Origin of the sequence: Amycolatopsis albispora, assembly GCF_003312875.1 — a bacterium.
Lineage (GTDB): Bacteria > Actinomycetota > Actinomycetes > Mycobacteriales > Pseudonocardiaceae > Amycolatopsis > Amycolatopsis albispora.
In genome coordinates this window covers 503,060-729,152 of sequence record NZ_CP015163.1, presented here as the reverse complement: position 1 = coordinate 729,152, position 226,093 = coordinate 503,060, and the positions used below count along the sequence as shown (strand labels likewise).

212 protein-coding genes and 1 pseudogene (2 of these 213 cut by a window edge) are annotated in these 226,093 nt (G+C 70.9%); 99 read left to right on the top strand and 114 right to left on the bottom strand.

Annotation, left to right across the window (positions count from 1 at the left end):
- On the top strand, positions 1-759 hold the 3' portion of the coding sequence (locus tag A4R43_RS03610; RefSeq protein WP_113697322.1) for an aminotransferase class IV family protein. It extends 39 nt beyond the left edge of the window; only the last 759 of its 798 coding nucleotides appear in the window; the start codon falls outside the window, past its left edge; the stop codon is at positions 757-759.
- Here A4R43_RS03610 and A4R43_RS03605 read toward each other — a convergent pair.
- A complete protein-coding gene (locus A4R43_RS03605; protein WP_113690976.1) occupies positions 729-1,610 on the bottom strand; it encodes an aldo/keto reductase in 882 nt (293 codons plus the stop codon). The two genes, A4R43_RS03610 and A4R43_RS03605, sit on opposite strands and share 31 nt — an antisense overlap.
- A gap of 103 nt (positions 1,611-1,713) precedes the next feature.
- Here A4R43_RS03605 and A4R43_RS03600 point away from each other — a divergent pair, with 103 nt between their 5' ends.
- From A4R43_RS03600 to A4R43_RS03590, 3 genes are all read left to right on the top strand, one after another.
- Positions 1,714-2,622, top strand: a complete 909-nt coding sequence (locus A4R43_RS03600) for a LysR family transcriptional regulator (RefSeq protein ID WP_113690975.1) — start codon at positions 1,714-1,716, stop codon at positions 2,620-2,622.
- Positions 2,615-3,595 (top strand): hypothetical protein, encoded by a 981-nt coding sequence (locus A4R43_RS03595; RefSeq protein WP_205215235.1) that lies wholly within the window; start codon positions 2,615-2,617, stop codon positions 3,593-3,595. The genes A4R43_RS03600 and A4R43_RS03595 overlap by 8 nt, the downstream gene beginning before the upstream one ends.
- A gap of 286 nt (positions 3,596-3,881) precedes the next feature.
- Positions 3,882-4,265, top strand: a complete 384-nt coding sequence (locus tag A4R43_RS03590) for a hypothetical protein (RefSeq protein ID WP_113690973.1) — start codon at positions 3,882-3,884, stop codon at positions 4,263-4,265.
- On the opposite strand, the gene A4R43_RS03585 is transcribed toward A4R43_RS03590, so the two are convergent.
- Entirely contained in the window at positions 4,232-4,663 is a 432-nt protein-coding gene (locus A4R43_RS03585; protein WP_113690972.1) for a GNAT family N-acetyltransferase, read from the bottom strand. The genes A4R43_RS03590 and A4R43_RS03585 overlap by 34 nt on opposite strands.
- Positions 4,664-4,805: 142 nt before the next feature.
- On the opposite strand from A4R43_RS03585, the gene A4R43_RS03580 reads away from it, so the two are divergent.
- The 5 genes from A4R43_RS03580 to A4R43_RS03560 all read left to right on the top strand — a co-directional run bounded on the left by A4R43_RS03580 (position 4,806) and on the right by A4R43_RS03560 (position 14,001).
- Positions 4,806-5,894, top strand: a complete 1,089-nt coding sequence (locus tag A4R43_RS03580; protein ID WP_113690971.1) for a hypothetical protein — start codon at positions 4,806-4,808, stop codon at positions 5,892-5,894.
- On the top strand, positions 5,895-7,073 hold the full coding sequence (locus A4R43_RS03575) for a toxic anion resistance protein (RefSeq protein ID WP_113690970.1): 1,179 nt from the start codon (positions 5,895-5,897) through the stop codon (positions 7,071-7,073).
- Positions 7,073-8,701 (top strand): VWA domain-containing protein, encoded by a 1,629-nt coding sequence (locus A4R43_RS03570; RefSeq protein WP_113690969.1) that lies wholly within the window; start codon positions 7,073-7,075, stop codon positions 8,699-8,701. Before A4R43_RS03575 ends, A4R43_RS03570 begins: the two co-directional genes overlap by 1 nt.
- On the top strand, positions 8,698-9,303 hold the full coding sequence (locus A4R43_RS03565) for a hypothetical protein (RefSeq protein WP_113690968.1): 606 nt from the start codon (positions 8,698-8,700) through the stop codon (positions 9,301-9,303). Before A4R43_RS03570 ends, A4R43_RS03565 begins: the two co-directional genes overlap by 4 nt.
- An 81-nt stretch (positions 9,304-9,384) precedes the next feature.
- Entirely contained in the window at positions 9,385-14,001 is a 4,617-nt protein-coding gene (locus tag A4R43_RS03560; protein ID WP_113690967.1) for an RHS repeat-associated core domain-containing protein, read from the top strand.
- 19 nt (positions 14,002-14,020) lie between these two features.
- Here A4R43_RS03560 and A4R43_RS03555 read toward each other — a convergent pair whose 3' ends face one another.
- The 8 genes from A4R43_RS03555 to A4R43_RS03520 form a co-directional block, all read right to left on the bottom strand.
- Positions 14,021-14,599 carry a dihydrofolate reductase family protein gene (locus A4R43_RS03555; RefSeq protein ID WP_113690966.1) on the bottom strand — a complete coding sequence of 193 codons (579 nt, stop codon included), beginning with the start codon at positions 14,597-14,599 and terminating at the stop codon, positions 14,021-14,023.
- Positions 14,600-14,665: 66 nt separating this feature from the next.
- Positions 14,666-15,481, bottom strand: coding sequence for a helix-turn-helix domain-containing protein (locus A4R43_RS03550; RefSeq protein ID WP_113690965.1), 816 nt, complete (start codon positions 15,479-15,481; stop codon positions 14,666-14,668).
- A gap of 55 nt (positions 15,482-15,536) precedes the next feature.
- Complete coding sequence (locus tag A4R43_RS03545; RefSeq protein ID WP_113690964.1) at positions 15,537-16,040, bottom strand: pyridoxamine 5'-phosphate oxidase family protein; 504 nt, start codon at positions 16,038-16,040, stop codon at positions 15,537-15,539.
- Positions 16,041-16,284: 244 nt separating this feature from the next.
- Entirely contained in the window at positions 16,285-18,048 is a 1,764-nt protein-coding gene (gene gcl / locus A4R43_RS03540) for a glyoxylate carboligase (protein ID WP_113690963.1), read from the bottom strand.
- A gap of 22 nt (positions 18,049-18,070) precedes the next feature.
- Positions 18,071-18,949 (bottom strand): NAD(P)-dependent oxidoreductase, encoded by an 879-nt coding sequence (locus A4R43_RS03535; RefSeq protein ID WP_113690962.1) that lies wholly within the window; start codon positions 18,947-18,949, stop codon positions 18,071-18,073.
- A 29-nt stretch (positions 18,950-18,978) separates the two neighbouring features.
- Positions 18,979-19,761: a hydroxypyruvate isomerase family protein gene (locus tag A4R43_RS03530; RefSeq protein WP_113690961.1), complete on the bottom strand. Its 783-nt coding sequence runs from the start codon at positions 19,759-19,761 to the stop codon at positions 18,979-18,981.
- 26 nt (positions 19,762-19,787) lie between these two features.
- Complete coding sequence (locus A4R43_RS03525) at positions 19,788-22,691, bottom strand: FAD-binding and (Fe-S)-binding domain-containing protein (protein ID WP_113690960.1); 2,904 nt, start codon at positions 22,689-22,691, stop codon at positions 19,788-19,790.
- Positions 22,692-22,716: 25 nt separating this feature from the next.
- Positions 22,717-23,883, bottom strand: coding sequence for a pyridoxal-phosphate-dependent aminotransferase family protein (locus A4R43_RS03520; protein WP_113690959.1), 1,167 nt, complete (start codon positions 23,881-23,883; stop codon positions 22,717-22,719).
- A gap of 240 nt (positions 23,884-24,123) precedes the next feature.
- On the opposite strand from A4R43_RS03520, the gene A4R43_RS03515 reads away from it, so the two are divergent.
- From A4R43_RS03515 to A4R43_RS03495, 4 genes are all read left to right on the top strand, one after another.
- Entirely contained in the window at positions 24,124-25,440 is a 1,317-nt protein-coding gene (locus A4R43_RS03515; protein ID WP_113690958.1) for an SLC13 family permease, read from the top strand.
- A 275-nt stretch (positions 25,441-25,715) separates the two neighbouring features.
- Positions 25,716-27,281: an FAD-dependent monooxygenase gene (locus tag A4R43_RS03510; RefSeq protein WP_113690957.1), complete on the top strand. Its 1,566-nt coding sequence runs from the start codon at positions 25,716-25,718 to the stop codon at positions 27,279-27,281.
- A gap of 470 nt (positions 27,282-27,751) precedes the next feature.
- Positions 27,752-28,672 (top strand): aminoglycoside phosphotransferase/kinase family protein, encoded by a 921-nt coding sequence (locus tag A4R43_RS03500; RefSeq protein WP_113690956.1) that lies wholly within the window; start codon positions 27,752-27,754, stop codon positions 28,670-28,672.
- Positions 28,673-28,759: 87 nt separating this feature from the next.
- Positions 28,760-30,256 (top strand): MFS transporter, encoded by a 1,497-nt coding sequence (locus A4R43_RS03495; protein ID WP_113690955.1) that lies wholly within the window; start codon positions 28,760-28,762, stop codon positions 30,254-30,256.
- Between the two features lie 16 nt (positions 30,257-30,272).
- Here A4R43_RS03495 and A4R43_RS03490 read toward each other — a convergent pair whose 3' ends face one another.
- Positions 30,273-30,905 carry a class I SAM-dependent DNA methyltransferase gene (locus A4R43_RS03490; protein WP_113697321.1) on the bottom strand — a complete coding sequence of 211 codons (633 nt, stop codon included), beginning with the start codon at positions 30,903-30,905 and terminating at the stop codon, positions 30,273-30,275.
- 43 nt (positions 30,906-30,948) lie between these two features.
- On the opposite strand from A4R43_RS03490, the gene A4R43_RS03485 reads away from it, so the two are divergent.
- The 3 genes from A4R43_RS03485 to A4R43_RS03475 all read left to right on the top strand — a co-directional run bounded on the left by A4R43_RS03485 (position 30,949) and on the right by A4R43_RS03475 (position 35,018).
- Positions 30,949-31,821, top strand: a complete 873-nt coding sequence (locus A4R43_RS03485) for a LysR family transcriptional regulator (RefSeq protein ID WP_113690954.1) — start codon at positions 30,949-30,951, stop codon at positions 31,819-31,821.
- Positions 31,822-32,068: 247 nt separating this feature from the next.
- The gene (locus A4R43_RS03480) at positions 32,069-32,890 is read left to right on the top strand and encodes an SDR family oxidoreductase (protein ID WP_113690953.1); all 822 of its coding nucleotides are present in this window, start codon (positions 32,069-32,071) and stop codon (positions 32,888-32,890) included.
- Between the two features lie 313 nt (positions 32,891-33,203).
- The gene (locus tag A4R43_RS03475; protein ID WP_418190867.1) at positions 33,204-35,018 is read left to right on the top strand and encodes an amino acid transporter; all 1,815 of its coding nucleotides are present in this window, start codon (positions 33,204-33,206) and stop codon (positions 35,016-35,018) included.
- Here A4R43_RS03475 and A4R43_RS03470 read toward each other — a convergent pair.
- The 4 genes from A4R43_RS03470 to A4R43_RS03455 all read right to left on the bottom strand — a co-directional run bounded on the left by A4R43_RS03470 (position 35,015) and on the right by A4R43_RS03455 (position 40,344).
- Positions 35,015-37,711, bottom strand: a complete 2,697-nt coding sequence (locus A4R43_RS03470; RefSeq protein ID WP_113690951.1) for an AfsR/SARP family transcriptional regulator — start codon at positions 37,709-37,711, stop codon at positions 35,015-35,017. The genes A4R43_RS03475 and A4R43_RS03470 overlap by 4 nt on opposite strands.
- A gap of 178 nt (positions 37,712-37,889) precedes the next feature.
- Complete coding sequence (locus A4R43_RS03465; RefSeq protein ID WP_113690950.1) at positions 37,890-39,320, bottom strand: hypothetical protein; 1,431 nt, start codon at positions 39,318-39,320, stop codon at positions 37,890-37,892.
- Positions 39,321-39,376: 56 nt separating this feature from the next.
- Entirely contained in the window at positions 39,377-39,838 is a 462-nt protein-coding gene (locus tag A4R43_RS03460; protein ID WP_113690949.1) for a DivIVA domain-containing protein, read from the bottom strand.
- A 74-nt stretch (positions 39,839-39,912) separates the two neighbouring features.
- Positions 39,913-40,344, bottom strand: coding sequence for an Hsp20/alpha crystallin family protein (locus tag A4R43_RS03455; protein ID WP_113697320.1), 432 nt, complete (start codon positions 40,342-40,344; stop codon positions 39,913-39,915).
- Between the two features lie 194 nt (positions 40,345-40,538).
- Between A4R43_RS03455 and A4R43_RS03450 the strand changes: the two genes are divergently transcribed.
- Complete coding sequence (locus A4R43_RS03450; protein WP_113690948.1) at positions 40,539-40,868, top strand: MerR family transcriptional regulator; 330 nt, start codon at positions 40,539-40,541, stop codon at positions 40,866-40,868.
- Positions 40,869-41,008: 140 nt separating this feature from the next.
- Positions 41,009-41,362 (top strand): hypothetical protein, encoded by a 354-nt coding sequence (locus tag A4R43_RS03445; protein ID WP_113690947.1) that lies wholly within the window; start codon positions 41,009-41,011, stop codon positions 41,360-41,362.
- A 68-nt stretch (positions 41,363-41,430) separates the two neighbouring features.
- Here the strand turns inward: A4R43_RS03445 and A4R43_RS03440 are convergent, their stop codons facing one another.
- The gene (locus A4R43_RS03440; protein ID WP_113690946.1) at positions 41,431-42,645 is read right to left on the bottom strand and encodes a cytochrome P450; all 1,215 of its coding nucleotides are present in this window, start codon (positions 42,643-42,645) and stop codon (positions 41,431-41,433) included.
- Between the two features lie 99 nt (positions 42,646-42,744).
- Between A4R43_RS03440 and A4R43_RS03435 the strand changes: the two genes are divergently transcribed.
- The gene (locus A4R43_RS03435; RefSeq protein ID WP_113690945.1) at positions 42,745-45,876 is read left to right on the top strand and encodes a BTAD domain-containing putative transcriptional regulator; all 3,132 of its coding nucleotides are present in this window, start codon (positions 42,745-42,747) and stop codon (positions 45,874-45,876) included.
- On the opposite strand, the gene A4R43_RS03430 is transcribed toward A4R43_RS03435, so the two are convergent.
- The 4 genes from A4R43_RS03430 to A4R43_RS03415 form a co-directional block, all read right to left on the bottom strand.
- On the bottom strand, positions 45,860-46,603 hold the full coding sequence (locus A4R43_RS03430; RefSeq protein ID WP_113690944.1) for an ABC transporter permease: 744 nt from the start codon (positions 46,601-46,603) through the stop codon (positions 45,860-45,862). The two genes, A4R43_RS03435 and A4R43_RS03430, sit on opposite strands and share 17 nt — an antisense overlap.
- Positions 46,600-47,535 carry an ATP-binding cassette domain-containing protein gene (locus A4R43_RS03425; protein WP_113690943.1) on the bottom strand — a complete coding sequence of 312 codons (936 nt, stop codon included), beginning with the start codon at positions 47,533-47,535 and terminating at the stop codon, positions 46,600-46,602. The genes A4R43_RS03430 and A4R43_RS03425 overlap by 4 nt, the downstream gene beginning before the upstream one ends.
- A gap of 54 nt (positions 47,536-47,589) precedes the next feature.
- Entirely contained in the window at positions 47,590-48,324 is a 735-nt protein-coding gene (locus A4R43_RS03420) for an ANTAR domain-containing protein (RefSeq protein ID WP_113690942.1), read from the bottom strand.
- A 70-nt stretch (positions 48,325-48,394) separates the two neighbouring features.
- Entirely contained in the window at positions 48,395-49,303 is a 909-nt protein-coding gene (locus A4R43_RS03415) for a serine/threonine dehydratase (RefSeq protein ID WP_113690941.1), read from the bottom strand.
- A gap of 74 nt (positions 49,304-49,377) precedes the next feature.
- On the opposite strand from A4R43_RS03415, the gene A4R43_RS03410 reads away from it, so the two are divergent.
- Entirely contained in the window at positions 49,378-50,304 is a 927-nt protein-coding gene (locus A4R43_RS03410) for a LysR family transcriptional regulator (protein WP_113690940.1), read from the top strand.
- Here A4R43_RS03410 and A4R43_RS03405 read toward each other — a convergent pair.
- Positions 50,273-51,052, bottom strand: coding sequence for a sulfite exporter TauE/SafE family protein (locus tag A4R43_RS03405; RefSeq protein ID WP_205215233.1), 780 nt, complete (start codon positions 51,050-51,052; stop codon positions 50,273-50,275). The genes A4R43_RS03410 and A4R43_RS03405 overlap by 32 nt on opposite strands.
- A gap of 75 nt (positions 51,053-51,127) precedes the next feature.
- Between A4R43_RS03405 and A4R43_RS03400 the strand changes: the two genes are divergently transcribed.
- Positions 51,128-51,895, top strand: a complete 768-nt coding sequence (locus A4R43_RS03400) for an AraC family transcriptional regulator (RefSeq protein ID WP_113690939.1) — start codon at positions 51,128-51,130, stop codon at positions 51,893-51,895.
- Positions 51,896-51,920: 25 nt separating this feature from the next.
- Here A4R43_RS03400 and sigJ read toward each other — a convergent pair whose 3' ends face one another.
- Positions 51,921-52,802, bottom strand: a complete 882-nt coding sequence (sigJ, locus tag A4R43_RS03395; protein WP_113690938.1) for an RNA polymerase sigma factor SigJ — start codon at positions 52,800-52,802, stop codon at positions 51,921-51,923.
- 134 nt (positions 52,803-52,936) lie between these two features.
- Here sigJ and A4R43_RS03390 point away from each other — a divergent pair, with 134 nt between their 5' ends.
- A complete protein-coding gene (locus A4R43_RS03390; RefSeq protein ID WP_113690937.1) occupies positions 52,937-53,437 on the top strand; it encodes a carboxymuconolactone decarboxylase family protein in 501 nt (166 codons plus the stop codon).
- An 11-nt stretch (positions 53,438-53,448) separates the two neighbouring features.
- Positions 53,449-53,892 carry an ester cyclase gene (locus tag A4R43_RS03385; RefSeq protein WP_113697318.1) on the top strand — a complete coding sequence of 148 codons (444 nt, stop codon included), beginning with the start codon at positions 53,449-53,451 and terminating at the stop codon, positions 53,890-53,892.
- Positions 53,893-53,953: 61 nt separating this feature from the next.
- Here A4R43_RS03385 and A4R43_RS03380 read toward each other — a convergent pair whose 3' ends face one another.
- Together A4R43_RS03380 and A4R43_RS03375 are read right to left on the bottom strand one after the other, a co-directional pair.
- Positions 53,954-54,571: a hypothetical protein gene (locus A4R43_RS03380; RefSeq protein WP_113690936.1), complete on the bottom strand. Its 618-nt coding sequence runs from the start codon at positions 54,569-54,571 to the stop codon at positions 53,954-53,956.
- Positions 54,572-55,115: 544 nt separating this feature from the next.
- The gene (locus A4R43_RS03375) at positions 55,116-56,429 is read right to left on the bottom strand and encodes an MFS transporter (protein ID WP_418190802.1); all 1,314 of its coding nucleotides are present in this window, start codon (positions 56,427-56,429) and stop codon (positions 55,116-55,118) included.
- Between the two features lie 86 nt (positions 56,430-56,515).
- Here A4R43_RS03375 and A4R43_RS03370 point away from each other — a divergent pair, with 86 nt between their 5' ends.
- A complete protein-coding gene (locus A4R43_RS03370; RefSeq protein ID WP_113690934.1) occupies positions 56,516-56,944 on the top strand; it encodes a winged helix-turn-helix transcriptional regulator in 429 nt (142 codons plus the stop codon).
- Between the two features lie 5 nt (positions 56,945-56,949).
- Here A4R43_RS03370 and A4R43_RS03365 read toward each other — a convergent pair whose 3' ends face one another.
- The 4 genes and pseudogenes from A4R43_RS03365 to A4R43_RS03350 form a co-directional block, all read right to left on the bottom strand.
- Positions 56,950-57,723, bottom strand: coding sequence for a pectate lyase (locus A4R43_RS03365; RefSeq protein ID WP_236808753.1), 774 nt, complete (start codon positions 57,721-57,723; stop codon positions 56,950-56,952).
- A gap of 191 nt (positions 57,724-57,914) precedes the next feature.
- The gene (locus tag A4R43_RS03360; RefSeq protein WP_113690933.1) at positions 57,915-58,808 is read right to left on the bottom strand and encodes a TIGR03619 family F420-dependent LLM class oxidoreductase; all 894 of its coding nucleotides are present in this window, start codon (positions 58,806-58,808) and stop codon (positions 57,915-57,917) included.
- A 202-nt stretch (positions 58,809-59,010) separates the two neighbouring features.
- Positions 59,011-59,262 (bottom strand): annotated as a pseudogene (locus A4R43_RS44710) (STAS domain-containing protein); the annotation flags it as partial.
- A gap of 191 nt (positions 59,263-59,453) precedes the next feature.
- Positions 59,454-59,735 (bottom strand): DUF6343 family protein, encoded by a 282-nt coding sequence (locus A4R43_RS03350; RefSeq protein ID WP_113690932.1) that lies wholly within the window; start codon positions 59,733-59,735, stop codon positions 59,454-59,456.
- 43 nt (positions 59,736-59,778) lie between these two features.
- Here A4R43_RS03350 and A4R43_RS03345 point away from each other — a divergent pair, with 43 nt between their 5' ends.
- Both A4R43_RS03345 and A4R43_RS03340 read left to right on the top strand, forming a co-directional pair.
- Positions 59,779-61,737 carry an aconitate hydratase gene (locus A4R43_RS03345; protein WP_113690931.1) on the top strand — a complete coding sequence of 653 codons (1,959 nt, stop codon included), beginning with the start codon at positions 59,779-59,781 and terminating at the stop codon, positions 61,735-61,737.
- 58 nt (positions 61,738-61,795) lie between these two features.
- A complete protein-coding gene (locus A4R43_RS03340; protein ID WP_113690930.1) occupies positions 61,796-62,644 on the top strand; it encodes an SAM-dependent methyltransferase in 849 nt (282 codons plus the stop codon).
- 4 nt (positions 62,645-62,648) lie between these two features.
- On the opposite strand, the gene A4R43_RS03335 is transcribed toward A4R43_RS03340, so the two are convergent.
- Entirely contained in the window at positions 62,649-63,557 is a 909-nt protein-coding gene (locus A4R43_RS03335; protein ID WP_205215232.1) for an amidohydrolase family protein, read from the bottom strand.
- Between the two features lie 111 nt (positions 63,558-63,668).
- Between A4R43_RS03335 and A4R43_RS03330 the strand changes: the two genes are divergently transcribed.
- Positions 63,669-64,202, top strand: a complete 534-nt coding sequence (locus A4R43_RS03330; RefSeq protein WP_113697315.1) for an RNA polymerase sigma factor — start codon at positions 63,669-63,671, stop codon at positions 64,200-64,202.
- Positions 64,203-64,216: 14 nt separating this feature from the next.
- Positions 64,217-64,678, top strand: coding sequence for a peroxiredoxin family protein (locus A4R43_RS03325; protein WP_113690929.1), 462 nt, complete (start codon positions 64,217-64,219; stop codon positions 64,676-64,678).
- A 4-nt stretch (positions 64,679-64,682) separates the two neighbouring features.
- Here the strand turns inward: A4R43_RS03325 and A4R43_RS03320 are convergent, their stop codons facing one another.
- From A4R43_RS03320 to lat, 9 genes are all read right to left on the bottom strand, one after another.
- The gene (locus A4R43_RS03320) at positions 64,683-65,483 is read right to left on the bottom strand and encodes an alpha/beta fold hydrolase (protein WP_113690928.1); all 801 of its coding nucleotides are present in this window, start codon (positions 65,481-65,483) and stop codon (positions 64,683-64,685) included.
- A 90-nt stretch (positions 65,484-65,573) separates the two neighbouring features.
- On the bottom strand, positions 65,574-66,089 hold the full coding sequence (locus tag A4R43_RS03315; RefSeq protein WP_113690927.1) for a hypothetical protein: 516 nt from the start codon (positions 66,087-66,089) through the stop codon (positions 65,574-65,576).
- 12 nt (positions 66,090-66,101) lie between these two features.
- Positions 66,102-67,664, bottom strand: coding sequence for a 3'-hydroxymethylcephem-O-carbamoyltransferase (gene cmcH / locus A4R43_RS03310; RefSeq protein WP_113690926.1), 1,563 nt, complete (start codon positions 67,662-67,664; stop codon positions 66,102-66,104).
- A 28-nt stretch (positions 67,665-67,692) separates the two neighbouring features.
- Positions 67,693-68,625, bottom strand: a complete 933-nt coding sequence (locus A4R43_RS03305; protein WP_113690925.1) for a 2OG-Fe(II) oxygenase family protein — start codon at positions 68,623-68,625, stop codon at positions 67,693-67,695.
- Between the two features lie 23 nt (positions 68,626-68,648).
- Positions 68,649-69,512 carry a CmcJ/NvfI family oxidoreductase gene (locus tag A4R43_RS03300; protein WP_113690924.1) on the bottom strand — a complete coding sequence of 288 codons (864 nt, stop codon included), beginning with the start codon at positions 69,510-69,512 and terminating at the stop codon, positions 68,649-68,651.
- A 14-nt stretch (positions 69,513-69,526) separates the two neighbouring features.
- On the bottom strand, positions 69,527-70,216 hold the full coding sequence (locus tag A4R43_RS03295) for a CmcI family methyltransferase (protein WP_113690923.1): 690 nt from the start codon (positions 70,214-70,216) through the stop codon (positions 69,527-69,529).
- Positions 70,217-70,226: 10 nt separating this feature from the next.
- Positions 70,227-71,210: an isopenicillin N synthase family oxygenase gene (locus A4R43_RS03290; RefSeq protein ID WP_205215231.1), complete on the bottom strand. Its 984-nt coding sequence runs from the start codon at positions 71,208-71,210 to the stop codon at positions 70,227-70,229.
- Positions 71,207-82,099 (bottom strand): non-ribosomal peptide synthetase, encoded by a 10,893-nt coding sequence (locus A4R43_RS03285; protein ID WP_113690921.1) that lies wholly within the window; start codon positions 82,097-82,099, stop codon positions 71,207-71,209. Before A4R43_RS03285 ends, A4R43_RS03290 begins: the two co-directional genes overlap by 4 nt.
- A gap of 53 nt (positions 82,100-82,152) precedes the next feature.
- Entirely contained in the window at positions 82,153-83,487 is a 1,335-nt protein-coding gene (gene lat / locus A4R43_RS03280) for an L-lysine 6-transaminase (RefSeq protein WP_205215230.1), read from the bottom strand.
- A 504-nt stretch (positions 83,488-83,991) separates the two neighbouring features.
- Between lat and A4R43_RS03275 the strand changes: the two genes are divergently transcribed.
- From A4R43_RS03275 to A4R43_RS03265, 3 genes are read left to right on the top strand one after another with little or no spacing between them, the layout of a single operon-like run.
- On the top strand, positions 83,992-85,182 hold the full coding sequence (locus tag A4R43_RS03275; RefSeq protein WP_205215229.1) for an aminotransferase class V-fold PLP-dependent enzyme: 1,191 nt from the start codon (positions 83,992-83,994) through the stop codon (positions 85,180-85,182).
- A complete protein-coding gene (locus A4R43_RS03270) occupies positions 85,179-86,120 on the top strand; it encodes a 2OG-Fe(II) oxygenase family protein (RefSeq protein WP_113690919.1) in 942 nt (313 codons plus the stop codon). The genes A4R43_RS03275 and A4R43_RS03270 overlap by 4 nt, the downstream gene beginning before the upstream one ends.
- Positions 86,117-87,535: an MFS transporter gene (locus tag A4R43_RS03265; RefSeq protein ID WP_113690918.1), complete on the top strand. Its 1,419-nt coding sequence runs from the start codon at positions 86,117-86,119 to the stop codon at positions 87,533-87,535. Before A4R43_RS03270 ends, A4R43_RS03265 begins: the two co-directional genes overlap by 4 nt.
- On the opposite strand, the gene A4R43_RS03260 is transcribed toward A4R43_RS03265, so the two are convergent.
- Positions 87,522-88,838: an FAD-binding oxidoreductase gene (locus A4R43_RS03260; protein WP_113690917.1), complete on the bottom strand. Its 1,317-nt coding sequence runs from the start codon at positions 88,836-88,838 to the stop codon at positions 87,522-87,524. The genes A4R43_RS03265 and A4R43_RS03260 overlap by 14 nt on opposite strands.
- A 46-nt stretch (positions 88,839-88,884) precedes the next feature.
- On the opposite strand from A4R43_RS03260, the gene pdxR reads away from it, so the two are divergent.
- Positions 88,885-90,327, top strand: coding sequence for a MocR-like pyridoxine biosynthesis transcription factor PdxR (pdxR, locus tag A4R43_RS03255; RefSeq protein WP_113690916.1), 1,443 nt, complete (start codon positions 88,885-88,887; stop codon positions 90,325-90,327).
- Here pdxR and A4R43_RS03250 read toward each other — a convergent pair.
- The 4 genes from A4R43_RS03250 to A4R43_RS03235 all read right to left on the bottom strand — a co-directional run bounded on the left by A4R43_RS03250 (position 90,296) and on the right by A4R43_RS03235 (position 93,268).
- The gene (locus A4R43_RS03250) at positions 90,296-91,345 is read right to left on the bottom strand and encodes an aldo/keto reductase (RefSeq protein WP_162788300.1); all 1,050 of its coding nucleotides are present in this window, start codon (positions 91,343-91,345) and stop codon (positions 90,296-90,298) included. The genes pdxR and A4R43_RS03250 overlap by 32 nt on opposite strands.
- Before the next feature lie 69 nt (positions 91,346-91,414).
- Positions 91,415-92,263 carry a helix-turn-helix domain-containing protein gene (locus A4R43_RS03245; protein WP_162788299.1) on the bottom strand — a complete coding sequence of 283 codons (849 nt, stop codon included), beginning with the start codon at positions 92,261-92,263 and terminating at the stop codon, positions 91,415-91,417.
- Between the two features lie 42 nt (positions 92,264-92,305).
- The gene (locus A4R43_RS44425) at positions 92,306-92,440 is read right to left on the bottom strand and encodes a hypothetical protein (protein ID WP_257791789.1); all 135 of its coding nucleotides are present in this window, start codon (positions 92,438-92,440) and stop codon (positions 92,306-92,308) included.
- A 201-nt stretch (positions 92,441-92,641) separates the two neighbouring features.
- On the bottom strand, positions 92,642-93,268 hold the full coding sequence (locus tag A4R43_RS03235) for a TetR/AcrR family transcriptional regulator (protein WP_113690913.1): 627 nt from the start codon (positions 93,266-93,268) through the stop codon (positions 92,642-92,644).
- 107 nt (positions 93,269-93,375) lie between these two features.
- Between A4R43_RS03235 and A4R43_RS03230 the strand changes: the two genes are divergently transcribed.
- Positions 93,376-93,792, top strand: coding sequence for a nuclear transport factor 2 family protein (locus A4R43_RS03230; protein ID WP_162788298.1), 417 nt, complete (start codon positions 93,376-93,378; stop codon positions 93,790-93,792).
- Positions 93,789-94,631, top strand: coding sequence for an alpha/beta fold hydrolase (locus A4R43_RS03225; RefSeq protein WP_113690911.1), 843 nt, complete (start codon positions 93,789-93,791; stop codon positions 94,629-94,631). Before A4R43_RS03230 ends, A4R43_RS03225 begins: the two co-directional genes overlap by 4 nt.
- A gap of 64 nt (positions 94,632-94,695) precedes the next feature.
- Here A4R43_RS03225 and A4R43_RS03220 read toward each other — a convergent pair whose 3' ends face one another.
- Both A4R43_RS03220 and A4R43_RS03215 read right to left on the bottom strand, forming a co-directional pair.
- Positions 94,696-95,352: a lytic polysaccharide monooxygenase auxiliary activity family 9 protein gene (locus A4R43_RS03220; protein WP_113690910.1), complete on the bottom strand. Its 657-nt coding sequence runs from the start codon at positions 95,350-95,352 to the stop codon at positions 94,696-94,698.
- A gap of 150 nt (positions 95,353-95,502) precedes the next feature.
- A complete protein-coding gene (locus A4R43_RS03215) occupies positions 95,503-96,465 on the bottom strand; it encodes an Lrp/AsnC family transcriptional regulator (RefSeq protein ID WP_113690909.1) in 963 nt (320 codons plus the stop codon).
- Between the two features lie 92 nt (positions 96,466-96,557).
- On the opposite strand from A4R43_RS03215, the gene A4R43_RS03210 reads away from it, so the two are divergent.
- Positions 96,558-97,946 carry an MFS transporter gene (locus A4R43_RS03210; RefSeq protein ID WP_113690908.1) on the top strand — a complete coding sequence of 463 codons (1,389 nt, stop codon included), beginning with the start codon at positions 96,558-96,560 and terminating at the stop codon, positions 97,944-97,946.
- Here the strand turns inward: A4R43_RS03210 and A4R43_RS03205 are convergent.
- From A4R43_RS03205 to A4R43_RS03190, 4 genes are all read right to left on the bottom strand, one after another.
- Complete coding sequence (locus A4R43_RS03205) at positions 97,858-98,313, bottom strand: hypothetical protein (RefSeq protein WP_113690907.1); 456 nt, start codon at positions 98,311-98,313, stop codon at positions 97,858-97,860. The two genes, A4R43_RS03210 and A4R43_RS03205, sit on opposite strands and share 89 nt — an antisense overlap.
- 114 nt (positions 98,314-98,427) lie before the next feature.
- Entirely contained in the window at positions 98,428-100,671 is a 2,244-nt protein-coding gene (locus A4R43_RS03200) for a hypothetical protein (protein ID WP_113690906.1), read from the bottom strand.
- 151 nt (positions 100,672-100,822) lie between these two features.
- Positions 100,823-101,779 (bottom strand): cyclase family protein, encoded by a 957-nt coding sequence (locus A4R43_RS03195; protein WP_236808751.1) that lies wholly within the window; start codon positions 101,777-101,779, stop codon positions 100,823-100,825.
- 22 nt (positions 101,780-101,801) lie between these two features.
- Complete coding sequence (locus A4R43_RS03190) at positions 101,802-102,959, bottom strand: PP2C family protein-serine/threonine phosphatase (RefSeq protein ID WP_113697313.1); 1,158 nt, start codon at positions 102,957-102,959, stop codon at positions 101,802-101,804.
- Between the two features lie 110 nt (positions 102,960-103,069).
- Here A4R43_RS03190 and A4R43_RS03185 point away from each other — a divergent pair, with 110 nt between their 5' ends.
- The 6 genes from A4R43_RS03185 (at position 103,070) to A4R43_RS03160 (ending at position 107,528) form a co-directional block, all read left to right on the top strand.
- Positions 103,070-103,582, top strand: coding sequence for a MarR family transcriptional regulator (locus tag A4R43_RS03185; protein ID WP_418190801.1), 513 nt, complete (start codon positions 103,070-103,072; stop codon positions 103,580-103,582).
- Positions 103,583-103,654: 72 nt separating this feature from the next.
- On the top strand, positions 103,655-104,515 hold the full coding sequence (locus tag A4R43_RS03180; RefSeq protein ID WP_113690905.1) for an STAS domain-containing protein: 861 nt from the start codon (positions 103,655-103,657) through the stop codon (positions 104,513-104,515).
- Positions 104,516-104,517: 2 nt separating this feature from the next.
- On the top strand, positions 104,518-104,916 hold the full coding sequence (locus tag A4R43_RS03175; RefSeq protein WP_113690904.1) for an STAS domain-containing protein: 399 nt from the start codon (positions 104,518-104,520) through the stop codon (positions 104,914-104,916).
- A complete protein-coding gene (locus A4R43_RS03170) occupies positions 104,906-105,340 on the top strand; it encodes an anti-sigma regulatory factor (protein ID WP_113690903.1) in 435 nt (144 codons plus the stop codon). Before A4R43_RS03175 ends, A4R43_RS03170 begins: the two co-directional genes overlap by 11 nt.
- Positions 105,337-106,344 carry an ATP-binding protein gene (locus A4R43_RS03165; RefSeq protein WP_113690902.1) on the top strand — a complete coding sequence of 336 codons (1,008 nt, stop codon included), beginning with the start codon at positions 105,337-105,339 and terminating at the stop codon, positions 106,342-106,344. The genes A4R43_RS03170 and A4R43_RS03165 overlap by 4 nt, the downstream gene beginning before the upstream one ends.
- Positions 106,341-107,528: a PP2C family protein-serine/threonine phosphatase gene (locus tag A4R43_RS03160; protein WP_113690901.1), complete on the top strand. Its 1,188-nt coding sequence runs from the start codon at positions 106,341-106,343 to the stop codon at positions 107,526-107,528. The genes A4R43_RS03165 and A4R43_RS03160 overlap by 4 nt, the downstream gene beginning before the upstream one ends.
- 20 nt (positions 107,529-107,548) lie before the next feature.
- On the opposite strand, the gene A4R43_RS03155 is transcribed toward A4R43_RS03160, so the two are convergent.
- Positions 107,549-107,947 (bottom strand): nuclear transport factor 2 family protein, encoded by a 399-nt coding sequence (locus A4R43_RS03155; RefSeq protein ID WP_113690900.1) that lies wholly within the window; start codon positions 107,945-107,947, stop codon positions 107,549-107,551.
- 68 nt (positions 107,948-108,015) lie between these two features.
- On the opposite strand from A4R43_RS03155, the gene A4R43_RS03150 reads away from it, so the two are divergent.
- Entirely contained in the window at positions 108,016-108,840 is an 825-nt protein-coding gene (locus A4R43_RS03150) for a helix-turn-helix domain-containing protein (RefSeq protein WP_113690899.1), read from the top strand.
- Positions 108,841-108,855: 15 nt separating this feature from the next.
- Here the strand turns inward: A4R43_RS03150 and A4R43_RS03145 are convergent, their stop codons facing one another.
- Positions 108,856-109,362, bottom strand: a complete 507-nt coding sequence (locus A4R43_RS03145; RefSeq protein WP_162788297.1) for a hypothetical protein — start codon at positions 109,360-109,362, stop codon at positions 108,856-108,858.
- Positions 109,363-109,571: 209 nt separating this feature from the next.
- The gene (locus A4R43_RS03140) at positions 109,572-110,129 is read right to left on the bottom strand and encodes a DUF4232 domain-containing protein (protein WP_236808747.1); all 558 of its coding nucleotides are present in this window, start codon (positions 110,127-110,129) and stop codon (positions 109,572-109,574) included.
- A 115-nt stretch (positions 110,130-110,244) separates the two neighbouring features.
- Here A4R43_RS03140 and A4R43_RS03135 point away from each other — a divergent pair, with 115 nt between their 5' ends.
- Positions 110,245-111,621 carry an amidohydrolase family protein gene (locus A4R43_RS03135; protein ID WP_113690897.1) on the top strand — a complete coding sequence of 459 codons (1,377 nt, stop codon included), beginning with the start codon at positions 110,245-110,247 and terminating at the stop codon, positions 111,619-111,621.
- Between the two features lie 6 nt (positions 111,622-111,627).
- Here the strand turns inward: A4R43_RS03135 and A4R43_RS03130 are convergent, their stop codons facing one another.
- Positions 111,628-112,299, bottom strand: a complete 672-nt coding sequence (locus tag A4R43_RS03130; RefSeq protein WP_205215226.1) for a TetR/AcrR family transcriptional regulator — start codon at positions 112,297-112,299, stop codon at positions 111,628-111,630.
- A gap of 115 nt (positions 112,300-112,414) precedes the next feature.
- On the opposite strand from A4R43_RS03130, the gene A4R43_RS03125 reads away from it, so the two are divergent.
- Positions 112,415-113,374: an SDR family oxidoreductase gene (locus tag A4R43_RS03125; protein ID WP_113690895.1), complete on the top strand. Its 960-nt coding sequence runs from the start codon at positions 112,415-112,417 to the stop codon at positions 113,372-113,374.
- On the opposite strand, the gene A4R43_RS03120 is transcribed toward A4R43_RS03125, so the two are convergent.
- Together A4R43_RS03120 and A4R43_RS03115 are read right to left on the bottom strand one after the other, a co-directional pair.
- A complete protein-coding gene (locus A4R43_RS03120; RefSeq protein WP_113690894.1) occupies positions 113,358-114,389 on the bottom strand; it encodes a nitronate monooxygenase in 1,032 nt (343 codons plus the stop codon). The genes A4R43_RS03125 and A4R43_RS03120 overlap by 17 nt on opposite strands.
- Positions 114,390-114,402: 13 nt before the next feature.
- On the bottom strand, positions 114,403-115,326 hold the full coding sequence (locus A4R43_RS03115) for a LysR family transcriptional regulator (RefSeq protein WP_113690893.1): 924 nt from the start codon (positions 115,324-115,326) through the stop codon (positions 114,403-114,405).
- Positions 115,327-115,400: 74 nt separating this feature from the next.
- Here A4R43_RS03115 and A4R43_RS03110 point away from each other — a divergent pair, with 74 nt between their 5' ends.
- The 3 genes from A4R43_RS03110 (at position 115,401) to A4R43_RS03100 (ending at position 118,154) form a co-directional block, all read left to right on the top strand.
- Positions 115,401-116,420, top strand: coding sequence for a sensor histidine kinase (locus A4R43_RS03110; protein ID WP_236808745.1), 1,020 nt, complete (start codon positions 115,401-115,403; stop codon positions 116,418-116,420).
- A gap of 108 nt (positions 116,421-116,528) precedes the next feature.
- Positions 116,529-116,975: a nitroreductase family deazaflavin-dependent oxidoreductase gene (locus tag A4R43_RS03105; RefSeq protein WP_113690891.1), complete on the top strand. Its 447-nt coding sequence runs from the start codon at positions 116,529-116,531 to the stop codon at positions 116,973-116,975.
- Positions 116,976-117,167: 192 nt separating this feature from the next.
- Positions 117,168-118,154 carry a TerC/Alx family metal homeostasis membrane protein gene (locus A4R43_RS03100; RefSeq protein ID WP_113690890.1) on the top strand — a complete coding sequence of 329 codons (987 nt, stop codon included), beginning with the start codon at positions 117,168-117,170 and terminating at the stop codon, positions 118,152-118,154.
- A gap of 105 nt (positions 118,155-118,259) precedes the next feature.
- Here the strand turns inward: A4R43_RS03100 and A4R43_RS03095 are convergent, their stop codons facing one another.
- Complete coding sequence (locus A4R43_RS03095; protein ID WP_113697309.1) at positions 118,260-119,165, bottom strand: alpha/beta hydrolase; 906 nt, start codon at positions 119,163-119,165, stop codon at positions 118,260-118,262.
- Positions 119,166-119,794: 629 nt separating this feature from the next.
- Here A4R43_RS03095 and A4R43_RS42550 point away from each other — a divergent pair.
- Positions 119,795-119,953, top strand: a complete 159-nt coding sequence (locus tag A4R43_RS42550) for a hypothetical protein (RefSeq protein ID WP_162788296.1) — start codon at positions 119,795-119,797, stop codon at positions 119,951-119,953.
- A gap of 3 nt (positions 119,954-119,956) precedes the next feature.
- On the opposite strand, the gene A4R43_RS03090 is transcribed toward A4R43_RS42550, so the two are convergent.
- The gene (locus tag A4R43_RS03090) at positions 119,957-120,865 is read right to left on the bottom strand and encodes a LysR family transcriptional regulator (protein WP_113690889.1); all 909 of its coding nucleotides are present in this window, start codon (positions 120,863-120,865) and stop codon (positions 119,957-119,959) included.
- 104 nt (positions 120,866-120,969) lie between these two features.
- On the opposite strand from A4R43_RS03090, the gene A4R43_RS03085 reads away from it, so the two are divergent.
- Together A4R43_RS03085 and A4R43_RS42545 are read left to right on the top strand one after the other, a co-directional pair.
- Complete coding sequence (locus A4R43_RS03085; protein ID WP_113690888.1) at positions 120,970-122,181, top strand: CynX/NimT family MFS transporter; 1,212 nt, start codon at positions 120,970-120,972, stop codon at positions 122,179-122,181.
- A 5-nt stretch (positions 122,182-122,186) separates the two neighbouring features.
- Positions 122,187-122,351 carry a hypothetical protein gene (locus A4R43_RS42545; RefSeq protein WP_162788295.1) on the top strand — a complete coding sequence of 55 codons (165 nt, stop codon included), beginning with the start codon at positions 122,187-122,189 and terminating at the stop codon, positions 122,349-122,351.
- On the opposite strand, the gene A4R43_RS03080 is transcribed toward A4R43_RS42545, so the two are convergent.
- Both A4R43_RS03080 and A4R43_RS03075 read right to left on the bottom strand, forming a co-directional pair.
- Positions 122,332-122,724, bottom strand: coding sequence for an STAS domain-containing protein (locus A4R43_RS03080; RefSeq protein ID WP_113690887.1), 393 nt, complete (start codon positions 122,722-122,724; stop codon positions 122,332-122,334). The genes A4R43_RS42545 and A4R43_RS03080 overlap by 20 nt on opposite strands.
- Before the next feature lie 47 nt (positions 122,725-122,771).
- Positions 122,772-123,215: an ATP-binding protein gene (locus A4R43_RS03075; protein ID WP_113690886.1), complete on the bottom strand. Its 444-nt coding sequence runs from the start codon at positions 123,213-123,215 to the stop codon at positions 122,772-122,774.
- A gap of 215 nt (positions 123,216-123,430) precedes the next feature.
- Here A4R43_RS03075 and A4R43_RS03070 point away from each other — a divergent pair, with 215 nt between their 5' ends.
- The gene (locus tag A4R43_RS03070; RefSeq protein ID WP_113690885.1) at positions 123,431-124,276 is read left to right on the top strand and encodes a DUF6585 family protein; all 846 of its coding nucleotides are present in this window, start codon (positions 123,431-123,433) and stop codon (positions 124,274-124,276) included.
- Here the strand turns inward: A4R43_RS03070 and A4R43_RS03065 are convergent.
- On the bottom strand, positions 124,254-125,621 hold the full coding sequence (locus tag A4R43_RS03065; protein WP_113690884.1) for an MFS transporter: 1,368 nt from the start codon (positions 125,619-125,621) through the stop codon (positions 124,254-124,256). The two genes, A4R43_RS03070 and A4R43_RS03065, sit on opposite strands and share 23 nt — an antisense overlap.
- A gap of 58 nt (positions 125,622-125,679) precedes the next feature.
- Between A4R43_RS03065 and A4R43_RS03060 the strand changes: the two genes are divergently transcribed.
- Complete coding sequence (locus A4R43_RS03060; protein WP_113690883.1) at positions 125,680-126,072, top strand: MerR family transcriptional regulator; 393 nt, start codon at positions 125,680-125,682, stop codon at positions 126,070-126,072.
- A gap of 1 nt (position 126,073) precedes the next feature.
- On the opposite strand, the gene A4R43_RS43760 is transcribed toward A4R43_RS03060, so the two are convergent.
- From A4R43_RS43760 to A4R43_RS03020, 7 genes are all read right to left on the bottom strand, one after another.
- Positions 126,074-126,157, bottom strand: coding sequence for a hypothetical protein (locus A4R43_RS43760; protein WP_236809417.1), 84 nt, complete (start codon positions 126,155-126,157; stop codon positions 126,074-126,076).
- 51 nt (positions 126,158-126,208) lie between these two features.
- On the bottom strand, positions 126,209-126,292 hold the full coding sequence (locus A4R43_RS43755) for a hypothetical protein (protein ID WP_236809416.1): 84 nt from the start codon (positions 126,290-126,292) through the stop codon (positions 126,209-126,211).
- 186 nt (positions 126,293-126,478) lie between these two features.
- Positions 126,479-126,760: a muconolactone Delta-isomerase gene (gene catC / locus A4R43_RS03040; RefSeq protein WP_113690879.1), complete on the bottom strand. Its 282-nt coding sequence runs from the start codon at positions 126,758-126,760 to the stop codon at positions 126,479-126,481.
- A 24-nt stretch (positions 126,761-126,784) separates the two neighbouring features.
- Positions 126,785-127,621, bottom strand: a complete 837-nt coding sequence (catA, locus tag A4R43_RS03035; RefSeq protein WP_113690878.1) for a catechol 1,2-dioxygenase — start codon at positions 127,619-127,621, stop codon at positions 126,785-126,787.
- A gap of 25 nt (positions 127,622-127,646) precedes the next feature.
- On the bottom strand, positions 127,647-128,750 hold the full coding sequence (locus A4R43_RS03030) for a mandelate racemase/muconate lactonizing enzyme family protein (RefSeq protein ID WP_113690877.1): 1,104 nt from the start codon (positions 128,748-128,750) through the stop codon (positions 127,647-127,649).
- Positions 128,751-129,650 (bottom strand): LysR family transcriptional regulator, encoded by a 900-nt coding sequence (locus A4R43_RS03025; protein ID WP_113690876.1) that lies wholly within the window; start codon positions 129,648-129,650, stop codon positions 128,751-128,753.
- Positions 129,651-129,879: 229 nt separating this feature from the next.
- Positions 129,880-130,725, bottom strand: a complete 846-nt coding sequence (locus A4R43_RS03020) for a helix-turn-helix domain-containing GNAT family N-acetyltransferase (RefSeq protein ID WP_418190800.1) — start codon at positions 130,723-130,725, stop codon at positions 129,880-129,882.
- Positions 130,726-130,828: 103 nt separating this feature from the next.
- Between A4R43_RS03020 and A4R43_RS03015 the strand changes: the two genes are divergently transcribed.
- Both A4R43_RS03015 and A4R43_RS03010 read left to right on the top strand, forming a co-directional pair.
- The gene (locus A4R43_RS03015; RefSeq protein ID WP_113690874.1) at positions 130,829-132,142 is read left to right on the top strand and encodes an FAD-dependent oxidoreductase; all 1,314 of its coding nucleotides are present in this window, start codon (positions 130,829-130,831) and stop codon (positions 132,140-132,142) included.
- A gap of 23 nt (positions 132,143-132,165) precedes the next feature.
- Complete coding sequence (locus A4R43_RS03010; protein WP_113690873.1) at positions 132,166-133,233, top strand: flavin-containing monooxygenase; 1,068 nt, start codon at positions 132,166-132,168, stop codon at positions 133,231-133,233.
- 158 nt (positions 133,234-133,391) lie between these two features.
- Here A4R43_RS03010 and A4R43_RS03005 read toward each other — a convergent pair whose 3' ends face one another.
- Together A4R43_RS03005 and A4R43_RS03000 are read right to left on the bottom strand one after the other, a co-directional pair.
- Entirely contained in the window at positions 133,392-134,369 is a 978-nt protein-coding gene (locus A4R43_RS03005; protein ID WP_236808743.1) for an IS481 family transposase, read from the bottom strand.
- A 119-nt stretch (positions 134,370-134,488) separates the two neighbouring features.
- Positions 134,489-134,893, bottom strand: coding sequence for an arsenate reductase ArsC (locus A4R43_RS03000; RefSeq protein WP_113690872.1), 405 nt, complete (start codon positions 134,891-134,893; stop codon positions 134,489-134,491).
- Positions 134,894-134,975: 82 nt separating this feature from the next.
- On the opposite strand from A4R43_RS03000, the gene A4R43_RS02995 reads away from it, so the two are divergent.
- The gene (locus tag A4R43_RS02995) at positions 134,976-135,296 is read left to right on the top strand and encodes an ArsR/SmtB family transcription factor (protein ID WP_205215225.1); all 321 of its coding nucleotides are present in this window, start codon (positions 134,976-134,978) and stop codon (positions 135,294-135,296) included.
- Positions 135,293-136,357, top strand: a complete 1,065-nt coding sequence (arsB, locus tag A4R43_RS02990; RefSeq protein ID WP_418190799.1) for an ACR3 family arsenite efflux transporter — start codon at positions 135,293-135,295, stop codon at positions 136,355-136,357. The genes A4R43_RS02995 and arsB overlap by 4 nt, the downstream gene beginning before the upstream one ends.
- Here arsB and A4R43_RS02985 read toward each other — a convergent pair.
- Entirely contained in the window at positions 136,349-136,768 is a 420-nt protein-coding gene (locus A4R43_RS02985) for a MarR family winged helix-turn-helix transcriptional regulator (RefSeq protein ID WP_113697307.1), read from the bottom strand. The two genes, arsB and A4R43_RS02985, sit on opposite strands and share 9 nt — an antisense overlap.
- Before the next feature lie 99 nt (positions 136,769-136,867).
- On the opposite strand from A4R43_RS02985, the gene A4R43_RS02980 reads away from it, so the two are divergent.
- The 7 genes from A4R43_RS02980 (at position 136,868) to A4R43_RS02950 (ending at position 142,036) form a co-directional block, all read left to right on the top strand.
- Positions 136,868-137,776, top strand: coding sequence for an alpha/beta hydrolase (locus A4R43_RS02980; RefSeq protein WP_236808741.1), 909 nt, complete (start codon positions 136,868-136,870; stop codon positions 137,774-137,776).
- 48 nt (positions 137,777-137,824) lie between these two features.
- The gene (locus A4R43_RS44490; protein ID WP_113690870.1) at positions 137,825-138,805 is read left to right on the top strand and encodes a sigma-70 family RNA polymerase sigma factor; all 981 of its coding nucleotides are present in this window, start codon (positions 137,825-137,827) and stop codon (positions 138,803-138,805) included.
- 93 nt (positions 138,806-138,898) lie between these two features.
- Complete coding sequence (locus A4R43_RS02970) at positions 138,899-139,600, top strand: zf-HC2 domain-containing protein (RefSeq protein ID WP_113690869.1); 702 nt, start codon at positions 138,899-138,901, stop codon at positions 139,598-139,600.
- Between the two features lie 56 nt (positions 139,601-139,656).
- Positions 139,657-140,010, top strand: coding sequence for a hypothetical protein (locus tag A4R43_RS02965; RefSeq protein WP_162788294.1), 354 nt, complete (start codon positions 139,657-139,659; stop codon positions 140,008-140,010).
- Between the two features lie 65 nt (positions 140,011-140,075).
- Positions 140,076-140,657 carry a DUF305 domain-containing protein gene (locus tag A4R43_RS02960; RefSeq protein ID WP_113690867.1) on the top strand — a complete coding sequence of 194 codons (582 nt, stop codon included), beginning with the start codon at positions 140,076-140,078 and terminating at the stop codon, positions 140,655-140,657.
- A gap of 69 nt (positions 140,658-140,726) precedes the next feature.
- Positions 140,727-141,092 (top strand): BlaI/MecI/CopY family transcriptional regulator, encoded by a 366-nt coding sequence (locus A4R43_RS02955; protein ID WP_113690866.1) that lies wholly within the window; start codon positions 140,727-140,729, stop codon positions 141,090-141,092.
- Complete coding sequence (locus tag A4R43_RS02950) at positions 141,089-142,036, top strand: M56 family metallopeptidase (RefSeq protein ID WP_113690865.1); 948 nt, start codon at positions 141,089-141,091, stop codon at positions 142,034-142,036. The genes A4R43_RS02955 and A4R43_RS02950 overlap by 4 nt, the downstream gene beginning before the upstream one ends.
- A 15-nt stretch (positions 142,037-142,051) precedes the next feature.
- Here the strand turns inward: A4R43_RS02950 and A4R43_RS02945 are convergent, their stop codons facing one another.
- From A4R43_RS02945 to A4R43_RS02930, 4 genes are read right to left on the bottom strand one after another with little or no spacing between them, the layout of a single operon-like run.
- Positions 142,052-144,307, bottom strand: a complete 2,256-nt coding sequence (locus A4R43_RS02945) for a heavy metal translocating P-type ATPase (RefSeq protein WP_113690864.1) — start codon at positions 144,305-144,307, stop codon at positions 142,052-142,054.
- 18 nt (positions 144,308-144,325) lie between these two features.
- Positions 144,326-145,291: a hypothetical protein gene (locus A4R43_RS02940; RefSeq protein WP_113690863.1), complete on the bottom strand. Its 966-nt coding sequence runs from the start codon at positions 145,289-145,291 to the stop codon at positions 144,326-144,328.
- A 27-nt stretch (positions 145,292-145,318) separates the two neighbouring features.
- Positions 145,319-145,525, bottom strand: coding sequence for a heavy-metal-associated domain-containing protein (locus A4R43_RS02935; RefSeq protein ID WP_113690862.1), 207 nt, complete (start codon positions 145,523-145,525; stop codon positions 145,319-145,321).
- A gap of 25 nt (positions 145,526-145,550) precedes the next feature.
- Complete coding sequence (locus A4R43_RS02930; protein ID WP_113697305.1) at positions 145,551-145,832, bottom strand: metal-sensitive transcriptional regulator; 282 nt, start codon at positions 145,830-145,832, stop codon at positions 145,551-145,553.
- 172 nt (positions 145,833-146,004) lie between these two features.
- Between A4R43_RS02930 and A4R43_RS02925 the strand changes: the two genes are divergently transcribed.
- The 5 genes from A4R43_RS02925 (at position 146,005) to A4R43_RS02905 (ending at position 150,096) form a co-directional block, all read left to right on the top strand.
- Positions 146,005-147,411 carry an MFS transporter gene (locus tag A4R43_RS02925; protein ID WP_113690861.1) on the top strand — a complete coding sequence of 469 codons (1,407 nt, stop codon included), beginning with the start codon at positions 146,005-146,007 and terminating at the stop codon, positions 147,409-147,411.
- A gap of 57 nt (positions 147,412-147,468) precedes the next feature.
- Positions 147,469-148,011 carry a carboxymuconolactone decarboxylase family protein gene (locus A4R43_RS02920; protein ID WP_113690860.1) on the top strand — a complete coding sequence of 181 codons (543 nt, stop codon included), beginning with the start codon at positions 147,469-147,471 and terminating at the stop codon, positions 148,009-148,011.
- A 386-nt stretch (positions 148,012-148,397) separates the two neighbouring features.
- Positions 148,398-148,832 carry a DUF4396 domain-containing protein gene (locus A4R43_RS43150; protein WP_418190866.1) on the top strand — a complete coding sequence of 145 codons (435 nt, stop codon included), beginning with the start codon at positions 148,398-148,400 and terminating at the stop codon, positions 148,830-148,832.
- Between the two features lie 17 nt (positions 148,833-148,849).
- Entirely contained in the window at positions 148,850-149,533 is a 684-nt protein-coding gene (locus A4R43_RS02910) for a hypothetical protein (RefSeq protein ID WP_113690858.1), read from the top strand.
- Positions 149,534-149,586: 53 nt separating this feature from the next.
- Positions 149,587-150,096 carry a hypothetical protein gene (locus A4R43_RS02905; protein ID WP_113690857.1) on the top strand — a complete coding sequence of 170 codons (510 nt, stop codon included), beginning with the start codon at positions 149,587-149,589 and terminating at the stop codon, positions 150,094-150,096.
- 8 nt (positions 150,097-150,104) lie between these two features.
- Here A4R43_RS02905 and metG read toward each other — a convergent pair whose 3' ends face one another.
- The 4 genes from metG to A4R43_RS02885 all read right to left on the bottom strand — a co-directional run bounded on the left by metG (position 150,105) and on the right by A4R43_RS02885 (position 153,249).
- On the bottom strand, positions 150,105-151,583 hold the full coding sequence (gene metG, locus A4R43_RS02900) for a methionine--tRNA ligase (RefSeq protein WP_113690856.1): 1,479 nt from the start codon (positions 151,581-151,583) through the stop codon (positions 150,105-150,107).
- Positions 151,584-151,765: 182 nt separating this feature from the next.
- Entirely contained in the window at positions 151,766-152,341 is a 576-nt protein-coding gene (locus tag A4R43_RS02895; RefSeq protein WP_205215224.1) for a TetR/AcrR family transcriptional regulator, read from the bottom strand.
- A 127-nt stretch (positions 152,342-152,468) separates the two neighbouring features.
- The gene (locus tag A4R43_RS02890; protein ID WP_162788293.1) at positions 152,469-152,867 is read right to left on the bottom strand and encodes a hypothetical protein; all 399 of its coding nucleotides are present in this window, start codon (positions 152,865-152,867) and stop codon (positions 152,469-152,471) included.
- A gap of 142 nt (positions 152,868-153,009) precedes the next feature.
- Positions 153,010-153,249 (bottom strand): LuxR C-terminal-related transcriptional regulator, encoded by a 240-nt coding sequence (locus tag A4R43_RS02885; protein ID WP_113690853.1) that lies wholly within the window; start codon positions 153,247-153,249, stop codon positions 153,010-153,012.
- Positions 153,250-153,453: 204 nt separating this feature from the next.
- Here A4R43_RS02885 and A4R43_RS02880 point away from each other — a divergent pair, with 204 nt between their 5' ends.
- The gene (locus A4R43_RS02880; RefSeq protein ID WP_113690852.1) at positions 153,454-154,356 is read left to right on the top strand and encodes a LysR family transcriptional regulator; all 903 of its coding nucleotides are present in this window, start codon (positions 153,454-153,456) and stop codon (positions 154,354-154,356) included.
- Positions 154,357-154,363: 7 nt separating this feature from the next.
- Here the strand turns inward: A4R43_RS02880 and A4R43_RS02875 are convergent, their stop codons facing one another.
- The 6 genes from A4R43_RS02875 to A4R43_RS02845 form a co-directional block, all read right to left on the bottom strand.
- The gene (locus A4R43_RS02875) at positions 154,364-156,643 is read right to left on the bottom strand and encodes an FdhF/YdeP family oxidoreductase (protein ID WP_113690851.1); all 2,280 of its coding nucleotides are present in this window, start codon (positions 156,641-156,643) and stop codon (positions 154,364-154,366) included.
- A gap of 617 nt (positions 156,644-157,260) precedes the next feature.
- Positions 157,261-158,040, bottom strand: coding sequence for a maleylpyruvate isomerase family mycothiol-dependent enzyme (locus tag A4R43_RS02870; RefSeq protein ID WP_113690850.1), 780 nt, complete (start codon positions 158,038-158,040; stop codon positions 157,261-157,263).
- 56 nt (positions 158,041-158,096) lie between these two features.
- Positions 158,097-158,240, bottom strand: a complete 144-nt coding sequence (locus A4R43_RS02865; RefSeq protein ID WP_205215223.1) for a hypothetical protein — start codon at positions 158,238-158,240, stop codon at positions 158,097-158,099.
- 348 nt (positions 158,241-158,588) lie between these two features.
- Complete coding sequence (locus A4R43_RS44705; RefSeq protein ID WP_113690849.1) at positions 158,589-158,789, bottom strand: helix-turn-helix domain-containing protein; 201 nt, start codon at positions 158,787-158,789, stop codon at positions 158,589-158,591.
- 33 nt (positions 158,790-158,822) lie between these two features.
- Entirely contained in the window at positions 158,823-159,647 is an 825-nt protein-coding gene (locus tag A4R43_RS02850; RefSeq protein ID WP_113690848.1) for a class I SAM-dependent methyltransferase, read from the bottom strand.
- A gap of 89 nt (positions 159,648-159,736) precedes the next feature.
- Positions 159,737-160,312: a helix-turn-helix transcriptional regulator gene (locus tag A4R43_RS02845; protein ID WP_113690847.1), complete on the bottom strand. Its 576-nt coding sequence runs from the start codon at positions 160,310-160,312 to the stop codon at positions 159,737-159,739.
- Positions 160,313-160,360: 48 nt separating this feature from the next.
- Between A4R43_RS02845 and A4R43_RS02840 the strand changes: the two genes are divergently transcribed.
- Complete coding sequence (locus A4R43_RS02840; protein WP_113690846.1) at positions 160,361-161,905, top strand: MFS transporter; 1,545 nt, start codon at positions 160,361-160,363, stop codon at positions 161,903-161,905.
- On the opposite strand, the gene A4R43_RS02835 is transcribed toward A4R43_RS02840, so the two are convergent.
- The gene (locus A4R43_RS02835; protein WP_113690845.1) at positions 161,886-162,956 is read right to left on the bottom strand and encodes a glucose 1-dehydrogenase; all 1,071 of its coding nucleotides are present in this window, start codon (positions 162,954-162,956) and stop codon (positions 161,886-161,888) included. The genes A4R43_RS02840 and A4R43_RS02835 overlap by 20 nt on opposite strands.
- 85 nt (positions 162,957-163,041) lie before the next feature.
- On the opposite strand from A4R43_RS02835, the gene A4R43_RS02830 reads away from it, so the two are divergent.
- The 3 genes from A4R43_RS02830 to A4R43_RS02825 are packed head-to-tail and all read left to right on the top strand — an operon-like array spanning position 163,042 to position 165,262.
- The gene (locus A4R43_RS02830; RefSeq protein ID WP_113690844.1) at positions 163,042-163,239 is read left to right on the top strand and encodes a hypothetical protein; all 198 of its coding nucleotides are present in this window, start codon (positions 163,042-163,044) and stop codon (positions 163,237-163,239) included.
- A gap of 13 nt (positions 163,240-163,252) precedes the next feature.
- Positions 163,253-163,420, top strand: a complete 168-nt coding sequence (locus A4R43_RS43145; RefSeq protein ID WP_205215222.1) for a hypothetical protein — start codon at positions 163,253-163,255, stop codon at positions 163,418-163,420.
- Between the two features lie 45 nt (positions 163,421-163,465).
- On the top strand, positions 163,466-165,262 hold the full coding sequence (locus tag A4R43_RS02825) for a fibronectin type III domain-containing protein (RefSeq protein ID WP_113690843.1): 1,797 nt from the start codon (positions 163,466-163,468) through the stop codon (positions 165,260-165,262).
- 6 nt (positions 165,263-165,268) lie between these two features.
- Here the strand turns inward: A4R43_RS02825 and A4R43_RS02820 are convergent, their stop codons facing one another.
- Genes A4R43_RS02820 through A4R43_RS02810 form a run of 3 tightly spaced genes read right to left on the bottom strand, consistent with a single transcriptional unit; the run spans position 165,269 to position 166,976 of the window.
- Positions 165,269-165,670 (bottom strand): VOC family protein, encoded by a 402-nt coding sequence (locus A4R43_RS02820; RefSeq protein ID WP_113690842.1) that lies wholly within the window; start codon positions 165,668-165,670, stop codon positions 165,269-165,271.
- 54 nt (positions 165,671-165,724) lie between these two features.
- A complete protein-coding gene (locus tag A4R43_RS02815) occupies positions 165,725-166,468 on the bottom strand; it encodes a helix-turn-helix domain-containing protein (protein WP_113697304.1) in 744 nt (247 codons plus the stop codon).
- A 10-nt stretch (positions 166,469-166,478) separates the two neighbouring features.
- Entirely contained in the window at positions 166,479-166,976 is a 498-nt protein-coding gene (locus tag A4R43_RS02810; RefSeq protein WP_113690841.1) for an allene oxide cyclase barrel-like domain-containing protein, read from the bottom strand.
- Between the two features lie 178 nt (positions 166,977-167,154).
- Between A4R43_RS02810 and A4R43_RS02805 the strand changes: the two genes are divergently transcribed.
- Both A4R43_RS02805 and A4R43_RS02800 read left to right on the top strand, forming a co-directional pair.
- Entirely contained in the window at positions 167,155-168,039 is an 885-nt protein-coding gene (locus A4R43_RS02805) for an alpha/beta fold hydrolase (RefSeq protein WP_113690840.1), read from the top strand.
- Positions 168,040-168,100: 61 nt separating this feature from the next.
- Complete coding sequence (locus A4R43_RS02800) at positions 168,101-168,925, top strand: DUF72 domain-containing protein (RefSeq protein ID WP_113690839.1); 825 nt, start codon at positions 168,101-168,103, stop codon at positions 168,923-168,925.
- 7 nt (positions 168,926-168,932) lie between these two features.
- On the opposite strand, the gene A4R43_RS02795 is transcribed toward A4R43_RS02800, so the two are convergent.
- Together A4R43_RS02795 and A4R43_RS02790 are read right to left on the bottom strand one after the other, a co-directional pair.
- Positions 168,933-170,153, bottom strand: coding sequence for a PQQ-dependent sugar dehydrogenase (locus A4R43_RS02795; RefSeq protein ID WP_113690838.1), 1,221 nt, complete (start codon positions 170,151-170,153; stop codon positions 168,933-168,935).
- A 101-nt stretch (positions 170,154-170,254) separates the two neighbouring features.
- Complete coding sequence (locus A4R43_RS02790) at positions 170,255-170,485, bottom strand: hypothetical protein (protein ID WP_113690837.1); 231 nt, start codon at positions 170,483-170,485, stop codon at positions 170,255-170,257.
- Positions 170,486-170,576: 91 nt separating this feature from the next.
- On the opposite strand from A4R43_RS02790, the gene A4R43_RS44580 reads away from it, so the two are divergent.
- Positions 170,577-171,995, top strand: a complete 1,419-nt coding sequence (locus A4R43_RS44580) for a protein kinase domain-containing protein (RefSeq protein WP_113690836.1) — start codon at positions 170,577-170,579, stop codon at positions 171,993-171,995.
- Positions 171,996-172,003: 8 nt separating this feature from the next.
- Here A4R43_RS44580 and A4R43_RS02780 read toward each other — a convergent pair whose 3' ends face one another.
- Both A4R43_RS02780 and A4R43_RS02775 read right to left on the bottom strand, forming a co-directional pair.
- Positions 172,004-173,386, bottom strand: coding sequence for a pyridoxal phosphate-dependent decarboxylase family protein (locus tag A4R43_RS02780; RefSeq protein WP_113690835.1), 1,383 nt, complete (start codon positions 173,384-173,386; stop codon positions 172,004-172,006).
- A gap of 16 nt (positions 173,387-173,402) precedes the next feature.
- Positions 173,403-174,509 carry a pyridoxal phosphate-dependent aminotransferase gene (locus tag A4R43_RS02775; protein ID WP_236808738.1) on the bottom strand — a complete coding sequence of 369 codons (1,107 nt, stop codon included), beginning with the start codon at positions 174,507-174,509 and terminating at the stop codon, positions 173,403-173,405.
- A 79-nt stretch (positions 174,510-174,588) separates the two neighbouring features.
- Here A4R43_RS02775 and A4R43_RS02770 point away from each other — a divergent pair, with 79 nt between their 5' ends.
- Entirely contained in the window at positions 174,589-175,998 is a 1,410-nt protein-coding gene (locus A4R43_RS02770; RefSeq protein ID WP_236808736.1) for an aminotransferase-like domain-containing protein, read from the top strand.
- A 13-nt stretch (positions 175,999-176,011) separates the two neighbouring features.
- Here the strand turns inward: A4R43_RS02770 and A4R43_RS02765 are convergent, their stop codons facing one another.
- Entirely contained in the window at positions 176,012-176,602 is a 591-nt protein-coding gene (locus tag A4R43_RS02765; protein ID WP_113690833.1) for a hypothetical protein, read from the bottom strand.
- Positions 176,603-176,705: 103 nt separating this feature from the next.
- Between A4R43_RS02765 and A4R43_RS02760 the strand changes: the two genes are divergently transcribed.
- The 3 genes from A4R43_RS02760 to A4R43_RS02750 are packed head-to-tail and all read left to right on the top strand — an operon-like array spanning position 176,706 to position 178,842.
- A complete protein-coding gene (locus A4R43_RS02760; RefSeq protein ID WP_113690832.1) occupies positions 176,706-177,158 on the top strand; it encodes a GbsR/MarR family transcriptional regulator in 453 nt (150 codons plus the stop codon).
- Complete coding sequence (locus A4R43_RS02755; protein WP_113690831.1) at positions 177,155-177,580, top strand: DUF6653 family protein; 426 nt, start codon at positions 177,155-177,157, stop codon at positions 177,578-177,580. The genes A4R43_RS02760 and A4R43_RS02755 overlap by 4 nt, the downstream gene beginning before the upstream one ends.
- Positions 177,577-178,842, top strand: a complete 1,266-nt coding sequence (locus tag A4R43_RS02750; protein WP_113690830.1) for a glycosyltransferase — start codon at positions 177,577-177,579, stop codon at positions 178,840-178,842. Before A4R43_RS02755 ends, A4R43_RS02750 begins: the two co-directional genes overlap by 4 nt.
- Here A4R43_RS02750 and nhaA read toward each other — a convergent pair whose 3' ends face one another.
- Positions 178,843-180,153: a Na+/H+ antiporter NhaA gene (gene nhaA / locus A4R43_RS02745; protein ID WP_113690829.1), complete on the bottom strand. Its 1,311-nt coding sequence runs from the start codon at positions 180,151-180,153 to the stop codon at positions 178,843-178,845.
- Positions 180,154-180,427: 274 nt separating this feature from the next.
- Between nhaA and A4R43_RS02740 the strand changes: the two genes are divergently transcribed.
- On the top strand, positions 180,428-181,966 hold the full coding sequence (locus A4R43_RS02740; RefSeq protein WP_113690828.1) for an alanine/glycine:cation symporter family protein: 1,539 nt from the start codon (positions 180,428-180,430) through the stop codon (positions 181,964-181,966).
- Between the two features lie 16 nt (positions 181,967-181,982).
- Here the strand turns inward: A4R43_RS02740 and A4R43_RS02735 are convergent, their stop codons facing one another.
- Positions 181,983-182,564, bottom strand: coding sequence for a dienelactone hydrolase family protein (locus A4R43_RS02735; protein ID WP_113690827.1), 582 nt, complete (start codon positions 182,562-182,564; stop codon positions 181,983-181,985).
- Between the two features lie 267 nt (positions 182,565-182,831).
- On the opposite strand from A4R43_RS02735, the gene A4R43_RS02730 reads away from it, so the two are divergent.
- The 6 genes from A4R43_RS02730 to A4R43_RS02705 all read left to right on the top strand — a co-directional run bounded on the left by A4R43_RS02730 (position 182,832) and on the right by A4R43_RS02705 (position 190,417).
- The gene (locus A4R43_RS02730; RefSeq protein WP_113690826.1) at positions 182,832-184,310 is read left to right on the top strand and encodes an alpha/beta hydrolase; all 1,479 of its coding nucleotides are present in this window, start codon (positions 182,832-182,834) and stop codon (positions 184,308-184,310) included.
- 215 nt (positions 184,311-184,525) lie between these two features.
- Positions 184,526-185,257, top strand: a complete 732-nt coding sequence (locus A4R43_RS02725; protein WP_418190798.1) for an alpha/beta hydrolase — start codon at positions 184,526-184,528, stop codon at positions 185,255-185,257.
- 75 nt (positions 185,258-185,332) lie between these two features.
- Positions 185,333-187,483, top strand: a complete 2,151-nt coding sequence (locus tag A4R43_RS02720; protein WP_236808734.1) for a N,N-dimethylformamidase beta subunit family domain-containing protein — start codon at positions 185,333-185,335, stop codon at positions 187,481-187,483.
- 301 nt (positions 187,484-187,784) lie between these two features.
- The gene (locus A4R43_RS02715; protein WP_162788292.1) at positions 187,785-188,180 is read left to right on the top strand and encodes an STAS domain-containing protein; all 396 of its coding nucleotides are present in this window, start codon (positions 187,785-187,787) and stop codon (positions 188,178-188,180) included.
- Between the two features lie 42 nt (positions 188,181-188,222).
- Entirely contained in the window at positions 188,223-189,245 is a 1,023-nt protein-coding gene (locus A4R43_RS02710) for a glucosyl-3-phosphoglycerate synthase (RefSeq protein ID WP_113690822.1), read from the top strand.
- A complete protein-coding gene (locus A4R43_RS02705) occupies positions 189,245-190,417 on the top strand; it encodes a glycosyltransferase (RefSeq protein WP_113690821.1) in 1,173 nt (390 codons plus the stop codon). The genes A4R43_RS02710 and A4R43_RS02705 overlap by 1 nt, the downstream gene beginning before the upstream one ends.
- Here the strand turns inward: A4R43_RS02705 and A4R43_RS02700 are convergent.
- The 5 genes from A4R43_RS02700 to A4R43_RS02680 form a co-directional block, all read right to left on the bottom strand.
- Positions 190,395-191,498, bottom strand: a complete 1,104-nt coding sequence (locus A4R43_RS02700; RefSeq protein ID WP_205215221.1) for a zinc-dependent alcohol dehydrogenase — start codon at positions 191,496-191,498, stop codon at positions 190,395-190,397. The genes A4R43_RS02705 and A4R43_RS02700 overlap by 23 nt on opposite strands.
- Entirely contained in the window at positions 191,485-192,471 is a 987-nt protein-coding gene (locus tag A4R43_RS02695; RefSeq protein ID WP_113690819.1) for a Gfo/Idh/MocA family protein, read from the bottom strand. The genes A4R43_RS02700 and A4R43_RS02695 overlap by 14 nt, the downstream gene beginning before the upstream one ends.
- A 152-nt stretch (positions 192,472-192,623) precedes the next feature.
- Complete coding sequence (locus tag A4R43_RS02690) at positions 192,624-194,777, bottom strand: xanthine dehydrogenase family protein molybdopterin-binding subunit (protein WP_113690818.1); 2,154 nt, start codon at positions 194,775-194,777, stop codon at positions 192,624-192,626.
- A complete protein-coding gene (locus tag A4R43_RS02685; protein WP_113690817.1) occupies positions 194,777-195,754 on the bottom strand; it encodes an FAD binding domain-containing protein in 978 nt (325 codons plus the stop codon). The genes A4R43_RS02690 and A4R43_RS02685 overlap by 1 nt, the downstream gene beginning before the upstream one ends.
- Entirely contained in the window at positions 195,751-196,377 is a 627-nt protein-coding gene (locus A4R43_RS02680) for a (2Fe-2S)-binding protein (protein WP_113690816.1), read from the bottom strand. Before A4R43_RS02680 ends, A4R43_RS02685 begins: the two co-directional genes overlap by 4 nt.
- A 95-nt stretch (positions 196,378-196,472) precedes the next feature.
- Between A4R43_RS02680 and A4R43_RS02675 the strand changes: the two genes are divergently transcribed.
- Positions 196,473-197,159, top strand: a complete 687-nt coding sequence (locus A4R43_RS02675; protein WP_113690815.1) for a TetR/AcrR family transcriptional regulator — start codon at positions 196,473-196,475, stop codon at positions 197,157-197,159.
- 47 nt (positions 197,160-197,206) lie between these two features.
- Entirely contained in the window at positions 197,207-197,596 is a 390-nt protein-coding gene (locus A4R43_RS02670; RefSeq protein ID WP_162788291.1) for a hypothetical protein, read from the top strand.
- 6 nt (positions 197,597-197,602) lie between these two features.
- Here A4R43_RS02670 and A4R43_RS02665 read toward each other — a convergent pair whose 3' ends face one another.
- Positions 197,603-198,211, bottom strand: coding sequence for an NUDIX hydrolase (locus A4R43_RS02665; protein ID WP_205215220.1), 609 nt, complete (start codon positions 198,209-198,211; stop codon positions 197,603-197,605).
- Positions 198,212-198,319: 108 nt separating this feature from the next.
- Between A4R43_RS02665 and A4R43_RS02660 the strand changes: the two genes are divergently transcribed.
- Positions 198,320-199,036, top strand: a complete 717-nt coding sequence (locus A4R43_RS02660; RefSeq protein WP_236808732.1) for a DUF4190 domain-containing protein — start codon at positions 198,320-198,322, stop codon at positions 199,034-199,036.
- A gap of 72 nt (positions 199,037-199,108) precedes the next feature.
- Here A4R43_RS02660 and A4R43_RS02655 read toward each other — a convergent pair whose 3' ends face one another.
- A complete protein-coding gene (locus tag A4R43_RS02655; RefSeq protein ID WP_113690812.1) occupies positions 199,109-199,576 on the bottom strand; it encodes a DoxX family protein in 468 nt (155 codons plus the stop codon).
- A 132-nt stretch (positions 199,577-199,708) separates the two neighbouring features.
- On the opposite strand from A4R43_RS02655, the gene A4R43_RS02650 reads away from it, so the two are divergent.
- Positions 199,709-200,401, top strand: a complete 693-nt coding sequence (locus A4R43_RS02650; protein ID WP_113690811.1) for a response regulator transcription factor — start codon at positions 199,709-199,711, stop codon at positions 200,399-200,401.
- A complete protein-coding gene (locus A4R43_RS02645; protein WP_113690810.1) occupies positions 200,398-201,690 on the top strand; it encodes a sensor histidine kinase in 1,293 nt (430 codons plus the stop codon). Before A4R43_RS02650 ends, A4R43_RS02645 begins: the two co-directional genes overlap by 4 nt.
- On the opposite strand, the gene A4R43_RS02640 is transcribed toward A4R43_RS02645, so the two are convergent.
- From A4R43_RS02640 to A4R43_RS02600, 9 genes are all read right to left on the bottom strand, one after another.
- Positions 201,645-203,831 carry a xanthine dehydrogenase family protein molybdopterin-binding subunit gene (locus tag A4R43_RS02640; RefSeq protein ID WP_113690809.1) on the bottom strand — a complete coding sequence of 729 codons (2,187 nt, stop codon included), beginning with the start codon at positions 203,829-203,831 and terminating at the stop codon, positions 201,645-201,647. The two genes, A4R43_RS02645 and A4R43_RS02640, sit on opposite strands and share 46 nt — an antisense overlap.
- A gap of 2 nt (positions 203,832-203,833) precedes the next feature.
- Positions 203,834-204,295: a (2Fe-2S)-binding protein gene (locus A4R43_RS02635; RefSeq protein ID WP_113690808.1), complete on the bottom strand. Its 462-nt coding sequence runs from the start codon at positions 204,293-204,295 to the stop codon at positions 203,834-203,836.
- 68 nt (positions 204,296-204,363) lie between these two features.
- On the bottom strand, positions 204,364-205,269 hold the full coding sequence (locus A4R43_RS02630) for an OmpA family protein (protein WP_113690807.1): 906 nt from the start codon (positions 205,267-205,269) through the stop codon (positions 204,364-204,366).
- A complete protein-coding gene (locus A4R43_RS02625) occupies positions 205,266-207,797 on the bottom strand; it encodes an Hsp70 family protein (RefSeq protein WP_113690806.1) in 2,532 nt (843 codons plus the stop codon). Before A4R43_RS02625 ends, A4R43_RS02630 begins: the two co-directional genes overlap by 4 nt.
- Entirely contained in the window at positions 207,778-208,257 is a 480-nt protein-coding gene (locus tag A4R43_RS02620; protein ID WP_113690805.1) for a hypothetical protein, read from the bottom strand. Before A4R43_RS02620 ends, A4R43_RS02625 begins: the two co-directional genes overlap by 20 nt.
- Before the next feature lie 15 nt (positions 208,258-208,272).
- Entirely contained in the window at positions 208,273-209,829 is a 1,557-nt protein-coding gene (locus A4R43_RS02615) for a hypothetical protein (protein ID WP_113690804.1), read from the bottom strand.
- Complete coding sequence (locus A4R43_RS02610) at positions 209,829-210,929, bottom strand: serine/threonine-protein kinase (protein WP_113690803.1); 1,101 nt, start codon at positions 210,927-210,929, stop codon at positions 209,829-209,831. Before A4R43_RS02610 ends, A4R43_RS02615 begins: the two co-directional genes overlap by 1 nt.
- Positions 210,926-211,696: an FHA domain-containing protein gene (locus A4R43_RS02605; protein ID WP_162788290.1), complete on the bottom strand. Its 771-nt coding sequence runs from the start codon at positions 211,694-211,696 to the stop codon at positions 210,926-210,928. Before A4R43_RS02605 ends, A4R43_RS02610 begins: the two co-directional genes overlap by 4 nt.
- Before the next feature lie 433 nt (positions 211,697-212,129).
- Positions 212,130-212,462 carry a helix-turn-helix domain-containing protein gene (locus tag A4R43_RS02600; RefSeq protein ID WP_113690801.1) on the bottom strand — a complete coding sequence of 111 codons (333 nt, stop codon included), beginning with the start codon at positions 212,460-212,462 and terminating at the stop codon, positions 212,130-212,132.
- 714 nt (positions 212,463-213,176) lie between these two features.
- Here A4R43_RS02600 and A4R43_RS02595 point away from each other — a divergent pair.
- Complete coding sequence (locus tag A4R43_RS02595; RefSeq protein ID WP_113690800.1) at positions 213,177-213,506, top strand: DUF6401 family natural product biosynthesis protein; 330 nt, start codon at positions 213,177-213,179, stop codon at positions 213,504-213,506.
- 286 nt (positions 213,507-213,792) lie between these two features.
- Entirely contained in the window at positions 213,793-215,196 is a 1,404-nt protein-coding gene (locus tag A4R43_RS02590) for a hypothetical protein (RefSeq protein ID WP_113690799.1), read from the top strand.
- Positions 215,197-215,275: 79 nt separating this feature from the next.
- Here A4R43_RS02590 and A4R43_RS02585 read toward each other — a convergent pair whose 3' ends face one another.
- Together A4R43_RS02585 and A4R43_RS02580 are read right to left on the bottom strand one after the other, a co-directional pair.
- A complete protein-coding gene (locus A4R43_RS02585; protein WP_113690798.1) occupies positions 215,276-216,832 on the bottom strand; it encodes an alpha/beta hydrolase in 1,557 nt (518 codons plus the stop codon).
- 97 nt (positions 216,833-216,929) lie between these two features.
- Positions 216,930-220,328: an indolepyruvate ferredoxin oxidoreductase family protein gene (locus A4R43_RS02580; RefSeq protein ID WP_236808730.1), complete on the bottom strand. Its 3,399-nt coding sequence runs from the start codon at positions 220,326-220,328 to the stop codon at positions 216,930-216,932.
- A 152-nt stretch (positions 220,329-220,480) separates the two neighbouring features.
- Here A4R43_RS02580 and A4R43_RS02575 point away from each other — a divergent pair, with 152 nt between their 5' ends.
- Positions 220,481-220,918, top strand: a complete 438-nt coding sequence (locus tag A4R43_RS02575; protein ID WP_113690796.1) for an Lrp/AsnC family transcriptional regulator — start codon at positions 220,481-220,483, stop codon at positions 220,916-220,918.
- 15 nt (positions 220,919-220,933) lie between these two features.
- Here the strand turns inward: A4R43_RS02575 and A4R43_RS02570 are convergent, their stop codons facing one another.
- Complete coding sequence (locus A4R43_RS02570; protein ID WP_113690795.1) at positions 220,934-221,965, bottom strand: LacI family DNA-binding transcriptional regulator; 1,032 nt, start codon at positions 221,963-221,965, stop codon at positions 220,934-220,936.
- A gap of 232 nt (positions 221,966-222,197) precedes the next feature.
- On the opposite strand from A4R43_RS02570, the gene A4R43_RS02565 reads away from it, so the two are divergent.
- The 4 genes in view from A4R43_RS02565 to A4R43_RS02550 are tightly spaced (at most 18 nt apart) and all read left to right on the top strand, a layout consistent with a single transcriptional unit that may run on beyond the window.
- The gene (locus A4R43_RS02565; protein ID WP_113690794.1) at positions 222,198-223,460 is read left to right on the top strand and encodes an ABC transporter substrate-binding protein; all 1,263 of its coding nucleotides are present in this window, start codon (positions 222,198-222,200) and stop codon (positions 223,458-223,460) included.
- 4 nt (positions 223,461-223,464) lie between these two features.
- On the top strand, positions 223,465-224,385 hold the full coding sequence (locus A4R43_RS02560) for a carbohydrate ABC transporter permease (RefSeq protein ID WP_113690793.1): 921 nt from the start codon (positions 223,465-223,467) through the stop codon (positions 224,383-224,385).
- A 7-nt stretch (positions 224,386-224,392) separates the two neighbouring features.
- Positions 224,393-225,280, top strand: a complete 888-nt coding sequence (locus A4R43_RS02555; RefSeq protein ID WP_113690792.1) for a carbohydrate ABC transporter permease — start codon at positions 224,393-224,395, stop codon at positions 225,278-225,280.
- Between the two features lie 18 nt (positions 225,281-225,298).
- Positions 225,299-226,093, top strand: the 5' portion of a protein-coding gene (locus A4R43_RS02550) for a GH1 family beta-glucosidase (protein WP_113690791.1). It continues 573 nt past the right edge of the window; 795 of the gene's 1,368 nt are visible here — the first part of the coding sequence; it begins with the start codon at positions 225,299-225,301; the stop codon falls past the right edge of the window.

The window sequence follows — 226,093 nt, the reverse complement described above, 5'->3', positions numbered from 1 at the left end:
ACCGCCGCGGACCTGGCACCGCTCGCCTTCGCCGGTTATGCCCACTTCACCGCCATGCAGGTGCGCGACCGCCGGATCCGCGGCCTCGACCTGCACCTGGAACGCCTGCGGGAGGCGTCCAAGGAGCTGTTCGGCACCACGGTGCCCGACGTCCAGGTGCGCGCCCACCTGCGCACGGCCATCGAAGCGGGCCCGGCCGACCTCTCGCTGACCGCCACCGTGTTCTCCGCCAACCGCGAGTTCACCGCCCGCGACGGAGCGCTGTCCGTACTGGTCCGCACCGGGCCCGCCGCCACGCCACCGCCCGGACCGCTCCGGCTGGCCGCGGTCGAGCACGAGCGGTTCCTGCCAGCGCGCAAGCACGTCGGTGAGCCTGCCAAGACCTATCTGCTCCGGCAAGCCGCTGCCCAGGGCTTCGATGACGCAGCGTTCTTGGACCGGCGCGGCAGGCTCAGCGAAGCCACCATCTGGAACCTCGCGTTCTGGGACGGCACCGCCGTGGTCTGGCCCGAAGCCGAGGTGCTGCACGGCATCACCATGGCCATCGTCCGGCGGCAGCTCGACCGGCTCGGTGTGCCGCAGCGCGTTCAGGAGATCACGCTCGCGGACCTGCCTACCCTGGCCGGCGCGGTGGTGCTGAACTCGTGGACACCGGGCATCGCGGTCCACGGCATCGACACCGTCTCCATCCCCGCCGCACCGTCCTTTGTGGACATCATGCACCGGGCCTACGAAGCGGAGCCGCTGACCACCCCCTGACCGTCGAGCGCCGCCAGTTCCGCCTCGGACAACCGCAAGTGCACCGCGGCCGCCGACGCCCGGATGGTCTCCGGCCGTGACGACCCCGGAATCGGGATGACCACCGGCGACTTCGCCAGCATCCACGCCAGGGTCACCTGCTGCGGGCTGGCCTCGTGTGCTCGCGCCACTTCGGCGAACGGCGTGAACCGCGAGCCCAGCGCGTCCGCCTTCGTGATGCCACCGAGCGGGCTCCACGGCAGGAACGCGATCCCGAGCTGGGTGCACAGCTCGAGTTCCGGTTCGCTGGAGCGGAACGCGGGTGAGAACTCGTTCTGCACGGCGGCGAGCCGTCCGCCGAGGATCTCGTTCGCCTGCCGGATCTGCTCCGGGTTCGCGTTGGAGATACCGGCGAAGCGGATCTTGCCCTCGTCGAGCAGGTCGGCCAGTGCACCGATGGAGTCGGCGTACGGGACCTCCGGATCGGGACGGTGGAACTGGTACAGCCCGAGCGCCTCGACCCCGAGCCGCTTGAGCGAGGCCTCCGCGGCGCGCTTGAGGTGGGCAGGCGAACCGTCGAGCGCCCAGCTGCCGCCGGGCCGGGTGTGGCCGCCCTTGGTCGCGACCAGCACGGCTGAGGTGTCGCCGGGATAACTCGCCAATGCGCGGGCGATCAGCGATTCGTTGTGCCCGGGGTCGCGCTCGTCCAGGTGGTACGCGTCCGCGGTGTCGATCAAGGTGACCCCGGCGTCCAGCGCGGCGTGGATGGTGGCCACCGACCGGCTCTCGTCCGGCCTGCCCTGGACGGACATCGGCATGCCGCCGAGCCCGATGGCGCTGACCTCGGCTCCGCCGATACGGCGCGTCTGCATGGGAACTCCTCCTGCTCGGAATGTGCACCCCCAGCCTGCGCGCCCGGCATTAAGCTGTCCAACAGAAGAAACCGATCCGACTAAGCAGGCTGGGTGATGAATCGTGGAGCTCCGCCAGCTCGAGTACTTCGTCGCCGTCGCCGAGGAGTCGCATTTCACCAGGGCCGCGCGGCGCATGCACGTCGCGCAGTCCGGACTGTCGGCCGCCATCCGGGCACTGGAGAAGGAACTCGGCGCTCCCCTGTTCCGCCGCAGCACCCGGCAGGTACGGCTGACCGGCGCCGGGGAAGCGCTGCTGGCCGAGGCCCGGCGCACGCTGTCCGCGGCGGACGCCGGCCGCGACGCCGTGGCCGCCGTCCAGGGTTTGGTCCGCGGCAGCCTGGCCATCGGCTCACTGCAGTGCCTGCACTCACTGCACCTGCCCGCGCTGCTCCGCGACTTCGTCACCGCCCACCCCGGCCTGGACGTCCGGCTGCGGCACGGCGGCTCGACCGAGCTGCTCGACCAGGTGCGGGCCGGTGGCCTCGACCTCGCTTTTGTGGCCAAACCGGCCCGCTGCCCCGACGACCTCCGGTTCGCCCCGCTCGGCACCGAACGGCTGGTGCTCGCCTGCGCGCCAGGGCACCCGCTCGCCGACCAGGCCGAGGTGCGCCTGCCCGAGCTGGCGGGCGACCGCTTTGTCGACTTCCACCCCGGTTGGGGCACCCGGGACCACGCCGACGCCGTCCTCGCCGAAGCCGGGGTGCACCGCAAGGTCGCGCTCGAGGTCACCGACGTGCACTCGCTGCTCGAACTGGTCGCCTTCGGCCTCGGCGTGGCACTGGTGCCGGAGACCTTCTCGCTGAAGACCGACCAGGCCCGGTTCATCCCGCTCCCCCGCCAGGTGCCCGCCTGGGAAACCGGCTCGGTGACCACGGACCTGCCGAGCGCGGCCACCACCGCGTTGCTCGGCCGGATCGGAAATCCCGATGCGGGCTATCGTCCGGTCCTCGATGATGCTGGGCGTGACTGAGCACAGCGGAACCACCGAGCAGCGGCTGCACGATGCCGCCGCGCGCTGGGCCGCCGAGCCAGACGGCGGCCCGGCCGACCTGATCGCCGCGGCTTGCACGGCACTCGTCGACGGCCTGGACTCGCCGTCGTTGCGTGAACTCGCCGGTACTTCGAAGCGTGACCCGACCGCTCACCTGGGCGAGCTGGCGGATCGGGCATTGCGTGAACTCGGCATCCCCCTCCCCGGCGAAATTCCGCCTGGTTACTTCGCCGCCGCGGGTGGCGGGATCACTCGCCGCCCCGGTACGGACTCGCTGTGGCTGGCCGTGGCACCGGCGTCCGCCCCGGCCGGTGACTTCCAGGTGCTCGTCCACATCAACGGCACCGAGGTGACCGCCGACGGCGCCGGCCTCGGCATGGACCCGTACGACCTGCTCGTGCCCGAGAACCGGCTGATCGCCACCGCCGAACCCCGCACCGTGCCGATCGCGCGCTGCACCTGTGGTGTCTACGGCTGTGGCTCCACCGACGTCACCATCGTCCGCGACGGCGACCTGGTGCACTGGGAGTGGCACGGTCAAGTGCCCATGCCGCACGGCGTTTCCTTCCCCGCCGCACGGTACGACGCGGAAGTCGCGCGGGCCGCGGCCGACCACTCGTGGGAAACCCCGGTGCGCACGGCCGGGCGGCTCGTGCTGTCCGGTATCGACCACGAGCACCTGCGCCGCCACGGCCTCCGCGCCGACTGGGTCGCCAACGACCGCCTCGAGCCCGAGACCTTTGTGGTCGCTCTCCGGTTCGACGACGAGTACCAGGTTTTTGTCGACACCCCGTGGCGCGACCGCACGCCCGAGGGACTGGCGCGGGAAGTATGCCGGACCCTCGCGCTGCCACCGGCCCGGTGGACGGCGAGCTGGCACGCGATCCGCCCGGCGCGGACCGAACCGCCCGCCATCGCGGGGGCTTCGTGGTACCGCAAGCGGTTTTGGTGAAGTTTCGGGCACCGGACCATCATCTTCGTCGGGGCGGGGCGGCACCTCCTACGAACGGACAAAATCTTCTCCCACCAAAGATGCGGATGGCTGTCTCTTTAGTAGGAGGTGGCATCGACGTAAGAACGATGTGGCCGCCGCACCCACCGGGCAAGACTTGGCCACGCAAGCAAAATCCCCGGACGGAGGAAAGCGATGGCCGAGTGCGGTTACGCGGCTGTGCGGATTTCCGGCACGGCTACGCAACAACGGGCGCTTCCCCGTGGGGCTGTGTTTAACATGCGGCATGGTCGAAAACGACACCTCGCTGCTGCGGCGCGGCCTGCTGGTGGCCGGGCTGGCCCTGACGGCCTGGTCGGTGCTCCGGGTCGTGCTGCTGCTGAGCGGCAACGAGGCAGTCATCTCCGACGACGATCGCCACGGTTACCTCGCGATCTTCTCACTGGTGCTGCTGCCGGTGCTGGCCGCCGCGGCGGTGACGCTGGTGACTGCGACCCGCGAGGTGTGGCGGCATGGGCGCTGGCGCATCGGCCCGGGTGTGGCGCTGGTGCTGTCCGCTCCACTGGCGAGCCCGCTGGCGCTCGCCTCCGTGCTGGTCGGCGTGACCATCCTGGTCGTAGTTGCGCTCGACCGGCGTCAAAGCGCCTTGGCCAAGAACAGCTTGCGATAACCCGCCGGAAAGCCCGGCAGCTCACCGAATACCCGATAACCGTGCGCTTCGTAGAACGGCCTGGCCTGAAAGCTGTAGGTGTCCAGCCACGCCGACCGGCAACCCCGCCGCCGGCCCTCGTTCTCGGCGGCACGCAGCAGGGACGAACCGAATCCCCGGCCGCGCATCGATTCGGCGACCCACAACTGCGCGATGAACAGCCACCCGTAGCCGGTGTGCCCGGCGATGCCGCCCAGCAGTTCGCCGTGCTCACCGCGGACGAAGGACGCCAGCTTCTCGCGGTTCTCCGGTGGCAACGTCGAAGGGCGGCTGGCGACCAGCGCCGCGACGAGCTCGCCGAGATCGTCGTCCCGTGGCTCGGCGGTGACCGCCGGTTCTCCCTCGTCCGTCCCTCGCACCCGGCCATGATCGCAAAGCCCACGACGACCGGCACCGTTCGTTCACCAAGCATTCACCTCCCGCTGGGCGGCTCGCGCGTCAAACGAGTCGCGGGCGATGAAGGATCGTCCGCACGGGGGAACGACCTGGGGAGACGCACGAGTGAAACGCCGGTTGTCCATCGCGGCCGCGGTGGTGCTGGTCCTGGCCGTGGCGGGCGTGATCGTGTTCGGCGGGCCGGACGAGCCGTCCACGCAAGCGGGCGGGCTGACCACGGTCAAGGGGGTGATCGGCTCGGAGAAGCTCGCCTTCTTCTCCGATCAGCGCGTGGCCGACGCCTTCGCCAAGCACGGGCTCAAAGTAGAAGTCGACACGGCTGGTTCGCGGCAGCTCGCGACGAGCGTGGACCTGGGCGGCTACGAGTTCGCCTTTCCCTCCTCCTCGCCCGCCGCGCAGCGCATCCAGCGGGACCGCGCGGTCACCGGGGTGTACACGCCGTTCCAGTCGCCGATGGCGGTCGCCACCTTCGAGCCGATCGTCGCGCTGCTCACCGCCAACGGCGTGGTGCGCCAGGGCCCGGGCGACTACCAGGTGCTCGACGTGGCGAAGTACCTCGAACTGACCCGCGCGAACACCCGCTGGGACCAGCTGCCCGGCAACACCGCCTTCCCCGCGCGCAAGAACGTCCTGCTCACCACCACCGATCCCCGCGAGTCCAATTCGGCCGCGATGTACCTGTCGCTGGTTTCCTTCGTGGCCAACGGGAACAACGTGGTCAACTCGCCGGAGGCCGAGGCGAAGGTGCTGCCGGAACTGTCCAAGCTGTTCCTCGACCAGGGTTACACGCAGAACAGCACGGAGGGCCCGTTCGAGGACTACCTGGCCGCGGGCATGGGCAAAACGCCGATGGCGCTGATCTACGAATCGCAGTTCGTGGACCGGCTGGTCCGGGGCGACGGCTCGATCAGGGCCGACATGCGCCTGCTATACCCCGCGCCGACCGTCTACTCCAAGCACACGCTGGTTCCGTTGTCCCCCAACGGGGATCGGATCGGCCAGCTGCTCACCAGCGATCCGGAACTGGGGAAGCTGGCGGCCACCTTCGGCTTCCGCACCAACGATCCGCGGTTGTTCGGCGAGGTGGTCGCCGCGGCGAACGCACCGGTGCCCGCCGAGCTGGTCGACACCGTGGAACCGCCCTCGTTCGAGACGCTCGAGCGGATGCTCGACGCGGTGCAGAAGCAGTACTGAATGGACGCCTTCGAACTCACGCCACCCGAAGCGGTGGCCGCCGTGCCCGCGGAGCGGGCCGCCGGACTGATCACGCTGACCGAAGACAGGAAGGCCGCCGCGGAAGAGCGGGCCGCGCACTTCGCCGAGCGGTTGCGGGAACTGGACGTCCGGTCACCACAGTTCACCACCGTGCTCGACGAACTGCTCGCGGTGGGCGAGGCCGACATGCGGGCCGCGGCGTCGGTGGCCGGCGCGTTGCTGGACCGGTCGGCGCGTGCGCTCTCCGGTACGCGTGGCGAAATCGCCTCCCCTCAGCAACAAGTCACCGTGAGCCTGGCCGGGCTGCGCCGGACCGTCGCCGAACTGGATCCGGCGAAGCTGCCACTGACCGGCCGCAAACTGCTCGGCATGTTCCCGATGGCGGGCGCGGCGAAGAAGGCGCTGGACCGGTACCGCGCGGCGAACGAACCGGTGAACGCGCTCGTGGTCGAGCTGCGGGCACGTCAGGACGTGCTGCGGCGGGACAACGCCGTACTCCAGGGCGAACGGGAACGCCTGTGGCAGACCATGGGCAAGCTGGCCGAGACGGCGGCCTTCGCCGCGGCCGTGGACAACGCGATCGACCGCCAGGCCGAGGTCTTCGACCTCACCGACCCGGCACACGCGAACGCGCTGCGGGCCGACGTGCTGCACCCGATCCGGCAGCGGCACCAGGACCTGCTCACCCAGCTCGCCGTGAGCGCGCAGGGTTATCTCGCGCTGGACCTGATCCGGCGCACCAACGACGAGCTGATCCGTGGTGTCGAACGGGCGGTGTCGACGACGGTGTCCGCGTTGCGGGTGGCGCTGCTGGTCAGCGGTGCGCTCGCCGGGCAGCGCGACGTGCTCGACGAGATCGGCGCGCTGCAGGCCACCACGGACGGGCTGCTCCGGGCGAACAGCGAACTGCTCGCGCTGCAGAGCGAGGAGGTTCGCCGGGCCGGCACCGATCCGGCGGTCGGCGTGGAGACGATCCGGCTGTCCTTCGACCGGATCTACGCCTCGATCGACGCGATCGAGACGTTCAAGGCGGGCGCGGTGCGCACGATGGCGACCACGGTCGAGTCGCTGTCGGGCGAGATCCGCCGGGCCGAGGACTACCTGCGCCGGTCGCACGACGCGGCGGTGGACGGGCGAGAACCGGCCGAGGGGGCCTGATGAGGAAGCTGATCGCACTCGTCACCGCGGTGGCGTGTGCCGGGGTGCTCGCGGCCTGCGAGACCACCGGTGCCGAGCCGGAGCAGCCGGCCGGGCCACCGCAGCCGGGCACGCTGCGCGTGCTCGCGGGCAGCGAGCTCGAGGACCTGAAGCCGGTGCTCGCGGAAGCCGCGAAGGCCACCGGGGTCACGGTGAACTTCAGCTTCACCGGCACCCTGGAGGGCACCGAACTGCTCGCGAACGGTGGTGCCGACGGCAAGTTCGACGCGGTCTGGTTCTCGTCGAACCGGTATCCGCAGGGGGTTCCCGGCGCGGCGAGCAGGCTCGGCAACCAGACGAAGATCATGAACTCGCCGGTGGTGCTCGGGCTGGCCACCTCCGCGGCCCAGCGCCTCGGCTGGGCGGGCAGGCCGGTCAGCTGGGCGGAGATCGCCGAGCAGGCAGGCAACCGGGCGTTCAGCTACGGCATGACCGATCCGTCGGCGTCCAACTCGGGCTTCTCCGCGCTGGTCGGGGTGGCGTCGGCGCTGGCGGGCACCGGCAGCGCGATCAACGCCGAGCAGATCGGCGCGGTGACCCCGGCACTGACCGAGTTCTTCACCGCGCAGGCGCTGTCCGCGGGCTCGTCCGGCTGGCTGTCGGAGGCCTACCAGCGGCGGGCCACCGGGCAGGAACCGGGGGCCAAGGTGGACGGTCTGATCAACTACGAATCGGTGCTGCTGTCGATGAACGCGAGCGGGCGGCTGCCCGAACCGCTTACGCTGATCTACCCCAGCGACGGCGTGGTGACCGCCGACTACCCGCTCACCCTGCTGAACAACACCGGTGACGACGCACGCTCGGCGTACCAGAAGCTGACCGAACACCTGCGCACGCCGGAAACACAGCGCCGGATCATGGAGACCACGCAGCGCCGGCCGGTGGTGCCCGGGGTGCCGCTCGGGCCGTCGTTCGGGCAGCAGAGCCTCGTGGAACTGCCGTTCCCGGCCACGCAGGAAGCCTTCGACGCGCTGCTGTCCGCCTACTTCGACAAGATCCGGCGGCCGTCGCGCACGCTGTACGTGCTCGACACCTCGGGCTCGATGGCGGGCGACCGGATCGCCGCGCTGCGCACGGCGCTGACCGGGCTCACCGGTGCCGACGGATCGCTGACCGGGCGGTACCGGAAGTTCCGCAGCCGCGAAGAGATCACCATGCTGCCCTTCGACACCGCGCCGGACGAGCCACGCACGTTCACCGTGCCGGAGCAGGACCCGCAGCCGGAGCTGGACCGGGTCAGGGCGTTCGCCGACGGGCTGACCGCCGACGGCGGCACCGCCATCTACGACAGCCTGACGCGGGCCTACCAGGTCCTGTCCCCGCTGGTGAGCCAGGACGCGAACCGGTTCACCTCGATCGTGCTGATGACCGACGGCGCGAACACGGACGGCTCCGACGCGGGCGCGTTCGAGGCGGCGCTGCCCGGCATGCCCGAGAACGTGCGTGGCGTACCGGTGTTCACCGTCCTGTTCGGAGAGAGCAACGCCGACCAGATGAACCGCGTCGCCACGCTCACCGGCGGCAAGGTGTTCGACGCGCGCGACGCCGATCTGGGCAAGGTGTTCCAGGAAATCCGCGGGTACCAATGATCCGTTACCTCGGCTCGACGAAGAACCTCGCCGGTTGCGTGGGCGGGCTGCTCGGGCTGGTGCTGTACCTGACCGGGGTGGTCGGTTCGGTCTGGCCGCTGGTCGTCGCGGGCCTGTACGCCGCGGGGGCGCTGCTCGCACCGCCGGAGAAGGTCCACTTGGTACCGGACGCCGCCGCCGAGGCCGGGCAGTTGCGCACCGAGCTGGAAACGTTGGTGCGCAAGGTTTCCGAGCAGTCCGGGCGGATGCCGCCGGGGGCGGTGGAGACGGTCCGGCAGGTGGCGGAGATCCTCGATGGACTGTTCGCCCGGCCGCAGGGCCTCCGCGCGGACCCCGACTTGCTGCACGCGGTGACCACGCTCGCGCGCACCGATCTGCCGCAGTCGGTGGAGACCTATCTGAACCTGCCATGGTGGGTGGCGGCGAAACGACTGGCTGGCCAGGCGAACAGCGCCGGTGACGAACTGCTCACCCAGCTCGGCCTGCTCCGCGGGCGCGCCGAAAAGCTGGCCGAGCGGTTCTACTCGGCCGAGCTGAACCAGCAGGCCGACCACACCCGGTACCTCCGCGACCGCGAGCGGGAGGACTCGGCGGATGGGTGAACGGGCAACGTCCGGCGGCCGGTCGGGCACCGGCCGGGGCACGAAGTTGTCCAGGTCAGCCGGGTTGCTTTGACTACCACCATGGCCAATCCCCTGATCGCCGAGGTGCAGGACTCGACCACCGCGATTTCCGGCGTTCCGATCCTGGAGTCGATCGACGAGACCAGCAAGGCGATCCAGAGCGGTGACTGGGCAGCCGGGGTGCTCGGTGCCGCCGGCGCCGCGCTGGATGCGCTGGGCATGGCGATGGATCCGTTCGGGTCGATCCTGGCGGCCGGGGTTGGCTGGTTGATGGAGCATGTCGGGCCGTTGTCGGATGCGCTGGACGCGCTGACCGGGAACCCGGATGAGATCAAGGCGCATTCGGAGACGTGGAAGAACGTCGGCACCGAGCTGTCCTCGATCAGCGCCGACCTGGCGAAGATGATCGAGGAGGACACCGCGTCCTGGATCGGCCCGGCCGGGGATGCGTACCGGACGCGGGGTGCTGATACGGCGACGTTGATCAGTGGGGCGCAGTCGGCGGCCGAGGGTGCCTCCAGCGGCATCGGCACCGCGGGCGAGGTTGTCGGTGCGGTGCGGTCGCTGGTGCGCGACATCATCGCGGAGTTGGTCGGGCATCTGATCAGCTGGGCGTTGCAGGTGTTGTTCACCCTCGGGATCGGGTTGGCGTGGGTGGTGCCGCAGGTGGTCGCGGCGGTCGCCAAGACCGCGGCGAAGATCGCCGACATCACCAAGAAGCTGGTGGACGCGATCCGCAAGCTGTCGCCGTTGTTGAAGAAGCTGACCGACTCCTTCGGTGAGGCGTCCCAGGCGCTGAAGAACATCAAGGGCGGCAAGGTCGACAAGCCCGAAACCGTGCGCTCCGGCGGTGGGGACAGCAACGGCGGAGGCGGCGGCAACAACGGTGGTGGCGGGGGCACCACCGCCAGCAGTGCCAAGCCCGACCCCACACCGCCGCCGTCGAACACGCCGCCGCCACCACCGACGTCCAAATCGCCGGATCCGGAGCCGAGCCCGGCGCCCACCCCGTCGCCCACGCCCAGCCCGCCGCCCCCGACCACGAGGTCGCCGGGAGGCGGCGGGCAGCCGGGTGGTTCACGCGACCGGTCCGTCGAGGCCGACAACCGGAACTGCAAGTCCGACCCGGTGGACATCGCCACCGGCAGCGTGGTGATGACGCAGGCCGACCTGACCATCGCGGGCAGTCCGGACCTGGTGCTGGAGCGGACGCACGTGTCGTCCTACCGGGACGGCCGCTGGTTCGGCCCGTCGTGGGCCTCCACTGTGGACCAGCGCGTCGAGGTCGGCGCGGACCGGATCAGCTACTACTCCGCCGACGGCATGATCCTGGTCTACCCGCTGCCCGCCGCCGGTGAGCCGGTGCTCCCGGCCGAGGGGCCGCGCTGGCCGCTGCACCGCACCGGCGACGGCTTCCATCTCGACGACCGGACCGCCCGGCGGACCCTGGTGTTCACCACCGCGCCCGGCCAGAGCGCGGGTGTGCTGCCGCTGACCGCGGTCGAATACGAGAACGCGCCGCGGGTCACCATCGAGTACGCCGCGACCGGGGCGCCGAGCGTGCTCCGGCGTGCCGACGGGCACGAGGTGCGGTTCACCTCGTCGCGCGGGCGGATCGTCGGCATGGAAGCGGTGGGCGCCGGAACCGTTGTGCCGGTGGTGAAGTTCGGCTACGACAACGCCGGGCACCTGGCGCAGGTGATCAACTCCTCCGGCCGCCCGATGACCTTCGACTACGACCCGGCCGGGCGCCTGTCCGGCTGGCAGGACCGGACCGGCACCTGGTACCGGTACGTCTACGACCGGTCGGGCCGCTGCGTGCAGACCGTCGGCGCCGACGGCTTCTACGACGGCCGGTTCAGCTACGACACCGAAAACCGCGTCACCCGGTACACCGACGCGCTCGGCCACCACAGCGAGTACCGGTTCAACGCGGCCGGTCAGCTGGTCGAGGAGACCGACCCGCTCGGGAACACCCGCCGGTTCACCTGGGACGCCTACGACCGGATGCTCTCCCGTACCGACGAACTCGGCCGGATCACCCGCTACACCTACACCGACGACGGCGAACTCGCGGAGATCACCCGTCCCGACGGGTCCGTCGTCCGGGTTTCGGCCGCGGCGGACGGTGCCGTGTCACTCGAAGCCGACGGCTCCCGGCGCGAATACGCGGCGAGCGAAGCACCCGACCTGTTCACCGCGCCCGCGGGGATCGCCCAGCCGTTCCGCGCGGACGGACTGTCCAGCCCGCTCGACGAAGCAGCCGTGCACCCGGCCGTCGGCGGCGACCCCGCCGAACGCGACCTGTTCGGCCGCCCGCGGGTCACGCGGACCGCGTCCGGTGCGGCTGTCCGTCTCGGGTGGACGGTCGAGGGCAACCGCTCGGTCCGCACCGGCCCGCTCGGCCGCCACGAGACCTGGCACTTCGACGCCGAGGGCAACGCCATCGAGCACCGGGGTGCCGCCGGTCAGGTGACCCGGCGCAGTTACGGCCCGTTCGGCCTGCCCGTGGCGGAAATCGATCCGTCCGGTGGCCGCACGACCTACGCCTACGACGGTGAACTGCGGCTGACCGCGGTGACCAATCCGGCCGGGCGGACCTGGCGCTACACCTACGATCCGGCGGGCCGCCTGGTCGCCGAGGAGGACTTCGACGGCCGTCGCCTGAGCTACGCCTACGACGCCGCCGGGCAACTTGTCCGCATGACGAACGCGCTCGGCGAGGTCACCGAGTACCGCTACGACCAGCTCGGCAACGTCGTCGAGCGGCGCACGGCCACCGGCACCACCACGTACGCCTACGACGCGCTCGGCCAGCTGGAGCGCGCCACCAACCAGGACTCCGTGCTGACCATCGTCCGCGACGAACACGGGCGCGTGATCGCCGAATCGGTCAACGGGCTCGGGGTCAGCTGGGACTACGACGAGAACGCCGTGCACCGGCGTACGCCGAGCGGGGCCGACAGCAGCTGGTTCTTCGAGGGCGGCCTGCCCGTGCTGCTGCAAACCGCCGGGCGCGAGCTGCGGTTCGGCTACGACACGGCCGGCCGGGAAATCGAACGCCGTCTCGACGGGGTGCCGGTGCTGCACCAGTCGTTCGACGAGCAGGACCAGCTGGCCGAGCAGGTGCTCTCCGCCGGTGGCCAGGTGGTCAAGCGGCGCCGGTACCACTACCGGGCCGACGGGCAGGTCGTCGGCATCGACGACTCCGCGACCGGCACGCAGCGCTTCCGGCTCGACGCAGCGGGCCGCGTCACCGAGGCGTCGGCACCAGCCGGGGTCGAGCGGTACGCCTACGACGCCTGCGGGAACCTCACGAGCGCCACCACTCCGTGGTCCGACTACACCAGCGACGGTCAGGGCCGCGTGGTCTCCCGCCACACCGCCGGGTCCGTCTGGCGGTTCTCCTGGGACCCGCTCGACCGGATGACCGGCCTGACCGCACCGGACGGCACCCGCTGGACCTATCTGTACGACCCGCTCGGCAGGCGGTTCGCCAAGCAGCGATGGGTCGCCGGGGACGGCGGGGTGCCGGTGATGGCGGACGAGATCCGGTTCGTCTGGAGCGGACCCGAGCTGGTCGAGCAGCTGACCCAGCGCCACGACGGGTCGAAGGCGGTGCTCACCTGGGAACGCAACCCGCTCGACGGGCGCGCGGTGGCCCAGGCCGAATACGCCTGGCCCGCGCACGAAACGCGGTTCTACCCCATCGTCACCAACGCCATCGGCACGCCGACGGAACTGCTCAGCGACAACGGGGTCGCCTGGGAAGCACGCACGAGCGTGTGGGGCATCGCGCAGCCGTCGGTTTCGGCGGCCTCGACACCGCTGCGGTTCCCCGGCCAGTACCACGACGACGAAAGCGGCCTGCACTACAACGTCTACCGCTACTACGACCCGACCGCGGCCCGATACCTCAGCCAGGACCCGCTCGGCCTGCGGCCCGCGCCGAATCCGGTGGCCTACGTCGCGAGCCCGCTGCTCGCCGCCGACCCGCTCGGCCTCGCGGGCACGGGCAAGTGCGGTGGTTCGAGCGGCGCGCCCAACCGCGACGGCACGGGCAACGACGCCGGGCACATCGACCAGCCGCAGCCCAAACCGGACGGCAAGCCGGGCGACGGCAAGGGCATCGACCTGCGCAACCTCAGCGAGGAGGACTACTACAAGCTGAGCCCGCAGCTGAAGGACCTGCTGAACACCGATCCGAACGGGGCCTGGTTCTGGTCCGGCGGCCGCCACGACAAAGACGGCAACTGGAACTCGGTGATGGACACGGCGAACGACACCGCGCGCCGCAACGACGGCACCACGCTCGAAGCGAAGCTGGACAGCAACAAGATCACCATGCCGAACTGGAAGGACGAGGGCGAGTTCAACAAGCCGATCTGGGACGACGCCTCGGCGGCCTTCGCGCGCAACGCCAAGGGTGACGTGCACGCCATCCTGGTACAGCCGGGCAAGGACGGGCCGATCCCGGAGAACCCGACCGACGGCATCGCGCGGCGCACGGACAACGTCTTCGACATGACAGAGTTCCCGATCCTGCGTCACAACCCGAACGTGGATCGGATCTTCGTGCACGACGTGGTGTTCGACCAGAACACCAAACAGTTCGTCCCGCTGGGCACGAACGACCTGCTCTGGGAGAACCCGAACCGGCCGAAGCCGAAGCTGTAGGGCGCTCAGGCCCGTGCGGTCAGCGGCGCACCCGGTAACGCAGGTGGAGGACCCGGTCGCCCTGAAGCACGTCCGGGTCCTCCAGCAGGTGCTGCGCGTCGACCGGCCCGAAGTAGCGCTTGCCGGACCCGAGCACCACGGGCACCACGTCCATGCGCACCTCGTCGACCAGGCCCGCGGCCAGCGCCTGGCCACCGACGTCGCCGGCGGCGACCTCGACGATGCGGTCACCGGCCAGTTCCTGCGCCTTGGCCACGGCTGCCTCGACGCCGTCGACGAAGTGGAACGGCGCTTCGGGGTCCCAGCCCTCGGGTGCCGGCCGGTGCGTCACGACAACCACGTGATCGACCCCGGCGGGCGGCTTCCCGTCCCAGCCGTCCGTCAGGTCGAAGACGTGGCGCCCGGCGATGGTCGCCCCGATCTGGTCCCAGTACGACCGCGTGTAGTCGTAGGACGCCCGCGACACCTTCACCTCGCCGCTCCCGTCCAACGGCACGTCACCGCTGACCAGCCACTCGAACAGCGGTCCGGGCTGGTCATTCTCGTCCGCGATGAAACCGTCCACCGACACCGAGCTGTACATGACCACCTTGCCCACGGGGCTCTCCTCTGCTTTCGGGGTGCCCCAAACTAGCGTCTCGTGCGCGGTCGCTCTTGTAAAAAATCAATCGGCGGGCAGCGGCCAGCCGTCCAGCGTGTGGCCGGGGTGTTCGCGTTGGAACCGCCGCCGGACTTCGAGGTACCGGGTCGGCGTGAGCCCGGTGAACGCGCGGAACTCGTGGCCGAAGTGGGCTTGGTCGAAGTAACCCGCGCGACTGGCGAGCTCGCCCCAGTCGACCGGACCGGTGGGGTCGATCGCGAACACCGTGGTGGTGAAACGGTAGGTGCGGGCCAGCCGCTTCGGCGTGATGCCGATCAGCTGCTTGAACCGCTGTGCCAGGTGGGTGCTGCTGACACCGGCCGCCACGCCCAGGTCGCCGATCGTCACCGCCCCGCCGGTCGCCGCGATGACGCTGCTCGTGTGGCGGACCAGCCCGAGGCCGGTGGTCTCGGACAGCCGTCGCACCAGCTCGTCTTCGAGCAGCGTCAGCATCTCGTGCGGTCCGGCCGCCGTGGCCAGCCGGTCCCGCAGCTCGGCAACGGCGGGACGGCCCCAAACCTGCTCCACCGTCACCGGGCGGTCACACAGCTCGGCCGCGGGCATCGGCAGGAACGGCGCCGGTCCCCACGGCTTGAAGTGCACGCCGACGGACCGGGTCCGGGGCGGGTAGCTGAACTCGTACGCACGGGTGGGCATGGTGATCACGCAGCCGTCGGCGTACTCCGCGGTGCCGGTTCCGGTGCGGATGCGGAACGGCGCGCCGAGATTGACGATGAGCAACGCCGACGGCGCAGGCGGCAACGTCAGCCGGGCGTACGGCGGCGCGCCCGCCAGGTAGTAGAGGTCGTCGATCAGCCCGTCCAGCGGCGGTCGCGGCACTCTGGACACGTACTCCACGCGCACAGCATCGCACGCGAGAACTGCCCTTTCGCGCTCAGAACGTGTACCGGATCTGGCGGTACGGCGCCTTGCCGAAGGCGAGCACCTTGGCTGGAGTCACCGCGTAGACCGGCGCGCGGTGGTCGTTGTTGCCAGGGTCGCTGAACTGGCCGTCGACCACCTCGAACGGCCAGTCGAGCTTGTCGGCCCACATCCGGGCGAGCCGGGTCAGCGTCGCCTCGTCGCCGATCCGGGCCGCGGTGCCTTCGACGATCACGTCGAGGCCGGAGCGGTAGGAGTTCGTGCCGGTGGTGAGCGCGCAACGCGGGTTCGCTTCGAGGTTGCGGGCCTTCTGCTCGTGCGCGCCGGTGCAGAAGTGCAGCCTGCCGTCGAGCCACATGGCGGGCAGCGGCACCACGTGCGGGCGCCCGTCGCGGCGGACGGTGGACAACCAGAACATCTCGGCGTCACGCAGCACCGCTTCGACTTCCGCCCACGGCACCACCTCGCTGCCCGGTTCGCTGAACTCCGTGACGTACTGGCCCTTCGGCTCGCTCATCAGTGACTCCGTTCGCTCGGCCTGCCTTCTCACGAAGAAGAGACCGGCGGGCCGCGCGAAACTCATCGGAGCCGAGTGAGAACCGAGCCGGGCACCAGCCGAGGTGCCTATCGTCGGTGACGCCTGGAAGACGCCGTCCAGGATCGCGACCCGGTCGCGGCCGCCGGCTCGGTGCCGGAACCTTCCCACGTGGACCCAACGGGTTCCCCACCGAGCCGGCCTTCGCGCGTGCGCGGCACCCCGGTCAGTCCAGCGCGACCGGCTGCCGCACGTCGTCGGTCTCGGCCAGGTCCTCGAACTCGATGATGCCGTCGAGATCCTGGCCCATCGCGATGTTGGTGACCCGCTCCAGGATGATCTCGACCACCACCGGCACCCGGTGCTCGGCCATCAGCTTGGCCGCCTCCTCGAAGGCGTCCGCGATGAGGTCCGGCTCGTGCACCCGGAGCGCCTTGCAGCCCAGCCCTTCGGCCACCTTCACGTGGTCCACGCCGTACCCGCCGAGATCGGGCGAGTTGATGTTGTCGAAGGCGAGATCCACCTGGTAGTCCATGTTGAACGCGCGCTGGGCCTGGCGGATCAGGCCCAGGTAGGAGTTGTTCACCAGCACGTGGATGTAGGGCAGGTTGAACTGCGCGCCGACCGCCAGCTCCTCGATCATGAACTGGAAGTCGTAGTCGCCGGACAGGGCGACCACGGTGGCGTCCGGATCGGCCACGCACACACCCAGCGTGGCGGGCACCGTCCAGCCCAGCGGGCCCGCCTGCCCGCAGTTGATCCAGTGCCGCGGGTGGTAGACGCGCAGGAACTGGCCACCGGCGATCTGCGAGAGCCCGATCGTGGACACGTACCGCACGTCGCGCCCGAACACGGCGTTCATCTCGCGGTAGACCCGCTGCGGCTTGATCGGCACCTGGTCGAAGTCGCTCCGCCGGTGCAGGGTGCGCTTGCGGTCACCGCAGGCGCCGACCCAGTCCGCCCACGACGGCAGGTCCGCGCGGCGGTCACGCGCCGCCGCGAGCAGCTGTTCGAGTGCCGCCTTGGCATCCGAAACCACGCCGTAGTCCGGCGCGAACACCCGCCCGATCTGCGTGGGCTCGATGTCCACGTGCACGAACCGCCGCCCCGCGGTGTAGGTGTCCAGGCCGCCGGTGTGCCGGTTCGCCCAGCGGTTCCCGATGCCCAGCACGAAGTCCGAGGCGAGCAGGGTGGCGTTGCCGTAGCGGTGCGCGGTCTGCAGCCCGGCCATGCCGGCCATCAGGCAGTGGTCGTCCGGGATCGAGCCCCAGCCCATCAGCGTGGGGATGACCGGCACCTCGAGCAGTTCGGCCAGCTCGACCAGTTCCGCGCAGGCGTCGGCGTTGACGATGCCACCGCCCGCGACGATCAGCGGGCGTTCCGCGGTGACCAGCAGGTCCAGGATCTTCTCGGCCTGCGCGCGGGTCGCGACCGGCTTGTGCACCGGCAGCGGTTCGTAGGTGCCGATGTCGAACTCGATCTCGGCGAGCTGCACGTCGAGCGGCAGGTCGACCAGCACCGGGCCGGGCCGCCCGGACCGCATCAGGTGGAAGGCCTGCTGGAAGGTGCCCGGCACCTGCGCGGGTTCGAGCACGGTGGTGGCCGCCTTGGTGACCGGACCGGCGATCGAGGCGATGTCGACCGCCTGGAAGTCCTCCTTGTGCAGCTTGGCCACCGGCGCCTGGCCGGTGATGCACAGGATCGGCGTGGAGTCGGCCCACGCCGAGTACAGGCCGGTGATCATGTCGGTGCCCGCCGGGCCGGAGGTGCCCACGCAGATGCCGATGTTGCCCGCGCGTGCCCGGGTGTAGCCCTCGGCCATGTGCGCCGCGCCTTCGACGTGGCGCGCCAGCACGTGCCGGATCCCGCCGTGGTCACGCATCGCGGCGTAGAAGGGGTTGATGGCCGCGCCGGGCAGCCCGAACGCCTGGGTGGCGCCCTCACGCTCCAGGATCAGGACGGCGGCGTCGACAGCGCGCATGCGTGCCATGGCGTCTCTCCTTTGCGGACGGTCATTTGTGCCCGGACAGTTCTTCGACGAGCAGGCGCAGCGCCGAGTGGTCGAGCGAGCCGTGGCCGCGGGCGCGCAGCGCGCCCATCAGCTGGGCGACCAGTGCGCCGAGCGGAATGGCAACCCCGGCTTCGCGGGCGGCCGAGGTGACGATGCCGAGATCCTTGTGGTGCAGGTCGACGCGGAAGCCGGGGGTGTAGTCGCCGGCGATCATGCCCGCGGCCTTGCGGTCGAGGATGCGGTTGCCCGCCAGGCCACCGGCCAGCACCTTGACCGCGGCTTCGGCGTCCACGCCGTGCGCGTCCAGGAAAACCAGCGCCTCGGCGACCAGTTCGATGGTGCCCGCGACGATCAGCTGGTTCGCGGCCTTCACCGTCTGGCCCGAGCCGGACGGTCCTACGTGGACGATCGTCGAGCCGACCGCTTCCAGCACCGGCCGCGCGGCTTCCACGTCCTCGGCCGCGCCGCCGACCATGATGGACAGCGAGCCTTCGACGGCACCCGCCTCACCACCGGAAACCGGGGCGTCGATCATCCGGACCGAGCGCTCGGCGGCGGTTCCGGCGAGCCGGACCGCCACGTCGGGCCGGATGGTGCTGGCGTCGATCCACAGGCAGCCGGAGCGGGCGTTCGCGAGGAGTTCCTCCGCCACGGCTTCCACGTCCGGCGAGTCGGGCAGCATGGTGAGCACCACGTCGGCACCGCTCACCGCCTCGGCCACGCTTTCCGCGCCACGGCCGCCCTGCGCGACGAGCGCGTCCACCTTCTGCTTGCCGCGGTTGAAGCCGGTCACCTGGTAACCGGCCTTGACCAGGTTGGCGGCCATCGGGCCGCCCATGATGCCGAGGCCGATCACCGCGACCGTGCGCTGCTCGCTCATCCCTTTCCTTTCACTCCCTTGTGGACAGTTCAGCGCCGGAGCCAGGCGAACGGGTCTTCGGCGGCCTTGTACTCCAGGCCCACGAGCCCCGAGTAGCCCGCCGCTTCGAGCGCGGTGAGCCAGTCGTCCAGCGGCAGTTCGCCGGTGCCCGGCGCGCCCCGGCCCGGCGCGTCGGCGATCTGCACGTGGCCGATCCGCTCGGCGTGGGCCGAGATCACCGACGGCACGTCGTCCCCGTTGACCGCGAGGTGGTAGAAGTCCGCGAGCAGCGACACGTTTCCGGCGGCGGCCCGGTCGATCACCCCGAGCGCGTCCGCGGCGGTTTTCAGCGGATAGGCGTCGATCCCGCTGACCGGCTCGACCACGATCCGGCCGCCGATGGTGCCGACCGCGTTCGCCGCGTGCGCCAGGTTCTCGGCGGCGAGTTCGTCCTGCCGCTCGGGCGCGACGCCCTCGATCCGGTTTCCGTACAGCGCGTTGAAGATCAGGCAGCCGAGCCGCTTGCCGATCTCCACCACCACGTCGAGGTTGTCGCGCAGCTCCTTTTCCCGGCCCGGCCAGGAAATCAGGCCGCGGTCCCCGGCGGGCATGTCACCGGCGGCGAGGTTCAGGCCGGTGAGCCGGACCCCGGCGTCTTCGATGGCGGTGACGAAGCCTTCGACCTCCGCGTCGGCCGGGACCGCCTCGGCGAACGGCCACCAGAACTCGACCGCGTCGAAGCCCGCCGCCCTGGCCGCCGCCGGGCGTTCGAGCAGCGGCAGGTCGGTGAGCAGGATCGAGCAGTTCACCGTGTAACCGAGACCATGTGTCATCGGGATTGCCTCCTTTGTTCCGGTGCTCAGGCGAGCGCCGCGCGGACCAGTTCGAGCGGGTGCCACGCGGTGCGGCCGACCCCGTGGAAGATCTGCTGGCGGCAGGACACCCCGGTCGCCGCGACCAGGGTTTCCGCCGGCTCGGCCTCGATCGCCGGGAAGAGGCGGTCACGCCCGATCGCCATCGAGGTTTCGTAGTGCTCGGCTTCGAACCCGAACGACCCGGCCATGCCGCAGCAGCCCGAGTCGATCTCGGCCACTTCGAGGCCGGGGATCCGGCGCAGCAGCGCCATCGTCGCGGCCGTGCCCACCTCCGCCTTCTGGTGGCAGTGCCCGTGGAAGACCACCCGGCGACCGGCCAGCCACGACTGCCCGGACAACCGCAGCCTGCCGTCGTCGATGGCCTCGACGAGCAGCTCCTCCACCTGCCGCACCCGCTCCCCCACCTCCCTCACTCCGGGCAGGTCCGGCAGCAGTGCGGCGGTTTCGTCCCGCAGCGTGAACACACAGGACGGTTCACAGCCGACGACCGGTGAGCCGGGTTCGGTCTGCTCGGCCAGCGAGGTGACCAGCCCGGCGGCCTTCTTCTTCGCGTCGTCGAGCAGGCCCTTGGACAGGCTGGACCGGCCGCAGCAGCCCCCGCCCGCCAGGTTGACCGCCCACCCGGAGGCCTCCAGCAGTTCGATGGCGGCCTTGCCGATCTGCGGCTCGGTGTAGGTGGTGAACGAGTCGGCGAGCCAGTTCACCGTGCCCGCCGAACCCGGCACGACGCGGCGGCGGCGCCGGTTCCAGCGCACCAGGTTGTCCCTGGTGAACACGGGCAGCGGCCGTTCGGCCTTGATCCCGGCGACGCGTTCGGCCAGCCGGCGCAGGAAACCGATGCGGCCGGGCAGGTTCGACACCGGCGCGGTGGCCGAGCCGAGCCGGTTGAGGAACCGGATCGAGCCGAACAGCCGCGACCGCAGCGGGATGCCGTGTGCTTCGTGGTGGTGGTGCAGGGTTTCCGCCTTGAGCGCGGCCATGTCCACGCTCATCGGGCATTCGCTCTTGCACGCCTTGCACATCAGGCAGAGGTCGAGGATCTCGTGCAGCCGCTCGTCGGCGAGCGCCGCCTTGGGGTCCACTTCGGACAGTGCCTTGACCAGCGCGTTGGCCCGGCCGCGGGTGGAGTGCTCCTCCTGCAGCGTCACCTGGTACGACGGGCACATCACCCCGGCGGTGGTCTTGCGGCACAGCCCGATGTTCATGCACCGGTCCGCCGCGTCGCGCATGCCGCCGCCGACCACCTCGAAGGTCAGCATGGTGCGGAACGGCCTGGCCGGGGTGAGCGCGTCGCGGTCACGCAGGTTCTCGGTCATCGGCGGCGCGTCGACGATCTTGCCGGGGTTCAGCACGCCAGCCGGGTCGAACAGGCGCTTGACCTCGCGCATGGCCTCGTACAGCTCGTCGCCGAAGATCTCGCGGTTGAACTCCGAGCGGGCCAGGCCGTCGCCGTGCTCACTGGAATTGACCCCGCCGTACTCGGCGACCAGGTCCTTGATCTTCTCCGCGACCACGCGCATGGTCTCGACCTGCGCGGGATCGGTCAGGTCGACGAACGGGCGGATGTGCAGGCAGCCCACCGAGCAGTGCCCGTAGAAGCCCGCCTCCAGCCGGTGGTCGTCGAGGACCTGCTTGAACCGCGCGGTGTACTCGGCCAGGTATTCGGGTGAGACGGCGGTGTCCTCGATGAACGCGAGCGGGCGCCGGGTGCCCTCCCCCGCGGCCATCAGCAGGCCCAGGCTCGACTTGCGGACCTTGAGCAACGCCGTCTGCTCGGCGGCGGTGACCGCCTTCAGCGTGTGGTAACCGTGCCCGTTGCGTTCCCACAGCGCGGCGACCTCATCGAGCTTCGCCACGAGCGCGGCCTCGTCGTCACCGGAGAACGAGACGAACAACAACGCCGCCGGATCGCCGACGAGGTGGTTGCCGAGGTCGGCGTACTCGATCTTCTGCCGGGACAGGTCGAGAATCGTCTTGTCCATCAGTTCCACCTGGTGCGGGTCGCACGACAGCGCGTCCCCGGTGGCGGAAATGGCGGCGTGCGTGGTCTCGAAGTGCCCGACCGCGTACACCGTCTTCTTCGGCTTCGGCACCAGATCGACCACGGCGCGCGTGGCGATGACGAGCGTGCCCTCCGCGCCGACGACGAACTTCGCCAGGTCGAAGGGCGCGTCCCCGGTGAGCCGGTCGAGCCGGTAACCGCAGGCGCGGCGCCAGAACACCGGCATCCCGGCGGCGATGGCCTTCTCGTTGGCCTCCACCAGCCGCGGCAGCTCGCGGTAGAGGCGGCCTTCGAGGGTGTCCGCCTCGGCACGACGGCGGCGCTCGTCCTCGGTCACCGGTTCGAGCCGGGCCGTCGAGCCGTCGGCGAGGACCACGTCGAGCGCGCGCACGTGGTCGATGGTCATGCCGAAGGTGAGCGAACCGCTGCCCGCCGAGTTGTTGCCGATCATGCCGCCGATGGTGGCCCGGTTGCTGGTCGAGGTGTCCGGGCCGAACATCAGCCCGTGTGCCGCCGCGGCGCGGTTGAGCTGGTCCTGCACCACGCCGACCTCGACCACCGCGGTCCGCGCCACCGGGTCGATCTCCAGGATCCGGTTCAGGTGCCGGGAAAAGTCGAGCACCAGCCCCGGCCCGACGGTCTGCCCGGCCAGGCTCGTGCCCGCTCCCCTCGGCACCACCGGAATGCCGAACTCGGCCGCGGTGCGCACGGCGGCACGCACGTCCTCGTCGTTCCTGGGGAACACCACCCCGGCGGGCATGATCGAGTACATGCTCGCGTCCCGCGAGAACAGGTGGCGCGTGTAGTCGTCGAACGCCACTTCGCCGGTCACCCGGTCGCTCAGCACGTGTTCCAGTGATCGGGTGCCGTGGCTGACAGCGGTCATTCCGGTGTCCTCTCGCGTCGGCGGTTCAGTTGTCCTGCAGGTACTCGAGCGCCGCGGCGACACCACGCGGCTCGATCGGCACCCCGGCCAGTGTCAGGCCCATCTGCACCCCGGACAGCGTGCCCGCCAGCGTGAGGTCGTTGAACGCGCCGAGGTGGCCGATGCGGAAGATCCGGCCGGCGAGCTTGCCGAGCCCGGCACCCAGTGACATGTCGAACCGGTCGAGGATCAGCGCGCGCACCTTGTCCGCGTCCACGCCGTCCGGGACGAGGACCGCGGTCAGCGAACCGGAGTACTCGCGTTCGTCCAGGCACAGCACCTCCAGCCCCCAGGCTCGCACGGCCGCCCTGGTCGCGGCCGCGTGCCGGGCGTGGCGGGCGAAGACGTTCGGCAGGCCCTCGGCGTAGAGCAGGCGCAGCGCTTCCTTGAGCCCGTACAGCAGGTTCGTGTTCGGCGTGTACGGGAAGAAGCCGCGCTGGTTCGCCGCGAGCATCGGCTTCCAGTCCCAAAAGGACCGTGGCAGGCGCGCGGTTTCCGCGGCGGCCAGCGCCTTTTCGCTGATCGCGTTGAAGCTGAGGCCGGGCGGGAGCATGAGCCCCTTCTGCGAGCCGGAAACCGTGACGTCCACGCCCCATTCGTCGTGGCGGTAGTCGATGGAACCCAGCGAGGAGATGGTGTCGACGAGCAGCAGCGCCGGGTGGCCTGCCGCGTCCATCGCCGCGCGGACCTCCGGGATCCGGCTGGTCACGCCGGTCGAGGTTTCGTTGTGCACCACGCACACGGCCTTGATGGTGTAGGCCCGGTCGGCCGCGAGCTTCTCGGCGACGACCTCCGGATTCGCGCCGTGCCGCCAGTCGCCGGGCACGAAGTCCACTTCGAGGCCGAGGCCGCGCGCCATCTCCTGCCAGAGCGTGGCGAAGTGGCCGGTCTCGAAGCACAGCACGCGGTCACCCGGGCTCAGCGTGTTGACCAGCGCGGCCTCCCAGGCGCCGGTGCCGGTCGCCGGGTAGAGCACGACCGGGCCGGTGGTGCCGAACACCGGCCGGATGTCGCGGAGCAGCTCCAGACCCAGTTCGGCGAACTCGGGGCCGCGGTGGTCGATGGTCGCGGCCGACATCGCACGCAACACCGAGTCCGGCACGTTGGTCGGCCCCGGGATCTGAAGGAAGTGCCGTCCTGCCGCGTACGTCATCTGCAGACCTCCGAAGAAAGCACGGTGTTTCGCATGGCGGAAATCTAATACTGCTTAGCGAAATAGTAACCAGGACCACCCCGGCCCGTCGAGCCTCCGAGCGGATTTCCGCAGGCGGAACGGCTGTCTTGACGCCTCGATGTGACGCGGGTAATACTCGGCAGACGGAATTGATGTTCCACATCGTGAAATATCGCCGTGTCAGCTGCCCCCGAGTCAACGCCGACCACAGGGAGCCCCATGTCGCTGCAACTGATCACCGTCGCCGCGCTCGCGCTGGTGTTCCTGATCGCCACGGTCCTGCCGGTGCACATGGGCGCGCTCGCCTTCGTCGCGGCGTTCGTGGTGGGCACGGCCTTCGCCGGGGAGAGCACCGACGACATCGTGGCCGGGTTCCCCGGCGACCTGTTCGTCATCCTGGTCGGGGTCACGCTGCTGTTCGCCATCGCCAAGGGCAACGGCACGGTCGACTGGCTGGTGCACCGCGCCGTCCGCGCGGTGGGCGGCCGGATCATGCTGATCCCGTGGGTGATGTTCGGCGTCACCGCGGTGCTGACCGCGGTCGGCGCGGTGGTCCCGGCGGCGGTGGCGATCATCGCGCCGATCGGGATGAGCTTCGCGTCGCGTTACCGGATCAACCCGGTGCTGATGGGCCTGCTGATCATCAACGGCGCCAGCGCCGGTGGTTTCTCCCCGATGAGCATCTTCGGCGGCATCGTCAACGGCGTGGTCGAGCGGAACAACCTGCCGAGCGACCCCGGGCTGCTGTTTGTTTCGTCGTTCCTGTTCAACGTGGTGCTCAGCGTGGTGGTCTTCTTCCTGTTCGGCGGGCGCGAACTGCTGCGGCGGCAGCCGGAAAAGGCCGAAGCGGTGCTCGCCGGGGGCGGCACGCCACCCGCGCCGGCCCCGGGCACGCCGAGCGGCGGCACCACCGGGGACGACGCCGACGTCCCGCCCGCGCTCACCCGCGACGGCGTGTTCACCCTGCTGGGCCTGGCCTCGCTCGCGATCGGCGTGCTGGTCTTCGGGCTCGACGTCGGCTTCACCGCGTTGTCGGTGGCCGCGCTGCTGTCCCTCGTCTCGCCCACCGCGGCCAAGGCGGCCGTCGGCCAGGTCGCGTGGCCGACCGTGCTGCTGATCTGCGGCATCGTCACCTACGTGTCGCTGATGGAACGCGCCGGCACGATCGACTGGCTCGGCAACCTGGTCACCGGCATCGGCACCCCGCTGCTCGCCGCGCTGGTCATCTGCGTGATCGGCGCGATCGTGTCCGCGTTCGCCTCCACCACCGGCATTCTCGGGGCGCTGATTCCCCTGGCCGTGCCGTTCCTGCTGGCGGGCGAGATCGGCGCGGTGGGCCTGATCGTGGCGCTGTCGATCTCGTCGTCCGTGGTGGACTCGTCGCCGTTCTCCACCAGCGGCGCGCTGGTGGTGGCGAACACCCCGGCGGCGGACCGGGACCGCACCTTCCGGCGGTTGATGATCTGGGGTTTCAGCATGTGCGCGGTGGCGCCGGTCGCCACCTGGATCTTCTTCGTCTCCCCCGGCTGGCTCTAGCACGTCCTAGGTGCACTTGGCCATCAGGTTCGCCACGGCGAGCGGGCGCCTGCGCTGGCGGTCGCCCGGCGGCAGCCGCCAGCTGGTGCGCCGCGACGGCGAGCTGGAAGACGTTTCGGGAGTGCATCTGAGCTTCGGGCAGGAGCACCCGCGGATCCTGTATTGCCCGGCGAAGTGTTCACTTGGGCGGGGCGAACCTGCGTCCGCGCAAAGTTGCGCGCGCGCAAGTTTGACTGATAGGCTGCGTTCGGTCCCCCAGCGAAGGAGAAGTACTGGTGATCGCAGACGTGGTCGTGGTCGGTGGCGGCCCGAACGGGTTGATGCTGGCTTGCGAGCTGAGCCTGGCCGGCGTCCGGCCGGTCGTGCTCGAACGCCTTCCCAAGGCCAGCGAGGAGCCGAAGGCGAATGGCCTGCTCGGCCAGGTCGTCCGCCTGGCGGACCACCGCGGCCTCTATCCCAAACTCAGCGGCAGCCCCGATCCGCCCGAACCGAATTCCGCGTACTTCATGTTCGGCGCGCTCGGCCTTGACCTGAGCCTGCTCGACGAGAGCCCGGTATACGCCCTGCCCGCACCACAGCACCACATCGTGCGCGTGCTCGAAGAACGCGCCATCGAACTGGGCGTGGAAATCCGGCGAGGCCACGAAGTCACCGGCATCTCCCAGGACGAGGACGCGGTTACCGTCGAAGTCGGCGACTACCGGCTCCGCACCCGCTACCTCGTCGGCGCGGACGGGGCGCACAGCATCACGCGCAAGCTGTCGGGCATCGGCTTCCCCGGGGTCACCTACGACCGGATGACGCTGCGTTCGGCACACGCGACACTCCCGGCGGACTGGCTCGATCCCACCACCGGCGCGCTGAACGTGCCCGGCCACGGGCCCATCCTGCCGTTCCTTCCCCACCGCACCGAGCACGGCGGTTTCTCCTACGCACCACTGCCCGGGCACCCGCCGCTGATCAGCACCACCGAATGGGACCAGCCGGAATCCGACGCCGCGATGAGCCTCGGCGAACTGTGCGCGAGCATCCGGCGTGTGCTCGGCACCGACGTGCCGCTCGCGCCGCCCGAAAGCGACCAGCCGGTGGTGCTGCGCCGCCTGACCGGCGGCAACACCCGCCTGGCCGAGCGGTTTTCCGACGGCCGGGTGTTCCTGATCGGCGACGCCGCCCACGTGTTCTCCGCGACCGGCGGCGGGCCCGGCCTCAACCTCGGCCTGCAGGACGCGGCCAATCTCGCCTGGAAGCTCGCCGCCGAGCTGCGCGGCACCGCCCCGCCGGGGCTGCTCGCCACCTACGAAACCGAGCGGCGCGCGGCCGCCGAGCGCATGGTGCTCAACGCGCGGGCGCAGGCCGCCCTGATCGCACCCGGCGACGACGTCACCGGACTGCGTGAGCTGTTCACCGAACTCCTCCGCGACAAGCACACCGTGCGGCGCCTCGCGGAACTCACCACGGGCGCGGACGTCCGTTACGACGTGGGCGACTCCAGCCCGCTGAGCGGCCGGTTCGCGCCGGAGCTGACGCTGGACACCCCGGCCGGGACCGTCCGGCTGGCCGAGTTGACCAGGACCGCGCGGCCGCTGCTGATCGACCTGACCGAGGGCGCCGCGCTGTCCGCAGAAGTGGCTGAGTGGCTGGACCACTTCGACGTCGTCACCGCGAAACCCCAGCCCGGCGCGCCGACGGCGTTGCTGCTCCGGCCGGACTGCTACGTCGCCTGGGCGTCCGACTCACCCCGGCCGGACACCGGCGCACTCCGCGCGGCGCTGCGGCGGTGGCTGCTCCCCGCCAACGCCGATGAGCAGCGGCGTTCGGCGGCGGGCACGATGGCCGGGTGAGTGGCGCTGGTCGGCGGCGTGGTCGCCCCAGCACCGGCGTGCGGGACGCGGTTCTCGCCGCGGCCGAGGCGATCCTGGCCGGAATCCGGGGTGGCCGCCTATCGACCAAGGAGATCGCCCGGCGCGCGTCGATGGCCGAGTCGAGCATCTTCTACCACTTCACCGACCGGCTCGGCCTGCTCCAGGCCGTGGTGCACCGGCGCCTCCCGCACTACCAGGAGGGGTCACCGAGGTCGGCCGCCGCGCGGGCGGCGGGAGCCTGCGCGGCAACCTGGTCGAACTGCTCGTCGGTGCGTTCGGCTACGGCGCGGTCAATGGCCCGGTCATCCAGGCCACCATGGCCGTCGCCGCGCTCAGCGCGCGCGCCCTGCTGGCGCGCCGGGAGGTCCGAGTGCTGGCCGGGCGTCGCGGTGGTGCGCACGCTGTCCGCATCTGGATGGCGGTGGTCGCGGCGCGGCACACTGCTCGGCATGTCGTTGAGCGAGCTGCCTGACTGGCTCCCGGGCTGGTGCGCCGACCGGCTGGGTGCCGAGCCCGCCGAAGTGCTGTTCCACCGGCCGGGGATCTCGGTGGTTTTTGGGCTCCGGCTGGGCGATGGCGCGGAGGTGGTGGTCAAGGCACGCGACGACGACGGCCGGGCGGCCTCGTGCGTGGCGGCGCAGGCGCGGCTGGCCGAGCGCGGGTTCCCGTGTGCCCGGCCGCTGACCCCGGTGACCGCCCTCGGTTCGCTGGCGGTGCACGCCGAGGAGTTCCGGCCGGGCGGCGAACTCCTGTCCGGGGATTCGCCGGAGGTGGCCGTGCGGTACGCGGAGGTGTTCGCGCGGTTGATGGCGGAACTGGCCAGCGTCACCGTGGCGCCGCCGCTGCCGAATCCGCGCTGGGCGCGCTGGGACCACCGGGACTCCGGGGTATGGCCGTCGATCGGCTTTCTCGACGAGCGGGACCAGAGCCTCGTGCCTGAGTACATAGTGGACACGGCCGTCCGGGTGCGGCGCCGGGTGCTGGCCGCGGACCTGCCGTGCGTGCTGGGCCACGCCGACTTCGAGGCGCAGAACCTGCGCTGGCACGGCGACGACGTGTGGGCGGTCCACGACTGGGACAGCCTCGCGTGGCAGCCGGAAGCAGCGCTGGCCGGAGCGGCGAGCGGCACGTTCCCCAAGATCGCCCCGGCCACGCTGCCGCCGATCGCCAGCTCGGCGGCCTTCCTGACCACCTACCAGGACCTCCGCGGGCGCGAATTCTCGGCCGTCGAGCAGGAGATCGCGTGGGCGGCCAGCATGTGGACGGCCGCCCACGACGCCCGCTGGGACGCCCTGCACGGCCACGGCCCGCGTGCCGGTGACGCACTGCGGGCACAGGCGGCCGAACGCCTCCGCCGGGCGGGTGCCTGAAAAAAAGTTCCCGGCCCGATGTCGGTTGGCGGCGTGTCCGTTCGTCGTGGTGGTGAGAGCGGAAAACACCAACGCGAGGACGGGACCATGAACACGGACACCACAAAGCGGGCCGGGCGGCGGGAATGGATCGGGCTGGCCGTGCTGGCGCTGCCGACGCTGCTGCTGTCGCTGGACATGAGCGTGCTGCACCTCGCGGTCCCGCACCTGGCCGCCGACCTGCGGCCCGACGGCAGCGAGCTGCTGTGGATCATCGACATCTACGGCTTCATGATCGCCGGGTTCCTGGTCACCATGGGCACGCTCGGTGATCGGATCGGGCGGCGGAAACTGCTGATGATCGGCGGTGCGGCGTTCGGGCTGGCCTCGATCGCGGCGGCGTTCGCCACCGATCCGGCGATGCTGATCGCGGCGCGGGCGGTGCTCGGGGTCGCCGGTGCCACGCTCATGCCGTCGACGCTGGCGCTGATCAGCAACATGTTCACCGACGCCAAGCAGCGCGGCACGGCGATCGCGGTGTGGATGAGCTGCTTCATGGGCGGCATGGTGATCGGCCCGGTGGTCGGCGGGGCGCTGCTGGAGGTGGCGCACTGGGGTGCGGTGTTCCTGCTGGCCGTGCCGGTGATGGTGCTGCTGCTGGTGACCGCGCCGAAGCTGCTGCCGGAGTACCGCGACGAGCAGGCGGGCAAGCTCGACCTGGCCAGCGTCGCGCTGTGGCTCGGTGCGGTGCTGCCGATCGTCTACGCGCTGAAGGAATTCGCCAAGGACGGCCCGGACGCGGCCAGCGTCTTCGCGCTGGTGGCCGGTATCGCGGTCGGCGCGGTGTTCGTGCGGCGGCAGCGGACGCTGGCGCACCCGATGCTGGACCTGACCCTGTTCCGCGACCAGAAGTTCGCCGCGGCGCTGGGCATCGTGCTGGTCGGGGCGCTCACCATGGGTGGGGTTTTCCTGCTGGTGAACCAGTATCTGCAGCTGGTCGAGGGGCTGTCGGCGGCGCAGGCCGGGGTGGCGCTGGTGCCGCAGGCCGGTGCGGTGGTCGCCGGTTCGCTGATCGCGCCGAAGCTGGCGCGGCGGTTCCGGCCGGAGTTCGTGCTGGGGGCGGGCATGCTCGTCGCGGCAGGCGGCATGCTGCTGTTCACCATGGCCGAGGCGGGCAGTGGGCTGCTGGTGCTGGTGCTCGGCGTGTCGGTGGCGGCGTTCGGCATGGGTCCGCAGGGCGTGCTGTGCACCGAGATGGTGATCAGCTCGGTGCCGCCGCGGAAGGCGGGCGCGGCGTCGGCGATGTCGGAGACCACCGCGGAATTCGGCATCGCGATGGGGATCGCGGTGTTCGGCAGCATCGGCACCGCGGTGTACCGGTCCGAAGTGGACTTCCCAGCCGGCTCGCCGGCGGGCGACAGCCTGGCGGGCGCGGTGGTGCACGGTGACCAGTCGCTACTGGGCGCCGCGCGGGACGCGTTCAGCTCGGGCCTGCACACGGTGGCGACCATCAGCGCGGTCGTTGTGGTGGTATTCGCCGTGGTCGGCATGACGGCGCTGCGGCAGAAGGCACAGAAGGCACAGCCGGAACTGGCCGCCGCCTGAGCGAGCCGCGCCGTGGTCAGCCGCGGCGTGCGAACAGCACCGCCTGCGGGACTTCCGCCGCCGGGTCGAGCAGGAGCTCCGCCTCCACCTCGAACCCGGCGGCGCGCAGCCAGGCCGACACCCGCTCCGGGCGGCGGCGGTGCACCCGCACCTTCATCGGGTGGCCGCCGTAGCCCTCGGTCTTCAGCCGTGACGTGTCGCCGACGTGGAACAGGAGCTGCAGCGGTCCGCCAGGACGCAGCACGCGGTGGAAACCCGCGAGTACCGCGGGAATCTCGGCGTCCGGCACGTGGATCAGCGACTGCCAGGCGAGCAGGCCACCCACCGAAGCCGCGGGCAGTTCCAGGGCCACCATCGAGCCCACCTCGAACCGCAGGCCGGGGTGGGTTCGGCGGGCCAGCGCGATCATCGCGGGTGACAGGTCGATGCCGAAGGCCTCAACCCCGAGTTCGTTGAGGTGGGCGGTGACTTCTCCCGGGCCGCAGCCGATGTCGGCAACCGGACCGCCGCCCGTGCTTTCCGCGAACGCCGCCAGTGCTGCCCGTAGGTACGGATAGTGGGCGATGGCGCCGCGGACCTGGTCGGCGTAGCTTTCCGCCACGGTGTCGTAGGACGCCCGTGTGTCGGCCTCCCAGTTGTCTCCCGTCACGGACAGCACGGTAGCCCATCGGATTCATCGATAGCATCGCTGGATGGAACTCCGGCAGCTCGAGCACTTTCTCGCCGTGGTGCGGCACGGGAGTTTCACCGCCGCCGCGCGGGAGGTGCATATTGTGCAGTCCGCGCTGAGCGCCTCGGTCCGCAAGCTCGAAGCCTCCCTCGGTGCGCCGCTGTTCGAGCGCACCACGCGCCGCGTGCTGCTGACCGAGGCGGGCCGCGCGCTGCTGCCGATGGCCCACCGGATCACCGCCGACCTCGACGCCGCGCGGGGTGAGGTGGCGGCGGTCGCCGGGCTGTCCACCGGGCGCGTCGCGGTCGGCACCATCCAGACGCTGACCGAGGTCGACCTGCCCGCCGAACTCGGCACCTTCCGGCGCCGCTACCCCGGCGTGCGCATCCACGTCCGCGACGGCATGGTGCCCGAGCTGACCCGCGCCATCCTGGACGGCGAGCTGGACCTCGCCTACCTGGCCGCCGACGCCGCCCTCCCCGGCGAGCTGGTCAGCTTCGCGCAGTGGGAGCAACGCATGGCGCTGCTGTGCCACCCCGGCCACCGGCTGGCGCACCGGCGGCGCGTGCGGCTGGCCGAGTGCGACGGCGAGCCGTTCGTCAGCTTCACCGGCAGCGGCCTGGAAAGGCTCGTCGACCGCGGGTTCGTCGAGGCCGGGGTGCGCTACCGCCAGGTCTGCGAAGCCACGCACATCCCGCTCCTGGTCGAGCTGGTCGCGGCGGGACTCGGGCTCGGCGTGGTGCCCGAGCCCATCGCCGAGCGCAGCGGGCTGCCGCACGCGCAGCTCACCCAGCCCGCCCTGGCCAGGACGATCCACCTCGCGGGCCGCCTGCGCGAGCAGGTCAATCCGGCGGCGCGGGCGTTGCTCCAGCAGCTGACAGCCACGCCGCGATGAGCAGGACCGCCAAGCCCGCCAGCGGCGCGCCCGCGAGGCACAGGACCACCCCGGCGACGGCGATCCGGATCGCGAACGCACGCCTCAACTGAACCAGCTCGGCCGGGGAGGTCATGCCTTCCATGCTCGGTCCCGGCGGCCCGGGCGTCCAACACACAGCGTCGAGGTCAGTCAGCTCCGAAATCGCTCAATCCCCGCCACCACCCGGTTATCCTGCGGTTTCCATCGACGCCACGGGGGTGGGCGCATGAGCGGAAACCGGCCGGGCCGCGTTGTCCTGGTCGCGGGTGCGTCTTCGGGCATCGGGCACGCCGCGTCGGTCTCGCTCGCGGCCAGGGGGCACCGGGTTTTCGGCACCAGCCGGACGTGGTCGCGCACCCCGCCGCCCGGTATCGAGCCGGTCATCTTGGACGTGACCGGCGAAGCATCCGCCACCCGGTGCGTCGAGGAGGTGCTCGACCGCGCCGGGCGGATCGACGCGCTCGTCTACAGCGCGGGGCACTACGTCGCGGGTGCGGTGGAGGAAACCACGCCGGAACTGGCCCTGCGGCAGCTGGACGCCTATTTCCTCGGTGCGCACCGCGTGGTGCGCGCGGTGTTGCCGTCGATGCGTCACGCCTCGGGCGGACGGCTGATCTTCCTGAGTTCCAGCGCGGCGGTCGCCGCCATTCCGTTCCACGCGGTGTATTCCGCGAGCAAGGCCGCACTGGAGCACTACGTCGACGCGCTGCGCTACGAGGTCGCGCCCTTCGGCGTGGACGCGACCTGCGTGCAGGGCACGAGCGTCCGCACCGGAGCGGCCGACGCGGCCCAGCGCGCGGAACCCGGGATCGCCGCTTACGCCACCGCCCGCGACTCGGTGGTCGAGACCTTCGCGAGAACCCAGCGCGAGGGCCGCCCGCCGACGGTGTTCGCGCGCACGATCACCCGTGCCGTCGAAGCCGACCGGCTCCCACCGCGTTACCGGCCCGGGTTCCAGGCGAAAACGCTGCCCGCCATCCGCGCGATGTTGCCCGAAGCGGCGTTCCGCGTCCTGTTCGGCCGGAAGTTCGGCCTGCCAAGGCACTAGCACGGCGTTCCGAAAAGTCCGGATCGCCGCGTTTCCCCGGCCATCCCCGTCAATATGCCGTAAAAGTATCCGGCTTCGCCGCGCGTTTTCCGTCGGTTTCCTGGACAAAGGCGATCGACTCGGGAAGCAGCACCATCGTCGGGGAGGCAGCGTGAGCAGCACGGACGAGTTGGCCGTGCCGGAATCGGTGGACAGCCCGGTGCGGGCGGCGCCACCGGCCGGGCGGGCGGCGCGCTGGCTGCTGGCACACCGCGTGCCGCCGGTCGGCCCGGAGAGCGAGGGCCACGGCCGGCCGCAGTCCTGGTGGAAGGTGATGTGCCTGACCGGCGTGGACTACTTCTCCACGCTGTCCTACCTGCCCGGCATCGCCGCGCTCGCCGCCGGGGCGCTGTCCCCGCTGGCCACGCTGCTCATCGTGGCGCTGACCCTGCTCGGCATGCTGCCGATGTACTGGCGGGTGGCCAGGGAGAGCCCGCACGGGCAGGGCTCGGTGGCCATGCTGGAGGACCTGCTGCCGTTCTGGCGCGGCAAGCTTTTTGTGCTGGCGCTACTGGGTTTCGTGGCCACCTCGTGGATCATCACGATCACCCTGTCCTCCGCCGACGCCACCGTGCACCTGCTGGAGAACCCGGCGGTGCCCGGCTTCCTGCACGGGCAGGCGGTGCTGATCACCGTGCTCCTGCTGCTGGTGCTGGGCGGGGTGTTCCTGCTCGGCTTCAGCGAGGCGGTCGGCGTGGCGATCCCGCTGGTCGCGGTTTTCCTGCTGCTCAACGCCGTGGTGGTCGGCGCGGGCGTGGTCGAACTGTTCGCCCATCCCGAGGCACTGGGCCGCTGGACCGACGCGCTGACCGCCGGTGGCGGGATCGGCGACATCGTCGGGCCCGCGATCATCGCCTTCCCGCTGCTCGTGCTGGGCCTGTCCGGCTTCGAGACCGGGGTCAGCATGATGCCGCTGGTCGCCGCGAAGGGGAAAACGCCGGAGGAGCGGCTCGAGGCGCGGGTCCGCAACACCCGGCGGCTGCTCACCGCGGCCGCGTTGATCATGTCGGTCTACCTGATCAGCACCAGCTTCATCACCACCGTGCTGATCCCGCCGGAGAAGTTCGCCGAGGGCGGTGAGGCCAACGGCCGCGCGCTGGCCTACCTGGCGCACGAGTACCTCGGCGGTTTCTTCGGCACCGCCTACGACATCAGCAGCGTGCTCATCCTGTGGTTCGCCGGCGCGTCGGCGATGGCCGGGCTGATCAACATCGTGCCGCGGTACCTGCCCGCCTACGGCATGGCGCCCGAGTGGGGCCGCGCGGTCCGGCCGGTAGTGCTGGTCTACACGCTGATCAGCGTGCTGATCACGATCGTGTTCGGGGCCGACGTCAACGCGCAGGCCGGGGCCTACGCCACCGGGATACTGGCGATGATGGTCTCCGGCGCGGTCGCGGTCACCATCTCCGCGGCGCGGAAGCGCCAGGCGAAGGCGTGCGCGGGGTTCGCCGTGCTGACCCTCGTGCTGCTCTACGCGCTGGGCGCGAACATCATCGAGAAGCCGGACGGCATCGTGATCTCCGCGGCCTTCATCGGCGGCATCATCGTCATCTCGCTGATCTCCCGCGTCACCCGCACCACCGAGCTGCGGGCCGACCGGATCGAGTTCGACGAGGCGGCCCGCCGGTTCGTCACCGACTCGCTGGCCTTCGACGGCGCGCTCGACATCATCGCCAACAAGCGCCAGGCCGGGGACGCCGCCGAGTACCGCGCCAAGGAGGGTGAGCAACGCGGGATCAACCCGGTCCCCGGCTCGGCCGACGTGTTGTTCCTGGAGATCGACGTGATCGACCCGTCCGAGTTCAGCGACGTGCTCCGGGTGCGGGGCGTGGAGATCGACGGCCACCGCGTCCTGCGTGCCGAGAGCCCGGCGGCGCCGAACGCGATCGCCACCATCCTGCTCGCCCTGCGCGACACCACCGGTGTCCGCCCGCACTGCTACTTCGAGTGGTCGGAGGGCAGTCCGCTGACCCACCTGTTCCGCTACCTCATCCTCGGCCAGGGCGACACCCCGCCGGTGGTGCGGGAAATCCTTCGCCAGCACGACGCCGACCCGGCCCGCCGGCCCGGCATCCACGTCGGCGGTTAGGCCGGTGCCAGCAGCGCTTCCAGTTCGGTGACGAGCGGGTCCTGGCGCTGGATCGCGAGTTCGTGTGCCTGCCGCCAGGTCGCCACGGCCGCGTCGCGGTCGCCCGCCGCGGCCAGCTGGCGGCCGAGTTCGATGCGCAGCGCCACCGCGCGAGCCGTGGCCTGGGTGTCCTCAGTGGACTCCAGCGCGGCGCGGTAGGCGGTGATCGCGGCCCGGTGGTCACCGCTGGCGGCGTGCACGGCGGCGACCGTCTCCAGGCCGGCCACGAGCCGCGAAACCTCGCCGTGCGCCCGGAATTCGGCCACCGCCTGCTCGGCCGCGGTCAGCGCTTCGGCGTACCGGCCGAGCCCGATGAGCGCGTCGGCGTGGTTGTTCAGCGCCATCGCCGCGGTGGCGCGGTCGCCGCCGCCGAGGCTGACTTCCCTGGCTCGCACCGCCGACTCGCGGGCGTCCTCGTGGCGTCCGGCGCGGTTGTAGATCGAGCTGAGGTTCAGCTGCGAGGTCGCCTGCAGCCGTACATCACCCAGTTTCGCGGCCAGCCGCGAGGCACGCAGGCCCATGGCGAGTTCGTCGTCGATGCTCTTGAGATAGCCGTACGGCAGGGTCAACCCGTTGCAGCACCGGGCTTCCAGGTACTCGTCGCCCAGCTCGACCGCGTAGGCCAGCGCGGCTTCGTACGCCGTCATGAGAGAGCGGTGGCTGCCGCGGAGCAGGAAGTACTGCCACGAGCACTGGGCGAGCAGGATCGCGTCGCGGCGCAGGCCGGACTCACCCGCGCCCAGGACCAGCTTCAGCACCGTGTCGCGCTCGGCGTCGAACCACTCGACCGCCGCGCGGCGATCGGCGAACTCCAGCGCCGTGATCCCGGGCGGGGGCGGTTCGACCGGCAGCCGGTACGCGGTGGTCAGCCGCTCGGTCCCGCGGTGCGCGGTGTGGAGGTACCAGGCCATCAGCCGTTCCCTGGCGGCCTGCTCCTCTCGCGGGTCGCGCACGACCTCGTGCCGCGCGAACTCCCGCAGCAGGTCGTGCAGCTCGTACCGGTCACCGCGCTGCTCCAGCAGGCTCGCGGTGACCAGCCGCCGCAGCACCGGAACCACGTCCGCCACCGGGACCCCGGCCAGCGCGGCCACGGCCGCGGCGCTGAAGTTGTTGCCGGGGTGCAGGCCCAGCAGGGCGAACACCCTCGCCGCCTCGGGCTCCAGCGCGTCCAGCGACCAGGCGAAGACCGCGCGGAGGTCCGTGGTCACGTCCTCGTCGAGCGACAGCGCGCGCAACCGGTCCGGCCGCGCGTGCAGCTCACCCACCCAGTGGTCGAGCGGCAGGCTGGCGTTCGACGCGGCGTGCTCAGCGGCGAGCCGGACGGCCAGCGGCAACCGGGCGCACAGCTCGACCAGCTCGATGGCCGCGGCGCGCTCGCGCTCGACGCGCTCCGCGCCGATCACCGTGCCCAGCAGCGTCAGCGCCTCTTCCGTGGACAGCAGGCCCAGCGTCAGCAGCCGGGCGCCTTCACGGACGGCCAGCCCGCGCAGCCGGGCCCGGCTGGTGATCAGGACGAGCGCGTCGGCGCCGGGCAGCAGCGGGCGGACCTGCTCGCTGTCCCTGGCGTTGTCCAGCAGCACCAGCATCCGCTGTCCGTCGAGCCGGCTGCGCAGCAGCGCGGTCCGCTCGGGCAGGCCCGGCGGGATCCGGTCCGGCGCCACGCCGAGCCCGGCGAGCAGCGATTCGAGGGCGTCGTGCGGGCTGAGCGGCTCGCCGGGGCCGTAACCTCGCAGGTTCAGGTAGAGCTGGCCGTCCGGGAACAGGTGCTTGACCGAATGCGCCCAGCGCACCGCGAGCGTGGTTTTCCCGATCCCGCCACTGCCGTCGACGGCCGAGATGACCAGTGGCCCCGGCGAATCGGCCTCGAGCCCGTCGAGCAGTGCCGCCAGCGCGGGTTCGCGGCCGACGAACCCGCGGATGTCCGGCGGCAGCTGCCTCGGAATGGTCCATTGAGGACGGACAACGCCGGTGCCGCCTAGCAGGTTCTGGTGGATCTCCCGTAGTTCGGGGCCAGGGTCGGCCCCCAGTGCTTCGGCGAGCCGCCGCCGCACGGTCTCGTAGTGCTCGAGCGCTTCGGCTTGCCGTCCGTCGCGGGACAGCGCGAGCAGCAGCTGCCCGTGCAGGCGCTCGTTGAACGGGTGCTCCTCGCCCAGTTCGGCCAGTCCGGGCAGGATTGCCGCGTGCGCGCCCGCCGCCAACGCGGCGTCGTGGTGGTCGAGCCGGGCCGCGAAGTGCTCGTCCAGCAGCGCCTGCCGAGCCGTGTCCAGCCACGCGGTGTGCAACCCGGCGAACGGCTCGCCCCGCCAGAGCGCGAAGGCCGCGGGGTAGTCGCCCGACGCGACGGCTTCCCGGTACCGGTCGAGGTCGAGCCGCCCCGGTTCGACAACGAGCCGGTAACCGAGCGGGCCGCGCTCGATCGATTCGTGGCCGAGCACCTGGCGCAATCTCGACAGATAGCTCCGGAGCGTGCCGAGCACGCGATGCGGCGGCCGCTCGCCCCACACGCGATCCGCGATCCGGTCGAGCGGCACGGTCCGGTTGGCGTCGAGCAGCAGCGCCGCGAGCACGCACTGGCGCTTGACCGGCCCCAGTTCCACGGCACGGCCATCGACGCGCACCCGGAGTTCTCCGAGTACCTCGAATTCGACGGCCATGATCCCCCTTCGCGACGAGTGCGCCGGCCAGCCGCAGGGTACAAGCCACCCCGGGGCACGCGCTGACCAGGCGAAACAACAAACGCACAAGTTTTGCACACGACCGTCCGGGCACAGTGGGCACGCGCGGCGGTCTCGGCTCTGGAGAGGGGTGGGCCGAGCCCGCAGCGCGAACCGCTCAGCCGGGCAGGCCGAGGTGGAAGCGCAGCAACCGCATCCGGTCGGCACCCAGCGCGACTTCGTTTTCGCGGAGCAACGTGGAAAGCGCGTCCGCCTGGGCGCCCTGTGGTGTGGTGTAGCTGGTCGCCGCCTCACGCGCCAGCCAGGCGTCGAGGTCGGCGCGCGCCTGCGTGCACAGGTCCGGGTCCGCGTCGCGCAGCATCCGGAGGTCAGCCGTGATCCTGGTCCAGGTGCTGTGCGCGCGGAGCAGGCGGAGGACCGCCCGGCGGACGTGCGGCGGATGCGGGCCCCACAGGACCGGCCACAGCACCTGCTCGTCGAGCGCCTCCTGACGCAGCGAAAGCGTCACCTGGCGGGTCACCGTGGAAGACGCGTCGGTGAGCAACGGCAGCAGGGGCGCGGAGCAGCCCAGCCGCCGCAGCGCGCGGATCGTTTCGGCCCGGCCGCGTGCGGTCGGGTGCGTCAGCCACGGCCGGAGCAGGTCGCCGTCGGACTCGGTGCCGGTCTCGCCCAGCCCGGCGAGCACGGCTGGCCCCGGCGGCTGGTGCGCGGCCAGCAGTTCGCGGTAACGCGCCGCCGGATCGATCCCGTGGCGCCGCACAATCTGCTGTGCGACAGCCCTGACGACCGCACTGCGGTCGGACAACGCGCTGAACGCCGATTCGGGCTCGTCCAAGGCTTTCACCGCCTCGGCGCGGACCCCGGCGGTGCCGCTGGCGAGCAGCAGGTGCGGGACCTCCGCGTTGCCCGTGCGGATCGCCGCCTTGGCGCACCGGAGCCGGGTGGGCAGGTCGGGATCGGTCAGCGCCGCGTGCACCAGCCGGTCGGCGTCGATCCGGCCCGCGGCCACGCCGATCTCGTAGGCGCTGCGCCGGATTTCGCGGTCCTCGGCGGAGAGCGCGGCGGTCAAGGCTTCGGGTGGGCCGTCGCGGAGCAGCTCGTCCACCGCATTGGCGAGCCAGTCCCCGTTCCGCCGGGCCCGCACGGCATACGCGATCGGCGCCAGGAGGGTGATGACCCGCGCCGGCGCGTCGTCGAAGTGCTGGCGGCAGAGCCGCCGGGCGCGGTCGCGGACCTGCGGCACCCAGTCCGCCGTGCGCAGCGCCAGCACCGGCAGCACCACCGGGTCGTCCACTTCGGACATAGCGGCCACGGCGGCTTCCCGCACGTACCCGCTCGCGCGGCAGGCGTCGAGCAGCAGCTCCAGCGCCCGATACGGCACCGGTTTCCGCTGGTGGCACCGGTAGTCCCGGCGCACGAACACGTCCAGTTCGAGCCAAAGCCGGGGCCCGGCCGCGAGCATGGCCTGGCTCAGCCGTTCCGCGTCCCGGGCGCTGCGCAGGCCCTCGATCAGCAACAGGAGGAAAGACGGCCCGCCTTGTCTCGCGCGGACGATCGCGTCCTGAAGCTGGTTTTCGCTGAACTCCATGTTCCCCCCTCGCCCGCCGACATCCTTCCAGCAGGCGCGCGAAGGGGGAACACGATTTACGCCGCGACGAGCCGCGGAGGCTGCTCGCTGGTGTCTTCCTCACCAACGGCGGCTTCGAGGTCGTCCAGCAGGTCGCCGACCTGGGAGAGCTGGTCGCGCAGGCGGTCGCGCTGGTGGTTGAGGGCGGCCACTTCGCGGCGGGCCTGCTCGAGTTCGGCGGCGGCCTGCGCTCGCGCGGCGGCCAGGTGCTCGGCGGCTTCCTCGCGCGCGACGTCGAGCATGCCGCGCAACCGCTCCTGCAGGGCCGCCGCATCGACCGGCTCGCGGCGCAGCAGGTCGATCCGCTCGCGCAGCTCGGCGTTCTGGTCGTGGGCCGCCACCAGGCGGCGTTCGAGTTCGCGGCAGCGGGCGCCGAGCGCGTCGTGCTCGTCCGCGAGCCGCGCGTGGGCCAGCTCGGCCTGTCTCAGGTGGTCGTCGACTTCGGTCCGGTCGTAACCGAACAACGTGGAATGGAACATGGGCGGGGTCCGGGGAACGGCGGCCCCGGCCGCGCGGGCGGCCGGGGCGGTGTGGACAGCTGGCTGGGTACGGGTCAGGCGTTGATCTGCTTGGCCTCGTCACGCGAGCCGATGGCGATCTTGCGCGGCTTGGCCCGCTCGGTGATCGGGATGCGCAGGGTCAGCACCCCGCTGTCGTAGGCGGCCTCGATGCGGTCGGTGTCGAGGGTGTCGCCGAGGAACAGCTGCCTGCTGAACACCCCGCGCGGCCGCTCGGACACGCTGACCTCCACGTCGTCACCGAACTCGGCCTGGCGCTCGGCCCGCACCGTCAGCACGTTGCGCTCCACGTCCAGGTCGATCGACTCGGCGCTGACCCCGGGCAGGTCGAACCGCACGACGTAGTCGTCGCCGTCGCGATAGGCGTCCATCGGCATCGCCGCCGGGCGGGTGGTGGTGCCGTGGGTGCCGAAGAACTGCTGGGTCAGCCGGTCGAACTCACGGAACGGGTCGGTACGCATCAACATCATGAGGTCCTCCTCCTCTCGGGCGCCCCCCGGTGGGAGGCGGTTGCACTCTTGCTAACGCACGACTCAAGTTTTCTGTTCCCGGGACTACCATGACCTGGTAGCGGTCACGTCAAAATATGTAGCGCGGACTGTAGGTTGTGTCAACTGGCAGCTGAACCTAAGGTGGGTGGACTACTGCGGAAGGAGGACCTGTGCCGGATCTGGGCAGGCTCGACGACCAGGACTACCCCGCGTTCACCACGGGACAGGCCGCGGAGCTGCTCGGCGTGCAGATCGCCTTCCTCCGCAGCCTCGACACCGCCGCCGTGGTGCGCCCCGAGCGGTCGGCGGGCGGACACCGGCGGTACTCGCGGCGCCAGCTGGAACAGGCCGCGCGGCTGCGGGAGCTGTTCGACCAGGGCCACACCCTGCAGGCCGCGGCGCGCATCGCCGGCCTGGAAGACGAACTGAGCGCGGCGCACGAAGAAATCGGCGCCCTGCGCGCCGAACTGGACCGCCGCACCGATGACAACACCGCGTGACCCCACCGGGGCGTCGATGAACGCCCGGCAGCACAATCGACATATCCGGAAATAGCAAACGGGGACCGGTCCCCACCGCCTGCGGCTACTTTCAACGCGTCGACAACAGCTACGTCGGTAAAGCGTGAAGGGAGTTCGTGATGAAGTTCGCGAAATTCGCCGCGGGTGGGGCGATCTGTGCCGCGCTCCTCGGCTTCGGCGCGGTAACGGCGACGCAGGCCGCCGCCGTCGAATCCTCGGCAGCAACGGTACAAGCACCAATCCAGCAGGGAGCGTACTGGGAGGAGTACTACGAGAACTACTTCCTTTCGAATGCCAGCTGTGTCGCCCGCGGCAACTCCGTCACCAATCCTTCGAGCCCCCAGTACATTCCGGGCAGCATTCGCTTTGAATGCTACGTGCGCAAGGGCGAGGGAAAATGGACGATGGCCATCCTCCGCTGTGACTGCCGGGTGGAATCGGGAGACACGAGGCGGCCGATGAGTGTTCTCTAGGCTTCGTGCGGCCTTTCAAGTGCGGCCCGGGGATCGCCTGACTCGCGATCCCCGGGCACTGCCCGGCCTCACGCCGTCCAGGTGACCGGCAGTTCGTGCACGCCGTAGACGTTCATGTCGGTCCGGAGCCTCACGTCGCCCGCGGGAACGGCCAGCCGCAGGCTGGGGAAGCGGCGCAGCAGGCCGTCGAAGCCGGCGCGCATTTCGATGCGGGCCAGTTGCTGGCCGAGGCACTGGTGCACGCCGTGCCCGAAGGCCGTGTGCCCGCGCGCCGTGCGGTGGATGTCCAGCTGGTCGGGGTTCTCGAACCGCTCGGGGTCGCGGTTGGCGGCCAGCAGCGAGATCACCACGGTCGAGCCCTCGGGAATGGTCTCCCCGCAGAGTTCGATGTCCTCGGTGGCGTAGCGGTAGAAGATGTCGGCGACCGACAGGTACCGCATCAGCTCCTCGACCGCACCCGGCGTCAGCTCCGGGTTCGCGCGCAGCTCGGCCAGCTGCTCCGGGTGCTCCAGCAGCGCGAACGTGCCCAGCGCCAGCATGTTGGCGGTGGTCTCGTGCCCGGCCAGCAGCATCAGGAACGCGGCACCGGTCAGCTCCTCGACGGTCAGGTCCTCGTGCCGGGCCAGGTCGGACAGGATGTCCTCCCCCGGCTCGGCGCGCTTGCGGGTGACCAGCTCGGTCAGGTACCCCATCATCGCGCCGAGCGCGCCCATCTTCTCCTCCAGCGTCTGGTCCTTGACCAGGAACTGCGCGGAGTTGGCCTGGAAGGTCTCCCGGTCGGCGTAGGGCACGCCGAGCAGTTCGCAGATCACCAGCGACGGCACCGGCAGCGCGAACTCGGCGACCAGGTCCACCGGCGGGGCGAGCGTGGCCAGGTGGTCCAGCTGCCGCTCGGTGATCTCGATGATCTGCTCCTCGAGCTGCTTCATGCGCTTGACGGTGAACGCGCCGGTCAGCCGCTTGCGCAGCCTGCCGTGCTCCGGCGGGTCCATCGCGATGAACACGCCCGGCATCGGCGGTGACGGCTCGGTCGGCGCGGGCATGCCCTCGACCTCGTAGGGCACGTGGACGATGCCGATGTCCTGGCGCGAGCTGAACCGGGTGTCGGCCATCAGCCGCCGGACCGCTTCGTACCCGGTGACCAGCCAGCCCTGGTGCCCGTCCGGGAAGGCCAGCGGGCTGACCGGCCGGGTCTCGCGCAGCCGCGTGATCGCGCTCGGCGGGTCGAACGGGCCGGCGTCGCGGTCCATGGGCAGGCCCTGCGGGATGGTGGTCTCGGTCATCGGATTTCCTTCCGTACTTGGTGACGACCACGATCGCGGCGAGAGCTGACACCGGCCTGACACCGCCCTGACACCGTGGCCCATGGTTAACTCGGCCGCGTGCAGATCGGGATTCTGGGACCGTTCGAGGTTCGGGGGGACAACGGCGAACCCGCGGAGGTGCCGGGCGCCCGGCTCCGCGGGCTGCTGGCCGCGCTCGCGCTCGACCCCGGCCGTACCGTGCCCAAGGCGACGCTGATCGACTGGATCTGGGGCGAGCAGCCACCCGCCGACGCGGCGAACGCCTTGCAGCGCCTGGTTTCCCGGCTGCGGAAGGTCCTGCCGGACGGGGTGGTCGACGGCGGGTCGGACGGCTACCGGCTGCGGGTCGATCCCGACGCCGTGGACGCCGTGCGGTTCGAACGCCTCATCGGCGCGGCCCGCGAGCAGGAGGACCCGCGGCGGCTGCGCGAAGGCCTCGAACTGTGGCGCGGCGCGGCCATGCAGGACATCGGACTGCCGGAGAGCGCGGCCTTCGACGCGGCGGTCACCCGGCTCGAAGTGCTGCGCCTGGCCGCGCTGGAGGACCGGTTCGACGCGGAGCTGACCCTCGGTCACGGAGCGGAGATGGTCACCGAGCTGACCGACCTCGTGGCCGCGCATCCGGTGCGTGAACGGCTCGTCGCCGCGCTGATGCGCGCGCTCGTCGCCACCGGCCGTGACACCGAGGCGCTGCGGGTTTACGAGCGCACCAGGGAAACCCTGGCCGACGAACTCGGCGTCGACCCGTCACCGGAGCTGTCCGCGGTGCACGTCGCACTGCTGCGCGGTGAGCTGGGACGGCGGGAGGAAACCCGGAAGACCAACCTGCGTGCCGAGCTGACCAGCTACGTCGGCAAGGAAGCCGACATCGCCGCGGTCCGCGAACTCGTCGGCGATCACCGGCTCACCACGCTGATCGGGCCGGGTGGCTCCGGCAAGACCAGGCTGGCCGCGGAAACCGCGCACACGCTGCTCGGTGACCTGCCGGACGGCGCGTGGCTGGTCGAACTCGCCGCCATCGGCCCCGGCGGTGACGTGGCGCAGGCGACGCTCGCCGCGCTCAAGCTGCGGGACGCCCTGGTCGGCGAAGCATCGGACACCGAGCCGGCGGACCGCGTGGTCGCCGCGCTCCGCGACCGGGCGATGGTGCTGATCCTGGACAACTGCGAGCACGTGATCGAGGCCGCGGCCGCCTTCGCGCACCGGCTGCTCGGCGAGTGCCGCCGGTTGCGGATCCTCACCACCAGCCGGGAACCGCTCGGCATCACCGGTGAAGCGCTGTGGCAGGTGGCGCCCCTGGTACTGCCGGGAGACCACGCCGACCCCGCCGAGATCGAGGCGGCACCGGCCGTCCGGCTGCTGCGGGACCGCGCGGGCGCGGTGCGCACCGACCTCGGTACGGACGCGGGCACACTGTCCACTTTGGCCAGGGTGTGCCGGTCGCTGGACGGCATGCCGCTGGCCATCGAGCTGGCCGCGGCCCGGTTGCGCACCATGTCGCTGGCGCAGCTGGCCGACCGGCTCGACGACCGGTTCCGCCTGCTGACCGGCGGCAGCCGCACCGCGCTGCCCCGGCACCGGACGCTGCGCGCCGTGATCGACTGGAGCTGGGAACTGCTCTCCGACGCCGAGCGAACGGTCCTGCGACGGCTTTCGGTGTTCGCCGGTGGCGCGACCCTGGACGCCGCCGAGCAGGTCTGCGCGGGTGACGACGTCGAAGGCTGGGAAGTACTCGAACTGCTGACCGCGCTCACCGAGAAGTCACTGGTGGTCACCAAGGGCGAAGGCGTGCCGCGTTACCGGATGCTCGGCACCATCAAGGAATACGCGGAACAACGGCTCATCGAAGCTGGCGAAGCGGAGTCGGCGCGTCACGCGCACCTGGCGCATTTCACCGAACTCGCCGAGACCGCCGCGCCCCACCTCCGCCGGGCCGAGCAACTGGACTGGCTTGCCCGGCTCGAAGCCGAACACGACAACATCGCCGCCGCCATGCGTGGTGCGCTCGCCGCGGGCGAAGCCGAAGGAGCGATGCGGCTCGCCGGGAGCGCCTGCTGGTACTGGTGGCTGGCCGGGCGCCGGGCCGAGGGCCACGAGCTGATCATGGCGGCCAGCGCGATGCCCGGTGAGGTGTCCGACGAGATCCGCGGTGTGGTGTGCTCGTTCGCCGTGCAGTTCGTCACCTCCGGCCAGCAGAGCGACGAAAAGCAGGCGGTGGAATGGATCCAGACCTCCTACGAGAGCAGCCTGCGCGTGCCGTCACCGCGGCTGGAACTGCGGTTCGCCCCGGCGCTGAAGCGCCTGCTGGACGGGCCGGATGCCGCGCTGACCGCGTTCGAGCCGCTGCTCGACGACGAGGACCCGTGGGCACGGGCCGTCGGGCGCCTGCAGCTCGGCAAGATGCGGGTGATGCACGGCCACGGCGACCGCACCGCCGACGAGCACCTGGAGAAGGCACTCGCGGAGTTCCGCGCGATCGGCGAGCGGTGGGGCATTTCGTTCGCCCAGACCGAACTGGCGAACCGCATCGCCATGCGCGGGGACTTCGCGGCCGCGGCCGGGCACTACGAGCAGGCGATCGCGGTGGTCACCGAAGTCGGTGCCATCGAGGACGTGGTGTGGATGCGGGCCCGGCAGGCGCAGCTGTACTGGCTGCTGGACGACCGCGAATCGAGCGCGGCGTCGATCGCCGCGGCGCAGCGGTACGCGGATCGGGTGGCCTGGCCGAGCGTGCTGACCGAGCTGGCGCTGGCGAAGGCGGGACTCGCGCGCTGGAGCGGTGATCTTGAGCAATCGCACCGGCAGCTCGGCATCGCGACGGCGACACTGGGCGAGGATGCCGAACGCCCCGGAGTGGTCGCGGTGCTCGAAAACCTGCGCAGCTACCTCACCGACAACCTCGACGAGGCCCGCGCCCATCGCGCCGCGGCCCTCCGGGCGGCGTCCGAGGCGGGGCACCCGCTGACCATCGCCCACGTGCTCGTCGGGATCGCGGATTTGGCGCTGCGCAACGAGGAGTACGAGCAGGCCGCCCGGCTGCTCGGGGCGAGCACGGGCGTGCTCGGGTTGCTGGACCGGTCCCATCCGGACGCGACCCGGATCGAGCGGGCCACGCAAGACCGCCTCGGTGCACCGAAGTACACCGAGGCGGTCCAGGAGGGACAGCGGGCCGAATGGGCGGAGCTGGCGGGCGTCACGCTCGCTTCTTGAAGGTGGCCGACGCCCACAGGTAACCGGCGACGGCGATCCCGGTGCACCAAGCGAGGGCGGCGAGCACGTCACCGGTGGCGGGTGCGCCGTCGAGCAGCCCGCGCAGGGTTTCGATGATCGGCGTGAAGGGCTGGTACTCCGCGAACTCCCGGAGGCCGGGCCCCATCTTCTCGGCGGGCACGATCGCACTGCTGAAGAACGGGAGCATGACCAGCGGCACCGAGGCCAGGCCCGCCGTTTCCGGCGACTTCGCCGCCAGTCCGAGTGCGACGGTGAACCAGCCGGCCGCGAAACCGAGCAGCGAAACGACGCCGACCACCCCGAGCCAGTCGAGAAAGCCCGCCGCCGGGCTGAACCCGAGCAGGAAGGCGACCCCGACCACCACCGCGACGGCGATCAGGTTGGTCAGCAGGCTGGCGACCACGTGCCCGGTCAGCACCGCACCGCGGGAGACGTCCATCACCTTGAACCGGTTGATGATGCCCTTGGTCAGGTCGGAGTTCACCGAGGTGGCCACCGCGCCCAGGCCATAACAGACGGCCATCAGGAGCACGCCGGGAGTCGCGTAGTCCACATAGTCCACTCCGACGCTGAACGCGTCACCGAGCATGTAGACGAACATCAGCATCACCACGACCGGCATCAGCACGGCGTTGAACACCGAGGTCGGGTTCCTGGCGATGTGCCGGAAGTTGCGGCGCAGCATCACTATCGCGTGGGCGTTCATTTCGCGGCCACCTCCGTGGCGTGGCCCGTGAGGGCGAGGAAGACGTCGTCGAGATCGGGCGTGTGCACGGTGAAGGTTTCGGCGCTGAGCGCGTATTCGTCGAGGCGGTCCAGCACGTGCCGCAGCGACTTCGTGCCGCCGTCGCTGGGAACGCGCAGGGTCAGTGCTTCCTCGTCGCGGGTGCCGTCGGAGAGCACGCGGGCGGCCGCGTCGAGTTCGGCGGTGGTGGTGAACCGGAGCCGGACGTGCGTGCCGGGAATCCGGCGCTTGAGTTCGTCCGGGGTGCCCTCGGCCACCAGTTTGCCCTGGTCCAGCACCGCGATCCGGTCGGCGAGCTGGTCGGCTTCCTCGAGGTACTGGGTGGTCAGGAAGACGGTCACGCCACCGGCCACCAGCTCGCGGATGATCGACCACATGGTGCGGCGGCTGCGGGTATCCAGCCCGGTGGTCGGCTCGTCCAGGAAGATGATCCGGGGGTCGCCGACCAGCGTCATCGCCAGGTCGAGCTTCCGGCGCATGCCACCGGAGTAGGTGGACGCGGGCTTGCGGGCCGCCTCGGTCAGGTCGAAGCGCTCCAGCAGGTCGGCCACGATCCGCTTCCCGGTGACGCGGCGGTTGAGGTCCACCATCAGCTGGAGGTTTTCTTCGCCCGTCAGCAGTTCGTCCACCGACGCGAACTGACCGGTGACGCCGATCGCCGCGCGCACCTTCTTGGTTTCGGACGCGAGGTCGTGGCCCGCGACCCGTGCGGTGCCGCCGTCCGCTTCGATCAGCGTGGTCAGCACGTTCACCGTGGTGGTCTTCCCCGCGCCGTTCGGGCCGAGCAGGGCGAAGATGGTGCCGGCGCGCACATCGAGATCGATGCCGTCCAGCACGGTTTTGTCCTTGTAAGCCTTCCGCAGCCCCGAAGCCACGATCGCTGAACTGGTCATGTGAGTACTGTCATCGGCTGCCGTGTCATGGCCCTGACACGGCACTGACACTGCTCACGGGCTCGTGTCGGGCAGGTCCAGCTCGGTGTGCCGGGTGGCGAGGGTGTGCGCGAGTTCGGCCAGCTTGGTGTTGAGGTCCTGTGAGGTCCGGCGCAGCACCGCGAACGCCTCGTCCGCGGACAGCCCGCGCCGCGCCATCAGGATGCCCTTGGCCTGCCCGATCACGTCCCGGCTTTCGATGGCCTGCTGGAGCTGCGTCCGCTGCAGTTCCTCCCGGCTGACCGCGCGGGTGTGCGCCAGGGCGAGCGCGGCGTGCGTGGCCAGCAGCAGCAGGATGTTCTCCGCGCCCTCCCCCAGCTGGCCGCGCGAGTACACGTTGAGCGCGCCCCGCGTGCGCACCAGATCGCCGGGATCGGGCAGCAGCGCGGTGGACAGCACCGAAGTGAGCCCGAGGTCCCCGCAGGCCGGGCCGAACTTCGGCCAGTCCGCGTCCCGCGCCAAGTCGGTGCTGACCGCCGAGGCCGGGCCGTCCGGGCGTGCCGCGTCGAAGCACGGTCCCTCCTGGAACTGGTTCTGCAGCCGGTCCAGCTCGTCCGCCAGCGGGGTGCTGCCGACCGGGGTGTACAGCGTGGCGTCCTGGTCACGCAGGCTGACGCTGACCACGTCCACGCCGGGAACCAGCCGCTCGGCCGCCGCCGCGACGTGCCCGAGCACGTCGGCGATGTTGGCCGCGGTCAGCAGCGACCGGGTGAGCACGGCGAACTCCCCGGCGAGCGGCTCTGGGTTCATCCGGGCCTCCTGGGAACGGCAACACGAACCCCCGGAGTACCAACCCGCGCCGTTCCCTAACCTCCGCTGGTCACGGGGTCCATTCCGCGTTGGCGCCGCAGAGCACCACGCACGGCCGCTCGCCGGGGACCCGGCCGCTCAGCCACGCGGCGAACGGCACCGCGGCCGCCGGTTCGACGGCCAGCCGGAACTCCTCCCACAGCCGGTCGCGCGCGGCGACGATGTCGTCCTCGGCCACCAGCAGCGAGCGCACCGGACGGCTCGATAGCACGCCGAACGGTACTTCGCCCACCCGGGTGGCGCCAAGCGCCGACGACGCGACGGACACCGTCTCGGCGTCCACCGGTTCACCCGCGGCCAGCGCGTGGTGCAGGCACGCGCACCGCTCCGGCTCGACGGCCACCGTCAGCCGGCCCGCACCACCCAGCGCGATGCCCGCCGCGAGGCCGCCCCCGCCCACGGAGACCACGATCGAGTCGACCTCCGGTGTGTCCTGGACGATTTCGGCGGCGACCGTGCCCTGGCCCGCGATCACCACCGGGTCGTTGTACGCCTCGAGGTAGCGAACGCCCGGCCGGGCCGCGGCCGATCGCGCCGCCGCGGCGGCTTCGGCGTAACTGCCGCCCGCGCGGACCAGGCGCGCGCCCGCGCCTTCGATGCGCCGCGCCTTGCCCTCGGGGACCTGGGTGGGCACGTACACCGTGGCGGGCAGGCCGAGGATCGCCGCGGCGGTCGCCACGCCGATGCCGTGGTTGCCGCCCGACGCGGTCACCACCTCGTCCGGCCGGTCCCCGGCGAGCAGCGCGTTGAGCGCGCCGCGCAGCTTGAACGAGCCGGTGCGCTGCAGGTGCTCGAGCTTGAGCACCACCGGCCTGCCGTCGATCTCCGCGTGCAGCAGCGGCGTGCGCCGGACGTGCGGGCGCATGCGCTCGGCCGCCGCGGTGACGTCGGTGATCTCGGGCGTGAAGGTGGCTGTCATGCCTCCACTGTGCGGTTCGCGAGCCATTAGCCGCCAGCGCGATCTGCTTGGCCGCCGTTAGCGATACTTAACCCATGCTCACCGCCGAACGCCTCCGCGTCCTGGTCGAGGTCGCGCACGCCGGATCGATCGCGACCGCCGCGCGGCGCATGGGGTTCACGCCGTCCGCCCTGTCGCAGCAGCTCGCCAGGCTGGAACGCGAGGCGGGCTGCACGTTGCTGGAACGGCGGCCGACCGGCGTCGCGCTGACCGAAGCGGGACGGCTGCTGGTCGCCCACGGCGAAGTGGTCACCGGTGAGCTGCGGGCCGCCGAACGGGCCCTCGCGGAACTGCGCGAGTTGCCCGCCACCGACCTGAGCATCGGCACCTTCGCGACCGCCGGGCAGGTGCTCCTCCCGCCCGCGCTGCGTGCCTTCCGCGAAGCGCATCCACGGACCCGGTTGCGCCTGATCGATCTCGAACCACCGGACGGCTACGGCCTGGTCCTGTCCGGTGAGCTGGACCTGCTCATCACGCACCGCTATCCGGGCGTCCGGCTGCCACCAGCGCGCGGCCTCGCCCGGCGGCCGCTGCTGGCCGACCGGCTGCGCCTGGTCCTGCCCGCGGACCACCCGCTGGCGACCGCCCGGCGCGCGCGGTTCGAGGATTTTGCCGGGGACGACTGGATTTCCGGCGACGACACCGCGCCGAGCCGCGTGTGCTTCGAAAGCCTGGTGGCGGAAACGGGCGTGGCACCGCGCGTGGCCTACGAGACGCGGGACTACGCGGTGATCCTCGCGCTCGTGCGGGCCGGGCTGGGTGTGTCGTTCGTACCGGACAGCCTGCTCGCCGGTGCCGCGCGGGACGGACTGGTGGTGCGCGACCTGACCGGCAGGCGGCCGGTGCGCGAGATCCACACCGTGCACCGCGACCGGCCGCCCGCGCACGTCACGACCATGGTGTCCCTGCTGGCGGACAGCGTGGGCGCGGTCACCAGGCGGCGCCCACCGCGGCCAGGGTGACCACCACGAGCAAGCCGAGATAGGTCCAGGCGTGCACGTCGTCGCGGACCCGTGGCGGACGCCGTCGCAGCAGCACGATCACCGGGATCGCCGAAACCAGCAGGACCGCCGCCGAGCGCAGGTCGATCGCGCCGACCACGCCGGTCGCTTCCGGCGTGCCCAGCAGGAACACCACCAGCGCGGGCGCGCTGATCACCAGGGTCAGCGGGTTGGCCAGCGGCGCCGCGACGGACATCGCCAGCCCGCCGCGGCGCAGCAGCGGCACGGTCATCACGCTGCCGCCCACGCCGAGGAACGACGCGGTCGCCCCGATCGGCACCCCGAGCGCCGAGGAGATGGGGAACTCCCGCCGGGTGGGTTCCGCGGCCGTGCGGAAGAAACCCGGGCGCAGCAGGACATCGGCGATGGTCACGCACAGGTAGGCGACAAAACCCCAGTGGATCAGCGCGGGCGGCGCCACGCGCGCGAGCAGGGCACCGGCCACCCCGCCTGCCGCGAGCAGCACGCACAGCCGTGCCGAACCGCGGAGGCGCCGCAGCACGTCACGGGAGGTGGCGAGCGTGGCGACGGCGGCGTTCACCACCATCACCACCGACGAGGTGGCGACGGCGACCACGGCCGCCTGCGCCCCGAGTGACGCGTCCACCCACAGGATCACCGGCACCGTGACGAACCCGCCGCCGAAGCCGAACAACACCGTGGTCACGCCGGTGAGCACGCCCACCACCACGAGGAACAGCAACTCCATGCCGTCCAGTCCACCGCGGCCACGCCTGGCCTACAATCGACAGCCCGCCTCTGACCATCGAGAATCGGCCAGCAGATGAAGAACATTCCCGTCGCCGAACTCGACGACGACCCGCGCGCAGTCCTGCCGATCGCCACGGACTACCCGCCCGGCTGCCTGCTCGACTGGCACGAGCACCGCCGCGCGCAGTTCCTGTACGCGGCACGCGGCACCATGGTCGCCGACACCGACCGCGGTACCTGGACCATTCCGCGTGAGCGGGCGGTGATGATCCCGGCGCGCACGCGGCACCGCGTGATGATGGACGGGGTCCGGACGGCGAGCCTCTACGTCGAGCCCGCCGCGGTGCCGTGGTGGCCGGACTCGTGCGAGGTCGTCGAGGTGGGCCCGCTGCTGCGGGAACTGCTGCTCGCCGCCGCCGAACTGCCGGTGGGCTATCGCGTGTCCGGAAGGGACGGTGCGCTGATCGACCTGCTGCTGCACGAACTCGCCACGCTCACGCCGCTTCCGCTGCACGTCCCGCTGCCGACGTCGCCGGTGCTGCGGTCGCTGTGCCGCGAGTTCCTGCTCCACCCGCACGTGAGCGTCACGAACGCGGACTGGGCACGCGCGGCGCTGCTCAGCGAGCGGTCGCTGACCCGGTTGTTCCAGCGCGAAGTGGGCACCGGGCCGTCGGCATGGCGTCGCCGGGCGGGACTGCTCGCCGCCGTTCCGCTGCTGCGTGACGAGACGGTGAGCGAGGTCGCCGCCCGCCTCGGCTACGCGACGCCCGCCGCCTTCACGCACGCTTTCACGCGGGAGCTGTCGATGACCCCGTCCAGCCTGCGAACCGTGCCGAGCTGAGCACTCGGGTGTCGCGCTGAGCGCTTCACGCCGCTCCCGCGCGTCGGGTGTTCCACAGGCGGAGCTTCTCCGGATTCCGCACCGCCCAGATGTTCCTGATCCGCTCCCCGTCGAGATCGAACGCGTACACCGTCACCGTCACGCCGTTCTCCCGCGCGAGGAGGCCGGGCTGCCCGTTGACCGTGCACTCCGCCAGTTCCAGCGCGCTGAGCCGCTCGGCGATGGCGAGCAGGTAACGCACCAGCTCCTCGGCGCCTTCGACCGGGCTCCGCCGGGTGCCGGCCCGGCCACCGCCGTCGCCGACGGCGGTCACCCCCGGGTCGAGCAGGCCGACCAGCGCGCCGATGTCCCCGGCTTCCCATGCCCGCTTGAACTTCCGGACGACTTCCGCCTGACGGGCGGCGGGCGCGGGCTTCCGCGCGGTGCGGACGCGACGGCGTGCCGACGTGGCCAGCTGGCGGCACGCCGCCGGTGACCGGCCGAGGATCTCGGCCACTTCGGTGAACGGGTAGCGGAAGACGTCGTGGAGCACGAACGCGACCCGCTCGGCCGGGGTCATCGAGTCGAGCACCACGAGGAAGGCCATGGTGACCGACTCGTCGAGCGCCACCCGGTCGGCCGGGTCGCCGCCCGGTTCGGGCAGCGGCTCCGGCAGCCAGTCACCCACGTAGCGTTCCCGGCGCACCCGCGCCGAGCCGAGCAGGTTGAGGCAGAGGCGCGCGGCGACCTTCGTCAGCCAGCCGCCGGGCGCCTCGATCGCCGCCCGCTGCGCGGCGGGCAGCGCGTACCAGCGGGCGTAGGCCTCCTGCACCACGTCCTCGGCCTCCGCCAGCGAGCCGAGCAGCCGGTAGGCGACGTTGACCAGCTGGTGCCGCTCGCTCAGGCCGGGATCGGTCGTGGTGGTCATGCTGCTCCTTCGTTCGTGATGTCGTCATCACTACGACCGGGTGGCACGCCGAACTGTGACAACGGCGGCCCACCTCACATTCGCGGCGGCTGAGTTGTCGAAGGGAGGAAGGACCCGCGACGGAAGGAATCCCCATGACAAGCACGATCGAGCCGGACGAGCTGAAGTCACGCCTGCCCGATCCCGCCGAGCTGTTCCCCGAACTGACCGCGCTGTCCGGCGCACTGGTCAAGGCGCTCGGCGACGGCCCGATCCCGCGGACCACGATCAGCCTGGTGCAGCTGCGGGCCGCGCAGCTGGCGGGCAGCACCTATCTGACCGTCCGGGTGACCGACGAGCTGCGCACGGCCGGGGAACCGGAGCGGCGCATCACCGCCGTGGCGACCTGGGCGGACGCGCCGTACTTCACCGCCGACGAACGGATCGCGCTGGAGCTGGTGGAGGCCGTGATGACGCCGAACCCGTCCGGGGAGCGCGTGTCCGACGAGCTGTTCGCCAGGGCGTCCGCCGTCTACAGCGACGAGGCACTTTGGACGCTCACCGTGGCGATCGGCCATTTCAGTCTGTTCGTGCCGGTCGCGCTGATCGGCAAGCCGCTGCCGGGGCGTCCTCCCGGCCAGAACTACCGGAAGTGAGGACCAGCACCATGCCGACCGACCAGGAAACCAGGAACCAGGCGGTGTTCGGCCGGTTCCACGACGCGCTGAACACCCACGACCTGGCGCTCATCAGCAAGACCATCGACGAGGTCGTGCACCCGGACGTGTTGTTCCACGCGCCCGTCCCGACCGGGCTGAGCGGGCCGGACGCGCTCAAGCAGGTGTGGGAGGTGCTGCTCCGCGCGTTCCCGGACATCCGGGTGACCACCGAGGACACCATCGCCGCCGGGGACAAGGTCGTCTTCCGCAACACCGTCACCGGCACCCATCTCGGCGACTACCGCGGCCACCCGCCGACCGGGAAGTCCGTGTCGTACAAGGAGATCTTCATCGTCCGGTTCGACGGCGACCGGATCGCCGAGACGTGGGGCGTGGTGGACGTCTTCGGGCAGCTGCGGCAACTCGGCCTGCTCCCGGACGGCCTGCTGTAGGAACACGAATGTGGCTTTCGGGGCGTTTTCCGCCCCGAAAGCCACATTCGTGTCCAGCGGGCTAGGCCGGGCACTGGTTCCGGAAGGCGGCGATCTCTTCGGCGTCCGGATGGTTGGCGTCCAGCGGCGAAGCCGGGTCGAGCACCAGGCGGGCCGCGGCCTTGTCCAGTTCCTCGTACTGCGCGTCGCGTTCGGCCGCGGCGCTGATCAGCGACGAGGTGAGCAGCAGTTCAGGACCGGGCCCCGGCTCCAGCACGTCCGCGATGCCGCACGCGACCTCGACCAGCGCACCCGGTTCCGGCGCGAAAGCGTCGCGCTCGCCGCATTCGGCGTCGGCGCGGGCGCGGGCCTGGTCGAACGCCGCGTCGTTGTCCTCGTCGAGCGCGACCTTGAGTTCGTTCGACAGGTCCTGCAGCCGGGTGTTCAGCTCGCGGTTGCCGACCTCCAGGAACAGCGTGGACACGGCATAGCCGAGCTGCTGTTCGGCGTCGTCCGCTTCGATGGCCGCGCGATTGAGGTCCCGTTGATGCAGATGCAGGCCGCAGGCGAGGTCCAGATAGCCCGGCGCCCCGGGTTCGAACGGCTCGTCGCGGGACAGCCAGACCGTCACGCCGACGGCCGCCGCAGCAAGCACACCGCACGCGATGACGACCGGCACGCGCCACCGTCGGCTGATCATGCGCCTCATGCTAGCGAAACACCCCCGGGACCGGTCCCGGGCCTACCGTCCTCAAAGGACAGAGCATGGTGACGCAGCGTCAGGGAAGTCCGCCCGAGCAGCGGGCGTGGCGATCCACGCGGCCACCGCGGGCCAGCCGGGACACCACCAAAGGACTACTCACGGTTTTTCGGGTGCCTGACGATCTTCGCCCAGCCGGTCACCGAGTACGTTTCTGGCGAACCGAAGACCGACGAGAAAGTCACCGAGTTGCCGACTAGCACCAACGAGGACCTGACCGACACGGCGCTGCTGACCGCGGCGCGTGCGGGGAACCTGCTGGCCTACGGGGCCCTGCTGCTGCGCTCCCGCCTCCCGGTGGACCACCCGCTGCCGCCCGCCGCGGAACCCGTGGTGCGCCGGTGGCGCGCCCAGCTCACCGGCCCCGCGTTCCGCCGTCTCCCCGCCCGCTGGCAACTTGTGTTGTGGCACCTCGAATCCGGCGCTCCCGACGAGGACCTGGCCGCCGTGCTGAACACCTCACCCGGTGGCGCGGCCGCGCTGATCAGGCGGGTCCGGACGGAGCTGCACCAGGCCCACGCGCACACCGGCTGCCGGCCGGTTCGCCGGCAGCTCCCGACCTGGTTGGTGGGAAACCTTTCGTACCAAGGGATCCAGCACGTCGACGAGCACGTGTCCGGCTGCGCGAGCTGCCTCGCCGCGTCGGTCCGGCTGCTGACCGTCCACCGCGAGCGGCGGTGACGAGCGCACCGAGGGCGAGCAGCGCGCCGAGCACGGTGGGACCGGCCCAGCCGAACGCGTCGAACAACGCGGTGGTCGCAGCGGCGCCGAACGCGGACCCGAGGGAGTAGAAGACCATGTAGCCGCCGATCGCGCTGCTGGTGCGCTCGGGGTAGGCGGTGGTCAGCACGTGCTGGTTGCCGACGTGCACGGCCTGGACGGCGAAGTCCAGCACCACCACTCCGAGCACCAGCAGGGGCAGCGACCAGCCGAGCTGCCCGATCGCGAGCCACGAGCCGAGCAGCAGCACGAGCGCGATGCCGGTGACGCGGCCGGTGTGCCCGGCGTCGCCCCAGCGTCCGGCGCGGGCGGCGCCCAGCGCACCGGCGAGCCCGGCGACGCCGAACAGCCCGATCTGCGCTTCGCTCAGCTGCCAGGGCGCGGCGGCGAGCGGTAAGGCCATGCCACTCCAGAGCGTGCCGAAGGAGGCGAACAGGAAAAACGCAACCAGTCCCCGCGTGAGAAAAATAGGATTGTTGAACAATCCTCCAAGAGTACGGATCACCTGTCCATATCGGGACCGATCCACCCGGAGGTCCGTCGGCAAAGCCACCAAGGCGACCACAGCGAGCACGGCGGAGAGCACGGCCAGCACCAGGTAGCTGCTGCGCCAGCCCCACAGATCCGCGAGGCCGCCGGTGACCGCACGGGCGCCGAGAATGCCGACCACCACCCCCGACGTGACCACACCCAGAGTGCGCCCGCGCTCGCCGGGCGGGGAGATCGCCGCCGCGAAGGCGACCGCCGTCTGCACGACAACCGCGAACCCGCCCGCCACCACGAGTCCGCACAGCGCCACCCAGGCCGCGGGCGCGGTCGCGGCGATCGCCAGCCCGGCCGCCACCAGCGCCAGGTGCGCGGCGATCAGGCGCCTGCGGTCGAGCAGGTCACCCAGCGGCACCAGCAGAACCAGCCCGGCGAGATACCCGAGCTGCCCGGCGGCGACGAACCAGCCGACCGATTCCCGCGGCATACCGAGGTCCCGCCCCATCGGCTCCAGCACCGGCTGCCCGGCATACACCCCGGCGACGGCCACACCGCACACCACGGCCAGCACCAGCCTCGTTCCCCGCCCCACAACCACCTCCGAGTTTGGTTGCATTTTGCAACTCATCGCAGGCTAGGGCAGAATGGTTTCAATTCGCAACTCATGGGAGGCGTCAGGTGTGGACGGACCCGGACTGCCCGGTCGCCCGCGCGGCGGACGTGGTCGGCGACCGGTGGAGCCTGCTGATCGTCCGTGACGCGATGGACGGGGCGCGCTCCTTCACCGACTTCCAGCAGCGCACCGGCATCGCCCGCAACATCCTCACCGACCGGCTGCGGAAGCTCACCACGCACGGCCTGATCACCCAGGTCGAAGCCCCGTCGGGCAAGCGCCGCGTGTACACCCTCACCGACGCGGGCAAGGACCTGTTCGCGGTGATCGTCGCGCTTCGGCAGTGGGGTGAGCGCCACGCCTTCGGCCCAGGCGAACCACACTCGCTCCTGGTCGACGAACACGGCGAGGTCGTCCCGCCAGTCGTCCCGGTCGCCGCAGACGGCTCACCACTGACCAGCGACACGACTTCGGTGCGCAAGAAAGGAGTATGAAGCCGCTACTGGTAGGTGATGTCGCTCGCGGAGTAGCGGCAGTGGGTGCTGTCCGGCCCGGAGCCGTTCTCGTCGGGTTCGTCGCCGTCGTCGTTGCCGATGTACTTCTGGCAGATGACCATCTTCCGGTCGGGGTCGCCGACGATGGTGAGCCCGCTGAACCTGGCCGTGTCGCCGTAGTTGGTGTTGACGCCCGCCACCCGGTTGCCCGGCCGGGTCAGCGTGATGTCCCGGAACACCACGTCGCGCTGGTACTGGGTGGAGCAGTTGCCGCACGAGCGGTAGAACGTGCCGAAGTCGCCGGCCTGGAAGTTCTGCACGGTCAGCGTGCCGCCCCCGTTGTGCTGGAACACCTTGTCCCCCGCCGAACGGGCACCGCCGCCGTCGACCAGGAAGGCGGGATCACCGCTGCCGCGGAAGGTCGCCGCGTCCTCGCCGACGTCCTCCCACCACACGTTCCGCAGCGTGCAGGGACCCGTGCAGTGCACGCCGTCCCCAGCCGGGCCGCCGATGATCACGTTCTGCAGCGTGGCGCCGGGAGCGAGCAGGAACATCGGGTCCTGGTCCTCCTCCTGGCCGCCGTCGCCGATGCAGCAGTACCGGCGCATGCCGCCGTCGAGGCCGCTCGACGGCACCGAGATCGTGCCGTTCACGCTGACCTGCCCGGTGGGCGTCGGCCACGCCGGTGCGGCCGTCGCGGTGGCGGGCGGCCAGGCCAAGCCGGCCGCCACCAGCAGGCCGGCGATGAGTGTGGTCAGTTTCTTTCCGTTTCCGCGCACGGGAACCAGGTTAGGAAGGCACCTGTGGAGGATTGCGGACAACGTGTGGACTTTCCCGCGTCACCCGGATGGCCCACGAGTGGCACGGGGTCGCGGTGGCGCGACCGGCTGGGTGGGCGCCACCGACGAGAACCCGGCGGCGCCGTTCGACGTCGCCGGGTTCTCGGCCTGCCGCGCCTGCTGAGCCGCGCTCAGCCCTTGCCGATCAGGTCCAGCAGGCGGCCGGTGAGCTCGATGTGCTCGTCCACGCTGCTGGTGAGGTAGGTGAGGTCGACGAAGGCATGGTCCGCGTCGAGCGCCGGGACGATCTTCTTCACCGCTTCGGCGAGGAGTTCCGGCTCGGTCCCGGGTCCGGCGTTCACGCGCAGCGCGACGCCCAGCGCCCCCGGGTCACGCCCGGCCTTCTCGGCGGCGGCGCGGATCTTGGCCAGTCCCCCGGTGAGCGCTTCCGCGGGGAACTGCTCGGGTACCGACCACACCGGCAGCCAGCCGTCGGCCCGTTCCGCGACCCGGCGCTGCGCGCGCTCACCGAATCCGGCCAGGTACACCGGCGGCTTGCGGACCGGCTTCAGCCCGACATGGCTCTCCGGAATGGTGTAACCGACTCCCTGGTGTGCCACCACGTCCTTCGTCCACCACGCCTCCAGCAGGTCGAGCAGGTCGTCCAGCCGCTTGCCGCGCTCGGCCATCGGGACGCCGACGGCGTTGTACTCGTCGGGCGACCAGCCGATGCCGAGCCCGGCCAGCAGCCTGCCGTTGCTGGCCACGTCGATGCTGGTCAGCTGCCGCGCGAAGGTGGCGGGCTGGTACTGCGTCGCGTTGATGGTGCTGGAGCCGAGGGTCACCTTCTCCGTGACGGCGGCCGCCACGGCGAGCAGGATGAACGGATCCTGGGCGATGGAAAACTCCTCCGGCATGGTGTCGTAGCCGGGATAGGCCACCTCGGGCGCCACCGGTGAAAGCAGCCGGTCGCCGACCCAGAGGCTGGCGGCCCCCGCTTCCTCGGCGGCGCGCGCGTACCGCGCCACCCCGCCCGGCGTGGCCGTCGCCTTGCCGAAGACCGGAAGACTGAACCCAATGCGCATGAAGACTCCTCTGCAGAGCGAGCGGACCCGGGTGGCCCCCGGTGCCACTACTACTCGCATTTAGTTGCGCGTTCAAGTATTCCGGTGGCTGATCAGTTGGACAGCTGCTCGAAGACCGCCGGACCGCCCCGGTACAACGGGAAACCCCGTCCAGGCCGGCGGCTTTCAAGGCTCTCGCCGCCGCGCGCGAGGGATCGCAGACGCCGAAGGTGGCCCCGTGCGCGCGTGCCTGCGCCTGCGCGACGAGCAGGCACCGCAGCCCGGCGCTGCCGAAGAAGGTGGTATCGCGCAGGTGGACCAGCAGCGCGAACGGCGACGGCGGCGCCCACACCTCGGCCAGCGCGGCCTCCAGCCGCGGCCGCGTGCTCTCGTCGACCTCACCGCACACCGAGACCAGGCGGGTGGTGCTTCCCAGCAAGCGGCTCTCGACGGTCAACAGCGGTGTGGCGTCCATGCTGCTCCTTCCGTGGTGACGGTGGAGACAGCACCAACCAGGTGAAGCCTCCGAAAGGGCGGCACATGGTTTGAACCGTGCGTTCACCGTAGGAGAAGCACGCCCCGAGCGCAAAGCGCACACTCACCGCCCGTGCGGCGGCTGGTCACCGCACGTCAGCGGGCATCACCCGGACGGTCGGCCACCGGCCGTCAACCCGGTTCCCCGCGCCGTTTCCGGTGCACCACCCAGCCGAGGTCGACCAGGCTGACCACGGCGACGACACCGAGCACGACGGCGCCCCACACCGCGTCCTGTGCCACGAAGAACACCGCACCGGCCACGCAGAGCACCACCGCGGCCGAGGCCAGCACGATGCGCAGGGTGAGCGCGCTGTACGCCGGAGCGGCACCGCCGTAACCGGCCGTGGGGTCGTGATAGTCCGGCAGCCCACGCTCGTACTCCGCGCGGGTCCGCCTCCGCGACGCGTTCATGACACCTCGAATACCCGGCCAGGACCGCGGGTACACCATCGGAGTGGGACGCAACCTGGCACGGAAGCTGATCGAGGAGCACCTCGTCCGCGGTGAGCCGGAACCCGGTGCGGCCGTCGAGCTGCGGGTCGACCAGACGCTGACCCAGGACGCCACCGGCACGCTGGTGATGCAGGAACTGGAGGCGCTCGGCCTGGACCGCGCGCGCACCGAGGTGAGCGTGCAGTACGTGGACCACAACCTCCTCCAATCGGATGAAAAGAACGCCGAGGACCACCTGTTCCTCCAGTCGGCGTGCCGCCGGTTCGGGTTGTGGTTCTCCAAGGCGGGCAACGGGGTCTCCCACCCGACGCACATGCAGCGGTTCGGCGTGCCCGGCAAGACGCTGGCCGGTTCCGACTCGCACACCTGCGCCGCCGGTTCGCTGGGCATGCTCGCGATCGGCGTGGGCGGGCTGGAAGTGGCCACCGCCATCGCCGGGCAGCCACTGCGCCTGCGCATGCCGGAGATCTGGGGGGTGCGGCTGACCGGTGAGCTGCCGCCGTGGACGTCGGCGAAGGACGTGATCCTGGAAATGCTGCGCCGCCACGGGGTCCGGGGCGGGCTGAACCGGATCGTGGAGTACCACGGGCCCGGTGTGGCGACGCTGTCGGCGATGGACCGGCACGTCATCGCGAACATGGGCGCGGAGCTCGGTGCCACCACCACGGTGTTCCCCGCCGACGACGCGGTGCGCGAGTTCCTCCGCGCCGAGGACCGCGAGGACGACTTCCGCGAACTGCGCGCCGATCCGGCCGCCGGCTACGACGTGACCGACCACATTGAACTGTCCACTGTGGAACCGCTGGTGGCCAGGCCGTCCTCGCCGGGTGACGTGGTGCCCGTGCGCGAGGCGGCGGGCACACCGGTGAACCAGGTGGTGATCGGCTCGTCGGCGAACCCGGGCCTGCGTGACTTCGCCATCGCCGCGGCCGTTCTCCGCGGCAAGCAAGCCGACCACGAGGTCAGCCTCGACATCAATCCGTCGTCACGGCAGATCTTCGCCGATCTGACCAAGATGGGCGCCACCGCCGAGCTGATCGCCGCCGGGGCGCGCATCCACCAGGCGGGCTGCCTCGGCTGCATCGGCATGGGCCAGGCACCGGCGGCGGGCCGCAACTCGCTGCGGACCTTCCCGCGCAACTTCCCCGGCCGCTCCGGCACCCCGGACGACTCGGTGTGGTTGTGCTCCCCCGAAACCGCCGCCGCGTCCGCGCTCACCGGGGTCATCACCGATCCCCGCGACCTGGGCGACGCCCCGCCCGTGCTGGACCTGCCCGAGAAGGCGATGGTCAACACCCGCATGCTCGTCCCGCCGCTGCCGCCGGAAGAAGCCGCGCGCGAGGACCTCGTGCGGGGCCCCAACATCTCGACCCTGCCGGACTTCCCGCCCCTGCCCGACCGGGTCGAGGCGCCGGTGCTGCTCAAGCTCGGCGACGACGTCTCCACCGACGAAATCTCCCCGGCCGGGGCGCGTGCCCTCCCCTACCGGTCGAACGTGCCGAAGCTCGCCGAGTTCACCTTCACCCGGCTCGACGAGGACTACCCGGCCCGCGCCCGCGAAGTCGCGGACACCGGGCACATCGTGGTCGGCGGGGAAAACTACGGGCAGGGCTCGTCCCGCGAGCACGCCGCGATCACCCCGCGGTATCTCGGCCTGCGCGCGGTGGTGGCGAAGTCGTTCGCCAGGATCCACTGGCAGAACCTGGCCAACTTCGGGGTGCTCGCCCTCGAATTCACCGAGCCGGGTGACTACGAGCGGATCGAACCGGGTGATGTGCTGGTGCTCGATGACCTGCCGGGCGCGCTGCACGCGGACCATCCGGAAGTCACCGTGCGCAACCAGAGCAAGGACGAACGGTACCGGCTGCGGCACCGGCTTTCCGCCGAACAAGTCGACGCGGTGCTGGCCGGTGGCCTGATCCCGCGGCTGGCCAGGAGCGGTACCACCCGCGGGTGGTGACGCAGCGGACACGAGCAGTACGCTGCCCCTCACGTACGGCTGAGCTTCGAGGGGCAGGATGACCGACAAGTACCGGGCGCCGAGCTCGAACCCGGTGGGGGTGGACCCGAACCGCGCCAGCATCGCGCGGGTGTACGACGCGGCACTGGGCGGCAAGGACAACTACGAGATCGACCGCGAAGTGCTGGCCCGCGTCGCCAAGGTGGCGCCCGAGGTCAACGATCTCGCCTGGAGCAACCGCAAGTTCCTGATCCGCGCCTGCCGCTTCCTCGCCATGCGGGCCGGGATCAAGCAGTTCCTCGACTGCGGCTCCGGGCTGCCCACCGCGGAGAACACCCACCAGGTGGTGCAGCGGATCGACCCGGACTGCCGGGTGGTCTACGTGGACAACGACCCGGTGGTGATCTCACACGGGCAGGCGCTGCTGGTGGAGAACGACCGCACCCACTTCGCCGACGCGGACATCTTCACCCCGTCGGAGGTGCTGGGCAACGAGGTGGTGCGGGAGCACATCGACTTCACCGAGCCGCTGGCCCTGCTGCAGGTGGGCACGCTGCACCACTACACCGCCGACAACGGGGCCGAGCTGATGGCGGAGTACGTGGACGCCCTGCCCTCGGGCAGCTACGTGGCGATCGCGCACTTCTTCAATCCCGGGACCGACGAACTCGCGCACCTCGCCGAGCGGATGGAGGACATCTTCATCCACAGCCCGATGGGGTCGGGGCGGTTCCGCACCGCGGACGAGATCAGGGCCTTCTTCCCCGGGCTGGAACTGGTGCCGCCGAACCCGGAGAAGCCGGGCGACCTCGAACTGTGCGACCTGTGGTGGCCGGAGGGCCCGCGGCCGCGGCCGCTGAACCAGGTGGAGCAGTGCATCGTCGGCGCGGTGGGCCGCAAGCCCTGAGGTTTCACTCCCGCCACCACAGCCGGAGCGCGTTGCCGCACGCGACGGCCTCCCGTTCCGCGGGTGGCAGGTCGTCCAGCAGCTGACGCAGCCGGGCGGTGGCCGCCGCCCAGTCCGACCGCGGGCCCACCACGTCGCTGCCGCAGACGAACCGGTCCGGCCGGGCCAGGATCAGCTCGCGCCATTGGGGGATCAGGCGGCCGTGGTCGAGGATGTGGTCCAGCAGCGCCCACGACAGGTCCACGTGCAGCCGGGGATGGGCGTCGAGCAGGTCGGCGACCACGGTGCCCTGGTCCTTCGGCTCCACCCGGCGCGACACCCCGCCGTGGCACCAGACCACCGTGGTGCGCGGGTGCCGCCGCAGCATGGTGGCGAGCTGGTCGACGTACTCGTGCTGTCCCGGCCGTCCCGGCGAGCTGCTGTCGTGGTGCACCGCGATCGGCACCCCGCGCTCGGCGGCGAAGTCGAACACCGGGTCGAGCGCGAGGTGGTCCGCGCACGGGTTCTCACCCCTGGTGAGGTTGGTCAGGTCGTCGTGGCGGAGCATGACCTCGCCGATGCCGCGCCAGCTGTCGTGCCGGGACCACACCAGCTCCACGTGCTCGATGGCGAGCCGGTCGGTGGGGTCGAACCCGCACAGCGTCGGCGCCACGCGCCCGGCCAGCTCGGGCGGGAGTTCCGCGTGCAGGCTCGCCACCAGCTCGTCGGTCAGCGAGTAGTACTGGCAGGGCGCGTTGCCGTCGAGGTAGTAGCCCGGCTTGCGGGGTTCGTTGACCGGCCACTTCTTTTTCATCGGCAGCCCGCAGATCACCGCGCGGTCCGCGCCGGCGCCGGCCAGCTTCCGCGCGAAGTCCGCCGGCGTGAGCCTGTCCTGCAGGAAGTCCACCACGTGGACGTGCGCATCGACCAGCACCGGAGCGTCCTTTCGATCTTCGCCGGAGCCAGCCTAGGTGAATCCTTTCGCGGGGGCGCTGCCTCTTATGGTTGTTGGTTTCGGCGTGGCTCGAACGGGGTGGAGGACGTGGTGGACCGTGGCTGGGCGAGTGAGCAGCTGATCAAGGCCGCTCAGGGCGGTGACCTGGAGTCGATCACCGCGGTGGTGCACGGGGCTCATCCGCACGTGCGCCGCTTCGCCGGTCAGCTCTGCGCTTCACCGCAGGACGCCGAGGACGCGGCACAGGAAGCGTTGCTGGTGCTCTACCGGAAGATCGGCTCGCTGCGGGCCACGGCCGCGCTCGCGTCGTGGATGTTCCGGGTGGTCCGGAACGAATGCCTCCGGCGGGCCCGGCGCCTGGCCGATCACCACGACCGGACCGATCCCGTCGCATCCGCCGAGGACGAGGTGCTCAGGCGGCTCGACGCCGAGGTGGTCGCGGCGGCGATCCGGGAGCTGCCCGACGTCCAGCGCCGGGTGCTGATCATGCGTGACGTGCTGGGCCAGCCGGGCCGGACCGTCGCCGGGGCGCTCGGGCTGAGCACGGCGGCGATGAAGTCCCACCTGCACCGCGCCAGGGCCGCGCTCCGGACCAGCCTGCGCGACACGGCAACCCCCTCGTGAAAGGAAGATCGACCATGCTCAAGGCCGGTTCACCGGCGCCCCGGATGGTGCTGGAAGACACCGCGGGCCGGCCCGTCCGGCTGTCCGACTACCAGGGCAAGCACGCCGTGCTGCTCTTCTTCCTGCGCTCGACCTCGTGCCCGGTCTGCCTCCGGCACGTCCGTGACCTCGTCAACCGCGCCGACGAACTGGCGGCCGACGACGTCCGCGTGCTGCTCGCGGTGCCGGAGGACCGCGAGCGGGCGGCCGCCTGGAAGGCGAAGCACCGGATCCCCTTCCCGGTGCTCACCGGCGACCGCCCGCACGAGCTGGCGGGCCTGAGCCGGAAGGTCTTCGGCTCGTTGCAGCAGTCGGGCAGCCTCCTCGTCGACCGGGAGGGCGTCGTCCGTCATGCGCACGGTGCCACCCTGCCGACGGGCAGCTACGACAAGAAGGGAATCGCCGCGGCTGTCGCGTCGTTGCGTGCCGCGGCCTGACCCCTCAGTCGCGGAAGAAGGCGTCGACGAGCTTCGCGGTGGCCTCGGCGGGGATTTCGTGGCCCGCGCCGCCCGGGACCTCGGCATGACGCGCCTTCGCCAGGTGCGCCGGGAGTTCCCGGGCGGCCGCGCCCAGGCCGGGCCACGATTCGGCGCCGCTGAGCACGAGGACCGGGAGGTCCAGCCGCGCCATCTCCGGGGTGGGCAGGTTCGGCGCGCGGGTGATGGTCGCGTCGTACACGACGGTCTGCGCGATCGCTTCGAGCTGCGGCCACATCGGCGACTGCCGCATCTGGTCCACCAGCTCCGGCGGCAGGCCGATGCCCTCGACCTGCATGGCCGCGACAGCGTCGCCGCGACGGCCGGCGGTGATCAGGGCGGCCAGCTTGTCACGCAGGCCCTCGCGCGCGCTTCCGGCGAGCCCGCCGATGGCGAACGGCGGTTCGTACAGCGCCAGCTTGGTGATCGGCGACCCGGCGACGGCGGCGTGCAGGGCCAGGGTGCCCCCGGAGGAGAAGCCGAAGACAGCCGCGCGACCGCCTTCGGCCGCGATCACCGCGTCGAGGTCCTCGATCTCGCGCCGCACGTCGTACGCGGCGACGTCGGCGGGCGCGATGGCGTCACCGCTGTCACCACGCCCGCGGCGGTCCGGGCAGACGACGGTGTAGCGGTCCCGCAACTGCTCGGCCACCCCCGCGCAGGTGGTGCGGTCGTTGAACGCGCCGGGCACAAAAACGACCAGCGGCCCGCTGCCCGCCCGGTCGTAGGCGATGGTGGTGCCGTCCGCGGAAGTCACGGTGTGCATGGTTCTCCTTACGTCGGTGGTCCGGTACTTATCAGCCCGACGAACCACCACCGCCCGGACCGACACCACCGTGCCATAAAAATCCAGGCGTCAGTGCCCGGCCCTCACCCAGGTGAAGGCTCCGTCCCGCCGGGAATGGTGCCACCGGCGCAGCCCGGCTTCCAGTTCCCTGGTCCGGCGTCGCAGCGTGCGAGCGCCTCGGTGTCCCAGGCACTGGCTGACTTCGTCCGCCCAGTGCGCTTCGCCGCCCGGGCGGCGGGCGGTGAAGCGCGGGTGGGCGGCCACCCAGTCCCGGACCACCGGCGGTGGCGCCAGGCAGAGGAGGTAGACCTCCCCCTCCGGCGGCACGGCGTGCTCGAGCCGGGTCAGGAACCGCAGGCAGGCCGCCGGGTGCACCGGGCCGGGCCGCCTGCTCGCCGCATCGAGCTGGGCGAACAGGCTCGCGGTGCCCGGGTCCATGGGCAGCACCGGCCGGTCGGACCGGCTGCCGAGCTCCAGTGCCAGGATCCGCGCGGGAGGTGCCAGGTGGAGACCGGCGACGTCGGTGATCCGGGCGGCGAGTTCCAGGTAGCCGAGCCGCCGCGGGCCCGCGGCCGTCGCCGTCATCCGGTTCGCGGGTCAGCCGTCGGCACGCTGGTACCACGTGCCGCCGACGACCATGTCCTCGATGCCGCGTGATTCGCAGTAGAGCACCAGATCCGACATCCGGTTGATGAAACCCTCGCCGTTGAAGTTCAGGGAGGTGTTGCACAGCACGCCGACGCCCCGCTGCGCCGCGAACGCCGACAGCAGCCGGTGGAGCTGCGGATTGCCCGCCTCCCGGACCGTCTGCACCCTGGCCGAACCGTCCACATGGGTTACCGCGCGCACCCCGCTGGACTCCCGCACGTGCCGGAAGTAGAGCATGTACGGGTCTTCGAAGTCCTCGTGGAAGACCGTGCCCAGGTCCTCGACGCGGCAGACGGGGGCGATCGGGCGGTAACCCTCGCGCTGCTTGATCTCGTTCAGCCGGTCCTTCGTCGCCGTGCTGAACGGTTCGGCCAGCAGCGACCGGTTGCCCAGCGCCCGCGGGCCGATCTCCCACCGGCCCTGCACCCAGGCCACCACCCGGCCCGCGCCCAGCGCGGCGGAAAGCGCGACTTCGTCGAGGGGCCGGGCACGCCACCGGCCGGGGTCCGGTCGGGTGTCGGTGACGAACTCCAGTCCGCTGTAGACATCCCAGTCGATGCGCGGGTCACCGGTGAAGGTGGCCAGCGCGTCGAGGGCGGTGCCCAGCGCGGAGCCGGAGTCGTTGGTGCACGGGGCCACGAAAACCGAGGAGAAGTGGCCCAGACGCGCCCACATGCTGTTCCAGTCGCAGTTCAGCCCGCAACCGCCGGAGATGGCCAGCGGTGTGCCCGCGGGCAGTTCCTGCCGCGCGACCTCGGCGAAGGTCTCGAAAAGGCGTTCGGTGAGCAGCGCGGCCGCGGTCTTGCACTCCGGTGATTCGACTCCGGCGTTGTACAGCACCGAATCCCGGTACTCGGCCTTGGGCGCCGGGTACATCGAGTCCTGCTTGAGGATGCGCTCGACCACGTTGGTGAGGTCGGGGTTCGCGTCGGCGGCGTCACCGAAGGCGGCCAGCGCCATCAGCTTGCCGGCGTCGTTCAACCGCGGTTTCGCGCCGGTGTCCGGGAAGGTGGGGTCGGCGAGGCCGAAGAGGAACGAATACCGCGCGCCGGGTGCGCTCATCACCGGGATCTTGCGCCGGATCCGCTGGTCCGCGCCGACCAGGTAGAAGGCGCCGACGTCCCCTTCCCAGACCAGCACCGCGCGTTCCCGCGCGTCATCCTCGGGTGCCATGCCCAGTGCCATGTAGATGTGCGAGCGCTCGTGCGTCGAACTGAAGAACTTGACCTCTTTGCCGAAGAACCGCCGGGTGGACACGATCGGATCATCGATGCCCGCGTAACCGGCGCCGGTGTAGGCGATGCGGTTGGGCCGCAGGTCGGCCCAGCCGCCGAGCGCGACCACGTCGGGCACCGCGTCGAGCCGTTCGGCGAGGTCGAGGATCGTCGTCGGCAGGATCGGCGAGTACCGCGGCCGCGAATCCTTCTCCGATTCGAGCGAGTAACGCAACCGGCGATCGCCGATCGCGGCGACGGCACCGTCGTGCCCCGGTTTGAACGCGACGATGAGCATTCGTTCTCCTTCAACGCTGGGGCGACGACTACGGGGTGACCGAGTGCATGGTGACGTAGTTGGACCCGATCCAGTCGCCGAAGGTCGCGGTCTCCATGTCCAGGCTGACGTCGAGGCCGTACTTCCTGGCCTTGGGCACCGAGAAGGTGAAATCGGTGGACGGGCGCAGGAAGAACACGCTCGAAGTGCGGTCGCTGCCCTTGAGCCTGCTCACGTCCGGCGACACCACGTGGTGGTTCGGCGCGGGCACCGCGCCCTGGGTGACCAGTGGCGCGATCGCGCCGCACAGCACCACCACCGCGTCCTCGATGTGGGGCAGGCTCACCATTTCACCGTCGATCTCGGCCTGCAGGCTGACAAAACCGTTGGCGCACGGGGTCTGGTGGATGAAGGTGATGATGGACAGGTCGTAGTGCGGGGCCATCCGGCGTGGCTCGTACTCGGCGGCCCGGTGCTCGGGTACCTCGGGGAAGTAGCGCAGGCGCAGCACCGGATCGCAGTCGAGCAGGGTGTCCAGGTCCTCGCCGTCGTAGGTGCCCGGCGCGGTCAGCACCAGGCGCGCGGTCTCCTGCGCGGCTCGGTACAGGGTGTCGAAGTAGTGCGTCCACACCGCTTCGAACTTCTCCGACGGGAAGAGATTGCCGCCGATGCCCATCGAGTACGACATCGAATAGTCGGTGTAGGTGCCGGTGTTGGTGACCTGGGCCGTGCTTTCCGCCTCCAGCGCCGAATAACCCCGCCGCAGGGTCGGGATGTCCGTGGTCACGGCCTGCTTCTCGGTGGCGGTGCCGTGCTGGAAGAAGTCCATCGCGGTGTCGGTGGCCAGCCGGTGGTCCTGCTCGGTGGCGCCGTAGCCGGTCAGGTAGAAGACCCCGCGCCGGGTCCACTCGCGGAACTCCGCCTGGCGTGTGCCCTCGCGCAGTTCGGTCATGGTGAAAACCGGTACCGTGCTGTCCGCCATTTCCCGTGCTCCTTGCTTGTCGGTCATTCGTGGAAGGCCAGCGCGCGCAGTTCGAGTGAGGTGCGCAGGTGGCCGGTCGACGGTCCGTTGTGGTCGTAGAAGGCCGTGTGCGGGCAGAGGCCCGCCACGTCGAGCAGCTCGCCGCTCGCGGTTTCGCCGCCGACCGAGGCCAGGGCGCGGCTCGCGCTGTCGTGGCACTTGAAGACCAGTGCTTCGTCCGGCGTGAGCGAATCCCAGTGGTACCAACGGTGTTTCGGATTGTGCCGGACCGAGTAGTTTTCCCGGTCCTTGAGCCAGTCCGGGAAGTCCAGCCGCGTCGGCACCAGATCGGCGACGAGGTCGAGCGAGCGGAAGTCGCAGAGGGCGAGCGGGAAGTTGCGCACCGGTTCGAGCAGCGGCCGCCAGACGTTGATGATCTGGAACCGGCGGAACTCCCCCGGTGCCCGCCGGTTCAAGGCGCGGGCCAGCGCGCTTCGCGGGCTCTGGTCCACGTGCACCCGCTGGTGCGGCGACTGCGCGGCCGGATCACCGGACGCGTCCTGCCGCCGCAGCGTGGCGTCGAAGAACTCCACCGCGTCGGCGCCGGTGAGCGCCTTGAGCAGCTCACCGGTTTCCTTGCGGTAGGCCTCCAGTGCGGTCTCGTCATTGTCCAGCAGGTCCCGATGGTCCACTGTGGACTCCGCGTCGGCCTTCTCGAACCCCGTCTCGTCGAGCGACGGCCGGAGCGCACCCTCCCGCAGGTCCTCGATGAGCGTTTCCACGCCCACCTTGCGGAAGTTGAACAGCACCTCCGGCGGCCGGGTCACCGCGTCGATGCACCAGTCGTCGGCCCGGCCCGCCGGGGTCAGCGGCGCGGCGTAGTACAGCGGGCTCGATACCCTCGGCAACGCCCCACCTCCGCCTACGCCGACCTGCGGAACACACCGCGGTCGAGTTGCGCGCTGGTGTTGGCGTAGACCATGTCCATGGTCAGCTCACCGCGGAACGCGGCCAGGTACTCGGTCAGCAGCTTCGGGCAGTACCGGTGCCAGTACGGGATCATGTCCTCGATGATGAAGTAGTCGCCTTCGACCAGGAGGTGGTCCACCGACCAGCGCAGGATGTTGAAGGTGTTCGCGTGCGCGTCGTCGATCAGCACCAGCGGGTGCGGCAGGTCGCGGAGCTGCTCGAAGGTCGACAGATCGGCGCAGTCGGCCTCGCGCAGCGAGATGTTCTTCATCTCCGCATCGGGGATCTGGCACCGGCTCAGGTCCCGGTCGATGCCGAGCACCTGGCAGTCCAGGCCCATCAGGTCGGCCAGGTCGCGGAACCACACCAGCGAGCCACCGCTGTACACGCCCAGCTCGATGATGGTGCGCGGGCGCAGCTCGCACAGCAGGTCGTGGTAGGCGGCCTGCGTGTCCGGGTCCTTCAGCAGGCGCAGCCCGCGCCACTGGTACCGGGCGAAGTCCGGGTAACCGAGGTCGCGGGGTGCCTCGGCCCAGCGGTCGAGCGGCCAGTCGCGTGGCCGGTCGGCCAGCACCGGCGGGTGGTAGACCGGGTCCTCCCCCAGCCCCCGGAACTGGTTCAGGTCCAGGAAGGTGTCCGTCATCGCCTGCTCCTCAGGTCTGCCCGTTCTTCACGATCAGCGAGTGCAGACCGTGGTTGAGGTAGTCGCCGTACCGGACGGCCTCGTTGCGCTCGCCGTCCGGCACGCCGTCGGGGTGGAAGGGCTCGATCAGCGTGTGCTGCCCGGCGTGGAAGAAGAACGGCAGCGACAGGCGTTCCGCGTTGACGAACTTCACCCGGTGCAGCGGGGCCGGGAAGTAGTCGTGGGTCAGGTGCGCCAGGTAGGTGCCGGCGTTGACCAGGAAGTGGCGGTCCGAGGTGGGCAGGTCCTGCCAGCCGTCCACGGTTTCCACCTGGAGGTTCTGCACCTCGGTCTGGAACAGCACGGTGATCATCGAGACGTCGAAGTGGTCCTCGAAGCTCAGCTTCATGCCGTCGGGCCCGGTTTTCACCGGCGGGTAGTCCTCCAGGTACGGGTACCGGATCAGCGAAACCGAAGAAAGCGTGTCCTGTTCTTTCAGCTCCGGCTCGAAGAACTCCTCCGGCTTTCCCAGCGCCAGCGCGAATCCGCGCATCAGCGTCTTGGACAGCCGGTGCATGGTCCAGTAGTACTGCTCGCAGAACGGCCGGAACCGCGGGTGCCGTTCCTCGTCCGGCCAGATGTTCACCTCGTGCATCGGCGTGCCCGCCTTGATCTCCGGGTGGTCCTCGGAGAAGGACGGGTTCAGGTAGCAGAAGGACTCGACCGCCTTCTTGCCCTTGATCGCCATGTAGTAGCCGTTGCGCACGTGCGGGTTGTTCTTGTTGTAGGCGTTGATGGCCAGGTCGTACTTCTCCTGGTCGGTCATCGTCCGGTGGAATTCGTTCACCACGTCCTGCAACTGCTGCACGTCGACGCCGTGGTTGGCCGCGTAGAAGAAACCCGAGCCGCGGCAGGCCTTGTTGATTTCCTGGCCGACGCGCATCTTTTCCTCGGCGCTGGTCCCGAACAACGGCGAGACGTCGATGGTCGGCACCTCTGCTGACGGCATTTTCATGAACTTCTCCCTGTGCTCGTCGAAATCCGCTCGCACATCGCCTTGACCAGCTCCTCGTTGCGCACCCACGAATGGTGGGTCTCCCCCGCCAGCACCTCGACCTCGATCCGTTCGGCGGGCAGCAGGAGGTCGAGATTGTTGTGGCGCGTGCGCTGGTAGAACTCGAACAACCGCGGCTGGTGCGGGCCGTTCACCACGTCGTTCAGCTCGCCAGCCTGGAACAGCACCACCTCCCCGAGCCGGTCGGCGAGCCGCGCGAGATCCGCTTCGTCCGGCTGGTAGTGGTAGTTGATCGGGTCGAGAATGTCCTCGACCTCGGGCAGGCCGATGCTCGCCGAGGCCTGCCGCATGCCGAAGTACGGGTCGATCAGCAGCAGGCTGGCGATCCGCTCCCCCGCCCGCGCGAGCCGCCGGGCGATCTCCAGCGACAGCACGCCGCCGAAGCTCCAGCCGAGCAGGTGGTACGGCCCGGACGGCTGCAACCGCCGCAGGTGCTCGGTGTAGTAGCGGCCCAGTTCCTCGAACGAACCCATGGGCGTGTGCAGGTGCACGTTGTTGAACAACACCAGCCGGTGGTCCGTCAGCTGCCGCGCGAGATTGCTCAGGTAGCTCTCCGCGCCACCTTCCCCCGGCGGCAGCACGAACAACGTCCGCTCGGCTTCCTCGTTGACCAGGATGTACGGATCGAACGGTTCGGTGGCACGGGCGGGTTCGTTGCGGGCGCGGGTCGCGGTGTGGGTGATCAGCCGTTCCAGCCACACCTTCAGCTCGCTGGCGAACAGGCGGGTGGCCGCTTCGCCGAGCAGGCTGTCCACCACCGCGGTGAGCCGTCCGCCGACGCAGCTCATCGTCACGTCGATGCCGGCCGGGTTCGCCGCGCGGTTGCGATCCGTGGTGTGGCTACCCGACATCGCCGGGTCGAGGTGCCACGCCTCGACCGGCTCCATCGTCTCTGTCACCGCGGTCCCGAGCCGGCCGAGGTAGTTGAAGCTGACCACCGGAAGCGGCGCCCGGCCACCGGACAGGGCGCCGTAGCCGATGCCGTGGTGCGGAACGCGCCGCCGGTTCGCCTTGGTGGTGAGAATGCTGCGCCCGAGGTCGCCGGGATCCACTTCGACGGCGAAGGGGTGCATGGTGGTGAACCAGCCGACGGTGTCACGCACGTCCGGCGCGCCGTCGAACAGTTCGCGGCCGTGCCCTTCGACGGTGACGTGGTTGGTGGCCTGGCGGGTGATGGACCGCAACGCGAACCCGGTCGCGGTCAGCAGCAGGTCGTTGACCTCGGTGTCGTAGGCCCACGGGCTGTCCGTGAGCAGGGTCGCGGTGTGCTCGGCGGTGAGCGCGAACTCCTCGCGGCGCCGGGTGCTGTCCGTCCGCGTCAGCGCCTCCGCGGGCTCCATGTCCCGCGTGGTTTCCGCCCAGAACCGGCGTTCCTCGTCGTCCGGGGCGTACTCGCGCACCGCCCGCGCCCACTGCCGGTAACTGCCGGACTTCGCGCCCAGGTCGCCGCCGTTGTACAGGATCTCCAGGTCCTGGGCGAGGATGCGCCAGCTGACCGTGTCGACCACGAGGTGGTGCATCGCGAACCAGACCCGCGCGCTGCCGTCGTCGAAACCGTGCAGGTAGGCCACGACCGCCGTGGGCCCGTGCGCCAGGTCGAACTCGCTCTGCCAGTCGATCAGCCGCTGCCGGACATCGGCCTGCCGCACGTCGAGTTCGTGCAACGTCACCGGCGGGGCGTTGTCGGCGTAGACCTGCTTGCCCGGCTCGGGAAACCGCAGCCGGAAGGCGTCGTGGTGGTCGGTCAGCCGGTCCAGTGCGGCACGCAGCCGCCCGGGGTCCAGCGCCGGCGTGCGGATCGCGAAGTTGTGGTTCCACCGGTGCGGTTCGGGCAGCGGCTTGGCGAAGAACCACTCCTGGATGGGCAGCAGCGGGCAGTCACCGGTCAACCGGCCCTGCTCGGCTTCCTCGCCACTCGGCGGGCCGTCCTCCAGCCCGGAAAGCACGTTGGCCGCGAACTGCCGCACGGTCGGGTGGTCGAAGAGGTGCTTGACGCTGATCTTGCGCTCGAACTCCCGCTGCACCTGGGCGGCCAGCCGCAGCGCGCTGATGCTGTCCCCGCCCGAGCGGAAGTAGTCGTCGTCGATACCGGCCGAACCACCCGGCAGGTGCTCGCTCCACAGCTGGCACAGCCGTGCTTCGACGCGGTCGCGAGGTGCCGCGTAGGCCGCGCGCTTCGGCGTGAAGTCCGCGCTGGGCAACGCGGCCACGTCCAGCTTGCCGGTGATCGTCATCGGCAGCGGGCGGTCGAGCCGGACCAGCAGTGACGGCACCATGCTCGGCATCAGCCGCCCGCGCAGCGCGTCGAACAGGTCGTTCTCGTTGACCGCCGTGCCGGGCTCGGGCAGGTAGTAGCCGACCAGGCGGGTGCGCTCGGGCGCCAGCGGGTCCGCCCCGGCGACCACCGCGCACTGGCGCACGCCGGGACAACTCGCCAGCACCGCTTCGACCTCGCCCGGTTCGATCCGCAGCCCGTTGATCTTCACCTGGGCGTCGTTGCGGCCCAGGTACCGCAGTTCGCCGTCCTGCCCGCGCCGGACCACGTCGCCGGTCCGGTAGAGCATCGGGTACCGGGCGGCCTCGGCCGGGAACGGATTCGGCACGAACCGCTCGGCGGTCAGCTCGGGCCGGTGCAGGTACCCCTCGGTGACGCATTCGCCGCCCAGGTACAGCTCACCGACCGCGCCCGCGGGCAGCAGCTTCATCCCGTCACCCAGCACGTACAGCCGTGTGTTGCCGAGCGGCGCGCCGAGCGTGTTCCGGTGGGGCTCGCCGGGTTCGAAGCGGTGCACGGTGTTGTACACGGTGGTTTCGGTGGTGCCGTAGGCGTTGAGGATCGGGCCGCCGAACTCACCGCGGATCTTGTCGAAGTGCTGCGGCCGGAACGCCTCCCCGGCGACCAGCACGCAGCGCAGGTGCGTCAGCCGGGCCAGGTCGAAGCGCTGCACCTGGGTCGGGGTGCCGCTGAGGTAGCTCAGGCCCTCGCGGTTCGCCAGCGCGTAGAACTCCGGATCACCGGCGGCCGACGGCGGCGGCACGATCAGCTTGTGCCCGGCGAGCACGGACAGCGCGAGTTGCTCGACGGAGAAGTCGAACACGTAGTTCGACAGGAACAACACGGCTTCGCGCTGCTCGTCCGGCGTGCCGAAGTAGCGCCCACTCAGCTGCGCGCGGAAGCTGTCGGCCGAACCGTGCGAGACGAGCACCGCCTTGGGCCTGCCGGTGGTGCCCGAGGTGTAGATCGCGTAGGCCAGCTCGGTGCCGGTGGTCTCGGTGACCGGGTTTTCGGCGGACTCACCGGCCAGGTCGAGCAGTTCGAGGTCGAGCACCTTCGCCGCGGTCAGGCCGCGCACCCGCGAACCGTGGGCTTCGCCGGCGAGCACCAGCTTCGCGCCGGTGTCCGCGAGCATGAACGAGATCCGGTCGTCCGGATAGCCCGGGTCGACCGGCACGTAGGCCGCACCGGCCTTCCACACCGCGAGGATCGCGACGACGGTCAGCTCGGTCTGGTCCAGCACCAGCCCGACCAGGTCGTCGGGCCGCAGCCCGCCCGCCGACCGCAGGTGGTGCGCGAGCCGGTTGGCCCGCTCGTTCAGCTCGCGGTAGCTCAGCCGGGTGGCGCCGTGGACCACGGCGATCTCATCCGGCCAGGTCGCGGCCACCTCCTCGAACACCGCGTGCAGCGTCCGGGTCCGCTGGACCGGCGGCTCGGCCGCGGGCCGCAGCAGCGCGTCCTGCTCCGGCTCGCCGACCGCGCTGAGCCGGGCGACCGGGGTGTCGGCCGCCGACGCGGCGAACTCGGCCAGCACGTGCTCGAAGGTGGCGATGATGCCGCCGGCGCTGCTGTCTTCGAACAGCGAGGCGGCGTAGGTCAGATTGCCCGCGAGCCCGGTCGCGGTCTCGGTCAGCGTGGCCGACAGGTCGAACTTGGTGGTGGTCCAGCCATCGGCGTCCGGCTTGTACTCGGTCAGCGCGCTCGTGTGATCGGAGACGTTCTGCACGGTGAAGTTGACCTGCAGCACCGGATGACGGCTCGGATCCTGCTCCACCGCCAGCTCCTTGACCAGCTGCTCGAACGGCAGTTCGCCGTGCACCTGGGCGGCGACCACGACCTCACCGACCGAGCGCACGTACGCGGGCACGGTCGCCGCCGGGTCCACGCGGACCCGCAAGGCCAGCAGGTTCGCGAAGAAGCCGATGGTGCGGTCGAACTCCGGGCGCCCGCGGTTCGCCGACGGCGTGCCGACCACCAGATCGTGCTGCCCGGTGTACAGGTTGAGCACCACGCACCACGCACCGAGCAGCACGCTGTACAGGCTCACCCTGGTGGTCCTGGCCAGTTCGCGCAGCGCTTCGGTGGTCCGCTCGTCCACCTGGAACTCCAGCTCGCGGCCGCGGTAGTCGAAGCGCGGCGGGCGCGGGTGGTCCAGCGGCAGGTTGATCGTCTCGAACCCGGCGAGCGCGTCCGTCCAGAACGCGGTGAGCGCGGACAACCGCCCGCCGGTCAGGTACTGCCGTTGCCACACCGCGAACTCAGCGTAGGTACCGCGAAGCGAGCCGAGTTCGGCTTCGGGCACGCCGTCGAGCAGGGCCGCCAGCTCCCGGCGGAAGATGTCCCACGACCAGCCGTCGAAGCAGGTGTGGTGCACCACGACGCTCAGGTAGCACTCGTCGCCGTGCTCGACCAGCTCGGCGCGGATGGGCAGTTCCTCGTGCAGGCGGAACACGTGGGCGGCGTGCTCGACGAGCACTTCGTCCAGCTTCGCCACACTGTCCACTGTGGTCACTTCGAGCCGGGGTGCGGCCTGGTCCGCCGGAACGGTGAACTGCCGCCGCACCCCGTGGCCGTCGGACTTGAGCAGCGTGCGCAACGCCGGGTGCCGTCCGACGAGCGTGCGCAGCGCGCCCGCGACCACGTCCCGGTCGGTCACCGGCAGCCGGAGCGCGAACGGGATGTTGTAGGCGGCGGTACCGCCTTCGAAGTCATCGATGAACAGCAGGCGTTCCTGCGCGAGCGAGACCGGCGGGTGCTCGGCGGCCGCGGGCAGCGGCGTCCACGCCTGCTCGAGCGCGGCAGCCTGGATGTGCTCGGCCTGCGCGGCGAGCGTGGTGTGCTGGAGCACCGTCGCCACGCCCAGCCCCTGGCCGAAGCCGGTGGTGATCGCCTGCGCCAGCGCCATCGCGCGAATGCTGTCCCCGCCGAGCGCGAAGAAGTCGTCGTGCGCGCCGATGCGGTCCGGCGCGATGCCCAGCACCTGGGCCCAGATGCCGCACAGCTTCAGCTCGCACTCGCTGACCGGCGCGACGTACTCGGCGCCCTCGCCCGCCCCGAAGTCGGTTTCCGGCAGCCGCCGGGTGTCCAGCTTCCCGCTCGGCGTCACCGGGATGTCGGTGATCCGCAGGACCCGCGCCGGCACCACCGATTCGGGCAGCTGCCGGCGCATCCACTGCTTGAGGTCCGGCTCGTCGAACTCCTGGTCGCCGACGTAGAAACCGACGAGGTACTTCTGCCCCGGCGTGTGCTCACGCGCCACCACCAGCGACCGCACCACGCCCGGATAGGACGACAGCGCCGCCTCCACCTCGCCGAGTTCCACGCGCTGGCCGCGGATCTTCACCTGGAGATCGGTGCGGCCGAGGTACTCCACCTCGCCGTTGGGCAGCCAGCGCACCAGGTCGCCGGTTTTGTAGAGGCGGCCGTTCTCCCCGCGCCGCCGCTCCTCCGGGGTCTGGAACGGGTTGTCCAGGAACCGCTCGGCGGTCAGGTCCTCGCGGTTGAGATAACCCCGTGCCACGCCGATCCCGCCGAGGTACAGCTCGCCGATCCCGCCGACCGGCACCCGCTTCATCGCCTCGTTCAGCACATAGCACCGGGTGTTGGCGACCGGGAAACCGATGCTCTTGTTCACCCGCGGCACGTCCGGCGGGTAGGGCCGCTTGTGGCTGGTGATCGACACCTCGGTGGGCCCGTACCCGTTGATGATCAGCCCGCCGAAGGTGCCGCGGATCTTGCCGAACACCGGCTCGGTGAAGTCCTCGCCGATGGCGTCGATCCGGGTGAGCGTGGTCGCCGTCGAGTAGTCGTACAGCGACAGCACCGACGGCGTGCCGGACAGGTAGGTGACCCGCTCGTCGTTCAGGTACCGGTACAGGCGCTCGGGTTCGGTGCGCATGGTGTCGTCCAGCACCACCAGCTTCTGCCCGTTGAGCAGCGCGTCGGTCATCTGCTCTACGAAGTGGTCGAAGATGTAGTTCGAGAACGACAGCAACGCCTCGTCCCCGCGTTCCTTGGCCAGCCCGAACAACTTCGCCAGCGACACCTGGAGATTGACCACGCCGCGGTGTTCGACCAACACCGCCTTGGGCTTGCCGGTGGTGCCCGAGGTGTAGATGGCGTAGGCGAGATCGGTGCTGGTGGTCTGCGTGACCGGGTTCTCCGCCGGCTGGTCGCCGAGGTGCAGCAGCTCGATTTCCAGTACGTGCCGGGTTTCCGCGCCGGGCAGCGCGCGCAGCCGTTCGCTGTGGATCTCGTTGGTCACCACCAGGCGCGCGGCGGTGTCCGCCAGCATGAACGAGATCCGGTCGTCCGGATAACCGGAGTCGATCGGCACGTAGGCCGCGCCGGTTTTCCACGCGGCGATGATCGCCACGATCATCAGTTCGCTCTTGTCCACCATCAGCGCGACGAGGTCGTCCGGCCGCAGTTCGGCCACCGAGCGCAGGTAGTGCGCCAGCCGGTTGGCCCGCTCGTTCAGCTCACGGTAGGTCAGCCGGTTTTCCCGGTACACCACCGCGATTTCGTCCGGCCAGCGCGCGGCCATCTCCTCGAACACCGCGTGCAGCGTCTTGTCCGCCGGAAACTCTTCGTCGGTCTCGTTCCAGGAATCGAACCGCGCCAGCATTTCCGGCGAAACCAGCTCCAGTTCGCGGACCGGCCGCGAGATGTCCTCGGCCACCTGGCGGAACAACGTCCGCGCAACCTCGAGCAGGGTGTCGATGGTGTCTTCGTCGAACAGCTCACCCGCGTACCACAGGGTGACGGTCAGCTCGTCGCCTTCTTCCCGTGCCACCACGGCGATCGGGTAGTCCACCTTGTCGGCGTCATAGGCCTTTTCGAACCGCAGTTGTTCCTGGTGCGCCCGTTCCTCGGCCTCGTCCAGCAGGCGCGGGTAGTTCTCCAGCACCAGCAGCGTGTCGAACAGGCGGCGCTTGAGCTCACCGCTGTGCAGCCTGCCCAGTTCCACCACGCTCTTGCCGTTCATCGTGTTCACCGTGGCCTGGATTTCGCGGACCGCCTCGGCGACGCTGCGGCCGGCCTGCTCCCGGTGGTCCACGATCAGCGGCAGCGTGTTGATGAACAGGCCTGCCGAGTGCTCGATGCCGTCCACCGGCAGGTTGCGGCCGGAAACGATGGTGCCGACCACGGTGGTGGTGCCGCCGCCGATGGCGTGGAGCACCTGGTGCCAGACGAACTGCAGCACCGAGTGCAGGGTCACCTGGTCGGCGGCGCAGCCCGCCTTGAGCGCGGCGGTGAGGCCCGCGCCGAGGCACAGCTTCCTGGTCCGGTGCTCCCGCACGTGGTCGTAGTCGGCGAGCGAGACCCGGTACCGGCTGCGCTCGTTGAGCAGCCCGGCGAGATCACCGCGCTCGTCTATCCGGGCGATCCGCTCGGCCCAGTAGGCGGTGTGGTCGTCGCGGTGCGCTTCCCAGTACCGCTGCGCCGCCACGTACGCTTTGTCCACTTCGGACTCGAGCGGCGCGCCGGTGCACAGGGCGAGGTAGGCCCGGTGCACCTCGTCGTGCAGGACCGGCAGGCTCCAGCCGTCCAGGATGATGTGGTGACAGCTGAAGATCAGCGTGAACAGGTCCTCGCGCTGCTTGATCAGGTAGACGCGGAACAGCCTGCCGCCGGCCAGTTCGTAGGGCTCGGTGCGGTCGCGTTCCTGCAACTCGCGGATCCGCGCTTCGGCGTCACTGACCTCGCTCAGGTCGGCGAAGCGCCAGTCGACCGGCTTGTCATCGTTGTCGACGATCTGGACGGGGTCGTCGCCCCATGCGAAGCGCAACCGCAGTGCCGGGTACTTCCGCCTGGCGTGCTGCCACGCGTCCTTCATCAGCTCCGGCCGGATGGGTGCGTGGTAGTGGTGCACCGACTGCACGACGTACGCGTCGTCGCCGCCCGCGGTTTTCAGGTGGTGGTAGAGCAGGCCCTGCTGCAGGCCGTTGGCGAGCAGGCGGACCGGCGCGCCACCGGTGGTGACCTCGTCGGCCACCGACGCCGCTTCGGCGTCTTGTGCCTGCTGTTCCAGGTACCCGGCCAGCGCGCCCAGCGTGCGCAGGGAGAACACGTCCTCCACGCCGAGGGACCGGCCGAGCCGCTGCCGCACCCTGGCGATCAGCAGGATGCACAGAATGCTCTGGCCGCCGAGCCGGAAGAAGTCGTCGTGGTCACCGATCCGGCCGGCGGGCACCCCGAGCACCTCGCTCCAGATCTCCCGCAACCGCCCGGTCACGCCGTCCGCGGGCGCGTGCTCAGGCTGGTCGATGCGCACGTCGGGCAGCGCACGCCAGTCCACCTTGCCGTTGACGTTGACCGGAATGCTGGACAACGGCACCATCCGCGCCGGGACCATGATCCGGATGAGCCGTTGTTCGAGGAAGGCCAGCAGCTCGTCTTCGGCGACCCGCGCCGATTCCTCGGGAACGTAGTAACCGACGAGGTGACGGCCACCGGCGGCGGTCTCCTTCGCCACCACCACGCACTTGCGCACCCCGGGGAATTCGGTGGCCTGCGCCTCGATCTCCCCCGGCTCCACGCGGACGCCGTTCAGCTTCAGCTGGAAGTCGGCGCGGCCCATGAACTCGACCTCGCCGTTGAGCAGCACCCGCGCGAGGTCGCCGGTCCGGTAGAGCCTGCCGTTGCGGCCGCGTGCCTTCTCCTCCTCGGTCTGGAACGGGTTCGCGGTGAAGCGCTCGGCGGTCAGGTCGTCCCGGTTGAGGTATCCGGGCGCGACCCCGCAGCCGCCGATGTACAGCTCTCCGATCGCGCCGATCGGCAACTGTTTGAGGTCCTGGCTGAGCACGTACCACTTGACGTTGCGCAGCGGCCTGCCGATGCTGCGGTCGCGGCGCTCGGTCACGCCCGGCGCGAACTCCTTGGTGGCGGTGACAAAGGCGGCCTCGGTGAAGGCGTATTCGTTGACCACGTGCCCGGAGTACTTCTCACGCAGCTGCCGCAGGCCCGCCGCGGTCAGTTCCTCGCCGACCAGCAGCAGCTTGCGCAGGCTCGGGCAGCGCCGCAGGTCGAAGTGCTGGAGCACGGACCCGGTGGCGTTGAGATAGGTGACGCCGTGGCGCTCGATGTAGGAGGGGAAGCGGTCGGGGTCGAGGCGCACGTCGTCGGGCACGATCACCAGGGTCTGCTCGTTGAGCAACGCGATCAGCGTCTGGCGCAGGTGCGGCTCGAACACGTAGGAGGCGAAGAGCGCGACGCGTTCGGTGCCGGCGCGCCGCATGTCGTAGCGCTCGGAGAGGTCGGTGATGCTGTTGACCACGCTGTAGTGGTACTTCGGCACGCCCTTGGGCACCCCGGTGGTGCCCGAGGTGTAGGTGACGTACGCGCGGTCCTGGCTGCTCAGCTCCAGGCGCGGGTTCTCGCGCGCGGCCTCCGGCTGCCGCTCGGCCAGCACCGTTTCGATTTCGATGACCCGCACCGACGGGTGCTCGGCGGCGAGGACTTCGCGCAGGCGCGCCGCGTGCCGCCGGTTCGTCACGATGCCGGACAGCCCGGTGTCACCGGCGATGAAGCGGATGCGCTCGGCCGGATAACCCGGGTCGATCGGCACGTAGGCCGCGCCCGCCTTCCAGATGCCGAAGGTGGCCACCACGCCGAGGTCGCTCTTGTCGAGGTAGAGCCCGATCAGGTCCCCGCGCCGCACCGGCACCTCGAGCAGCCAGTGCGCGAACCGGTTGGCCCGCTCGTTGATCTCGCGATAGGTCAGGCTGAGGTCACCGCAGACCACCGCCTCACGGTCCGGCGCACGCCGCACCACATCTTCGAACAGCTCGTTGAGCCGGTGCTCCTCGTCGAACTCGCCGTCGGTGCCGTTCCACTGGTGCAGCCGCAGTTCCTGGTCCGCCGACACCAGGTCGAGATCGGCGACGAGCTGTTCGGGTCGGCGCGCGAACTGGCCGAGCACCTCCCGCGCGACGTCGAGCACGCCCGCGATGATCTTGTCCTCGAACAGCTCCCCGGCGTAGGCCAGCGTCCAGCGCAGGCAGCGTGCCGCCGGGTCGTCCCGCACGATCACCACCAGCGGCGACGGCGGCAGTTCAGCCAGGGTGAGCGGCCGGTCGGTGAGCACGAGCAGCGCGTCGAACAGCCCGCGCTGCAACAACTCCGGCCGCGCCAGGTAGTTGTCCGGCCGCCGCACCGCTTCGTCGATCCGCTCGACCGCGGTGGCGCAGCTCAGCCCGCCCTGCGCGAGGTGGTCGACGAGCACCGGGAGCACCCGGTCGTGCTGGAGGAAGGCGACCACGGTCTGGTGCCCGTGCCCGTAGGCGTGCAGCACGCTGTGCAGCGTGGCGAGCGCGTACGCGCCGAGGGAAGCACCGCCGTCCACCGCCTCCTTCAGCGCGGTGTAGTCCTGGCCGGCAAAAACCAGTTCCTGGCGCTGGGAGGCCCGGACCGCCGGGTCGTCGTCGCGGACGGCGACCCGGTGCCGCCACTGGTCCTTGAGCAACATCTCCAGGTCGCAGCGCTGACCGGCGATCGCGGCGATGCGCTCGCACCAGTCCGCGGCGGTCTTCAGGTGTTTTGCCGACGTCATCGAGTGGAGTTCCTTCTCGTCAGGAAACGGCGGGGAGGTTCGATCGGGGTACGTCAGCTCGCCGGGGCCGCGCTGGCGGCCAGCGCTTCGAGCCCGCGGTCGATCTCGCTTTCGGTGATCGTCAGCGGCGGCCGGAACCGCAGGCCACGCGGGCCGCACGGCAGCGCGATCACCTGGTGGCCGGCGTACATCCGGCGCAGCACCTCGTCCCGGTGGCCCGTGCCGGGCAGGTCGACGGCGCACATCAGGCCGCGACCGCGCGCGTTGGTGAGCACGGCCGGATGGCGCTCCGCCAGTGCTTCGAGCCCGTCACGCAGGTATTTCCCGCGCTGCACCACGGTGTCCAGCAGCCGCGTGCGTTCGATCGTCTCCAGCACCCTGGTGGCGCGGACCATGTCGGCCAGGTTGCCACCCCAGGTGGAGCTGATCCGCGAAGAGACCGCGAACACGTTGCCGGGCACCTCGTCGATCCGGCCGCCGCCCATCACCCCGCACACCTGGGTCTTCTTGCCGAAGGCCACCAGGTCCGGGCGCAGGCCCAGTTGCTGGTAGGCCCAGGCGGTGCCGGTGATGCCGCAGCCGCTCTGCACCTCGTCGAGCACGAACAGCGCGTCGTGACGACGGCAGAGTTCCTGCATGGCCTGGAGAAACCCGGCGCTGAAGTGGTTGTCCCCGCCCTCGCCCTGGATCGGCTCGGCGAGGAAGCAGGCGATCATGCCGTCCGCGGCGCGGAACGCCGCTTCGGCGGCTTCGAGCGCCTGGCGCTCGGCTCGCCGATTCTCTTCCGCGTACACCGATTCCGGGTGCCGCAGCGCCGGTGCCGGGATGCGCGGCCAGTCGAACTTGGGGTAACGCGTGGTTTTCGCCGGTTCGGTGTTGGTCAGCGACAGCGTGTACCCGCTGCGGCCGTGGAAGGACCGCTCCAGGTGCAGCACCTGCAGCCGGTTCACCGCCGCGTCGTCCAGCCCGAGTTTCTGCGCCTTCCAGTCGAAGGCCGCCTTCAGCGCGTTCTCCACCGCCAGCGCGCCGCCGTCGACGAAGAACAGGTGCGGCAGCAGCGGATCGCCCAGCACGCGGGCGAAGGTGGTGACGAACCTGGCGTAGGGCACGGTGTAGACGTCCGGGTTCGACGGCTTGTTCACCGCCGCCGCGGCGAGTTCGGCGACGAAGGCCTCGTCGTCCACGATGCAGGACGGGTTGATCCCGAGCGGCGACGAGGCGAAGAATGAGAAAAGATCGAGATAACGGGTGCCGGTGACGGCGTCGACGAGCCAGCAACCCGAACTCGCCGAGAGATCGAGCACCAGGTCGTAACCATCGGTGAGCACGTGGCGCGCGAGCACCTGGCGCACCTCGTGCGCGGCCGGTGCGCGCACCGGTGTTTCCATCACCATACTGCTTGTCCCCCAGCGTCTACCGGCGCCAGGCACACAGTTTCACCACCGGTGCCAATACCGAAGTTGTTTATGCCAGCTGAACGCGCCATGAAAAGGATCAGCGCACATCAACGCATGGCAGTTAGTTCGCCACACGACCGAGGCTAACAGCGCGAGCCGGGCCGGGAACCGCCATTGGGGTGACGTGCCACGCGCCGCCCCAAGATCGGCACTGGCCCGTACCCGTTTCCCGATGGAGCGCGCGAATCCTTGGTACACAAGGCTTTTTTAACGGCGACCGGAGTACGCCAGCCGGTCGGCATCCCGCATCGGGGTGGTTTTTCTTTGCCAAGGAGCCGACGCGACTGGTAGCCTTTCCACATCGGCTGCCGGCCAGGTCGGCAGTTCGCCGCGCCAATGCGGCAACTGGGGAATGGTCTCGGCACGCGTTTCCGCATTGCGTCACCACGCATTTTTCCACCCGTCGGCATCCGTTGTTACTGGAGCGTGCTGCGCATGGTCGAGAAAGGCTGGGCGAAGGCCCGTGACCAGCTGTGCCTCGACCCCGCCACCACCGATCTCAACGCCGGTTCCTGCGGCCCGCTGCCCCGGCCGGTGTTCGACCTGGTCACCGGATTCCGCGCGCGGATGGCCGCCGCGCCGATGGATTTCCTTTCCCGGCAGCTGCCACCGCTGTTGTGGACCGCACGCGAGCGCCTGGCCGAATACCTCGGCACCCGGCCGCCTCGGCTGGCCTTCACCACCAACGTGACCGGCGCGGTCAACCTGGTGGCGTCGTCGGTGGCACTGGCGCCGGGCGGGGAAATCCTGCTCACCGACCAGGAGTACGCCCCCATGCGGTGGTGCTGGGAGCGGGCCGCACGACGGCAGGGCCTGGTGGTCCGGACCTTTCGGCTCCCGGTTCAACCACTGGACCCGGAGGAGGTGGTGGCGGCGGCCACCGCCGCGATGGGCCCGCGCACCCGGCTGTTCTTCTTCAGCCACGTGATCTCTTCGACCGGCCTGGTCCTGCCCGCCGCGCGCCTGTGCGAGGAGGCCCGCCGCCGCGGTGTGCTCACCGTGGTCGACGGTGCCCAGGCACCCGGGTTCACCGGACTGGACCTGGCGAACCTGCCGTGCGACTACTACGCGGGCAGCGGGCACAAGTGGCTGCTGGCCCCCACCGGGGTCGGTTTCCTGCACTTCACCGACGACCAGGCGGGCGTGCTCCAGCCGTCGCAGGTCAGCTGGGGCCACCACCCGCCGGAAGGGTACGGGCCGGACGAGCGCACCGAATTCGGCAGCACGCCACGCCTGCGCAACCTGGAGTGCGAGGGCACGCGTGACCTGTGCCCGTGGCTCGCGGTGCCGTCCGCGATCGACTTCCAGGCCGGGTTCGGCCACGACCGCATCCGGGCACGCACGCGCGAGCTGGCGGCGTTCACCCGCGAGCGCCTCGGTGGCTGGCACGGACTGGAACCGGTGACACCACCGCACCCGGAGCTGTCCGGCGCGATGACCTCCTTCGCGCTGCCACCGGGCACGGACGCGGGTGGGCTGCAGAGCCGGTTATGGGATCGCTTCCGCATCGGCGTGGCGGTGACCGGCGGCCCCGGCCGCCCGCTGCTGCGTGTCTCCACGCACTTCTACAACACCGAAACCGACGTCGAGCGCCTGGCGGAGGCGCTGAAGGAGCTGAGCAGATGACGGACGCGACCGTACCCACCTTCGACCTGACCGAGCTGCGCGCGGGACGGCACCAGGACGAGTTCCGCCGCTGCCTCCGCGAAAAGGGGGTCTTCTACCTCGAGGGCACCGGGCTCACCGAGGCCGACCACGCCCCGGCGCGCGAGATCGCGGTGGACTTCTTCGACCACGGCACCGAAGCCGAGAAGAAGGCGGTGATGACCCCGATTCCGACCATCCGGCGCGGGTACGCCGGGCTGGAGTCGGAGAGCACCGCGCAGATCACCAACACCGGCAAGTACACCGACTACTCGATGTCGTACTCGATGGGCACCGCGGACAACCTGTTCCCGTCGCCGGAGTTCGAGCGGGCGTGGGAGGAGTACTTCGCCCGGATGTACCGGGCTTCGCGGGAGGTCGCGAGGCAGGTGCTGAACACCGCGGGCGCGGAACCGGAGGGCGGCATGGACGCCTTCCTCGACTGCGAGCCGCTGCTCCGGCTGCGGTACTTCCCCGAGGTCCCCGAAGACCGCGTGGCCGAGGAGGAGCCGCTGCGGATGGCACCGCACTACGACCTCTCGATCGTCACCCTGATCCACCAGACCCCGTGCGCGAACGGGTTCGTCAGCCTCCAGGTCGAAGTCGACGGGTCCGTTGTGGACCTGCCGGCGCGCCCGGGCGCGGTGCTGGTCTTCTGCGGCGCGGTGGCCACGCTGGTGGCCGACGGCCGGATCAAGGCGCCCAAGCACCACGTGGCCGCGCCGGGCGCGGGCGAGCGGGTGGGCAGCAGCCGCACCTCCAGCGTGTTCTTCCTGCGCCCCAACGGGGATTTCCGGTTCTCCGTGCCCAGGGCCAGGGAGTGCGGGTTCGACGTCACCATTCCCGCCGAGACGGCCACCTTCAACGACTGGATCGGCGGCAACTACATCAACATCCGGAAGACCGCCGCCGCGCGGTGACCACCACGGAACGGACCAGCGGGAGCAGCACTGCCGGTACCGCGCTGGCACTGGCCTGCGTCGCGCACTTCCTGGTGGTGTTCGACACCTCGGTGATCACCGTGGCGCTGCCGTCGATGCGCGCGGAGCTGGGCTTCACGCCGTCGGGCCTGCAGTGGGTGGTCAACGGGTACACGCTGGCCTTCGCCGGGCTCCTGCTGTTCGGCGGCAGGCTCGCCGACATCTACGGCCACCGGCGGGTGTTCCTCGGCGGGCTCGCCGTGTTCACCGCGGCCAGCCTGCTCGGCGGGCTCGCCACCACCCCGGCGATGCTGATCGCGGCGCGGGCCGGGCAGGGCGCCGGTGCGGCCGTGCTGGCGCCGCTGGCGGTCACCCTGCTCACCACGTCGTTCCCCGAGGGACCACGCCGGACGCGCGCGCTGACCATTTCCACCGCGGTGGCGCTGGTCGGCGGCGCCGCGGGCAACCTGCTCGGCGGGGTGTTCACCGAGCTGCTGTCGTGGCGGTCGGTGCTGCTGGTCAACGTGCCGATCGGCATCCCGGTGCTGTTCTTCGCCGCGCGGGTGCTCGCCCGGCCATCGGACACGCCGTGGGGCCGGGTGCGGCTGGACCTGCCGGGCGCGGTACTGGCCACGACCGGGCTGACGCTGCTCACCTTCGGCGTTTCGCAGACCCACGAGCACAACTGGGGCCACGCGTCGGTGGCGCTGCCGCTGGTCGGCGGACTGCTCGCGCTGATCGTATTTGTCGTGGTCGAAGCCAGGTTCGCGGCCTCACCGCTGATCCCACCGCGCCTGTTCGCGCTGCCCGGGATCGCCTGGGGCAACCTGGCCATGCTGCTGGCCGGGGCGAGCCAGGTGCCGGTGTGGTTCTTCCTCACCCTGACCATGCAGCACGTGCTGGGTTACAGCGCCGCGGAAGCGGGGCTGGGGTTCGTGCCGCACGCGGTGGTGATGCTGGTGGTCGGCCTGCGGCTGGTGCCGTGGCTGATGCGGCGGGTGCAGGCGCGGGTGCTGATCGCCGCCGGTGCCGCCATCGGCGCGCTCGGGTTCTGGTGGCAGAGCCGGATCACGCCGGACAGCGCCTATCTCGACGGTGTGCTCGGACCGGCCGTGCTGATCTCCATCGGCGGCGGGCTGGTGGGCACCCCGCTGGCGAGAACCGTCACCTCCGGTGTCGAGCCGCTCGACGCGGGCGCGGCCTCCGGGCTGATGAACACCACCCGCCAGTTCGGCGGCGCGTTCGGGCTGGCCGTGCTGCTGACGGTGACCGCGAGCGGCACCACCGGCAGTGCCGCGACCATGGCCGGGCACTACGGTGACGCGTTCACCGGCATCGCGTTGATCATGCTCGCCATCGCCGTGCTCACCCCGGTCCTGCCCGCCACCCGGGACGGCGGGCTCAGGCCGGGGTGATGTTCGGGTTGAGGTGGAAGACGTTGCCCGGGTCGTAGGTCCGCTTGAGCGCGCGGAGCCGGGCGAGCTTGGCCGGCGGGTAGGCACGCTGGATCCGGTCGTCGCTGAGGGAGTTGACGTACACGCCGTCCGCGAACGGCTCGAGGGCGCGGGCGCTCCGCCGGGCGGCGGCCATCCGCGCGTGGTCCTCCGCCGGGTCGGTCCAGCCCATGCCCGTGCCGTACTCGAACTTCGTGCCGCGATGGCTGAACGCGCTGTCCTCCTCGGCCACGTCGGCGATCGCACCGCCGTAGGCCTGCAACCCGGCGTTGGGCAGGCCGGGCTGCCGCGGGTCGTCCGCGCCGCGGGAGAGGAAGGCGTCGATCGCGGCGTCCGGCAGTTCGGGCAGGTAGTGGCCCTTGGAGTAGCGGCGCCGATGGTGCCCGCCGGTCTGGTCGTCCCGCTGCTGGAGGTCCAAATAGGACAGCTCACCGACGCGGCTTTCCAGCGGGTGGCCCAGTTCACGCAGTTGGCTCAGCAGCGGCGCCGCGGCGGCCGGGTCGCCCACCCAGACAAAGCCCACTTCGAGCTTGCCCTCCTGCCCCAGTGACGCGGTGAAGGTCGCGCGCCGGGGCGCCTCGTGGCTCAGGTCGCGCCAGGCCCGCATGGCCGCGGCGGCCCGTTCGGCGGGGAACACGTACTCGGCGACCAGCGCCCGCGTGCCCACCGGGTGCAGCGCGAACTCGAATTCGGTGACGATGCCGAAATTGCCGCCACCCCCGCGCAGGCCCCAGAACAGCTCGGGATTCTCGGTGGCGCTCGCCCGTACGACCGCGCCGTCGGCGGTGACGACCTGGTAGGAGAGCACGTTGTCGCAGGCCAGGCCGTACTGCCTGGCGAGCCAGCCCATACCGCCGCCGAGGGTGAGCCCGCCGACGCCGGTGTGGGACACGTTGCCGGCCGTGGTCGCCAGGCCGTGCCGCTGCGCCGCGCGGTCGAGCGCGCCGAGCAGCGCGCCGCCGCCGACGTGGGCCCGGCGCCCGCTGACGCGCACGGAACTCAGCGGGGTCAGGTCGATCATCAGGCCGTCCTCGGGCACCGCCAGGCCCAGCCCGCTGTGCCCGCCGCAGCGGACGCCGATCTCGAGCTCCCGTTCACGCGCCAGGTGCACGGCACGCACCACGTCGGAGACGCTGGCGCAGCGGGCGATCAGGCGCGGACGGCGGTCGATCATCGCGTTCCAGACCGAGCGGGCCTGGTCGTAGCCGTGGCTGCCGGGGCCGAGGAGCTGTCCGTCGAACCGGAGTGCTTCGGTAGTGGTCATGGCCAAAGCGTGACGGGAATCGGTCCGCGGTCTAAAGTCCAATTCCATGACGCGATCGGGGACCAATTCGCTCGCGGCCGAGCTGCTGGTCCACCTCGACCGCGCTTCGAAGGTACCGCTGCACCGGCAGCTGGGCACCGCCATCCGGGACGGCGTGCAGTCCGGGCGGCTCCCGCTCGGCACGTCGCTGCCGCCCACCCGCGCGCTGGCCGCCGACCTCGGCGTGTCGCGGGGAGTGGTGGTCGAGGCGTACCAGCAGCTGGTGGCCGAGGGTTACCTGGCCAGCCGGTCCGGCGGGTACACGCAGGTCGCCGCGGGCGCGCAGACCACGCCGCGCCCCACCCCGCAGGCCGTGCGGCCCGCGACTCACGCGATCGACTTCGGTTACGGCCGCGCCGACGTGTCGAACTTCCCGCGCGCGGCCTGGCTGCGCTCGATCCGCCGGGTGCTCACCGAAATCCCGTCGGACCGCTTCGGTTACCTCGACGGGCGCGGGGTCCCGGAACTGCACCTGGCGCTGAGCGACTACCTCAACCGCGTGCGCGGCACGGTGGCCACGCCGGACCGCATGGTCATCTGCAACGGGTTCGCCCAGGGGCTCGCGCTGCTGCTGCGGGTGCTCTCCGCCGGGGGCGCCAGGCGGATCGCGGTGGAGGACCCGTCGGCCGACGACGACACCCGGCCGATCGCCGCGGAGCTGGGGCTGTCGGTCACCGGGGTGCCGGTCGGCCCGGACGGCATCGACGTCGCCGTGCTCGACCGCACCGAAGCCGACGCACTCGTGCTCACCCCGTCGCACCAGTGGCCGACCGGCGGGGTGCTGGCCCCGGACGCACGCGCGGCGGTGGCGCGCTGGGCCACGCGGACCGGCGCGCTGGTGATCGAAGACGACTACGACACCGAGTACCGCTACGACCGCGCGCCGATCGGCGCACTCCAGGGGCTGGCGCCCGAGCAGGTCGCGTACGCGGGCACCGCGAGCAAAACGCTCGCGCCGGGGTTGCGGCTGGGCTGGCTCGTGCTGCCCGCGCACCTGGTCGGGCCGGTTGCCGAGGCGAAGGTGGCCGCCGACCGGGGCTCGCCGGTGCTGGACCAGCTGACCTTCGCCGACTTCCTCGCCCGTGGTGAGTTCGACCGCCACCTGCGGCGCATGCGCCCGGTCTACCGGCGCCGCCGCGACGCGCTGCTCGGCGCGCTGGCGGAGTTCCTGCCCGACTTCGAACCGGCCGGCATCCTGGCCGGGCTGCACCTGGTGACCTGGCTACCGTCCGATTTGGACGAAGCAACCGTGGTCGAAACCGCCGCGCGCCACGGCATCGGTGTCGCCGGGCTCGCGCAGTACCACCTCGGGACGCCACCGCGGGGTGGTCTGATCTTCGGCTACGCCACCCTGGGCGAACAGACTATCCGCCGCGGTGTCGCCCAGCTCGCCACCGCCCTCGGCCGACGCGGGACGGTCAGCCCACCGGATGCGGTTGCGGCAACTTGACCAGGCCGTCGGGAAAGGTTTTGCCCGGGTACCAAGGAGTCACGCCGATGCGGGCGAACTCGGGCAGTTCCTCCATATACCGCAGCATCCGGCGACGCTGGCGGTGATCCGGTAGCGGGCGGTACATGGTCAGCAGGTTTTCCCTTACGTGGTCCGGATTCGTCGTCGCCGGAATTACGCAGGTGACCGCCGGGTGAGCGGCCACATAGGACAGGAAGAACTGCGCCCACGACTCGCATCCGGCCTCCCTGGCGAACTCCGGCACCGGACGCGAGCCGACGACCTGGTGCAGGCGTCCCTTTTCCAGCGCCATGTTCACCATGACCGCGACCCCGTGGTCCGCGGCGAGCGAGAGCAGGCCGTGCTCGGCGGACCGCTGGAACATCGAGTACCGGATCTGGATGACGTCGATCGCGCCGGCCTCGATCAGCGGCCGCATGCCCTCGTACTGGTACGGCTCGTGGGAAGTCAGGCCCACATAACGGATCGTGCCCTCGCCCTTGAGCCGGTTCAGCACCGGCAGCACCATGCCGACGTTGGTCATGCTGTGGATCCCGACCACGTCGATCACCTCGCGGTGCAGCCGCTGCCGCGACCGGGCGAACTGCGCCAGCACGTGCCCGTCGTCGAACAGGTACTCACCGCAGTTCCAGCTCTTGTCGGTGAGCACCACCTGGTCGGTGAGCCCGAGCGCGTGCACGTGGTGGCCGGTGTTGGCCTCGGCGGCGCCGTAGGTGGCCGCGGTGTCGATCACCCGGCCGCCGCCGTCGTGGAAGGCGCGGAGCACGGCGGGAATGAAGGCCTGGTCGGTGCCGGGCCGCCGGTCGAAGGTCATGAAGGTGCCCAGGCCGATGACCGGCACCCGCGACTCCCCGAGCGGCCGGGTGACCGGCCGCGGACCGCCCTGCGCGGTGGCGGTGCCCGGGAGCCCGAGCGCGGCGACCACCGCACCGGCTCCCGTCGCGGCGAGCATCGAACGACGGGAAACCGTGCTGCCGGAAGGAATGCTTGCGTTCATGGCGTCAGCCTCACCGGCCGCGGCGCCGGGCGTCTTCCACATTCGCCGCGGCGTTGCGGATTCGCGTGGTCAGCCGCGCCGGTAGGCGTGCGGGGTTTCGCCCATCAGCCTGCGGAACACCGTGGTCAGGTGGCTCTGGCTGGACATGCCGACGGCGACGGCGATCTCCGCGATCGGCAGCTCGGTCCGGGTGAGCAGTTCGGCGGCGCGCTCGACGCGGCGTTCCAGCACGTACTGGTGCGGGGTCCGGCCGGTCGCCTGCTTGAACGCCCGCCCGAACTGGTGCTTCTCCAGCCCCGCCAGCTCGGCGAGCCGCGCGAGCCGCAGGTCACCGCCGAGTTCGTCCCCGATGTGCTCCAGCACCCGCCGCAACCGCGCGCCGGTCAGCCCCGGTTTCGCCGCGGTCGGGCGGGGCGCGAGGCTGGAATGCCTGCGCAGCAGGTGCAGGCTCAACGTGGTGGCGACGCTGTCGACGAACAGCGAACCGGCCACGCCGCTGCCCGCGGCCTCGGCGCGCAACGCGAGCGCGAGCTGGCGGACCAGTGGGTCCGGGCCGTTGGTGAACCCGGTGAACTCCACGTTTTCCCCGATCCCGTCGGGCATCCGGTCCGGTGCGAGCCGGATGGTCACGTAGTCGAGCACGCCGTCACCGTGCCGGGCTTCGCGCCGCCGGTGCGCCGGGATGAAGGTGACCGCGCCGGGAAAGTCCGCCCCGGCGTAGGACGGCCCGCCCTCGATCCGCGCCTCCGTGCGGCTGGTGACACCGCCGAGGGTGACGAAGAGCAGGTGCTCCGGCAGGTGGCAGACGCCCTCGGTGGCCGGGCCGCCGCGCCAGCGCGCCAACTCCAGCCCGAGCCCCGGCCACCGGTGCACCCGGCGCTGGAGGTACCGGCCGCCCGGCTCCCGAACCGCTGTCACGCGGCCAAGTCTGTGGCCGCCTGGGTGTGGAACCGGTGAAGGTCAGGCGTTCCGCAGGCCCCAGCTCGCGATGTTCGTCGCCAGCGCCAGCAGCTCAGCCAGGCCACGCTCGTCCTCCCGCAGATCGTCCGGCCGCCACGCCAAGCTGACCACACCGTTCCAACTCGCCCACAGCACCGTCGCCGCCTTTCGAGCGGAGGTGGAACCGGGTCAGGCGTTCCGCAGGCCCCAGCTCGCGATGTTCGTGGCCAGCGCCAGCAGCTCAGCGAGGCCACGCTCGTCCTCCCGCAGATCGTCCGGCCGCCACGCCAAGCTGACCACACCATTCCAACTCGCCCACAGCACCGTCGCCGCCTTTCGAGCGGAGGTGGAACCGGGTCAGGCGTTCCGCAGGCCCCAGCTCGCGATGTTCGTCGCCAGCGCCAGCAGCTCAGCCAGGCCACGCTCGTCCTCCCGCAGATCGTCCGGCCGCCACGCCAAGCTGACCACACCGTTCCAACTCGCCCACAGCACCGTCGCCGCCTTTCGCGCGTCCAGCGGGCGGATCGTGCCGTCGGCGATGCCGCGTTCGATCGCGTCGACCATCCGCGCGTTCTGCTCGTCGACCCGGCGGGCGAGCCGCGCGGCGGTTTCGGCGGCCGCCGGATAACCGCCGAGTGGCGCCGGGAAGGCGAGCATCCGGAAGTACTGCGGCTGTTCGAGGTAGAACCGCAGGTACTGCTCGGCGGCGGCTTCGAGCTGCTCGATCGGCGACCGCTCCGGGGTGTAGGCGCGGTCCATGTACTCACGATCGACGTCGAGCGCGCGGCTGACGACGGCGGCGTGCAGCCCCGCCTTCGACCCGAAGTTGTTGTAGATCGAGCCCACCGCGACGCCCGCGCGCTCGGCGATCTCCTCGACCGTCACCTCCTCCACGGACCGCCGCGAGAAGGTGTGCTCGGCCGCGCTGAGCAGGGCGTCGATCGTCCGTTGCTTGCGGGGGTCGAGCCCCTTCGCGGTGGCCATGCCGCCATCGTAGGGCCGGTTTCTGCAGCCGTTGCAAGTTCTCTCCGGCGGTGCTAGCTTGGGCGCCACTTGTTGTAATGATTGCAAGACTTGCGGAGGTGAGCCGGGTGACCGCGCCCGACATCGTCGACCGGTTCGCCGAAGCGTGGACCAAAATGGACCCCGACGCGTTCACGCCGCTGTTCCGCGAGGACGTGCGCCTGATCCACCCGCTCGACCGCAACACCCGCGGGGTGGTGGAAGCACGCGAGTTCATGGCCAGGACCATGTCGCTGATCCCGGATCTGCGGTACGAGGTGCAGGGCTGGGCGAGCGGGTCGGGCCACGTGCTGATCTGGGGGCGGTTGCACGGCACGCTCGGCGGCGGCCCGATCGAATGGCCGCTGGTCGACCGGCTCCGGCTCGAAGACGGGCTGATCGCCGAGCGGACCGCGTACTTCGACCCGCTGGTGATCATCGCGGTGCTGGTACGGCGACCCCGCGCCTGGCTGCCCTACCTCCGCACCCGGCTGGTCCGCCGATGAGCACGCGCTCGGTCAGCGTCGACGGGGCCCGGGTCGCGGTCACCGAACTCGGTGATCCCGCCGCCGAGCCCGTGGTGCTGCTGCACGGCTATCCCGCCAACCACCTTTCGTGGCGCCACCAGCTGGCGGGCCTCGCCGAACGGCACCGCGTCGTCGCGCCGGACCTGCTCGGCTGGGGCGATTCGGAACGCCGCCTGGACCTGCGGTTCGACTACCACACCGAGGTGGACCGCATCGGCATGCTGCTCGACGCGCTCGAAATCGGCAGTTGCAACCTGTTCGGGCACGATTACGGCGGCCACCTCGCCCTCGGTTTCGCCCAGCGCCACCCCGACCGCGTCCGGCGGCTGGCGATTCTCAACAGCCGCGCGCACCGGACTTTTGTGCCGCAGTGGTATGCGATCTTCTCGCTGGTGGGCCTGCTCGGCCGGAGCCCGCTGGCCGGGGTGTTCGCCCGGTTGCTGCCGGTCGGGATGATCAACCGCGTCGGCCTGCGCGGTGTGCTGCGGGCCGGGGTGATCGATCGTGCGACCCTCGACAGCTACCTGGGTTGGATGTCCACTTCGGACGGTGCACGCTGGGTGCTGCACTTCTTCGGCGACTACCGGGTGCCCGAACGGCGGGACCTCGCCGACGACCTGAGCGCGATCCGGTGCCCTGCCGCGGTCATCTGGGGCACCGAGGACGCGTACCTGCGCACGTCCATCGCCGAGGAACTCGCCGCGGGCATCCCGGGCGCCGAACTCACGCTGCTCGACGGCACCGGGCACTTTGTCATGGAGGAAGCGCCGGACGCCGTGCTCGCCGCGCTGCAAAAGCTACTCGCACGCGACGCTTAGGCCCGCGCACCTCCGGTCCGGTGCCGTTTGACAGCACCGGACCGGAAGTTCGTCAGCACGATCCCTAGCCGAAGTTGACGTCGCTGCACCACATGTAGGTCTGGTCGAGGTGGGAAGCCTGCCAGATGGTGAACACGACGTGGTGTCCGGTGTAGCCGGAGGTCTGGACGTTGAACGTGATGTCCTTGGCCGGAGCGAACCTGCCGGTTTGCGTGATGAAGTCGAGATCGCCCCAGCCGAGGCGTTGCGTCTTCGGGTCGAAGCCGTTCTTGCTGACGTAGACCCGGAAGAAGTCGGCACCGTGGCTGGCCTGGTCGTACAGGTGCATGGTGAAGTTGCTGCCGACGTTGGTGGTCTTCCACGCGCCGGGGTTGTTCAGCGAGTTGTTGCGCGAGAGGGCGTTGCTGCACAGCTGCCCGTCGGGCGTCGCGCCCTGGAAGTTGCCGCCGAGGCCGTCCCGCAGCGCGCTCATCCAGTTCCACATGGTGTCGGCGTTGGCCTGGAAAGCCTGCCAGCACATGGGATCCTGCTGCTGCATCTCGGGATTGGTGTGCTGGCTGCCCCACTTCTGCCAGCACTGGTAGGCGCGGGTGGGCGGACCGACGATGGTGCCGTGCGCCGAAGCCGTCGGCACCCAGGCGATCATCGCCGCCAGCACGCCGACCAGCGCGAACAGGCTGCGCCGTCTGAGGGTGGACCTGGAGGTGCTGCGCATACGCATGGATGGGCCTCCATTCTCGGAATGAGTGAACCGGTGGTGATCCATTTGGGAGCGCTCCCAGCCGGTTCACGAGCTTATACCCCACCCGGTGAAACTTCAACCAAGCATCGCCCGGTGGTCGAACCTCCGTACCGGCGACGGCCTGGTCGGCTAGCCCGAAATTTTCGCTGTCGCCGCGCGCTTCAGGGTGCGGATCACCGGGGCCGTCTCCAGGCGGTCGATCGCCTCGATGGTGCCGACGCGCTCGGTCAGGCAGGCGTAGAGCGCGTCGACGTCGCGGCAGACCACCTTCGCGAGCAGGTTCGCCGGTCCGGTGGTGATCGCCGCGAGCGCGACTTCCGGTTGCCGCGCCAGCGCTTCCGCGGCCGCCACCAGGTGCGCCGGCCGCACGGACAACCACAGGATCGCCTGGGCGTGGAAGCCCAGCACGGCGGCGTCCAGGTCGATGTCCAGGTAGAGGATTCCGCTGGCCCGCAACTGGTTCACCCGGCGGCGCACGGTCGGCTCGGACAACCCGGTCGCCGCGGCGAGTTCGGCGAAGGTGGCGCGGCCGTCCCGCCGCAGCGCGGCCAGCAGCCGGTCGTCCCCAGTTATGTCCACTTCGGACACCGCAGGCCCGAAGTCCGGGCGCAGGCGGGCGATCTGCTCGCCGGTGAGCACGCCCGCGCGACCGTGCCAGCCGACCGGACCGCCGACGAACGACCGCAGCAAGCAGTGCGCGGACACCGAAACCACGCGAGGTGTCTTCGGGAGTTGCTGCAACAGCAAGGCTTCCGGCGCGTTGCCGCCCGGTGCGCGGATGACGCAGGAGATCTCGGTGCCGCCCGAGGTGAGCTGCACCCACGAGGTGTCCGCCCGCCGCGCCAGCGCCCTGGCCACCGGCAGCGCCGAATCCGGGGTGCAGTGCAGCCGCAGGAACCACTCCACCTGACCCAGGCGACGGGCGTCGGTCATGCCGACCACCCGCAGCACACCATCCGACCGCAGCCTGCGGTATCTCCTGGCCACGGTCTGCTGGGAGGTGCCGAGCACCGCCGCGATCTGGTTGAACGGGGCGCGGCCGTCGACGTGCAGGGCGTGCAGCACCGCGCGGTCCAGCTCGTCGAACGTCATATTCCCGATCCTAAACCCGCCGCGATGGAACTATCCGTCACATCCGCCGCAACACGGCGTTGTGACAGTCACCAGTACCTAGCTTCGCGGACATGACAACCCAGCTCTACCGCTGGCGGTGGCCGGCGCTCGCCGCCCTGCTGCTCGCCGAGGCGATGAACCTGCTCGACGGCACGGTGCTGCCGGTGGCGGGCCCCGCGATCCAGGCCGACCTCGCGGTGGACGACGCCACCCTGCAGTGGCTGACCGCCGGCTACACGCTCCCGTTCGCGCTGCTGCTCATCACCGGCGGCCGCCTCGGCGACATTTTCGGCCGCAGGCGCGTGTTCACCGCCGGAGTGCTCTCCTTCGTGGTGTGCTCCGCGGTGTGCGCGGTCGCGCCGACCGCCGCGGTGCTGCTCGCCGCGCGGGTTGTGCAGGGCGCGAGCGCCGCCGTGCTCATCCCGCAGACCTTCGGCCTGATCCGCGCCATGTTCACCGGCACCGAGGTGGCCAAGGCGCTGGGCACGATCGGCCCGGTCATGGCGTTGTCGTCGGTGTGCGGGCCGGTCGCCGGTGGCCTGCTCACCGACGCGGACCTGTTCGGGCTCGGCTGGCGCCCGGTGTTCTTGATCAACGTGCCGCTGGGCCTGGCCGTGCTGGCCGCCGCACCGCTGATCCGCGAGGACCGCTCCCACGCCCGGCCGCGGCTGGACGTCGGCGGCACGCTGCTGGCGTCGACCGGGATCGGACTGGTGGTTTTCCCGCTGGTGGAAGGAAACGGCACCGGGTGGACGTGGCTGTGCTTCACGCTCGGTCTGGTGACGCTGGCCGCGTTCGCCGTCCACCAGCGCGGGCGAACCGATCCGCTGGTCGAGCCAGGGTTGTTCCGGGGCAGGGTTTTCCCCGCCTCCCTCGCCGGCTCGCTGTTGTTCTTCGCGGTGATGAACGGGCTCTTGTTCGTGCTCGTGTTGTTCCTGCAGCTCTCCCAAGGGAAAACGCCGACGGGCGCCGCGCTGACGCTGCTGCCGTGGTCGGCCGGGCTCGCGATCGGTTCGTGGGCGGCGGGTTCGGTGCTCGTGCCACGGTTCGGGCCGAAGGTGATGCGGGCGGGCCTCGTTCTGGTGCTGGCGGGCCTGGCCGGGATCGCGGTTTCGCTCACGGTGGTGCCGCTGCTCGTCACCGGGATCGGGCTGGGCTTGTTCACCGTGCCGTTCTTCGGCAACGCGCTGGCCGGGGTGGCCGCGCACGAGACGGGCTCGGCGTCCGGACTGCTCAACGCGGTGCAGCAACTCGGCGCGACCGTCGGCGTCGCCTTGCTGGGTACCGTCTTCTTCCGCTACGGCACACACGCGTCGGTGTTCGTGGCGCTCGCGCTGATCGCGGTCGTGCTGGCGCTCACCCTCGCGATGATCAGTCCCGGCCGAGCAACCCGGCACACGGCAGGCGCGGCGGGTCGAACGACGGCTCGGCCGCCGGGGTACACAGGTGGATCGCGCTGACGCACCAGCCGGGCTGCTGCTTGTCCATCGAGAGGAACACCCGATCTCGCTCTTTGTCGATGGCGAGCACCGCGAGGGCATGCGTGTCGCTCTCGTTCACGACGGTCTGCACGGTCACCGTGATCGGCCGGACGAGCGCGAACACGTCCACCCCGTCACGGCGCTCCACCGCCGACTCGCAGAACACCGCCCGGAACGGCTCGTCGCCGCCCTGGGTGAGCACCTCGGCCACGTCTCCGGCGAATTCCCCGGCATCCGGTTCACCCGGTGCGCTGACCAGCAGCACCACGCCGGTCGACACCACCGCCACCGCCGCTGTCAGCGCGGCCAGCACCCAGCCGAGCCGCCGGCGACCACCACCGTCCATGAGGAGCAGTCAACACGACCACGCACAGCGAACCCCGGCCCGTGACCTCAACCGGCCACCACGCGGGCCGGGCGGCCCGCCACCGGAACTCACCGGTGGCGGGCCGCTTTTCCGTTACTTCTCCGGCGGTTCCACGGCCTCCGGCGGGGCGAAGTAGTCCCACGCCGCTTCGACCGCGCCGCTGGACAGGGCGCTCACCGCACCACCGAACAGAAATCCGGCCCCGATGCCGATCGGGCCGCCGACCGCCCCGGCCATCGCGCCACCGGCCGCACCACCCGCGATGGTGCCGATCAGATTGGCGGCGGTCGCCTTCGCCGGGTCCTTCTTCTCCACGGCGATGTCGTAGTACGCACCGGCCAGCCCACCGGCGACACCGCCCGCCTTGCCGAGCAGCTTGAACTCGTCCGCCCTGCGCACCAGGTCGGGATCGGCGATGCCGCCGTTCTTCTGCTGCTGGAGCACCCGCTGTTCGAGGATCGCACCGGGTGTCTCCAGCGCCGCCGCACCACCGCCGAGCACGCCCGCCTTGATCGGGTGCTGGAGGTCGTCGAGCGCCCGCCGGGACGCGTCGCTGGCCACGTGGTGGGTGTCCTCGATCGCCCGTTGTACCGGGCTGCGCTCGGGCGCGGCCTGCGGGGCGGCCGACCCGTTGGGCAGGGCCTTGCGCAGGCGATCGACGGAGTAACCACCGGCCCGGTCGAATTCGCGGTCGGCCGCCTCCACCGCCTCACCGCGGTCCCGCTGGGCCTGCTTCTTCTCGGCCTCGGCGGTGTCCTCGGCTCGCTCATACCCGAGGTCGGCCGCCTCCACGGCGTCACCCCGGTCACGCACGGCCCGTTCTTTCTCGGTCTTGGCGGTGTCCTTCGCCCGCTCATACCCGAGATCGACGGCTTCCACCGCTTCGCCCCGGTCACGCACGGCCTGCTTTTTCTCGGCCTTGGCGCTGTCCTCGGCTCGTTCGTAACCGAGGTCGGCGGCCTCCACCTGCTCGCCGCGATCCCGGACGGCCTGCTGTTTCTTGGCCGTGGCCGTGTCCTTCGCCCGCTCATACCCGAGGTCAGCCGCCTCCACGGCGTCACCCCGGTCACGCGCGGCCCGCGCCTTCTTCTCGTCGGCGACGTCCTTGGCCCGTTCGTACCCGAGATCGGCGGCCTCGACCGCCTCCGCCCGGGCCAGATCGGCCTTCTTGGTTTCGGCGGCGAGGTCGACCTCACCTCGCTGGGCGCCCAGGTCGGCGGCCTCCACCGCTTCGTTGCGGGCCCGGTCGGCCTGCTTCTTCGCTTCCTTGGCCTGCTTTTCGGCGTCCTCGCGTTCCATGTCGGCGGCCTCGATCTGCTCCGCCTTGGCGAGGTCGGCCTTCTTCTTGTCGGCCTTGGCCTTGGCCTCCGCGTCCTCCCGCTCCATGTCGGCGGTTTCGACGCGCTCGGCCTGGGCGAGATCGGCTTTCTTCTTGTCCTCCTTGGCTTTCTTCTCGGCCCGCTCCCGGCCCATGTCGGCGGCTTCGACCCGCTCGGCCTGGGCAAGATCGGCCTTCTTCTTGTCCTCCTTGGCCTTGGCCTCCGCGTCCTCCCGCTCCATGTCCGCGGCTTCCACTTTTTCCGCCTGGTCGCGGTCGGCCTTCTTCTTTTCTTCCTTGGCCTTCTTCTCGGCCCGCTCCCGGCCCATGTCGGCGGCCTCGACCCGCTCAGCCTCCGCGAGGTCCGCCTTCTTCTTTTCCTTCTTCGCCCGCTCCCGGGTCAGGTCGTCGGATTCGGTTTTCTCGGCGCGGGCACGATCCGCTTTCTTCTTGTCCTCCGCGGACTTCTTCTCCGCCTTCTGCTGATTCAGGTCGGCGGCCTCGACTTTCTCGTTGCGGTCGCGATCCGCCTTCTTCTTGTCCTCCTTCGCCTTCTTCTCCGCGTCCTCCCGCTCCATGTCAGCGGCTTCGACCTGCTCGTTGCGGTCCCGGTCGGCCTTCTTCTTCGCTTCCTTGGCGTTGCCCTCGCCCCGCTGCTCCTTGAGGTCCGCTTCCTCGACCTTCTCGTTGCGGTCGCGATCAGCCTTCTTCTTGTCCTCCTTCGCCTTCTTCTCGGCCCGCTCCCGGCCCATGTCGGCGGCTTCGACCTGCTCGTTGCGGTCGCGATCCGCCTTCTTCTTGTCCTCCTTGGCCTTCTTCTCGGCCTTCTCCCGGTTCCGGTCGGCGGCCTCCACCTGCTCCGCCCGGTCCCGGTCGGCCTTCTTCTGCGCGTCGGACTTGGGCGGCGGCGGGGCGGGTGCCGCCTCCGCGCTTTCCGCGCCCAGCAAGCCGAACGCCACGGTCAGCACACCGCCGGACAGCGAAACGAGCGCGGCCTTCCCCACGGTTGATTTCTTCACCGCGTTTCCCCTCCTTCAAATGAACGGAAGGTGAACGTTTCGTGAATTCGCATGAGCACCATTCCTCGCCTTCGTTGACGGACGTCCGCACCGTGACGCGAGGGGGTTCAGCGGCAATACATTTGCAGTACAGCCGAGCGAGTTTCGCCGGTCAGAAAGTGGCGATCGGATTGACCGGGCTGCCGGAGGTACCGGCAAAGCGGACCGGCGCGACGGCGAGCTGGAAATCCCACTGGCCGAGTTCGGCGGCCGTCGCCGCGCACGCCTCCAGGTCGCAGTTGTCGAGCAGCCACAGGCCCATCGCGACCAAGCCGACGGCGTGCACCGGCATCAGCACGTCCTGGTAACCCGACGGCTGAACGTCCTGCGGGGTGTCCGCGCCGATCAGCGCCACCCCGCGATCGTGCAGCCACGGCAGGCAGGACGCGTGCCAGCCCGCCTGCGTGAAGCCGCCCGAATCACCGGCCTCGTGCCGGACGCGGCCGTAACCGGTCCGCAGGAGCACCGCGTCACCCGGGCGCACTCGTACGCCCTGACGGCGCTCGGCTTCCTCGAGATCCTCCGGAAACACGCCCTGGCCCGGCTCCAGCCACGGCACTTCGCGGGCCTCGGCGACGTCCAGCAGCACCCCGCGCGTGACGATCCCGTTCGCCGCCGCGGTGACCGCCGCCCACGCCGATCCGGTCTCCGCGTCGAGCAACGAGTGCGGCCGCCCGTTGTACATCCGGCCGTCCCAGAGCAGGTGGCACGGCGAGTCGACATGGGTGATCGTGTTGCCGTGGAACATGATGCCGAGCCGCTCGTTCGAAAAGCCCCAGCGGCGGTCGTTGCGGAACCCCGGCACGGGCATGCGTTCGGCACCCGGCATGTCGGCGGCACACGGGCACACCGTGGTCGACCGCTCCATTTCGCCCGGAACGGCGACCTCCCACGCACACGACACGCTCCGCCCGTGACGCACGGCGCGCGCCGCCGCCAGGCGCACCTCGTCGGTGATGTGGTTCAGCGTGCCGAGTTCGTCGTCGTCGCCCCAGCGTCCCCGGTTGGACAGCGTTTCGAAGTACCCGAGCACCTCGTCCTGTGTGGGCAGCTGCCGTTCGGCGGTCATTCGCGACCCTCGTTCCAGTCCGTCAGGCGGGGCCGAACCAGTCCAGGCAGACCACCATGGCGTCGTCCTCGGCGTGCGCACCGCGGCGCCGGGTGGCCAGTTCCTTGAGCACGGCGCCCGGCACGTGCGCGGCGGGCAGGTCGGCGGTGGTCAGCACCGCGTCGGTCAGCTCGGCGTCACCGTACAGCTGCCCCTGCGGGCCGATGGCGTTGTAGACGCCGTCGCTGACGAACACGAAGCGATCACCCGCCACCGCCTGGAACCGTTCCGCCTCGTACAGCGTGCCTTCGAACGCGCCCAGCGGCAGCTGCTCGTCGAAGTGGACCCGCTCGACCTTGCCGTCACGCAGCCGCCACAGCCTCGGCGAACCGGCGTCGAGCGCGCTCACCGACCCGGTGGCGAGGTCGAACTCCAGCAGCAGCGCGGCCACGTGCTCGCGGCCGCGGTAGTGCCCGTAGATCGCCTGGTCGGCGAGTTCGGCCTGGGCGTCGAGCGCCACCCCCGCCCGCCGCGCGTTGCGCAGCGCGTTCACCGCCAGGTTGGTCAGCAGCGCGGCTTCACTGCCTTCGCCCATGCCGTTGATCAGCGTCACGGTCAGCTTGTGCGCCGAGGCCGACCAGTCGAAGCAGTCGCCGTAGATGGCGTAGGCGGGTTCGAGCTGACCACCGAGCGCGAACTCCGCGCGGGTGCACGCCCGGCCGGGCAGCAGCTGCCACTGCATCTCCGCGGCCAGCGTGAGCCGGGAGGACCGGCGGGCCTGGATGTAGAGGTCGGTGTCACGATCGGCGACAAACAGCTCGTGTGCCAGCGTCTCGGCGAACCGGCCGAGTTCCGCCCACACCGGCGGGTCCGGCTCCACGGGCAGCGTCACCGCCAGCACGCCGAGCCGGTCGCCGCGCACGGTGACCGGCAGATATCCGGTGATCCCGGTGCCGCCGGGCTCGAACATCGCGGCCTGGGCGACAAACGCCGCGCCCGGCGTGCTGCCCTCCACCGGCATCGGCTCGTGCGTGTACGGCAGGGTGCTCACCTGGCACAGCTCGGCCAGCGAGTAGTCCGCCATCAGCAGCTCGACCGCCCGCGCGTCGAAGTGCTCGCGCAATGCCGCCCGCAGCGCCGGCAGCAGTTCGTGCGGCGGGACATCGCGCAGCCTGCGCTCCACCGCCAGGGATCTGTCCACCACGTCCTCCTGCTCGACCCGTCGGCCCACCGGTGGGCCCGCGTTACCGCATCAGTCCGGGCCCCGGTGTGCCACAAGCCAAGCTGACAGCTCAGCATATGGATGCGACAGTGGACACCGTGAACCGGTCTCGCGAGCAGCGCGGTCCCGATGCGGCCGCCGCGGTGACCGATCTCGCCGAACTGCTCGAAATCATGTTCGAGCAGGCAGGCAATGCCTCTGATGCCTCTGATGCCGCTGACGCCTCGGCCAGGCCGCTGTCGGCCGCCCAGCTGCGTGCCGTGGTCGCGCTGGACCGGCACGACGGGCTCAACCTGCGTGCGCTGGCCGACCTGCTCGGCTCGACCCCACCGCTGGTGAGCAGGCTGTGCGACCGGTTGCAGGCCGTCGGCTACCTCGAACGCCTGCCCAGCTCGCGCAGCCGCCGCGAACTGACCCTCCGGCTCAGTGAACGCGGCCGCGCCTATCTCCAGGACCTGCGGGCCCGCCGCCGCGAGAGCGTGCAGGCGGTGCTGTCGAAGATGAGCCCCGACGCCCTCGCCGCCCTCGCCACCGGCCTGCGTGGCTTCCACGCCGCCGCCGCGGCCGAACCGGGTGCCGGGCACCCCGGCATTGCACGGTAGAGTCAACTGTTGTTATATGACAACAGTGGGCCGAGGTTCGGGTTGGCCCCTTGATCCACCTGGAGGGACCCGGTGCCGGGGACGGACGAGACCGCCGTGCGCGAACTGGTGGCCCGGGCGCTGGACACCGGCCGGGGCGCGGTGACCACCGAATGGGTCCGGTGGCAACACGAGCGGTCGCCGCTGCCACTGGCCGACGGTGATCTCCAGCGTGAGGCCACGGACCTGCTCGAAGCGCTGCACGCGGCGCTGGTCTCGCCGCTGCCCGCGGCCCAGATCGCCGACCGCGACGAAGCCGTGCGCGAAGCGCTCATCGCGTTGTCCGAGCGCCGGGTCCGGGCCGGGGCGGCACCCACGGCGACGGCCATGGCCATTCTCGGGCTCAAGCGCGCGGTGCTGGCGGCGGTCGAACGCCACGCCGAGGACCCCGCGCAGTGCTACGCGGCGGCGTTGCTGGTCAACGAGCTGCTCGACGCCGCGGGCGTGCTCACGTTCTCCGTCTACGCCGAGGGCCGCGAGGAGATCATCCGCCACCAGCACAGCCAGATGCTCGAGCTGTCCACCCCGGTGGTCCGGCTGTGGCGGCACGTGCTGGCGGTACCCCTGATCGGCACGCTCGACAGCGCCCGCACCCAGATCGTGATGAACGGCCTGCTCGAAGCCATCCAGGCACACGAGGCCAGGATCGCCATCATCGACATCACCGGCGTGCCCACCGTGGACACCGCGGTGGCGCAGCACCTGCTGCAGACCGCCAGCGCGGTCCGGCTGATGGGCGCCGAATGCGTGATCAGCGGCATCCGGCCGTCCATCGCGCAGACGATCACCCAGCTCGGCATCGACCTGTCGCACATCCTCACCAGGTCGTCGCTGGCCGACGCGCTCGCCGCGGCCCTGCGGATTCTCGGCGACGAACCCGGCAGGGCCGCGTGAGCGTGACCGGCTCGACCGGGCTGCCGCTGCTGCGGCTCGGCGACATCCTGCTCGGCGGCCTGCTGAGCGACCTCGACGACGCGACCGCGTTGCGCTTCACCGACGAGCTGACCACCCGGATCAGCGAGGAACGCATTCGCGGGGTGATCATCGACATCTCCCGGCTGGAGGTCATCGACTCCTTCGTCGCCAGGGTCCTGATGCAGCTCGCGCACACCGGGCGGCTGCTCGGCGCCCGGATGATCGTCGCGGGCATGCGGCCCGCGGTGGCGATCACCCTGTCCGAACTCGGCTTGCAGCTCACCGGGGTGCAGACCGCGCTCAACCCGGAACAGGCCATGGAGCTGCTGGGATGGCGCCGTCCCACCGAGGCCGCCGAAGAGGCGCCTCATGCTTCCTGACGAACTCACCGCCGGCCAGGCACCCGCGGACGACGAGCACCAGGTCCGCGTCGAGGAGGACCTGCTCACCGCGCGGCACGCGGTCCGCGCCAGCGCGGTGAGCGCCGGGTTCTCCATCGTCGACCAGACGAAGATCGTCACCGCGGCCAGCGAGCTGGTGCGCAACGCCTACATCCACGGCGGGGGCGGCACGCTGACCATCACCGTGCTGCGTGACGGCAACCGGATTGGCCTGCGCCTGCGCGTCCGCGACCACGGACCCGGCATCCCGGACGTCGAGCAGGCGATGGCCGACGGGTTCAGCACCGGCGCGGGCCTGGGGCACGGGCTCGGCGGCACGCGGCGCCTGGTGGACGAGTTCCACATCGACACCGCACCCGGCAGCGGGACCGCGGTCACCGTCGTGCGGTGGAACCCGCGATGACGGTCGCGTCGAGCACACCGACGCGGCTGGTGCGGATCGACCACCCCAGCGCCGTCTACGCCGCGACCAGGGCCGCGCGGGCCGCCGCCCGCGACGCGGCGCTGCCGGACGTGCTGGCCGAACGCGCCGCCGTGGTGACCTCCGAGCTGGCGGGCAACCTGGACAAGCACGCCACCGGCGGTTCGGTGTTCGTCCAGCGGTCGCTGACCGGGCACGGCGTCGACGTGCTGACCGCCGACGACGGGCCGGGCATGGCCGACGTGGCGCACTGGCTGGTCGACGGCCACACCACCACCTCGACCCTGGGCAGCGGGCTCGGCGCCGTCGGCCGCATGTCCACCGCGTTCCAGATCCGCTCGGCGCCGGGCACCGGCACGGTCACCGCCGCCAGGGTGCTCGCGCCCGGTACCCCGGCCGGGCTCGCCGGCGCGGTCGGGCACTTCTGCCTGCCCCGCGAAGGTGAGCACCACTCCGGTGACGCCGTCGCGCTCGCCGAGAGCACCGGCAGCCGGACCGTGGTGGTCGCCGACGGCCTCGGCCACGGTGCCGAAGCCGCCGACGCGGCACGTCTCGCGATCGGGGCCTTCGCGGAGAACCCGGATCGCGCGCTGGCCACGCACCTGGCCGGGATGCACCGCGCGCTGCGGGGTACGCGTGGCGCGGCCGTCGCATTGGCGCGCGTGTCAGGTCGCGCCGTCGAGTTCTGCGGTGTCGGCAACGTCAGCGCCACCGTCCTGACCCCGGGACGGCCACCTCAGCTGCTGCTCAGCGTGCCCGGGGTGATCGGGTTCGTGCTGCCGTCCGTGCTGCCCCGCCGCGCCCCGTTGACCGGCGGCGCCGTGGTGGTGCTCCACACCGACGGGCTCGACAACACCTGGCGCACGCCGGTCCCGTCCACCCAGCCCGCCAGCGCGCTGCTGCTCGTCGCGGAACTCGCCCACCGGCACCGCAACCCCCGCGACGACGCGGCCGCGATCGCCCTGCACGCCGACCAGCTCCCGTGAACACCACCGACCTCCGCCAGCTCCGCCGTCGCCTGCGCGAGGCGTGCGGCCAGGCGGGCGTGCCGATCGACGACCGCGCCCGGCTGGTGCTCTCCGCCACCCTGGTCGCCGAACCGGCCATCGCCGCCGGTACCGCGATCGGCCTGCGGACCAGCACCTCTGGCGACGGCCTGTGCACCGTGACCCTCCACTTGGGACGGTCCATTCCCCAGCACCAGCGCAACCTCCTGCCGCTGCTGCCCGACACCGGCGACGACCAGACGCTCACCTGGCACCTGGCCACCGGCGCGCCCCCGGCACCGGTGCCCGGCAGCGACGAGCACGCCACCCGTGAGGAAATGCTCGCGCTCATCGCGCGCGCCGACACGCTGGCGCAACAGCAACGCCAGCTCAAGCACGAACTCGCCGAAACCAACAGCGGCGTGCTCGCCATGTTCATCGAACTCGAGCGACGCGACGAGGAACTCCGCCGCGCCCACGGCGTCATCTTCCGCGAACTCGAAGACGCCCTCCGCCCGCCGCCACCCGTGGTCGCCGGGCTGGAGCTGGCCGTGCACTACTCCCCCGCCGATCCGGACTCCCCCACCGGCGGCGATCTCTACGACTGGTTCACCCTGCCCGGCGGCGACGTCCACATCACCCTCGTCGACGCCGTCGGCCACGGCGTCGCCTCCACCCGCAAGGCCATCACCGTCACGCACGCGATCCGCACCCTCGCGCTGGAAGGGCATCCGTTCGCCGATCTGGTCGCCAGGGCGTCGAACACGCTGACCACCATCGAACCCAAGCTCATGGCGACCGTGCTGCTGGCCAGGATCACGCCGGGCACGGGAGAGGTCCGCGTGGCCAACGGCAGCCACCCGCAGCCGGTGCTGATCACCGCCGCCGGCCACACGCAGCGGCTCGCCGGTCCCGGCCCGGGCCGCGGTGTCGGTTTCCCGCACCCGGGCACACCCGAACTCGCGCACCACACCCTCGACCCCGGCGACACCCTGCTGCTCTACACCGACGGCCTGATCGAAAGCCGCAAGAACTACGACGAAGGCGAAACCCGGCTGCTGGCGCTGGCCCGCGCGCACGCCCGCCGCCCCACCACGGGCATCCCGCGGGAACTGACCACCCAGATGCACGACGTCGTGCTGCACATCGACGACACCGTCGTCATCGCCATCCGGAAGTCCTGAACCCGGTCACCACCCGCGCTTCATCCGCACTTGAGTCCACGAGGGGTGTCGGCGTATTCGCGGACCCGGTGCACCAGCCCGTTCCGGAACTCGACGACAAAGCAGTAGTCGTTGAGGTAGCGGTTGCCGTCGGGCAGGGTGGCCGTCAGCTCGGCTTCCACGACCACGTGCTCACCAGCCGAATGGACACCGTTGAAGGTGACACCGACATCGCGCACGAACAACCGCGGTAACTCGTCGGCGAAGAACTGGACGATCGCCGCGCGGCCTTTCATGTGGTTGGTTGCTTCGAGTGCGACGGCAACGGCGTTGCCAGGCGGTGAAAACCATTCCGAGTCCTCGGTGAGCACCGCCGCGATCCGGTCCGCGTCACGGCTGGCCAGTGCCTCGAAGAAGGGCTGGATGTTGTGGTGGCTCATGGCATCCACTGTCCCGGCGGGCGGTGCCGGCGTCTTGGACGAATGTTCCGTCCGGCTACTCTGGACAGATGTTCGCGCCGGAAGCCGAGGCGGTGGCCAGGTGGCGGGTCGCGCGGCCGTCGCGGCCCGGCCGGTTGCCCGGCGTCCGCATGGCCGGGTTCCGCGACCGCGGCGCGGGCCCGGTCGACGTGCGGGTCGTGCCCCACCCGGCGGTCACCCTGGCGCTCGGGTTCGGCGACGGCCCGCTCGTGGTCGACGCCGCCACCGGCAGGCAGCGGCAGGGCAGCCTGGTCACCGGGTTCATGCACGGCGCGGTGCGGGTGCGCGGCGAGCGGGTCGAATGCGTGCAGGTGCGCCTGTCGCCGGTGACCGCGCACGCGGTGCTGGGCGTGTCCCCGGCGGAACTGGACCACGTGGCGGTGACGCTCGACGACCTGTGGGGCCGGGGCGCGGCGCGGGTGCGGGAGCAACTGGCCGGGGCCCGGTCGTGGCCGGACCGGTTCGCACTGGCGGAAGCGCTGCTCACCCGGCGGCTGGAAACGGCGAAGACGGCGGTGGAACGCGAGGTGGCGTGGGCGTGGCACCGGATCGCGCGCACCCGCGGCCGGGTCCGGATCGACGAGCTGGCGGTCGAACTCGGGTGGAGCCGCAAGCGACTGTGGTCCCGGTTCCGGACCCAGATCGGCCTCGCGCCCAAGCGGGCGGCGAGGCTGGTGCGCTTCGACCACGCCGCCCACCGCCTGGCCGCGGGCGAGGACCCGGCCGGGGTGGCGGTGGGCAGCGGTTACGTCGACCAGCCGCACCTGCACCGGGACGTAGTGGCCTTCACCGGCGTGACCCCGGCGGTGCTGGCCGGGCGGACCTGGCTGGCCGTGGACCACCTCGCGTGGTGACCGGGCGAGGTCCGCTCAGCAGTTGACCTCGACCATGCTCACCTTCGTCTGCCGCGCACCGTCGACGTTGACCGCGGCATTGGCCGTGACGTAGGTGGCTCCCGGCTTGATGGAGCACACCACGGACAACGTCGCCGCGGTTCCGTAACAGGCGGCCGCGTACTCCGACGAAAGCCCGCTGTTGTAACAACCGTCGTCACGAATCTGCTTCGACGTGCTCGGCCCGGCCCACATGTTGATGACCGGGGCCGAGAGCTGAATTCCCAGATTGGTGTCGTTTTTGACCACCATCACCGCCTTGTACACCGGCTGCGTCCCGTTGTGGGAATTGATCACGCAGGCGTCGACGTAGGGGCCGGTATTGCAGTGCCAATTGCCGGGGTAGGTGTCGCCGGGCCCGCGCGGATCGGGTGACCAACTCCGCTGCGCTGCCGAAGCGGACGGGGCCAGCAGGCACAACGCGGTCAGTGAACCGGCGAACAGCGCGGCCGCGAAACGACCGGCCATGGTTCTGTTTCTCATGATCGCACTCCATTTCCGTTGCTGAAAAAGCGCGCGCCAGAACACGCGGAATCGCGAAACCACCCAGTGGTGTGATCAATTCTCCGAAACGGCGGGCCTCCCCCGGCCCGCCGCTCGGAACTCCCCTCCGGCGCAGGCCGACGTTACCGCCGGTCCGAGATCAAGTAAACGTTTACCCGAGAATTGCCCGCCGGATTACGCGCATCGGGTCAGGGGCGCGCGGCCCAGGCGTTCACCGCCAGCCGTCCGGTGGTGCCGAGGTCCACGCCACCACGTGGGGTGACCACCTGCGCCGGTTCCCCGGCGGCCGGCGCGATTTCCAGGTGCTCGCCGTGCTTGGCCAGCACCGCCGGGTCGGTCACCGTGTTGCGCCACAGCAACCGCGCCGTCACCTGACCGCCGGGGCCCAGCGTCCCCGGCTGGGGCACCACGTCGTAGCTGTCCGGCGCGCTGACCGGAGCCGAGCCGTTGCCGACCACGATGCCGAGCGGCTGCCCGTTCGCGTCCAGCACCCGGACCACCGGATAACCGTTCGCGGTGTAGTCGCGCGTACCGCAGTTGGTCAGCACCAGGCCGAGCGCCCGCAGGCCCGAAGCGCCCTCCACCTCACCGGCGGTGATCTTCACGCCGGACTCCGGGCAGACCGGGGCCGGGGCGGCCGACGACGGCACCGGCACCGGCGGCGGGGGCACCACCGCGGGACTGGAGCAGGCGCCGAGCGCCACGCCCACCCCGACCAGCATGCCGAGGCGAATCACCGAGTTCACCCGATCGAGCTTTCCAGTGCCGATCCCGTGACGATCAACCGGCCTTGCCCCGGCGCCCGCCGCGGCGAAGAATGCCGGGCACCTTCCACCTCGATCGGACCTGGGGGTTCTACCGATGTGCCATCTTCACGCGAGACCGTCCGCACCCACCGGCGCCCGCACGCTCGGCCGCCGCGCGCTCCTGGCCGGGGCGGGCGGCGCGCTGGCCGCCACCGCGCTGGCCCCGATCGCCGCCGCCGCACCGCCGCGCACCTGGGCGATCACCGGCGCGACGGTGTTCGACGGCAGCCGGACGCTGCCGGAAGCCACCGTGCTGATCACCGGCGACCGGATCGTCCAGGTCGGCAGGCACGTCCCGGTCCCGCCGGGCGCCGAGGTGGTCGACGGCCGCGGCCGGTTCGTCATGCCCGGCCTGATCGACGCGCACCAGCACCTCGGCGGCAGCACCGCCGCCGAGCGGGCCGCGAACCTGTCCAAGCTGCTGGCTTTCGGCTACACCACGGTGTTCGACCCGTTCGGCTCACTGGCCGACTTCGCCGTGCTCAAGGCGCATTCGGCGGCACCCGACGCGCCGTCGCCGCGGTACCTGGGCACCGGCCCCATGCTCGGCAGCCCCGGCGGCTGGGGTGACTTCGATATGCCGGAAACCACCGTGGTGGTCACCGGCCCCGACCACGCCTTCGAGGTGGTCGACGGGCTCGCCGCCGCGGGCGTGGACGCCATCAAGGCCGCCAACGACGACTGGTTCTGGGGCCGCAGCCCGCTGCTCAAGACCATGCCGATCGACACGCAGGAGGCGATCGTGCGCGCCGCGCGCCGGCGCGGTCTCAAGGTGTTCTTCCACGCCCCGGCGAAGCGGCTCGCCGCCCAGGCGCTCGAAGCCGGTGCCGCCGGCCTGCTGCACGGGGTGCTCGACGAGCCGGTCGACCGCGACTTCCTCCGGCTGCTGGGCCGGACCGGCGCCTCCTACGTGAGCACCATGATGATCTTCGAGGTGTTCGGGGACGTCGTCGGCACGGTCGGCAGGCAGCAGGCCTACGACCGCCGGGGCCTGGTGCCCGCCGCGACCTACGACAACCTGCGCGGCCCGGAGGCCATCGCGGCGATCGAGTCCACAGTGGACCCGGCAGCCATGCGCGCGCACCTGGTGCACCTGCGTGCCAACGCCGAGCCGGTGGCGCGCAGCGGCGCCAACGTCACGTTCGGCACCGACGGCGGTTCGTTCGGCGAGGCGCTGGGCATCGCCGGTCATCTCGAGCTGGTGCTGAACGGCGAAGCCGGACTCAGCCCGCGCGAGGTGCTCAGCGGCGCCACGCTCGGCGCGGCCCGGATGCTCGGACGCCACGATCGGGGTTGCCTGGCCCCCGGCAAGCTGGCCGACCTGGTGCTCCTGTCGGCCGATCCGCTGGCGGACCTGACCAATCTGCACTTCGTCGACCAGGTGGTGCGGGGCGGCCGCCTGTTCCAGGCCGCCGACCTGCGGGCCGCCTGACGAACCTCAGTCCGCGTGGTTCCGGCCGAGCAGGCCGTCCACCACCAGGTCCGCGAGCTGCCGCGCGGTGCGTTCCTGGCTTTCCCTGGTCACCGGCTCGGCCCGGCCGAGCCGGTGCGCCAGCGGCAGTTGCACCAGCCCGGCGACCGGGCTGATCACGGCGAAGAACAGCACGTCGATCGGCACCGCCGGCATCCGGCCCGCCGCCATGAGCCGGTCGACCGCGGGCACCAGTGGGCCGAGCGTCGGCGCCACGTAGTGCTCGTACAGGTAGTCGAGCCGCTCGGACTCGCGGCCGAACTCGTCGGCCAGCAGGCGGCCGAGCAGCGGCGCCTCGACGGCGGCCCGGTAGAAGTGCGTGATCATCGCGCGCACCCGCTCGGTGTCGTCCATCTCGGCTTCGAGCAGCCGCTGCCGTTCGCGCTGGTCGGGTTCGAGGATCGCGTCCACCACGGCCCGCCAGAAATTGGCCTTGGACCCGTAGCGGTCGTTGATGAAGTTGTGGCTGACGCCGAGGCGCCGAGCGAGTTCCCGCGCCGAAGTCCGGTCGTACCCGAGTTCGGCGAAGGCTTCCATGCCGCGCCGGAGGATCTCCGCCTCGGCGGGCACGGGCGGTGCGCCCGCGCCGGGGCGCCCCGGTCCCCGCGCCGCGCCGGTCACCGGCTCCTTCCCCACCATGCGGCTCATTCTCCCCATGGCCCGCACCTCCGCCCCAGCCGGGTGACAAAACTTGACAGATGTCAGAATACGCTTAATCTGACAGTTGTCAGGCAGTCGGCAGAAGGAAAAGGCCATGGCGAAGACCACGCCGGACATCCCGGTGCCCGACCTCACCGGCAAGCTCGCGGTGGTCACCGGCGCGAGCGACGGCGTCGGCCTGGGGCTGGCGACCCGGCTCGCCGCGGCGGGCGCCGAGGTGATCATGCCGGTCCGCAACCCGCGCAAGGGCGAGGCGGCGCTGGCGAAGATCCGCGAGCGGCACCCCGGCGCCCGGCTCTCCCTGCGAGACCTCGATCTGTCCTCTTTGGACTCCGTGGCCGCACTGGCCGAGCGGCTCACCGGCGAAGGACGGCCGATCCACCTGCTGGTGAACAACGCCGGGGTGATGACCCCGCCCGCCCGGCAGACCACAAAGGACGGTTTCGAGCTGCAGTTCGGCACCAACCACCTCGGGCACTTCGCGCTGGTGGCCCGGCTGCTGCCGCTGCTGCGCGAGGGGCGGGCGCGCGTCACCTCGCAGATCAGCATCGCCGCCGACCAGCACGGCATCAACTGGGACGATCTGCAGTGGGAGCGGAAGTACCACGGCAACCAGGCCTACAGCCAGTCGAAGATCGCGTTCGGCCTGTTCGGCCTCGAACTCGACCGGCGCAGCCGTGACGGCGGCTGGGGCATCACGAGCAATCTGTCCCACCCCGGGGTGACACCGACGAACTTGCTGGCCGCGCGCCCGGAGGTCGGCCGCGAGCGCGACACCGCGCTGGTGCGGGTCATCCGCGCGCTGTCCGCACGCGGCATCCTGTTCGGCAAGGTGGAAACGGCGCTGCTGCCCGCGCTCCACGCGGCCACCTCACCCGCTGCCGAAGGCGGTCGTCTCTACGGGCCCAGCGGTTTCCGGCACCTCGCGGGTCCCCCGGCTGAGCAGAAGCTGTACTCACGCCTGCGCGGCACGGAGGACGCGCGCCGGATCTGGGCGGTGTCCGAAGAACTCGTCGGCTTCCCCTTCCCAGCCCGGGTCAAAGACGCGCGCTGAGACGGCGAAGAATATCCGCGGCCGGTTCGGCGGTCGCATCGGGATAACCCGTGCCCGCCCACAGGTGGAGCCGGTCCGCGTCACCGGCCGCCGCGGCGGCCTTGCGCAGTGGGCTGGTCAGGTGGTGCAGCGCCGGATAGCCCGCGGGCGCCGTCGCGGTGAAACGGTCGGTGAAAGCGTTCCGCAGCGCCCGCGCGGGACGGCCGGTGAAGGCGCGAGTCAGCACCGTCTGCCCAGGCCCGGCCTGGCCGAGCGCCGCGCGATGCGTTGCCGAGGCACCACTTTCGCCCGCGAGCAGCAGCACCGTGCCCACCATCACCGCTACCGCACCAGCGTGCAGCACGTCGGCGACGTCGCCGCCGCGCGTGAGACCACCGGCGGCGACGATCGGCAGCCGCGTCACCCCCGCCACCTCGCGCACCAGGTCCGCCAGCGGTTTTTCCACCGGCAGGCGGTCCGGGCTCAGCGTGCCGGAATGCCCGCCCGCGGCCGCGCCCTGCACCACCAGGAGATCCACCCCGGCGGCGGTGGCCTGCTCGGCTTCGGCGGCGGTGGTGACGGTCTGCCCGGTCACCGTGCCGGCCGCCCGCAGCGCGCGGATCACGGCACGGTCCGGAAGGCCGAAGGTGAACGTGGCCAGCGGCACCGGATCCGCCAGCAGCAGGTCGACCTTGTCGCGCCAGGCGTCGTCGTCCTCGGTGACCGGGATGCCGGTGAGGTCGACGCCGAGCCGGTCCGCTTCGGGCTGGAGCGCGTTCCGGTAGCGGTCGTATTCGCCGGGATCGACCGGGACCGGGTTCGGCGCGAACAGGTTCACCCCGAACGGCACCCCGGCCGCCCGCACCTCGCCGAGCTGCGCGGCCAGTGCCTCGGCGGACTTGTAGCCGCCCGCCAGCACCCCGGCGCCACCGGCTTCGGCGGCGGCGATCACCAGACGCGGCGTGGTCGGACCACCAGCCATGGGCGCGGCGAGCACCGGGATGGACAGCCCCAGCGCGGAAATCGTGTCGGCCACCGGTTCTCGCTCCTCACGGGTCGTTCGTCGCCACCGACCCTAGGAATCCCGTGCCGCCGTGGGAAATGCCGCTCGCGTCAGATCCATGCGCGCCACGCATGGAACGGGCACACTCGCCGAACCGCCGCAGCAGCGGGTCGCTGGTGCGGCGCGTCGGCCACAGCAGTCGGAGCGCGACCCGCGGCGCGTCCCGCAGGGGCAGGTAAGTCACGCGGGCGTGGGTGTGTGCCCGCGCGGCCGAGAGGGTGGTGGACCCGATGCCACGACCGGCGGCGATGATCGCCAGCCACTCGTCGTAACTCCCGCATTCGACCACCTGCGACGGCTGGTTCCCCGGTGGCCAGAGGTGCGGGCTCGTCGCGCCGCTGACCGTGTTGACCACCACGGGGTGCGCGGGCAGCTCCGCCCAGTCCAGCTCGCCGCGGGCCGCCAGCTCCGAATCCGTGGACACCGCGGCCAGCCGGTCCTCTTCGAACAACACCGTGCCGGAAATGCCGGAGGCGTGGACCTCCCCGCGCACCAGAGCGGCGTCGACCTCACCCGAGTGCAACACGGCCACGATGTCGTCGCGCCGCAGCAGGGTCGCCCGCGCGCCGGTGGCTGTTTCGAACGCGGTCAGCAGGTCGCTGGCCCACGGATCGGGCAGCGCCCACTGGAAGCCGATCCGCAGTCCCGCGTGGCCACCGGCCGCGGCCAGCGCGGCGTCGAGGTCACGCAGCACCCCGCGCAGCCGTCCGAGCAGCTCACCGCCCGCTTCGGTGGGTTCGACGCCCTGCGGGCCGCGCTCCAGCAACCGCGTCCCGACCGCCGCTTCGAGCTGCTGGATCGTCCGGCTCAGCGCCGGTTGCGTGATCAGCAGGTCACGGCTCGCGGCCGTGACCGAACCGCGCGTCGCGACGGCGACGAACGCCCGCAGGTGCCGCAGCTCCACCTCCATGCCGGGAGCCTAGCCAGCCATGCCCGGCAGGCATGGCGAGACGAGGCACGCGTCACCGTTTAGAACGGGCACCCATGCGGGTATTCGCGCACATGGATGCCGACCCCTCCAGACCTGCCGGGGTCACCAGGCTGGACTGGCACGGTCCCCTCGACGGTGACGCCTTCACCCACCCCGCCCTGTTCTACCGCGACCACACCGACTACCTCGCCGCCACCGTGCCGTTCGTCCGGGCCGGGCTGGACAACGGCGAACCGGTCGCCGTCGCCGTGCCCGGCCCCAACCTCACGGCGCTCAAAGACGCCGTGCACGACGACGGCGTGCTGTGGCTGGACATGACCGAAGCAGGCCGCAACCCCGGCCGCATCATTCCCGGCGTGCTGCGCGCCTTCGCCGACCAGCACCCCGGCCGCCGCGCCCGCATCATCGGCGAACCCATCTGGGCCGGTCGCAGCGACGACGAATACCCCGCCTGCGCGCAACACGAAGCCCTGATCAACGCCGCCTTCCGCGGCCGGGACGCCACCATCCTCTGCCCCTACGACAGCAGCCGCCTCAGCGAAACCGCCCTCGCCGACGCCACCGCCACCCACCCGCTGCTCGTCGAAGGCGACCGCTGGTGGACCAGCCCGCACTACGCGCCCGGCCAGATCGTGGACACCTACAACCAGCCGCTCCCCCAACCCGGCGAAGTGGCGACGTATCCCGCCACCTGGTTCACCCCGCACACGCTCACCGACATCCGCCAGTGGGCCGTCGGCCACGCCGCCCGCGCCGGCCTGTCCCCCGACCGGCAGGACGACGTCGCGATCGTGGTCAGCGAACTGGCCACCAACTGCATCGATCACGGTGACACCACCGGCGCGCTGGCGGGCTGGACCACCGCGGACAGCCTGGTGTTCCAGACCAGCAACCACACCCCGAGCGGGCGCCTCGACCCACTCGCCGGCCGACTCCCCGCCCCCGACCACCAGCGCCGGGGACGCGGCCTGCTGATGGTCAACGAACTCGCCGACCTCGTCCGCACCCACACCGACGGCACCCAGGTGACCTTCCGCGTCCACTTCACGCTGCCGGAGGCTCAGGCGCGCTGACGTCTCGGGAACCACGCGAAAAAAAATCCCGAAGCCCGTGTCGAGAACGTCGTGACGGCTCCGACCCAGGGGTGTCACACACCAGCCAGCCCGGAAAGGACCGCCACCATGGCCGTCGCCGCTGATCTCGACCGCGCCACCGACTCGCAGTGGGACTGGGTTGCCGAGCACACCCGCCGGTACCTGGCCTCCGGCGGTACCGAGGGCCACGAATCCGACGGCGTGCACACGCTCGTGCTCGCCACCACCGGCCGCCGCACCGGGCTGCCCCGCCGCACCTGCCTGATCTACGGCACCTCCGGCGACGACCTCGTGGTGGTCGCGTCCAAGGGCGGCGCCGACGATCACCCGGCCTGGTTCACCAATCTCCAGGCGGACCCGTCCGTCGGCGTGCAGGCGGGCACCCGCCGGTTCACCGCCCGCGCCCGCGTCGCCACGCGCGCCGAGCGCGCATCGCTCTGGACCCAGATGGCCGGGATTTTCCCGCTGTACAACGAATACGCCGAGAAGACCACCCGCGAGATCCCGGTCGTCGTGCTCACCCCGGAGCGCTGAAAGCGGACCACGTCCGGGTGACCCCGCTTTACCTGTTGTCTGTTTTGTCCGATACTCGGGGCTTGAGGGGAGTACTTCCCACAGGCTCTGGCCGGTCAGTACGGACACTGACGGCGGTGTCCCCGGCAGGGCGCCCGGTACCCGGGTGAAGGAGACCTCGAACGCCGACCGTGTTCGAGGAGGCCTCCGCCCATGTTCGCCCAATCCGCCGCACCCTCATCATCGATCGGTTCGCCGTGGTTGTGGGCGCTCAGCATCGCCGTCCTGCTGGCCCTGCTGCTGACCGACTTCCTGGTCACCCGGCGCCCCCACGAGGTGTCCCTGCGTGAAGCCGTCGGCTGGTCGGTGTTCTACCTGACCCTGCCGGCGGTTTTCGCGCTGTGGCTGTGGCCCACCTTCGGCGGGACGCAGGCGCTGGAGTTCGCCACCGGGTTCGTCGTCGAGAAGTCCCTGTCGGTGGACAACCTTTTTGTCTTCATGCTCCTGCTGTCCGCGTTCGCCGTGCCGGCCGAGGTCCAGCAACGGGTGCTGCTCTACGGCATCACCGGCGCGCTGGTGCTGCGCGGCATCTTCATCGCCGCGGGCGCCGCGCTGCTGCAGGCGGGCACGTGGGCGTTCCTGGTGTTCGGCGCGATCCTGTTCCTGTCGGCGGTCAAGATCCTGCACGAAGCCGTCACCGGCGCCGGGATGAACCGGGACGTGTCGCGAATGCGCTCGGTTCGCCTGCTGCGCAAGCTGATGCCGGTCACCGACGACTACCGCGGCACCCGGCTGACCGTGCACGAGCGGGGCCGGCGCGCGCTGACCCCGCTGGCCGTGGTGGTCGTGGCCGTCTTCGCCACCGACGTGGTTTTCGCCGTCGACTCCGTGCCCGCGGTCTACGGCATCACCGAGGATCCCTACCTGGTGTTCACCACGAACGCCTTCGCGCTGCTCGGCCTGCGCGCGCTGTATTTCGTGCTGCACAACGCGCTCGCCAAGCTGGTGCACCTCAACCACGGGCTCGCGCTTATCCTCGCCTTCATCGGGGTCAAGCTCGTGCTGCACTGGGCACACGGCATCTGGCCGTCCGTGCCCGCCATTCCCACTCCGATCTCGCTCGTGGTCATCGTGCTGATCCTGGCCACCGTCACGCTGACCAGCCTGCGCTCCCGCAAACGCACCGAAACCCGGAGCTGACCATGCTCGCCACCCTGATCGACGCCGTGCTCATCGCCCTGCTCCTCCTCGCCGCGCTGATCACCGCGGCCGTGCTCATCGACGCACGCCCACCGCGCTGACCCGCTACCCGGCCAGCTCCCGGCGCAGCGCCGTCAAGGCCTGCGCCAGCTGGGTGATGCCGGGTTCTTCCACCGGATAGTGACCGCAGCCGCCGAGCAGCACCCGCGTGGTCGGTGCCTGGATGCGGTCGAGGAAGCGGAGGCTGAGTTCGGCCGGGGTCCACCGGTCCTCGGCGGGATGCACCAGCGTGACCGGTGCCGCGTCGAAGGTTTCCGGTGCGGTGGGCCGGAAAGCGAGGAAGCTGGCGAGGAACCCGATCGGCACGCGGGTGCCGCCACCGCGGGGATCGGTGGCGCACAAGCGGGACAGCGCGGGGTTGTTGCTCATGTTGTTCATGTCGACGAGCCAGCGGATGGGCAGCAGCCGCTCGCTCGCAACGCGGTCGAGCGCGCCGAGAAGGGCGGGCGCGAACCGGCCGGTGGCGCTGAAGCGGGCGGCGGCGCGGCGGGCAGCCGGCGCGGAAGGATCAAGCAGGCAGGTCGCGACGACGGCGTCGACCTGGCGGGTGCGGGCCGCGACCTCGTAGGCGAGCATGCCGCCCATGCTGGCGCCGAGCAGCACCAGCGGGCGGTCGTCAGCGCGGCGTTCGGCGGTGACGAGGTCGCACAGCAGGTCGAGCCAGGTCTCGTAGCGGACGCGGCCGGGGTGCGGTTCGACGGTGTCGCCGTAGAGCGGCAGGTCGGGCGCCAGCACTTCGGCCGCCGCACCGGCGGCGATCCCGGCGAAGGGCCACAACGCGCCGGAGTACCCGCCCGCGCCGTGAATGACGAGCACGCGCACCGGCGCATCGGGATCGGTGGCACGCGCGATGTGCACGCGGCGCCCACGCCAGTCCCACCAGGTCGGCCGCGACGGCACTCGCGTGCGGTGGTGGGGCGGCAGGAAGCGCGCGTAGTCCTTGCTGGTCACCGGAATATCGTCGCCGTCGGCGAGGCCGGTGGGCAACTCGCGTTCGGCCGGACCGCGCGAAGCGCTTCCCAGCAGCGCGGACGGCCCCGGCTCCGGTCGGCTACTCGCATTTCCGCGCGGAACTGTCCGTTGTGGACGGTATCCGTGTCACCTTGCTGTCACCCCGGCCCGGCTGTGCGATCCGTTCCCCATACTGCTGGGCATGCGCACCGCACCCGGGCTGCTCCCCGCCCTCGCCGTCGGTCAAGCACGACCGGCTGCCCGGCCAGGGCGAGTCCCCGGAGACCGGCAGGCGGGCCTCGCGGCCTTCTACTCGCCGGACCAGTTGCTGTCCCGGTTGCTGAACCCGTTCCCCTGCACGGAAAAGGGCAAATGCAGCCGGGTGAACGGCTTCGACACCTCCTGCGCTCTCAACGCCGCCGCGACCCGCGCGGTGCGCGAGGCCGGAGGTGATCCGCAGCAGGTTTCCGGCCGTCTCGCGGTGGTCAAGCGCGCGGACGGCTCACTGGAGCTGCTGACCCTGTTTCCTCGCCAACGGCAAGGCGATCGACACCAACGGGGACACCTACACCAGCCTCGACGAGTTCCGCGCGAACAACGACCTGCTCAGCTCGGACGACGTGACCCTGGTGGCGCGAGACCTCACCCGGCTCTCCGGCGAGAACGAGGCCGTCACCGTGTACGGCAGCAAACCGTGGACGGACTGGCCCTGGCTGCTCGGCGGCGGGGGCGCGCTGCTGCTTGCCGTCCTCGTCCTGGTGGCGAGGCGGAAACTGCCGTCCGACTGACCGTCAGACGGTGAGCAGCGTGGGTGCCAGGCGTTCCAGTTCTTCGAGTGCGGCGGCGACCGCGGGGCTGGACCGGCCGCCGCGCCGGGTGACGGTGAGGATCTTGCGCCGCGGCTCGCCGATGCTGGGCAGCCGGACCACCTCGGCGTTCGCCGGGATCGGGGCCAGCCTGGGCACCAGCGCCACGCCGAGCCCGTGCGCGACCAGCGAAATGGTGGCGTTCCAGTTCATCGAGTCGTGTGCGGCATTCGGGGTGAAGCCCGCCGCACCGCAGGCGGCCAGCACGTGGGTCCGGCAGGTGCACGTCGCGCTGGGCACGATCCACGGCTCGTCCGCGACCTCGGCGAGATCGACCCTGTCCCGGCCGGCGAGCCGGTGACCGGCGGCTACCACCAGGTCGAACGGGTCGTCCAGCAGCGGCTGCTGATCGAACCGGGTCCGGTCGCGCGGCGGCTCGTCCGGCTTGGCCTCCACGATGGCCAGGTCGGCGTCGCCGTCGAAGAGCAGGTCGAAGCATTCGGCGGCCTCGGCCTCGGTGATCCGCGGGGTGAGCCGCGAATGACGCGCGACGAGCGCGGCGGCGGCCGGGGCGAGCAACGCGGTCACCGCACCCGGGAAACCGGCCAGGCGCAGCAGCCCGGCGGGCTGGTCACCGTCGGCGCGCAGGTCCAGCTCGGCCAGTTCCCAGCGTGCCTGGATCTCCTCGGCGTGCGCCAGCAGCCGTTGTGCCGCCGGGGTGAGCCGCACCCGGCGGCCCTGCGGTTCGAGCAGCACCACGCCGATCTCCCGGCCGAGCTGCCGGATCTGCTGTGACGCCGCCGACGGGGTGAAGTGCAGGGCCTTGGCCGCCGCGGTGACCGTGCCGTAGTGGTCCACGGCCCGCAGCACGTGGAGCCGGCGCAGGTCGATCATGTAGCCGATTCTTAACGGTGATCTCCGGAAACGCAACCTGGACCTGTGGGGATCATCGTCGCAAGCTCGTCTCTGACGGCACCACCACGCAGGACGAAGGCGAGATGACCTCCACACCCCCGATCACCAGGTTCACCGCGCTCTGGACCCTCGGCAGCCTGGTGCTGCTCGCGCTCAACCTGCGAGCCGCCATCACCGGCGTCCCGCCGATCCTCGGTGATCTCGCGCTCAGCGACACCGAGACCAGCGTGCTCACCACCCTGCCGATGCTGTGCCTCGGCGTGTTCTCCGCACTCGCCCCGGCGCTCGCCCGGCGGTTCGGCACCGAGACGGCCATCGCCGGCGCGCTGCTGGTGCTCACGCTCGGCGTGCTGCTGCGCGTGCTCCCGGCCAAGCCCGCGTTGTTCACCGGGACCGTGCTGGCCGGAGCCGGGATCGCCACGGGCAACGTGCTGCTGCCCGCGGTGGTCAAGCGGGTGTTCCCCGGTCGCGTGGGCTCGCTCACCGGGCTGTCGATGATGCTGATGTCGGTCAGCGGTGCCGCCGCGGCCGGGCTGGCCGTCCCGCTGGAGCAGCTGGCGGGCTGGCAGCTTTCCTTGGCGGCGTGGGCTTTTCCGGCGGTGGTCGCCGCCGTGGCGTGGAGCCTGCTCGCGGCTCGCGCGCGGAATCGGCCGCCCGCGGGCGAAAGCACCGAGAGCGCGGGCTCGCTGCTGCGTTCCCCGCTGGCGTGGTCGGTGACGGTTTTCATGGGCCTGGCGTCGCTGATGTTCTACACGCTGATTTCCTGGCTGCCCCAGCTCATGCGCGAGCACGGCTTCACGCCCGCCACCGCCGGAATGATGAACTCGGTGATCGTCACCATCGGGATCCCACTCGGTTTCGGCGTGCCGGTGCTCGCCGCCCGGCTGCGTGACCAGCGGCCGCTCGTGCTCGGGATGGTGACCGGCCTGGTGCTCGGGCTCGGTGGCCTGCTCGTGGCGCCCCAGGCGGGCTGGCTGTGGGTCACCATCTTCGGGCTGACCACCGGCAGCGCGTTCCCGCTCGCCCTGACCCTGCTCAACCTCCGCTCCCCCACCGCCGCCGTCACCGCACGGCTTTCCGGCATGGCCCAGTCCGGCGGCTACCTCATCGCCGCGACCGGCCCGCTCGCCTTCGGCCTGCTGCACAGCGTCACCGGCGGCTGGCAGGCGCCGATCTGGCTGCTGCTCCTGCTCGCTGTGCCGCAGCTCGGGTGCGGCCTGCTGGCCGCACGTCCCGGCTTCATCCGGCCGGAGACCCCGAAGCAACCCGTCCATTCTGGCAACCACAAGGAGTGACACCGATGTTGCTGTTGATCATGATCGCCGAAATCGCCGCGCTGCTCACCCTGGGCTACCAGCTCGCCGCGTGGGCACAGGGAACGCCGCGTGTGCGTGACTGGTCGCTGCCTTCCCCGTACCCACGCCACTTCCGGCCGGAACGCGACCTCACCGTTCGCCGGCGTTGATCGCCTCGTCGACGGTGTGGAAGAGGGTCAGTTCCTCGTCCAGCCCGGTGATCTGCAGTGGCCTGATCACGCGGCGGTTCGCGTCGACCACGATGGGCAGCCGCCGCTGCCGCCGGTCCGCGTAGGCGGCCAGGTTCAGCAGGGTCGTCAGGCCGGTCGCCCCGAGAAAGGTGACCTCGGTCAGGTCCAGGACACACGGACCGTGATCGATGCGGGCGGTCACCGCCGCCGTCAGCGACGGCGCTGTCTCCAGATCGATCTCACCACCGACCGCGAGCACCAGGGTGCTGCCCACCGTCCGGAAGCCCACGTCCAGCTTCGGCGGCGCGACGGCGCCCGGCGGGCGCGCTTCGTGCACGGAAACGGGTTGCATGTCACGGCCTCCAAATACCACCGAGCCCACCGAGCCCACCGGCTCGATCAGTTCGGCGCGATGGTCAGGTGCCTGGCGTGACCGGTGCCGTCCACGCCGTCGAGGGCCAGCTCGGCCCACACGGTCTTGTGGCCCGGATAGCGCTCCACGCCCCACGCCGACGCCAGCCGGTTGACCATGCGCAGGCCGCGCCCACCGGTCCGGTCCGGGGTGCGCATCTTCGGCTGGCCGGGGCCCGCGTCGTCGACCTCGATCCGCAGCCGCCCCTCTCCGGTCAGCACCAGGCGGCAGGCCCGCGGTGCCTTCCCGTGCTGATGTGCGTTGCTGACCAGCTCGTCGGCGACCAGGACGGCGTCGTCGACCTCCAGCCCGTCCCGTCCGGCCAGCACTTCACGCACCAGGCCACGCACGTGCCTGAGCGGTACTTCGTCGAGATCGCACCGGGTTTCCTGGGGGTCCCCCCTGGCCGTGTCCCGCGATTCCATCGCCATCTGGCCCACCACCCTCGCCGTCTGCGGCCGCCTGTTTGCGGCAACGCGTCGCGTCAGGGTTACCCACCACCCGGCAGGAGTAAACCGCGCCTGGGAATCCGCGCTGGTCCTGGCCACCGGCCAGCAATGGCCGCTAGGTGCCCTTCTCCGGTCCGGCGCGCGCTGACAGCTTCGGTCTCGACAGCACACCAAGACCGCCGCGAGGAGCCAGCTCGATGTCCGAGCACCACGAGTCCGTCGACCAAGCCGCCCAGCGCCTGCGCCTGGGCGAGCGCCAGTCCGTCTTCCGTCCCGTCTCGATGCCGAAGCGGCGCTCGCTCGCCGGGCTCATCCCCGCGCTGGTGCTGTTCGCGTTCGTGCTGGTCCTGTTCGGCAGCGCGGGCCTGCTGACCAGCTTCATCGGCATCGGCGTGAGCGCGTTGTTCGTGCTCATGATCGGCGCCGCCGTGGCGGGCATCACGATGACCACCAGGGAAGCCCGCGGTGACCAGGAAATGCACGTGTTCGACCACGGCGTGGTCATCCGCGGGCCGAAGGGGCGGGTGCTGCCCTACCGGTTCGACGAGACCAGGCTGATCCGGCACGGGGTCAAGCCGGCGGGCAGCTCGGACCGGTTCGCCCGGTGGTCCTACGGCCTGCTCAACCCGGTCACCCCGCCGGTGCTGATGGGCCAGGGCGTCGCCATCGGCGCGGTGTGGCGCAACGCCGGTGACGTCGATCTCACCAACCTGCTGCGCGTGGCCCAGTTCGAGCGGATCGACGTCTGGGGTCCCGCGCTCGAAGACGCCATCACCCGCGCCCACCTGCCCAGGACGCTCCAGGAGCTGTCGGCCGGTCGCGAGGTCGCCTTCGGCCCCGCGACCGCCCTGCCCCACGGCCTGGCCATCGACGGCAAAGTGCTGCCGTGGGGCGACATCTCCGCCCTCCGCATCGAAGGCGGGTTCCTGCGCGTGAAGGTGAAGGGCCGGTTCTTCACGTCCTCGGTGAAGGCCAACGACGTGCCCAACTTCCTCGTGCTGGCGGCCGTGGTCAACCACTTCAGCGCGGTGCCGCTGGAGTGACCCGGCCCAGCAGCAGCGCGAGGCCGAGGAGCACCGCCACGCCGATCGCCGCGACCACGGTGAGGCCGGCGGTGAACCCGTGTCCACGTTGGACAAAGGTGCCGATGCTGCCGAGCACCGCCACGCCCAGCGCCAGCCCGAACTCCACGCTGGTTTCCGACAGCGCCGACGCCGCCCCGGCCCGGTCCGGCGGCGCGGCGCCGACCACGAGGTCCGTGCTCAGCGCCATCACCGGCCCCAGCCCGAGATAGATCAGCACCAGCCCGGCGACCAGCGGCGCGATCCCGGAAGCCACGGCCATGGCCAGGAACCCCAGCGCCGCGACCACCAGCGACCACGCGAGCAACCGGGGCACCCTGCGTGCGAGCGCGGGTGCCGCCACCGAGGTCAGGACCATCGCGACGGCGGAGGGCACCAGCCACAGCCCGGCCTCGATCGGGGAAAGCCCGGACACCTGCTGGAGGTAGAGCGCGGCGAACAGGTAGACCCCGGCCACGCAGGCGAGCGCGGCGAGCAGCACCAGCAGCGCGTTCCGGAACGGCCGCGCGGTGAACAGCGCGAGGTCGATCAGCGGCCGCCGCAGCCCTCGTTGCCGTCGCAGGAACACCGCACCGGCACCCGCACCGGCCAGCAGAGCGAGCACGCCCGGCAGCAACGATCCGCCCTCGGCGACGTGCTTGATGCCGTAGACCACCGGCAGCACGGTCACCAGCGACAGCGCCACGCTGGCCAGGTCCAGCCGTCCTGGCTCGGGGTCGCGGTGTTCCGGCAGCAGGATCGGGCCGGTGACCAGCAGCAGGACCATCACCGGCACGGCGAGCAGGAACACCGAGCCCCACCAGAACCATTCGAGCAGCAGCCCGCCGGCCACCGGGCCGAGCGCCACCCCGGCGGACAGCCCGGCCGACCACAGCCCGATCGCGATCCCGCGTTGCCGCGGATCGGCGAACATGCTCCCGATCAGGGCGAGCGTGGACGGCATCAGCGTGGCTCCCGCGACACCGAGCAGGCCGCGGGCGACGATGAGCAGCTCGGCCGACGGCGCGTAGGCCGCCAGCACGGACACCCCCAGGAAGGCGGCCGCGCCGACCAGCAGCAGGCGGCGACGGCCGATGCGGTCGCCCAGCGTGCCCATGGTGACCAGGAACCCGGCGACCAGGAAGCCGTAGGCGTCGGAGATCCACAGCAGCTGGCCGGGGCTGGGCGCCAGGTCCGCGGCGAGGCTGGGCAGCGCCAGGTAGAGCACGGTGGCGTCCATGGACAGCAGCGCGGTCGGCAGCACCAGCACGGCGAGGCCGAGCCAGGCACGCGGCCCGGCGGAGATTTCGACTTGTCGATCGGACATGCCGCGACGCTAAAGTCTCACATAGATGTGAGAGTCAAGCGCGAATTTCGGAGGGGCCGTGCGGATCAGCGAGCTGGAGCGCAGGACCGGGGTCAGCCAGCGCCTGCTGCGGTACTACGAGGAGCAGGGCCTGCTGCGGCCGCGGCGCCTGCCGAGCGGTTACCGCGTGTACGCCGAAGCCGATGTCACCACCGTCGAGCACATCCGCAACCTGCTCGCCGCGGGCCTGTCCACCACCACGATCGCGGACCTGCTGCCGTGCATGGGTTCCGAGGGCGGGCGGCTCATCGCCGACTGCCCCGAACTGCTGGTGGACCTGCACCGGGAGCGGGCCAGGCTCAGCGCCGCCATCACCGAGCTGACCACCGCCCGGAGCACGCTGGACCAGGTGATCGCCACCGCTCCGCCCGCGGTCGAACACGCCGCCGCCCAATTGCGGGACGCCGGTTGAATCAACTCGCGAGCTTCGACGGGTGCGTAGCCAGCGGCGTGACCTCCAGCGCCAGGTAAGGGAAAAGCGGCAACCCGAACCGCACAGGGCGCAGCTCATCGCCGACTACCCCGACTGCGGGACACCAGTTGAGCAATCAACTCACGACCTTCGACGGATGCGTAGCCAGCGGCGTCACTTCTAGCGCCAGATAAGGAAACAACGGCAACCCGAACCGCACAGTGCACAGCTCATCACCGACTACCCCGACTGCGGGACACCAGTCGAGCAATCAACTCACGACCTTCGACGGATGCGTAGCCAGCGGCGTAACCTCCAGCACCAGATAAGGAAACAACGGCAACCCGAACCGCACAGTGCACAGCTCATCACCGACTACCCCGACTGCGGGACACCGGCTGAGCAATCAACTCACGACCTTCGACGGGTGCGTAGCCAGCGGCGTCACTTCTAGCGCCAGATAAGGAAACAACGGCAGCCCGGACAGCAGAGCGTGCAGCTCGTCGTGGTCGGCCACGTCGAACACCGAGAAGTTCGCGTACTCCCCCGCGATGCGCCACAGGTGCGGCCATTTGCCTTCGCGTTGCAGCCGTTGGCTGTACGCCTTCTCGCGCGCGATCAGGTCCGCGCGCGACGACGGGTCCATTTCCGCGGGCAGGCGGACGTCCATGCGCACGTGGTAAAGCATCGGTCACTCCCAAGTGGACGGTCGTCAGGAACGCACCGGATCGAGGGCGAACCCGTATTCGACGGTTTCCCCGTGCCCGTCCGACTGGGGCGAGAGCACGAGTTCCGGCTTCACCGCCGACGCGATGTCGTCGTCGTTGTGCGCGTCGCCGGGGAAGTACAGCTGCGCGGTCAGCAGTTCGTGCCCCGGCGCCGAAACCTTGACGTGCAGGTGCGCCGGGCGCCAGGCGTGCCAGCCCGCGGCGGCGATCAGCTTCCCGCAGGCCCCGTCGGTCGGGATCTGGTACGGGGCCGGGCGGATCGTGTGGATCTCGAACTCACCGTCGGCACCGGCGGTGAAGGTGGCACGCAGGTTCCACTCCGGAATGCCCGGCGCGAACTGCGAGTAGAAACCATCCGCGTCGGCGTGCCACAGCTCGATCTTCGCCCCCGGCAACGCCGGACCGCCCGTCGAGGTGACCCGGCCGGTCCAGACCAGTGGAGTGCCGGGCTCGTTCTCCCGCATGGGAACCGTGCCGCGGGCGCCCTGCTCTGGAGCGCCCGGAACGTAGTACGGGCCTTCGATGGTGCCCTTGTTGCCCTTCCGGTGCTCGGTGGCGACCTCCTCGACGACGTGCTCCACCCAGACGTCGAGGAACAGCGGCCACTCACCGTCCTCGCCCACGCTGATCAGCCACGCCTTGAGCGCGTTGTACTCGTCGTAGGTGACCTTGTGCCGCCGGATCGTGCCGTGCACGGCGTCGAGCACTTCGCGGGCGAGCAGGCTGACGCGTTCCTTCGGCGTGCCGATCCGGTCGGCGAGCTTGTCGCTTTTGAACCGTTCGGTGGCGCTGGCGCCGGAAGCCGCGGCGGTGGCGGTCATGAATCCTCCTTGATTCGTGGTGGGATCAGCGGTCCTGGCGGTACCGCCGGAGCTTGTCGGGATCGATCTCGGCACCGAGACCGGCACCGGGCCGGACGGCCAGTTCGCCGTCGGTCACCCGCAGCGGCTCGGTGAGCAGGTCGTCGCTCATGTCGAGGAAGTTCGACAACTCGCCAGCGCGCCGGGCGGTCAGCTCGTGCGCGGCTCCAAAAGCGACAGTGCACAGTGAACCGAGCTGGCCGTCGATCTGGTTGCCCATCACCACTTCCAGGCCGAGCCCCTCGGCGAGGTGGTGGGTGCGCTGGGACCGGGTGAACCCGGTGCGGGCGGTCTTGATGCTGATCGCGGTGGCGGAACCGCCGAGCACCTCGCGGGTGACGTCGGCGGGCGTGACCGCGGACTCGTCGGCGATGAACGGCACGTCCAAACGGGACACCAGCCAGCGCCGCCCGAGCACGTCGTCGGCCGGGCACAGCTCCTCGGCGAACAGCAGCCCGAGATCGGCCATCTCCGCCATCGCGCGGGCGGATTCGGCGGCGGTCCAGCCGCGGTTGCCGTCCACGTACAGCTCGACGCCGTCGCCGAAGTGCTCGCGCAGCGCCCGCACCACGGCCGTGTCCAGCGAGACCGGGCGACGGCCGACCTTCACCTTGAACGTGGTGATGCCGTGGGTGGCGCGCATCCGCTCGGCCTCGGCGACCATCGCGGCCGGTTCGTCGAAGCCGAGCATGTGGCACACGCGCATCCGGTCGGTGTAACCGCCGAGCAGTTCGGTGACCGAGACGTCCAGGCTTCGCCCCAGCGCGTCCCAGATCGCCATGTCCAGCGCCGACTTCGCGGCCGGGTTGCCGACGGTCCGCGCGAGCCTGGCGTGCACGACCTCGCGGTCGAGCAGGCTCAGCCCGACCACCTGCGGCGCGAAGATCGAGTCGAGCACTTCGATGATCCCCGCCTGGGTCTCGCCGTAGGTGAACGGCCGCGGCGGGGCCTCGGCGATCCCGATGACGCCGTCGTCGGTGTGCACCCGCACGAGCACGTGCTCGGCGGCGCGCACCTCACCGGAGGCGAACCGCAGCGGCTTGCGGTACGGGATGGCGAACGGGATCGCCTCGACCCTGGTGATCTTCATTCAGCTGACCTCCGCTGGTGCGGACGGGAAAACGTGCTCGAGTTCCGCGAGCACGGTGGACACCAGCGGCGAGCGGGTTTCGCGGTGCCAGGCCAGCGCCAGCTCGACGGTCGCCGCACCGGACAGGTCGCGGAACACCACGCCCGCCAGCGGCAGCGCCCTGGCCGACGCGGGCACGACACCGATGCCGAGGCCGCCCGCCACCAGCGCGAGCAGCGTCGCGGTGCCGGGCGCTTCGTGTTGCTGGCGCGGCGTGAACCCGGCGTCGCGGCAACTGCGCCCGACCGCTTCGCGCACAACGGAGTTGCGCTCGTGGTAGGTGACAAAAGGTTCGGCACGCAGGTCCGCCATCGCCACCACCGGTTCGGCCGCCAGCCGGTGGTCCGCCGGGACCGCGAGGACGAGTGGTTCCGCCTCGATCACCCGGTAGGCGATGTCGTCGCCGGTCACCGGCGGCCGGAGCACGCCGATGCCGAGGGTTCCGGTGCGCAGGTGCTCGCACTGCTCGGCGGTGAGCAGGTCGGCGCGCACTTCCAGCTCCACCTGCGGCACGCGCTGGGCGAGCGCCCTGGCCAGGTGCGGCAGGTGGGAGAACGCGGCGGTGCCGGTGAACCCGATCCGGAGCAGGCCGAGCCTGCCCGCACCGATGCGGCGGACCCCGCGCACCCCGGCATCGACGGCGGCGAGCACACGCCGCGCCTCGGTCAGGAAGAACTCGCCAGCCGGGGTGATGCGCACCTGCCTGGTCGTGCGCGCCAGCAGCGCGACGCCCAGTTCGTCCTCCAGCTGGCGGATGGTGTGGGACAGCGCAGGCTGGGCGACGTGCAACCGCTCGGCGGCGCGGCCGAAGTGACAGGTGTCGGCGACGGTGGCGAAGTAACGCAGGTGCCTCAGCTCCACAGCGGTGCCTCCTCCCGGCCGTCGTCCTCGATCTCCCCACGGTAGGAACCGGACTCATCGAAGACAAAGACCTGGTTTCGGGTGATTGATAACCAGCATCAATCAATCACCCTAGACGGCGCCCGTGCCGATCACCGAGGACACGGGACCGAAAGCGCCTCCCACCCGCGGCGCGCGCGGGGCGTCGAAAGCCGCCCCTTCGCGATAGGGGCGGCGGCTGTGTCCGCTGTCAGCAGCGAGGGCGTTCGACGGCGTCCGTGCGGCGTTCGAGCAGGACGGTGTCGTGCCAGGTGCCGTTTCGTTCGGCGATGCGTTCGCGGACGCCGACGGTGCGGTAGCCCGCGGACTGGTGCAGCGCGATGCTGGTCCGGTTCTCGGTGAACACCGAGGTTTGCAGGGTCCAGATGCTGCCGCGGTCGGCGGCGGTGACCTGCTTGTGCAGCAAGGCTTTCCCGACACCGCGGCCGCGGTGGGCGGCGCCGACGTAAACCGAAGTCTCGGCAACCCCGGCGTAGCAGTCCCTTGTGGACACTGGTGCGGCTGCGGTCCAGCCGACAACCTCACCGTCGAGCAGTGCGACCCATCGATGACCCGGCAGCCAGTGCGCGTCGAGGGTTTCCCGGCTGGGCACGGTGGTTTCGAAGGTGGCGATGCCGGTTTCGATCCCTTCGCCGTAGATGCGCAGGACGGCATCCCAGTCGTCGCCGGTCATCGGGCGGACGGTGACGTCGGCGGGCAGGTCGCCCGGGCAGCACGGGCGCGGGGCGAGCAGGCCCATCACCGCGTCGGCGGCCTGCGGGAAACCGGTGCAGCAAGCCGGATTCACCGACACGATCGTGGCGGTGCGTTCGCGGCGCAACCGCACGAAGCCGATGTCGGCGAGCTTGCGGACGTGGTGCGAGCAGGTGGACTGGCTGATGCCGAGCGCCTCGGTCAGCTCACCGACGGTGACCCCGGACGGCGCGGTGGCCACCGCGTGCAGCAGCCGCACGCGAGTCGGCTCCGCCAGGCAGGAGAACCAGTCCGCGTAGGTGGCGGCTTCGGCGAGCGGCAGATCGACCGGGGCGAGCGTCATGCCGCTCATTATCGACGCGAATCGATGGTTGCGTCAATCGATGACCGTCGATACAGTCCTCGCTCAACTGCATCGACAGCCATCGATTAAGGGGTGATCGGGTATGAGCGAGTGGCCGGTAGTGGTGGTCGGGGCCGGGCCGGTGGGCTTGGCGGCAGCGGCCGAACTGCTCGAACGCGGGCTGGAGCCGCTGGTGTTCGAGCGCGGGGCGCAGGCGGGCGCGGCGGTGGCGCTGTGGCACCACGTGCGGTTGTTCTCGCCGTGGTCCGAGCTGGTGGCCCCCGCGGCCGGGCGATTGCTGGAGCCGACGGGCTGGTCTCGGCCGGACGCGGCGAGCTATCCGACCGGCGCGGAGTGGGCGGCGCGGTACCTGCGCCCGCTGGCCGCCGCGCTGGGCGACCGGGTGCGGCTCGGCGTCGAGGTGGTGGGCGCGGCCCGTCGCGGCCGGGACCGTGTGGTGGATTCCGGGCGTGACAGCGAGCCGCTGACCGTACACCTGCGCGACGCCGACGGCACCGAGCGACGGATCACCGCGCGGGCGCTGATCGACGCCTCGGGCACCTGGACCGGGCCGAACCCGCTCGGCGGCGACGGCCTGCCCGCGCTCGGTGAGCCCGCGGCGGCGGACAGGATCGCTTACCAGGTCCCGAATCTGGCCGATCCGGCGGTGCGGGCGCGGTACGCGGGCAAGCACGTGGCCATTGCCGGGAGCGGGCATTCGGCGCTGACCGCCCTGGTCGCGCTGGCGGAACTGGGGAACACGCGGATCAGCTGGATCCTGCGCCGCGGCGAGGTCGGCAACGTCTTCGGCGGCGGCGAGGCCGACCAGCTCCCCGCGCGAGGAGCGCTGGGACTGCGCGCGAAGCAGGCGGCGCGGGAGGGTCACGTGCGTGCGGTGACCGGGTTCCGCACCGAGGCCGTCGAGCGGTCCGGAGAGCGGCTGACGCTGGTCTCCGATCAGGGCGCGCGGGTCGAGGACGTGGCCGAAATCGTGGTGCTGACCGGGTTCCGGCCGGAGCTGTCATGGTTGTCGGAACTGCGGCTGGAGCTGGACGCGACCTTGCAGGCGCCGGTGCGGCTGGCACCGCTGATCGATCCGAACGTGCACTCGTGCGGCACGGTCTACCCGCACGGCGTCGCCGAACTCGCCCACCCGGAGCCGGGGGTGTTCCTGGCCGGGATGAAAAGCTACGGCCGGGCGCCGACGTTCCTGGCGATGACCGGGTACGAGCAGGTGCGCAGCATCGCCGCCGCACTGGCCGGTGACCGCGAAGCCGCCGAGCGGGTCGAGCTGGTGCTGCCGGAAACCGGCGTCTGCGGCGGATCCGGCGTGTTCGACGCCGAACCCGGCGGCGGCGGGTGCTGCGGCGGCCAGCCGGAGACGCTGACCCTGGCCGCCCCGGCGCCACGCGCGTGACCACGGCATTCCGGGAGGACTCCATGAACGACGTGGTGATCATCGGCGGCGGGCAGTCCGGCCTGTGCGCCGCGCGGGCGCTCAACCAGCACGGCATCCGGCCGATCCTGCTCGAAGCGGGCGCCGAGCCGACCGGCTCGTGGCCTGGCTACTACGACAGCCTCACCGTGTTCTCCCCCGCCCGGTACAGCGGCATGCCCGGCCGACCCTTCCCCGGCGAACCGGACGGCTACCCCCATCGCGACGAGGTCGTGGCCTACCTGCGCCGCTACACCGAAACCGTGGACGCGGACCTCCGCACCAGCACCACGGTGACCGCGGTCGAAAGCACCTCGGGCGGGTTCCTCGTGCGCACCACCACCGGTGAGGAGATTCCGGCGGCCGGGGTCGTCGCCGCGACCGGTTCGTTCGGCAACCCGCATCGGCCCGAGCTACCCGGGCAGGACGGCTTCACCGGGCAGTTGCTGCACGTCGCCGACTACCGCAATCCCAAGTCACACCACGGAGAACGCGTCGTGGTGGTCGGTGGCGGCAACTCCGGTGTGCAGGTCGCCTACGAGTTGGCCGAGGTGGCCGACGTCACGCTCGCCACCCGCGCGCCGGTGAACTTCCTGCCTCAACGGCGGGACGGCCATGACCTCCACCACTGGCTCGTCGAGTCCGGGTTCGACCAGCTCCCGCCGCAGTGGCTGGTCCACTACCTGGGCGGCCCGCTGGTGATGGACACCGGCGACTACCGCGCCGCGATCGAGGGCGGACGCCTGCGCCGCCGGGACATGTTCACCGCCTTCGACGGCAGTCACGTGGTCTGGCCCGACGGCGAGCGCGAGCACGCCGACACCGTGCTGTTCGCCACCGGCTACCGCCCGGACCTCGGCTACCTCGAACCGCTCGGCACCCTGCGGGACGGCCTGCCGCCGCACACCGGCGGCCTGTCCATGACCCATCCCGGCCTGGTCTACGTCGGCTTGGAATTCCAGCGGTCGTTCGCCTCGAACACCCTGCGCGGCGCCCATCGCGACGCCGCCCACGTCGCCGAAGCCCTGGTCGCGCACGTCCGCGACGCGCCGGCCACGGCCGGGGTTCGTTAGGGCGTGTTTCACGAGTCTGTTCGATGGGCTTCGTGATCCAGATGGTTCCTGGCGGTGCCGGGCGTTCGGCCTCGTACTGGGCGTACTCGGCCGAAGGCCCGGTGCCGCCAGGGGCCGCCTGGGCGCGAAGAGCGCGAACAAGACTGGTGAAACGCGCCCTAGCTGTACTGCCCCGGGAGGTTGGGAACGCGGCTGGCGGGTGGGTGGCCGCCGAGTGCGGTGTGGCCGCGGTGGTGATTGTAGGTGTGTAGCCAGCCGGGGAACGCGTCGCGTCGTGCTTGTTCTGACTGGTAGGGGCGGGCGTAGGCCCATTCGTCGAGCAGGGTGCGGTTGAAGCGTTCGACTTTGCCGTTGGCCTGGGGTCGGTAGGGGCGGGTGCGTTTGTGGCTGATGCCGGCAGTGGCGAGGGTGTCGCGCCAGGCGCGGGAGGTGTAGCAGGAGCCGTTATCGGTCAGGACCCGCTCGACGGTGATGCCGTGGGCGGCGAAGAAGGTCTGAGCGCGGAGCCAGAACGCGACCGCGGTGTCTTTCCTCTCGTCGGGCAGGATTTCGCTGTAGACGAGCCGGGAGTGGTCGTCGAGGGCGTTGTGCAGGTAGCTGTAGCCGATCGGTGCCCGGTTGTTGCGGCGTTCGGTGGTGGTGGCGCGGGCGTTGCGCCGGGAGTGGGCGCGCCCGAGTACCCGGTGCCCGCCGCCGTCGGGGATGTTGCCCAGCTTCTTGATGTCCACGTGCACCAGCTCGCCCGGGGGTGGCGCGCTCGTAGCGGCGGACCGGGCGGCCGGTGACCCGGTCGAGATGGGCCAGCCGCGCCAGGCCAGTACCCGATGCACGGTGGAAGGCACCAGGCGCAGGAAGAACGCGATCCGCGCCGGCCCCCACCGCCGCAACACCCGGACCTTGATGATCCGCCGCTCGGTGCGCGTCGGGGTTCTGCGCGGGCTGGAATGCGGGCGTGAGGACCGGTCGATCATGCCCGCCTCGCCCTCGGCGCGGTATCGGCCAGCCCACCGCCGCGCGGTGGACACCGAGACCTGGAACCGCTCCGCGGCCCGCCGCAGCGGCCACTGATCGTCCACGACACAACGAGCCAGGCGCAGCCTGCCTACCGGGGTCAAGGGTGCGTTAGCGTGGGTCACGAGGGCCTCCGTGGGCTTGGTGCAGATGTCGCAATCCACACCGAACCCGGAGGCCCTCCCTCATACCAAGATCATCCGACTACGTGTCCCCACGTTCGCAACCTCCTGGGGCAGTACACCTAGCTCGCCGGGTCGAGCAGTTCGGCGAGCAGGGCACGGACCCGCCGGTCGATCTCGTCGCGGATGGGGCGCACCGCGTCGACCGATCGGCCGGCGGGGTCGTCGAGCTGCCAGTCCAGGTAGCGCTTGCCGGGGAACACCGGGCAGGTGTCCCCACAGCCCATGGTGATCACCACGTCCGAGGCCTCGACGTCCTGAGTGGACAGTTTCGACGGCACCTCGTCGGTGATGTCCAGCCCCCATTCGGCCAGCGCCTGCGCCGCCGCGGGATTGACCTTCTCGGCGGGCTCGGACCCGGCCGAGCGCACCGCCACCCGGCCCAGCGCGTGGTGCCGCAGCAGCGCGGCGGCCAGCTGCGACCGGCCCGCGTTGTGCACGCAGACAAAGAGCACCTCAGGGGTCATGCTTCCTCTTCCGTCGGTCGGTGGCCCCGGCGAACCCGGCGGGGCGGCCAGCGAGATCAGTCTAGCCTGATACCATCCTCGCATGATGTCAGTCCCCGCTGATGTGTTGCCGGTGGAGTTGCTGCGCCTGGTGGCCGACCCGCTGCGTGCCCGGATCCTCGGCCTGCTCGCCCGCGAAACCCTGTGCACCACCCACCTGGTCGAGGAAACGGGCGCGAGCCAGACCAACGTGTCCAACCACCTGCGGCTGCTGCGCGAAGCCGGGCTGGTCACCACCGAGCCGTGCGGCCGATACACCTACTACACGCTGCGACCCGAGGTGCTGCGCACGCTCGCCGCCACCTTCACCGACCTGGCCGACACCGCCGAAGCCAACACCGAGCGCAAGCGGGCCTGCCCGTGACCGCGCCCGCCGAGCCAGCCGTCCTCCGTGAACTGTCCTTTCTGGACCGTTTCCTGCCGGTGTGGATCATCGCCGCGATGGGCGCCGGGCTGCTGCTCGGCAGCGCCCTGCCCGGTCTGCAAGGGGTGCTGGAGTCGGTGAAGATCGGCAGCGTCTCCCTGCCGATCGCGCTCGGGCTGCTGCTGATGATGTACCCGGTGCTGGCCAAGGTCCGCTACGACCGCCTCGACACGGTCACCCGCGACCGCCGCACGCTGGCGCTCTCACTGGTGCTGAACTGGCTCATCGGTCCCGCGCTGATGTTCGCGCTGGCCTGGCTGCTGCTGCCCGACCTGCCCGAGTACCGCACCGGCCTGATCATCGTCGGGCTCGCGCGCTGCATCGCCATGGTGATCATCTGGAACGACCTCGCCTGCGGTGACCGCGAGGCCGCCGCCGTGCTGGTCGCGCTGAACTCGGTGTTCCAGGTGCTGATGTTCGGCGTGCTCGGCTGGTTCTACCTGGACCTGCTGCCCGGCTGGCTCGGCCTGGACAGCGAAGCCGTCGCGTTCTCCTTCTGGGAGATCGTGCTCAACGTGGTGGTCTTCCTCGGCATTCCGCTGGCGGCCGGTTACCTGACCCGCCGCTTCGGCGAGAAGGCCAAGGGCCGCACCTGGTACGAGGAACGGTTCCTGCCCCGCATCGGCCCGATCGCCCTGTACGGCCTGTTGTTCACCATCGTCGTTTTGTTCGCCCTGCAAGGCGAAACCATCACCTCGCAGCCACTCGACGTCGCCCGCATCGCACTGCCGCTGCTGGTCTACTTCGCCGTGATGTGGGCCGGTTCGTACGCCATGGGCAAGGCCGCCGGGCTGACCTACGAGCGCACCACCACGCTCGCGTTCACCGCGGCCGGCAACAACTTCGAACTCGCCATCGCGGTGGCCATCGGGGTTTTCGGCGTCACTTCCGGACAGGCGCTGGCCGGGGTGGTCGGCCCGCTCATCGAGGTACCCGTGCTCGTCGCCCTCGTCTACGTCAGCCTCTGGCTGCGCAAACGCTGGGCGGCGACGTCAGGCTGACGGTTCTTCCAGCAGGGCCAGCAGAATCCGCTGCAGCTCGCCGCGGTCGCGCGCCGGGATCCTCGCCAGCCGCCGATCGAACTCCGCGGCGAGCGCGGCGAGGGCCCGGTCCCGCGCCGCCTCGCCCTCGGCGGTCAGCACGAGCCGATGCCGCCGCAGGTCCGCGTCGTCGATCTCGCGGCGCATGAACCCCTTGGCGACGAGGTTGCGCACGTAGACCGTCACGCTCGCCTTCGGGATCATCAGCGTCGCGGCCAGCTCGGCCGGGTACGGCGACGCGCCCACCTCGGCGAGCACGAAGAACTCCTTCGTCTCGAGCCCGAGTTCGGCCAGTTCCCCGCTGCACGCGTCCAGCACGACGGTCAGCAGGCGGTGGTTCAGCGTCCACAGCTGGGCGGCGTCGACCGGCACCCGCACCCCTCCCTAAAGTGGTACAGTCCTGAACTAGTTCAGTCTCGTACTAACGCTCATCTCGAAGTGGGACAACCTTACGCGAAAGGGTGCCGTCAGGTGCTTCAGCACATCACCATCCCGCGCGGGCCGATCCAGCTCGCGGCCGACCTCCACCTGCCGGACGACCACCGCGAAGGCGCACCGGCCGTGGTGCTGTCCACCCCGGGCAGCAGCGTCAAGGAGCAGATCGGCGCGAACTACGCGTCCCGGCTCGCCGCCCGTGGCATCCCGGCGCTCGTGTTCGACCCCGCCCACCAGGGGCAGAGCGGCGGCGAGCCACGCGACCTCGAAGACCCGTACCGCCGCGGCGAGGACATCTCCTACGCGATCGACGCGCTCAGCACGCTCCCCGGCATCGACCCGGAACGCATCGGCGTGCTCGGCATCTGCGCCGGCGGCGGTTACGCGGTGCACACCGCCCGCACCGACCACCGCATCAAGGCGGTCGGCACGGTGGTGCCCGGCAACATGGGCACCTCGTTCCGCGGTTTCCAGCCGGACGGCCCGGTGGCCGCGCTCGACGCGATGGCCGCCGCCCGCCTCGGCGAGACCCGCACCGGCGAGCTGACCCGCGTGAACTGGCTGCCGGACACCCTCGCCGAAGCCGCCGCGGCCGGACTGTCCGATGTCGACACAACGCAGGCGATCACCTACTACCGCACCGAACGCGGCGGGCACGAACGCTCGACGAACCGCCGCCTCGCGCGCGGGGACGCACTGCTCCTCGGCTACGACGCGTACCACCTGGTCGATCCGCTGATGACGCAGCCGTTGCAGGTCATTCTCGCCGGGCGCCTCGGCAACACCGGCTCCTACGAATCCGGGATGCGGCTGTGGGAACTGGCGCCCAACCCGGTCGATCTGATGGTCATCGAGGGCGCCGGGCACTACGAGATGTACGACGAACCCGAGTACGTCGACGCCGCCGTCACCCGCCTCGCCGCCTTCTACTCGGCGCACCTGTAACAACCGTGACGTTCCCGTCAGGCGGGTCGAACGGTTACCGTGCGGTGCATGGCGACGCCCGTCGAGACCATCGACCGCACCTGGTGGGGTGTGGTGGACGCACACCGTGACCGGCTGCTGCGGATCGCCCGGCGGCGGACTCCCAGCGAGCAGGACGCCGAGGACGTGGTCTCCGAGGCCGTGCTCCGGGCCGCCGAGCGCCCCGGCCTCGACCCCGACCGGCTGCCCGCCTGGCTCACCACGGTGACCGTGCGCCTGTGTGCCGACGTCACCCGGGACGCGGCCAGGGAACGCCGCCGGTGGCTGCGTGCCGACGTGGAAACCGCGGCGGAGTCCTGTGAGCAGCGCATCTGCGACCGCGCCGAGGCGTCGTGGCTCGCCGGGCACCTCGACACGCTGCCCGACCGGCAGGCCCAGGTGCTGCGGCTGCGTGCCGACGGACTGGACGTCACCGCGGCCGCCGAGTCGATGGGCGTGAGCTACCGGACCGCCGAATCGCTGCTGGCCAGGGGCCGCCGCGCGCTGCGTGTGCTGCTGACCTCGTCGCTGGCGGCGGTCGCGGTGCTGGGGTGGCGGTGGGTACGCCATCCCGCCGCCCACGGCAGCGGCGGCGCGATCACCCCGGCGGTGGGCGGCGTGGTGCTGGGTGCGGCCGGGCTGGTGGTGCTCGTCGCGGGCGCCCCGGTCGAACCGCCCGCGGTCCAGCCCGGTCCGCCGGGCGAGGTGAGCACCGAAGCACCGGTCGAGCCGCGCCCCGCGGCGAACACTCCGGCGCCCCGGGCGCCCGAGCCCGTTCGACCTGCCCAGCCCGCGCCCGAGGCGCCGCCCGCGCCGGAGGTCGAGCCGCAGGTCCCGGCCGGTATCACCGGACTCGTCCCCACTGAACTACCGCCGCTGCCCGAGGTGCTGCCCGAATCCGTGGAATCGGTGCCATCCGTGGCATCGGTGGAGTCCGTGGAGGAGCAGGTGCCGACGGCCGGCGTGCTCGAAGACCTGCCGATTCCGTCACTGCCCGCACCCCTGGGCTGACCCGCGCGAAAAACCTCCGAATTCGACCGACGGACGTCCGCCGTGGCCGCGTAACACCGGTGAAGCCACGTCCCCGTCGAGGAGGTCACCACGTTGTCCACCGAGGAGCCGACCGACGCCTGGTTGCTGGACGCCGTGCGTGCGGGCAACCTGATCGCCTACGGCGTGTTGTTCCAGCGGCACAGCGAACCCGCGCGCGAACTCGCCGCCGGCTGGCTGGTCGGCCCGGACGGCGTGCACGAGCTGATCTCGGACGCCTTCACCCGCGTGCTGACGGCGCTGCGCCGCGGTGCCGGTCCGCGGGAGGACCTCCGCGCGAGCCTGGTGGTCACCATGGGACACCTGGCGAGCAGGCCGGAGCGCGAGGAAACGGCGTCGCCGGAGGAAACCGTGGTCCGCCGGTGGTACAGCCAGCTCGCCGACCCGGTGTTCCGGCAGCTCAGCCCCCGCTCACGACTGGCGCTCTGGCACCTCGACCTCGACCCGGCACCGGCCGGCGACCTGGCCGCGGTACTCGGCCTCTCCCCCGCCGACATTCCCGAACTGGTGCACCAGGCCCGCGACGAACTGCACCAGGCCTACCTCCGCACGCAGGCACCCCGGCCGCGCGCCGAGGACTGCGCACCGGCCAGGCAGCAGCTGAGCGCGTGGGTTCGCGGTGCGTTGTCGTGCCGTCCGAGCAGACGCGTCGAGAACCACCTGGCCGAGTGCCCCGGCTGCCTGACCGCCGCGGTCCGGCTGCTGGGCTCCCCCACCGGCGTGGCCGCGTCACACACCCACCGGACTACTAGTTAGGATAGTAGTGACCAGGCCCCGACCGACTGGGAACGATGCGCGGCAGCAGGAAATGGGTGACACCGCGGCAGTGGATGCTGCTGGCCGTTTTGGTGCTCGCGCTCGCCGTGGCCGGGATGCACCACGTGACGCACGCCGGAGCGCATTCCGGCGGGCACACGGTGGCGGTCGCCGTCGAGAACGACCACGAAGCCCCTGAACCCACCACGCTGCACGACTTCCTCCACCTGTGCCTCGCCGTGCTCGGCGCGGGGTTGTTCCTGCTCGCCACAGCCGTGCTCCGCCTGCGCCGGACGGCAACACGCGCGCCCGGCGCCCCGCGGCGCACCCGTGCGCTCGGCGGCCGGGACGGCCCGGCACCCCTGTCCGGCAGACAGTTGCTCGCTTCGACCTGCGTGCTGCGCCTGTGATCGGCCGCGTCCCCAGTGGACGCACGACCTGATCACCGCAACTTCCAGGATGGATCGAAGCCAAAATGAAAAAGTACCTCGTCACGGCCGCGTCCGCGGCCGCCATCACCCTGCTCGCCGCGTGTGGCGGCACCACGGAACAGTCCGGAGTGGACAGTGCGCCGAGCGCCCAGCAGGTAAGCCACAACCAGCAGGACATCACCTTCGCCCAGCAGATGATCCCGCACCACCAGCAGGCGGTGGACATGGCGGAGCTGGCCGCGGACCGCGCCGCCGACCCGCGGGTGAAGGAACTCGCCACGCGAATCCAGGGCGCACAGGACCCGGAAATCCAGCAGCTGACCGGGATGCTCAACCGATGGGGCGCACCCGCGCCGTCGGCCGAAATGGACCACGGCTCGGATCACGGCGCGGGCATGGAGGGCATGATGTCCGGCGAAGAAATGCAGCAGCTGCACCAGAGCAGCGGCGCCGAGTTCGACCGCGCGTGGGTCAGCATGATGATCCGGCACCACCAGGGTGCGGTCGACATGGCCAACACCGAACTGCAGCAGGGCAGCGACGCCGAAGCCAAGGCGCTGGCCCAGCAGATCGTCACCGCGCAGGACGGTGAAATCCGCGAGTTGCAGGCCATGCTCCCGCAGTGACCGGGACGGGCGGCCGGTGCCTGGCGCGCCGGCCGCCCGCCTCCCTCGGCTGCCGTACCATCTGGGGTGATGCACGGTCTTGGTGAGCTGGAATCCGCGGTGATGAACGTGCTGTGGCGCGCGGAAAACCCGCTGAAGGTCCGCGATGTGCGCACGCGCCTCGACACGGGCAAGCCGCTCGCGTACACCACCGTGCTCACCGTGCTGGACAACCTTCACCGCAAGGACTGGGTCCGGCGCGAAATGCACGGCCGGGCCTACGAATACGAACCGGCGTTCAGCCGCGAGGAAGCCGCGGCCCGCGCGCTGCGGGAGGTGCTGGATTCCTCCGGTGACCCCGAATCCGTGCTGCTGCACTTCGCCGCGTCGGTGTCCGAGGAGGAAACCGAGCTGCTGCGCCGGGCGTTGCGCAAGAAGCGGACCAGGCGCCGATGACGCCCGCGCTGGCGCTCATCGCCGGTGCGCTCACCGGCGGCTGGCTGCTCCCCGCCGGACTCCGCCGGTTCGACGTGCGGCGACGTGATCCGGTGCTGCTGATCGTGGCCTGGCTGACGTCGATGGCGGCGGTGGTGCTGACCGCCGCGGCCGGGGTGCTGCTGCTGTTCCTGCCAGGGCACGGGCCGGTCGGCGCGTTGCTGGCCGCCGTGCACCACTGCTGGTCGGCCCTCCGGCACGGTGCTTCCCCTGGTACCGAAGAACTCGCCGGGGTATTCGGCGTCGCCGTGCTGCTCGTGCTCGCCGCCCGCGTCGGCCTGCGTGCCTGGCGGAGCGGCCGCCAGCGGTCCAGGACGAGGGCCGCGCACCTGGCCCTGCTGCGACCGGCGGCACGTCACGAACCGGGCACCCCGGACCTGCTCTGGCTCCCCCACGACCGGCCGCTCGCGTTCAGCCTCACCGGCAAGCCCGGCGTGGTGGTCGCCACCGAAGGGCTGACCCGGCACCTGTCGCGGTCCGGCGTCGCCGCCGTGCTGGCGCACGAACGCGCCCACCTGGCCGGACGGCACCACCTGCTGCTCGCGACCGCCGACGCGCTGCGCGGCGGCCTGCCCTTCGTACCGCTGTTCCGCGAGGCCCCGGCCGCGTTGCGCGAGCTCGCCGAACTGGCGGCGGACACCTCCGCGATCTCCCGGCACGGTGCCGCCGCCGTGCACGAAGCCCTGTGCGCGGTGACCCGCCACGCTGCTCCGCCCGGCGCCCTCGCGATGGCGAGCGACGCGGTCGAAACGCGCCTGGCGCGGCTGGAGCACGGTGTCCGCACTCCCAGCCGCGCCCGGCGCGCCCTCTCCTGCTGTCTGGCGATGCTGACGGCCACCGCGACGCCGTTCCTCACCGCCGGTGCCCTGCTCACCGGCCTCGCCGTGCTGTCCTGCTCGGCGTGACGCGGGGTTCCAGGTCTACGCGGCGCCGCTGGTGCTGCGGAAACCGCGTAGCCGCAGGCTGTTCGTCACCACGAAAACCGAGCTGAACGCCATCGCCGCGCCCGCGATCATCGGGTTCAGCAGCCCGGCCGCCGCCAGCGGCAACGCGGCCACGTTGTAGGCGAACGCCCAGAACAGGTTGCCCTTGATCGTGCCGAGCGTGCGCCGCGAAAGCCGGATCGCGTCGACCGCGGCACGCAGGTCACCACGCACCAGGGTCAGGTCGCTGGCCTCGATGGCGACGTCGGTGCCGGTGCCCATCGCCAGGCCGAGATCGGCCTGCGCGAGCGCGGCGGCGTCGTTGACCCCGTCGCCGACCATCGCCACCACCTTGCCCTCAGCCTGCAGCCGCTTGACCACGTCCACCTTGTCCGCGGGCAGCACCTCGGCGATCACCTCGCCGATGCCCACCTCGGCGGCCACCGACTTCGCCACGGCCTCATTGTCCCCGGTGAGCAGCACCGGCGTCAGCCCGAGCCCGCGCAGCTGCCGGATCGCCTCGGCGGAGGTCGGCTTCACGGTGTCGGCGACCACCAGCACCGCGCGTGCGCGCCCGTCCCAGCCGAGGGCGATCGCGGTTTTGCCGTCAGCTTCGGCTGCCGCCTTCGCCTCGGCCAGCTCCGGGGTGAGGTGCTGGCTCCAGTCGGCGAGCAGCGCCGCGCGCCCGGCCAGCACCGCCTTGCCTTCGACGATCCCTTGCACGCCAAGGCCTTCGACGTTGGTGAAGCCCTCGACCTCGGGCAGCTCGCCGAACTTCTCCCGTGCCGCGCGGCTGATCGCCTTGGCGATCGGGTGTTCCGAAGCGTGCTCCAGCACACCGGCCAGCCGCAGTGCTTCGTCCTTCTCGGTGCCGTGGATTTCGACCAGTGACATCTGCCCGCTGGTCACCGTGCCGGTCTTGTCCAGCACCACGGTGTCGATCCGCCGCGTCGACTCCAGCACCTCCGGTCCCTTGATCAGGATGCCCAGCTGCGCGCCGCGACCGGTGCCGACCAGCAGCGCGGTCGGCGTGGCCAGGCCCAGCGCGCACGGGCAGGCGATGATCAGCACGGCCACCGCCGCGGTGAACGCCGCGGCCACCGAACCACCCGCGCCGAGCCAGAAGGCCAGCGTGCCCGCCGACAACGCGATCACGATCGGCACAAAAACCGCCGAGATGCGGTCGGCGAGCCGCTGCACCTGGGCCTTGCCGGTCTGCGCGTCCTCGACCAGCTTGGCCATCTGGGCCAGCTGGGTGTCGGCGCCGACGCGGGTGGCGCGCACCACCAGCCTGCCGCCCGCGTTGACCGTCGCGCCGACCACGGGGTCGCCCGGCGCGACCTCGACCGGCACGGACTCGCCGGTCAGCATGCTCGCGTCGACCGCGGAGGTGCCGTCCTCGATCACCCCGTCGGTGGCGATCTTCTCGCCCGGCCGCACCACGAACCGGTCGCCCACCACCAGCTCGCCGGCGGGGATCCGCTGCTCACGGCCGTCACGCAGCACGGCGACGTCCTTCGCGCCGAGTTCCAGCAGTGCCCGCAGTGCGGCACCCGCGCGGCGCTTGGACCGCGCTTCGAAGTACCGCCCGGCCAGGATGAAGGTGGTCACCCCCGCGGCGACCTCGAGATAGATGTTCGCGTCGCCGCTCATCCGCTGGATGGTCAGCTCGAACGGGTGCGTCATGCCGGGCACCCCGGCCGAGCCGAACAGCAGCGCGTACAGCGACCACAGGAAAGCCGCCAGCGTGCCCATCGAAATCAGCGTGTCCATGGTGGCCGCGCCGTGCCGCAGGTTGGCCCACGCGGCCTTGTGGAACGGCCACGCCGCCCACACCAGCACCGGCGCGGCCAGCGTCAGCGAGATCCACTGCCAGTAGGTGAACTGCAGTGCCGGGATCATCGCCATCGCGATCACCGGCACGGACAGCACGGCCGAGCCGATCAGCCGCTGCCGCAGTGACCGCGTCGGGTCCTCCTCCGGCTCGGCGGCCGCGGCACCGGGCTCCGGTGTGGCCGGTTTCGGCAGTTCGGCGGTGTAACCCGCGGCTTCGACCTGGGCGATCAGCTCGTCGGGCGCGATGCTTTCGGGAAAGGCGACCTTGGCCTTCTCGGTCGCGTAGTTCACCGTGGCGGTCACGCCGTCGAGCTTGTTCAGCTTCTTCTCGATCCGCATCGCGCAGGACGCGCAGGTCATGCCGCCGATGCTGAGTTCGAGTTCCCCGGTCGGCCGGGGCTGGGTGGTGGTGGTCATCACGTGCTCCTTCCCCGATCAGTGGCCGTGGCCGTCGGCGGCGTGTGGCTGCGGTGCGGCCACCTGGGTACCCGCGGTGGCGACGGTGAACTCCGCCGTGCGGACCGTGCCACCGTGCTGGAAGTCCAGGAACAACCGGTACGTGCCGGCGGTGGGCACCTCGGCGAAGAAGGTGACCGACGGCCCGGCCGCGGTCACGCCGTCACCGGGCGTGCCTTCGGGATGGACGTGCAGGTAGGCGAGGTCGCCACCGCGCAGGGCCACCAGGTGCCCGTAGGCGCCGAGATAGGGCTGCAGGTCGGTGACCGGCACCCCGCCGCGGTCGACGGTGAGCGTGACCTTCGACGACTGCCCCGGCACCAGGTCACCGTCCAGGCGCACCCGGTAACCGTCCACGACGGACTCGCGGGACGGCTGGTGGCTCACCGGCTCGAAGGAACCGGGCACCGCGAAGTCGGCACCCAGGGTGAGCGCGGCCCCGCCGGTGGGCTTGAAGTCGGCGAACACCCGGTAGCTGCCACCCCGCGCCACGTCCAGCGGGACGCGCCAGGCGCCGTCCTGGCCGAGTTCGGGGTGGACGTGCTGGAAACCGCTGGTGTCCCGGCGCACCACGATCAGGTGCATCCGCTTCTCGTGCTCGACGTCGAAGGCGGTGACCGGCTGCCCGTCCGGGCCGGTGATGGTGAAGGAGAACGGCTGGTCTTCCCCGGGGGCCAGCGTGGTCGCGGTGGGCGTGAGGGTGTAACCGCCCCTGGACGACGCCAGGCCGCCGGGCTGGTCCGGCTCGGCCGGACCGGGCACGGCCTCCGCGACGGTGCCGCGGTGGGTGTCCCCGTGCCCGGTGTCCTCGCCACCGGGCGTTCCGGTCGCCGCGACCGCGGCCTGACCGGCGAAGGGACCGACCGCGGTGCCGATCGCCCAGCCGCCACCGGCGACCAGTGCGAGCGCCGCACCGTAGGCGGAGAGCTTCGCTGCTGTGTTCATTGTCCTGTCCTCAGCTCGACTTTCTCGCTAGCCGGCCAGCTCGTAACCGGCCTCGTCCACGGCGGCGCGCACGTCCTCGACCGCCACCTCACGCGTGCTGGTCACCACGACCGCGCCGGTCGGCAGGTCGACCTTCACGGCGGTGACGCCGTCGATGCGGCCGACCTCGTCGGTGACCGTGCGCACGCAGTGGCCGCAGGTCATCCCGGTCACGGTGTAGGTTTTCTCGATCATTTCGCCCTCTTTCCTTGTTGGTAGATCAGGAGCGGACCAGGCGGGCGATCGCCTCGCTGGCTTCCCTGACCTTTTCCTCGGCCGTGCCGCCGCCCTCGGCGATCGCCTCGGCCACGCAGTGCTTGAGGTGCTCGTCCATCAGCCCCAGCGAAACCGACTGCAGCGCCTTGGTGGCCGCGGAGATCTGCGTCAGGATGTCGATGCAGTACTCGTCGTTCTCGACCATTCGCTGCAGGCCGCGCACCTGCCCCTCGACGCGGCGCAGCCGCTTGAGCAGGTTGTCCTTGTCTCCCGAGTAACCGCGGATCATCATACCCCCTACCCGTTGGGCCTAGCTGGTGCTGACAGGGGTCATTTATACCCCCCGGGTGTATTTCGCGCAAGAGTGATCCACCAGGCACACATACCCCCTTGGCGTATGCGCACCGGCGTGCTAGCGTTCGCGCCGTTCGATACCCCCTCCCCGTATGGAGGCAGTGATGTCCACTGTGGAAGCAACAACGACGAAGCGCTGGTGGGCACTCGGTTTGCTCGCCGCCGCGCAGTTCATGGTGATCATGGACACCTCGATCATCGGGGTCGCGCTGCCCCGGCTCCAGCAGGACCTGGGCTTCTCGCAGGAGAACCTGTCGTGGGTCTTCAACGCCTACGTGATCGCCTTCGGCGGCCTGCTGCTGCTCGGCGGCAGGCTCTCCGACCTGCTCGGCGCCCGGCGCGTGTTCGTCACCGGCTGGCTGGTGCTGCTCGCCGGTTCGGCGGTGGCGGGTGCCGCGGGCACGGTGTGGGTGGAGCTGGCCGGGCGCGCCGTGCAGGGCGCCGGGGCCGCGCTCATCGCGCCCTCGGCACTGACCCTGCTCATGGTGCTCTTCGGCGGCCGGCCGGGTGAGCTCGGCAAGGCGCTCGCCGTCTACGGCGCCGCCGCGCCCGCCGGTGGCACGGCCGGGGTGTTCCTCGGCGGTGTGATCACCGAGTACCTCAGCTGGCCGTGGGTGTTCTACCTCAACATCCCGATCGCCGTGGCGGCCGTCCTGGTCACCCCGGCTCTGATGCCGAAGTCCGGTGCGCAGCGCGGTTCCACCGATCTGGCGGGCGCGGTCACCGTCACCGCGGGCCTGGCGGCGCTGGTCTACGCGATCGTGCTGGCGCCCGAAGCGGGCTGGGGCTCGGCGCAGACCGTCGGCTGGCTCGCGGCGGGCTTGGTGCTGCTGGGCGGTTTCCTGATGTTGCAGGCCAAGCGGCGCAACCCGCTGATGCGCCTCGGCCTGCTCCGCACGCCGAACCTCGGCGCGGCCAACGTCGCCCAGCTGCTGCTCGGCGCGGCCTGGATCCCGATGTGGTTCTTCCTCAACCTCTACCTGCAGCAGGTGCTCGGCCTTGGCGCCTTCGCCAGCGGCGCGGCGCTGCTGCCGATGACCACGGTGATCATGCTGCTGATGGTGGTGGCCGCACCCCGGCTCGCCGCCCGGTTCGGGGCGAAACCGCTGGTCGTGACCGGTCTCGCGGTGCTGGCCGCCGGGCTGGCGTGGTTGTCCTTCGCCCGGCCGGACGGCTCGTTCCTGGTCGACGTGCTGCCCGCGTCGCTGGTCGCGGCGACCGGGATGGCACTGGCCTTCGTGCCCTCGCTGGGCACGGCGATCTCCAGCGCCCGGCCGGAGGAAGGCGGGCTCGCGTCCGGGCTGGTCAACACCAGTTACCAGATCGGCTCGGCGCTCGGCCTGGCCGCGATGACCGCGGTGGGAGCGGCGTCCGGCCTCGGTGCGCTGGGCAGGCCGGAGGCGCTCACCAGCGGGGTGTCCGCGACCTTTCTCGGCGCCGCCGGGATCGCCGCGGCCGGGGCGCTGATCGCCGCGGCCACGCTCGACCGCACCAAGACCACCGTTGGCTGACCCCGCGTGCGGGCCACCGGCGCCCCCGGTGGCCCGCACCCCGTCCAGGAGGACCTCATGCGCCGCATCACCGCACTGACCCCCGAGCAGGCACCGGCCAAGTCCGCCGAACTGCTCACCGAGCTGATCACCCGCCGCGGCACCGCGGGCGAGATGGTGGCCACCATGGCCCACTCCCCCGCGCTGTTGCAGGGTTACCTGGACTTCTCCCGCGCCATGAAGCGGGCCAAGCTCCCGCGCCCGCTGAGCGAGAAGATCTCACTGGCGGTGCAGGAGTGGATCGGCTGCGCCACCTGCCTCGCCGCGCACACCGCCGCGGCGGAGGCCGCCGGGCTGACCAGCACCGACATCGCACTCGCCCGGCAGGGCACCTCGACCGATGCCAGGGAAGCGGCGCTGATCGCCTTCGCCCTCCGCGTGCTCGCCGAGCCCTCCTCGATCGGGGACGAGGACGTCGCCGAACTGCGGGTACACGGCTGGAGTGATCGGATCATCGTGGAGGTGCCGGCGCTGGTCGCGCTCAACCAGCTCACCGGGACCGTCAACCTGGTCATCGGCCTGGACCCGGCCGACACGCCGGAGACCCAGGTCACCACGTGAAGGACTTGCCGAGGTACCCCTACCCCGTATAGGAAGTACCAGCGACCCGACGGAGAAAGGCGCCACCCGTGACCGACAAGCACAACCCCCGCGAACACCGGACCCCTCAGAACGCCACCGACCACAATGGACACGATCGCCACGACGGTCACGACGGCCGCGACGACCACCGCAGCCACCGCGAACACGATGGGCGCGGGGGCCAAGACGGCCACGGCGGACACGAGCCGCAAGGCAGCCACGGTGAACACGGCAGCCACAGTGGACACGAGGAGCACGGGGGCCACGGCGAGCACCAGGGCCACGACGGGCATGACCGCCACGGCGAGCACAGCGGACATGGCGACCACGGCGGCCACGGCGGTCACGGCTCGTCCGGTCAGCCCGTGTCCTGGGGTATGGCGGCGTCGGCCACGTTGCACTGCCTTACCGGCTGCGCCATCGGCGAGGTGCTCGGCATGGTCATCGGCACCGCGCTGGGCTGGCACAACGTGCCCACCATCATTCTCGCCATCGCGCTGGCCTTCTTCTTCGGTTACGCGCTGAGCATGCGCGGTGTGCTCCGCGCCGGCGTCGGCTTCAAGCAGGCGCTCAAGGTCGCGCTGGCAGCCGACACCGTCTCGATCACCGTCATGGAGATCATCGACAACGGCGTCATGCTCGCCGTGCCCGGCGCCATGGACGCCGGGCTGAACACCCCGCTGTTCTGGGGCGCGCTCGCCTTCGCCTTCCTGATCGCCTTCCTGGTCACCATGCCGGTGAACAAGTGGCTGATCGGCAAGGGCAAGGGCCACGCGGTCGCCCACGCCTACCACCACTGAGCACAGAGGAGAAGCCCATGACCACCCACGCGCTCGTGCTCCAGCAGCGCGAACTCGCACCAGGCGCCGTCGAACTCCGGTTCCACATCGCCGGACCGGACGGCGCACCGGTGACCGAGTTCGATTCGGTGCACGACAAGCGGATCCACCTGATCGTCGTCCGCCACGACCTGACCGGGTTCTGGCACGTGCACCCGGCCGAGCTGGGTGGCGGGACCTGGAGCGCCCACCTCACCCTCCCGGATCCGGGGCGGTACCGGGTCTTCGCCGACATCGCGCCCACCGGCGCCGAGCCGACCACGATTTCGGCTGACCTGCTGGTGACCGGCAAGTCACGACCACGGCCGCTCCCCGAGCCGGGCCGCGTTTCGGCCGTCGGCGCCTACGAAGTCGAACTCGACGGCGAACTGGAACCGGGCACGCACAGCCCGCTCACGCTCACCGTCCGGCGGGACGGGCAGCCGGTCACCGATCTGCAGCCCTATCTCGGCGCCTACGGCCACCTCGTCGCCCTGCGCACCGGCAGCCTCGACTACCTGCACGTCCACCCCGACGGCCAGCCCGGCGACGGGGTCACCGCGGCGGGCCCGGACATCGGCTTCCACGCCGCCGTCGGCGCCGCGGGGACGTATCGCCTGTTCCTCGACTTCCGCCACCACGACACCGTCCACACCGCACAGTTCACCGCCACCACCCGCTGAACCGTCCCGCGGCGGCCGGTAATCTCGGGGCCGACCAAGGAAAGCGAGCCAGCATGCACCTCACCGGCACCCGTGCGGTCGACGACGAGCACTACGGCGAACTGACGATCCGCACCAGTGACGAGCGCGACGTGGTCGAGGTTTCCGGAGTGCGGGTCCCCACCGTGGTCCTCCGGCGGTCGCCCGGCGTGGAGCCGAACAAGTTCGTGCCGATCGGCACGCGGAAAGCCCGTCACCTAACCATGACCGTCAATGGCACCGGGGCCGAACTGCGGCCCGGCCCCGGCAGGCTGACGCGGCGCTCGTACCGGATCGAACTGACCCTCGCCGGCACGCACTACAAGTTCACGCCGGACATCAACGACGACATGCTCCTCACCCGCGACGGCACGAAGATCGCCTCGTTCACCCTGAACGACGACGGCGAGTTCTTCGTGCACTGGGATTCCGACGGTGCCCAGCCCGCCGACGCCGCGATCGGCTACGCGCTGTCCGCGGCCTTCGGCACCAGCACCACGGGCATCTTCACCGTCCTGCTGCACGGCTCCGAGAACCTGCCCTAGCCACGCGTTCACAGCCGGGAGAAAAGTGGCTGTGGTGGAGGCAGCCGCCCACTCGAGTCCGCGCATTGGGCGGAAATCCGCGCGGCTGTGGCAGGCAGGAAAGGGGCCAGCTGCTCACCGAGCACCCGGCAAGCCTCGTGCAAAGTGCCGAGAGCGGCGTCCAGTTCGGCGTCGCGGCCCTGCTTGGCCAGTTGCCACGGGCGGACCTGCTCGACGTACCGGTTGGCCTCCTCGACGATGGTCCAGACCGCCGCGGTGGCGCGGCGGAAGTCGAACTCGGCGAGTCCACTGTGGACAATCTCCGCCGCGTCCCGGCAGGCGGTGGTCAGGCGTTCGGCACCCACCGGATCGCCCGCCACGGGCGGGTGGCCATCCCGGTAGCGGTGGATCATGCTGACCACCCGGTGCACAAGATTCCCCAAGCCGTTCGCCAGGTCCTCGTTGGCGCGCGCGATGAGCCGGTCGCGGGTGAAATCGGTGTCGCCGGTGCGCGGGACTTCGCGCAGCAGCCACCACCGCACCGCGTCACTGCCGTACTCACCCGCGAGCGCGACCGGGTCGATCACGTTCCCGGTGGACTTGCTGATCTTGCGGCCGTCGATGGTGAGGTAGTCGTGCACCAGGATGTCGGTCGGCAGCGGCTCACCGGCGGACAGCAGCATCGCCGGCCAGTAGACGGCGTGGAAGCGCAGGACTCCCTTGCCCGCCAAGTGAACGCGGCGTTCGTTGCCGGCCCACCAGCGCTGGTAGTCCGGGTCGCCGGTGCCATAACCGAGGCTGGTGATGTAGTTGCCCAGCGCGTCCCACCACACGTAGATCACCTGCCCGGGGTCACCGGGCACCGGGATGCCCCAGCCGCGGGCGCGCTCGTGTGAACGGGAAATGCTGAAATCCTGCAATCCGGTCTTGAGAAGACCGAGCACTTCGTTGCGGCGCGCGGCCGGTTCGATCCGCAGGCGGCCACTGGTGATCAAGTCGTGCAGTTGGTCGCCATAGCGGGACAGGCGGAAGAACCAGTTCTCCTCGGCCACCCGCTGCGGCTCGGTGTGGTGCTCGGGGCAGCGGCCGCCCGGGAGTTCCGCCGGTGGATAGAACTGTTCGCACTGCACGCAGTACAGGCCTTCGTAGTACTTGCGGTAGAGGTCACCGGCGGCCGCGCACGCTTCCCAGAAGCGCTCCACCCCACGCCGGTGCCGGGGGTCGCTGCTGGTGCGGATGAAGTCGTCGAAGGACAGGCCCAGCGGCTCGCGCAACGCCTCGAACGCGGCGGCGTTGCGGTCCACCAGTTCCCGGGTCGGCACGCCTTCCGCCTCGGCGGCGAGCACGTTCTTCAGCGAGTTGTCGTCGGTGCCGGTGAGGAACCGCACCTGGTCACCGCGCCGGCGGTGGTGGCGGGCGAGCACGTCGGCCTGCACCAGTTCGAGCGCGAACCCCAAGTGGGGACGCGCGTTGACGTACGGAATCGTGGTCGTCACGTAGAAGGGCATCGGAACCTCCTGGGAAGAAACCCGGGGCTCACGCCTGCGCCGAGGCCCCGATTTCGGGGACCTCGGACTTTCATCCGTCCAGCATCAGCGGCCCCGCGAGCGGGGCATCATCTCCACGGACGGCGAACACATGGCCACGAAGCTAGCAGCCATCCCCCGCCCCCGCACCGGATTTTCGGTCATCACGGCGCCAATGCCTTCAGGCACAGGGTTTCCACTGCCTGAAGCACCTCGTCGATCGTGTGTCCGTCAGGTGGGTCGAGCAGCGCGCCGTGCAGCTGTGCCTCCACGCCCTGAACCAGCAGGATCGCGGTGAGGTCCGGGGCGGGCTCGCCCAGGCCGAGGCGGCGCAGGTGGAACTCGACCTCGGCGGCGACGCTCCGCTGCACCTCGCGCAGCTGGGCGGCGGTTTCCACCGGCCGCGGCGCCTGGTCGTACAGCAGCCGGTGCATCCGCGGCTGGGCCAGGTGCAGCGCGGCCAGCGCCGTCACCAGCGTGTGGATGCAGTCGGCCAGCGGCGGCCGGTCGCGGCGCAGTCCCTCGCTGAGCCGCGCGAGTTCGGCCACCGCGTGCCGCACGTGCTGCTCACCGATGGCGTAGAGCAACGCGTCCTTGTTCGGGAAGTACTGGTAGAGCGAGCCGATGGACACGCCGGCGCGCTCGGCGATCCCGTTGGTGGTCGCCTTGGTGTACCCGTCCCGCTCGAAGAGCTGGGCGGCGGCTTCCACGATGGCGTCGTAGGTCTCCTGGGACCGCACCTGACGTGGCCGTTTGCGGGGTGTTGCTGCTGGGGCCACGGCGGTCCAATGCGAGTCGATACTGAGGATTGCTCACATTCTAGCCCGGTGCACGGCGGGCTCGGCTGACCGAGCCCGCCGTGACGGATCAGACGTCGTACTCGTAGAGGTAGGCGTTCACGCTGTTGCCGCTGTTGTACTGCGAAGTGAACGACTTGCGGTTCCCCTTCGGGCAGGCGGCCGGGCTGAAGTAGGTGTTGCCGTTCGGCCAGATCGCCTTCACCTTCGCGCACTGGCCGTCCGACGCGGTGTCTTCCACCCAGCCGCTGATCCGCACCCGCCCGCTGGAGCACTGCACTTCCCAGTACGCCTTCGCGCCGGAGGTGCTCGGGGCGAACGTCTGCCCGCAGGTGCCCAGCACGGTGATCGGGCCACTCGATTCCGTGGCGTCGGCGCTCGCCGTCGGTGCCACGGCGACGAGCGCGGCGCTTGCCGCCGCCACGGCGGAACCGACGATGGCGCCACGAATCGCACGAGTAACAGCCATGTCAAAAACCCTCCCAGTCGAGCCGGCCAAGGTGCCGGCCGTAGGAGGAATTCTGGCCACCGCCAGGGTTGACGGATATTGGCTTCGCCACCATGGCGGTTCCGCCACCCGGCACCGGTACCCCGGGTACCCCTCGCGCGCCTCAGCCGCCCCCGCCGCCACTCGGGGTGAGGCCCACCCTGGTGGCGGCGACCGCCGCGCCGACCCGTGACGAGACCCCCAGCTTGAGCAGGATCCGGCTGACGTGCGCCCGCACCGTCCGCTCGCCGATGCCCAGCTCACGGGCGATTTCCCGGTCCGTCCTGTCGCCGGTGAGCAGCACCAGCACCTCGGTTTCCCGAGCGCTGAGTGCCGCGATGGATGCTCCCGGTTGTGCACGCATGTCCGCTGCCCCTCATCTCCGCGGCGGCCCTGGCGACAGCGCCGGGCCAGCGTCCGACCCCCTGTCTACCAATTTCCCGCCACCGGGATACCGCCACTAGGGCAATTCACCGTTCCGGTGCCACCGAACGGTTTCTCCGCCCGGCCGGGCGGAAAATATCCGGCGTCACCGTCCACAACGGAGGCCGGTGTGGTGGAATAGGCCATGCTGTTCCGCCAGCTCGAATACTTCGTCGCGCTCGCCAGGGAGCGGCATTTCGCCAGGGCGGCGGAAGCCTGTTACGTGTCCCAGCCCGCGCTGTCCGAGGCCATCCGCAAGCTCGAGCGCGAACTCAAGGTGCCGCTGGTGCGCCGGGGCCACGCCTTCGAAGGGCTGACGCCCGAGGGTGAGCGGCTGGTGCTGTGGGCGCGGCGCATCCTGGCCGACCACGACGCGCTCAAGCAGGAGGTCACGGCGCTGCAGACCGGTCTCACCGGCGAGCTGCGGCTCGGCGTGATCCCCGGCGCGTCGAGCACCGTCGCGCTGCTGACCGATCCGTTCTGCGCCGAGCACCCGCTCGTGCGCGTCCAGCTGGAGACCAGCCTGCGCTCGGCGAGCATCACCGAGGGCATCCGCCGGTTCGAGCTGGACGCGGGCCTCATCTATCCGGACGGGCAGGACCTCACCGGCCTGCGGGTGGTCCCCCTGTACGACGAGCAGCACGTGCTCGTCGCCGGTGGTGACCTCCTCACCGGCCGGTCGGAGACGATCAGCTGGGCGGACGCGGTGGAGCTGCCGATGTGCCTGCTGCACCGGGGAATGCGTGGCCGCCAGCTGATCGACGAGGCACTGGCGGCCAGGTCGCTCGCGCTCACGCCGCGACTGGAGGCCGACTCCGTGGTCACGCTGCTCGCGCACGTCGGGACCGGCCGCTGGGCGAGCATCGTGCCGCGGTCCTGGATCCGGATGCTGCGCCTGCCCGCCGGCGCGTCGGTGCTGCGGCTGGCGGATCCGGCCGTGACCGCCACCGTCGCGCTGGTCACCAGCGCCGCCGAACCCGGCTCGGTGCTGACGCGCGCACTGGTCAACACCGCGCAGCACACCCGGATCACCGAAGCGCTCGGCTGAACCCAGTTCACGCGGCGGGCTTTTCCAGTCGCACCACGATGCCCTTGGACGTCGGCGTGTTGCTGATGTCGGCGACGCTGTCGAGCGGCACCAGCACGTTGGTCTCCGGGTAGTACGCCGCCGCCGAGCCCTGCGCCGCCGGATAGGCGACCACCCGGAAGCCTTCGGCCCGGCGCTCGGTCCCGTCGTGCCACACGCTGACGATGTCCACCAGTTCCCGGTCCTCGAAGCCGAGCGCGCTGAGGTCGTCCGGATTGACCAGCACCACCCGGCGGGCGTCGTGAATGCCCCGGTACCGGTCGTTCATCGCGTACGGAATGGTGTTCCACTGGTCGTGCGAGCGCAGCGACTGGAGCACCAGGTGCCCTTCGGGCGCCCGCACCATGGTGAACTCGTTGCGGGTGAACACCGCTTTCCCGCTCGGCGTGGGGAAAACCCCGCGGTTGACCGGATTCGGCAGCGCGAACCCGCCGGGTTCGGCGACCCGCCGGTTGAAGTCCTCGAAACCCGGGACCACCCTGGCGATCCGGTCGCGGATCGTCCCGTAGTCGGCTTCGAATTCCGTCCAGGGAAGGGAAACCGTGTCGCCCAGCACCCGCCGGGCGAGGCGGCAGATGATCGCCACCTCGCTGAGCAGCTGTTCCGATGCCGGGGCCAGCCGTCCCCTGGACGCGTGCACCTCGCTCATCGAATCCTCGACCGTGACGAACTGCTCGCCGGAAGCCTGCACGTCCCGGTCGCTGCGGCCCAGCGTCGGCAGGATCAGCGCGGTTTCCCCGCACACGGTGTGCGAACGGTTGAGCTTGGTGGAGATCTGCACGGTGAGCCGGCAGCGCCGCATCGCGGCCTCGGTCACGGCGCTGTCCGGCGTGGCACGCACAAAATTCCCCGCGACACCGACAAAAACCTTCGCGTGCCCGTCACGCATGGCCCGGATGGCACCGACCGAGTCGAGGCCGTGCTCGGCGGGCGGGGTGAAGCCGAACTCGGCGCCGAGCGCGTCCAGGAAGCTCTGGGGCATCCGCTCCCAGATGCCCATCGTGCGGTCGCCCTGCACGTTGCTGTGCCCGCGCACCGGGCACACGCCCGCGCCCGGCCTGCCGATGTTTCCGCGCAGCAGCAGGAAGTTGACCAGCTCGCGAATGGTGGGCACGCCGTGCTTGTGCTGGGTCAGCCCCATCGCCCAGCACACGATGATCTTCCTGCTGCCCAGCACCCGCTCGTGCAGCCGCTCGATTTCCGCGTGCGTCAGGCCGGTGGCGGACAGCACGTCGTCCCACTGGATCGACCGGGCGTGCTCGGTGAAGGCGTCGAACCCGGTGGTGTGCGAGCGGATGAACTCGTGGTCCAGCACCTGCCCCGGGGCGTTGTCCTCGGCCTCCAGCAGCATGCGGTTGAGCGCCTGGAACAACGCCAGGTCACCACCGGGCCGGATCTGCAGGAACTGGTCGGCGATCGCGGTCCCCCGGCCGAGCACACCGCGCACGTTCTGCGGGTTCTTGAACCGCATCAACCCGGCCTCCGGCAGCGGGTTGACCGCGACGACCTGACCGCCGTTGCGCTTGGTCCGCTCCAGCGCGGAGAGCATGCGCGGGTGGTTGGTCCCGGGGTTCTGCCCGACGACGAAGATCAGGTCCGCCTGGTGGATGTCGTCCAGCGACACGCTGCCCTTGCCAATGCCCAGGGTTTCCTGCAGCGCGGCGCCGCTGGACTCGTGGCACATGTTCGAGCAGTCCGGCAGGTTGTTGGTGCCGAAGGCGCGGGCGAACAACTGCAGCAGGAACGCGGCTTCGTTGTTCAGCCGCCCGGAGGTGTAGAACAGCGCCTCGTCCGGGGAGGCCAGGCCGCGCAGTTCGGCGGCCAGCAGGCCGAACGCCTCGTCCCAGCCGATCGGCTGGTAGTGCGTGGCGCCGGGCCGTTTGACCATCGGCTCGGTCAGCCGTCCCTGCTGGTTCAGCCAGAGGTCGGACTTCGCGTCCAGTTCGGCGATGGGGTGCTGCCGGAAGAACTCCGCGGTGACCCGGCGGGTGGTGGCCTCGTCGTTGACGTGCTTGGCACCGTTCTCGCAGTACTCGTTGCGGTGGCGGCGGCCCGGTTCCGGCCAGGCGCAGCCGGGGCAGTCGATGCCGCCGGCCTGGTTGAGGTTCAGCAGGGTCAGCGCGGTCCGCCGGGGCGTGTTCTCGGCCAGCGAGTACCCGAGCGCGTGCGCGACCGCCGGAACTCCGGCCGCCCAGGTCTTGGGCGGGGTGACGGACAGGTTGTCGCTGGGGTCGTCGAGCGTGGTCATGGTCCGTCCAGCCTTCGCCACGGCCGCTGGCGTGTCCAAGCGGTTGCTTCGACCACCCGATAAGCGCTGCCTATCAAGCCACGTCAGCCGACCGGCCAGGCGTCGTGCTGACGGAGGTGCTGCGGAACATCGAGTCGCGAATGGACAAAATTGCCCGGCTTCGGGAAGCTTTGCTCGGCTATTGGGATTCGACCGCCAAGCAGGGGCCCACCCCGGCTCTTTAGTGTGACTACGGCGAAGAACCCCTTGTCAAGGCTGGGGAGAGTACCTTGACAAGGGGTTCTTCGCCGTGTTTTTGGCTTTGGGCCGGGATGGGGAAGGGGGAGTTTGGGTGGGTATTTGGTTGTGGTGTCCGGCTCTCGGTTTGGCTGGTGGCGGGCGCTTTTTGTGAGGATGGCTACTGGTGGGCAACCTTTGCGCGGTCGGGCTGCTGGTGGGCGCCTCTTGGGGTCGGGTTGCTGGTGGGTGCCCGGCGGGCGCGTGAGGTGTCACGAATGTGGCTTTCGAGACGTTGAGTGTCTCGAATGTGGCTTTCGTGACAGCCCGGCGGGACACGAATGTGGCTTTCGGGGCGGAATTCGCCCCGAAAGCCACATTCGTGTTCTCCGGCCGCTGGATCAGGTGTCGGTGGTCCAGTCCATGTGGTCGATCCAGTGCGCAAAGAGAGCCCGCTCCCCCAGTACCTCCAACTGGGGCGCCTCCGCGAGTGGGCGGCGCCGGCTGAGCACGAGCAGGAGGTCGGTGGCCGGGCCGCGGACGGCCACGTCGGCCTTGGTGTGCGAGTGTTCCAGCGCGACCCGGTCCGGTTCGCGGCGGGCCAGCCACTCGCCCGCCGCGTCGGTGGTGTGGAAGTGCAGGGTCTGGCCGTCACCGCGCATCGCCTTGGCGAAGTCCGGCTTGTTCTCCCAGTAACCACGCGAGGTCATGGTGTCCAGCCAGTCTTCGATGGCCCCGGCCGCGTGTTCCGGCTCCAGCTCGTAGTCCTTGCCGAGCGCCGCGGCGGCGTCCGCGCGGTGCACGGAGATCTCACCGAACAGGCGCCGCGACCAGAACGGTACGCCCGCGTCGGCGCCGGACGGATCCCAAACCGGCGTGTCGTCGGTGACCGAGTCGAAGGCCTGCTTGGCCTCGGCGGCGCCGTCGTTCAGCCAGGTGCGCCATTCGGCCGAATCGGCCGGCGCCGGGACGTAGCCGGCGAACGCGTCGCTCGGGTCGGTCATCCGCCCGCCCACCAGCATGGTGACCATGCGCTGCGTCGCGCCGACGTGGTCGACCAGGTCGGCCAGTGTCCATTTAGGACAAGTCGGCACCGGGGCCGACTCGTCCTGGTTGTCTACCCATTCGGCCAGTGTTCTCGTCTGCTCGACCACGGCAGTCAAATACGCGGACGTGTCCATCGCTGCCCCTCCAGGTGGCTCCGGTAGCGCGGCCAGACTACTCCGCGCCACCGCGATCAGGCGAGCTTGAGGCGCAACGGCAACGAAGCCCACGACCGCAGCGTGTTGTTGAGGTGCCTGCGTGGTGGCGCCGCCGGTTCGACGTGCTCGATCGGGCGGGCGAGCGCGGTGAGCACCGCTTCGGCTTCGAGGCGGGCCACGTGCTGGCCGACGCACTGGTGAACAGGTAACGCGGGGCCGGAACCAGCGCGAAGTTGTTCCTGGGCCCGCCGATTCCGACCAAGTCGCCCTCGCGCAGCGAATCGCGGACGCAGGCCGCGCCACCGCGGCTCGCCGGTTCGCGCAACACCGCCACCCGGTACGAGTGGGCGTCCCACCGGTCACCGCACAACGAGTACTGGCGGGTGATTCCGTTGGGCAGCACCAAATCGATGTGCGCGCCGGGCGCCCAGTCCGGCAGCCGCCCGCCCGCTGGCTCTGAACGACGTTGGTCACCGGCTACCTCCCGACGGTTCCGAGAAGGAAGGATGCGAGCCGGTGCGCTGGCTTCAGAAGGGCATTCTCAATGATTGGAAGCCGAGCACACGCGAGAGCGCCCTCGCCGCCGTCCGCAGCACCGGGACCCGGCCGTCCGGGTCACGCGCGAGCAGGCCGTGCGCCACCAGTTCGGCGACCAGCCGGGACGTGGTCGCGACCGGCAGGTCCGCCACGCGGGCGAGGACCGACTCGCCCGTGGGGAACCTGGGCATGTGCGGCAGTGTGCCCGGGAAACCGTCCCGAGGTCAGTCGCGGCGCGCGGCCCAGACCCTGCGTTCGGTGCGGAGCGCCAGGTCAGCGCGGTGCAGGAGGCTCTGCGGGCCGGTGGTGTCGAGCAGCCGGTCGAACGCGGCGAGGTCGTCCGCCGCGAGGCCATCGGCCACGGCGCCGCGAAGGCGCCGCAGCACGTTCAGGGCGTAGTGGCCGATCGCCTCGTTGCGGGACGCCTCGATTTCGATGGCGACGGTGAGCTTGTCGGCCACGGTGAAGCCGGCGGTGCTCAGCAACGGACCCCAGTCGGCACCGCGGTGGGGCACGGCGTGGGCGCGGTCGGCCACGGCGTGGGCACGCTCTTCGAGACCGGGCCGGTCGGCGGGGGCGTTCTCGGGCAGGAACCGGGGCAGGCCAGCCAGCTCGACGACGGCGAACAGGCCACCGTCCGCCAGCAGCTCGCGGACGGTGCGCAGGGCCCGATCGGGGTCGGCCATGTGGTGCATGGCGGCCGACGCCCACACGAGGTCGGGCGTGCCGAGGTCGGGCCAGGTCGGGGCGTCGAGGTCGGCCAGCACGGTGCCCACCTGGTCTTCGACACCACGGGCGCAGGCCTTCTCCCGCAGCCGCTCCAGGTGTTCCGGCGAGGCGTCGACCGCGGTGACCTGCGCCTCCGGGAAGCGCTCGAGCAATGCGAAGGTGCCCGCGCCCGTACCGGCGGCCAGGTCGACGATCTGCCGCGGGCCGCTCGTCAGCGGCAGCCAGCTGACGATGGCGGCGAGGTGCTCGGCGAGGACTTCGGCGTCCAGGTCGAGGATCTCCGCCTGTCCGTGGTGGTGGTGCTGGTGGGTGTGTGTCATACGACCACACTAGGCACGGAATGCTTCAAAGGCATACAACCTTGCGATTCGCGCAAGACGATGACTCCCCGCGTTGCCGGGCACGCAAGTCAGTCGCTCTCCGCGTGGTCGTGCTCGCGATGCCCACGCCGGGCGTCGCGGTCGAAGATGAACAGAATCTCGCAAGGACGACCCTCGGCGCCGAGCGCGTGCGGCATCATCGTCGGGAACTCGGCGGCCTGGTTGGTCTCGATGCGGAAGCGGCGCTGCCCCAGCATCAGGATCGCGGTGCCGGACAGCACCACGAACCATTCGCGGCCCGCGTGGGCGCGCATCTTGGCGGGGTCGTCGGGCGGCGGCCCGCTCAGCCGCCGCCGCATGACGCTCATCGCCGGGTCCGCCTTGATCGGCCAGCTCAGCCCGTGGGGACCGTGGGTCATCGGATTGATGACCACGTCGTCGGCGGCGTTCTCGACGAGCTGGTCGAGCGTGGTGTCCAGGGCGCGGGCCAGGGTGACGAGCTGGTCCAGCGCCAGGCGCCGCCTGCCGTTCTCGATCCGGCTCAACGAGGACTGGCTGAGGTGGGCGCGCGTGGCCAGTTCCTCCAGCGACAGGCCTTGCGCGACCCGCAGCGCACGAATGCGTTTGCGCACGAGGCCTTCCAGTGCACCCTCTTCTTGCGTCATGAGCAACATCCTATGCCCTGAACGCAAGCCGCGCCTACCGTCGGGCCCATGACCAACAACCCACCGGACGCACGTCAGCTGCGCACCATCCTGATCACCGTCTCCATCGCGCTGATGGCCGTGATCGCGTCGGTGACCGGGCTCAACGTCGCCCAGACCCACCTGGCCGTCGAATTCGGCGCCGCGCACGACACGGTGCTGTGGATCATCAACAGCTACACCCTGACCCTGGCCGCGCTGCTGCTGCCGCTCGGCGCGATCGGTGACCGGCTCGGCCGCAAACCCATGCTGGTCGCCGGGCTCGGCATCTTCGGCGCCGCCAACCTCCTGGCGGCCATGGCCCCGACCGCGGAAGTGATGATCGCGGCCCGCGTGGCGGCCGGAGCCGGCGCCGCGATGATCATGCCGATCACCCTCGCCGTGATCACCTCGACCTTTCCCGACGAGCAACGCGGGAAGGCGATCGGCGTGTGGACCGGCGTCGCCGGGGGCGGCGGCGTCCTGGGCATGTTCCTGTCCGCGCTCCTGGTCGACGTCGCGGACTGGCGCTGGCTGTTCGCGCTGCCGCTCGCGCTGGTCGCCGTGGCACTGGGCCTGACGCTGAAGGCGGTGCCCGACTCGCGTGAGCGCTCGGCCCATCCGTTCGACACCGTCGGCGCGCTGACGTCGTCGGTTGCCGTGGCCGGTCTCATCTTCGTGCTGCAGGAAGGGCCCGAACGCGGCTGGACCGCACCCGCGACCCTGCTCAGCCTCGCCATCGGCCTCGCCGCCGGTATCGGTTTCGTGGCCTGGGAACTGCGCCGCCGGGACGCGTCGCTGCTGGACGTCCGCCTGTTCCGGGAGCGCGGGCTGGCCGGCGGCTCGATCACGCTGCTGGCGGTCTTCGGGGTGCAGGCGGGCATCGCCGTGGTCCTGTTCCCGTTCTTCCAGGCGGTGCTCGGCTGGTCGGGCCTGGTGTCCACGGCGGCCATGATGCCGATGGCCCTGATGATGATGCTGACCTCCGGGCTGGCGCCCAGGATGGCCGCCCGGATCGGCGCCCGCGCGACCATGACCGCGGGCATCGCACTGGCCGGGGCGGGTCTGGCGCTGATGGCGCTGTTCGTTTCCGCGGCGGACGGCTACCTGTCGATCCTGCCGGGCATGCTCGCCATGGGCATTGGCATGGGCCTGTCGATGACGCCGTCCACCGAGGCCATCACCGGTTCCCTGCCGCCGGAGAAGCAGGGCGTCGCCTCGGCGCTCAACGACATCACCCGCGAGTTCGGCACCGCGCTCGGCGTGGCCATGCTGGGCGCACTGGTGGCCGCGGGCTACCGGGGCGCGATCGACGACCGGCTGCACGGCATTCCCCAGGACGCGGCGGACATCGCCCGCGAAGGCATCGCCAACGCCGCTGCTGTCTCGGACAGCGCCGGCGGGCACGCGCAGCAACTCGTCCACGCCGCCCAGGAGTCCTTTGTGGACGGATGGCAGCAGGCCATGTGGGCGGGCGTGGCCGTCCTGGGCGCGCTGCTCGCCTACATCGCGCTGCGCGGCCCGAAGAACCCGGCGGTGGTGGCGGAACCGGCCCTCAGCTCGGCTGATCGCTGAGGGTGAGCACCACCTTGACGTCGTCCCGCCGGGTGGTGAAGGCGGTGGCCGCTTCCGCCAGCGGCACCCGGCGGGTGATCACCCCGGCCAGCCAGGCCGGGTCCGCCTTGGCCAGTGCCTCGGTGGCGAGCCGGTAGTGGCGGAGGTTGGCGTTGACCGAGCCGAACACCACGTCGTTCTCCAGCACGATGGCCCGGTTCAGCGCACCGGCGTCGATCTCGAACCGCCTGCCTCCCGAGGAGACGCCGGTCAGGCAGACGATGCCGCAGGCGGCGTTGCGGCGCATCGCGTCCAGCACCACCGGACCGGCGCCGGTGGCCTCGACGATGACGTCCGGCCGGATCCGGTCGGCGACGTCGTCGAGGCCCCGGTGGTGGTACGTCGCGCCGAGGCCGGTGACCAGTTCCGGCTTGGGACCGTCGGTCACCTGGTCGAGCACGTGCACGTCGAGATCGGCACCGGCGCGCTGGGTGGCCAGCAGCGCGGCCAGCAATCCGATCGGCCCGGCACCGGTGACCAGCACGCGGGCGGGCTCGAACCAGGAACGGGCGCCGATCCGGTCGATCTGCTCCCAGGCCTTGGCCACCACCGAGGCGGGCTCCACGAGCACGCCCAGCTCACCGAGTTCGTCGTCGACGCGGACGGCGTAGTCCGCGTCGACAGTCCACCGTTCACTGGCGTAACCGTGGTGGCCCTTGATGCCGCGCTCGGTGTAGCGGCCGTTGCGGCACATGTCGAACTCACCGTGCGCGCAGGCACCGCAGGGTTCGGGGTCCGGCCTGCGCACCACCCCGGCGACCAGGTCGCCCGGCCGGAACCCGCTCCCGGTGGGTGCCTGCCGCACGCGGCCGAGCGATTCGTGTCCGAGCACCAGCCGGTGGCCGGTGCCGGGCGCCTCGCCGTATTCACCGGCGACGATGTCCTTGTCGGTACCGCACACCCCGACGGCGATCCCGTCCACCAGCAGGTCACCCGGACCGGGTTCCGGTTCGGGCAGTTCGCTCACCTCGAGTGAGTCCCGCTCACCCGGGACGACGGTCAACGCTCGCACGATCAGCGGTTACCCGATTCGCGCTGGCCCATTCGGCACTCCGGCCGGGTGGTTTTCGGCCCGGGTCGCCGGGTAACCGGCAGCCATGACAGCAACACCTTTCGGACCGGGCGCGCATGCCGGTGAGCGAGCCATTCCCGCCGCCGACGCCGGACGTGGTGCGCCCGAACCAGAACCGGGTTTCGGCGTCGAAGGAGAGGACACCAACGCTCCCGAGCAGCCGGACACCTCCGAGCAGCCCGACGAACCCGAGAAGCCCGACGAGCCAGAGGCCCCGGAGTAACAGGAGGTTGACCATGCATCGCGAAAGCGACCTGCACTCGCCGCGCGAGGACGACGAGCTGAAAGCCGAACTCGAGGGCACCCTGCGTTCCGGCGGCCCCACGCGCGCCGACGAAGCACGCGACCCCGAGGGCCCAGCCGACGACGATCCCGAGATCCCACCCCTCGGCGGCGGTACCTGATCACCGCCGGGACACGTCCCGGGCCGCCCGGTCTATTCTTTTGCCGTGGCGACCAGTGGATCGGGCCGATGGCGGCGGCGCACACCGTTGGTCAGCACGGTGACCGCGCTCGCGGCCGCGGTGGTGGTGGCGGTGTCCGGGGCGGCGAAACCGGGTGCTCAGGTGGATTTCCTCCAGTCCGGGCACTGGGTGTTCAATTCAGTGCTGGAGGCGGTTTTCCACCTCGACGGCGCGAGCGGCGCCATCGACGCGCGGGCGGCGATGCCCGGCGCGGCGCCGGGCAGCCAGGTGGTCCAGGGTGAAACCGGCGGCTACGTGGTCGGCGGCAATCGCATCATCGAATTCGGCAAATCCGATCTCGAGGTCAAAAAATCGGTCAGCCCAGGAACGGACGAGCGGCCGGTGGCCATCGAGGTCGCCGGCGGGCCGTACCTGGTGTACCGGCAGGCGGGCCGGATCGTCCGCCTCGGCGACTCGCTGACCACCGTGCCCGCCGGTGGCGCGCTGGGTGAACCGGTGGCCACCAGCGCGGGCTCGGTGTGGGTGCACCAGCCCGCCAGCGGCGCGATCTGCGAACTGGCGCGCGACGCCGACCGGCTGGCCTGCCCGCCCGGCGCCCCCGCCGGGCACACCGGCGGCCTGACCGTGGTCGCCGACCAGCCCGTTTTTGTCGACACCACCACCGACACCGCGCACCCGATCGGCGCGGACGGCCTCGGCCAGGGCACCGCGCTCGGCATCGACGCACCACCGCAGGCCCGGTTCACCGCCACCGACGTGGCGGGCCGGATCGCCGTGCTCGACCCGCCCGGCCACCGGATGCACCTGGTGGACACCGGCCCGGCCAAGTCGCCACCGGTGTCGGTCGACCTGCCCGCCGGGGACTACGCCGAACTCGCCTCCGCGGGGGAGGCGGTGGTGCTGCTCGACCGCGCGAAGAACGCCGTGCTCACCTACGATCCGCGCGGCCAGCTGAAGACCAACGTGCCGATGCCGCCCGGCGAGCCGCGCCTGGCCAGGGGCGAGGATTCCCGGGTCTACGTGGACAGCCACGACGGCGGGCACGTCCTGGTCGTGGCGGGCGACGGCGCGGTGCGGCCGGTCCCGGTCGCCGAGCCGCCGCCACCAGTCGCTCCGCCCCCGCCGCCGCAACCACAGCAGCCGGTGCCGCCGCCGGCCCAGCCGGACCGGCAGCCGCCTGCCCAACCCCAGCGGCAGCAACCAAAACCACCGGCGCAGCAGCAACAGCAGCCGCCCCCGGCGAACCCGGCCAGCCCGCCGGGCGCACCACCCGGTGTCCGGGCCACCGCGGGGAACGCGGCCCTCACGGTGAACTGGGGTGCCGCCGCGCCCAACGGCGGCGCGGTGCGCAACTACCACGTGTCGTGGTCGTCCAGTGCGGGCAGCGGCTCGAAGACCGTCGGCGGCGCGGCCCGCTCGACCACGCTCAGCGGCCTGGCCAACGGCACCACCTACACGATCACCGTGACCGCGGAGAACGTGGCTGGCCGCGGTTCCGGCGCCGCGACCAGCGGTACGCCCATCGCGCCGGAGCGGTCGATCACGCTGTCCCGCGGCTCGTCGGTGACCACCATCGACGACTGCTCGATCCCCGAATGCGCGTACATGCGCATCGCCGCGAAGGGGTTCACCCCGGGGCAGTCCTACACGTTCGTGCCGCACGCCACCGCGACCTCCTACCGGGGCGGGTCGTCCACCCGCACCGCCGGACCCGACGGCAGCATCACCTTCGAAGCCTTCCACTTCGACCAGATCGACGAGACCGTGTGGGTCACCGCCGACGGCGTCGAATCCAACCGGATCACCTGGGCCAAGAGCTGACCGCCGTCAGCCCTGGCCACCGGCCGGGTGGTAGGCGAGGAGTTCCCAGCTGTGCCCGTCCGGGTCGTCGACGGCCCGGTTGTACAGCCAGCCGATGTCCTGCGCCTCGCGTGGCTCGGTGCCGCCCGCGGCCAGCGCCGCGTCGGCCAGTCGGTCCACTTCTTCCCGCGAACCGGCGGCCAGCGCGCTGATCACCTCGATCGGACCGTCCGATGTGGACCGCTTGGTGAAGGTCGCGAACGTCTCGCGGGTCATCAGCTGCACCACGATCGCGTCGGCGAACACCACCTGGGCCGAGGTGTCACCGGTGAAGTCCGGGTTGATCGTCCCGCCCATCGCGGTGTACACCTTCTTGCTCACCTCCAGGTCGGAGACCGGCAGGTTGAGGTAGATCTGCGTGATGGCCATGGCGAATCCCTTCGAGAACGCTGGTGCGCCGGGTGTTCCGGCGTCACCACGAACCTAGGACCGCACCGCGACGTCGGTCTTGTACAGGAGCGACAGCACCTCGTCGTCGTCGGCTCGCCGGAGCTGGGAGGCCGTGCGCCCGGTGAACCTCGTCAGGGAGCGCGCCAGGTGCGGCTGGTCGTGGTACCCGGCGCGCTGCGCGACCTCGACCGCCGCCACGCCCTGCCCCAGCAGCAGCACGGCCTGCCTGACGCGCTCGATCTGCCGGATCGCGCCCTGGGTCAGGCCGGTCGCCGCGGCCACCCGCCGCTGCACCGAGCGCGGGGTGACCAAGGTGGTCGTGTCACCCCGGAGCACCTCGGTGACCAGTGGGTCGCGCACCAGCAATCCGGCGCGCACCAGGCGATCCACGAAGACGTCGGCGTTGCCGAAGGTCGGCGTCTCCCATTCCTCGCCCTGCAGGACGAACGAGCGGGCCGTGGTGTGCGGACTCGACACGGCGGTGTCGACCAGCTTCGAGACCGGCATCGGCGCCAGGAACGCGCCGTGCCGGAAGATGATCCCGATCGTTTCACCCGTGGCCGGGCCCAGGTCCAGCACCGTGGGGCCCGTCTCGGGGCCGCGGACCGCCACGTGCGTCTCGCCCTGGCCTCGCCACACGACGATCTCCCAGTTGGAATTCGCGACGGACCGCATCCGCGCCGGGACCGGACCGGCGACCTCACCAGCCCGGTAGATCCGCTCCACGTACGGGGAATCGGACGGACACTGCTCGACACCGACCCGATCGAGGCTCACGGCCACGAAACTAGCGGATGATCTCGGCCCGCGCGCGCTCGTTCGGGGTCGCGATGTCCCAGAACCGGACCGTGCCCCGCGCCTCGCGATACACGCCCGTACCACCGGTGATGGCCATGTCGAGCGGGTTCGCGCCCTTCACCCAAAGCGATTGCAGGGTCACCGAGCCCTGCTCCAGTTCCATCGTGAGCACGCATTGGGCGGTGACCTTGTCACCGTCGATGTGCAGGACCTGACACGAACCGCCACCGCGGCCGACCCGGCGGCCGTCCACCGTCGCGCTGCCGGAGTAGACGTCCATGTCCCCCAGGCTCACCCCGGGCCGGTCGAGATCGAGGGCGGCGTACTGCTCGTTCTCCACCTTGAGTTCGAGGACTTCGACCTGCTCGGCGCCAGGGGTTTCCGCGTCGCTCGGGCTGGCGCCGCACCCGCTGACCGCCACGGCGGCGAGCGGCACAACGGCGAGGATCTGGAGAACCGCCTTGGCGCGGGTGTTGTTCTTGGGCATTCGGACTCCTCGAGCGATGGCGTGGCTGCGTCACCCCCAGCGTCACCGACCCCGTTCGATGCTGTCCAAGACCAAAAACCACATCTGTTCATAACACTCGGGGTATGTATTCGCTGCTTGAAATTTTCAAGCGCGCATGACAAGCCCAAGCAAGTTGATCGAGGCGAAAGGGGCCGCCATGGCCGATGCCACCAGGAGCGTGCGGCCCGCCTGGGTCGATGACGACCTGTTCCCGTTCGAAAGCCGTTTCATCGAAATCGACGGGCACACCGTGCACTACGTCGACGAGGGATCAGGGCCTGTACTCCTGCTCCTGCACGGAAATCCGACCTGGTCGTTCCTCTGGCGCGACGTGATCCGCGCGCTGCGCGACGACTTCCGGTGCGTCGCCCTCGACTACCCCGGCTTCGGGCTGTCCACGCCGAAGCCCGGCTACCGCTACCTGCCCGAGGAACACGCGGACGTGGTCACCGGATTTGTCGACGCGCTGGGGTTGAGCGAAGTCACCCTCGTCGGGCAGGACTGGGGCGGGCCGATCGGCCTCGCCGCCGCCGCGCGGCGACCGGACGTCTTCGACCGGCTGGTCCTCGTCAACGCGTGGGCGTGGCCGGTCAACGGCGACCTCTACTTCGAGGCCTTCGCCCGTATCGCCGGCGGTCCCCCGATACGCTTCCTGGCCCGGCGGCTCAACCTGATCGTCAACGCGTTCGTCCCGATGGGGCACCGAAGGCGCAAGCCGACCGCGGCCGAGATGAGCCACTACCGCCGCGCGCTGGACACCCCCGCACGGCGCCAGGCCTGCGCCGTGCTCCCCGGCCGGATCACCGCCAGCCAGGCCTTCTTCACCGAAGTCGAAGCCGGGCTGACCGGCCTCGCCCACCTGCCGGCGCTGATCGTGTGGGGCAACGCCCAAATCGGCTTCCGCCCGCGGGAACGCGAACGCCAGGAACAGATCTTCACCAACCACCGGACGGTGATCATCGAGGACGCGGGCCTCTACGTGGAGTCCGACGCGCCCGGCGAGTTCATCGCCGCCCTCCGCGACTGGGCCGCGACGCGGTAGTAGTTTCACTCCCGATCGAGGGGAGCTGACTCCAGTGGCACAGCTACACGTCGGCTGCGCGATGTGGACTCACAAGGCGTGGCCGGGGCGGTTCCTGCCGCCGTCGCTGCCGGTGCGCGAGCGCCTGCGGGCCTACGCGGGCTGGTGCAACGCGGTCGAAGGCAACACCACCTTCTACGCGACTCCCGCCAGGGAAACCGTCGCGACCTGGGCGCAGCAGACCGGTCCCGGCTTCCGGTTCGTGGTCAAGCTGCCCAAGCTCGTCACGCACGAGCGCCGGTTCGCCGGGGTCGAGACCGAGATGCGCGCCTTCCTGGACGCGATCGAGCCACTCGGCGAGCGGGCGGTCCTGTGGACCCAGCTGCCCGGCTCGTTCGGCCCTTCGGACGTCGATGCACTCGGCCGTTTCCTGCGCAGGCTCCCGGCAAACCGCCGGCGTGCGGTGGAGGTGCGCCACCCCGCGTTCTTCACCGACGCCCGCTCGACGTCACTGCTGGAGGGCGCGCTCGCCGACGCGAACGCCGAGTGGGTGCCGTTCGACACCACGGTTTTCTTCCAGAGCCCACCGGCGAGCGAGGCCGAACAGGAGGCCTGGGTCAGGAAACCACGGCTGCCGCGGCGGACGCGCGCACTGACCGACCAGCCGATCGTCCGCTACCTGGGGCGGGACTCGGCGCAGGCGACGGCCGAGGGGTGGCGGCCGTGGACCGAAGTGGTCGCCGCCTGGCTGCGCGAAGGCCGGTCGCCGACGGTTTTTGTGCACACGCCCGACAACAACGACGCACCAGCGCTCGCCCGCCGCTTCCACGACGACGTGCGAGCGCTGGTGCCCGGCCTCGACGCGCTGCCCGAACCGGAGCCGGTCGAGCCGGCGACCCTGTTCTGAGGCGGGGTCAGGAACCGGCGGGCTGGACCCGCTCGAACCGCACCCGGCTCAGCCAGCCGGGGAGGTCGCTGAGCACGTACAGTTCGCCGTGCACGTCGGTGCCGATCGCGGTCGGCTGGGTGGGGAAATTGCCGATCGTGGCGGAGTCGTAGCCGCCGCCGTGCTGGGGGCGCACGGCGAACACGCGGGTCGAGCAGTAGTCGCTCGCGACGTAGGTTCCGCGTGCTTCCGGGGTTTTGGAGCCGCGGTACACCACCCCGCCGGTCACCGAGCAGTTGTCGTTGTAGTGGTCGTATTCGAAGACCGGGTCGGTGTACCGCACGTCCGACCGGCACTGCTGCGGGTCGAACACCGGGGTGCCCTCGCGGCAGGACCAGCCGAGGTTCGCGCCGCCCTGCCACGGGCGGATGTGGTTGATCTCCTCGACCAGGCCCTGGCCGACGTCGCCGATCCACAGCGAGCCGTCGACCGGGTCGATGGAGAACCGCCACGGGTTGCGCAGCCCGTAGACCCAGATCTCCGGCCGCGCGCCCGGCACGCCGACGAACGGGTTGCTGCCGGGCACGCAGTAGGGCTTCGGCCCGCAGGCGCGCTTGACGTCGATCCGCACGATCTTGCCGAGCAGGGTGCCGAGGTTCTGCCCGGCCTTGAACGGGTCGTTGGTGTGGCCGCCGTCGCCGAGCGACCAGTAGAGGTAACCGTCGCGGCCGAACGCCACCTGCCCGCCGTTGTGGTTGCCGTACTCGGCGTGTTCCTGGGTGAGCAGCACCTGCAGCTGGTCGGGAGCGCTGATGGGCACTCGCGCCAGGGTCAGCGCGCCTGCCGGGAGGCTCGTGTAGGCCACGTAGAGCATCCCGGTCCACGCGAAGTCCGGCGCGGGCGTGATGCCGAGCAGGCCGCGCTCGTTGTCCGACGGGTCGATCCGGGCGGTCAGGTCGAGCACCGGCTCGGCCGCGAGCCCGGTGCTCGGGTGGTAGGCGCGGACCGTGCCGTTCTTCTCGGCGATCAGCATGCGGCCGTCCGGCAGCCCGGTGATCGCGATCGGCCGCCGCAGGCCGGAGGCCACCTGCTCGGACACCACGGTCAGCTCGTCAAGCGGCACCGCATGGGGTTGGACGGCACCGGCCGCGGCGGTGCCGGTGGGCGTCGAAGGCAACAACAACGCGGACAGGGCCAGCACGAACAGGGCGGCCAGCACGGTGATCGGGCGACAACGCCGTCGCGACATGGGTCAGCTCCTGGAGGTGGGGGTTTTGGGAGCGCTCCCAACCGTACCGTGGCCGACCGCCCGCAGCCAGCCCCCAACCTCGTCTGGCCCAGCAGGTGCGATCAGATCAGGTAGAGCCACCATTTCTGGCTGGCCGGGCTGCTGGCGTGCGGGCCCGTGCAGTCGTACCGGTATGCCTTGCCCGACAGCACGTACTGGAAACCCGCGGTCCGGCACGCGGACTCCGTGCTGTACCTGGCGTACGGATCCTGCGCGGACGCCGTGCCCGTACCGGCCAGCAGCATGCCCACCGCGGCCGAGGTGACCGCCGCCGTTGTCAGAACTCGCTTCACGAATGTTCCCTCCAGTCGAAGACGATGATCATCCTGCCACCGTTTCATCAGGATTTCATCGGTGGCGGCTAGGGTCGCCGCGGTGAGGCCGATGGCGGAGGCGGAGGCGGGCACGGTCGGCCCGTACCGGGTGCTCGGCGAGCTGGGGCGCGGCGGGATGGGCCGGGTGCTGCTGGCCTCGGGCCCGGACGGGCGGCTGGTGGCGGTCAAGCAGGTACTGGCGGAAGCGCTGACGGACGACGGGTTCCGCGCGCGGTTCGCCCGCGAGGTCGCCGCGTCCCGCACCGTGTCGGGGGCCTACACCGCCGCGGTCGTCGACGCCGACCCGCACGCCGCCGAACCGTGGCTGGCGTCGGTGTTCGTGGCGGGTCCGTCGCTGCGAGAGGCGCTGGACACCGTGGGGCCCCTGCCGGAGGAGTCCGCGCTGCGGCTGGCGGCCGGACTGGCGACCGCGCTGGCAGGCATCCACGCGGCGGGCGTGGTGCACCGGGATCTCAAGCCCTCCAACGTGCTGCTCGCCGAGGACGGGCCCCGCGTGGTCGATTTCGGGATCGCCCGCGCCGCCGACGCCGAAGGCGGGCGCGGTGAGCTGACGCACACGGGATGGCTGGTGGGCTCGCCGGCGTTCGCCTCGCCCGAGCAGGCCGAGGGCGGTGAACTGGGCCCGGCCAGCGACGTGTTCTCACTGGGCATCGTGCTGGCCGTGGCGTGCACGGGCGTGAACCCGTTCGCCGGGCCTTCGACCTGGCACACGCTGAACAACGTGGTGTCCGGCGAACCCGACCTCACCGCGGTGCCCGGCCGGCTGCGCCCGATCGTGGCGAAGTGCCTGGCCAAGGACCCCGCCGCGCGCCCTACGCCGGGCCAGATCCTGGAGCTGGCCGGCGCGCTGGCGCCGTCGGTGCGGCCGTGGCCGGACGCGGTGCACGGCATGATCAACGCGCAGCGCGACCGGGTCGCCGCGCTGGTCGCCCCCGCGCGGCTGGGCACGCCCGCCGGGGACGGCGGCCCGACCGTGGTCCAGCCCGCTCCCTGGCAAGCCCCGCCCGCTTGGCGGCCGAACCCACCCGCCAGCCGCCGGAAGGCCCATCCCGTCGCCGCGGCCGTCGCCGGGTCCCTCGGCGTGGTCACGGCGGGCATGCAGGCCTGGTTCGCGGTGGCCAACGTGGTGCTCAGCGGCCCGCCCGGTGAATGGCCGAGCCTGGTGTGGGTGAACATCCTCGGTGCGCTGGTCACCGCGGTGTGCCTGCTGGTCGCGGCGGGATTCACCTTCGCGCGGGTGCTCGGGGGCGCGTGGACGCTGTGCGCGCTCTGCACGTTGGCCGTGGTGGCGGTTTTTGTGTCCCCGTTGGTGCGAGGCGTGAGTTTCGAGGACCAGCTCCACTTCGCTTTCGCCTTCCACAAAAGCACCGGTGCCGCCGTCGGCCTGACCGTCATCGCCGGTTGCCTGGCCGCGATCGCGGCGGCGATCGCGGCCGGACGCGCTCAGGCCGCGCGGCGCGGGCCGTAGTGCCGTGGTCACAGGGCCCGATCCAGCGCACGGGCGAGTCTGTCCACATCGGACTCGGTGGTGCGCCAGTTGCTGAAGGCAACGCGGAAACCCGGTGTGCCCTGGTAAACGGTCGGCGTGACCACGGCCTCGCCGCTGTCCGCGACCGCCCGGACCAGTGCGTCGACCCGTTCCCGCGTCGGATTGGCGGCGAGGGTGCAGCAGACGACGTTGAGGCGGACCGGCGCCAGCAGTCGCAACCGCGGCTCGTCGGCCACCCACCTGCCCAGCCGAGCGGCCAGCGCGGTGGTGCGCTCGACTATCTCCTGGTGCCCTTCGCGACCGTAGGCGGTCAATGAGAACCAGGTGGGGAGCGCGCGCAGTCGCCGGGAGTTCTCGGGGGTCAGGTGGGCGTAATCGGGCTCGCCCGCCGGGGGCGGCAGGTAGGCCGCGACGTTCTTGAACACCGCGACCTGGAGGTCACGGCGCCGGGTGAACTGCACGGCGGCGTCGTACGGGACGTTGAGCCACTTGTGCAGGTCCACGCACACCGAGTCGGCCTCCACGAGGCCGTCGACCAGCGCGCGGTGCCGGGGCGACAATGCCGCGAAGGCACCAAAAGCGCCGTCCACGTGCAGCCAGAAGGGGAATCGCTCCTTCAACGCCACGATCGCGCGTAGGTCGTCGAAGTCCACCGTGTTCACCGTGCCCGCGTTGGCGACCACGATCGCGGGTTGCCCGTCCAGCGCCTCCAGCGCTTCGGCCAGGCGATCGACGTCCACCGCTTCCCGGCCCGGCAGCGTGGGCACCAGGGACAGCCGCTCGCGTCCGATGCCCAACATGGACAGTGCTTTGTAGACACTCGAATGCGGGGTGGCGGACAGCACCGGGACCCGGCCGAGCGCGCCGACCCCGGCGTCGGTCACCGAAATGCCCGCCTGCTCGCCGAGCCATTCCCTGGCCACCGCGAGACCGGTGAAGTTCGACATCGTCGCACCGGTGACAAACGCGCCGTGGTGCTCGGCGCCCAGGCCGAACAGCTCCGCGAGCCAGCCGGCCGTCTCACGTTCCAGGCCGATCGCGGCCGAGTCGCCGCCGGCCGCCGCGTTCTGGTCGTACGCGCTGGTCAGCCAGTCCCCCGCCACCGAGGCAGGGGTAGCGCCACCGGTGACGAACCCGAAATACCTCGGGCCCGCGCTGCCGGAGAACCACGGTGCCCAGCGTTGCTCGAACCGGGCCAGCGCGCCTGCCGTGCCGATCCCGGTCGCGGGCATCGGCGCGGCACCGGACGCACGGGCCCGCGCGGCGACCGGCCGCGTGTCCAGGCTGGTGAGCGCGCGTTCGGCCGCGTCACGGGTGGCCGTCAGCAGTTCGGGCAGGCCGGTCAGGTCATCGGTGAGCTTGGGGTGCATCGGTCATCTCCGGGGTTCACGGGGTGAGGGCGTCGGCGAGGCGGTCGAGCGCGGTGCTGAACTCGCCGTCCGGCAGGTGGCCGAAGCCGAGCCGGAACACCCGGTCGTGTTCGCCGAACCACGAGCCGGGCGCGACGCGGGTGTCGTTCGCGGCGAGCCGGGCGTAGAAGGCGGCGACCGCTTCGTCGTCCGGGAACCGGTCGGCGGGCAGGCGCAGGCAGCACAGCGCACCTCCGTCCGGGCGGACGAGCTCCACGGGCTGGTCCCGCGTCCAGTTCACCAGTTCGGCGAGCGCCCCGCCCAGCCGTTCGGCTCGCACGGCGAGGATTTCGGTGCTCCGGCGGAGCACCCGCGCGGCCAGGAACTCGTCCACCGTGGAGCAGGCGATCGTGGTGTGGAACTTGGCTTGGCGCAACCGTTCGCACAGCCCCGGGTCGGTGGTGGTCAGCCAGCCGATGCGCAGGCCGGGCGCGCCGTGGGCCTTGGACAGCGAGGAGCAGGTGACGACCCGCGGTGACGTCCCCGCCGCCGAACCAGGCGCCAGGTCGTCGTCGTAGGTGGACGCGTGGTAGGTCTCGTCGACCAGCACGACCGCCTCCGGCGCGCGATCCCGCACGACGTCGAGCAGCCCGCGCAGCTCGTCGGCGGTGAACCGGACACCGGACGGGTTCTGCGGTGAGGCCAGCGACACCAGCCGGGTGCGGGGCGTGAGCGCGCCGGCTACCGCGTCCAACGCCAGCCGGTAGCCGTCGTCGAACGACAACGGCACCGCGTCCACCCCGGCGCCGAGTCCTTCCGGGACGGTCCGCGCGGGCGGAAAGCACGGCGTGACAAGGAGAACCCGGTCACCGGGGCGGCAGGTGGCCTGGGCGAGCAGGAACATCGCCTCGATCGCGCCGACCGTCACCAGCACCTGGTCCGCGGTCACCCCGGCAGCCGCGGCGATCAGCTCGCGCAACTCCGCGTCACCGCGTGACGTGCCGTAGTCGAGTGCCAGGCCCGCGAGTTCGCCCGGATCGGCCAGGTCGGCGACCTCGAGCGGCGGGCAGGTGCTCTCGGCGAGGTCGTAGCGCACGGGGCTGTCGATCAGGGCGGTCATCGCGCTGGGGGTGAAGGTGGTCATGGCGGCCATCATCGGAGCGGGCGAGCGGTCGCGGCAGAGCCAATGCGGGTAAATTGGTTTGCCAATGGAGCCAATCGGGTTGGTCGAGCGTCTCGGCCGCTGGTCGTCGGGCCGGGGGCCGCTGTATGTGCTGCTCGCGGCGCGGCTGCGCACGCTGATCGAGGACGGTGAGCTGCCGCCGGGCTCCCGGCTGCCGCCCGACCGCGCGCTGGCCTCGGCGCTGGCGGTCGGCCGCAGCACGGTCGTCGCGGCGTACGACCAGCTGGTCGTGGAGGGCCGCATCGTGCGCCGTCAGGGCAGCGGCACCAGGGTCGCCGGGGCCGCCCCGGCACCACCGCGGGCCACCACGGACGCGCCGGCGTTCCTGCACCTGCTCGAACCGCAGGACGGGATGATCATGCTGGCGTGCGCGGCCCCGGACGCCCCGCCGGTGGAGCTGGTCGAGGCGTACACCCGGACCGTGCCGCGGCTGGCGGGCATCACCGCCGACATCGGCTACCACCCGATGGGGCAGCCCGCGCTGCGTCATGCGATCGCCGAGCGCTACCGGCACCGCGGGGTGCCCACCACGCCGGATCAGGTGCTGGTCACCACCGGCGGGCAGCAGGCGCTGTCCCTGCTGGCCCGCGCGCTGCTCCGGCCCGGTGACCGGGTGCTGGTGGAGACGCCGACCTATCCCGGTGCGCTGGAGGCGTTCCGGGAAGAGGGCGCCGTGCTGCGCGGGCTGCCGGTCGGGCTCACCGGATTCGCGGGCGCCGCGGCCGAACACCGTCCCGTGCTCGCCTACGTGACCGCCAGCTACCACAACCCGACCGGCGCGGTGATGCCCGCGCTGCACCGGCGGCGGCTGGCCGAAACCGCGGCCGCCGCCGGGGTGGTGCTGGTCGACGACGAGGTGCTCGCCGACCTCGGCTTCCCCGGCGAATCGGCACCGCCGCCGCTGGCCGCCTACCACGATCAGGTGATCACGATCGGGTCGCTCAGCAAGGTCGCCTGGGGCGGTCTGCGGGTCGGCTGGGTACGCGCGCCGTCCCGGGTCGTCGCCCGGCTGGCGCGGCTGCGGGCCGTGCACGACCTCGGCGGCAACGTCCCCGCGCAACTGGCCGCCGCCGACCTGCTGGCCCAGCTCGGCACGCTCCAGCACCGGGGCGCCGCCGAGCGAAAGGCCCGCCACGACCACCTCCGCGCCGAACTCGCCCGGCACCTGCCGGACTGGCACGTGCCCGCCGTGCCCGGCGGCCAGACCCTGTGGGTCCGGCTCCCCCGCGGCGATGGCACGTCGTTCACCCAGGCCGCGCTGCGCCACGGTGTCGCGGTCCTGCCCGGCACCGGACTCGACGCCGGCGGAGGCAGCGCGGAATACCTGCGGCTGCACTTCATCGCCACGCCGGACGACCTCACCGAAGCCGTGCGGCGCCTGGCCACCGCCTGGCGCGGCTACCACCCACAACCCGGCCGGGTCCCCTCGATGCCGACCATGGCGATCTGACCCCGGGCGGCCTTTATCCAGTGCTCGGCAGGTAGGTGATACGCCCAGCGATGGGAATGAGGTAGCCGTAAGTTCTTTTCTCCGGCGGCCCTTCAGCGAGAACCCGAGCGGCCGAGTCTCCGCCGGAAGCCGGAAAGCCGATCAAGCCGAGCTGGTAATCGATGGCCGCGTAAAGGTTTTCTCCCGCCTGTGCCAACCAGGTGTCGATCGCGGCCAACGGTAAATCGTCGACCTGCGGGTAAGCGCGTTCCAGCGCCCCGAATGGCAGGCCGAAGTCGACCCAGTCCGACCCGTCTTCTTCACGAACGACGAGGACCTCACAAACAATGGGTCTCCCGTCGGGCAGCCTGACGATTCCGGTCAAGCTGCCGTGGCGCTTCCAAGACGCCAGCGACCCCGGCACCGGCTGTTGCCGGTAAGGCTCGAGGCCGATGGTGCCGTACCAGTCGGCGACTCCCAGCGCGGGCCCGAGCGCGGTCAGTGCGCGATCCAGCCGAGCGTCGTCGTTCGGCCCGATTTCCACGGCGAGTTCGTAGCTGCCGCCCGCCCAGTTGTGCGCCGCGGTGAACCGCGCCGCCGCTTCCATCGGGTACTCCCACACCATGACATGACCTTAACATCTGCAAACGCAAGCAGCCCCACGGCCGCCGTGCTACGATGCTCTGAGATTTCAGAGATTTCTGAATCCTCAGAGCAGAGAGCAACGCATGAACGAACCCGAGAGCGCCGCCGAGGAACTGGCGCTGACGCTGACCCGCAACGGCCTGCAGCGCATGACCGCGCGCGTGCTCGCCGTGCTGCTGTTCACCGAGCAGGAGTCGATCACCGCCGGCGAGATCGGCGAACAGCTCAGCGCCAGCACCGGGTCGGTGTCCACCGCGCTGAAGTCGCTCGGTGACGCCGGGCTGGTCGAGCGCGTGCCCGCACCCGGCAGCAGGCGCGAGCACTACCGCTGCCCCGACGACGCCTGGGCGCGGCTGCTGTCCAACCAGAACGCCACCGTGCAGGCGATGCTGCACGCCGCCGAGCGGGGCATCGCCGCGGCGGGCGCGGACAGCGTGCCGGGACGGCGGCTCGCGATCATGCACGACTTCTACACCCACCTCATGCGTGAACTGCCCGCGGTCATCGACCGCTGGCGAAAGGGGCGAGAACGATGAAGAACCCGCGCGGGCTCAAACGGGCGGTCTTCGCCCGGCACTGCCACCCGTGGAGCGCCTGGACCCGGTGGGCGAGCGCCCCGCTGGTGCTGATCCCGGTGTGGCGGCGCAGCTGGCGCGACGCCGCGCTGGTCGCCGCCTGGATGGCGGTCAACCCGGTGGTGTTCGGCGAACCGGCCCACCACCGGGCCTGGGCGACCCGCGCGATGCTCGGCGAAGAGCGGTGGATCTCCGAACGGCCGATGGACGCCGCGATGGCGGTCAACGTGGCCGCCACCACCGCGGGCGTGGCCGGGGTGGTCGCCGCCCGCCGCCGCCACGCGCCCGCCACCGCGCTCGCCTCGGCGACCTCGATGGCGCTGCTCCTCGTCTACTGGGAGCTGATGGCCCGCTACCACGACCAGCACGGCCAAGCCCGGTGAAGGCGCTGCTGCTGACCCTGGGCACGCGGGGCGACGTGCAGCCGTTCGTCGCGCTCGCCAGGGGACTCGCCGCGGCGGGCCACGACGTGCTGCTCGCCGCGCCGCACCGGTTCACCGCCTTCGCCGAGCGCCACGGTGTGCCGTTCGCCGGTCTGGACGACGGGCCGATGCGGCTGATGGACACCGGGAGCGCCGTCGGTGACGTGGCCACCGGCGGCATGGCCGCCAAGCTCGCGCTCGCGCGGCGGCTGCCGTCGATGTTCACCCAGGTGCTCGACGACGCCTGGACGGTGACCTCGGACCACCACCCCGACCTGATCATCCACAATGGACAGGTGATGGCCGGGCAGCACGTGGCCGAGCGCCTCGGCCGCCCGGCGGTGCTCGGCCTGCCGATCCCGATGTTCGTGCCGACACGCGAATTCCCGTGGCCGGGTCAGCCGATGCCCGCCCTGATGCCGAACCGCGCCACCTACCTGGGCATGAAGGGCCCGTCGGTGATGTTCGGCCGCACCATCGACCGGTGGCGCGCGAGCCTGGGCCTGCCGAAGCGGCCGGGCAGGCACGACCCGCTGCGCGCACCCGACGGTTCACCGGCGCCGGTCCTGCACGCGATCAGCCCGCACGTGCTGCCCCGCCCGGCGGACTGGCCCGCCGCGGCCGGCATGACCGGGTACTGGTTCCTCACCGACCCCGAGCCGCGGCCGCTCCCCCGCCCGCTGGCCGAGTTCCTCGACGCCGGTGCGCCGCCGGTGTTCATCGGGTTCGGCAGCATGTCCGGCACCGACCCGGCCGCCACCACCGCCACCGTCGTCGCCGCGGCGCGGCAAGCCGGGGTGCGGGCGGTCATCGGCACCTCGTGGGGCGGCCTGACCGGTGCCGGTGACCAGGCCGGCGACGTGTTCACCGTCGACGAGGTCCCCTACGAGCAGCTGTTCCCCAAGGTGGCGGCGGTGATCCACCACGGTGGCGCGGGCACGATCGCCGCCGCGGCCGCCGCCGGACGGCCGCAGGTGGTCTGCCCGTTCGTCGCCGACCAGCCGTTCTGGGGGCGCCACATGCACCGGCTCGGCGTTGCGGCGGAACCGATCCACCAGCGCGCGCTGGCCCCCGACCGGCTCGCCCACGCCATCGGCCAGGTGGTCGCCGATCCCGCGATCACCACCGCGGCCGAGCGGCTCGGCCGGCTCGTCCGCGCCGAGGACGGGGTCGGTGAGGCGGTCCGCCAGCTGGAAGGCATCGCGGCGCCGCACCGGAGGTGATCACTTGCCGGGATCCTCGTAGACGTCGGGAATTCCGTCGGCGTCCCGGTCGAGGTTCTCCATCTCGTGGATCCGCCGGTACACCCGGTTGCGGGCACGCAGGATGATCGCGGCCAGCAACGCCGCCAGCAGCGACCCGGCGAGAATGGCGACGCGGGCGTGATCGTCGGGTTCGCTGCCCGCGCCGAAGGCCAGTTCACCGATCAGCAGCGAGACGGTGAACCCGACGCCGCCGAGCATGGCCAGGCCGAGCACGTCCACCCAGCCGAGGCCGTCGTCCAGCTCGGCCTTGGTGAACCGCGACAGCAGCCAGGTGGCGCCGGAGATCCCGACGGTCTTGCCGACCACCAGACCGGCCACGATGCCGAGCGCCACCGGGTCGGTCAGCGCGCTGCGCAGGCCGTCCCAGCCGCCGAGCGGCACACCGGCGGCGAACAGGGCGAAGATCGGCACGGCCACCGCCGCGGACAGGGGCCGGAACCGGTGCTCGAAGTGCTCGGCCAGGCCGGGCCCGGCCTCCGGTCCCCCGGCGCGTTCGCTGCGCAGCACCGGCACGGCGAAACCGAGCAGGACCCCGGCGACGGTGGCGTGCACCCCGGATTCGTGCACCCACAGCCAGGTCAGCGCGGCCAGCGGCAGCAGCAGCCACCACGACCGCACCCGGTACTGCACCAGCAGGGTGAACACGCCCAGCGGGACCAGCGCCAGCAGCAGCGGCCCGACCCGCAGGTCGTCGGTGTAGAACAACGCGATGATCAGGATGGCGAGCAGGTCGTCGACCACGGCCAGGGTGAGCAGGAAGGTGCGCAGCGCCGAGGGCAGGCAGCGCCCGACCACGGCCAGCACCGCCAGCGCGAAGGCGATGTCGGTGGCCGTCGGGATCGCCCAGCCGCGAACCGCCTCACCACCACCGGCGTTGATGGCGAAGTAGATCAGCGCCGGGACGGCCACCCCACCGCAGGCCGCCGCGATCGGCACCACCGCCCGCCGCGGATCACGCAGGTCACCGGCGACGAACTCGCGTTTCAGCTCCAGCCCGGCGACGAAGAAGAAGATGGCCAGCAGGCCGTCCGCGGCCCAGGTCGCCACCGGCAGGTCCAGGTGCAGCGACGCCGGGCCGAGCTGGAAGGACCGCACCGACTCGTAGAACTCGCTCCACGGCGAGTTGGCCAGCACCACCGCGACCACGGCCGCGGCCAGCAGCAACGCCCCGCCGATCGTCTCCTTGCGCAGGATGTCGGCGATCCGCCGGGTTTCCGGCCACGACCTGCGGCTGAACAACACCGGGCGGGCACGGGGGCTTCGGTTCATGCCGGTCTCCTGCGGGTTGCCGGCGGGTCGAGCCCACCGGCCGCGTAACCCTCACCCGGCCGGGTGAGGGTGCCGACCAGACTTCCCGGCGCACCACGCGCAAAGATGCCGTAAAGATCGCCCCGGGGCAAATCCGGGTGCCCTCGCGCGGGTGACCTCGTGATCGTCCACAAAGGACCCGGCAGCCACTGCCACCGCGGCGGCAAGTAACGAACTCCGAAAAGATCGGTGAAAACCTTGCGTTATCGCCGCCGATTCGGTCCACTTGCGCACCATGTCTGATTCATCCCATGTGCTGGCCGCGGAGGGCGGTACCCTCTCCGGGATCGAGAACGCGATCAACACCGTGTTCAACCCGATCTCCGAAGGCCTGTCCGGGTTCGTCTTCGCCGAGGTCACCGTCTTCGGCATCACGTTCCCGTGGATCGTCGCCTGGCTGGTCATCGCCGCCGCGGCCTTCACCGTCTACTTCGGATTCGTGCAGTTCCGCGCGTTCCGGCTGGCCACGCGCATCGCCCGCGGCCAGTACACCAAGAGCGACGAGCCCGGCGAGATCACCCACTTCCAGGCGCTGAGCTCGGCGTTGTCCGGCACCGTCGGCCTCGGCAACATCGCCGGCGTCGGCGTCGCGGTCACCGTCGGCGGCGCCGGGGCCACGTTCTGGATGATCCTGTGCGGCCTGCTCGGCATGTGCACCAAGTTCGTCGAGTGCACCCTGGGCGTGAAGTACCGCGAAGTCCACGCCGACGGCACCGTCTCCGGCGGCCCGATGCACTACCTGCGCAAGGGCATCGCCGAACGCTTCCCCAACGCCACCGGCAAAACCCTCGGCCGCGTCCTCGCCGGTGGCGCCGCGGTGATGATCCTGTTCTTCGGCATCGCCGGTGGCAACATGTTCCAGGCCAACCAGAGCTTCGCCCAGCTGCGCGACGTCACCGGCGGCGACGACGGCCTGCTCGGCGGTGACGGCGCCGCGCTGATCTTCGGCCTGCTGCTCGCCGCCTTCGTCGGCGCGGTGGTCATCGGCGGCATCAAGTCGATCGGCGCGGTGACCAGCAAGCTCGTGCCCGCCATGGGCATCGTCTACGTCACCGCCTGCCTGATCGTCATCGGCGTCAACCTCGACCAGATCCCCAGCGCCATCGGCGAGATCTTCGCCGGCGCGTTCGCCCCCGAAGGCGTCGCGGGCGGCGCGATCGGCGCACTGATCGTCGGCTTCCAGCGAGCCGCGTTCTCCAACGAAGCCGGCCTCGGCTCCGCGCCCATCGCGCACTCGGCCGTGCGCACCAAGCACCCGATCACCGAAGGCTACGTCGCCCTGCTCGAGCCCTTCGTGGACACCGTGGTGATCTGCACGATGACCGCGCTGACCGTGATCATCGCGAAAACCCAGTTCTGGACCGACGCCAAGGCCACCGTCTTCGCCGGCGGCGACACCCCCGACGGCGTCACCGTGACGTCGGAGTCGTTCGCCACCGTGCTGCCCTGGTTCCCCTACGTGCTCACCGTCGCCGTGGTGCTCTTCGCCGTGTCGACGATCATCACCTGGGGCTACTACGGGCAGAAGGCGTGGACCTACCTGTTCGGCAAGAGCCAGCTCAGCGAACGCCTCTACCACGTGGTGTTCTGCCTTTTTGTGGTCGCCGGGTCGGTGCTCACGCTGGGCAGCGTGCTCGACTTCGCCGACGCCGTGCTGTTCCTGCTGGCGTTGTTCAACATCGCCGGGCTGTACCTGCTCGCGCCCGTCGTCAAACGCGAAATGCGCAACTACCGCGAACGCCGCCACAGCGGCGAAATCGTTCGCGTGAAGTAGCGGACGCCCGCGAGGTTCAGTCGAGCCGGGTGAGGAAGGCCGTGGAGCGCTCGAGCACGAGAGCCGTCGCGTCGGCGTCGTAGCCGGGCAGCGAGCTGTCGGTGAACAGATGGGCGTCCGCGGGATAAACGAACAGTTCGGCCAGTTCCGGGCCCGCCAACTCGACGAGTTGGCGGGCCGCGGGCAGATCCTCGCCGAAGAACTCGTCGCCCTCGGCGCCGTGGATCTGCACCGGCAGTCCCGCGGGCCACGGCCCGTAGGCCCATTCGCCGGTGACCGGGATGCAGGATTCGTAGAGCAGGGCGCCGCGCGCGCCCGGTCGTGTCTGCGCCAGGCGCTGGGCAACCGACTCCCCCGCGGAAAAGCCGCCGTAGACCAGTTCGCCGGGCAGGTCCGCGACCGCGCGGTCGGCCCGCCGGTCCCGTTCGTCACCGAGTTCGCGGATCAGCGCGAGACCGGCTTCGATGCTCTCCGGCAGGATCCCGTCGAACAGGTCCGGGGTGTGCACGAGGTGCCCGGCCGCGCGAAACCCGTCGGCGAACCGGCGAACCCCCTCGGTGAGTCCCCTGGCGTGGTGGAACAGGACAACCTCGGCCATCGCCGCACTCCTTGACTGTGGGATCGACACGGGTACCGCTGCTGGGAGCCGCCGCCATCGTGCCATCGACTGCTTGAGCTCCTCGCGCGGGCGTGATACCGCCTGGTAACTCGCTTCCTGCCACTTCCGGTCGAAGCGCCCGGCACGGTGACGTAGTGGCGTCGAAAATGCACTCCGTGTGATCGCGTCCGTCGGTAGTTTGAATCACATACCCGACGGAAAGGAACCAACTGCATGCGCAGTGTCAGGAGATCTCTCATCGGCGGGGTGACCGGGGTACTGATCGCGGCTGGTGCCGTCGCCGTACCGGCGACCGCGAGCGCGGCGCAGGCCATCGACTGGCAGCCGTGTCCGGGCGGCAAGGGCGCGCAGTGCGCCACCATCGAGGTGCCGCTCGACTGGTCGCGGCCGGACGGCGCGAAGACCAAGATCGGCCTCGCCAAGCGCCCGGCCAAGGACCAGGCGAACCGCATCGGCTCGATCCTGGTCGATCCCGGCGGACCCGGCGGCAGCGGCGTGAGCATGGTGGCCAACGGCGACCCGTTCACCGAGGCGGTGACCGCCCGCTTCGACGTCGTGGGCTTCGATCCGCGCGGCATCAACACCAGCCAGCAGCTCCTCTGCGACGAAACGCTCTCGCAGCAGGCACTCGACGCCCGGCGCCCCACCAGCCAGGCGGAGTTCGACAACCTGGTTTCGCTCAACAAGCAGCTGATGGACAGCTGCCGCCAGCATTCCGGCGACCTGATCGACCACGTCGACAACCTCCACACCGCACGCGACATGGACGCCATCCGCGCCGCGCTCGGCGAGGAGAAGCTCAACTACGTCGGCTATTCGTACGGCTCGCTGATGGGCCAGCAGTACGCGGAACTCTTCCCGCACCGGATCCGGGCGATGGTCAACGACGGCAACATGGACCACAGCCTGAGGACGGCGTGGGACTTCATGCGCACCGAGACCGAGCCGGTGGAGGTGGGCTTCGAGGAGTTCGCGAAGTGGTGCGACACCACCGAAACCTGCGCGCTGCACGGACAGGGCACCGCGAAGACCTACGGCGAGCTGAAGAAACGCGCCAAGGAGGGCACGCTCACCAACCCGGCCACGGGCCAGCCGGTCGACTTCTACGCGCTGTCGCAGCGGGCGTTCGCGGTGACCAGGCCGACCATGTGGGGCAACCTGGCCACCGAACTCAAAGCGCTCAAGGACGGCACGGGCACGCCGTCGCCGGTGTCGCTCGAAGCGGCCGCCGCGATCAACAACCCGTACCCGCCGATCTGGTGCAGCGACTGGCGTTACCCGGTGAAGAACTTCGCCGAGTACAAGAAACTGCGCACGAAGCTGTCCGCGAAGTTCCCGAACGTCGAGTGGAGTCCCTACGTCGACCACGCGCTCACCTGCGCCGGTGACCCGCTGAAGACGACGAACCCGCAGCAGCCGCTCAAGATCAAGGGTGCGCCGCCGCTGGTCATGGTCGGCAACGTGCACGACCCGGCGACGGTGTACGAGTGGAACAAAACCGCCGCGAAGCAGAGCGGTTCGCACCTGATCACCTACGAGGGCTGGGGTCACACCGCCTACGGCAACGACGGGCCGAGCCCGTGCGTCAACGAAGCGGTGGACGCGTACCTGCTCGACCTGACGGTACCGCCGAAGGGCTTGTCCTGCCCGGCCATGGAAAAGCCGGGATCTTCGTCCGCCGCGAAGGCCCCGCATCCGCGCTCACCCGGGCCGTACCAGGGATAGCTCCACCGGAAACGGGCCCGGCCGCGCTCGCGGCCGGGCCCCGCACGGCTTGTCACCGGTGAGACAGGTGAGACAGTGGTGCCGTGTTCGACACCTTTGACGAGTGGGACGTCTCCCTCAGCGATTCCGTGACCATCCATGGGCGAAGCGGAGGTACCGGACCAGCCGTCGTGTTGCTGCACGGACACCCCCGGACCCACACAACCTGGTACCGGGTGGCCCCGGCGCTCGCCGAGGCAGGCTTCACCGTGGTCTGCCCGGACCTGCGTGGATACGGCCGGTCGTGCAAACCCGCACCCGACGAGAAGCACGAGGTCTACTGCGACCGCACCATGGCCGCCGACATCGTCGCCCTGATGCGCGACCTGGGCCACCACCGCTTCGCCCTCGTGGGTCACGACCGCGGCAGTTACGTCGCCTACCGGACCGCCCTCGACCACCCCGGCTCCGTGACCCGCCTCGCCGTCTTGGACAGCGTGCCGATTCTCGAGGCACTCGAACGCGCCGGCGCCCGATTCGCCACGGCATGGTGGCACTGGTTCTTCTTCGGCGCCTCCCCGCACGCCGAGCGCGTGATCACCGCCGACCCCCTCGCCTGGTACCGCCCCGACGAAAAACGCATGGGGCACGAGAACTACCGCGACCTGACCCGCGCGGTCAGCGATCCCGCCACCGTGCGGGCCATGCTGGAGGACTACCGCGCCGGACTGACCATCGACCGCGCGAACGACGAAGCGGACCGAGCGGCACAGCGCACCATCACCTGCCGCACCCTGGTCGCGTGGTCCACCAGGGACGACATGGAAGAACTCTACGGCGACCCGGCCGGTGTCTGGCGCTCCTGGGTCAGCGGTGAACTGACCTCCGCCCGCATCGAATCCGGGCACCACATGGCCGAGGAAAATCCGGCCCAGCTCGCCGAAACGCTCATCCGATTCCTGGGCTAGCCGTCGCGATATTGGGCTCATCGGGTGGTCGGCAGCCGATCGCGGCAACGTCAGCCGGTTCGCGCACGTTCCCCGATGGGCGAGGCAGCACGGGAAATCGGGGACGCGATGGGAATTCTCAGTGGCCGCGAACCACTTCCGATCATTGACGCCGAGCCGTCCGCGCGACCGGCGGACGCGCTTGCCGGCGTGGCCGGGACCTTCGATCCGCACCAGCGGTGGACCCGGCTGGTCGGCGGTGGTGACGGAATCATCTACGCCGTGCAGGCCGACGGGCTGCTGTACTGGTTCCGGCACCGCGGCTGGGCCACCGCGGCGGCCGACTGGGCCAACGACGGCATCGGTGTGCGGATCGGCTCCGGGTGGCAGGACTTCGTCACCGTGCTCGGCGACGTCGACGGCGTGCTCTACGGCATCCGCGGCGACGGGACCGTGCTCGCCTACCAGCGCGTCGTCACCGACCTCGGCACCGGCGCGGGTTACTGGACCAACAACGGCACCGGCGTTGTCGTCGGGACCGGGTTCGCTGCCTTCCCCAGGATCTTCGGCGGGCCTGGCGGCGTCATCTGGTGCGTGGACGCGAACGGCGTCCTCTATCGCTCACGGCGGCCCAAAGGCGGGAACTTCGAAACGCCGGTGCCGCTCGGAGACGGGTTCAACGTCCCCCGCTACCTGATGTCGGACAACGGCAACGTCATCTACGCCGTCAGCGGCACCGGCGGGCTCACCTGGTTCCGCTACCGGGACGACACCGGCTGGGCCAACAATGGGCAGCCCATCCAGATCGGGGACAACGACTGGTTCGAGCTGTTCCGCCGGGACCTGTTCGCCGGCTGCGGGAACGGCGGCATCTACTTCGTCCGGATCGATCTCGCGACCGTGCCCGGCTACGACGAGACGCTCGTCCAGTTGCGGCTCACCAACCACCAGACCGTCGACACCGACGGCGGGCCGCATTGGATCAACAACGCGACCGGACTCGTGGTGGGGCACGGGTTCACCGTCGAGCGCAGCGCGGGGCTCCAGGGATACCCGCGGCGGCAAAGCGTTCCAGCCGGGGGACGCGTCTCCGTCGCGTTGTCCACCGCATTCAGCTCGGTCAGCGCGCAACTCGTGCGCGTCACGCCCGGCGGGGACAACCCCGAGCCGGTCACCACGGCGACCGCCGTCCCCGGTGGGCTCCAGTTGCTCCCCGCGGACTACCGGTCGGCCGGATGCGGCTGGGAGGAACGCTACAACGCCGAGATACCCGAGGACTGGCCGTCCGGCGTCTACGCCGCGCGCTTCACCGGGAACTTCGGCCGAGTGCAGCACATCCCGTTCGTGGTCCGCCCGGCCGTGCCCGCGCGGCAGATCGCCGTGGTGCTGCCGTCCAACACCTACCACGCCTACAACGGCTGGGGCGGTCACGACCAGTACTCCATCGGCCAGCACGGCGTGCGGCGCGCGATCACCTTCCTGCGGCCCAGTTACAACTGGCTGATCGCGTCGAAGGGGCAGTACGACGTGGATCTGTACAGCGACCTGGAGCTGTTGCGCTGGCTCAGCAGCGAGGAAATCGGGGTCGACTGCTACACCGACCACGACCTGCACACCGGCGGCTGGCTTTCCGCGTACCGCGCGATCGTGCTGGGCGGGCACCCGGAGTACTGGTCGATGGCCATGCGCGCTCATCTCGCCGACTATCTCGCGGCGGGTGGCAGCGTGATCGCCACCGGCGGCAACCAGCTCTACGAACGCGCCGAATTCGACGCCGACGGCACCACGCTGACCTTCCGCGCCGCGGACGGGAGCCGCGATCTGTTCCTCGACCACTACGACCTGCCGGCGTCGCAACTGCTCGGGGTGAACTACGAGCACCAGGGCTGGATGACGTTCGCGCCGTACCGGGTGCTGCGCGACCACCCGTTCCTGGACGGGACGGGCCTCGGCGTCGGTGACACGTTCGGCGCGAGCGGCCGCAACGGCGCGGCGAGCGCGTGGGAGTTCGATACGTTGCAGGGCTTCGACGGCGAAGCGTCGCCGGAGGAGGTCTTCGCGCAGGGCACGAACCCCACCGACAGCGGCGGCGCGGCGATGGTGTGCAAGGAACTGCCGGGCGGCGGATTCGTGTTCAGCGCGTCCTCACTGACCTTCAACGCGGCGATCCGCGTCGACCCGGTGATACCGCGGTTGCTCCGCAACGTCTTCGACCGGGCGCTGTCGCGACCCGCACCGGGCGCCTGATCCAAATTCGAGGAATGCGGCGGCCGGGACGGGTACGCGCTGTCAGGTCGCGGCGGTGCCCGGGCGGCCAGGGCCGCCGCGGACAACTGGCTGCACCTCGTGCTCGCCGTCGGCATGATCGGGCTGGGTCTCGGGCTGACCGGCTTTCCGCGCCTGCGCTGCTGGACGTCGTGGGTGGGCACGGCACCCTGGCCTGACCGCCCCAGCGCCCAGGTCGCTGCGGGCGCCGATTCCGGCTACCGTCGTGGTCACGGTTCAGACCACGTGCCGTCCTGGTGACTCGAGTGGTGAGGAAATCTCCGTGAACCCTCCGCTGTCGATTGACGTGGCCGTGTACAGCGCCGGACTGGACGACACGCTGAAGGTGCTCACCGTGTCCGGCGAGATCGACGAGACAGCCGCCGCGGCCCTGCAGCGCGCGGTGGACGCCGCGTGGCGGGATCCGGTGCCGCGCCTGGTGTTGCTGGACCTGGCCGGGGTGCGCTCCCTCTGCCCCCGGGGCGCCAGGGTCCTGCTCGCCGGAGAAGTACGTGCCAAGGACCATTGCGGCACGCAAGTTGTCTGCCGTCCCTCGGCGCACGTCCGCCGGATGCTGGCCTCCACCTCGGTGGCGGACCTGCTGTGGTGCTGCGATTCGGTGGAGACCGCGCTGGCCGGTGACCCCGCGAGCATCGCCGTGCCACGGGCGCGGAACTGAAACTCGCCGTTTGAACCGGCCTCGAATGGCCATATTCCAGATATGTTGCCAACGCCCCGTTCCGCGGCGGTCGCCGCCTCCGGTCTCCCCGAGCACCAGCGCGCGTGGCTCGAGACCCGTACCAGCCGGGCCGCCGACTGGCCGGTGCGTGAACTGATCGACGCCAAGGGCACCACCACGGTGAGCCTGGTGCTGCCCGCCCGCAACGAAGCCGCCACGGTCGGCCCCATCGTGCGGATGGCGCGGCGGCACCCGCTGGTGGACGAGCTGGTCGTGGTCGATTCCGGCTCCACCGACTCGACCGGCGAGGTGGCCGAGGAAGCCGGCGCCCGGGTGGTGCGGCAGGAGGAGGTCCTCGATCACCTGCCCGCCATGACCGGCAAGGGCGAGGCGTTGTGGAAAGGGCTCTATGCCACCGAAGGCGATGTGGTCGCCTTTCTCGACACCGACCTGGTCGGCTGCCCGCCGGAATTCGTCACCGGACTGGTCGGCCCGCTGCTGACCTCCCCGGACCTGCAGTTCGTCAAGGGCTTCTACCACCGCCCGCTGGTGCGGCCGGGGCTGCGCACCGAGAACGACGGCGGCGGGCGGGTGACCGAGCTGGTCGCGCGCCCGCTGCTCAACCTCTACTGGCCGGAACTGGCCGGGTTCATGCAACCGCTGGCCGGGGAGTACGCCGGCCGCCGGGAAGCGCTGGAGTCGGTGCCGTTCGTCTGCCACTACGGGGTGGAGATCGCGTTGCTGATCGACCTGGCCGGGCGGCACGGGCTGCCCGCGATGGCGCAGGTCGATCTCGGCAGACGGCGGCACCGGCACCAGGACACCGCGGCGCTGGGCCGGATGGCCACGCAGATCATGCTCACCGCGTTCGGCAGGCTCGAACGGGAAGGCCGCGCGCCCACCCCGACGGCGTTGCCGGCGCGGCTGGCGCAGTTCCGCGCCGGACATGCACCGGAACGGGTGAGCCGCGAGGTGGTGGTCACGGAAATCGACGTGCCGGAGCGGCCGAGCCTCGCCGAAGTCAGGGCCGAGCTGGCCACCGCCGTCCCCGCCAGGAGGCCGTGATGCGGGTGCTGGTGAACGCGGGCCCCTGGCTGCCGGTACCGCCGGACGGCTACGGCGGAATCGAGAACGTGGTCGCCACCCTGGTGCCGGAACTGCGGCGGCGCGGGGTCGAGGTGGTGCTCGCCGCCGTGGGCACGAGCACGCTGGAGGTGGACGGCCGGTTCTCGGTGTACCAGGAGCCGCAGTTCCACCAGCTGCTGCGGCCGTACAACCGCGCGATGGGCGTGGCGCTGGCGCACATGCGGCGGGTGGTCGACGAGGTGCGCCGCGACCCGTCGTTCGACCTGGTGCACGATCACCTGGAAGTGGTCGGCCCCGCCATGCTCGCTTCGCTCGGTGACGCCTGCCCGCCCGTGCTGCACACGCTGCACTGGGACCTGACCAAGCACCCGCAGTTCTACGGCGAGTTCGGCGACCACGAGCACATCCACGTGAACGGGGTCTCGGCGGCCCAGCTGGCCACCGCCCCGCCCGCCCTGCGTGCCCGCGGCGTCGGGCACGTGCATCTGGCCACCCCGCTGGCCGAGCACGCCGATCGCCGCCCGCGCCCGGCCAAGGAGGAGTTCGCCGTGGTGCTGGGCCGGATCACCCCGGCGAAGGGCCAGCACCTGGCCGCCAGGCTGGCGCGGCGGTCGGGAATCGACGTGGTGCTGGCCGGGCCGGTCGGGCCGTTCCGGTCCCCCGGCGCGCTGGACCGCGCGATGGCCGCCGATGCGGAAGTGGGCCGCAACCCGGACGTGCGTTACTTCTGCGACGAGGTGCGCCCGCTGCTCGACGGGACGCGCCTGCGCTGGGTGGGGTCGCTGCCACCGCGCGAGCGCGACGAGCTGGTGGCGCGTGCGCGAGCCTGTCTTTTCCCGTTGCAGTGGGAGGAACCCGGCGGCACGGCCGTGGTGGAGTCGCTCTCGCTGGGCACACCGGTGGTGGGGTACTCGCGCGGCTGCCTGCCCGAACTGGTCGACCAGGGCCGGACCGGTTTTGTGGTGCCGCGAGACGACGAGGACGCGCTCGTCGAAGCGTTGCGCGCGGCCAAAACCCTGGACCCGGCGGCGTGCTGCGGCGAAGCGGCGAGCCGGTTCGTGCCCAGCGTGATGGCGGAGAACTACCTCGCGCTGTACCGCACGGTGCTCGGCTCCGACCGGTCGCTGGTCAGCGCGACGCCGGGAACGTGAAGACCGCCTGCAGCACGTGCCGCCGCCGTTCGGCGAGCGCGGTGATCAACTCGGGCGCCACCTCGAACGGCACCAGGTCGGTGATGAGGTGCTGCCGGATGGCGTCGCCTTCGGCACGCAGGAGTTCGATCGTCTCGGCCGAGAGGCGTTCGCGGTCCCAGGTGTGCGCCAGCCCGCGCGGCATCCGGCCGATCTGGGCGCAACGCAGCGAAAGCCCGTTGTGGTGGAACTCCTCGCCGAGCCGCACGGCGTCCGCGCCTTCCTGGTAGAACGCCAGGTCGATGACGGCGCCCTGCGGCCGCAGCAGCCGCAACGCCAGGCCGAGGGAAGCGGCCTGGCCCCGGCACTGGAACACCACGTCGGCGCCCCGGTCGCCGGGCCGGTGCCGCCAGCGGGTCTTGAGCACGGTGGCCACGTCCTCGGTGTCCGGGTCGAGCGTGGCGAAGCCCAGTTTCCCGGCGACCTCGCGCCGCTGCGGGGTCGGATCGACCACCACCACCTCGCGTGCCCCGTGCGACCGCGCGAACAACGCGGTCAGCAATCCGACCACCCCGGCGCCGGTCACGGCCACCCGCAGGCCGGTCACCCCGTCCCCGAGCGACCGGACGCCGGTGCCGTGCAGCTCCGCCGCCGCGTGCAGCAGGCCGTTGGCGCAGATGGGTCCCATGTGCGCGGCGTAGATGCCCAGCAGCGGATCGAGGTCGTCCGGCAGCACCACCACGTGGTCGGCCAGCGGGTCGGCCCGGTAGTGCTCGCGGTGGCCGTAGGTCATCGCCACCAGTTCACCGGTGCCGAACGCCGGCGTCCGGCTCGCCACGATCCGGCCGACCTGCAGGTAACCCCAGCGCAGCACCGGATACCCGGCCCCGGGCCCGCCGAACAGGCCCAGTTCCGCGTCCCAGCCGCGGGTGAGCTGCGGGTGGGTTCCCTTGACGAAGGCCAGCTCCGTGCCCGCGGAAAGTCCACTGTAGACGGCCTCGACGTCGAAGGTGCCGTCCTCCGGCCGTTCCTCCGGTGGCGCGGGCCGGAACCCGACCACGCCGGGTTCCTCCACCACGAGCATCCGGCTATCCGCTGGCATGGGCGTGCTCCTCCAGTTTCACGGCGACTCCGCGGGCGGCGGAGTCCGCGACCGCGCAGGCGAGCCGCTGGGTGCGGACCGCGTCCGCGTACGGCGCGCGGATGTTGCCGCCCCGGCCCAGCACCGCGTCCACGAACGCCCGGTCGGCGGCCTGCTTGGCCAGCGCCGGATCCAGCCGCCGCACCTCGGACTCGCCGGACCGCCCGGCCACCTCGACCGCGTCCTCGGTGATCGACACCGCCAGGTCGGCGGCGTAGACCTCCAGCCCCACCCGGTGCTTCCAGCCGAGCAAGCAGGTCGCGGCCAGCGTGCCGACCGCCCCACCGGCGAAGCGCAGGTTCACCACCGTCGCGCCGTCGACGTCGGCGCCGGGCGCGTCCGGGGGCTGCCCGTCGCCCATCGCGTGCACCTCCACCACCTCGCCGACCATCAGCCTGGCCAGGTCGAGCACGTGCACGGCCTGCTCCACGACCTGCCCGCCGGACTGGGCGCGGCTGGTCCACCACCGGACCGGGGGCACCTTGTCCAGCCAGGCCCCGACGGCCAGCCGCACCGAGGTGTCCCGCACGGCTTCACGGGCGCGCGTGACCCCGTCGGAATACCGCCAGTGGTACCCCGCCGACGTCACCACACCGGCTTCTTCCAGCAATCGCGCGGTCTGCTCGGCTTCGCCGCAGTCCAGCCCGATCGGCTTCTCCACGAACACCGCGAGCCCGGCGGCGGCCACGGCTTTCTCCACGGGCCCGTGCGAGAACGGCGGCACGCACACATACACCGCGTCCACCCCGGTGTCGATCAGCTGCTCCACCCCGGGAACCGCACGCACACCCCGTTCCTCGGCGAACGCCCGCGCCCGGCGGCCGTCGACGTCGGTCACCGCGACCAGCTCGACGTCCCCGAAGGCGGCGAGCGTGTCCGCGTGCCGGGCGGCAACCCCGCCCGCCCCGACAAACCCGATCCGGCATCCGGGCATGGGCACCCCCTTGTTCGTGGCCACCCCCTCGATACCCGGACACGGCCCGCTCAAAACAAACCCGCGATCGGAGCCCAGCAGACTGTCCACTCTGGACGGACGGTCGAGCGGCCAGCCGGGCCGGCGTGTCGAGGTCGTCGTGACGAGCCGCGTCACAGCAGCTTGTCACGGGTGAAGGGGACGTCGCGGAGGCGGCGGCCGGTGGCGTGGAAGATCGCGTTGCCGATCGCGGCGGGCACCCCCGTACCCGGGGTTTCGCCGAACCCGCGGGCGTTGAGCGCGGTGCTGTTCGGATCCGGGCGGTCCACGAAGAACGCCTCGACCGACGGCGTGTCGGCGTTGACCGGCACCAGGTAGCCGGACAGGTTCGCGTTGACCACCCTCGCCGTGTCGCGGTCCACCACCGTGCGCTCCATCAGCGCGAAACCGATGCCCCAGGTGACCCCGCCGATCACCTGGCCGCGTGCGGTCCGGTGGTTGAGCACCCGGCCGGGATCGTACGCCGCCACCACCCGGCTCACGCGCAACGCGGCGAGCTTCGGCTCGAACCGGACCTCCACGAACACCGCGCCGTACGAGTGCCCGGCCGTGTTCAGCACGCTGCCGGTCACTTCGACGGCCTGACCGTGACGGGCCACCACGTCGCGGTAGCTGTCCCGCCGGTCGCGGTCGCCGCGGGCGAACAGCTGGCCGTGCTCGGCGACGACGTCCGCCGCGGGAACGCCGTGCAGCGGCGAACGCGGGTCGGCCACGGCGATCGCGACCACGGCGTCACGCGCGTTCTCCGCCGCGCGGGACACCGAGCCGATCACGCTGGGCATCGTGGCGGATGCGGCGGACAGCGCGGCCGGCGGAAAGGCCGTGTCGCCGAGCAGCGTCGTGACCTGGTCCATCGGCATGCCGAGCCGGTCGGCGGCGACCTGGGTGAGCACCGTGTAGGTGCCGGTGCCGATCTCCTGGGTGGCCGCGCGCAGGGTGGCCCGCCCGTCCACGCCGATGGCGAGCGCGACGGTGGACGGGAACGCCGAGTAGGTGTGCACCTCGGTCGCCACGCCCCAGCCGACGTACTCGTCACCGTCCCGCATGGACCGCGGGCGCGGATCACGCCGGTCCCAGCCGAACGCGTTGCCCGCGAGCCGGTAACAGTCCGCCAGGTGCGAGCCCGCCGTCGGGTGGTGGCGCAACCGCAGCTCCACCGGGTCGACGCCGAGTTCGTGGCTCAATTCGTCCATCGCGGTTTCGAGCCCGAAGTGCGCGGTCGTCTCCGGTGAGCGCATGTAGCTCGACGACGGCAGGTCCAGCCTCGCCCCCAGCTGCCGCACGTGGACATTCGGGCAGGCGTAGAGGTGGACGGTGGATTCGCTGCTGTTCAGGATGTTCGTCTCGGTGCGGGTCAGTTGCGCGGTGCTGGTGTCGACGATGGCGGTCAGCCTGCCGCGCCTCGTGGCACCGAGTCGCAGGCTCCGGCGGTACTCGGCGCGGTGGCCGTTCATGGTGTACATCTGCGCCCTGGTCAGCACGAGCTTGACCGGGCGCCCGAGCATCCGCGCCGCCGCCGCGTTGATCAGGGTGTGGGACCAGGTCGGTCCCTTGGCGCCGAAGCCACCGCCCAGGTAGGGCGAAACGATCCGGACGTCCTCCTGCCGCACGCCGAACTTCTCGAACGCCTTCGCCACGACCGCGCGGGTGAACACCACGCCCTGCGCGCTCTCGTACAGCGTCAGCGAGTTGCCGTTCCAGACCGCGGTGGTGGTGTGCGGCTCGATCGGGTTGTGGTGCATCATCGGCGAGCTGTAGCTCTGCTCGACCCGAACTTCGGCCCGCTCGATCGCCGCTTCGGCGTCACCGCGGGAGATCTCGTTGGGCCGCTCACGGAACGGGTCCGGCAGGAACGCCTCGCCGAGCGCGGCGGCGAGGTGCGCGACCGGTCGTTCGGCGCGGTAGCCGACCCGCACCAGGTTCGCCGCTTCCTGTGCCTGCTCCAGCGTTGCGGCCACCACGTAGGCGATCGGCTGTCCATTGTGGTGTATCCGGGTGTCGTGCAGTGGCAGGAAACCCTTGAGGTACGGGAAGGCCGGCAGCGTCAGCGGCGGCAGGTTCTGATGCGTGCAGACCGCGACGACGCCGGGTGCGGCCAGTGCCGCGGTCGTGTCGAGTTCGGTGATCTCCCCGCTCGCGACCGTGCTCAGCACCAGGAAGCCGTGCAGCACACCGGTTACCTCGTTGTCCGCGGCGTAGCGGGCCGCGCCGGTGACCTTCGCCCGGCCGTCGACCCGTTCCACTCCGCGGCCGATCAGTCCGCTCATCACACGCCTCCCAACTCGCTGAGGATGCTCGCCAGCGCACGCTGGACAAGTTCGACCTTGAATCCGTTGTCCTCACGCGGATCCGCGTCCTGGACCAGGACGCGGCCCGCTTCGGTGATCGCCGCTTCGGTCAGCGGCCTGCCGCGCAACGCCGCTTCGACGCGGGAATCCCGCCACGGGCGCGTGCCGATGCCACCGAACGCCAGCCGCACGTCCTCGACGACCCCGCCTCCCATCCGCAGCGCCGCCGCGACCGACACGACGGCGAATTCGAAGGTGGCCCGGTCACGCAGCTTGAGGTAACGCGAGGTCGCGGCGACTGGCGTGCGTGGCACCTCCACCCGGGTGATGAGTTCCCCGGGGCGCAAGGCGGTCTCCCGGTCCGGGGTGGTGCCGGGGAGCAGGTAGAACTCGGCGATGGGGACGGCCCGTTCGCCGTCCGGGCCGAGCAGGTGCACGGTCGCGTCCAGCGCGGTCAGCGCCACCGCCAGGTCGGACGGATGCGTGGCGATGCAGTGCTCGCCGCCACCGAGGATCGCGTGCCCCCGGTTGTGCCCGGTGAGGGCCGGGCACCCGCTGCCGGGGACCCGCTTGTTGCACGCGGAGCCGGTGTCCCGGAAGTAGCCGCACCTGGTGCGCTGCAACAGGTTCCCGCCGATCGCGGCCATGGTGCGGACCTGCGGGGACGCCGACGCGAGCAGTGCCTCCGACAGCACCGGGAACTCCTGCCGCACCCACGGGTGTTCGGCGACCTGGCGCATCCTGGCGAGCGCGCCGACACGCAGCACGCCGTTGTCGGCCGTGACCTCACCGAGGGCGAGCCGGTTGACGTCGACCAGGTGGTCGTGGCCCTGGACGCCGTCGCGCATCAGGTTCAGCAGGTCCGTACCGCCCGCCACGAACGCCGAGCCCGGGGTGCCGATGGCACGGACGGCCTCGGCGGGCGTTCTCGCGACCGTGTAACCGAAGGCCCTCATCGCCGCGCCTCCTTGGCGGCGTCGGCGACGGCGGCCACGATGTTCTGGTACGCGGCGCAGCGGCAGAGGTTGCCGCTCATCCATTCGCGGATCTCCGCGTCGGAGCCGGTGTGCCCCTCGGCGACGCAGGCCACCGCGGAGACGACCTGACCAGGGGTGCAGGCACCGCACTGGAACGCGTCGTGCCGGATGAACGCCGCCTGCACCGGGTGCAGTTCCTCACCGCGCGCCAGGCCTTCCACCGTGGTGATCTCGGCGTCCTGCCGCATCACGGCCAGGGTCAGGCAGGCGTTGATCCGGTCGCCGTCGGCCAGGACCGTGCACGCGCCGCACTCGCCGCGGTCGCAGCCCTTCTTGGTGCCGGTCAGGCCGAGCCGCTCGCGCAGCGCGTCCAGCAGGGTCACCCGCGGCTCGACGACCACCGGCCGCCGCTGCCCGTTGACCGAAAGGGTGATCTCCACCTGCTCTCCCCCGGCGATCGTGTGCGACGGCTCGGCCGCCACCGCGCCCGCGGGGAGGTGGGCGGCCGCGACGCTCCCGGCCGCGGCCGCCGCGGTGGACTTGAGCACGGTGCGGCGCGTGTGGGCCGCTTTCTCGGGTGCGGGGTCGTTGCTCACCGGCATCTCCTCTGCCTAACGGCGTTACAAGAGGTGGTGTATCGCCGTTAGGTATATAACACGGTTAAAGGAATGGCAAGGGCGTCCTATACAGTCGCTACATGAACGACACGCGGCAGCAGATCCTCGACGCCACCGCCGCGCTGCTGGAGCACACCGGCGCGGAGCAGGTTTCGATCCGGGACGTGTGCCAGGCGGCCGGCGTCACCGCGCCGACCGTCTACCACCACTTCGGCGACAAGAACTCCCTGTTCGAAGCCGTGGCGGAAGAGGGTTTCCGGCGTTACCTGGGCACCAAGCGCAGCCGCAAGCCGTCCGCGGACCCATTGGCCGACCTCCGCCGGGGCTGGACCGACCACGTCGGCTTCGGCCTGGCGCACCCGGCCTTCTACCGGCTGATGTACGGCACCCCGAACGCCGAAACCCGACCGGCGGCGCGTGAAGGGCACCGCGTGCTCGTCGGCATCCTCGACCGGCTGGCCGAGGCGGGCAGGCTGCGGCTGCCACCGGAACAGGCCGCCACGCTGATCCACACCGGGTCGGTGGGCACCACCCTCAGCCTGCTGTCCACTCCGGACGGACCGGGCACCGCGGGCCTGTCCGAGCGTATGCGCGATGCGGTGTTCGGCGCCGTGCTCCACCCGCAGGATTCCCCAGGGGGTGACGAGGCCGCCTCAGCGCAGTTGGCACGCGCCTTGCTGGCGACGCTGTCATCACGCCGGACGCCCGAACTGACCGCTGGCGAACGCGGCATCCTATTGGAGTTGCTGCGAAAACTCGCCCCATGACGGTTCGCGAACCGCACCGGTCCACACGAGAGGTCTAGAGTGCGGTCATGAGCACCAGTACCGGGGAGGCGCCCCGGCAGCTCCTCTCCCCTGCCCAGGTACTGGCTGGTCAGGGCTACCGAGCCTGGCATGGCGGATTGCTGAACTCGGGGCCGCTACTGGTCTGTTTGCTGGTGATCGAGCGCGCCAACCAGGGCACCACGGACACTCCGCGGTTTCTCGTGGAGCCGCCGGTGACCCGGATCCCGCTCACGGTCGATGTCGACCTGGTGGCGACCTCCAGCATCCGACTGCAGAGCGCCACCCTGGGCGGGACGGCCACGGGCGCGCTCAAGGCCGTGTTCAGCGGCACCACCGACCAGCCGGTATCGGGGTGGCGGCTGCGAATCCGGTGCGCGGAGTTCGGCATCGACTACCTCAGCGATCCCATCAGGTAGCCGCGCCTAGGTGCCGGAAGCGCGCGGACGAGACTGTGGATCGATCAGGCCGAGCCAGGCGTCCTGGCCGTCAGCCAGCGGATGCGGCAACGGAAGCGACTGGAAGCGGCAGGCGAACGTCATGCCGGTGTCGCCGCCGCTCCCCTCGACACGATGGATCCACTCGTCGGCGGTGTCGGCGGGCGCCACCAGGTGGAAGTAGGTGGTGCGGCGTGGTTGTCCGGTTTCGGGGTGAGGCTTGTCCTCGGTTGTCAACGCGCGAACGAGCGTGACGCCGGTCAATCCCGTTTCCTCTGCTACTTCCCGCACCACGGCCTCCGGGAGACCTTCGTTGGCTTCCACCCCTCCGGCCGGAACCTGTGGTCCGGCTTCGGGAAAGTCAACGTGCTCGAAGATCAGGAGTTCAGGCCGCGGTCGCCGGCGGATCACGTAGGCGGCGACGCGGATTCTCGGCGGAGAAGGGTTCACGGGCGTACTCCTGGGTGGTGGCGTCAGGTTGTCATAGCCGCGATGCACTCGACGGCACCAATTGAAATGTAGCCCGTACGGGTGAACTTGAATTTTCAACTTTACCGCCTGGGTAACCGAGAGTGAGTCGATCGTCGGCGCGGTCACCAGCGGAAATGGTCACCGCCTTGATCACCCCGACTCCTGGTCGTTACCCCGGCACGGTGCCGGGCCCTGTTACGCGCGCGGCCGTCCCGACGACGGGTGGCGCAGAGCATGACCGCATTCGCACCGCTGAAAGAGGCAACCGTGTCCTACGCCCCCACGCCGCCCCCGGTGATGCAGGCCCCGTCCCAGCCCAGGAACGGGCTCGGTACCGCCGGTTTTGTCCTGGGCTTGGTCGGCCTGATCTTCGCCTTCATCCCGCTGATCGGGATCGTCGCCTGGCCGCTGACGATCTTGGGACTGATCTTCGGCGTCATCGGGCTCCAGCGCGCGAACCGGGGCCAGTCCACCAACAAGGGCATGGCCATCGCCGCGATCGCCCTGTCGGCCATCGGGCTGGTCATCTGCATCATCTGGACCGCCGCGTTCGGCAAGGCCGTCAACGACACGGCCAACAGCCTGCCGACCCCAGCCGCGCCGCCCGTCGTCGCCGACACCGCGGCGGCTCCGGAAGCCGCTCCCGCCAACGCGGCCCCGGCGGAAGCGGAATCGGCCAAGCACACCATCGTTCTGGAAGTCACCACGGCCGCGAAGTCGAACGTCCAGTGGAGCAGCGGGTTCACCACGAACTCCCAGGAAGTCCTCGACAAGGGCAAAACCTGGAGCCAGACACTCACCATGGACGACCTGGCGTTCACCTCGGTCACCGTCACCCCGGTCAACTTCGACCTGAACAGCAAGGACAACACCTGCAAGATCATCGTCGACGGCAAGACGGTCGTGGAGCAGTCCAACAGCGTCGGCGCACTGTGCACCTACCAGCCCTGAACGTCGGCACCGACCGCCACGCACGCACCGTCGAAAGTGGACTGATCACCCGAAGACGCCTTCATCCAGGGCTTAGGCACCACTGCTGGACCGCGTCCGCCGCGTGATGAGTGCCCGGTCGGTGCTGAACCGGCCCGCGCCCGTGCCCAGCAGGGCGAGTGACGCAGCGAGCATGATGAACGCGAACCCGGAGCCGCTGCCGTCCGGGGTGAGGACCAGCGGCTCGCCCGCGTGCACGAAGATCAACGCCCCGGCCATGATGACCGCGAACCCGGCGCAGACCAACCTGGTGAGCGCGCCGAGCAGCACCAGGATCCCGCCGACCAACTGCAGGTAGGCGCCGAACCAGGCGGACAGCTCCGGCAGCGGAATGCCCGCCTCCCGGTAGTTCTCGACGTTCGCGGCGGCGCCACCGTCCTGGGCGGCGTCGCCCCAGCCGTGGGCGATGAAGACCACGCCGATCGCGAGGCGCAGCACCAGCAGGCCGATGTCGGACGCCAGTTGCTGCGTGTTCTCACCGAGGCGAGGGAGCAGAGTCATGACGGGGTGCCCTTCCGGTCGTGTCCATGTCCGGCGAGCGTCGCAGTGCCCCGCGAAAACGGCGGGCAACCGGAGCGAAAGCCGGGCGAAAGAGCGGTCGGCCCCGGGCGGAATGCCGGATACGGTGGGTTCGTGCGCGTGCTGGTGGTGGAGGACGAAGAGGGCCTGGTGAGTGCGTTGCGCGCGGGCCTGGCCAGGGAGGGCTACGCGGTGGACGCGGCGGGAACGGCAGGTGAAGCCACCGAGAAACTCGCGTGCACGGCCTATGACCTGATGATCCTGGACATCATGCTGCCCGATCGCGACGGGCTGTCGCTGTGCCGCGCGGTCCGCCTCGGCGAGATCGGCCTGATGCCGGGCACCGACCTGCGGATCCTGATGCTGACCGCGCGCACCGGCCTCGCCGACCGCGTGCGCGGGCTGGACCTGGGCGCGGACGACTACCTCACCAAGCCGTTCGCGCTGGCCGAGTTGCTGGCCAGGGTCCGGGCGCTGCTGCGGCGCGGGGTCGCCGGCGGCTCGGCGGTGCTGCGGGTCGGCGGCCTGGTGCTGGACAGCGCCCGGCACGTCGCCGCGCGGGACGGGCGGGAGTTGTCCTTGACGCTCAAGGAGTTCGGTGTGCTGCACTACCTGATGTCCCGGCCGGGCTACGTGATTTCGGCCGAGGAACTGCTCGAGCACGTGTGGGACGAGAACGCCGACCCGCTCACGCAGACCGTGCGGGTCACCGTCGGCACCCTGCGGCGCAAGCTCACCGTCGACGGGGAGCAGCCGGTGATCGAGACGGTGATCGGGCGCGGCTACCGCCTGCGGGACAACGCGTGACCGCCTTGCCTGCCTGGAGCAGGACGATCCGGTTCCGGCTCGCCGTCACCTACTCCTCTGTCCTTTTCGGACTGACCGCGCTGGTGGTCGCCGGGGTGTACCTGGTGCTGTCCTCCACATTGGAGGCCGGTCCGCTGGAGTCGTCGCCGAAGATGGCCAAGGACGACCAGGGCAACTGGACGGTCACCGAGGGCGCCCGGTTCGACGCCTCGGACATGGCGGCGGTGGAGGCGGCGGCCAACTACAAAACGCTCGGCCTCCTGCGTGACCTGTCGCTGCAGGCGATCGCGGTGCTGTTCGTGGCGAGCCTGCTCACCGGCTGGTGGCTGGCCGGGCGGGCGCTGCGGCCGGTCCGCCGGATCACCGCGACCGCGCGGGAGATCTCCGCCACCGACCTGTCCCGGCGCATCGATCTCGACGGCCCGCGGGACGAGTTGCGTGAGCTGGCCGAGACCATCGACGGCATGCTCACCCGGCTGGAGGCGGCGTTCCAGGTGCAGCGGCAGATGGTCGACGACGCCTCCCACGAGTTGCGCAACCCGCTCGCCGTCATTCAGGCCAATGTGGACGCCGTGCTGGCCGCCGACGACACCACGCCGGCTGCCCGCGCGAACGCGGTCGCGCTGGTGACCAGGGCGATGAGCCGGATGACCCAGCTGGTCGAGGACCTGCTGTCCACCGCCCGCCGCAGCTCCCCCGCGTTTGTCGACGTCGAGGTCGAGCTGGCCGCGATCGGCACCGAGGCCGCCGACGAGTTCGCGTTGCTCGCCGCCGAGCGGAACCTGTCGTTGAACCGGCAGCTGCGGGCGGGCCCGGTGGTGGCGGGTGATCCGCACGGACTGCGCCGCGCGGTGGACAACCTCCTGTCCAACGCCGTCCGGCTCGCCCCGCACGGCAGCGAAATCACCATCTCCGTCGGCAGCGAGCACGGCTGGGCCTGGATCGGCGTCCGCGACCAGGGCCCCGGCATTCCCGCCGACGACCAAGAACTGATCTTCGACCGGTTCTTCACCGCGGCACGGCAGCTCACCGATTCCCTCACCCAGCCGGGAGGTTCCCGGCGCGCGTTCGGGCAGGCCGGGCTCGGCCTCGCGATCGTGCGGCAGATCGTCGAAAGCCACGACGGCCAGGTTTCCGTGCATTCCACAGTGGACGTCGGCAGCGTGTTCGTGCTGTGGCTGCCCGACCACACCGCCGACCGGCGCACGGCCCGGCCGCCGTCGGCCAACCCGCTGCCACTGGATCACGGGACACGCGCGGACCCGAACGGCAGCCGCCGGACGCGCTGACCCGTCGCCGCGAACAACGCGTTGGCCACCGCGGGCGCGACGGTCGCCACCGCGACCTGGCCGACGCCGGTCGGTGGCGCCTCCGACGGCACGATGTGCACTTCGACCCGCGGCATCTGGTCCATGCGCAACACGGCGTAGTCGTCGAAGTTCGACTGCTGGACCACACCCCGGTCCAGGGTGATCGCCCCGTGGAGCATGATGCTCAGCCCCCACGCGACGCTGCCCTCGATCTGGCCGCGCACGATGTCCGGGTTGACGGCGACCCCGCAGTCGACCGCGCACACCACGCGGTCCACGCGGAACGTCCGGTCCCCGCGGACGGTCACCTCGGCGACCATCGCCACCGACGTGAGAAAGCCGTAGTGCACGGCCAAACCCCGCCCGCTCTTGGTGCCGGAGGTGCCCCAGCCCGCACGTTCCGCGGCGAGTTCCAAGGTCTTCAGCTGGCGCGGGTACTCGGCGAACACGGTCGGCCGGTCGGCCTCGGCGATCGACAGGATGTCGATGTCCTTGAGGTGCGGGTCGCGGGCCATCAGCTCCTGCCGCAGCGCCAGCGGGTCGCGGCCGGTCTCGGCGGCGACGTCGTCGAGCATGGTCTCCACCGAGTACGCGGTGTGGGCCCCCGCGGTCCCGCGCAGCGTGTTGATCGGCACGCCGACCTCGGTGGTGTGCAGGTCCACCAGGATGTTGGGGATGTCGTAGGGAATGTTCGCCGCGCCGTCGACCGAGACCCAGTCGACCCCGTTCACCGGCTCCCACGGGAAGATCGACTGACCGACGATGGTGTGCCGCCACGCGGTGATGGCGTTGGCATCGTCCAGCCCGACCGTCACGCGGTGGACGTACATCGGGCGGTAGAAGCTGTGCCGCAGGTCGTCCTCCCGGGTCCACAGCAGCTTGACCGGGGTGTTCCCGCCGATCGCGCGGGCGATCTCGACCGCCTCGTTGGTGGTGCCGTCCTTGCGGCCGAACGAGCCACCCGCGTAAACCGAGTTGATCGCGACCCGGTCCGGGCCGAGGCCGAGCAGTTCGGCGGCGCCTTCCTGCGCGCCCTGCACGCTGCCGTCGCCGGTCCAGATCTCGCAGCCGTCCCCGCTCGTGCGCACGACCACCGCCGCCGGCTCCAGCGGCGCGTGGGCGAGGTACGGGTACTCGAAGTCCGCGGTGATGGTCCGCGCGGCGTTGGCCAGCGCGTTGTCGATGGCGCCGTCGCTGCGGGCGATGTCCCCGCGCTGGTCGAGCAGCGCGCGGTACTCGGCAACCAGTTCGGCGGTGCTCCTGGTCTCCGCCGCGCTGTCGTCCCAGCTGACGTCGAGGCGGTCGCGAGCCTGCTTGGCCGCCCAGAACGAGTCCGCGACCACCGCGACCCCGGTCGGGATCTCCACGACATGGCGGACGCCGGGAATGTCGCGGTTGACCGAACTCACCGTGCCGCCGAACCGCGGTGACCGCGCGACCAGTGCCGTCAGCATGCCGGGCACCGCGACGTCGATCGCGAACCGCGCACTCGCGTCTATTTTGGACGGTGTGTCCAGCCGTCGCACGCCGCTGGTGCCGATCAGCCGGAACTGCCCGATGTCCTTGAGCGGCACGTTGTCCGGCACCGGCTGCGCGGCCGCGGCGGTGGCCAGGTCGCCGAACGTGGCCCGCCGCGACGACCGCTCGCGCCGGACGATGCCGTCCCGGACGGCGATCTCGCCGACCGGCACGCGCCACCGCGCGGCGGCGGCCGAGACGAGCATCGCGCGGCCGGTGGCACCGGCCCGGCGGTACTGCTCCCAAGAGTTGCGGACGCTGTTGCTACCGGCCGTGTGCTGCATTTCGAAGATCAGGTTCGCGTAGTGCGCCGGGTCGGCGGGGGCCGGGCGCACCCGCACCTGCGCCCAGCTCGCGTCCAGTTCCTCGGCGATCATCATGGCGAGCGTGGTGTGGATGCCCTGGCCCCATTCGACGTGCTTGGCGATGATCGTGACCTCGTTGTCCGGGCTGATGCGCAGGAAGGCGTTCGGGGCGAACGGTTCCTTGGCCCGCGCCGTGCGGCCCTCGGCCCGGTGCGGCACGTACAGGCCGATCACCAGCCCGGCCGCGGCTCCTTTGAGGACGGTGCGGCGGCCAACGCGCGCAGGTGAATCCGGCATGGCTATCGCTCCAGTGACTCGGCGGCCTGGTGCACCGCGGCACGAATCCGGTCGTAGATCCCGCAGCGGCACAGGTTGCCGCGCAGTGCGCCGTCGATGTCCTCATCGGACGGTCGCGGCTTCGCGGTCAGCAGCGCGGTGGCGGCCATCATCTGCCCCGGCTGGCAGTACCCGCATTCCGCGGCGTCGAGCGCCAGCCACGACTCCCGGACCGCACCGGCCACGCGACCGCCCGTCCCCTCGATCGTGCTGACCCGCCGCCGGCCCACGTCGCCGACGCTGATCGTGCACGAGTTCACCGCCTCGCCGTCCAGGTGCACGGTGCAGGCGCCGCAAAGCCCTTCACCGCACCCGAACTTGGTGCCGGTCAGGCCGAGGGTCTCCCGGAGTACCCACAGCAACGGCGTCGCCGGATCGACCTCGACCCGGCGACGCCGGTCATTGACCACCAGAGTCAGCGCCACTTTCCCTCCACGGTCTCGAACCCGGGCACCATGGAAGCAACGGGAGGCGAAAGCGGACCGAAACCCGCTCAGCGGGGCCGCACCACCACCGTCACGGTGCGGTTGCGCGCCCTGTCCTCCGCCGTCGTGTTGGGGAACGGCGGGCTGGCCGCGCCGGAACTCGACACCGCGAACGTGGCCAGCGGCAACCCGCTCGCCTCGGACATCCGTTCCGCGGCGGTCATCGCGCGGGCCAGCCCGAGTTCGGCATTGGTCGTGTAGCCGCTGCCGCCGGACACCTGCGCGTCCTCGGTGTGGCCCACCACGGTGATCGTCACGTTCGCGGCGGCCGGGCCCAGGCGCCGCGCCAGCTCGGCCAACGCGGACGAGCCGCTGTCCGACAACCGTGTCCCCGCCCGGAAAACGCCGGTCGAAAAGGTCACCGTGAGCGCACCCGCGTCGGTGCGCGTGGTCAGTGCCGGGTGGCCTGCCAGCGCCGCGGCGACGCCGTCGACGGCTTGCCGCGGCCCCGATGTCGTCTGGTCGAGCCTGCCGCCGAGATCGTCGATGCGCTCGGCCTGTGCCCGCTGACCGTCCTGGATCTCGTCCAGCTCGGCGCCCAGTGCGCCCGATCGGTCAACGACCAGGCCGCCCGCCACGCCGGCCCCGCCGACCGCCACCGCGGCCAGCGCCACCACCAGCACCACGCGGCCGGGACGCGGCCGTCGTGTCGCCAGCGCGGCGATCCGTTTCCGGCCCTCACGAGCCGGGAGGTGATCGGCGTCCAGCCGCAGTGCCAGCGCCCAGCACTGGTCGGCTTCGAGCAGTTCCCCGCGCTGGGCATGGATCCGGGCCAGCAGATCCAGCACCGCCGGATCGGTGCTGTCCCGTCCACCCAGCTCCCGGAGCACCCGTTCGGCCTCGGCGTACTCGCCGTTCCTGGCGAGCAGGGCCGCGTGGGCGACGGAGGGAACCGTGACCAGTTCCCCGCTCATCGGTCGCTCGCCCGGACCGTGCTCCCGAGGCCGCCGACCGGGTCGACGTGCCCCACCACTCCCGGCGCGACCTTCTCCAGTTGCCCGTTCACCGCGGTCAGCCGGGCCGCGTCACCGGCGTCCAGTGCCTGCCTGCCCTGCTGGAGCAACTGCTGCACCCGTGGATCGGGGTCGCCGCGGAGGTGCTCTTCGCGGGCGAGGAAGATGACCGCGGTCAGCTGCCCGGTGTCCTCCAGCACCTCGCGGATGATCTCCCGCACCACCTCGACCTGGCGCCGCAGCACGGTGCGGTCGCCGGAGGCGATGGCGGCCGACATGGTCCGCTCGGCGTTGTGCAACGCCGTCCGGTGCCGCGCGCTGCCCGACTCGGCGACGAGTTCCCGCGTGTCCCGCAGGATCGCCCGCCCCTCGGCGGCCAGCTCGGGGAACACCAGGGCCGCCTCGAGGTCGTCGAGCGTGGTCTGGGCGTCGCGCAGCCGGTTCTCGCCGGTCGACGCGGCGTCCGGATCGACATCGGCCGCGTCGGCCAGCCGCCGCACCTCGCCCGGTACGTCGTCGGTCCGGAACCCCTCGGCCAGGTCCACGGCCTCGACGGCATCGACCCCGGCCAGCTGCACGGCGGTCAGCCGCTGGGCCAGTTCGTCGAACCGGTCGGCCAGATCCTCCGCGGCGCCACGGAGATCGGTGCCCGATCCGGTGCGGCCGAGCTCCACCTGGATCTCGAAATCCTCGTCGAGCAGCGGCACGTACGCGTCGGCACGCGGCGCGAAGCTCTCGTCGATCCGGACCTCGATCTCCACCTCACTGCCCGCGGGCACGTCCCGCCCGACCTGGGCCGGTGTCAGGTCCAGCTGCCCGATCAGCATGTTGCGATCGGCCTTGGACCGCTCCCCCTCGACGATCGGCACCCGGATCATGCCGGTGCTCTCGTTGCGGCGGACGGTCACCGTCGAGTACAGGATGGCCCTGGCCTTGGCCGGCAGCTCGGCGCCCTTGCGCACCAGCCAGCGCACTTCGTTGTCGTCCAGGCCCACCCCGATGGAGTGGCTCAGCGTCGGCGCGGTGCCCTGCCGGGACGTGTGCCGGTAGGAAACGCGTTCCGGATCGGTGGGCACCAGCGTGCCGTGCGGGTCCCGCAGTTCGATGTCGTAGGTGCTGACGGTCCGCTCGCCGGCACGCAGCCTGGTGGCGAAGGTGCCGTCCGCGGTGAGCGGGATCTGCCCGCTGCGCCACGGCGGCGTACCGTCCGTGTGCACGAACTCGATCGTGGCGCCGGTCCAGTCCCGCCGCTCGGCGGCGCGTGGTGGCAGGCCGCCCATCAGCGGCTCGAGGTCCGAACCCGACGACGGGTACTGGAGGTCCAGCACCACGCGGCCCTCGCTCAGTGCCCGCTCGGCGCGTTCCGGCCGGGCGGGAAGCCGCTGGGTGCCGGCGAAGACGGCCGCCCCCCTGGCGACGACGGTCACCGGGTCGAGGCTGTGGTCCAGCGGGATGCCGAGGCCGTCGGCGGGGTCGGCGAGCAGCTCCCGCAGCGCGGGCGCGATCGTGGTGCCGCCGACGAGCAGCACCCGCTCCACGTCGCCCGCCCCGAGGCCGGTGTCGGCGAGCGCCTTGCGGCACAACGTGATCGATCGCCGGTAGAGCGGGAGCGCGACGCGCTCGACGTCCGCCCTGGTCAGCTCGAACTCGAAGTCGAACGCCGGGGAGCCGTCCGCGTCGTTGAGCCGCAGGTTGATCTCGGCGGTGTCCGAACGGGACAGTTCGATCTTGGCGTATTCCGCCGCCGCCTTGAGCTTCGCGACGTTGCCCGCCGACCGCCGATGCCCGCGAGCCAGGTCCGGCAGCGGGAACTCCTTGCGCACGGCCGGGATCAGCAGGCTCTCGACCAGCCCCCAGTCGATCAGCTTACCGCCGAGGAAGTTGTCACCGGCGTGGTTGATCGTGCTGAACTCACCGTCGGCGACCTTGACCACGGCGGCGTCGAAGGTGCCGCCCCCGAAGTCGTACACGAGCCAGAAACCCTTTTCGGTGGCCAGATGCGTGCTGTACGCCCACGCCGCCGCGCTGGGTTCCTGGATCAACGGCGCGAACTCGAGTCCGGCCATCGCGGCGGCCCGGCGGGTCGCGTCGCACTGGTCGAGTTCGAAGGCCGCGGGCACGGTGATCACCGCCGCGCCGATGTTCTCGCCGAGCGCCTGCTGCACGTCACCGCGCAGCGACTTGAGCACCTCGGCCGACAGCTCCACCGGTGACATGGTCCGGCCGGACGCGGCGAACTGCTTGCGCTCGTCGAGCTTTCCCATGCTCAGCTTGAACTCCGCGCACGCGTTGTCGGGGTCCTCTTCGACCCGGTCCTTCGCCGGCTGGCCGACGAGCACCTTGTTCGAGCGGCTGACGTAGACCGCCGACGGCGTGTGCTCGGCCTGCCGGTTGTTGCGGATCACGGTCGCGTCGGCGGCGGTGGCCACCGCGATGATGCTGGTGGTGGTACCGAGATCAATACCGAAGTCAATGTTGTCCCGTGCCATTGTCCTGTCCCTTCTCCGGCACTCCGACGATCACGTGACCGAACTGGATGCACTGCCCGCCGCGGTAGACCGTCGGTCGCACGGTCTCCACCACCGTCTCCCGGTCGAGGCCGGGCCGCGGCTCGTACGCGATGGCCCGCAAGGACATGCCGGGATCCCACGGAGTCCCGTCGTGGTCCTGCACGCGGACCCCGGCTTCGCTGAGCCGGTCCGACATGGCGGTGAGGTTCCTCCTCGCCATGCGCTCCGCCTTGCCCGCGTCACCGTTGTCGCCGAACCGTTTCAGCACGCGCCACAGGTTCGTCGCGACGTCGGCGACCGTCGGATCGTCCAAATCGGACGTTGCCACCTCGACCGGCGGTGCCGGTCCGGGTGTCGTCGCGGGCCCGTCCGGTGGTTCCTGGATGCGGAACTCCGGCGGGAACCGGCGCTGCCTGACCCACTGCCGAAAGCTGGACAACCACTCGTTCCCTTCTCAGCCATCCGCCTGTGCGGCGGCCCACCGGTCGAGGCGGTAGCGGCGCCACCCGAGCGCGGCGGCGATCCCGGCCATGAGCACCAGGAGGACCAGCAACCCGTCGATGGCCAGGTACGGCGCCACCAGGTAGCCGACGAGCAGCACCAGACCGACCGTTCGCCACCACCTGGCCGCCGGGCTCAACGGGACCTTGCCGTAGATGTACGTCTCGTCACGCAGGTACGCGGCCATCGGCACCAGCGGGACGAAGAACACGGTGAGGTAGTGCGTGGCCACGTACATCCCGGGCTGGCTGGTCGGCCGCCTGCCCCACAGGTAGGCGCCCCAGCCGAAGAACGAACCGCGCACCGGCACACCGGCCGGCGGCGTGCGCAACACCGTCGGATCGGCCAGCACCTCATCGATCTGGGCCCGCAGCCGCTCGTCACGGGTGCGCCTGCGCCAAGCCCGGAGCCGGTCCGCGGCCTGGTTCACCTTTCCGGCACCGCACAGGTCCTCGACCGCGCTCACCACCCGCGACTGGTCGAGCACCGCCAGGTTCCGGTCGATCAGCTCGATCGTGGTGCGTTCCCTGGCCAGTTCCGCCGCGCCGGGCAGCAGGTCCAGCGCGGGTGCCCGGTCGCCGGTCTTGTTGCTGTGGGCGATCGCGCACAGGTTCGCCGCCCTGGCCACTTCGTCGTGGGCGGCGGTGGTCACCGGGTCGTCCGCGCCGAGCAACCCGGCGATCGTCCGCAGCGGCCGTTCGGCCCGCTCCAGCAGGAGGTGCCCGGCTTCGATCGCGGCCCGCGGCGTGGTCGTCGCGACGCGGTCGGCCTCCTCGCAGGCCGCCCGAATCCGGTCCTCGGCGGGCCGGGCGGCCTCCCGCAGCGCCGCGTCGACGAGGTCGTCGTCGAACGAAGACTCGTCGAGCACCCAGAGGTGCCGGTCCGCGGCCTGCTGGCCCAGGTCCGCCGCCGCGTCCGCGGCGAACGCGACGTGCACGTCCACGAGGTGCCTCGGCAGCCGCTCCCGCAGCCGCCGGACCGTGCCGGTGGTCAGGCGGGGATCGTCGATCTCGGCGACCCGCCGCCGCGCCCGGTCCCAGATCTCCTCGCCGGCGAGCACGCGCGCCCAGGCTTCGGCGGCCGCGAGCCACTGCTGTGCCAGCGGATCCTCGTCCACGTCCGGCCGCCCCGGCTCAGTGAGCGGCTCCCCCTCGATCACCGCGCAATGGCTGCGCACCGCGTGGTCGTGTTCCGGGGTCCCGTCCCCCAGCCACAGCAACTCGTGCACCAGCCGCAGGACCGGGTTGCGCATCGCCTCGAACGCGTCATCCACCTCGTCCGGTTCCGGTGGCGGCACGAGCGGCAGCGCGCCGTTGGTCACCACCGGCGTGCCCAGCCGGGCCATCAGCACGGCTTCCTCACGGCGCCGCCGGATCACCGTCCCGGACGCGGTGACCGGCACCCCGGTCAGCCGGAAGACGTTGCCGCGGTACAGCCGCGTGCCCCCGAGCCGCCGCAGCGCCTCGTCCAGTTCGCGGTCGACCGGCCGGACCTGGCTGCGTCCCGCCATCACGTCAGCACTCCCTTGCGCCACAACCGAAGCCAGTGCTCGTGCGTGGCACGCAGCTTCGGTGACTTGTTGAACGCTTCCTCCATCAGGTCCGCGGCCTCGTGCAGCGTGGTCGCCTGCCTCGCCAGTTCCCGCGCCCGCCCGGCCAGGCGGGCCGCCTCTTCCTCGGTCGCCGACGACGGGTGGCCCAGTACGTTCTTCGACGTCCGCGAAGGCAGATCGACCACCCGCTTGGCCTTTCCCCGGCCGCGGCAGGCCCGCCACTCCGCCAGCTCGGCGGCCAGCGCGGTCGCGTCCGGTGTTCTGGCCGATGGGTCCGGATCGAGTGCCCGCAACACGATCCGGTCGAGTTCACCGTCCACTTCGGAATTGAACTCGTGCGGTGGCGGTGGCGGGGTCCGGCGCTGGGTGCCGAAGTACGAGGTCGGCCCGCCGTCCTCGTAGGGCAGCGTGTCGGTGAGCAGCAGGTAGGCGATCGTGCCGAGGGCCCACACGTCGCCCGCCCGCGAGTCGCCCTGCCGGTTCAGCAGCGATTCCGGTGCCTTGAACGCGAGCGTGCCCTTCGTGCTGGCCATCAAGGTCATCGGGTTGACGCTCTTGGCCAGCCCGAAGTCGCTCAGCTTGGCGCGCAGCCCGTCGGTGTCGTAGCCGACCAGGATGTTCTGCGGGGTGATGTCCCGGTGGACGATCGCGGGCCGCGCCGAGTGCGCGACGGCGAGCCCGTCGGCGACCTGGTGCAGGATGCGGACCGAGTCCTCCACCGGCACGAACCGCTCGCGGTGTGAAACCCAGAAGCGCTGCAGGTTTCCGCCCGCGACGTACTCCATGGTGAAGTAGCCGCTCATGCCGTGCGGACTGGACACCATGCCCGCGTGGAAGACGCGGATGATGTTCGGGTGGCCGATCCGCGTCAGCATGATGGCCTCGCCGAGCATGGTCTTGGTCTCCTCGGCGGTGCCGGTGCGCTTGAACACCTTCATCGCCTGCCTGCCGAAGATGTCGTGGCGCACCCGGTAGACCTCGGCGAACGCGCCCTCGCCGAGGAACCGTTCGACCTCGTAGGCGTCGCCGACGCGCTGGCCGTCCTCGAGCAGCTTCATGCCGGATCCGCCCGGATCAGCAGGCGGTAGCCGATGTTGCGCTCGGTCTGCAGCAGCTTCGGGCAGGCCGGGTCGCGCTCGATCCGCTTGCGCACGGCGGTGATGACGTTGCGCAGGTTCGTTTCGTCGTAGCTGCGGCTGGGCGGCCACTCCTCCGGGCGCCCCCACAGCAGGTGGATCAGCTCCGCGTGCGTGCAGGCGACCGGCGAGCCGTTGTTGAGCCGGCTCAGCTCGGCCAGGTAGCGGATGAGCCGGTGGGCTTGCGGGGACAGGCCGGTGATCTCGGACCGCTGCCCGTTCTCGACGCGGTACACCTTCATCTGCAGCCAGTCGCAGGTGAGGTGCGGTGTGCCGGTCTCGGCTTGCGCTTGGGTTCGCACCGCGACCGGCGCGGTCTCGGTGCGGAAGGGGTCGTCGAAGGTCAGCTTCCAGTACCTGGGGTCCCCCGCCGGCGTGATGTCGCCGATGATGAGAAGGGCGTCACCGTGCCGGAGTCCGGTCGTGCCCAGCAGCCGCGTCAGCTTCCCGCCGCGCCGCAGCACGGTGCCGTTGTCCGAGCCGTTGTCGGTCGCGGTCCACACCCCGTCGACGTGCTCGACGATGCAGTGCACGCGGCTGACCAGGCGGTGCGGGTCGGGGTCGAGCACGAACTCCGGCGTCCCGTCGAGCGTCGCCCGGCCGATCCGGGTGCGGCCGGCGCCCAGCTCGTGCGTGGACCGGAACCCGTCCGGCGAGACGACCCGGAAGCACGTGACCCTCGACTTCACCGTTCCATCCCGTTCGCCCCGATCCGCCACGACCGTTGATCTTCACGGGCGATCACGCGAACATCCATCACGGTCACGTACTGTCCACGTAAGGTACGAACGAACACCGGGACCGGTCCCGATTTGACCGCTTCCTGCTAACGCGCGACGAGACTCCGCGGCGCGGGTGTTACGGCTGCTTTCTCAGTGCTGGCCTACTGCGGCGGCGCCTTGCCGAGCGCGTGCGGCACCCTGGACAGCGTGGTGCGCGGCCAAGGACGCCTGCCAAGTCGAAAAACCGGGGTCGCGGTCCGTCAGCGGCGCCGTCGACGCGGCGCGGCTGCCCTGTTCTCGGGCTCCCCGCGGCCGCCGTTGATTGACGCTTCTCTCGGCGCCGGGGCGGAGAAAGTGTGGGCGGGTGTGCCACCAGTGCGGGCGGCACACCCGTGACTGGTCATTCCGAGCGCTGGGGTTCGGAGTGGTGTTGCCGGGCTTCGTGCAGTTGGTCCTCGAGGGAAACGATCCGGCACGCCGCCTCGACCGGCGTGCCCTGGTCGACCAGCTCCCGCACCCGTGCGGCGATGCGCAGCTGGTGACGGGAGTAGCGGCGGTGCCCGCCGGCGGAGCGCTGTGGCTCGATCAGGCCGACATCGTCCAGGCTGCGCAGGAAGTTCTGGCTCGTGCCGAGCATTTCCGCGGCACGGCCCATGGTGTAAGCGGGGTAGTGCTCATCGTCGAACTTGTCGCCCCCGCCGGGGGTGGCGGGGTCGTGCTGGTCAGGGATCATTCCACCTCCACATCACAAGAGACCCCGGGCGCCGTGCACGGCACCCGGGGTCCCAGGGGTTTGGGTTTCATCATTGTCCACCGGCACAATGGCCGGACTACCGTACCCGCATCCGGTCACAGAGCGGACCGTGCGGGGATCGCTGAGTCGTAACCGAGAACCACCTTCCAATCCGATGGGACTGCGGTACCCGCGCGGCACTACTGCCCAGCCGCGGCGGGCGATCCAATGATGTGCCCTATCCCTTCTTTCGTGTTTCTCCGTCTTGCCTGGAACTGTCTTGCCTCGAACAGCTGCGAATACCACCGGCTGGAACCCCTTACCGAGATCGGTCCCAGCACGCCTGATATCGCTGGCCGGATGCGGAACCCACGTGCCCGGCTCCGCATCCGGCCGTCTTCTTCACTGCATACTGCGAACTGACTTCACTGCACTTCACGGGTGCTCTTGCGCCACCCGCGTCTTGCGGCGGCCGGCTCGGCCGCCTGGATCTGACTCGCGGGCAGTTACGTCCTCTCCCGCGCCATCTGACCTTGTCTCTCTCCGTACGAGGAGAACATTACACCTACCCGGCGTTGAATGTCTACCTCCGCCACCATAGATTTACTGCCCGGCAGGAAGGCGAATATCCCATCCCCGGGCAGACCCGCAGGTCAGCGGCCGAGTGCCGCCTGCCGCCAGGCGGCTACCGGACGGCGAGAGGACAACGTGACCATGGGCGAGCCGGTACCGCTGGAGACCTGGGTGGCCGGGCCGGTCCGCACCACCATCGCGGGCCTGAAGGCGCACTCCTGGGGCTCCGCCGTGCTCGACCACCACCAGGACCAGGTGCGCGCCGAACTGGCGGGCGCGGGCGCGCCGGCGGACCGCGCCACCCTCACCCTCTACCTGCACGTGCTCAGCTGCGCCGTGGACTACGTCGGCACGAACATCCCCGGCGACACCCTGCCCCTGACCCGCGTCCACGACACCGGCATGGACTGGTTCACCATCCGCATCGCCGCCGTGTGCCAGCTCGCCATCAGCGAAGGCCTGGTCACCTGAACGGCGGCGGCCGGGCAGGTTGCGGTCGGCACGGGCCGCGCAAGTCCGGTGGATGGCTGTCGAGGCACCGCCGCGTGGCCGCCCTCGCCACCACGCGGTGGCCCAGCGGCCATTGTGGAGCGTTTCCGCTGGTGAAGGCATACGGCCAGCGATGTCCGGTCGATGTCCTCGAGCTGGCCGCCGCCGTCCGCCGACAGTGGGACGGGCAACGACTCGGTTGCCCGCGACATCGACGGCATTCGCGGACGAACGGCCGCGAGGCAGATCCGGAAAGGTCACGATTCCCATGGCTCCACCGCCGGGATACCCGCCGAAGCACGACGCCCCGCCCGCCGCCAGGCCGCGGGACGAGGGCGACAACGACCAGCTGAAAGTGACCATGGCGGACTACTGCGCCTGGTACGAATACCTGCTCAACCCGCACGAGCACAACGGCCCGGCTCGCTGGAAAATCGAGGACACGCGCAGCGGCTCCAGTGAGCAGGAAGTCAACAAACGCACCACCGACAAGTCCGCGGAGTCGCATCCGTTCGAAACCTGGACCCTCACCTCGGTCCTCGACGGCGTCGACCCCCAAGCGATCTACAACGCACCACTCGTGTTCGCCAGCAGTTCTCCGGATGTTATCGAGCCTGCCTACAACGGATTCAGCAACGGTTACCTCGTTTCGGGCAGCGGCGCGACGTCGACCGACCGCGAAGCGGGCCGGACCAGCGACACCGAGTACGAAATGTTGCTGCCGCTGATCACCGACTTCATGGAGATGCGCAAGGGCTGGGTCGAGCCGGGCAACGACAAGGCCCACGACTGGGAGAAGGCGTGGGCCAGGTTCGCGGTCGGCAACGAGAACGTCTTCCTGGTGCTGGCCGAAGGACTGGTCGCTTACCAGGCGTCGTATCTCCAATTCCGCCGAGGGCTGGACGACGCGGTCAGGCAATTGGTCGAAGGCTTTCAGAACAAGCATGAAGCCCCGGACGGTTCGTCCGTTTCCGGCTTCGTCTGGAAGGTCGTGGCCGTCGCGAGCGTGGGGGCCGTGGCGGGAAAGCTCGTCCCCGGCTGGGGGCAGGTGGTGTCGCTGGCACTGGCCGCGGCGGTGGCCGGGGCGACCGAGTACGCCAAACGGCAGGTCCCCGCGGACCTCCAGGTTCAGGACCCCGGTCGCTGGGCCGATTTTGTGATGGCCGCCGACACGCAGGTGCGGGCGCACATGCGGCGATTCGCCCAGGACATCGACAGCATCCGCGAAAGCATGGAGACCAGGGTCGCCGCCGTTCGAGACGGCCACCTGGCGAACCCGCCCGAGCGCGACGAGTCGATCAAGGACATGCCGCCGACCCGGCGGGAGATCGTTCCCGCGCACCTCAACGACGGCGTGACCCGCTGGCTGGACACGAAGGTCGCCGACCTGACCACGAACTGCACCGTGTACCAGTCGGCGGTCGACACCTTGGCGAGCGCGGACTGGGCCACCCCGTCGAGCGTTTTCCCCGAGGTCGCCACGGCACGGGAGCGGTTCGCCAGCCGGGTGCGCGAGCTGGGACAGGAAGCCGTCGACAAGCACCGCACCGCTGTCGAGCGACTGCGGCAGTACGGCGAGGACCTTCGCTGGGTCGCGAACAACGCCGCCGCGAACGAGGAGGCGAACCTCCAGATCGTCAACAACCTCCTGGCCGACGTCCAGGCGATCTGATCCACCGTTCACCGCGGGCGGGGGCGCCTGGCCCCCGCCCGCACTCAGTGATGGGTGCGCCGGTCCTGGCGCATACCGGTCAGGACGGGTCGGGCGGCGGCATGCCGGGCAGGCTCTGGTCCTCCGGGACCACACCGTCGACCAGGTAGGCGTCGACCACCTTGTCCACGGCCGCGTTGCCGTACCCGTAGATGCCGTGGTCACCTTCTCCGGTGACGGTCAGCAGCCGGGAGTTCGCGAACCCGGCGTGGGCCTTGCGGGCGCCCTCGATGGGTGTGGCGGGGTCGTTCACCGACTGGACCAGCACCACCGGCGGCACGCCCTTACCGTCCATTGTGGGCAGTGGGCGGGGCTGGTTCTCCCAGAAGATGCAGTTCTGGATGAACATCCAGTACCCACCGGCCAGCAGGTTGCCCTGGTCGAGGAACTTCTGCGACCGCCGGATCACCGACTTCCGGTCGCCGTGCTCGGGGGCGTCGTTGCACCTGACGGCGGTCAGCACGGCGAGCATGGCGTCGAGCGGGTCCGGCTCGGCCGGCGCGGCGGCGATCGCCGCCCTGGCCCGCGCCTTGGCTTCTTCCGGTGCGTCGTTCGCGGTCAGCGTCTTGAGCTGGGCGAGGAAGTCGGCCAGGCCGGGGAAGGCGTGCTTGCTCTTGAGCAGGCCGAGGAACCGGCTGTCCAGCTCACCCGGACCGACCTTCGCGCCGTCGACCTCGACCGGATTGCGGGTCAGCGCGTACCGGACCGCCTCGAAGGTCTGCCGGACCTGCTCGCCGGTGACACCGAGCCCGTACCGGTTGTCGTGGGCCGCGGCCCACGGCAGGAAGTCCTGCCGCCAGCGGCGTTCGTACCCCATCGGCTGCATGTCGAACGACGTCGCCCAGCCCGAGGTGAAGTCCACCGAGGAGTCCAGCACGAACCGGCCGACGCGCTCGGGGAACCGCTGCGCGTAGTGCGCGCCGAGCCAGGTGCCCGCCGAGTACCCGATCCAGTTGATCTTCTCCCGGCCGAGCAGGACCCGCAGCAGGTCCAGGTCCTTGGTGTTGTGGAAGGTGTCGACGAACTCGACGAGTTCGCCCGACGTGCGCTCGCAGGTTTTCGTGGTGAGTTCCAGCGAGTCCAGGAGCAGGTCCAGATTGCGCGGGTCGCGATCGCGCGGGTCGTGAACAGCACCTTGGCCCGCTCCGCCACACGAGATGTTCGTGCTCCGGCCGGTGCCGCGGGTGTCGATGCCGATGATCTCCTGGTGCTCACGCAGCTTGGCCTGCTGGCTCAGCGAGGCGGGGAACGAGCGGCCCGGCCCGCCGGGGCCACCCGGGTTGGTGAGCACGGACGCCGTTGTCCCACCGGTGGATTTCAGCCTGCTGATCGCGATCGTCAGGTCCTGCCGGTCGTCCGGGCGCTCCCAGTCACGCGGGGTCGCGAACGTCGCGCACTCCAGGACTTTCGCCGTGTCGGGCTGATCCGGCACATCCTCGGCGGTGCACTGGCGCCAGTCCAGTTCCTGTTCGGCGTAGCGCGCCGGGATGCCGGTGGTGTTCAACGCGCCGGGGTTCGCCAGCGCGGGAGTCAGTCCCGCGAGCAAGCCACCCACGACCGCGGGAACCACCACGGCGAACCGCAATCTCCTGGACATGTACCGCCCCTTTGCTTCAACCAGCCCGATTGATCTCCGTCAACGGGTCCAGTGGAAACCATGCCCCCACGGCATACTCAAGTAGCGCGCTCGAATTTCAGAGGGCACCCAGGGCTTCGGCGGCTTTCGCCCGGAAACGTTCGATGGTGGCGAGCTTGATCTTCTCGTACCCCTTGACTTCCTCGGCCAGCTCGACGATCGCCACCACCCGGTCGAGGTTTTCCGCGGTGAGCCGCTCCAGCGCTGCCCGCACGAACGCCTGGTACTCGGCGACCAACCGGCGCTCCACCCGGCGGACCTTCGCGTAACCGAAGACGTCGAAAGCGGTGCCGCGCAAGCCTTTCATCGCCCGCAGTCCGCGGAACGCCGCCTCCGCGGTACGCCCGGACAGCCGGATCTTGTTCTTCATGCCCAGCGCACGCAGCACCGGCGGGTGCAGCAGCACCGAAACCTTCGCGTCCGGCCCGAATTCGGCGTCACGCCGGGCCTTCTCGACCGGATCGAGGTGCAGCCGCGCGACCTCGTACTCGTCCTTGTACGCCAGCAGCCGGTGCAGCCCGCGGGCGTAGGCGACGGCGATCCGGCCGTCGGGATCGACACCGTCCACCAGCGCGGCGACCCGGCGCACCTCGGCCGCGTAGCGACCGGCCAGCACCGCGTCCTGGTATCCGGCGAGGTCGTCGACCCGGACCGCCAGCACCTCGTCGAGCCCTTCGGCCCGCGACCCAGCGACCCGCGGCTGCGCCGCCTCCCGCACCGCGACGGGGTCCAGCACCGCGGCCCGGCCCCAGCGGAACGCGGCCAGGGTCTGCTCGACCGCGGCGCCGTTCAGCCGGATCGCCTCCTCCATCGACTCCGCGGACACCGGCAGGCAGCCGGACTGGTACGCGGCACCGAGCAACACCATGTTGGTCGGCATGTGGTCGCCGAACAGGGCCTCGGCCAGCGATTGCGCGTCGATCGCGACCACCTCGCCCACCGCATCGGCGATCTGCCCGACCGCCTCGTCCGCGGTCCCCGGCAGCGGCACCCGGCCGCTGACCATCGCCGCCGTCGGCACGATCGCGGTGTTCAGCACCGCGACCGCGTGCCCGGTCCGTGCCACGGCGAGGTTCGCCGCTTCGGCCGCACCGAGGACGTCGAAGCCGATGAGGACGTCGGCGGTGCCGCGCGAGGCCCGCAGCGCGCCCCGGACCGGCTGCTTGGCGATCCGGATGTCGGAGACGACCGGGCCGCCCTTCTGCGCCAGCCCCACCTGCTCCAGCCCCGCGGCGAACCGCCCGTCCAGGTGCGCGGCCATCTGCAGGATCTGCGAGGCGGTGACCACCCCGGTGCCGCCGATGCCCGGCATCCGGATCAGCGTCTGGTCGTCGTCGAAACGCGGCTCGGGCTCGGTCAGCGCGACCGGCAGCGGCGGCACGGAACGTTCCACCGTTCCCGGCTCCACGAGCAGGAACGACGGGCAGTCGCCCTTCAGGCAGGAGAAGTCCGAGTTGCACGAGGGCTGGTGGATGCGTGTCTTGCGGCCGAACTCCGTCGCCACGGGCTGCACCGACAGGCAGGTCGACTGGTCCCCGCAGTCCCCGCAGCCCTCGCACACCCGCTCGTTGATCACGACTTTCCCGGCCGGGGTGGGCAGCTTGCCGCGCTTGCGCAGCCGTCGCTCCTCGGCGGCGCAACGGTCGTCGTGGATCAGCACGGTGACCCCGTCGACCGCCGCCAGCTCGGCCTCCGCCTCGGCGAACTGGTCGCGGTGCCGCACCGACGCGATCGGGTCGAGCGTGACACCGCGGTACTTGGCGGGGTCGTCCGCGGTGACGATGATCCGGCGAACGCCCTCGGTGGCGAGCAGCCGGGTGATCTCCGGGACGGACAACCGCCCGATCGCCTGCTGCCCGCCGGTCATCGCGACGGCGTCGTTGTAGAGCAGCTTGTAGGTCATCCTCGCCCCACCTGCCACGGCCTGCCGGATCGCCAGTGAACCGGAGTGGTGGAAGGTCCCGTCGCCGAGGTTCTGCACGAAGTGCCGGTCGTCGGTGAACGGGGCGAGGCCGAGCCACTGCGCGCCCTCGCCGCCCATCTGCGTCAGGCCGATCTGCGTGCCGCGGCCCGTGCTGTCGATCGCGATCATGGTGTGGCAGCCGATCCCGACACCGACCAGCGTCCCGTCGGCGGTCCTGGTGGAGGTGTTGTGCGGGCAGCCCGAGCAGAAGTACGGGGTGCGCGCCGCACCGGCCATCGGCAGCCCGATGCGCGCGGGCCTGCGCGGCTCGATCGCCGACAGGTGCACCGTCGCCGTGCGCGGCAACCGCTCGTGCCCGGCACGCGCGGCCACGGCCCGCGCGACGTCCTCGGCCGAGAGCTGCCCCCGCGCGGTGAGCAGCGGCCGGTTCCGCTCGTCGAACCGCCCGACCACCAGCGGCGCGCCCGGCACCCGGTAGAGCGCCGCTTTGAGGTGCTCCTCCAGGAACGGCACCTTGTCCTCGACCACCAGCACCTCGTCGAGGTCCGCGGTGAGCCGCCGCAGTTCCTCGGCGTCGATCGGCCACGGCATCGCGAGCCGGATCAGCCGGATCCCGAGGTGCTCCATGGCCGCCTCGTCGAGCCCGAGGTCGTCGAGCGCGCGCTGAAGGACCGCGAAGCCGGTGCCGCTGGCGAGCACGCCGAACCGCGCACCCGCGGGCGCGAACACGGCCCGGTTGAGCCCGGTTTCGCGGGCGTAGGCGCGGGCGAGGTCGAGTCGCCGGGTGAGCAGGTCGTGCTCGGCGTCGAGCGCGGCGGGCCCGACGAGCGCGCCCGCGGTGGGACGGGGTTGCGCGGGCGGCATCGGGATGCCCAGCCGCAGGCCGCCGACGTCGATGGTGGCGGAGGCGTCGGCGTTGTCCGCCACGATCTTCAGCCCGGTCCACAGGCCCGACGCACGAGACAACGCGACGGCGTGCAGCCCGAGTTCGATGATTTCCCCGACCGTGCCGGGCGCGAGCAGCGGCGTGCCCAGGCTCTGCGCCATCGGCTCACACGAACTCGGCACGGTGGACGACTTCGACGCCGGGTCGTCACCGATGATCGCGACGGCGCCGCCGAGGGTCGCGGTGCCGGCGAGGTTGCCGTGCCGGATCGCGTCCGCCGCGCGGTCGAGGCCGGGGTTCTTGCCGTACCAGAACCCCGTGACGCCGTCGTGCCGTCGCCCGGGCAGCTGTCCGAGCGTCTGGGTCCCGGCGACGGCGGTGGCGGCGAGTTCCTCGTTCACCCCCGGCTGGAAAACCACGCCCGCGGGGTCGAGGAAGCGCTTGGACCGCACCAGTTCGGAATCCAGTCCGCCCAGCGGCGAGCCCTGGTAACCGGAGACGAAGACCCGGGTGTCGAAGCCGCGCTCGGTGTCCAGGCGGCGCTGCTCGAGGGTGAGGCGGACCAGGGCCTGGATCCCGGTGAGGAGCGCCCGGCCGCGCTCGGCGGCGTAGCGGTCGTCGAGGGTCACCGTGGTGGGGACGGTCAACGGGGCCTCCTTCAGCCGGGCGTACGGGTAGGCCCAGTGGAGAGGATCCGCCGCTGCGCACGCAAGCAACATCGGGGAAGATGCGGTCAACACGCAAACGGAACCTCAATTTGCCCGGTCCGTTTGAATAATTTTGCGCGAGGAGTGCCATCATGGCGGAACCCGACGAGATCGACCGTCGGCTGATCACCCTGCTGCGGGAAGACGGGCGGCGGACCTACTCGGACATGGCGGGCATCGTCGGGCTCTCCGTGGCGGCGGTGAAGCGGCGGGTGAACCGGCTGCAGGAGACCGGCGTGATCACCGGGTTCACCGTGCAGGTCGACCACACGAAGCTCGGCTGGGGCGTCGAGGCGTTCACCGAGGTGCGGTACGCGGGCACAACGCGGGTGGCGGACATCGTCGGGAGCGCGAGCGTGCTGCCCGAGGTGGCCGCCATCTACACGATCGCGGGCGACCCGGACGCGCTCGTGCAGGTCCGCGTCCGGGACGTGGCACACCTGCAGCAGGTCATCGACCAGTTGCGCGCCGGTGGCTCCATCGCGGGCACCAAGACCCTGCTGGTGCTCGGCGCCTGGACACGCACCTGACAACCGGTGGCGGGTTCAGGAACCGCAGGAATCCCTGACGACCAACCGGGTTGGCAGGATCACCGGGCCCTCGCGGCCGACACCGGTGATCATGGCCATCACCGCCTTGGCCGCGGCCACCCCGAACCCCGGCTTGTCCTGCGCCACCGTGGTCAGCGCCGGATCGACCACGGACGCGACCTCGATGTCGTCGAAACCGACGAGCGCCAGGTCGTCCGGGACGCGCAGCCCCGCGGCCCTGGCGGCGAGCAACGCGCCGACCGCCATCTCGTCGCTGGCCGCGAACACGGCCGTGGGCGGTTCGTCCAGGGCGAGGAGCCGTCGCATCGCGGCGGTTCCGCTGGCCCGGTAGAAGTCCCCGGTGACCACGTAGTCCTCACGCAACTCGGCACCGCACTCCCGCATTGCCTTGCGGTACCCGGAAATCCGCGCCTCGGCGGGCTGGTTTCCCGGCGGGCCGGTGATCGTGGCGATCCGCGCATGGCCGAGCCCGGCGAGGTGGCGGACGGCCGACATGGCACCGGCGGCGTTGTCCGACATGACATACGTGGCGTTCGGTCCGTCGACGGCAACATCGACCGCGACACACGGAACACCCGACTGCGCGAAGGCTTCGAACGCCTCCGCGTCGGAACCGCTGTCGATCAGCACCAGCCCGCCGAGGTGGTGGCGGCGGGCCATGTTCACGTAGCCGACCGGATCGGCGAGCGACGCGCCGACGTCACGGGAGTCGCCGCTGGTGGCCAGCATGAGCAGGTGGTACCCGTGTGCGCTGAGCGCGGATTTCAGCCCGATCAGCAGATCCTGCAGATACGGGTGCCGCCAGCCCGGCCTGCGATGATCGGTATCCCACACCAGGCCGATCATCGTGGACTGTTTCGTCGACAACGCACGCGCGGATTCGTTGGGCCGGTAATCCAGTTCCCTGGCGACCCGCAGAACACGTTCCCTGGTCTCTTCGTTGACCGTTTCCGGCTGGTTGAACACCCGCGACACGGTGGCCACGGACACGCCGCACAACTCGGCGATCTCGCGCCCGGTCGCCATCCGGCCTCCCCTTCACTGTAAACGGTTACATAAACCTAGGCAGCCCCCGCGCCCTAGTCAAGGCCGGTGGATCAACTCGCCTGGTTACCGTTTTGTTACTTGACGGATCTCGGTTCACCCCGCTGTCATGGACGCCACACAGCTCGGGCCCGCCGGTGTGAGAGCCGCGTATCGGCTGCCCGTCAACGCGTTTTCCGGCTGAAACGCGCCCCAAAACAAACGGAGGCCTTCGATGCGCTCCAAAACAATGGCGCTCGTCTGCGCCGCGCTGGTGACCGGCACGATGCTCGCCGGCTGCGGCGGTGAATCCGGCGCCGGCGGCAAAACCAAGCTCACCATCGGCCTGTTCGGCAATTTCGGCTACACCGAACTGCTCAAGGAGTACGCGAGCACGCACCCGGACATCGAAATCCAGGACCGCACCGCCTCCTACTCCGACCACCACAAGAACCTGGCCGCGCACCTGGCGACCAACAACGGTGCCGCGGACATCGAGGCGGTCGACAGCGGCTACATCGCCCAGTTCAAGGACACCCCGGACAAGTTCGTCGACCTGAACACCAAGGGCGGTGACCAGCTCAGGGAACGCTGGCTGCCGTGGAAGTGGGAGGCCTCGCTCGGCAAGGAGGGCCAGCAGATCGGCTACGGCACCGACGTCGGTGGCCTGGCCATCTGCTACCGCCGCGACCTGCTGGAAGCCGCCGGGCTGCCGTCGGACCGCGCACAGGTCGCCGCGCTCTGGCCGACGTGGCAGGAGTTCATGGCCGCGGGCAAGCGGTTCCAGGCCAGCGCCCCCGCGGGCGTGAAGTGGTTCGACGGCGGTCCGACCGTGCTCAACGCGATCGTCGGCCAGGCACCCGTCGGCTACTACGACAGGTCCGACAACCTCACCGTGGGCGCCAACCCGGACCTCAAGCAGGGCTGGGATCTCGTGGTCGACGGCGTGCGTGCCGACCTGTCGGCGAAGCTGCTCTACTCGACACCGGTCTGGAACACGGGGTTCAAGCAGGGCCAGTTCGCCACCGTGACCTGCCCGGCCTGGCAGATGGCCAAGATCAAGGACCAGGCACCGGAGACCGCGGGAAAGTGGGACGTCACCTCCGTGCCCGGTGGCGGTGGCAACTGGGGCGGCTCATACCTGACGATTCCCAAGCAGGGCAAGAACGTCGACAAGGCCGTCGAGCTGGCCACCTGGCTCACCGCGCCCGAGCAGCAGGCCAAGGTGTTCACCAGTTCCGGGCTGCTGCCCTCGACGCCGAAGCTGTACGAGGACCCGGCCATCGTGAACTACCGGAATCCGTTCTTCAACGACGCCCCGGTGGGCCAGCTGTTCACCGACGCGGCCAAGAACCTCAAGCCGCAGTACCAGGGCCCGAAGGCCGGTGACGTGCAGACCGCGATCGGCAACGCGATGCAACGCGTCGAGCAGGGCAAGCAGAACGGCGAGGACGCCTGGAACCAGTTCGTCGGCGACGTCCAGAAACTGACGAGCTGACCCGATGACGGCACTGGACCGGACAGCGCGAAGGCACCGGTGGGACACCAGGTTCGCGCCGTACGCCTATGTGGCGCCGTACTTCCTGATCTTCGGTGTCTTCGGGCTGTTCCCCCTGCTGTACACGATCTGGGTGTCGCTGCAGCAGCGCAGCCTGCTCGACGCCGACGGCGCGTCCTTCATCGGGCTGGACAACTACCAGGTGCTGTTCGCCGATCCGTACTTCTGGAACGCCATGGGCAACACGCTGAGCCTGTGGCTGCTGACCACGATCCCCCAGATCCTGTTCGCACTGTGGATCGCACAGCTGCTCAACCGCAAGGTCCGCACGCGCACGCTGTTCAGGATGGGCGTGATCCTGCCGAACGTCACCTCGGTGGCCGCGGTGACGATCATCTTCGCCCAGCTGTTCGGCCGGGACTTCGGCCTGATCAACTGGGGGCTGGACCTGTTCGGCGCCGGCCACATCGACTGGCAGGCCGGCACCGCCAGCTCGCACGTCGCCATCGCCACCATGGTGGTGTGGCGCTGGACCGGCTACCACGCGCTGATCTTCCTGGCGTCCATGCAGGCGATCCCGCCGAGCATGTACGAAGCGGCCACCCTGGACGGAGCCAGGAACTGGCAGCAGTTCTGGCGGATCACCGTGCCGCTGCTGCGACCGCAGATCATCTTCTCCACGATCATCGCGACCACCGGCAACATGCGGCTGCTCGCCGAACCGCTGCTGTTCAACCCCGGCACCGCGGCGGCGACCGGTGGTTCGGACCGGCAGTTCCAGACCGTCGCGCTGTACCTGTACGAGCAGGGCTTCAGCAACTGGGACTTCGGCTACAGCTCGGCGATCGCGATCGTGCTGGCGATCGCGACGATCCTCGTGGCCGGCCTGGGTTACCTGGTGACCAAACGAATCCAGACGGATTGAGGAAACCATGACTGCTGTGCTGGATCCACCCGCGCCGGCGCCGCCCGCCGGGGCGCGGGGCCGGGCGCGCCGGCTGGCCGGGCGGGTCGCGGGACCGTGGGTGTACGCCGGGCTGATCGCGGTGCTGGCCGGTTCGGCCTTCCCGGTGTACTGGTCGCTCGTGGTGTCCTCGCAGACACCGGACGCGATCGACTCCGTGCCGCCGGTGCTGGTGCCGGGTGGCCACCTCTTCGAGAACATCGCCCGGGTCTTCGACACCACCGATTTCGCGCTGGCGCTGACCAACTCGATCGTGGTGTCGGGCACGATCACCTTCTCGGTGGTGCTGTTCTCCACCCTGGCCGGGTTCGCCTTCGCCAAGCTGCGCTTCCGCGGGCGCAACGTGCTGCTGCTGGTGATCATCGCGACCCAGGCGATCCCGACCGAGCTCGGCGTGATCCCGCTCTACATGATGATGAGCGAGTTCGGCTGGGCAGGCCAGATCCACGCGGTGATCGTGCCGGGCCTGGTGACGGCGTTCGGGGTGTTCTTCATGCGGCAGTACTTCGAGCGGGCCATCCCGGACGAGCTGCTCGAAGCGGGCCGGATGGACGGTTGCGGTACGTTGCGGCTGTTCTGGCACGTGGCGTTGCCCGCGGCCCGGCCGGCGGCGGCGGTGCTCGGGCTGTTCACCTTCATGCAGGCGTGGAACGACTTCTTCTGGCCGCTGGTGGTGCTGGTGCCGGAGAACCCCACCGTGCAGACCGCGCTGAACACGCTCGCCAGCGGGTACACCACCGACTACACCCTGGTGCTCACCGCCGCGACGCTGGCCACGGTGCCGGTGCTCGCGATCTTCCTGCTGTTCGGCCGCCAGATCGTCGGCGGCATCATGTCCGGCGCCGTCAAGGGCTGACAAAAAGGAGATTTCGTTGTGACCACCGGTTTTCCGCCCGCGTTCCGCTGGGGTGTGGCGACTTCGGCGTACCAGATCGAAGGGGCCGCGCGGCGGGACGGCCGTGGTCCGTCCATTTGGGACACCTTCTCGGCGGTGCCCGGCGCGGTCGCGTCCGGTGACACCGGTGAGGTGGCCGCCGACCACTACCACCGCTGGCCCGAGGACGTCGAACTGCTGACCGGTCTCGGTGTCGACGCGTACCGGTTCTCCATTTCCTGGCCCCGGATCCTGCCGGACGGACGCGGCCGGATCGAGCAGCGCGGCATCGACTTCTACCGGCGGCTCGCCGACACGTTGCTGGACAAGGGAATCGAGCCGTTCGCCACGTTGTACCACTGGGATCTGCCGCAGGTGCTAGAGGACCTCGGCGGGTGGCGCAACCGCGACACCGCGAGGTGGTTCGCCGAGTACGCCACGATCGTGCAGGACGCCCTCGGTGACGTCGTGCGCAAGTGGACGACCCTGAACGAGCCCTACTGCTCCTCGATCGTCGGTTACGGTGAAGGCAGGCACGCGCCAGGCGCACGAGAAGGGCACGGCGCGCTGGCGGCCGCGCACCACCTGCTCCTCGGCCACGGCCTGGCGGTGCAGGCGATGCGCGCCAATTCCCTGGCAGGACAAGAATTCGGCATCGTGCTCAACCAGTCGCCGGCGGTCCCCGTGACCGCGGACCCCGCGGACGTCGCGGCGGCCGACCGCCAGGACTGCCTGCTGCGGCGGCAGTTCACCGATCCGCTGTTCGGCGCGGCGTACCCGGACGAGCTGACGTCG

Bases quoted from the DNA above. Each gene is read 5' to 3' on its own strand.
- A4R43_RS03605 (WP_113690976.1), bottom strand. From the start codon at position 1,610: ATGCAGACGCGCCGTATCGGCGGAGCCGAGGTCAGCGCCATCGGGCTC.
- A4R43_RS03590 (WP_113690973.1), top strand. From the start codon at position 3,882: ATGGTCGAAAACGACACCTCGCTGCTGCGGCGCGGCCTGCTGGTGGCC.
- A4R43_RS03575 (WP_113690970.1), top strand. From the start codon at position 5,895: ATGGACGCCTTCGAACTCACGCCACCCGAAGCGGTGGCCGCCGTGCCC.
- A4R43_RS03570 (WP_113690969.1), top strand. From the start codon at position 7,073: ATGAGGAAGCTGATCGCACTCGTCACCGCGGTGGCGTGTGCCGGGGTG.
- A4R43_RS03565 (WP_113690968.1), top strand. From the start codon at position 8,698: ATGATCCGTTACCTCGGCTCGACGAAGAACCTCGCCGGTTGCGTGGGC.
- A4R43_RS03560 (WP_113690967.1), top strand. From the start codon at position 9,385: ATGGCCAATCCCCTGATCGCCGAGGTGCAGGACTCGACCACCGCGATT.
- A4R43_RS03545 (WP_113690964.1), bottom strand. From the start codon at position 16,040: ATGAGCGAGCCGAAGGGCCAGTACGTCACGGAGTTCAGCGAACCGGGC.
- gcl (WP_113690963.1), bottom strand. From the start codon at position 18,048: ATGGCACGCATGCGCGCTGTCGACGCCGCCGTCCTGATCCTGGAGCGT.
- A4R43_RS03535 (WP_113690962.1), bottom strand. From the start codon at position 18,949: ATGAGCGAGCAGCGCACGGTCGCGGTGATCGGCCTCGGCATCATGGGC.
- A4R43_RS03530 (WP_113690961.1), bottom strand. From the start codon at position 19,761: ATGACACATGGTCTCGGTTACACGGTGAACTGCTCGATCCTGCTCACC.
- A4R43_RS03525 (WP_113690960.1), bottom strand. From the start codon at position 22,691: ATGACCGCTGTCAGCCACGGCACCCGATCACTGGAACACGTGCTGAGC.
- A4R43_RS03520 (WP_113690959.1), bottom strand. From the start codon at position 23,883: ATGACGTACGCGGCAGGACGGCACTTCCTTCAGATCCCGGGGCCGACC.
- A4R43_RS03515 (WP_113690958.1), top strand. From the start codon at position 24,124: ATGTCGCTGCAACTGATCACCGTCGCCGCGCTCGCGCTGGTGTTCCTG.
- A4R43_RS03500 (WP_113690956.1), top strand. From the start codon at position 27,752: ATGTCGTTGAGCGAGCTGCCTGACTGGCTCCCGGGCTGGTGCGCCGAC.
- A4R43_RS03495 (WP_113690955.1), top strand. From the start codon at position 28,760: ATGAACACGGACACCACAAAGCGGGCCGGGCGGCGGGAATGGATCGGG.
- A4R43_RS03485 (WP_113690954.1), top strand. From the start codon at position 30,949: ATGGAACTCCGGCAGCTCGAGCACTTTCTCGCCGTGGTGCGGCACGGG.
- A4R43_RS03480 (WP_113690953.1), top strand. From the start codon at position 32,069: ATGAGCGGAAACCGGCCGGGCCGCGTTGTCCTGGTCGCGGGTGCGTCT.
- A4R43_RS03475 (WP_418190867.1), top strand. From the start codon at position 33,204: ATGTGCCTGACCGGCGTGGACTACTTCTCCACGCTGTCCTACCTGCCC.
- A4R43_RS03470 (WP_113690951.1), bottom strand. From the start codon at position 37,711: ATGGCCGTCGAATTCGAGGTACTCGGAGAACTCCGGGTGCGCGTCGAT.
- A4R43_RS03465 (WP_113690950.1), bottom strand. From the start codon at position 39,320: ATGGAGTTCAGCGAAAACCAGCTTCAGGACGCGATCGTCCGCGCGAGA.
- A4R43_RS03460 (WP_113690949.1), bottom strand. From the start codon at position 39,838: ATGTTCCATTCCACGTTGTTCGGTTACGACCGGACCGAAGTCGACGAC.
- A4R43_RS03455 (WP_113697320.1), bottom strand. From the start codon at position 40,344: ATGTTGATGCGTACCGACCCGTTCCGTGAGTTCGACCGGCTGACCCAG.
- A4R43_RS03445 (WP_113690947.1), top strand. From the start codon at position 41,009: ATGAAGTTCGCGAAATTCGCCGCGGGTGGGGCGATCTGTGCCGCGCTC.
- A4R43_RS03440 (WP_113690946.1), bottom strand. From the start codon at position 42,645: ATGACCGAGACCACCATCCCGCAGGGCCTGCCCATGGACCGCGACGCC.
- A4R43_RS03430 (WP_113690944.1), bottom strand. From the start codon at position 46,603: ATGAACGCCCACGCGATAGTGATGCTGCGCCGCAACTTCCGGCACATC.
- A4R43_RS03425 (WP_113690943.1), bottom strand. From the start codon at position 47,535: ATGACCAGTTCAGCGATCGTGGCTTCGGGGCTGCGGAAGGCTTACAAG.
- A4R43_RS03420 (WP_113690942.1), bottom strand. From the start codon at position 48,324: ATGAACCCAGAGCCGCTCGCCGGGGAGTTCGCCGTGCTCACCCGGTCG.
- A4R43_RS03415 (WP_113690941.1), bottom strand. From the start codon at position 49,303: ATGACAGCCACCTTCACGCCCGAGATCACCGACGTCACCGCGGCGGCC.
- A4R43_RS03410 (WP_113690940.1), top strand. From the start codon at position 49,378: ATGCTCACCGCCGAACGCCTCCGCGTCCTGGTCGAGGTCGCGCACGCC.
- A4R43_RS03405 (WP_205215233.1), bottom strand. From the start codon at position 51,052: ATGGAGTTGCTGTTCCTCGTGGTGGTGGGCGTGCTCACCGGCGTGACC.
- A4R43_RS03400 (WP_113690939.1), top strand. From the start codon at position 51,128: ATGAAGAACATTCCCGTCGCCGAACTCGACGACGACCCGCGCGCAGTC.
- sigJ (WP_113690938.1), bottom strand. From the start codon at position 52,802: ATGACCACCACGACCGATCCCGGCCTGAGCGAGCGGCACCAGCTGGTC.
- A4R43_RS03390 (WP_113690937.1), top strand. From the start codon at position 52,937: ATGACAAGCACGATCGAGCCGGACGAGCTGAAGTCACGCCTGCCCGAT.
- A4R43_RS03385 (WP_113697318.1), top strand. From the start codon at position 53,449: ATGCCGACCGACCAGGAAACCAGGAACCAGGCGGTGTTCGGCCGGTTC.
- A4R43_RS03380 (WP_113690936.1), bottom strand. From the start codon at position 54,571: ATGATCAGCCGACGGTGGCGCGTGCCGGTCGTCATCGCGTGCGGTGTG.
- A4R43_RS03360 (WP_113690933.1), bottom strand. From the start codon at position 58,808: ATGCGCATTGGGTTCAGTCTTCCGGTCTTCGGCAAGGCGACGGCCACG.
- A4R43_RS03350 (WP_113690932.1), bottom strand. From the start codon at position 59,735: ATGAACGCGTCGCGGAGGCGGACCCGCGCGGAGTACGAGCGTGGGCTG.
- A4R43_RS03340 (WP_113690930.1), top strand. From the start codon at position 61,796: ATGACCGACAAGTACCGGGCGCCGAGCTCGAACCCGGTGGGGGTGGAC.
- A4R43_RS03325 (WP_113690929.1), top strand. From the start codon at position 64,217: ATGCTCAAGGCCGGTTCACCGGCGCCCCGGATGGTGCTGGAAGACACC.
- A4R43_RS03320 (WP_113690928.1), bottom strand. From the start codon at position 65,483: ATGCACACCGTGACTTCCGCGGACGGCACCACCATCGCCTACGACCGG.
- A4R43_RS03315 (WP_113690927.1), bottom strand. From the start codon at position 66,089: ATGACGGCGACGGCCGCGGGCCCGCGGCGGCTCGGCTACCTGGAACTC.
- cmcH (WP_113690926.1), bottom strand. From the start codon at position 67,664: ATGCTCATCGTCGCGTTCAAACCGGGGCACGACGGTGCCGTCGCCGCG.
- A4R43_RS03305 (WP_113690925.1), bottom strand. From the start codon at position 68,625: ATGGCGGACAGCACGGTACCGGTTTTCACCATGACCGAACTGCGCGAG.
- A4R43_RS03295 (WP_113690923.1), bottom strand. From the start codon at position 70,216: ATGACGGACACCTTCCTGGACCTGAACCAGTTCCGGGGGCTGGGGGAG.
- A4R43_RS03290 (WP_205215231.1), bottom strand. From the start codon at position 71,210: ATGAAAATGCCGTCAGCAGAGGTGCCGACCATCGACGTCTCGCCGTTG.
- A4R43_RS03285 (WP_113690921.1), bottom strand. From the start codon at position 82,099: ATGACGTCGGCAAAACACCTGAAGACCGCCGCGGACTGGTGCGAGCGC.
- lat (WP_205215230.1), bottom strand. From the start codon at position 83,487: ATGGAAACACCGGTGCGCGCACCGGCCGCGCACGAGGTGCGCCAGGTG.
- A4R43_RS03275 (WP_205215229.1), top strand. From the start codon at position 83,992: ATGGTCGAGAAAGGCTGGGCGAAGGCCCGTGACCAGCTGTGCCTCGAC.
- A4R43_RS03270 (WP_113690919.1), top strand. From the start codon at position 85,179: ATGACGGACGCGACCGTACCCACCTTCGACCTGACCGAGCTGCGCGCG.
- A4R43_RS03260 (WP_113690917.1), bottom strand. From the start codon at position 88,838: ATGACCACTACCGAAGCACTCCGGTTCGACGGACAGCTCCTCGGCCCC.
- pdxR (WP_113690916.1), top strand. From the start codon at position 88,885: ATGACGCGATCGGGGACCAATTCGCTCGCGGCCGAGCTGCTGGTCCAC.
- A4R43_RS03250 (WP_162788300.1), bottom strand. From the start codon at position 91,345: ATGAACGCAAGCATTCCTTCCGGCAGCACGGTTTCCCGTCGTTCGATG.
- A4R43_RS03235 (WP_113690913.1), bottom strand. From the start codon at position 93,268: ATGGCCACCGCGAAGGGGCTCGACCCCCGCAAGCAACGGACGATCGAC.
- A4R43_RS03225 (WP_113690911.1), top strand. From the start codon at position 93,789: ATGAGCACGCGCTCGGTCAGCGTCGACGGGGCCCGGGTCGCGGTCACC.
- A4R43_RS03220 (WP_113690910.1), bottom strand. From the start codon at position 95,352: ATGCGTATGCGCAGCACCTCCAGGTCCACCCTCAGACGGCGCAGCCTG.
- A4R43_RS03215 (WP_113690909.1), bottom strand. From the start codon at position 96,465: ATGACGTTCGACGAGCTGGACCGCGCGGTGCTGCACGCCCTGCACGTC.
- A4R43_RS03210 (WP_113690908.1), top strand. From the start codon at position 96,558: ATGACAACCCAGCTCTACCGCTGGCGGTGGCCGGCGCTCGCCGCCCTG.
- A4R43_RS03205 (WP_113690907.1), bottom strand. From the start codon at position 98,313: ATGGACGGTGGTGGTCGCCGGCGGCTCGGCTGGGTGCTGGCCGCGCTG.
- A4R43_RS03195 (WP_236808751.1), bottom strand. From the start codon at position 101,779: ATGACCGCCGAACGGCAGCTGCCCACACAGGACGAGGTGCTCGGGTAC.
- A4R43_RS03170 (WP_113690903.1), top strand. From the start codon at position 104,906: ATGCTTCCTGACGAACTCACCGCCGGCCAGGCACCCGCGGACGACGAG.
- A4R43_RS03165 (WP_113690902.1), top strand. From the start codon at position 105,337: ATGACGGTCGCGTCGAGCACACCGACGCGGCTGGTGCGGATCGACCAC.
- A4R43_RS03155 (WP_113690900.1), bottom strand. From the start codon at position 107,947: ATGAGCCACCACAACATCCAGCCCTTCTTCGAGGCACTGGCCAGCCGT.
- A4R43_RS03150 (WP_113690899.1), top strand. From the start codon at position 108,016: ATGTTCGCGCCGGAAGCCGAGGCGGTGGCCAGGTGGCGGGTCGCGCGG.
- A4R43_RS03145 (WP_162788297.1), bottom strand. From the start codon at position 109,362: ATGAGAAACAGAACCATGGCCGGTCGTTTCGCGGCCGCGCTGTTCGCC.
- A4R43_RS03135 (WP_113690897.1), top strand. From the start codon at position 110,245: ATGTGCCATCTTCACGCGAGACCGTCCGCACCCACCGGCGCCCGCACG.
- A4R43_RS03130 (WP_205215226.1), bottom strand. From the start codon at position 112,299: ATGGTGGGGAAGGAGCCGGTGACCGGCGCGGCGCGGGGACCGGGGCGC.
- A4R43_RS03125 (WP_113690895.1), top strand. From the start codon at position 112,415: ATGGCGAAGACCACGCCGGACATCCCGGTGCCCGACCTCACCGGCAAG.
- A4R43_RS03115 (WP_113690893.1), bottom strand. From the start codon at position 115,326: ATGGAGGTGGAGCTGCGGCACCTGCGGGCGTTCGTCGCCGTCGCGACG.
- A4R43_RS03110 (WP_236808745.1), top strand. From the start codon at position 115,401: ATGCGGGTATTCGCGCACATGGATGCCGACCCCTCCAGACCTGCCGGG.
- A4R43_RS03105 (WP_113690891.1), top strand. From the start codon at position 116,529: ATGGCCGTCGCCGCTGATCTCGACCGCGCCACCGACTCGCAGTGGGAC.
- A4R43_RS03100 (WP_113690890.1), top strand. From the start codon at position 117,168: ATGTTCGCCCAATCCGCCGCACCCTCATCATCGATCGGTTCGCCGTGG.
- A4R43_RS03090 (WP_113690889.1), bottom strand. From the start codon at position 120,865: ATGATCGACCTGCGCCGGCTCCACGTGCTGCGGGCCGTGGACCACTAC.
- A4R43_RS03085 (WP_113690888.1), top strand. From the start codon at position 120,970: ATGACCTCCACACCCCCGATCACCAGGTTCACCGCGCTCTGGACCCTC.
- A4R43_RS42545 (WP_162788295.1), top strand. From the start codon at position 122,187: ATGTTGCTGTTGATCATGATCGCCGAAATCGCCGCGCTGCTCACCCTG.
- A4R43_RS03080 (WP_113690887.1), bottom strand. From the start codon at position 122,724: ATGCAACCCGTTTCCGTGCACGAAGCGCGCCCGCCGGGCGCCGTCGCG.
- A4R43_RS03075 (WP_113690886.1), bottom strand. From the start codon at position 123,215: ATGGCGATGGAATCGCGGGACACGGCCAGGGGGGACCCCCAGGAAACC.
- A4R43_RS03070 (WP_113690885.1), top strand. From the start codon at position 123,431: ATGTCCGAGCACCACGAGTCCGTCGACCAAGCCGCCCAGCGCCTGCGC.
- A4R43_RS03065 (WP_113690884.1), bottom strand. From the start codon at position 125,621: ATGTCCGATCGACAAGTCGAAATCTCCGCCGGGCCGCGTGCCTGGCTC.
- catC (WP_113690879.1), bottom strand. From the start codon at position 126,760: ATGCTTTACCACGTGCGCATGGACGTCCGCCTGCCCGCGGAAATGGAC.
- catA (WP_113690878.1), bottom strand. From the start codon at position 127,621: ATGACCGCCACCGCCGCGGCTTCCGGCGCCAGCGCCACCGAACGGTTC.
- A4R43_RS03030 (WP_113690877.1), bottom strand. From the start codon at position 128,750: ATGAAGATCACCAGGGTCGAGGCGATCCCGTTCGCCATCCCGTACCGC.
- A4R43_RS03020 (WP_418190800.1), bottom strand. From the start codon at position 130,725: ATGACGCTCGCCCCGGTCGATCTGCCGCTCGCCGAAGCCGCCACCTAC.
- A4R43_RS03015 (WP_113690874.1), top strand. From the start codon at position 130,829: ATGAGCGAGTGGCCGGTAGTGGTGGTCGGGGCCGGGCCGGTGGGCTTG.
- A4R43_RS03010 (WP_113690873.1), top strand. From the start codon at position 132,166: ATGAACGACGTGGTGATCATCGGCGGCGGGCAGTCCGGCCTGTGCGCC.
- A4R43_RS03000 (WP_113690872.1), bottom strand. From the start codon at position 134,893: ATGACCCCTGAGGTGCTCTTTGTCTGCGTGCACAACGCGGGCCGGTCG.
- A4R43_RS02995 (WP_205215225.1), top strand. From the start codon at position 134,976: ATGATGTCAGTCCCCGCTGATGTGTTGCCGGTGGAGTTGCTGCGCCTG.
- A4R43_RS44490 (WP_113690870.1), top strand. From the start codon at position 137,825: ATGGCGACGCCCGTCGAGACCATCGACCGCACCTGGTGGGGTGTGGTG.
- A4R43_RS02960 (WP_113690867.1), top strand. From the start codon at position 140,076: ATGAAAAAGTACCTCGTCACGGCCGCGTCCGCGGCCGCCATCACCCTG.
- A4R43_RS02955 (WP_113690866.1), top strand. From the start codon at position 140,727: ATGCACGGTCTTGGTGAGCTGGAATCCGCGGTGATGAACGTGCTGTGG.
- A4R43_RS02950 (WP_113690865.1), top strand. From the start codon at position 141,089: ATGACGCCCGCGCTGGCGCTCATCGCCGGTGCGCTCACCGGCGGCTGG.
- A4R43_RS02945 (WP_113690864.1), bottom strand. From the start codon at position 144,307: ATGACCACCACCACCCAGCCCCGGCCGACCGGGGAACTCGAACTCAGC.
- A4R43_RS02940 (WP_113690863.1), bottom strand. From the start codon at position 145,291: ATGAACACAGCAGCGAAGCTCTCCGCCTACGGTGCGGCGCTCGCACTG.
- A4R43_RS02935 (WP_113690862.1), bottom strand. From the start codon at position 145,525: ATGATCGAGAAAACCTACACCGTGACCGGGATGACCTGCGGCCACTGC.
- A4R43_RS02925 (WP_113690861.1), top strand. From the start codon at position 146,005: ATGTCCACTGTGGAAGCAACAACGACGAAGCGCTGGTGGGCACTCGGT.
- A4R43_RS02920 (WP_113690860.1), top strand. From the start codon at position 147,469: ATGCGCCGCATCACCGCACTGACCCCCGAGCAGGCACCGGCCAAGTCC.
- A4R43_RS02910 (WP_113690858.1), top strand. From the start codon at position 148,850: ATGACCACCCACGCGCTCGTGCTCCAGCAGCGCGAACTCGCACCAGGC.
- A4R43_RS02905 (WP_113690857.1), top strand. From the start codon at position 149,587: ATGCACCTCACCGGCACCCGTGCGGTCGACGACGAGCACTACGGCGAA.
- metG (WP_113690856.1), bottom strand. From the start codon at position 151,583: ATGCCCTTCTACGTGACGACCACGATTCCGTACGTCAACGCGCGTCCC.
- A4R43_RS02890 (WP_162788293.1), bottom strand. From the start codon at position 152,867: ATGGCTGTTACTCGTGCGATTCGTGGCGCCATCGTCGGTTCCGCCGTG.
- A4R43_RS02885 (WP_113690853.1), bottom strand. From the start codon at position 153,249: ATGCGTGCACAACCGGGAGCATCCATCGCGGCACTCAGCGCTCGGGAA.
- A4R43_RS02880 (WP_113690852.1), top strand. From the start codon at position 153,454: ATGCTGTTCCGCCAGCTCGAATACTTCGTCGCGCTCGCCAGGGAGCGG.
- A4R43_RS02875 (WP_113690851.1), bottom strand. From the start codon at position 156,643: ATGACCACGCTCGACGACCCCAGCGACAACCTGTCCGTCACCCCGCCC.
- A4R43_RS02870 (WP_113690850.1), bottom strand. From the start codon at position 158,040: ATGGACACGTCCGCGTATTTGACTGCCGTGGTCGAGCAGACGAGAACA.
- A4R43_RS44705 (WP_113690849.1), bottom strand. From the start codon at position 158,789: ATGCCCAGGTTCCCCACGGGCGAGTCGGTCCTCGCCCGCGTGGCGGAC.
- A4R43_RS02850 (WP_113690848.1), bottom strand. From the start codon at position 159,647: ATGACACACACCCACCAGCACCACCACCACGGACAGGCGGAGATCCTC.
- A4R43_RS02845 (WP_113690847.1), bottom strand. From the start codon at position 160,312: ATGACGCAAGAAGAGGGTGCACTGGAAGGCCTCGTGCGCAAACGCATT.
- A4R43_RS02840 (WP_113690846.1), top strand. From the start codon at position 160,361: ATGACCAACAACCCACCGGACGCACGTCAGCTGCGCACCATCCTGATC.
- A4R43_RS02830 (WP_113690844.1), top strand. From the start codon at position 163,042: ATGACAGCAACACCTTTCGGACCGGGCGCGCATGCCGGTGAGCGAGCC.
- A4R43_RS43145 (WP_205215222.1), top strand. From the start codon at position 163,253: ATGCATCGCGAAAGCGACCTGCACTCGCCGCGCGAGGACGACGAGCTG.
- A4R43_RS02820 (WP_113690842.1), bottom strand. From the start codon at position 165,670: ATGGCCATCACGCAGATCTACCTCAACCTGCCGGTCTCCGACCTGGAG.
- A4R43_RS02810 (WP_113690841.1), bottom strand. From the start codon at position 166,976: ATGCCCAAGAACAACACCCGCGCCAAGGCGGTTCTCCAGATCCTCGCC.
- A4R43_RS02805 (WP_113690840.1), top strand. From the start codon at position 167,155: ATGGCCGATGCCACCAGGAGCGTGCGGCCCGCCTGGGTCGATGACGAC.
- A4R43_RS02800 (WP_113690839.1), top strand. From the start codon at position 168,101: ATGTGGACTCACAAGGCGTGGCCGGGGCGGTTCCTGCCGCCGTCGCTG.
- A4R43_RS02795 (WP_113690838.1), bottom strand. From the start codon at position 170,153: ATGTCGCGACGGCGTTGTCGCCCGATCACCGTGCTGGCCGCCCTGTTC.
- A4R43_RS44580 (WP_113690836.1), top strand. From the start codon at position 170,577: ATGGCGGAGGCGGAGGCGGGCACGGTCGGCCCGTACCGGGTGCTCGGC.
- A4R43_RS02780 (WP_113690835.1), bottom strand. From the start codon at position 173,386: ATGCACCCCAAGCTCACCGATGACCTGACCGGCCTGCCCGAACTGCTG.
- A4R43_RS02775 (WP_236808738.1), bottom strand. From the start codon at position 174,509: ATGACCACCTTCACCCCCAGCGCGATGACCGCCCTGATCGACAGCCCC.
- A4R43_RS02765 (WP_113690833.1), bottom strand. From the start codon at position 176,602: ATGGTGTGGGAGTACCCGATGGAAGCGGCGGCGCGGTTCACCGCGGCG.
- A4R43_RS02760 (WP_113690832.1), top strand. From the start codon at position 176,706: ATGAACGAACCCGAGAGCGCCGCCGAGGAACTGGCGCTGACGCTGACC.
- A4R43_RS02755 (WP_113690831.1), top strand. From the start codon at position 177,155: ATGAAGAACCCGCGCGGGCTCAAACGGGCGGTCTTCGCCCGGCACTGC.
- nhaA (WP_113690829.1), bottom strand. From the start codon at position 180,153: ATGAACCGAAGCCCCCGTGCCCGCCCGGTGTTGTTCAGCCGCAGGTCG.
- A4R43_RS02740 (WP_113690828.1), top strand. From the start codon at position 180,428: ATGTCTGATTCATCCCATGTGCTGGCCGCGGAGGGCGGTACCCTCTCC.
- A4R43_RS02735 (WP_113690827.1), bottom strand. From the start codon at position 182,564: ATGGCCGAGGTTGTCCTGTTCCACCACGCCAGGGGACTCACCGAGGGG.
- A4R43_RS02720 (WP_236808734.1), top strand. From the start codon at position 185,333: ATGGGCGAGGCAGCACGGGAAATCGGGGACGCGATGGGAATTCTCAGT.
- A4R43_RS02710 (WP_113690822.1), top strand. From the start codon at position 188,223: ATGTTGCCAACGCCCCGTTCCGCGGCGGTCGCCGCCTCCGGTCTCCCC.
- A4R43_RS02705 (WP_113690821.1), top strand. From the start codon at position 189,245: ATGCGGGTGCTGGTGAACGCGGGCCCCTGGCTGCCGGTACCGCCGGAC.
- A4R43_RS02700 (WP_205215221.1), bottom strand. From the start codon at position 191,498: ATGCCAGCGGATAGCCGGATGCTCGTGGTGGAGGAACCCGGCGTGGTC.
- A4R43_RS02695 (WP_113690819.1), bottom strand. From the start codon at position 192,471: ATGCCCGGATGCCGGATCGGGTTTGTCGGGGCGGGCGGGGTTGCCGCC.
- A4R43_RS02690 (WP_113690818.1), bottom strand. From the start codon at position 194,777: ATGAGCGGACTGATCGGCCGCGGAGTGGAACGGGTCGACGGCCGGGCG.
- A4R43_RS02685 (WP_113690817.1), bottom strand. From the start codon at position 195,754: ATGAGGGCCTTCGGTTACACGGTCGCGAGAACGCCCGCCGAGGCCGTC.
- A4R43_RS02680 (WP_113690816.1), bottom strand. From the start codon at position 196,377: ATGCCGGTGAGCAACGACCCCGCACCCGAGAAAGCGGCCCACACGCGC.
- A4R43_RS02675 (WP_113690815.1), top strand. From the start codon at position 196,473: ATGAACGACACGCGGCAGCAGATCCTCGACGCCACCGCCGCGCTGCTG.
- A4R43_RS02670 (WP_162788291.1), top strand. From the start codon at position 197,207: ATGAGCACCAGTACCGGGGAGGCGCCCCGGCAGCTCCTCTCCCCTGCC.
- A4R43_RS02660 (WP_236808732.1), top strand. From the start codon at position 198,320: ATGACCGCATTCGCACCGCTGAAAGAGGCAACCGTGTCCTACGCCCCC.
- A4R43_RS02655 (WP_113690812.1), bottom strand. From the start codon at position 199,576: ATGACTCTGCTCCCTCGCCTCGGTGAGAACACGCAGCAACTGGCGTCC.
- A4R43_RS02640 (WP_113690809.1), bottom strand. From the start codon at position 203,831: ATGCCGGATTCACCTGCGCGCGTTGGCCGCCGCACCGTCCTCAAAGGA.
- A4R43_RS02630 (WP_113690807.1), bottom strand. From the start codon at position 205,269: ATGAGCGGGGAACTGGTCACGGTTCCCTCCGTCGCCCACGCGGCCCTG.
- A4R43_RS02625 (WP_113690806.1), bottom strand. From the start codon at position 207,797: ATGGCACGGGACAACATTGACTTCGGTATTGATCTCGGTACCACCACC.
- A4R43_RS02615 (WP_113690804.1), bottom strand. From the start codon at position 209,829: ATGGCGGGACGCAGCCAGGTCCGGCCGGTCGACCGCGAACTGGACGAG.
- A4R43_RS02610 (WP_113690803.1), bottom strand. From the start codon at position 210,929: ATGAAGCTGCTCGAGGACGGCCAGCGCGTCGGCGACGCCTACGAGGTC.
- A4R43_RS02600 (WP_113690801.1), bottom strand. From the start codon at position 212,462: ATGATCCCTGACCAGCACGACCCCGCCACCCCCGGCGGGGGCGACAAG.
- A4R43_RS02595 (WP_113690800.1), top strand. From the start codon at position 213,177: ATGGGCGAGCCGGTACCGCTGGAGACCTGGGTGGCCGGGCCGGTCCGC.
- A4R43_RS02590 (WP_113690799.1), top strand. From the start codon at position 213,793: ATGGCTCCACCGCCGGGATACCCGCCGAAGCACGACGCCCCGCCCGCC.
- A4R43_RS02585 (WP_113690798.1), bottom strand. From the start codon at position 216,832: ATGTCCAGGAGATTGCGGTTCGCCGTGGTGGTTCCCGCGGTCGTGGGT.
- A4R43_RS02575 (WP_113690796.1), top strand. From the start codon at position 220,481: ATGGCGGAACCCGACGAGATCGACCGTCGGCTGATCACCCTGCTGCGG.
- A4R43_RS02570 (WP_113690795.1), bottom strand. From the start codon at position 221,965: ATGGCGACCGGGCGCGAGATCGCCGAGTTGTGCGGCGTGTCCGTGGCC.
- A4R43_RS02565 (WP_113690794.1), top strand. From the start codon at position 222,198: ATGCGCTCCAAAACAATGGCGCTCGTCTGCGCCGCGCTGGTGACCGGC.
- A4R43_RS02560 (WP_113690793.1), top strand. From the start codon at position 223,465: ATGACGGCACTGGACCGGACAGCGCGAAGGCACCGGTGGGACACCAGG.
- A4R43_RS02555 (WP_113690792.1), top strand. From the start codon at position 224,393: ATGACTGCTGTGCTGGATCCACCCGCGCCGGCGCCGCCCGCCGGGGCG.